Below are 229375 nucleotides of genomic sequence, written 5' to 3'. Positions count from 1 at the left end.
GACCCGGCCGTCCGGCCCGGCGCCGACCTCCGCGGCGGTGGCGATCCACGTGCGGGCGGCGCCGTCGCGGACCCGGGCGTCGGCCGGGGTACGCCCCGAGCTGTCCACCACCACCCGTAGCGGCTGCCGGATGGCGAGGGTGCCGTCGCGCAGGTTGCGGGCGGTCAGCCGGGGGTCGTCGGTGAGCACGGTGCCCACCCCGGCGAGCACCGCGTCGACGGTGCCGCGCAGCGCGTGCACGTCGATCCGGGCCGCCTCGGAGGTGATCCACATGCTGGTGCCGTCGGACGCGGCGGAACGCCCGTCGAGGGTGGCCGCGTACTTCCAGATCACGTACGGCCAGCCGCGGCGCATCGAGGTGAGCCAGGCGACGTTGCCGGCCTCGGCCTCCTGCGCGCGTACCCCGAGAGCCACCTGGACCCCGGCGGCGCGCAGCGTGGCGGCGCCGCCGGAGGCGACCGGGTTGGGGTCGGGCACCGCGATCACCACGCGGGAGACCCCGGCGGCGATGAGCGCGTGGCTGCACGGGCCGGTGCGGCCGGTGTGGTCGCAGGGTTCCAGGGTGACCACGGCGGTGCCGCCGCGGGCCCGCGTGCCGGCCTGGGCCAGCGCGACGATCTCCGCGTGCGGGCCGCCGGCGTACGCGTGGAAGCCCTCGCCGACGACCTCGCCGCCGGTGTCGAGCAGCACGCAGCCGACGACCGGGTTGGGGCTGGTGGCGCCGAGGCCGCGTGCGGCCAGTTCGATGGCACGACGCATCGCCTCGTCGACGGAGACGCTCGCCATGGCCGCCTGTCCTCCCGCTCGCCGGTCGCGCGCGGGCGGGGTTCGGGAGGAACGGCCACGAAAGCCGCGGACACGCGGGCGGCGGAGAACCCGGGGACGGCGACGCCGACCCCGGGGAGCCCACGCGGCGGCTGAGGGTGCTCAGCGGCCGGCAGGGGCCTCCCCCGTTCCGCGCGCTGTCTCCCATCCGGACTTTCTGGGGGCGGACGAGCCGCACCCCAACCGTCGGCCCCGGATTCTCACCAGGTCCACCGTCCGGCCGAAGCCGTCCGGGTCGCGGGCTTACCACGGTCGGACCGTGGATCACCGCCGGTTCGGAATCTCACCGAGCCCCGCCAGCGCGTGGTGGGTATAGAGAGAAGTCTTACACGTTCCGCCCGGGCGCGCGCCACAGAGGCGAGCTACCTCACAGGACCGGTCAGGTGACGCCGCGCCGGCGGTCCACCGCCACGTACGAGCCGGGCTGGCTCTTGGCCACCGTCTTCATCTCCGAGGCCACCGCGATCGCCTCCAGCGGGTCGGTGAACCGCTTGCCGGAATCGGACAGCGACACGCCGATGGAGAGCGTGACGAGCGCGGCGCGGCGGATGTTGCCGCGCCGGTCCTTCAGCTCGACGAAGCCACGTTCCCGGTCGGTGGGGTCGTAGAGCGCGTCGGCGGCCTTCTCGAAGTCGACGACGGCCCGGCTGGTCAACGGCCGGACCTGGCTCGGCGCGCAGACGATGACGAAGTCGTCGCCGCCGACGTGGCCGAGGAACGCCGGCGGCAGCCCGATCGACACCACCGCCCGGTGCAGGCTGCGAGCCAGCGCCGAGATGAACTCGTCGCCGCGCACGAAGCCGTACCGGTCGTTGACGCTCTTGAACCGGTCGATGTCGATGTAGCCGACGGCGTAGTCGACGCCGTTGCGTACCCGGTCGCTGATCTCCCGCCGGATCCGGCTGTTTCCGGGCAGCCCGGTCAGCGGCGAGACCTCCCGGAACTCCTTGTTGCGCCGCAGCGTGGAGTTGACCCGGGCCACCAGTTCCAGCGTGTCGAACGGCTTGACCAGATAGTCGTCCGCGCCGACGCTGAGCCCGTTGACCTTGTCCTGGGTCATCCCCTTCGCAGTGAGCATGATCACCGGCAGGGCCGAGGTCATCGGGTCGGCGCGCAGCCGCCGGGTCAGCTCCAGCCCGTCGATGCGGGGCATCATCAGGTCGACGACTGCCAGGTCGGGCCGCTGCCGCTCGATGACCTCCAGGGCCTCCTGGCCGTCGGCGGCGTGCAGCACCTCGAAGCCGTGCAGGCGCAGGTTGAACTCGACGAAGCGGGCGATGTCCTCGTCGTCGTCGACGACGAGGATCACGTCGGGTCGCTCGCCGGCCGGTTCCATCTCAGGCCCCGGTCATCGCGCGTTCCGCCAGGCCCCGCAGGCGGCGTACCGCCTCCGCGGGATCGTCGGCGCCGTAGACGGCGGTGCCCGCGACGAACGCGTCGGCGCCGGCCGCGGCGGCCTGCTCGATGGTTTCCGCGGCGATGCCGCCGTCCACCTCGATGCGCAGCTCCAGGTGCCCGCTGTCGACGTGCCGGCGGGCCGCGCGCACCTTGTCCAGCATCTGCGGCAGGAAGCGCTGGCCGCCGAAGCCGGCCTTGATCGTCATGATCAGCAGCGTGTCGAAGCTCGGCAGCAGTTCGAGGTACGGCTCGATCGGGGTGTCCCGGTCGATCGCCAGCCCCGCCTTCGCTCCGGCCGAGCGCAGGTCCTTCGCCAGCGCCACCGGATCGTCGCACGCCTCGGCGTGGAACGTGACGTTGTACGCCCCGGCGTCGGCGTACCCGGGCGCCCAGCGACGCGGGTCGGTGATCATGAGGTGCACGTCGAACGGGATCCCGGTGACGGCGCGCAGGCTCTGCACCACCGGCAGCCCGATGGTCAGGTTGGGCACGAAGTGGTTGTCCATGACGTCGACGTGCAGCCAGTCGGCGGCGGGCTCCACGGCACGGACCTCGTCGGCGAGGCGGGCGAAATCGGCGGCCAGGATGCTGGGCGCGACGATCGGCGGCGGTACGGTCACGGGGCCAGTGTACGAACGCGGTGTTCCGGAGGTCGCGGCACGTCTCCCGGAGTGACAGGCGGTGATGCGTCCTTCACCACCGGTGCACCATCCGGCCGTCCGGAGAGAGAATCGGCACGAATAGTCGCCGGTGACTGGCCGATCGATTGAAAGATGACGAAACTCCTACAGGGACGGTCACGTATGCTGCACGCCCGGGCGCGGGGGACGCCGGTCGGGCCTGTGGCGACCGGCTGTCATCTCTCCCGGAAGGGGCGGACGATGCCACGGTGGCTCCACGTGCTCGCGCTGGCCGGCGCCGCGACCGCGGTGCTCGCCGGATGCGCTCAGACGCACCGGGCCGACGGCGACCTGATCGACGACTGGGCGGCGCTGCCCGCGCCGCAGCTGTTCGTCCCGGCGACCGAGGCGTGCCTGCCCCGGCTGAGCACAGTGGTGGCGGCCGCCACGTACGAGACGGTGAACTGCGCGGGCAGCCACCTGGCCGAGACCGTGCACGTCGGCCGGTTCAGCGAGCCGGTGGCGCAGGGCGTACGCCCCGAACCGGGCTCGCCGGCGCTGCGGACCGCACGCGCCGAGTGCGACCAGCGGACCCGGGAGATGATCGGCGGGGACTGGCGGGCCGCCCGGCTGACGCTGAACATCGCACTGCCCACCGCCACCGCCTGGACGTCCGGCGCCCGCTGGTTCCGCTGCGACCTGGCCGAGACCGACAGCATCGACAACACCCGCCCGGTCAACCGGGTCGGCAGCCTGCGGGGCGCGCTCGTCGGCGACAACCCGCTGGTGCACAGGTGCTTCGACCCGAAGCTGATCGGCCAGAACCTCAACTACATGGCCCCGGTGCTGTGCACCGAACCGCACCGGGCGGAGTTCGTCGGCGTGTACGAGGAACGCGACATGAGCTGGGCGGAGTTCACCCGGGGCGCGCCCGCCACGCACCGCCGCTGCATGACGCTCATCGCCGCGTTCGCCGAGGTGCCGGACAACGCCGAGCTGCCGTACCGGGCCGGGTCCATCTTCTACCCGCCGTCGCAGCGGGAGTGGGAGGAGGGCGACCGGGGCGTGCGCTGTTTCCTGTGGAGTGACGACCGCAAGCTGAACCGCTCGGTGCGCGGCGCCGGACCCGAGGGACTCCCGGTCACCTGAGCGGCTGCCGTATGCTGCACCGCCGAGGCGTACCGGTCGGCCGGGCGGCGCCGGATGCGCGGGGGAGGTCGGTCGGGATGCGGCGATGGCGGGTGGCGGTCACTGTGGGCGCGGCGCTGGTGCTGGCGCTCGGCGGCTGTGCCGCGCCGGCCGGAGTGGACCGGGACCTGGTCGACGACTGGCCCGCGTTCGCCGCGCCGGTCGGGTTCGTGCCGCAGAGCGGTGCCTGTCATCCCACTGTCGCCGACGTCGGCTACCTCAGCGGCTACCAGCCGGTCGACTGCGCCACCCCGCACCGCACCGAGACGCTGCACGTGGGCACGATGACCGGCGCGGAGGCGGAGCGTTCCGCACCGCCTCGGTCCGGCTCGGCCGGCATGCGCGCCGCGCACGCCGACTGCGCCCGGCAGGTCACCCGGGCCGTCGGCGGGGACTGGCGCGGCGGGCGGCTACGCCTGGCGGTGGTCCTCCCCTCGGCGCTCGCGTGGTCCGGCGGGGCCCGCTGGTACCGCTGCGACGTCGCCGAGATCACCGATCTGGACGAGGGCGCCGTGGCCCAGCGCACCGGCAGCCTGCGGGGTGCGTTGAAGCCCGGCTCGAAGCTCGCGCTCGGCTGTTTCAACCCGAAGCTGAGCAAGGACGAGGTGCAGTCGATGCGGCCGGTGGCCTGCACCACCAGGCACCGCGCCGAGTTCGTCGGCGTCTACCAGGCGCCGGACATCAGCTACGCCGAGTTCGAGCGCACGCCGCTGCGCACGCACAAGGCCTGCCGCGGCCTGATCGCCAAGTACGCCGGGCTGCCGAACGACGGCAACATGCAGTACCGGGCCGGCACCATCATCTACCACCCGTTCGAGGAGCAGTGGCGCGACGGTGACCGGGGCGTGCAGTGCTTCCTGTGGGTCTCCGAACGTTCGCTGACCCGGTCGGTCAAGGGCGCGGGCGCGAAGGCACTGCCGATCACGTGAGACCCGGGCGGGGCGGGCCGGCGCCCACCCCGCCCGGGACCGCTCAGCCGACCTGCAGCGTCACGTCGTCCACGACGAAGCTGGTCTGCAACGAGGAGTCCTCGACCCCGGTCCACTTCAGCGTGACCGTCTGACCGGCGTACGCGGCCAGGTTGAAGGTGCGCTGGGTGTAGCCGGTGGCCTTGTTCAGGTTGGAGTACGTGGCCAGCGTGGTCGAACCGACCTGCACGGTGAGCCTGTCGTACGCGGTCGAGGTGGTCGTCTCGGCCGAGTCGATGTGCAGCCAGAACGAGAACGTGTAGCTGCTGCACCCGGACGGCAGCGTGACCGACTGGGACAGCGTGTCGGTACGCGAGGTGCCGTACCCGTTCAGCCACGCCTTGTACGACCCGGTGCGGGCCGCCTGGCTGGAGCTGCTGGTGATGACGCCGGAGCTGGCCGTCCACGGCGTGGTGCCGGACTCGAAGCTGCTGTTGCCGATGAGCTGGCCGCCGGTGCAGCCGCCGCTCCCGCCGGTCACGGTGATCGTGTAGCTGGCGGTGCGGGTGGCCGAGCCGGTGCCGGTCACGGTGAGGGTGAACGTGCCGGTGGTGGCCGTCGACGAGGCGGTGACGGTCATGGTGGCCGAGCCGCCCGAGGTGACAGACGACGGGCTGAAGCTCACCGAGACGCCGCTCGGAGCGCCGCCGGCGGACAGCGCCACCGTCTGCGCGCTGCCGGCGGTGGTGGCGGTGCTGACCGTGGCGGTGGTGGAGCCGCCCCGGGCGACGGTGCCGGAGGTGGGGCTCACCGAGACGGAGAAGTCGTTGGACGGCGTGCCGCCGCCGACCGCGAGCGCCCAGATGGCGTACGCCACGCCGTCCGCGCTGCGGTTGAGGATCGTCGTGTTGATGTTGCTGGTGTTGTCGCAGGAGCGGTGGTAGCACCCGTCGTACGCCGCACCGGCGGTGCCGCCCCACTTGCTGGCCTGCGCCGAGCTCTTGGTGTAGCTGGCGCCCGCCGCGTAGCCGGAGGTCTGGATGCCGGCGTTGGCGAACGAGTAGTCGTCCGAGCGGCCCTGACCCTCGGTGTTCTCCTCCGGCGAGATACCGAACGAGTCCCAGTACGCCTTCAGCGGCGCGGCGGTGGCCGAGGTGATCCGGTTGATGAAGTAGCCGCCGTTGGGCGAGCCCACCATGTCGAAGTTGTAGTAGCCCTTGATGTAGCCGCGCTGGGTGGAGCTGAGCTGGTTGACGTAGTGCTTGGAGCCCTGGAGGCCCTGCTCCTCGCCGTTCCACCAGGCGAACCGGACCCGCTTGGTCATGGTCGGGTTCTGCGCGGCCAGCACCAGCGCGTTCTCCAGCAGCACCGACGAGCCGGAGGCGTTGTCGTTGATGCCGGGGCCCGCGGCGACGCCGTCCAGGTGCGCGCCGAACATGACGACCTGGTCGGCGGGGCCCTGCGGCCACTCGGCGATCAGGTTGTTGCCGGGGTAGGTGCAGGTGGAGCAGTTCTGCTCGGTGACCGTGTAGCCGGCGGCCTGGAGCTTGCCCTTGACGTAGTTGACCGACGCCGTGTAGCCGGCCGAGCCGGAGCGCCGGTTGCCGCCGTTGCTGGTGGCGATGGAGTTGAACTGGGTGAGGTGGGCCTGGATGTTGCTCAGGGAGACGTCCGGCGCGGCGAGGGCGGCGACGGCCGGGGCGGGGGCGGCGGCCGGGGCGGGCGCGGCGGAGGCGGTGCCGGCCAGGCTCGCCGTCGTCAGGGTGGCGACGAGGGCGAGCGCGAGGCTCGTGGTCGGCGTTCTGCGTCTCATGGAGACTCCTCGTGGGGGTTCGGCGGGCGGGGGTGCCGGGACCGGTGGTCGAAACAGTTACATGCATCGATCGAACAGTCAACGGGCTGTCACATCCCGCCGGCCCCCTCTCCGCACCGGGATGCCGCACCCGCTCCGTCCCTCCCCCGTTTCTCCGCATGACGATCAAGGAGTTCGTGTCCGGGCACGGCGGCCCGGTGACACGAACTCCTTGGTCGACTGCGAGGAGAGGTGGGTCAGACCCGGCGGAGGACCGCCAGGAACATGGCGTCGGTGCCGTGGCGGTGCGGCCAGAGCTGCACGGTGGGGCCGTCACCCAGGCCCGGCATGCCGGCCGGCAGCAACGGCCGCGCGTCGACGAAGTCGACGCCGAAGCCGCACCGCCGGGCCGCCTCGGTCACCGTCACGTGCGTCTCCACCACATGCGGCGAGCACGTCACGTACGCGACCAGGCCGCCCGGCCGGGCCGCCCGCAGCCCGGCGGTGAGCAGTTCCCGCTGCAACCGGGTCAGCGGTGGCAGGTCCGACGGCTGGCGGCGCCACCGCGACTCCGGGCGACGGCGCAGCGCGCCCAGCCCGGTGCACGGCGCGTCCACGAGCACCCGGTCGAAGTGCTCCTCCGGCAGCTTCGGGTCGCCGCCCACCGTGCGCCCGTCGGTGTGCACCACGGTCACCGGCAGTCCGCGGGTGGCCTGGGCGACCAGCCGGGCCCGGTGCTCGGCCACCTCGACAGCGGTCAGGCGGGCACCACGGGTCGCGGCGAGGGCGCCGAGCAGGCCGGACTTGCCGCCCGGACCGGCGCACAGGTCCAGCCACCGGCCGTCCGGGCCGTCCAGCGGTGCCGCCACCAGCGCGTCCGCCACCAGCTGGGAACCCTCGTCCTGCACGTGCGCGCGGCCGTCCGTCACCGCCGGCAGGTCACCCGGCGCGCCGCCGGGCAGGTAGACCGCGTACGGCGAGAACGCGCCGGGCGCGCCGCCCACCTCGTCGGCGAGCGCCACCGGATCGGCCAGGCCCGGCCGGGCGCACAGGTGCACCGGCGGGCGCTCGTTGTCCTCGATGAGCAGCCGGGTCGTCTCGCCCGTGTCGCCGCCGAGCGCCTCGGCGAACGACCGCACGATCCACTGCGGATGGCTGTACGCGAGCGCGAGGTGCCCGATCGGGTCGGTCTCCTCGGCCGGGGCGAGCTTCGCCACCCAAGCGTCGGCGTCCCGGCTGGTGATCTCCCGCAGCACCGCGTTGGCGAACCCGGTGGCGCCCGGCCCCACGGACCGGACCAGGTCCACGGTGGACGACACAGCGGCGTGCGCGGGCACCCGGGTGTGCAGGATCTGGTACGCCCCGAGCCGCAGCGCGTCGCGCACCGGCGGGTCGATGCGCTGCACGTCCCGCCCGGCCGCGTCGGTGACGATCGCGTCGAGCGTGCCGGTGTGCCGCAGCGTGCCGTAGGTCAGCTCGGTGGCGAACGCGGCGTCCCGGCCGGTCAGCCCGGCCTCGCGCAGCATCGCCGGGAGCACCAGGTTGGCGTACGCGTCGTCGCGGTGCACCGCCGCGATCGCCTCGTACGCGATCTGCCGGGGCAGGTCGACTGCCGGACGGGCCGGACGCCCGCCCCGCCGGTCCCCACCGAAGCGGTCCCCGCCACGCCGGTCGCCGCCACGCCGGTCGCCGCCGGACCGGTCCGGGCGCTGCGGCCCCGTCACGCGAACACCTCGCCGGCGGTGACCCGGGCGCCGCGCGCCCAGTCGCCGGCGGGCATGGCCTTCTTGCCGGCGGCGCGCACCTCGCCGAGGCGCACGGGCGTGGTGGCGGTGCCGACGAGCACGCCGGACTTCTCCACGTGCAGCTCCCCCGGCTTCAGCTCCGGGCCGGCGGGCAGCGGGGTGACCGGGCCGAGCTTGACCCGGTCGTCGCGGAACGTGGTCCACGGGCCGGGCGCGGGCGTGCAGGCGCGGATGCGCCGGTCCACAGCGAACGCGGGGTCGCCCCACCGGACCCGGGCGTCCTCGACTGTGAGCTTCGGGGCGAGCGAGACGCCGTCGGCCGGCTGCGGCACGGCCCGGGCAGTGCCGGCGCCGATCGCGTCGAGGACCGCGACCAGCAGCCCGGCACCGGAGTACGCGAGCCGTTCCAGCAGGTCACCGGAGGTGTCGGCGGGACGGATCTCGTCGGTGACGGTGCCGTACACCGGGCCGGTGTCCAGCCCTTCCTCCAGCTCGAAGACGCTGGCCCCGGTCAGCTCGTCGCCGTGCAGCACGGCGTGCTGAACCGGCGCGGCGCCGCGCCAGGCGGGCAGCAGCGAGAAGTGCAGGTTGATCCAGCCGTGCCGGGGGATCTCCAGCGCCACCGGCGGCACCAGCGCGCCGTAGGCGACCACCGGTACGCAGTCCGGTGCCAGCTCGCGCAGCCGGTCGAGGAACTCCGGCTCACGCGGACGGGCCGGGGTGAGCACCTCGACGCCGTGCGCGTCGGCCCACGCGCCGACCGGCGAGCGGACCAGTCCGCGGCCCCGCCCGGCCGGGGCGTCGGGGCGGGTGACCACGGCGAGCAGCTCGTGCCCGGAGGCGGCGATCGCGTCCAGGGCCGGTACGGCGACAGCCGGCGTGCCGGCGAAGACCAGGCGCATCCGGGTCACCGCCCCAGACCGAACGGGTTGCCGGCGGCGTGCGGGCTGAGCTTGACGGTGGGCGGCGCGGCCTGGTCGTACCACTCGGCCTGGCGGATCGCCTTCATGGCCTCCTTGCGGCCGGCCGCGTCGAGCCGGTCGACGAAGAGGACCCCGTCGAGGTGGTCGGTCTCGTGCTGCACGCAGCGGGCCATCAGGCCGGTGCCGACGATCTGCAACGGGTCGCCGTAGCCGTTGAAGCCCTTGGCGATCACGTTCTGCCGGCGCTTGGTGTCGAAGTAGAGCCCGGGGATGGACAGGCAACCCTCCGGACCGTCCTGCTCCTCCTCGTCCGGGAACTCCAGCACCGGGTTGACCAGGTGGCCGAGGACGTCGTCGACGTCGAAGGTGAACACCCGCAGGCCCACCCCGAGCTGCGGAGCGGCCAGGCCGGCGCCGCTCTGCTCGCGCATCGTGTCGGTCAGGTCGGCGATCAGCTTGCGCAGCTCGGCGTCGAAGTCGACGACCGGGTCGGCCGGCGTGCGCAGCACCGGATCGCCGAACAGACGGATGGGCTGGACGGTCACTCGGCGTGGCTCCTTGTCTGGGTCGAACGATGCGCGACCAGTCTACGGAGTCGGTCCGGCCGCCCCGGGTGGCGTACCGGGAACGGTGACCGGGGCCGCCTCCCGCCCCACGCGCCCCGGCAGCGTGGTGTGACCACGCAGGGTGAGCCGGACCCGGCGGTCAGGCGCCGGCGCCCGGCTCCCCCGCGAGCACCGGGCCGCCGCCGAGCAGCGCGTGCTCCGGCAGCGGCAGCGTGATGCCGTGCGCGTCCTCCCAGTCGTGGATCAGCCCGGGGCGGGCCTGCGCGGTGAAGAAGTCGACGGCGCTGATCCCGCCGACCACCGGCTCGTCCACCTCGGCGACCAGCCGGGCCGGGACCATCGGCAGGCCGGCGCGCACCGCCGCGCTGAGCCGCCGGTGCCCGTCGACGACGAAGAAGTACTCGCCGGTGTAGCCGATGCTCAGCGGCTCCGGCTCGCCGTCGTTGTCGGCCGCCTCGGCGGCGGCGTCGGAGTCCCAGAGGCCGCGCAGCGTCGACACGTCCTCGGTGGGGTACACCCGGTTCGGGTCGAGCAGCAGCAGCGGCCGGCCGGCGCGCAGCACGTCCGCGCCGAGGCGGCCCTCGTAGACGTCGACGATGTGCTGGATGACCTGCTCCGGGTTGGCCCGGGTGGTGTCGCAGACCAGGTCGTAGTTGCGCAGGCGGGCCTTGTCGACGCCGTACCGGACGATGAACCGGCCACGCTCGCTCTCGCTGCGCTCGCGCAGCTTGGCCCGCGCCTCCTCCAGCGAGGTGTAGCTCTCGGCCGGGCCGGACGGGCGGGCCAGCACGCGCCGGGCCGCCTCGGTCGGCTCGGTGATCATGTGCACCTTGAGCGCGTCGGTGAAGAAGTGCCAGGCCAGGCGGGAGTCCATGACCAGGGACTCGCCCGAGGCGGCGATGTCGCGCTGGAGCTGGTCGACGTACCCGTCGACGGCCTGGTCCAGCTCGGCGTGCAGGTTGAGCTGGAGGGCGGTCATCTGCCGCTCCTGGGCCATCTGGCGGTAGAGGTCGCCGACGCTGACCCGGCGCAGCCCGAGCCGCTTGGCGATCTCGACCGAGACGGTGCTCTTGCCACTGCCGAGGTCACCGTTGAAGACGATCGACTGACGAACGGTCACGACTGGTCCACCCCTGCTCACCGGCTGACTGACGACATCGAATCCGTGTCGGCCCGACGTGCTCTGGCACCCGTCGCGCCGCGTCCCGCGCGGGAAAACCGCGCGGCTGGGCATGACGGGCGATGCTATCACCGCCCGCTACTCGATTGCCGGACCAGGTGTGCGGCAAACCCCAGGTCACGACCGTGCGCGAGGGTCCGCGTGCGCACTGTCACACGGACCCGCCCGATCAGAACAGGGTGAGCGGGTCGACCTGGAGCCGTACCGGGTCGGCCGCCTTGCGGGCGCTGCGCTGCCCGGCGGCGGCGTGCAGCGCCTCGGCCATCGCGGCGGCCCGGGACCGGGGCACGCGTACCAGCATCCGCTCCCGGCCCTCGTCGGCCGGCACCGGGCCGAGCACCTCGGCGTCGCCCGGCAGCCGGGCGCCGGCGAGCAGGTCGGCCACCGCCTCGGCCGCGCCGGTGACGCTCGCCATCCGCACCGCCGGCGGGAAGCCCAGCTCCCGCCGCTCGGCCAGTTCCCGGGCGGCGAACCAGGCGGAGTCCCACCGCAGCAACGCCTGCACCGGGGCCAGCGCGCCGTCCGCGACCACCACCACCCGGCCGCCGGCCGTACCCGGCCGGGCCAGGGCGGCGGCGGCCATCCACCGCCGCAGCGCCTCCTCACCGGCCCGCAGGTCGGCCCGGGTCAGCAGCGCCCACGAGTCGAGCAGCAGCACCGCGCCGTAGCCGCCCTCCGCGACCGGCTCCGCGCCCGGTGTGGCGATCACCAGCCCGGCGCCGCCCGGCACCGTCGCCAGCACCTCCTCCCGCCCCGAGGTCCGCACCGGCACACCGGGGAACGCCCGGCCCAGCTCCTCGGCGGTCCGCCGGGCACCGGTCACCGAGGCGCGCAGCCGCCGCCCGCCGCACTCCGGGCAGGCGTACGCGGCGGCCACCCGCCCGCACCAGCGGCAGGCGGGCGTGCCCTGCGCCGAGGGCAGCGCGAGCGGCCCGGCGCAGTGCGGGCAGCGGGCCGGGGCGCGGCAGTCGGCGCAGGCCACCGACGGCACGTAACCCCGGCGCGGCACCTGCACCAGCACCGGCAGGTCCGCGCGCAGCGCGTCCCGCGCGGTGGTCCAGGCCAGGCTCGGCAGCCGCGCCGAGGCCGCGCCGGGATCGCGGGCCAGTTGCGGGTCGTCGCCGGTGGGCGCCATGGCCGGGGTACGGACGCGCACCACCGCCCGGTCGGCCACCACCTCGCGCGCCCAGCCTGTCTCCACCAGCAACTGCGCCTCGGCGGTACGGGCGTACCCGCCGACCAGCGCGGCGACGTCGCCGAGCCGGGCCCGGGTGAGCAGCACGTCGCGGGCGTGCGGGTAGGGCGCGCGGGGCTCGGCGTGCAGGTCGTCGCCGTCGTCCCAGATCGCCACCAGGCCGAGCCGCCGCACCGGGGCGAACATCGCGGCCCGGGTGCCGATCACCACGTCCACGACGCCCGTCCGGGCGGTGAGGAAGGCCCGGTAGCGGCGGGCCGGGCCGTCGGCGGCGGTGAGCCGGACGTGGCGTCCCGCCCCGAGCACCGCGGTCAGGGCGGCGTCGAGCCGGTCCAGGTCGCGGGCGTCGGCCACCACGACCACGGCACCACGGCCACCGGCCACGGCGGCGGCGACCGCGTCGGCGTACCGGTCGGCCCAGTCCTCCCCCGGCAACGCCGACCAGACCGCGCGGGCGGGCCGGCCGTCGGTGAGCGCGCGCAGCAGCGCCGGCCCGGCCGGGTAGTCCCGCCAGCCGCGCGGATCCACCTCCGCCCGGCCGCCCGGCCGGGCGTCGGCGTCGGCGTCGGCGTCGGCGTCGGCGTCGGCGTCGGCGTCGGCGGACGGTGGCACGTCCGTGGCGGTGACGGCCTTCTCGGCGCGGGCGTGCCGGGGCGGCACCGCCAGCCGGAGCACGTCGGCGAGGCTCCCGGCGTACCTGTCGGCGACCGCGCGGGCCAGCCGAGCCACCTCCGGGGACAGCACCGGCACCGGGGAGACGACCTTCTCCAGGTACGCGAGCTTCGGGTGCTCGGACGACTCGGCGCGCTCCAGCAGCCAGCCGTCGACGAGCTGCCCGGCGAACCGCACCTTCACCCGCACGCCCGGACCGGCGTCGGCGTCGAGCGCCTCCGGCACCAGGTAGTCGAACGGACGGTCGAGGTGGGGCAGCGGCACGTCCACGCAGACGCGCGCGACCGGCGACCCTTGCGCGGGTCGCCGGTCGCGGCGCGTGGTGGCGGTCAGGCTCCCGCGGCCGACTTGAGGTCGGCGGCCCGGTCGGTGCCCTCCCAGGTCAGCTCCGGCAGCTCCCGGCCGAAGTGGCCGTACGCGGCGGTCTGCTGGTAGATCGGGCGCAGCAGGTGCAGGTCCCGGATGATGGCGGCCGGACGCAGGTCGAACACCTCGGCCACGGCCTTCTCGATCGAGGCGACCGGCACGGTCTCGGTGCCGAACGTCTCGATGAACAGGCTCACCGGGTGCGCCTTGCCGATCGCGTACGCGACCTGCGCCTCGCACCGCTCGGCCAGCCCGGCGGCGACCACGTTCTTGGCCACCCAGCGCATCGCGTACGCGGCCGACCGGTCGACCTTCGACGGGTCCTTGCCGGAGAACGCGCCGCCGCCGTGCCGGGCGTACCCGCCGTACGTGTCCACGATGATCTTCCGGCCGGTCAGTCCGGCGTCACCCATCGGGCCGCCGATCTCGAACCGTCCGGTCGGGTTCACCAGCAGCCGGTAGCCCTCGGTCTCCAGGCCGAGGCCCTCCAGCTCCGGGGCGATGACGTGGTCCCGGACGTCCGGGGTGAGCAGCGACTCCAGCGAGATGTCCGCCGCGTGCTGGCTGGACACGACGACTGTGTCGAGCCGGACCGGGCGCAGCCCGTCGTAGGAGATGGTGACCTGCGTCTTGCCGTCCGGCCGCAGGTACGGGATCGTGCCGTCCTTGCGGACCGCGGCGAGCCGGCGGGCCAGCCGGTGCGCCAGCGCGATCGGCAGCGGCATCAGCTCGGGCGTCTCGGAGCAGGCGAAGCCGAACATCATGCCCTGGTCGCCGGCGCCCTGCGCGTCCAGCGCGCTCTCCGACCCACCGGTACGCAACTCGAAGGCGTTGTCGACGCCCTGGGCGATGTCCGGCGACTGGGCGCCGATGGACACGCTGACGCCGCAGGACGCGCCGTCGAAGCCCTTCTTCGACGAGTCGTAGCCGATGCCGAGGATGGTCTCGCGGACGATGGTGGGGATGTCGGCGTACGCCTTCGTGGTCACCTCGCCGGCCACGTGCACCTGACCGGTGGTGATCAACGTCTCGACCGCGACCCGGCTGTGCGGGTCCTGGGCGAGCAGCGCGTCGAGAATGCCGTCACTGATCTGGTCGGCGATCTTGTCCGGGTGGCCCTCCGTGACCGATTCGGACGTGAAGAGACGTGTCACGGCACTCCTAAGCATGTGAAGACTTTTAAAGGTCGCTCGGCGGCAGTTTAGTCATCATCGTTCCGCCGCGAGCCGATGAATGCGGTCGACCAACCGTCAGGAACGCGACGGCAGCCGCGGACAGACGAGGTCCCAGACGGTGTCGGCCAGGGCCTCCTTGGGCTGCTCGGGCAGCCGGTGCACGGCGCCGTCGGCGCCGATCACGGTGGCCGCGTTGGTGTCTGCGCCGAAGACCTTGTCCACGCCGACCTCGTTGACCACGATCATGTCGGCCCCCTTGCGGGCCAGCTTGGCCCGGCCGTTGGCCTCCGCGTCGTCGGTCTCCGCGGCGAAGATCACCAGCACCTGCCCGGGCCGGCGACGCCGCCCCAGCTCGACAGCGATGTCCGGGTTGGTGACCAGCTCGATGGTCGGCGCGACACCGTCGTCGGACTTCTTGATCTTCCCGGTGGCGTAGCTGGCCGGCCGGAAGTCGGCGGGCGCGGCGGCCATCACCACGACGTCCGCGTCGGCGGCCGCCGCGAGCGTGGCGCCGCGCAGCTCCTCGGTGGTGCCCACCCGGACCAGATCCGCCCCGGCCGGGTCGGGCAGCGCCACGTTGGCCGCGACGAGCGTGACCCGGGCGCCCCGGGCCACGGCGGCGCGGGCGAACGCGTACCCCTGCTTGCCGGACGACCGGTTGCCCAGGAACCGGACCGGATCCAGCGGCTCGCGGGTGCCGCCGGCGGTGACCACCACGTGCCGCCCGGCCAGATCGGCCTCGGCCTCGGCGCCACGGGCCAGGGCCCGGCGGGCCACCGCGAAGATCTCCGCCGGGTCGGGCAGGCGGCCCTTGCCGGTGTCCCGCCCGGTGAGCCGGCCCACCGCCGGCTCGATCACCCGGACGCCCCGCGAGCGCAGCGTGGCCACGTTCGCGACGGTCGCCGGGTGCTCCCACATCTCGGTGTGCATGGCCGGGGCCAGCAGCACCGGGCAGCGGGCGGTCAGCAGCGTGTTGGTGAGCAGGTCGTCGGCGAGGCCGTGGGCGGCCTTGGCGATCAGGTCGGCGGTGGCCGGGGCGACCACCACCAGGTCGGCGTGCTGCCCGAGCCGCACGTGCGGCACCTCGTGCACGTCGGACCAGACGTCGTCGGCGACCGGCCGGCCGGACAGGGCCGCCCAGGTCGGCGCCCCGACGAAGCGGAGCGCCGAGGCCGTCGGCACGACCCGGACCCGGTGACCCGACTCGGTGAGGAGCCGGAGCAGCTCACACGCCTTGTAGGCGGCGATGCCGCCGCCGACCCCGAGGACGATCTCGGCGGGCATCGGCGCGGGCGGGGTTACGGCTGGTCGGTCGGCTCGGCGGTGAGCAGGCCCGCGTTGATCTCGCGCATGGCGATGGAGAGCGGCTTCTCCTGCGGGGTGGTCTCCACCAGCGGGCCGACGTACTCGAGGAGGCCCTCACCGAGCTGGCTGTAGTAGGCGTTGACCTGACGGGCGCGCTTGGCGGCGAAGATGACCAGCGCGTACTTCGAGGTGGTCTTCTCGAGCAGCTCGTCGATCGGCGGGTTGGTGATGCCCTCGGGGTTGGTGGCGATGGATCCCACGAATTAAACCTCTGCGTCTCGTGCGCCGCCCGCGGGCGGTCGGGCCGGAGCCAGGAAGGACGAACCGATCAATCCTACCAGCTCCGCCGCGGCGCGCTCGGTGTGGTCGTGTGCCACGGCATGGGCGAAGAGGGCCGCGACGTCCGGGTCGGCCCGGTACGCCGGGGGCGCGAGCAGCACCAGCCGGGCGCCGGGCGCCGCCGCCCGTACCGCCAGCGCGCCGGCCAGGTCCAGCGGCAGCAGCACCGGCCGTCCCTCCGCGAGCCGCGCCCGCACCTCGGCCCGGGGCACCCCCCGGCGGTACGGCCCGATCCGGCACCACTCCAGCAGCTCCCCGGCGGCGATCAGCCGGTCGAAGCCGGGCGCGTCGAGGAAGACGCGGTCGACGCCGTCACGCTCGTCCGGACGGGGTGGGCGGGTGGTGGCGACCACCGGCACGCAGACAGACGCAAGGCGCGCCCGGACCGCCTCGACGACACTGCTCCGGCCGGCCCCGGAGGGACCGGACAGGACAGTGAGCCGAGCCGCCGAGCGCGCCTCGTCATCCGTGCTCACCGCTTGTTTCTACACGGCGGGCCGTTCAGTTGGCGGCGAACTCTCCGAGCAGAGCCTTGCGCTGCTGCTCGCCGAGGCCGCGCAGGCGACGGCTGTCCGCGATCTTGAGCTTCTCCATGATCTGGGTGGCCCGGATCTTGCCGATGCCAGGCATCGCCTGGAGCACGGCCGAAACCTTCAGCTTGCCCACGACGTCGTCGGACTCGGCCCGCTCGAGGACGGTGGCGAGGGTGGTCTTGCCCTGCTTGAGCTGCTCCTTCAGCTCAGCGCGGGCCTTGCGGATCTCCGCGGCCTTCTCCAGCGCGGCAGCGCGCTGCTCGGGGGTCAGTGACGGGAGCGGCACCAGTTCTCCTCAGGTCCCTAGTACGGCGGGCTGAGCGCCCCACCGCATCTGTGAAACGTGGTGTCGCTGGCAACCAAAGGGGTCCGTGGTTCCCAGCGCGGGGAAAACTAGCGGTCAACGGGGATTTCGGCAACGTGGACGCGCACTGATCAACCCAAAGTGACCGAGCCGTCAGTCAGTCCGCCGCGCCCAGAGCGGCCCGGCAGTCGGCCAGCACCCGCTCGGTGGCGACCCGCAGGTCGGCCGGGTCGGGGCCCGCGCCGAGCACCTCCCGGGAGTACGACGGCAGCACCGACGGCAGCACCGCGCCGAACACGGTACGCAACCCGGCGGGCGTTCCGCCCTGCGCGCCCAGCCCCGGCGCGAGCAGCGGACCGTTGACCGAGTCCAGATCGTGACCTGTCTCACCGACCGTCGCGCCGACCACCAGACCGAAGCTGCCGAGCGGCTCCGCACCGCGGTTGAGCTGGGAAATCTCGTCGATCACGGTCTGCGCGACGGTGCGCCCGTCGGTGCCCACGGCGCGCTGCACGGAGGCGCCCTCCGGGTTGGAGGTGAGCGCCAGGACGAAGACCCCGCCACCGTGCTCGGCGGCGGTCGAGAACATCGGGGCGAGCGAACCTACTCCCAGGTAGGGGCTCGCGGTGACCGCATCGACATACAGAGGGCTGGATGGATCGAGGTACGCCGAGGCGTACGCGGCGACGGTCGAGCCGATGTCACCACGCTTGACGTCAAGCAGAACGAGCGCCCCCAAATCTCGCAACTGTCGGATAGTTGACTCAAGCACGCCTACGCCCCGGGCGCCGAAGCGCTCGAAGAACGCCGACTGCGGCTTGACCACGGCGACCCGGTCGCCGATCGCCTCCACCACAGTCGCGCAGAACCGCTCCAGGCCCGCCACGTCGTCGGACAGGCCCCAGGCGGTCAGCAACCCGGGGTGCGGGTCGATCCCCACGCAGAGCGGCCCTCGTTCCGCCACGGCCCGGTGCAGACGGGCGCCGAACGTCTCCATGCGTCTCTCCCTCTCCCGGCGGCTCCGGGCCGCCTGGCGTGTCCGGCGACGGGCCTCCCGTCGCGCCCTGTCGAACCCGGCCGGGCTCAGCCGGCCTTGACCGCCGCGGCCACTCCGGCCGCGATCCGCGCCACGTCGGCGGCGTCGCAGACGTACGGCGGCATCGTGTAGACGAGATCCCGGAACGGGCGCAGCCACACCCCCTCGGCCGCCGCGGCGGCGGTCGCCCGGGGCAGGTCCACCTCGTGGTCGAGCTGCACCACCCCGATCGCGCCGAGCACGCGTACGTCGGCCACGCCGGGCGCGTCCCGCAACGGCGCCAGGCCGGCCCGCAGGCCCTCGGCGATGCCCGCCACCCGTCCCGCCCAGTCCCCGGCCCGCAGGAGGTCCAGGGAGGCGTTGGCGACGGCGCAGGCGAGCGGGTTGCCCATGAACGTCGGCCCGTGCGCCAGCACCCCGTCGGCGGAGACGGCCCGCGCCACCTCGGGCGTGCACAGCGCCGCGGCGAGCGTCAGGTACCCGCCGGTGAGCGCCTTGCCGACGCAGAGCACGTCCGGGGTGACGCCGGCGTGCTCGGCGGCGAACATCCGGCCGGTCCGGCCGAAGCCGGTGGCGATCTCGTCGAAGACCAGCAGGATGCCGTGCCTGCGGGTCACCTCGCGCAGCACGCGCAGGTAGTGCGGGTGGTGGAACCGCATCCCGCCGGCCCCCTGGACGACCGGCTCGACGATCACCGCCGCCAGTTCGCCGGCGTGCCGCTCCACCGCCTCCACCAGCGCGGCCTCGTACGCCGGGTCCGGCGCCGCGTCGAAGCCGGGCGGCGGCACCGGCGCGAACACCTGCCGGGGCAGCACGTCGCCCCACAGGTGGTGCATGCCACCCTCCGGGTCGCAGACGCTCATCGGGTGGAACGTGTCGCCGTGGTAGCCGCCCCGCCAGGTGCCCAGCCGGCGGCGCTGCGGGCGTCCCAGCGCCCGCTGGTACTGCAGGCACATCTTCACCGCGACCTCGACGCTGACCGAGCCGGAGTCGGCCAGGAAGACGTGTTCCAGGCCGTCCGGGGTCAGCTCGACAAGCGTGCGCGCCAGGCGTACGGCGGGCTCGTGGGTGAGCCCGCCGAACATCACGTGGCTCATCCGCCCGAGCTGGTCGGTCACCGCGGCGTCGAGCACCGGGTGCCGGTAGCCGTGGATCGCCGCCCACCACGACGACATGCCGTCGACCAGCTCCCGCCCGTCCGCGAGCCGCAGCCGCACCCCCGCGGCGTTGTCGACCACGTAGGGCTCGCTGGCGCCGGGCATCGGGGCGTACGGGTGCCACACGTGCCGCCGGTCGACTTCCAGGATCTCCTCGGGCGTCACGTTTCCTCCTTCGCCCCTCTCCCCCGCGATCTTGCAGTTGCCGCCCCGGCAGCGCGCGGAGTGAGGCGGTGTGCCGGGGCCGGAACTGCGGGATCGCGCGGGTCAGGTTCGGGTTGTGATGGCTCGGGTGAGGGCCGGGCCCCGGTAGATGAAGCCGGTGTAGAGCTGGAGCAGGGAGGCGCCGGCGTCGAACATGCGTGTCGCGTCGTCCGGGTGCAGGATGCCGCCCACGCCGATCACCGGTAGCCGGCCGCCGGTCTCCCGGTGCACGAAGGCGACCATCTCCCGGGCCCGGGCGGTCAGCGGCCGGCCGGACAGCCCGCCGGCCTCGGCGGCGCGCTCCCGGTCGGCCGGGGCGAGCCCGTCGCGGGCGAGCGTGGTGTTGGTGGCGATGACCCCGGCCGCGCCCCGGTCGAGGCACACCTCCAGCAGCTCGGCCACGGCCGGCTCGGTCAGGTCCGGGGCGATCTTCACCAGCACCGGCTTCTCCCCCACCAACGCGGTGAGCAACGCGTCCAGATGGGACCGGTCCTGAAGCGACCGCAGCCCGGGAGTGTTCGGTGAGGACACGTTGACGGCGAAGTAGTCGCCGTGGTCCTTGAGCGCCCGGTAGGACGCGAGGTAGTCCTCGACCGCCTCGTCCAGCGGGGTCACCTTGGACTTGCCGAGCGAGATGCCCAGCGGCACGCCGAGCGGGCGCGGCAACGCGGCCAGCCGGTCCGCGAGCGCCGCCGCGCCGGCGTTGTTGAAGCCCATCCGGTTGATCACCGCTTCGCTGTCGCGCAGCCGGAACAGCCGGGGCCGGGGGTTGCCCGGCTGGGCGTGCGCGGTCACGGTGCCGACCTCGACGAAGCCGAAGCCCAGCGCCGGCCAGGCCGGCAACGCGAGTCCGTTCTTGTCCATCCCGGCCGCCAGCCCGACCGGATTGGGGAAGCGCACCCCGAACACGGTGCGCGGCGCCGACCGGAAGTACGCCGCGCGCAGCGCCGCGAGGACCGCCGGCTGCCGCGACACCGCGGCCAGCCGCGCCAGCGTCCACTCGTGCGCCCCCTCGGCGTCCCCGCCCGCGAGCGAGAACAACCGGGGCCGCACCACCTTCTCGAAGATCACGCCCCGGCCCCCCGCCCGGTCTCCCCGGTCCCCCCGGTCCCCCCGGTCTCCCCGTTGATCATGAGGTTGGCGGCGATGTGGATCTCCGAATCCGCCGCCGACCTCATGATCGGCGCGCGGAGGCGCGGGGTCACTCGCCCGCCCGCAGGGCGGCGTGCAGGTCCTGCAGCGGGCGGACCTTCAGGTCGCCCCGGATGCGGGCCTCGATGCCCATGACCGCGGCGGCCGCGCCGGGGACCGTGGTGACGCACGGGATGTCGGCGCTCACCGCCGCGCTGCGGATCTCGTACCCGTCGGAACGGGCGCTCGCGCCGGAGCCCTGCGGCGTGTTCACCACCAGCGCCACGTCCCCGCCGAGGATCAGGGAGACCGCGTCCGCGCCCGCACCCGACTCGTAGTGCTTGCGGATCTGCTCGCAGGCGATGCCGTGCCGGCGCAGCACCTCGGCCGTGCCGGTGGTGGCCACGATCTCGAAGCCCAGGTCGGCCAGGCGCTTGATCGGGAAGATCATGCCGCGCTTGTCCCGGTTGGCGACCGAGACGAAGATCTTTCCCGCGGTCGGCAGCGACCCGTACGCGGCGGCCTGCGACTTGGCGAACGCCTGGCCGAAGCCGGTGTCGATGCCCATCACCTCGCCGGTGGACTTCATCTCCGGGCCGAGCAGCACGTCGATGCCCTTGCCGGACGGGGTGCGGAACCGCTTGAACGGCAGCACCGCCTCCTTCACCGCGATCGGCGCGTCGGCCGGCATGGTGCCGCCGTCGCCGGTGGGCGGCAGCATCCCCTCGGCGCGCAGCTGCGCGACGGTGGCGCCGAGCGCGATCCGGGCCGCCGCCTTCGCCAGCGGCACCGCAGTGGCCTTCGAGACGAACGGTACGGTCCGGGAGGCGCGCGGGTTGGCCTCCAGCACGTAGAGCGTGTCGCCCTGCAACGCGTACTGGACGTTGAGCAGGCCGCGCACCCCGATGCCGCGGGCGATCTGCTCGGTGTAGTGCCGCACCTGGGCCAGGTGGGAACCGGCCAGGGTGATCGGCGGCAGCGCGCAGGACGAGTCGCCGGAGTGGATGCCGGCCTCCTCGATGTGCTCCATCACGCCGCCCAGGTAGACGTCGCCGTCGGCGTCCACGAGCGCGTCCACGTCGATCTCGATGGCGTCGTCCAGGAACCGGTCCACCAGCACCGGGCGGTCCGGCGAGATGGCGGTGGCCCGGCCGATGTAGTCGCGCAGCGTGGCGTCGTCGTAGACGATCTCCATGCCGCGCCCGCCGAGCACGTACGAGGGCCGGACCAGCACCGGGTACCCGATCTCGTCGGCGATCGCCTTCGCCTCGTCGTACGAGGTGGCCATGCCGTGCGCGGGCGCGCGCAGCCCGGCCCGGGCCAGCACCGCGCCGAACGCGCCGCGCTCCTCGGCCAGGTGGATCGACTCCGGGGAGGTGCCGACGATCGGCACGCCGGCGTTCTTGAGCCGCTGCGCCAGGCCGAGCGGGGTCTGCCCGCCGAGCTGGACGATCACCCCGATGACGCCGGGGCCGCCCGCCTCCTTGCCGGAGGAGTCCTCGGCGTGCCAGACCTCCAGCACGTCCTCGAACGTCAGCGGCTCGAAGTAGAGCCGGTCGGCGGTGTCGTAGTCGGTGGAGACGGTCTCCGGGTTGCAGTTGACCATGACGGTCTCGTAACCGACGCCTTCGGCGCCGGAACCGGACGCGGCGGCTGTGCCGATCGGCGCGCTTCGCAGCGCTTGTACGGCGTGCACGCACGAGTAGTCGAACTCGATGCCCTGCCCGATCCGGTTCGGTCCGGAGCCGAGGATGAGCACCTTCGGCCGCACCGAGGGCGCCACCTCGGTCTCCGAGTCGTAGGTCGAGTAGTGGTACGGCGTGGTCGCCTCGAACTCGGCCGCGCAGGTGTCCACCGTCTTGTAGACCGGCCGGACGCCGAGCCGGTGCCGCAGCGTGCGGACGCCGTCCTCGGCGGCCAGCTCCGGGCGCAGCGCGGCGAGCTGCCGGTCGGACAGGCCGGCCCGCTTGGCGCGGCGCAGCAGGGCGGCGTCGAGCACCGGCGCGTCCACGATCTCGGCGCGCAGCTCGACCAGCGAGGCGATCTGGTCCAGGAACCAGGGGTCCATGCCGCCGGACGCCTCGGACACCTCGGCGATCGACGCGCCGAGGCGCAGCGCCCGCTCGACCGTGTAGAGCCGGCCGTCGTGGGGCGTGCGCAGCGCCGCGAGGGTGTTCTCCCGGGTCACGCCCTGAGGGTCGGGGACGGTCCAGAAACCAGATGATTTGGTTTCCATCGAGCGCATCGCCTTGTTCAGCGCCTCGGTGAAGTTGCGGCCCAGGCTCATCGCCTCGCCCACCGACTTCATCGTGGTGGTCAGCTCCGGGTCGGCGCCGGGGAACTTCTCGAACGCGAACCGGGGGATCTTCACCACCACGTAGTCGAGCGTCGGCTCGAACGCCGCGGGCGTCTTCAGCGTGATGTCGTTGGGGATCTCGTCGAGCGTGTAGCCGATGGCGAGCTTCGCGGCGATCTTCGCGATCGGGAAGCCGGTGGCCTTCGACGCCAGGGCCGAGGAGCGCGACACGCGCGGGTTCATCTCGATCACGACGATCCGGCCGTCGGCCGGGTTCACCGCGAACTGGATGTTGCAGCCGCCGGTGTCCACACCGACCTCGCGCAGCACCGCGATGCCGAGGTCACGCAGCCGCTGGTACTCCTGGTCGGTGAGCGTCATCGACGGGGCGACGGTGACGCTGTCGCCGGTGTGCACGCCCATCGGGTCGACGTTCTCGATCGAGCAGACCACCACCACGTTGTCGTGGCGGTCGCGCATCAGTTCGAGCTCGTACTCCTTCCAGCCGAGCACGCTCTCCTCGATGAGCACCTCGTGCACCGGGCTGGCCGCCAGGCCGGAACCGGCGATGCGCTCCAGGTCCTCGTCGGTGTGCGCCATTCCGGAACCGAGACCGCCCATGGTGAACGACGGCCGGATGACCACCGGCAGGCCCAGCTCGGCGACCGTCTCGCGGACCTCGTCCATCGAGTGGCAGACCCGCGACCGCGGCACCAGCGCGGACGGATCCGCCAGGCCCAGCCGTACGCCGGCCTTCGCGACGATCTCCTTGAACAGCTGCCGGTCCTCGCCCCGGTTGATCGCATCGATGTTCGCGCCGATCAGCTCGACGCCGTACTTCTCCAGCACGCCCGCCTCGTGCAGGGCGACAGCGGTGTTCAGCGCGGTCTGCCCGCCGAGCGTCGGCAGCAGCGCGTCGGGGCGCTCCCTGGCGATGACCAGCTCGACGAACTCCGGGGTGATCGGCTCGACGTACGTGGCGTCGGCGAACTCCGGGTCCGTCATGATCGTCGCCGGGTTGGAGTTGACCAGGCTGACCCGGATCCCCTCGCTGCGCAGCACGCGGCAGGCCTGGGTGCCGGAGTAGTCGAACTCGCAGGCCTGTCCGATCACGATCGGCCCGGAGCCGATCACCAGGACGTGCTTGAGGTCGGTCCGCTTAGGCATTCTTTCCGCCTTCGATCAACTCGGCGAAACGGTCGAAGAGGTAGTCCGCGTCGTGCGGGCCGGCCGCCGCCTCCGGGTGGTACTGGACGGTGAAGGCGGGCACGTCCACGGCCCGCAGCCCCTCGACCACGTTGTCGTTGAGGCAGACGTGTGACACCTGGACACCACCGAACTCGGTCTGGATCACCTGATCCGGCACCACGGCGCCGTCCCCCGCGCCCGGCACCTGCACCGCGAAGCCGTGGTTGTGGCTGGTCACCTCGACCTTGCCGGTGGCCCGGTCGAGCACCGGCTGGTTGATGCCGCGGTGGCCGTACCCCAGCTTGTAGGTGCCGAAGCCGAGCGCCCGGCCGAGGATCTGGCTGCCGAAGCAGATGCCGAACAGCGGGATCCGCCGGGTCAGCACCTCCCGGGCCAGCGCCACCGGACCGTCGGCGGTCGCCGGGTCGCCCGGGCCGGGTGAGAAGAAGACCGCGTCCGCGCCGGTGGCGAGCAGGTCCTCGATCGTCGACCCGGCGGGCAGCACGTGGGTGGTGACGCCGCGGGCGGCGAGCCGGCGCGGCACGTTGCGCTTGATGCCCAGGTCCACAGCGGCCACCGTGAACCGGTGCTCGCCCTGCGCCTCGACGACGTACGGCTTGGCCGTGGTCACCTCGTCGGACAGGTTCGCGCCGACCATCTGCGGCGAGCGGCGGACCCGCTCCAGCAGGGCGGCCGGGTCGTCCTCGACGCTGGAGACGCCGACGCGCATCGCGCCGCGCTCGCGCAGGTGCCGGGTCAGCGCCCGGGTGTCCACCCCGCTGATGCCGACGACGCCCTCGGCGGCGAGCCGGTCCTCCAGGCCGCCGTCGGCCCGCCAGTTGGAGCTGATCCGGGCCGGGTCGCGCACCACGTACCCGGCCACCCAGATCCGGTCGGACTCGTCGTCGGAGCCGTTGACGCCGGTGTTGCCGATGTGCGGCGCGGTCTGCACCACCACCTGCCGGTGGTACGAGGGGTCGGTGAGCGTCTCCTGGTAGCCGGTCATGCCGGTGTTGAAGACCGCCTCGCCGAAGGTCTCCCCGACGCTGCCGTACGCCTCGCCGTGGAACGTGCGCCCGTCCTCCAGGACGAGGATCGCCGATCTACGCTTCACCATGCCGCGCCCCCTTCGATCCGGACTGCGGGACTCCGCTCCGCTACGTTCCTCGCTCGGATCACTTGACAGCCTTTCCGTCCAGGACCGTCGGCTCGCCGCGCAGGAAGGTCGCCACGATGCGACCCGGCAGCGTCATGCGGGCGTACGGGGTGTTGCGACTACGGCTGGCCAGCTCCGCCGGTTCGACGACGCGGCGGGCGGCCGGGTCGACCACTGTCAGGTTGGCCGGTACGCCGGGCGCCGGGTCGAGGCCGTGCCCGGCCAGCCCGGCGATCCGGGCCGGCGTGCGGGACATCCGCTCGGCGATCAGGTCCCAGCGGGGGCCGAACACGTCGAGCGCGATCGACAGCGCCGTCTCCAGGCCGAGCATGCCCGGCCGGGCGTACGCCCACTCGCACTCCTTGTCCTCCACGGCGTGCGGCGCGTGGTCGGTGGCGATGATGTCGATCACGCCCTCGGCCAGCGCCTCCCGCAGCGCGGCGATGTCGGCGGCGGTGCGCAGCGGCGGGTTGACCTTGAAGACCGGGTCGTAGCTTCCCGCCGGGCTCCAGTTGTTCGCGAGTGCGGGGCTCGCAAGCCCACTCCTCCCGCTCACGACCTCATCGGTCAGCAGCAGGTGGTGCGGCGTCACCTCGGCGGTGACCCGTACCCCGCGCGCCTTGGCCTGACGCAGCACCTCGACGCTGCCGGCGGTGGAGACGTGGCAGACGTGCAGCCGGCTGCCGACGTGCTCGGCGAGCAGCACGTCCCGGGCGATGATCGCCTCCTCGGCGACGGCCGGCCAGCCGGTCAGGCCGAGGCGGGTGGACACCTCGCCCTCGTGCATCTGCGCGCCCTCGGTCAGCCGGGGCTCCTCGGCGTGCTGGGCGATCACGCCGTCGAACGCCTTGACGTACTCCAGCGCCCGGCGCATCAGCCGCGGGTCCGACACGCAGTGCCCGTCGTCGGAGAAGATCCGCACCCCGGCGGCCGAGTCGGCCATCGCGCCCAGCTCGGCCAGGCGCTCGCCGGCCAGCCCGACGGTGACCGCGCCGATCGGCTGCACGTCGACCAGGCCGGCCTCCCGGCCGAGCCGCCAGACCTGCTCCACCACGCCCGCGGTGTCGGCCACCGGTGAGGTGTTCGCCATCGCGCACACCGCCGTGTAGCCGCCGAGCGCCGCCGCCCGGGAACCGGACTCGACCGTCTCGGCGTCCTCCCGGCCGGGCTCGCGCAGGTGGGTGTGCAGGTCGACCAGGCCGGGCAGCGCGACCAGGCCGGTCGCGTCGACGACTGTGGCGTCGTCCGCGGCGAGCCCGCGGCCCGTCCCGGCCACCACGCCGTCGCGGATGAGCAGGTCGGTCGGCTCGCCGCCGACGATGCTGACGCCTGTGATGAGGTACGCGGTCACCGGTTGTTCCCTCCGAGCAGCAGGTAGAGCACGGCCATCCGCACGGAGACCCCGTTGGCGACCTGTTCGACGATCGTGGAGCGGGCCGAGTCGGCCACCTCGGGCGTGATCTCCATGCCCCGGTTCATCGGGCCGGGGTGCATGACGATCGCGTGCTCGGGCAGCCGGCGCATGCGCGGCCCGTCGAGCCCGTAGCGTCGGGCGTACTCGCGGGCGGACGGGAAGTAGGAGTCACCCATCCGCTCGCGCTGCACCCGCAGCATCATCACCACGTCCACATCCGGGAGAACGGCGTCGAGGTCGTAACAGACGTCGGTGCCGGTGGCCAGGGCGGCGGCGATGTCGACCGGGATGAGGGTGGGCGGGCCGACCAGTGTCACCTTCGCGCCGAGCGTGGACAGCAGCAGCACGTTGGAGCGGGCCACCCGGGAGTGCAGCACGTCGCCGACGATCGCCACGTGCAGGCCGTCGAGCCGGCCCAGCCGGGACCGCATCGTGTACGCGTCGAGCAGCGCCTGGGTGGGGTGCTCGTGGGTGCCGTCACCGGCGTTCACCACCGACCCGTCCACCCATCCGGCGAGCCGGTGCGGCGCGCCGGAGGCGGGGTGCCGGACGACGACCGCGTCCGCGCCCATCGCCTGGAGCGTGAGCGCGGTGTCCTTCAGGCTCTCTCCCTTGGCCACGCTGGAGCCCTTGGCGGAGAAGTTGATCACGTCGGCGCTGAGCCGCTTGGCGGCCGCCTCGAACGAGATCCGGGTGCGGGTGGAGTCCTCGTAGAAGAGGTTGACCACTGTCCGCCCGCGCAGCGCGGGCAGCTTCTTCACCTCGCGCCCGGCCACTGTCGCCATCTCCGCGGCGGTGTCCAGGACCAGGGTGGCGGTGCCGGCGTCCAGGTCGGCGCCGGAGAGCAGGTGTCTGATCATGCGGGGCGCCGCCTTTCGTTCGCGACTGCGGGGCTCCGCTTCGCTGCGCTCCTCGCGCTCACAGCGAGCCTCCGAACAGCCGTACCTCGTCGGCGCCGTCGGTCTCGGCGAGGGTGACCCTGACGTTCTCGGCCAGCGCGGTGGGGATGTTCTTGCCGACGTAGTCGGCGCGGATCGGCAGCTGGCGGTGACCGCGGTCGACAAGGACCGCGAGCTGCACGGACGCCGGCCGGCCGACGTCGCTGAGCGCGTCCAGCGCGGCCCGCACGGTGCGGCCGGAGAACAGCACGTCGTCGACGAGGATCACCCGCTTGCCGTCGATCCCGCCGGTCGGCAGGTCGGTCGGGCCGACCGCGCGGGTGGCGTGCCGGCGCAGGTCGTCGCGGTAGAGCGTGATGTCGAGCACGCCGACCGGGACTGTGACGTCCTCGAAGGTGCTGATCCGGGCCGCGAGGCGGTGGGCGAGCGGCACGCCCCGCGTGGGGATGCCGAGCAGCACGGTGTCGGCGGCGCCCTGGGTCTTCTCCAGGATCTGGTGGGCGATGCGGTCGACCACCCGCGACACGTCCGCTGCGGCGAGGATCACCTTCACCGAGGGTTGTCGCGGCGGCGACGAGTGGGCAGCCGGTGGGTAGGCCACGGCGGACCTCCTTCCCCGCCTCACGGGACGGGTCGTTAAAGGACGTCTGGTCTGCTCCGGCCGGCCCGCGCGGGGCCCGGACCGGGGCTTCACGCCACGTTACCAGCGGTCACCGGGCTGCCCGCCGCCGGTCCTGACCTGCTGGTCAGCCCGGAGAAATGGGGACAAGCCACACGTGGGTGCCGGACCCGGTGGACGGCAACACTTGACCACATGTCGCAATCCCCGTACCGTCACGCTCCGTAGCGATAGCTCGGGGAACCCGAACAGCACTGGGAGTGTCCGAATGCCCTCTGAATACGCCAAGTCGCTGGGCGCCCGCCTGCGCTCCATCCGCCAGCAGCAGGGCCTGTCCCTGCAGGGGGTGGAGGAGAAGTCGAACGGGCGGTGGAAGGCCGTGGTGGTCGGCTCGTACGAGCGCGGCGACCGCGCCGTCACCGTGTCGCGCCTGGCGGAGCTGGCCGACTTCTACCGCGTTCCCGTCTCGGAGCTGCTGCCCGACGGCAGCGGGGTGCGTCACGAGCCCACCAGCAAGATCGTCCTGGACCTGGAGCGGCTCTACGACGAGGCCTCCGAGGACCTCGCGTACGTGGCCCGCTACGCCCGCGCCATCCAGCAGCAGCGCGGCGACTACAACGGCCGGGTGCTCTCGATCCGCGCCGACGACCTGCGCGCCCTCGCGATCGTCTACGACGCCTCGCCGTCGGGCCTGATCGAGCGGCTGACCGAGCACGGCGTGCTGGTCGCCGACCCGCGGGCGTTCTTCGCGTCCTGACGTCCCCCGCACGACGAAGGGCCCGTGCCGGTCGGCACCGGGCCCTTCGTCGTCGCGGCGCGTCAGCGCGTGGCGTACTCGGCGATCCGGCCGAGGATGCCGTTGAGGAAGCGGGGCGAGTCGTCGGTCGACATCTGCCGGGCCAGCTCCACGGCCTCGCTGATCGCCACCGCGTCGTCGATCTCGTCGACGTAGAGCAGCTCGTACACGGCGATCCGGGCCAGGTTGCGGTCGACCACCGGCATGCGCTCCAGCGTCCACCCCTCGGCGTAGCTGGCGATCGTCTCGTCGATCCGGTCGAGGTGCGCCGCCACGCCCTCGACCAGCCCGACCGCGTAGCCGAGGTGGTCGGGGCGCGGCTGCTCGATCCGTTCCAGGTAACCGGCGAGCACCTCGACCGGCGGGCGGTCCCGCAGGTCGGCCTCGAAGAGCACGTCCAGCGCCCGCTTGCGCGCCTTGCGGCGCGCCGGCATCTGCTGCTTGGGGCCCTCGGCCATCAGGCTCGGCCGAGGTAACGGCCGTCGCGGGTGTCGACCTTGATCTTCTCACCGGTGGTGATGAACAGCGGCACCTGCACGGTCGCGCCGGTCTCGACGGTGGCCGGCTTGTTGCCGCCGGTCGAGCGGTCGCCCTGCAGGCCCGGCTCGGTGTAGGTGACCTCGAGCACGACCGAGGTCGGCAGCTCGATGTACAGCGGCACGCTCTCGTGCGTGGCGACTGTCGCCTCGGCCTCGGGGAGGAGGTAGTTGGCGGCCTCGCCGACGGTGCCGCCGGGGACGGTGATCTGGTCGAACGTCTCCAGATCCATGAAGACGTAGTCCTCGCCGTCGGCGTAGAGGTATTGCATGGTGCGCTTGTCCACGGTCGCGGTCTCGACCTTGGTGCCCGCGTTGAAGGTCTTGTCGACCACCTTGCCGGACAGCACGTTCTTCAGCGTGGTGCGCACGAAGGCACCACCCTTACCGGGCTTGACGTGCTGGAACTCGACGACGGCCCACAGCTCGCCGTCCAGGTTGAGTACCAGGCCGTTCTTCAGGTCGTTGGTGGTGGCCATTTCCTGCCTTGATCATCAATTGGCGGACAGACCGGCCAAGTCTACTCGCTCTGTCGAATCGGACTCGCGCCACGGAACGGACCGGCTCAGGCGCCTGCGGCGAGCCGGGCGGCCAGGTGGTGCAGCGCCAGCCGGTAGCCGTCCACGCCCAGGCCGCAGATCACGCCGGTGGCCACCGCGGAGACCACCGAGTGGTGCCGGAACTCCTCCCGGGCGTGGATGTTGGAGATGTGCACCTCGACCAGCGGGCCGCGCAGCATGGCGCAGGCGTCCCGCACCGCGATCGAGTAGTGCGACCAGGCGGCCGGGTTCAGCACCACCGCCGCCGCCTCGTCGGCCGCCTCGTGCAGCCAGGCGAGCATCTCGTGCTCGGCGTCGGTCTGCCGGACCACCACGTCCAGACCCAGCTCCCGGCCGTGCCGCTCGCAGTCGGCCACGAGCTGGGCGTAGCCGGTCACCCCGTACACGTCGACCTGGCGGGTGCCGAGCCGGCCCAGGTTCGGGCCGTTCAGCACGTACACCCTCACGAGCTGATCTCCGCGTACGCGGCGGCGAGCAGGTCGTCCGGCGGCGCCTCCAGGATCGCCGGGCGGGCGAGCCCGTCGAGCACCACGAACCGCAGCCGGCTGCCCCGGGCCTTCTTGTCCACCCGCATCGCGGCCAGCAGCTCCGGCCAGGCGTCGGCCCGGTAGCCGGTGGGCAGGTCGAGCGCGGTCAGCACCCGGCGGTGCCGCTCGGCGTCGGCCGCGTCGAGCCGGCCGGCGAGCCGGGCCAGCGTGGCGGCGTACACCAGGCCGACCGCCACCGCGTGACCGTGCCGCCAGCGGTAGCCCTCCACCTTCTCGATCGCGTGCGCCAGCGTGTGCCCGTAGTTGAGCACCTCGCGTACCCCGGATTCGCGCAGGTCCCCGGCGACCACGGCGGCCTTCACGCGGACCGCGCGTTCGACCAGTTCCCGCAGCACCGGCCCGGCCGGGTCCAGCGCGGCGGCCGGGTCGTCCTCGACCAGGTCGAGGATGACCGGGTCGGCGATGAAACCGCACTTGACCACCTCGGCCATCCCGGCGGACAGGTCGGCCGGGGGCAGGCTGTCCAGCGTCGCCAGGTCGGCCAGCACGCCGGCCGGCGGGTGGAACGCGCCGACCAGGTTCTTGCCGGCGGCCGTGTTGATGCCGGTCTTGCCGCCCACTGCGGCGTCGACCATGCCGAGCAGCGACGTGGCGACCGGCACCCAGCGCACGCCGCGCAGCCAGGTGGCAGCGACGAACCCGGCCAGGTCGGTGACCGCGCCGCCGCCCACGCCGACCACCGCGTCGGTACGGGTGAACCCGGCGTCGCCGAGCCGGTCCCAGCAGGCCGCGGCCACGTCGACGTGCTTGCCCGCCTCCGCGTCCGGCACCTCGATCAGCAGCGGTGTCACGCCGCCCTCGCGGACACCGCCGGCGAGCCTGTCGGCGAGCGCCTTGAGCGGCGGCGCGTGCAGGAAGGCCACCCGCTCGGCGCCCGGCAGCAACCGGGGCGGCGGGTCCAGCAGGTCACGTCCCACGAGCACGTCGTACGGCCGCTCACCGCCGATCGGGATCCGGGTCACCTCGTCCATCGCGGGCAGCCTAGTCCAGCGCGCCGCCCCCGCGCGGCGACTGTCCACTCCCTGGGTGTTTGGCCGGCTGTGGCGCTCGCCGATGCTGTGGGGCTGGGCGCTGGTCGGCTGGGGCCTGTTCAACCTGGTCGAGGGCGTCGTCGACCACCACCTGCTCGGCATCCACCACGTCCGCAGCGGCCCGAACCAGCTCTGGTGGGACCTCGGGTTCCTCGCCCTCGGGGTGGTGCTGATCGCTGTGGGCTGGGCGATCCAGCGCCGTGCCCGGCCGGTTGACCTCTGCGCGCCGGGGCACCGGTGACGGTTGCGCACGCCGGGCACACCGACACCTTCCCGGTGACCGCGCTGGTCCCGGCGGCGCTGTTCTGGGCGTATTTGGCCGCCGCGCTGCGGCTGCGCGACCCGGGCGGGCCGGGCTGGCCGCACGCCCGCACGGCGAGCTTCGGTCTGGGCGCGCTGCTGCTGGTGACCGGCCTGCTGCTCACCGCGGGCGGGCTCTGGCTGCTCTACCTCACCCCGCTGTACCGGGCCACCCTGGACAGCCCGGTCCTGCACACGCTGGTGAACCTGCACTTCCTGCTCAGCGGCTGCCTGTTCGCCTGGTCGGTCGCCGGTCCGGACCCGGGACCGCACCGCCCCCGCGTACCGGTGCGCCTGGTGGTGATCGGGTTCGGGGTGGCCGCGCACGCCACCATCGCCCAGTTGCTCTACGCCGGGCTGTTCGTGGACGTGCCGGCCACCGCCGCCGAGCTGCGGGCCGGGGCCACGCTCATGTACTACCTGGGCGACCTGGCCGAGATCGCCCTGGCGCTGGCGCTGCTCGCCACCTGGCGGCCCGAACCGGTCCGGCGCCGCCGCGCCGCCCGGTCCGCGCCGGTGCCGGCCGCGCAGGTCAGGGCTTGAGCAGCGCGGCGATCTCCGCGGCCAGTTCCTGCGGGGTACGCCCGTCGGTGACCACGGTCGCGGTCGCCACCTCGGCGTAGAGCGGGCGGCGCTGATCCATCAGGTGCTTGAGCGTGGCGCGCGGGTTCAGCGCGAGCAGCGGCCGTCCGGCGCCGAGACCGACCCGCTTGACCGCGTCGGGCAGCTCCACCGACAGGTGCACCACCGTGTGGCCGATCAGCGCGGACCGGTTCTCCTCGGCCAGGACCGCGCCGCCGCCGAGCGCGAGCACGCCCGCGTGCGACGCGAGCGCCGCCGCCACGGCGGCCCGTTCGAGGGTACGGAAGTGCTCCTCCCCCTCGTCCACGAAGACCTCCGGGATCGGCTTGCCGGCGAGGTTCTCGATGTCGGCGTCGGTGTCCCGGAAGCCGACGCCGAGCGCCTCGGCCAGCGCCGTGCCGACTGTGGTCTTGCCGGAGCCGGGCGCCCCGACCAGCACGCAGACCGGCCGGGTGCTCACTTGACGACCAGCCCGTCGAGGTAACCGGTCAGGTTGCGGCGCATCTCGGCCACCGAGTCGCCGCCGAACTTCTCCACCGCCGCCTCGGCCAGCACCAGCGCGACCATCGCCTCGGCCACCACGGCCGCGGCCGGCACCGCGCACACGTCGGAGCGCTGGTTGATAGCCGTGGCCGGCTCACCCGTGGTCACGTCGATGGTGGCGAGCGCCCGGTTCAGCGACGAGATCGGCTTCATGGCCGCCTTCACCCGCAGCGGCTCCCCCGTGGTGATGCCGCCCTCCAGGCCACCGGCCCGGTCGGTGATCCGCCGCACCCCGGTGGCGGTGGGCACGATCTCGTCGTGCGCCTCGGAGCCGCGCGAGCGGGCCTGCTGCCAGCCGTCGCCGATCTCCACGCCCTTGATCGCCTGGATCGACATGAGCGCGGTGGCGAGGCGGGCGTCGAGCTTGCGGTCCCACTGCACGTGGCTGCCCAGGCCCGGCGGCACCCCGTATGCGAGCACCTCGACCACGCCGCCGAGCGTGTCGGCGGCCTTCTTCGCGGCGTCGACCTCGGCGACCATCCGGGCGCTCGCCTCGGCGTCGAGGCAGCGCAGCGGGTCGGCGTCGATGCGCGCGGCGTCCTCGGGGGCGGGGCGCAGACCCGGCTTGACCGCCACCGGACCCAGCTCGACCACGTGGGAGACGATCTCGACGCCGAGCGCCTGACGCACGAGCGCCTTGGCGACGGTGCCCACCGCGACCCGGGCGGCGGTCTCCCGGGCGCTGGCGCGCTCCAGGATCGGCCGGGCGTCGGTGTGCCCGTACTTCTGCATGCCGGCCAGGTCGGCGTGACCCGGGCGGGGACGGGTCAGCGGCGCGTTGCGGGCCTGGCTCGCCAGTTCCTCCGGGTCGACCGGGTCGGCGGCCATCACGGTGCGCCACTTGGGCCACTCGGAGTTGCCGACCCGGATCGCCACCGGGCTGCCGAGCGTCACCCCGTGCCGGAGCCCGCCGATGATCTCGACCTCGTCCTGCTCGAACGACATCCGGGCACCCCGGCCGTAGCCGAGCCGGCGCCGGGCCAGTTCGCCGGAGATATCCCCGGTGGTCACCTCGATGCCGGCGGGTACGCCCTCCAGCATCGCGACGAGGGCGGGTCCGTGCGATTCACCTGCAGTCAGCCAGCGCAACACGACTGTCAGTCTGTCACGCCCGGTGGTCACCGCCGTACGCCGCCCGCCGCATCCCGCCCTGCGGACATCGGTGTCACTCCAGCCCGTCCGGGCCCGCCGGTTCGGTGCGACACGCCCTGGGTGAGCGCCGCTGCGGCACCCACCCAGGGCTGTCTCGTCTGCCGGACAAGTCAGGTTGCTACCTGTCGACAACCTTCACGGCGCCCGCCGGATTGAGGCCGGCCCAGATCTCGGCCGTCCGGCGGTCGACGCCACGAATGTAGACGTCGCCCTTCACCTCTTCCGGATGATGCCGTGAACGCAGCAGATTCAGCACCATCCGTCCGGCAAGCACCGCGACCGCCAGACCGACCGCGACCAGCAGCAGCAGACTCGCGTTCCGCGCGTCGTCGCGCACGTCGTCGACGACGAACAGGACGACGAGCACGACCTCCGCGACGAGAACCGCCGGAAACACCGCACGCCTCCACATCGCCTCCATCCGGCAGGTCAGGGCGAGCCGCCTTCCGGTTGCCGCGTCGACCGGAAGGCTGACCGCCGCCCGGCCCGGTCCGAACCGCCGCACCGAGCAGGCGCGCACGGTGGCGAACGTTTCACTGCCGTCGGTGAGTGACAGTGGCGGAGGCGTCAACTGCCCGGCCGTAGGGCCGGCCAACCACACATCCACTACCGCGTCCATCTGCCTGCCTCTCCGGAATCCGCGCCTGGCCTAGGCACAGTACTTGGAGGTGAGCCAACCGTAACCGTGCTGGAATTTCCAGCTCCGGTTCACCCACCAGCGGAAGTAACCCCTCATGTAGGCCCCGCGACGCCGGGTGCACGCCTCGTAGTACTCCCACACGATCCAGGCGATGGCACCGGCCGCGACGGCGAACGCCGCACCCGCCGGGGGATAGAAGACGCCCGCGATAGCGCCGATGATGGCGTACGCGAAGCCCCACCTGGTCAGGAACTTCACGTCCCAGTTCGAGATGTAGCACTGGAACCGCCAGTCGACGCGGTACCCGCCCCACGTGCCCCACCAGTAGTACCACTTGCGCTTGCTGAGACTGGTGCGCCAGCACGAGAGGTTCCCGGAGAGGTCGTCCTTGTTCACCGCGTCACCGGTGGCGTACTCGTACGGGTTGGCGTTGCCGCCGTAGACGGAGTCGGTGGACAGGAAACGACTGGTGCCGGGGTTGTAGAGCCGGGAGCCCATCAGGATCGAGCCGTCGGGGGTGTCGGCGGCACGCTGGTGACTGCCGAGCCAGCCGTAACGCCGGGTGCCGGCGTCGCCGGGATTGCGGGCGTTGCCGTGCTCGTCGTACTCGCTGGTGTAGGCCAGTCCCGCGCCGGTCTCGGTCATTCCGGCGACGAGGTCACCGTGCAGGTTGGTGATCCGCCACGCCACACCGGTGGAGTTCGTGAACAGGCCGGCGATCCCGGCCAGTCCGCCGATGGCACGGGAGTGGTTACCGCCGCCCTCGTCGGTCCAGCTCGGGCTGTCCCCGTCGGTGCTGTAGTGGTTGATCCTGGTGAGGCTGTCACCCGTGTCCGTCCAGGAGCGGATCCGGGAGGACATGACGTCCAGCGTGTAGGTGGCGGTGCGCGTTCCCTTGGTGATGCTGCGCACCATGTCGTTGACGTGGTAGGCCATCGTGCTGCCGGCACCGCCGGCGACAGCGGAATCGGCGGCCGGCACGGTCAGCGTTCGACCCAGGGCGTCATAGGTGTAGCCGGCACCGCTGGTGCGGTCGGCGCTGTCGTAGCTCCACTCCCGGGCGGTGCCGACAGTGGTCGCCTGGCACGCGCCGCCCGCCCCTGGCCCGTACGTCACCTGGTTGGTGCGGTTGGTGGCGGCGTCGAACTCGTACTTCCGGGTGGTGCACTGTCCGGCCACGGTGTCCGCCACGCCGGTGAGCCGGGCGCCGCCGTCGTAGGTGTAGGTCTGCGCGGACAGGGTCGAGGTCCGGCTGCGCCATTGGTTGTGGACGCTGGAGATGGCGGTTTCGGTGTAGAGGGTGCAGTCGGCCTGGCCGCAGCCCGGCTTGGTGTAGGTGATGCCGCTGGCCGCGCCGGTCTCGTCGGTGGTGTGGCCGACCACGAGCCCGTTCGGCCAGGTCTGGCTGACCGGGTTCCCGTCGTGGTCGTAGGTGCTGGTGAAGGTGCCGGCCTGGCTGTCCGCCACCGACGTCGGCAGGCCACGTCGCTCGCTGCCGCCGTCGAAGGTGTAGGTGCGGGTGCCCTTGCCGTCGTTCACCGTGGCCGGTCGGCCGGCGATGTCGAAGGTGCTGGTGGTGATGGTGCCGTCGGTGTCGGTGTACGACGTCATCCGGCCCAGGCTGTCGTACGCCCGGATCACCTGCGCCGTCACCGCGCCGGACGCGTTCACCGTCTGGGTCCGCACGGCCTGCCCGCTGGCCTGGTCGTACACGGTGCGCCGCTTCTCCAGGGCAGTGCCCAGACCCGCGGCGGTCACCGCGTTCTCCCGCTGGCGGCCGGCGGCGTCGTAGGTGATCTCCGTCCGCCGCAGCTCACCCGATCCGGTCTTCGTCGACTGCACGCGCGACTGCCCGTACATGTCGTAGGTGGTGACCGTGACCGGCACCTCCGGGCCGCTCTCCGGCTGGCCGCCGGTCTGGGTACGGCAGACCTGGCCGTGCCACTCCGGCCGGTTGCCGCACTCGGTGTGGGTGCTGTTGGCCGCCGCCGTGTAGTAGACGACGAGCCGGGTCGCCGGGGTGGTGTCCGCGCTGCCGCCGGCCGGGGTCGTGGTGCTGATCACGCGGCCTTGAGCGTCGTAGCCGGTGCGCGTGACGAGATCCAGGTCGCCCGGGTCGACAGTCGACTTGACCGGTTGACGCAGGGTCCAGTCGTACTCAGTGGTCGTCGTGCGGTCGTCCGCGTCCACGGTCTGGCCGGCGTTCACGTAACTGACCGATACCCGCTCGGTGGTCAGCAGGCCGAACGGCCCACCGGTGCTCGGCGCCCCTTCGTCGTAGGTGCGCCGGGTGTGCTGCCGGCCGCGTACGACCGTGCCGGAGGCGAGCATCACGTCGTGTTCCGGGCCGAAGGTCTCCAGCAACCGCTGCCCGTCGGTGGAGTAGACGCTGACGCTGGCGAGTCTCGCCGCGATCTGCGCCTCGGCGCCGGCGGCGTCGCCGGGTGACGCGTCCAGCGCCCGCCGGCGGTTGCCCGGGGACAGTTCCTGCACGACGTTGCCGTACTGGTCGTACGACGTGCTCGTGATCTGCCCGTTCGGCTCGGCCACGTTCACCATGCGGGCGTTCGCGTCCAGGTATATGACAGTCGCCCGGTCGTAGGAGCCCGGCAGCGTGCCGGTCGCCGGGTCACCGGTCGGCACATGTACAGCCGGGAAGACAGCGGTGGCGTCGGTGGGCGGCTCGCTCTGCGCCCACCGGGCGGTCTGCGTGCCGGACAGGTCGTACGGCGCGCCCGAGCCGGACGTCGGCACCCGGTAGACGACAGTCTCCACGGAGGTTCCCGCTGTCAACGCCGACCGGGTGACCTTGTACAGGCGGCCCTTGCCCGGGTCGCTCGGCGTCGTGGTGTACGAGAACTGCCACGGCTGCTGAGCCGGCGGGGTCAGCGAGACGATGATGCCGTTCGAGTCGTAGAAGTACACGGTGCGCAGCGAGTGTGAACCGGTGCCGTCGGTGTAGTCCAGCCGCGGGTCCGAGAAGCTCCGCAGCCGGCCGCTGTTGTCGTAGGTGTACCGGGCCAGCACGACGGTCCGCATCGCCGGGGTGGCGAGGTCCGGATCCCAGGCGGTGTAGGAGATCTGCTTCACCCGGCCGAGGTAGTCACCCCACTGGCCGTCGCCGAGCCCGGTGGCAGTGGTCGTGGTGGCGTAGGTGAAGGTCAGGGCCTGGCAGCCGCGGACCAGCGTGGCGCAGTTGACGCCGGCCGGCACCGGGGCGAGCAGGCGCGTCGGCCGCATGACGTCGCTGGTCCCCAGCGTCACCTTCTCCCAGGAGTAGGTGGTGGCGTTGCCCGAGCCCGGCGGCGTGACCGCGGTGGGGGTGTAGACGTTCGCCGGGTCCGTCGCGGTCCGGGTGAACGTGACCACGTTCCCCTTGTCGTCGGAGAGGGTGAAGGTGCTCGTGGCCGAGGCGAACGTCAGCTTGAAGGACTCCGCGCCGACCTGCGGCTCGTAGTTGACGCCGGCACCGTCGACCTTCGTGAAGCCGATGGACGAGTCGTCCGGCAGGTGGACCTGCACGAGGCTGCCGTGGGTGGTCAGCCGGGTGTACGGCGCTTCCGCGTCGGACACCACCAGGCCGGACACCCAGCCCGGCCCGAAGAGCGGGTCGAGGCCGCCGGGCTGGCGGCTGTTGAGCGTACGGGAGACGGCCAGGCCGCCGGCCGCGACGTCGGAGGTGGTGATCTGGTAGTTGCCGGTGATCAGGTTGACCGAGCCGGGGCCCACCTCGGCTGCGGCGGCGGAGGCGAGGTCGCGGTCGAAGGTGAACTTGACCTGGTCCGCCGGTGCCCCGTAGTTGCTCTGGTTGAAGAACGGCCGGACCTGGACGGGCCCGTCACGCGGGATGCCGGCCGCGTCCACCGAGGCGAGCGTGGCGGCGACGTCCCAGTTCAGCTTGGGCGCGATGCCACTGGCGAGCGTGACCGGCCAGGTGACCGGACCGCCACCGACGGCGTAGGTGACGTGCCCCGCCGGGATGGTGACCCAGCCGTCCGAGCCGGCCCGCCGCCACTGATAGGTGACGTCGGCGAAGGACGGCGCGGCGGTCGAGCCGAGCGCGACCTTGGCACCGCTGACGTCGCCGGCCTTCGGCGAGTCCTGGGCGCCGGAGCCGACCTTGAACGGGTAACCACGCAGCGCGGTGACGTTGCCGGCCGAGTCCCGGGTCCGCACCCAGACGTTGTGCCAGCCCGGCGTGAGCGGCTTGATGCTCACGGTCGCCGCAGCGCCCGGGGCCGGGGCGTTCACCACCTTGTTGGGCGGCGACACGTCGAGGCTGTACTCGTAGGCCGCGGCGTCGGCGACACCGTTCGGGTCAAAGGTGAAGTTGCCGGCGACGTTCGCGTCGCCGCCCCACGCGTTCTCCGGGTAGGTGGTGGAGCTGACGATCGGCGGTGCGCCGATGGAGGTGTCCACAGTGAACTCACAGAACGACGACCAGTTGCCGTTGACGCTGCCGTCGTTGCCGCGGACCCGCCACTTGTACGACGAGCCGTTCGTCATCACACCGGCCGGCACGGTGGCGGTGAAGGTGCTCCCGGAGGCGCCGGTGGCGGTGACCGTGCTGCCCAGCTTGGTGGTGCCGGTCAGCGTCCACCACTCCATCTCGGCCTTCACGGTCGAGCCCTCGCCGTCGGAGACGACCGACTTGAGCTGGGGGGTGGCGGTGTTGACGGTCGGCCGAGAGGTGCCGGTGACGCAGGCGGTCGACGGGACCGTGGAGCGGGTTCCGACTGTCGGGTACGAGTTGTACGTGACGACCGCGTACGGAACCTGGCTGCTGTCGGCCGCGTTGCGGGAGCGGAACTGCTTGAAGCTGTTGGTCGTCGTCTCGTCGGTGCCGCGCACGCCCATGTAGGCGGTCGACTGCCCGGCCGTGGCGGCCCGCTGGAAGAAGCTGGTGCCGCTGATGCTCACCCAGCCGTCGTTACAGGCCGAGGAGAAGCCCTTGGTCTGGGTGGAGGTCGCCTCCTTCTGGACCCAGGCCGGCTGGGTGCCCCAGCGCGTGGCCGAGGAGGCCGCACCGGTGCTCCAGATCTCCCAGGAGGTGGCGGTGCAGGTGTGGGACCAGAAGTTCCAGAAGTAGACGGTCGCCGCAGTGATCTGCTTGCCGGCGAGCGCGGAGACCGGCCAGTGCACGAACGCCCGGGACTTGACGTTGGGCGATCCCGCGAGCAGGCCGATCTGAAGGTCGTTCGCCCCGCCGCGGTCGACGTTGTCGCCCTCCTTCACGTACGTGTCGAAGGAGGTGTAGAGCGGGTTGATCTGCGGGTCGATGGTGACCGGGTACTGGGTGGCCGGGTCCTTCAGCCAGGCCAGGTCCGGCTGCAACCGCATGGTGAGCCCGTTCGCGGCCGCGCCACGGTTCGCCGCCGCCTGCCGTTCCGCCTTGGTGCGGACCATGGTGCGCCGGGTCGGCTCCGCCGAGCCGGGGGCGCGACGGGCGTCCCACATCTGCGGGGCCGGGACGGTGGCCAGCGGCTTGCCCTTGGCGTTGCGCAGCGTCAGGCCACCGGCCGAGTCCTGCGTGAACGAGGCCAGCCCCTTGCCGGTCAGCGGCAGCGCGAGCGAGGGCAGCCGGTCCACCGCGTCCCGGCTCTTGACGGTGAGGTACTGGGAGAAGCCGGTCCGGGTCGCCTCGACCACGAGGTCGATCCCGGGCGCGATCTCCGGGTAGGTGGCGCGGTTCTGGTCGAGGACGGGCGTCGGCAGGGCGCCGGGCCAGCCGAGAGCGAACCGGCCGTCGCCGGTACCGACCGCGGCGAGTTCGCCCGCACCGGAGCGCTTGCCGGAGATTCGCAGGTCCAGCGGATGCGCCACCGCCTGTACGGAGCCGTCGGCGGCGGGTTGCAGCCTGAGGTCGATCGGCACCCACTTCTGGTTCTGCCGCATCCGAACCGGGCCGGCGTGGACGGTCGCCTGAATGCGCCCGTCGGGATGGGCGACGTACTCGGCGGACTCGGTGGTCATGCCGGTGATGCGGACGTCTCGGCCCGTCATCCGTGCGGTGACCAGCGCCGCCATCTCGTCTGGGCGCTCCAGGACCTCGGCCGGTTTGGGCTTGGGCGCCGCCTCCGCCTGCCGGAGCGGAACGTCGGAGAGCGTCATCGCCATGGTGGCAGCGAGGGCGGCCACCCCCGTCCTTCCCCACCGGGATCTGAGTGTTCTATCCAATATGGACAGGTGTAGGACTTTTCGCGCGCGCGCAGGAGCCACCAGGGCCCTCCCCCGTGAACTAGGGCTGATAGTGGGGGGAACGCTACGGTCGGTAAGAGATCAACGTCAATCATGATTTTCCGTCACCGTGGGATGACGTGGATCGATGCCTCCGACCAGCCGGAACTCTCGATAGCCGGACGCGGTGATCACGATCCGTGAACCTGCCGGAGCCGGAAGGCTCAGTGGCGACGGCCGGTCGCCAACGCCGCGCGCATCGCCTCCACCGGAGCCGCGACGCCGGTGAACCGCTCGAACTGGCCGACCGCCTGGGCCAGCAGCAGGTCCAGCCCGGAGACCACCCGGCACCCGGCGGCGAGCGCCGCCGCCGCGAGCGGCGTGGGCCAGGGGTCGTAGAGCACGTCGAAGAAGACCGACTCCGGCCGCCAGTCGAAGTTGTCGGCGAGCGGGTCGGCGACGCCCTTGGGCACTGTGGAGATCACCACGTCGGCGCGGGCGTGGGCGGGTGCGCCGTCCCACTCGGCGCCGACGAGCGGCACGCCTGCAGCCGCCGCGACCGGACGTAGCGCGTCGACCGCCTCCGGGCCGCGGGCCACCACGGTCACCTCGGCCGCCCCGATCCGGGCCGCCGCCGCGATCGCGGCCCGGGCGGTGCCACCCGCGCCGAGCACGGTGACGACCGCCCCGGCCACGCAGCCGGCGCCGGCGAGCACCTCGACCATGCCGGTGACGTCGGTGTTGTCCGCGTACCAGGTGCCGTCTGGCCGGCGTACCAGCGTGTTGGCGGCGCCGACCGCGGCGGCGACCGGCGAGACCTCGCCGGCCAGCGCGAGCGCCGCCTCCTTGCCCGGCATGGTCACCGACAGCCCGGCCCACTCGGGGCCGAGGCCCGCGACCAGGCCGGGCAGCTCGTCGGCGCCGGCTTCGATCCGGGTGTACGACCAGCCGGTCAGCCCGGCCGCCGCGTACCCGGCGGTGTGGATCACCGGGGAGAGCGAGTGGGCGATCGGCCTGCCGACCACCGCGGCGCGGCGGGGATCGGCCATCAGATGATCCCCGCCTCCTTGGCCTTCTGCTCGTTGCGCTTGTGCTCGGCGTAGGTCTCGGCGAACGCGGACCGGCCGTCCCTGCTGATCGCCACGAAGAAGAGCCACTTGCCCGGCGGCGGGCTCAGCGCGCCCTGCAGGGCGTCCTTACCCGGGTTGTTGATCGGGGTGGGGATGAGGCCGCGCAGCTTGCGGTTGTACGGGTTCTTCGGGTTGTCCAGTTCCGCGGCGGTCATCTCCTTCGACGTCTTGGTCTTCTGCCCGGTCAGCTCCAGGTAGTAGTTGACCGTGACGTCCATCTCCAGGCAGCCGCAGTCGAAGTTGCCCTTGTAGACCCGGTTGTAGGCGACCTGGGCGACCTTGCCCAGGTCGGCCTTGTTGCCGGCCTCGGCCTGCGCGAGCGAGGCGACGATCAGCGCCTCGTACGGGGTGATGCCGCCGCGGTCCTTCTGCACCTTCTCCGCGTACTGCATGCCGGAGGTGACGGTGAGGAAGTTGTCCACCATCAGCTTGAGCACCGTCTCGGCGGTGGCCTTCGGCGGGATCTCGTAGGTGTCCGGGAAGAGGAAGCCCTCGATCGACGGGTTGACCTTCTTGCCGTCGGAGCGCTTGAACCACCAGTCCGGTACGCCGAGCGCCTCCGGGTCCTTCGCCGCCGCCTCGAAGTCCTTGACCGGGATGTCGGTCTTCTCGGAGAGCCGCTTGTAGACCGTCTTCGCGGTGAGGCCCTCGGGGATGGTGATCCCGTTGACGATCTTGTTCTTGAGGTCCAGCATCGCCGCGACCGCCGCGTCACCGCTCATCTGCTTGCGCAGCTTGTACGTGCCGGGCTGGATGTTCTTGCTGCGCGAGTTCTCCTCGGCGGCCTCGATGAACGCCTTGGTGCTCTTCACCACGTCGGCCGCGACGAGCGCGTCGGCCATGTCCGCGATCAGCGCGCCCTGCTTGATCTCGACTGTCACCTCGCCGGTGCCGGAGCCGTCGTAGTCGGGTGTGACGAAGTAGTTCTGGACCCGGTCGAAGCCGTAGAACGCGCCGCCGCCGATGCCGCCCAGCAGGACCAGCGCGAGCGCGAGTGCGAGAAGGGTCTTGCCCCGGCTGCCGCCGGACTTGCCCTGGCGTCGGCGCACCGCGCCGCGCCGGTGCCGGCCCTTCTCCCCCCTGTCCGGCTCGTCGAACCCCAGATCAAGATCGTCGATCATTGCGTCCGCCTCCGCTGTGCGTCCAGCCAGCTCTGCAGAATCTCCACCGCGGCGGCCTGGTCGACCACCGCTCGTTGACGCTTTCCCCGGACGCCCCGTTCGGCCAGCCTACGACTCGCGACGACGGTAGACATCCTCTCGTCCGTCAGCGTCACCGGAATCGGCCTCATCACATCAGCCAATCGGCTGGCATATGCTGATACGTTCACCGCCGCAGGGCCGTGCTTTCCGGCGAGGTTGACAGGCAGCCCGACCACGATCCCCACCGCCTCGTGCTCGGCGGCGAGCCGGACCAGCTCGGCCATGTCGCCGGGCACCGCGTCCGGTTCCGCGGTCAGGTCACGGGCCAGCGTCACCAGGGGCGTGGCGAGGATGCCGTGCGGATCACAGCGGGCCACCCCCACCCGGACCTGGCCGACGTCGACACCCAGCCGGACGCCACGGGACAGCTCGGTCACGGGCGGACACCTCCCCGCCGGAACGGGCCAGGGCGGACCGGGTGGTCCGCCCTGGCGTACATCCGTGCGCTCGTGCCGTGCCGGCTGGGCATGCCCCCACGGCCCTCGCTCCGCTCGGTGCGTTCGCTCATGCCGTGCCGGCTGGGCATGCCCTCACGGCCCTCGCTCCGCTCGGTGCGTTCGCTCATGCCGCCTCGGCGACCGCCCGCTCGACGGTGACCAGCAGGTTCGGCGCCTCCGTCGCGGGCAGGCCGCCGCCCTGGGCCAGGTCGTCGCTGCCGCCGCCCCGGCCGGAGAACGCCGCCTTGACCAGGTTCTTCGCGCTCAGGTTCCGCCCCCGGGCGGCCTGGTTGACGGCCACCACGAGCGACGCCTTGCCGTTGGAACGGGCGGCCACCGCGACCACAGCCGGGCGGGCCGCGTCGATCCGGCCCCGGATCTCCTGGGCGAGGGTGCGCACGTCGTTCGCCGCCGCGCCCTCCGGTGCCTCGGTGCCGACGTACGCGACGCCGCGCACGTCCTTCGCCTGCGCCGCCAGGGCGCCGGCCCCGCCGAGCACGAGCTGGGCGCGCAGCTTCTCCAGCTCCTTCTCCGCGTCGCGCAGCTGGGTGACGGTCTGCTCCACCCGGTCGGCGACCTGCTCCCCCGGCACCCGGAACAGCTCGGCCAGCCGGGACACCAGCAGGTGCTCGCGGGCCAGGAAGCCGAACGCGTCCATGCCGACGAGCGCCTCGATCCGGCGGACGCCGGAACCCACGGAAGCCTCCGAGAGGATCTTCACCAGGCCGAGCTGGGCGGAGCGGGCCACGTGCGTGCCGCCGCACAGCTCGCGGGCGTAGTCGCCGACCTCGACGACCCGGACCCGCTCGCCGTACTTCTCGCCGAACAGGGCCATCGCCCCGATCCGGCGGGCCTCCTCCTGGCTGGTGACGAACGCGTGCACCTCCAGGTCGGCCAGCAACACCTCGTTGACCTGCTGCTCGACGTCGTGCAGCACACTCGGCGCCACACCGGTCGGCGTGTTGAAGTCGAACCGCAGCCGGCCCGGCGCGTTCAGCGAACCCGCCTGGGTCGCCGACTCGCCGAGGAAGTTGCGCATCGTCTGGTGCACCAGGTGCGTGGCGGTGTGCGAGCGGGAGATCGCCCGGCGGCGGGACACGTCGATCTCGGCGTACCCGGTCTCCCCGGAACGCACCTCGCCGCGCACCACCTTGGCCCGGTGCACGATCAGGCCGGGCACCGGCTGCTGCACGTCGAAGACCTCGACCTGGCCGCCGCCGACAGTGATGAGCCCCTGGTCGGGCTGCTGACCGCCACCCTCGGCGTAGAACGGGGTGGTGTCGAGCACCAGCTCGACCGTGTCGCCCTCGACCGCCGCGGAGATCGCGGCGCCGCCGGACAGCAGCGCGCGTACCCGCGACTCCCGGCTCAGCTCGGTGTAGCCGGTGAACTCCACCGGCCCGCCGCCGTCGAGCACCGACCGGTACGCCGACACGTCGGTGTGCCCGGTCTTGCGCGCCTGCGCGTCGGCCTTGGCCCGGCTGCGCTGGTCGGCCATCAGCCGGCGGAAGCCCTCCGCGTCGACCTGCAACCCCTGCTCGGCGGCGATCTCCAGGGTCAGGTCGATCGGGAAGCCGTACGTGTCGTGCAGCTGGAACGCCTTGTCGCCGGAGAGCGCCGCCTTGCCGGCCGACTTGGTCTCGGCGATGGCGGTGTCCAGGATCGTGGTGCCGGCGCGCAGCGTGGCCAGGAAGGCGTCCTCCTCGGCGTACGCGTACTGGGAGATCCGCCCGAAGTCCTCGGCCAGCTCCGGGTACGACGGCGCCATGCAGTCGCGGGCCACCGGCAGCAGCTCCGGCAGCGCCCGGTCCTGGTAGCCGAGCAGCCGCACCGCCCGGATCGCCCGGCGCATGATCCGCCGCAGCACGTAACCCCGGCCCTCGTTCGACGGGGTCACCCCGTCGCCGATGAGCATCAGCGAGGTGCGCACGTGGTCGGCGATCACCCGCAGCCGTACGTCGTCCGGGTGCGACTCGTTGGCCGCGTGACCGGAGTGCACGCCGTAGCGCTTGCCGGTCAGCTCGGCGGCCTTGTCGAGGATCGGCTTGACCTCGTCGATCTCGTAGAGGTTGTCCACGCCCTGCAGCAGCGAGGCCATCCGCTCCAGGCCCATGCCGGTGTCGATGTTCTTCGCCGGCAGGTCGCCGAGGATCGGGAAGTCCTCCTTGCCGACCCCCGGACCGCGCTCGAACTGCATGAAGACGAGGTTCCAGAACTCCAGGTAGCGGTCCTCGTCGACCTCCGGGCCACCCTCGCGGCCGTAGGCCGGGCCCCGGTCGTAGTACAGCTCGGAACACGGACCGCACGGGCCGGGGATGCCCATCGACCAGAAGTTGTCGGCCTTGCCGCGGCGCACGATCCGCTCGGCCGGCACGCCGGTGGCACGCCAGATGTCGTACGCCTCGTCGTCGTCCAGGTAGACGGTGGCCCAGATCCGCTCCGGGTCCAGCCCGAAGCCACCCGCCTCGACCGGCTTGGTGGCCAGGTCCCAGGCCAGCGGGATCGCCCCGGACTTGAAGTAGTCACCGAAGGAGAAGTTGCCGTTCATCTGGAAGAACGTGCCGTGCCGGCTGGTCTTGCCGACCTCGTCGATGTCCGGCGTCCGGATGCACTTCTGCACGCTCGTCGCCCGCGCGTACGGCGGGGTCTGCTGGCCCAGGAAGTAGGGCACGAACTGCACCATGCCCGCGTTGATGAACAGCAGGTTCGGGTCGCTGATGGCGGGCAGCGGAGCGGACGGAACCACGATGTGCCCGTTCGCCTCGAAGTGGGCGAGGAACCGCCGCTTGATCTCCGCCGTCTTCATCGCTGGTGGTCCTCCGGGAAAATCTCTCGGTCGCCGATCCGCGGGTCCTCCCGCAGCTCGGCGAACTGGTCGTCGTACGCCTCGCCGCGGGCGAAGGCCTCGTGGATCTCCTGCTCACGCTCGGCCATGCCGACCCGGACGTCGTCCACGAACGCCCGGACGGACTCGACCAGACCGCCGGCGGACTCGGACAGCCCGCTGGCGATGCCGGCCGGGGTGTACGCCTGCGCGGTCCGGGTGGCCTTGCGCACCACCAGGACGCCCACGGCCAGCCCGATGCCCAGCCAGAACAACCGCCTCATGTTCTCATCCTTCCCGCGTACGCCGGTCGGGGTCAGCGGTTGCCGCGCTTGGCGGCGCGACGCTGCTGCTTGATCGTGTCGCGCACCTCGCGCTCGGTCTCGGCGTGCCGGCGGGCGGAGGCGGCCCGGCGCACGCCGTACCCGAACGCGGCCACCTTGACCAGCGGGTTCGCGGCGGCGGCGGAGACCACGGTGGCCAGGTTCGCCACGTTCGCGGTGACGTTCTGCGCGTGGCTGGTCATGGTGTCCACCTTGGCGAGCTGGAGGTTCACCCCGTCCAGCGAGGTCTGCACCTGCTCCAGGGCCACGTTGACGTTCTTCACAGTGGTGTTCACGTCGCCGAGCAGCGGCGCGGTGCGGTCGTTGAGCTCGTTGATCATGCGGGTCGTCGCGTCCACGGTGTGCCGCAGCCGCAGGATCGGCACCGCCAGCACGAGCACCAGCATCAGGAACGCGCCGGCCAGGACCAGCCAAGCGACCTCGCTACCGTTCACGTGCACGTCCTCCTCAAGCAGTGTCCCGGAACCCGACGCCCCGGAACGCGCGACCGTACCTACCCACTTCGCGCCACGCCGACCCGGTCACCGGGCACGGACGGGCGTGCCAGCCCCAGACCCTACCGTCCGTGATGAAAGTCGGCTCACGACGGTGAGGGGGTCGCCTCGCCCAGCGGGTCGTCGGTCAGGGTGGGGTACGGATCCTCACCGGTGAGTGACGGATCGGTGGTCGGGGTCGGTCCGGTGCGCTCGTCGTCGATCGCGTTGCGCACCTTCACCGACACCAACGAGCCGGTGCACTCCGCCGCTGCGGGCGCGGCCGGCGCGGTCGGCGCGGGCGCCCCGTCCACCGGCGGGGGCGTGCAGGTGCGGTCGCGTACCCACAGGTCGAGCGTGAGTTCGTCCCGGCGCCAGCAGGTGTAGCTACCCGGGACCTTCTCGTCCGGGCAACGGTCGACCGTCCAGCGCCGCCACCCGTCCCCGGCCAGCGCCTCCTCGTAGACCGCGACGGTCTCCTTCCACCCCTGCTCCGACTCGACGGAGCGTTCACGCAGGCGGCAGTCCTGGAGGCACCAGCGGCTGCCGCTGACGTTGTCGACCGTGTTGCTCTGCGCCCAGGCGGGCACGGCGAGCGCGTCGAGGGTGTCGAAGACCGGGTCGCGGCTGAGCGTACGCATCCCGAAGTAGAGCGGCACCGCACCGAGCAGCACGAGGCTGACCAGGGCGAGGATGCCCAGCCGCAGCCGGCTGCGCTCGCGCATCTGCCGGCGCAGCTCCGACCGGGCGCCGCGCAGACCACCGGCCTCCGCGTCGCTGTCGTCCGGTCCGGGACCGCCGGGCCGTGGCGCGCCGCCCGCTGCGGGCCGTGGCCCCGTGGGCTCCCCCGGGGGTACGACCACAGCCGCCCGGGCCGCCGCCGGTGTCGCCGCGTTGCCCGGTCCGGGCCGGTCCGGCTCCGCCCCGGGTGGCGTCGCCCGTCCGGTGGTCCGCTCGTCCGGCGCGGCCGGGCGGGCCACGCCGGCCGCCGCGCGGGCGGTCACCGGCGCACCGGGCGGCACCGGGCCGTCGCCTGCCGGCCCTCGGGCGCCGGGGGCCACCGGCGGACGAGGCCCGGCACCGGGCCGGGTGTCGTCGGGGCGTGCCGACCCGCGCCCGTCGCCACCGGGTCCAGCCGGACCGGCTCCGGGGCGGCCGGCACCGGCCGGAATCCCACCCGTTCGATCGGCGTCACCACGGGAACCGGGGCCGGCCGGACCGGCTGGGCCACCACCGGGACGGCCACCGCCGGCCGGAATCCCACCCGCGCGATCGAGGTCGCCACGCGGGCCGGGAGTGGGCGCGACACCGGGGCGGGCCGCACCGCGGGCCGGGCCGGGCCTACCGGGCGACGGGTCGGACGGCTGAGGCCGGGCCGGGGGCACGACCGGGCCGGACTGGTCGGGGCGGACCGCCGGTTCGGCGCGCGCAGGCACATCGGGGTCGGGCTGTCCGGGCCGCCGGGACGGCGTACCCGGCTCGGGACGCACCGGCGGGACGGCGACGCCAGCCCGGCCGGCGGGCGCTTCGGAACGGCCGGACGGCTGGCCGGCCGAACGGCGGGTGACCGGCATGGCGGGGTCGGTGTGCGGCGTGCGACCCGCCTGCCGAAGCCAGTCGGCGGGCCGGTCGGGCCGTTGCGGCCGCGGTTCACCGGCGTCGTCACGGGCGGCCCGGCGACCGGGTGTCCCGGCGCCGACGCCGGTACCGCCCGGCTCGTCGGGCGCGGCCCGCCGACTGCCGGGTACGTCGGGTGCGGCACCGCGACCGGCGGGCGCGCCGCGGTGGCCGGCCGGCGGGGTCGAGCCGGTCGCCGGAGTGCCGGAGACGGGCGCGCCCGGCAGGTCCGGCGCGTTTCCGCTGCGCGGTACGGCCGGGGAGCGGTCCGGGGCGGCCCGCCGGCCGGTGCCCGGAGCGGGCACCGCTGCGGATCCGCCGCCGGGCGCGGGCCGGTGGTGGCCGCCGGTGGGCTCGTCGTGCCGGGTGCGTCGCCCGCCACCGGAGACCGGGGCGGAGTCCGGAACGGCTCGTCCGGCCGGCCCGCCGGGTACGACGCCCTCCGGCGCGGCGCGACGGCCCGCACCGGAGACCGGCCGGCTACCGGGCGGCACGTCGTCGGCACGGGTCCGGCGGCCCGCCCCCGAGACCGGCCGCGTGCCGGGCGGAACGTCATCGGGCCGCGCTCGGCGTCCCCCCGGAACGGGCTGGACGGCGTCGGTGTCCTCGCCGCGCGCCCGGCGGGCACCACCGGAGACCGGCTGGATGCCGGCGGTGTCGTCCGGCCGGGCCCGGCGGCCGCCGGACGGCGGCGGGATCGTCGGATCGGCCTGGTGCGGGACCTCGGGGCCCGCTCCGTGCCGGCCGCGGGGCGTCGGCGGTACGCGGCTGTCGCCGTCGACGGGCGGGCGGCCCGGGTCGGCGGGTGCCCGCCCGGGCGTCGGCGCGGCGGGCGGGACGCGGGTGCCGGCGACCGGGGGCTGCTGGCCGGTGGGTCCGTCCACGCGGCGGCGGTACGGCGCATCGGCCGGACGGGGTGCCTCGGGCACGCCGGGCCACGGGCCGTCGACGGGGCGGCGAGCGGCGCCGGCTTCGGGGCCGCCCGGCCAGGGGCCGTCACCGGGCCGGCGCGGGGCACCGGTCTCGGGACCGCCGGAGCGCACCGGCGGCGCGGCCGGACCGGGCGTGTCGGGGCGGCGCATGACCGGCGGACGCGGACCGGGCCGGCCGCCACCGGGCGGCGTCTCCGGGCCGGGACGGCCACCGCCGGAGGGCGCGTCCACGACCGGTCGGCGGGCCCCCGGCGGCGCGTCCCCGGCCGGACGCCCGGGGACCGGGGACATGTCCACGCCGGGCCGGCCGGACGGCGGGGCGGTGCCCATGCCGGACCGTCCCGGCGGCGGAGGCGTGTCCATGGCCGGCCGACCGGGGGCCGGGGGCAGGCCGGTACCGGGTCGTCCGGTCACCGGTCCCCCGGGACGGCCGGCGGCCGGGGGCGCAGCCGGGCCGGGGCGGCCGGTCACGGGCGGCGGCGTCGGGTCGGTCCGGCCGACCGGAGCGGGCCCGCCCGGACGGGGCCGGCCGGGAGTCTGCGGCGTGGCAGCCGGGGGCGGATCGGCCCGACCGGGAGTCTGCGGCGCGGCGGCCGGCGGCGGAACGACCCGGCCGGGAGCCTGCGGCGCGCCTGCCGGCGGAGTACCGGGCCGGCCGGCGGGCGAGGGTGGCGGAACCGGCTGACCGGTCGAGGGCGGCTGGGAGCCCGGCGCCGGGGGCCGCGGAGCCTGTCGGCCGGCGGGTGGCATGCCGGGGCCCGGCCCCGGTGCGGCGGCCGGGCGGGGTGGCCGGGACGGGTCGCCGTCCGGCCAGGACGGGTCGGCGTCGGGCCGCGGCGCGGGCACGCCCCCGTCCGGTCCGAGTTCGCCGCCCTGCTGCTTGGCGGTGCGCAGGTCGTCGATCCAGCCGAGTTCCTCGCCGACGACAGTCGGGTCCAGCTCGGGCTCGGCCCGGCCGCGTCCCCACCGGCGGCCCTTGCCGCGCGGGTCGCGCCGCTCGTCGGGGCCGTCCGCCGGTCGCTCCGGACCACGCGCCATCACTACTGACCCCCCTCGGCGGCGTCGCTGCCGCCCTCACTCGCCCCGCTGGCCTGCTCGCCGCCCCCCACCCGGGCCCCGTTCACGGCGGCCGGGGCGCCGGCCTCCGCCCGGGTCGCCGGAGCCGGCAGCCCGCGCACGATCCGGCGCAGCAGCGGCAGCCTGGTGGCCACCGCCCGCTCCGCGCCGTGACCGCTGGGCTGGTAGTAGTCGGTTCCGACGAGGTCGTCCGGAGCGTACTGCTGGGTGACCACCCCCCGGTGGTCGTCGTGCGGGTAGCGGTAGCCGGCGCCGTGGCCGAGGCCCCGTGCGCCGGAGTAGTGGGCGTCGCGCAGCCCGCGCGGCACCGCGCCGCCACGGCCCGCGCGTACGTCGGCGACGGCGGCACCGATCGCTGTCGTGGCCGAGTTCGACTTCGGCGCGGTGGCCAGGTGGATGACCGCCTGGGCCAGGTTGAGCTGTGCCTCCGGCAGGCCCACGTACTCGACGGCGTGGGCGGCGGCGGTGGCCACCGTCAGCGCTGTGGGATCGGCCATGCCGACGTCCTCACTCGCGAAGATCACCAGCCGGCGGGCGACGAACCGGGCGTCCTCCCCGGCCACCAGCATCCGGGCCAGCCAGTGCAGTGCCGCATCCACGTCCGAGCCGCGCATGCTCTTGATGAACGCGCTCGTCACGTCGTAGTGCGCGTCGCCGTCGCGGTCGTAGCGCACCGCCGCCACGTCGACCGCCTGCTCGGCCACGGCCAGGTCGATCCGGCCGGTGCCGAGCGCGGTCGCGGTGGCCGCCGCCGCCTCCAGCGCGGTGAGCGCCTTGCGCACGTCGCCCCCGGCGAGCCGGACCAGGTGGTCCTCCGCCTCCTCGGCCAGGACCAGCGCGCCGCCGAGCCCGCGTTCGTCGGCTACCGCGCGGCGCAGCAGGCCGCGTACGTCGTCGTCGTCGAGGGCCTGGAGGGTGAGCAGCACGCAGCGCGACAGCAGGGGCGAGATGACCGAGAAGTACGGGTTCTCGGTGGTCGCCGCCAGCAGCGTGACCGTGCGGTCCTCGACCGCGGCGAGAAGCGAGTCCTGCTGGGTCTTGCTGAACCGGTGCACCTCGTCGATGAACAGCACAGTCGGCGGGCCGCCGGACCGGCGTTGCCGCCGGGCGGTGTCGATCACGGCGCGGACGTCCTTGACGCCCGCGGTGAGCGCGGACATCGCCACGAACCGCCTGTCGGTGGCCCGGGCCACGAGGTGGGCGATGGTGGTCTTGCCGCTGCCCGGCGGCCCCCAGAGGATCACCGACATCGGCGCCGCGCCCTCGACCAGCTGGCGCAGCGGCGCTCCCGGCGCGAGCAGGTGTTCCTGCCCGACCAGCTCGTCGATGCCGGCCGGCCGCATCCGCACCGGCAGGGGCGAGTCCGCCCGGGTGTCGGTGAAGCCGTCGGCGCCGCCCGCGCCCGCGGGTGCGCCGGCCGGCTCGCCGAGGGTGAAGAGGGCGTCCGATTCCATCACGAGAACAGTACCGGGCCGGGCCGACGACGCCGGAATCGCGCCGCCGCCCCGACCCGGGTGGTCTTTTCCGGTCAGCCGCGACCCGGCCGCCGGCCCCGGTACCACCGGCCGCCACCGCCGCCGCGCGGGCCGGAGCCGACCCCGGCCAGGTAGAGCGAGAGCAGCAGGAAGCCGATGAGCATGAGCGTCGTGGTACTGAACAGATCGGGCGCGCCGAGGTCGGTGTTCATGAAGTCGAGCAGCAGCGCGAAGCCGAACACGATGGCCGCGAGAATGGCGAGCATGTCGTTCCTCCGGTGGGGTTCCCAGCAGGTCGGCGACGGATGTACCCAATCGGTCTGTTCGTCAATCTCCACCGTGTAACGGGTAGCGGCCCGACCTCCGGCACGGGCCGGGGGTGCTCGTAGGCTGGCGAGATGATCACGGTCGACGAGTCGCTGACCGAGCGGGAGACGCTGCTCGCCGCCACCGAACGCCGCACGTCGATCCGGCTCGCCTGACGCACCGTCCCCGGGCCGAGATCGTGGTACGGAACGGCCCCCGCAGGGGCGCTCGCGTACCAAGATCTCCCCGCGTCCCACCGAGCCGGCCGGCGCTGCCGTGCGGGCGGGCGGGGATCAGTCGCGGCCCGTCGACGCCGGCACGACCACCGGCGCCGGCTCGGACGCCGGGCCGGTCTGACCGGGGCCGCCGCCCGTCCCCTCCGGTTCCACCGTGACGTCGTGCCGGGTACGGCGGGCGGCGCGCCAGGCCGGCAGGTAGAGCGGCGCGGCCACGGCGAGCATCACCGCGCCGACGACCATGGCGGTGCTGATGCTCGTGGCGTCGGCCAGCGCGGTCAGCGTCACCGCGCCGAGCGCGCCGGCCGGCTGGGCGGCCATCGAGTTCAGCGAGAGCACACTCGTCCGGTACGGGCCGTCGACCTGCCGGTGCAGCAGTCCCATGTGCAGCGGGTTCGACGCGCCGTGCACGGCGTAGCAGGCCAGGTACGCGATGAGGATGCCGACCGGGCCGGCCAGCAGGCCCATGCCGACCACAGTCACGCCCTGGAGGATGCGCATCAGCGCGGCGGCCGGGGCGGCGCCGAGGCGGCGCAGCAGGAACGGGGTGAGCGCGGCGCCCGCGGCGTTCGCCAGCCAGGCCGCCGAACCGGCAGGACCGAGCAGCGCCGCCGCGCGGTCGGCGTCACCGACCACCTCGGCGAGGCGTACCGGGAGCAGCGACTCGAAGGTGACCATGCCGAAGCCCCAGAACAGTTCGACGGCGACCAGGGCCGCCAGCGCCCGGTTGCGGCGCAGCAGCCCGACGGCCTGCCCGACCATCCGGGGCGCGTCGACAACCGAGGCGCGCAGCGCGGCCGGGCCGGACGCGGGCCGTCGCTCGGCCATCAGCGACAGCAGCGCCACGATGGACACCGCCTGGAGCACGGCGGCGACGATCACCGGCAGGGCCAGCGCGCTGACCGGACCGACCGGGCCGAGCGCGACCAGGCCGCCGCTGAGCAGCGCGCCCGCGCCGATGGCGACGCCGATCACGGTGCCGGCCCAGCCGAGGCCGCGCTCGTACTCGGCCTTCGGGTCGACGGCGAGCGTGGCGTCGACGTACCAGGATTCCATCGGGCCGCTGTCGAGTGCCCGGTAGACACCCTGCAACGCCCAGACCAGGAAGAACATCCAGAACGAGTCGGCCACCGCCATCAGCGCCAGCGAGCCGAGGCCGATCGCCCAGGCGACGACCAGCACCGGCTTGCGGCCGAGCGCGTCGGCGAAGCCGCCGGTGGGCAGCTCCAGCGCCAGCACGACGAGGCCCTGCGCGGTGGCGACCAGGCCGATCTGCGACAGCGTGAGGCCGCGTTCCTGCATCAGCAGGATCATCACCGGCATGAGCAGGCCGCTGGGCAGCCAGCGCAGGCCGTACAGCGTGAGGTAGCGGAACCGGATCTGGCGTACGGACAGCGCGGTCACGGCTTCTCCTCGGTGGACGGCGGGGTGCGCCGCGGGAACGCCGCGTCCATCGGGAGGGCGGCGAGGTAGAGCTGGACCGTCTCGGCGTCGGGATCGTCGGGGTCGGTCTCGTCGCGGTGCCGCTCGAAGAGCGCGAAGACCTCCTCCTTGATCGCTTCGAGCCGGGAGACCGGGATCCGCATGAAGAAGTCGCCCAGGCCGAACGCGTCGCGCCAGGCCGGCGACCACTGGTGCCGCTGGGCGAACCAGCGTTCGGCGTGCCCGGCGAAGAAGCGGACGTAGTCCGCCTCCAGCCACTCGATCGCGGCCCGCGAGTCCGGGTCGTCGTCGAAGTCGCTTGATTCCCAGTTGGTGACGTCGTGCGCGGCCCGCCAGTAGCGCTGCCGCCCGGTGCCGAGGTCGGGGTCCTCGACCACGAGGCCGACCTCGGCGAGCTGACGCAGGTGGTAGCTGGTCGCGCCGCTGTTGGTGCCGAGCATCTCGGCCAGGGCGGTCGCGGTGGACGGCCCCACCACGCGCAGCGCCCCGATCAGCCGCATGCGCAGCGGCTGGGCCAGCGCGCGGACCTGGCGGTGGTCGATGCGTACGGCGCGTTCCTCGGGCCGCTTCTTCTCCTCCATAAGATGCACAATATCTGTGCACACTCTCCATGCACAAGGTGCTTGCAAAGAATCTGTGCAACTAACCGTACAACTCGGTGATCCCACGCAGCCGGGTCCGCAGCTCGTCGTACCGGTAGCAGGTGGCGACGACCGCGTCGGGGCGTACCCGGATCAGCAGCTCGCGCACGGCGGCGCTGTCGGTCAAAGATCGAAAAGGCCCGCGTCATCATGAGGCGGGCCCTTCGGCGAGGCGAGGATCAGGTCGGGTCGGCCACCGGCGCGGCCGGGCCGGCGGTGCCGGCGTGCGGGCCGGCCGCCGCCTTCGGCTTGGCGTCGATGCCGGCCTCGGCACGCTGCTGCCCGGTGATCGGGGTGGGCGCGCCGGTCAGCGGGTCGAAGCCGCCGCGGGTCTTCGGGAACGCGATCACCTCGCGGATCGAGTCCGCGCCGGCCAGCAGCATGCAGACCCGGTCCCAGCCGAACGCGATGCCGCCGTGCGGCGGGGCGCCGTACCTGAACGCCTCCAGCAGGAAGCCGAACTTGTCCTGCGCCTCGTCGGCGGTGATGCCGAGCAGGTCGAACACCCGTTGCTGCACGTCGCCGCGGTGGATACGGATCGAGCCGCCGCCGATCTCGTTGCCGTTGCAGACGATGTCGTACGCGTAGGCCAGCGCCCGGTCCGGTGCCTCCTCGAACCGGTCCACCCACTCGGCGTTCGGCGAGGTGAACGGGTGGTGCACGGCGGTCCAGCCGCCGTCGTCCGTGCGTTCGAACATCGGCGCGTCCACGACCCAGCAGAACGCCCAGGCGCTCTCGTCGACCAGGTTCGCCCGCTTGGCGATCTCGATCCGGGCCGCGCCGAGCAGCTCCTGCGCCTCGCGGGTGTTCGTGCTCGCGGCGAAGAAGACCGCGTCGCCGGGCTTCGCGCCGACCGCGTCGGCCAGGCCGGACAGGTGCGCCTCGGACAGGTTCTTCGCCACCGGGCCGCGCGGCTCGCCGGTCTCTGCGTCCAGCACCACGTACGCCAGGCCGCGCGCGCCGCGCGCCTTGGCCCAGTCCTGCCAGCCGTCCAGCTCCTTGCGGGTCTGCGACGCGCCGCCGGGCATGACCACCGCGCCGACGTAGCCGCCCGCGTCGATCGCGCCGGCGAACACCCGGAACCCGGTGCCGCGCAGGTAGTCGGTCAGCTCGGTCAGCTCCACGCCGTAGCGCAGGTCCGGCTTGTCCGAGCCGTAGCGGGACATCGCGTCGTGCCAGGTGATCCGCGGGATCGGCCGGGTGATCTCGTAGCCGGCGAGGTCCTTCCACAGCGCCGAGACGATCGCCTCGCCGAGGTCGATCACGTCGTCCTCGGTGACGAACGACATCTCGATGTCGAGCTGGGTGAACTCCGGCTGCCGGTCGGCGCGGAAGTCCTCGTCGCGGTAGCAGCGGGCGATCTGGTAGTACCGCTCCATGCCGCCGACCATCAGCAGCTGCTTGAACAGCTGCGGCGACTGCGGCAGTGCGTACCAGCTACCAGGCTGCAGGCGCACCGGCACCAGGAAGTCGCGGGCGCCCTCCGGGGTGGAGCGGGTCAGCGTCGGCGTCTCGATCTCCAGGAAGTCCCGCTCGTGCAGTACGCCGCGGGCGATCTGGTTGGCCCGCGAGCGCAGCCGCATGGCCTTGGCCGGGCCGCCCCGGCGCAGGTCCAGGTAGCGGTACTTGAGCCGGATGTCGTCGCCGGCCTCGATCTGGTCGTCCACCGGCAGCGGCAGCGGCGCGGCCTCGGAGAGCACCTCCAGCGCGGTCGCTGTCACCTCGACCTCACCGGTGGGCAGGTCCGGGTTCTCGTTGCCCTCCGGGCGGCGGGTCACCTCGCCGGTGACCTTGACGCAGAACTCGTTACGCAGCGCGTGCGCGTCCTCCTCGCGGAAGACCACCTGCACGACGCCGGAGGCGTCGCGCAGGTCGACGAAGATGACACCGCCGTGGTCGCGCCGGCGGGCCACCCACCCGGCGAGCGTCACCGTCGAGCCGGCGTCCGCGGCGCGCAGGCTTCCGGCATTGTGGGTACGGATCACGGCTGGCGTCTCCTCAATCTGGTCCACTCACTGCTCCCCCGCATTCTGTCAGGGCGGGCGGGCCCGCTCCCGGGCACCCGTCGAGCCGGTCCGCCCCGGCGGTGGCGAAAGCGCCGTGCGGGCCGGGTCCGGCGGTCTACCGTGGCCGGGTGCGTGCCGTACCGGGCTGGGCCGTCGTCACCGCGGCCGCCGCGCCCGCGCTGCTGGTGGCGGGCTGGACGGTGGCGGGCGCCCGTCAGGGGCCGGGGTACGACCCGGTGCGTGACACGATCAGCGAGCTGGCCGGCGAGGGCGCCACCGATCCGTGGCTGATGGGCGGCGCGCTGGTGCTGCTCGGCTGCTGCTACTGCGCCACCGCCGCCGCGCTGCACGCCGCCGGGCTGCCCAGCCGCTTCCTGCTGGCGGTCGGCGGGGTGTCCACCGTCGCGCTCATCGCGTTCCCCCGGCCGCAGGTGGGTGGCTCCCCGGCGCACGGGGTGGTGGCCACCGTGGCGGTGCTCGCGCTGGCGCTCTGGCCGGCCGGGTCGGCGCTGCGCCTGCCCCGGAGGGTGCCGCGCGAGGTGGCCGCCTCCCCGGCGGGCCGGCCGCCGTGGGCGTTCCGCCGGCCGGTGGCGCTGGCCGTGACGGCCGTCCTGCTGGCGTTGTTCGGCTGGTCGGTGGCCGAGGTGACGGGCGGCTCCCGGACCGGGCTGGCCGAGCGGGTGGCGGCGCTCGCGGTGACGCTCTGGCCGCTGGCGGCGGTGCTGTCGGCGCGGCGGGCCCACCGGCACTGGACGGCCCGGCCCTCGGACCCGCCCCGCCCGGACGGCCCGCCGGTCGGTCCGGGCCGCCTCGGGGCAGGCGCCTGAGGTGGGTACGCGGAACGGGCCGCCGGTCACCCGGCGGCCCGTTCGTGGGAGTGCGTGGATCAGAAGACGCTCACGCCGTAGCGGCTGAGGGCCTCGGTGACCGGCTGGAAGTAGGTCGTGCCGCCGGAGGAGCAGTTGCCGCTGCCGCCGGAGGTGAGGCCGAGCGCGGTGCTGCCCGAGAAGAGCGAGCCGCCGCTGTCGCCGGGCTCGGCGCACACGTTGGTCCGAATCAGGCCGGAGACGCTGCCCTCGGCGTAGTTCACGGTCGCGTTGAGCGCGTTGACGCTGCCGCTGCGCAGGCCGGTGGTGCTGCCGGAACGCTGCACGCTCTGGCCCACGTAGGCGTTGCCGGCGCCGGTGATGTCGCGGTAGCTGCCGTTGTAGAGGTAGACGTTGCCGGCCGCGTTGGCCGAGTTGTTGTGCCGGACGATGCCGTAGTCGTTGCCCGGGAAGCTGGTGCCGGCCCGGGTGCCGAGCAGGCTGGTCTGCGCGGAGTTGCTGTACCAGCTCGACGAGATGTTGGTGCAGTGGCCCGCCGTGAGGAAGTAGTAGGTCGAGCCGCTACGGACGTTGAACCCGAGCGAGCAGCGGCCCCCGCCGCCGGCGTAGATGGCCTGGCCGCCGGAGATCCGGGTGCTGAGCGTGCCGGCCTCGGCCTCGATCCGGATCGCGCCGTTGTGACGGGCGGCGGCGGCCTTGACCCGCTCCAGCTTGGCGCCGGTGACGGTGCTGTCGACGGAGACGACGACCTGGTTCGTGGCCGGGTCGGTCCACCAGGCGGTACCGGGAATCTTGGCGGAGCGCTCCAGCTCGCTGGTGGCGGCGTTGAGCTTGTCCGCACCGCGCGCCACGATCTTCGGGACGGCACCGGCGGCGCGCACCTGGCGGGCGGTCGCGGTGTCGGTCACCGTGACGACCATCTTGCCGCTGGCGTCGGCGTACGTGCCGGCCGCGCGGGCACCGAGCTTCTCGACGAGGGTGGCGGCGGCGTCCGGCGAGAGGGCCGCGGGGGCGGCCTGCGCGGGTGCGCCGAGCAGCGAACCGGTGACCAGGGTGCCGGCGACGGCGACGGCGGCGGCGCGGCGGAGCGTGGACCTCGTGGGTCGCATGTAACAACCTCCGAATGGGGGTGAACGGGCGCTGTCATGGGGGCGCGCCCGAGGACAACCCGGGCGACCTGGGGAAACCGCCCGGGTGCCCAAAGTATTCACACATTTAAGATCGTAAGCAAGACATGGCTTTGCCCGGATTCGCACCAGCACCCGGTGTAACGCCGGAGCAACAACATCGACATCATCTGTCAGAGCCGGTTCACGGCGTACGGCGGCGGGCGCCCGGGCCCGGGCGGGGCAGCACGTCCCGCGCCTCGCTGATCTCGTGCCCCTCGCCGCAGCGCAAGGTGACCCGGACCTCGGCGCCGCAGTCGCGGTGCGCCACGCTCAGTGGCGAGCCCTCCGGGCCGGCCAGATGGCGGTCACCCCATCCGAGCACCGCGACGAGCACGGGCCACAGTTCCAGCCCCATCTCGGTGAGCCGGTACTCGTGGCGCGGCCGGCTGCCCGGCTCGCGGTACGGCTCCCGGCGCAGCACGCCGCGCTCGACGAGCATGGCGAGCCGGTTCGTCAGCACCTGGCGCGGGATGCCGGTCCGCACCCGCATGTCGTCGAACCGGCGTACGCCGTTGAAGACCTCGCGGAGCACGACGAGGCCGCCGTACCGCCCTGGCCGAGGCCCGCCTGACAGACCCGGCCGACCGCCTGGTAGCCCACGCCACCTCGACCTGCCTCATCTTCCCCCTCCCCTGACCCGCCCCGCTTGTTCTCGGCGATCTTGCAGTTGCCGCCCCCGCCGCGCCGTGTTCGCGGCATTTGCGGGGGCCGTAAGTGCAAGATCGCGCGAGTGGGGGGCGGGGTCAGGCGGTGCGGGCGGCCACCCGGGTGGCTCGGGCGGCTCGGCGGTCCTCGAAGCGGGACGCCTGGGTCTCCAGGGTGTCCAGGTGGGCGGCGATCTGGTCGCGGGCGGCCTCGCCGTCGGCGTTCAGGCCGGTCACCTCGAACAGGTTCCACTGGCGCAGCACCGGCATCACCACCTCGTCACGGTGCTGGCGCAGGTCGTAGATCCCGGCCAGCGCGATCGCCACCGACTTGCGGGCGAAGCCGTCGATGCCCACACCCGGCATCTGGAAGTCGGCGAGCACGTCGGCGACCGCCCGCATGGCCTGGCTCGGCGCCAGCTCGAACGCCGCGCCGAGCAGGTTGCGGTAGAAGACCATGTGCAGGTTCTCGTCCGCGGCCACCCGGGCCAGCAGCGCCTCGCACGTCGGGTCGCCGGTGGCCCGGCCCGTGTTGCGGTGCGAGATGCGCGTCGCCAGCTCCTGGAACGACACGTACGCCAGCGAGTGCAGCATCTCCTGGTCGTGGACGTTCTGGTAGCCCGCCGACATGTGCACCATGCGGGCCCGCTCCAGCGCCACCGGGTCCACCGCCCGGGTCACCGTGAGGTAGTCGCGGATCGCCGTGCCGTGCCGCCCCTCCTCGGCGGTCCACCGGTGCACCCAGGTGCCCCACGCGCCGTCGCGCCCGAACAGGGTGGCGATCTCGTGGTGGTACGAGGGCAGGTTGTCCTCGGTGAGCAGGTTGACGATCAGCGCGGTACGCGCCACCTCGGGCAGCGTCGAGTCCTCCGGCGACCAGGCCTCTCCGCCGAGCGGGCCGTCGAAGGTGCGGCCCTCGCTCCACGGCACGTACTCGTGCGGGAACCACTCCTTGGCCAGCGACAGGTGGCGGTCGAGGTTCTTCTCGACCACCGGCTCGAGTTCGGTGAGCAGAGCGGTCTGGCTGAGCACGGTCACGACGTTCTCCCTACGGTGGCGTAACTTACGCCACCGTAGGTCGAAACGTCTTCAGACGCCAGTGCCGGCCGGGCCGACCAGCGGTTTCAGGTCCGCCCGGGGCGGCGTCCACTCCCCCGCCGAGGCGGGCACCTGCTCGCCGGAACGGATGTCCTTGACCTCGTCGCCGTCCGCGCCGGGGAACCAGACGTACGGGATGCCACGCCGCTCGGCATACCGGATCTGCTTGCCGAACTTGGCCGCCGACGGGGACACCTCGGTGGGCACACCGCGCGAGCGCAGCGCCGCCGCGACCGCGTCGCTGGCCGCCCGGTCCTCCTCGGCGGTGACCGCCACCAGCACGCAGGTCGGCACCGAGCGGGACACCGACAGCGCCTCGGCGCCGAACAGCAGGCCGAGCAGCCGGGTCACCCCGATCGAGATGCCCACCCCGGGGAACCGGACGTTGCCCGAGCTGGCCAGGTTGTCGTACCGGCCGCCGGAGCAGATCGAGCCGAACCGCTCGTAGCCGATCATCTGCGTCTCGTAGACCGTACCCGTGTAGTAGTCTAGGCCCCGCGCGATGCGCAGGTCGGCCACGCAGAGGCCGGGCGCGTGCGCGGCGGCGGTCTCCACCACGGCCGTCAGCTCCGCGACGCCCTCGTCCAGCAGCGGGTCGCTCACTCCGAGGCCGCGCACCGCGTCGGCGAAGGAGGCGTCCGGCGCGGAGATCTCGGCCAGCGACAGCACGGCCTTGGCCTGCGCCTCGCTCGCCCCGGCGGTGCTCGCCAGCAGCTCCGTCACCCCGGCCGGGCCGATCTTGTCGAGCTTGTCGACGGCGCGCAGCGCCGCCTCCGCGTCGGTCAGCCCGATGCCCCGGTAGAACCCCTCGCAGATCTTGCGGTTGTTGACCTGGATGCGCACCGGCGGGATCGGCAGCGACCGCAGCGCGTCGCCGACGACCAGCGGCATCTCCGCCTCGTAGTGGGCCGGCAGGGTGTCCCGGTCGACGATGTCGATGTCGGCCTGGAGGAACTCCCGGTACCGGCCCTCCTGCGGACGCTCACCGCGCCACACCTTCTGGATCTGGTAGCGGCGGAACGGGAACTGCAGCCTGCCGGCGTTCTCCAGCACGTAGCGGGCGAACGGCACGGTCAGGTCGAAGTGCAGGCCGAGCGCGTCGTCACCGGCCGGGCCGTCGGCGTCGGCCTGCAACCGGCGCAGCAGGTAGACCTCCTTGGCGGTCTCCCCCTTCCGCAGCAACTGGTCCAGCGGCTCGACCGAGCGGGTCTCCAGCGGCGCGAAGCCGTACAGCTCGAAAGTGGCACGGATCCGGTCGAGCACGAACTGCTCGATCATCCGCTGAGCCGGCGTCCACTCGGGGAAGCCGGAGATGGGCGTGGGCTTGCTCATGGCGTACTCCTCGATCCCGCGCACGGCGCGGGCGAACGTCGTGGGCCGCGGCGGTCAGAGGCCGCGGGTGGGCGCGGCCGGGCGCGCGCCGCCGGTGCCCGCCACCTCGACGAGGTACGGGTTGGTCGCGCGCTCGCGGCCGATCGTCGTAGCGGGGCCGTGGCCGGGCAGGACGACTGTGTCGTCGGCCAGCGGGAGCACCTTGTCCCGCAGGCTGGACAGCATCCGGGGCATGCTGCCGCCCGGCAGGTCGGTACGGCCGATCGAGCCGGCGAACAGCACGTCACCGGAGAGGCAGATCTGCTCCGCCTCCCAGCGCGAGCCGGTGCCGGGCAACCGGAACAGCACCGACCCGCCGGTATGGCCGGGGGTGTGGTCGACGGTGATCTCCAACCCGGCCAGCGACAGCGTCGCGCCGTCGGTCAGCTCGGCCACGTCGTCCGGCTCGGCGTACGGCAGCCGGCCGCCGAACAGCTGGGTCAGGTCCATCGACAGCGCCTTGCTCGGGTCGGCCAGCAGTTCCCGGTCGTCCGGATGGACGTAGGCGGGGATGCCCCGCGCGCCGCAGACCGGGGCGACGGAGAACGTGTGGTCCAGGTGGCCGTGGGTGAGCAGCACGGCGGCCGGGTGCAGGCGGTGCTCGGCGAGCAGGGCGTCGAGCCGGTCGAGCACCCCGATGCCGGGATCGACCACCACACACTGCTCCCCCGGCCCGGTCGCCACCACGTAGCAGTTGGTGCCGAAGGCGTCCGCGGGAAAGCCGGCCACGAGCACGTTGCTCCCCTTTCCGTCCGGTCGTCGTCTGCCTAACAGGGTAGTGGTAACAACTATCGGGTTCCGTCCGCCACCGGCCCGTCCGCCCCGGCCGGTCCGAGACGGCGGGACCTCGTACACCACATTCACAGTCGCTACCCGTACACTCTGGCGGGCGTGTGGCGTGGCGCACCCCGATCGGAACGGCGGACGGCGCCCGGCGCCGGCGGCGATCAGGCAGAGGAAGGGGAGCGCGCGTGGCTTCCAGCAGGGACCGGCAGCGCAAACTGGCGCGCGCCAAGCTCGACCGGCAGCTCGCCCGGCGGGCGGCGGTCGCGAAGCGCCGCCGGCAGATCCGGGCCGGCGTGGGCGCCGCGGTGGTGCTCGTGCTGATCGTGGCCGGCTCCGCCTGGGCGCTCGGCGCGTTCGACCCCGAGCCGGAGAAGAAGGCCGCCGAGGACGTCTGCCTCTGGAGCGCGGAGGACGGCGCCGTCAACACCAACCTCAAGGACGTCGGCGAGCCGCCCACCACGGGCCTGCCCACCTCCGGCACCCGCCCGATGACGATCACCACCAACCAGGGTGGGCCGATCACCGTCGAGCTGGACCAGACCGACGCGCCGTGCGGCGCGGCGAGCCTGAGCTACCTGGCCGGCCGGTCGTTCTTCGACAACACCACCTGCCACGAGATCACCGCCGAGGGCGCGCTGCGCTGCGGTGACCCGACCGGCACCGGGCTCGGCGGTCCGACCTACTCGTTCTACGACGAGAACATCCCGACCGCGCCCGAGCCGAGCCCCTCGGCCTCGCCGGCGCCCGGGCAGCCGGCGACGTACCCGAAGGGCACTGTCGCCATGATCGGCAACCCGCCCGGCACCAACGGCAGCCAGTTCCTGATCTTCTTCAAGGACGCCAGCCCGGCCAAGCCGGCCTACTCGGTGGTCGGCAGGGTCACCGGCGGGCTCGACGTGGTGGAGAAGATCGGCGCCATGCCGACGGTGGACAATGGCAACGGCGCCAAGGTCAAGCCGAAGACGCAGGTGCTGGTCCAGAGCGTCACTGTCGGCGAGCCCGGCGCGGCGCCGGCCGGCAGTCCCGCGCCGTCGCCCAGCGCCAGCGCGGGCTGAGAACACAGGCGAGCAGGCGGCGGGCCGTCGGCTGACCCGGCGGCGCGCGCGCCGACCCCATACGCAGCAGGTGAGGAGTGACCGTGACGTCCACCAGAGACCGCCAGCGCGCGGCGGCGCGGGCCAAGCTAGAGCGGGAGATGGCGGAGCGGGCCGGCCGGGCCCGCAAGCGCCGGCAGACCCAGGCGATCGTCGGTGCCGCGGCGGTGCTGGTGCTCGTCGTGGCCGGCACGGTCTGGCTCGTCGCCGCGCTCGGCGACGACGAGAAGCAGGGCGGCACCGCCGCCGGAGCCGGGGCCGTGCAGTGCGCGTACACGGAGGTGCCCAAGGAGGGCCGGCCGGCGCAGATCAAGGACGTCGGGCTGCCGACCACCCAGCAGGCCGGCAAGGGCACCCAGACGATGACCATCGACACCAACCTGGGCCCGATCACCGCCAAGATCGACCGCGCCAAGGTGCCCTGCACCGCCGGCAGCTTCACGCACCTAACCAGTAAGGGCTTCTTCGACAACACCAAGTGCCACCGGCTGGTCACCGAGGGCATCAAGGTGCTCCAGTGCGGCGACCCGAGCGCCACCGGCAAGGGCTGGCGGGACACCGACGGCACCGGCGGCCCGTCCTACAACCTGGCCGAGGAGAACCTCCCGACCGACAAGCGCCCGCCGTACCCGGAGGGAGTCATCGCGATGGCCAACTCCGGCCAGCCGGGCAGCACCGGCAGCCAGTTCTTCATCGTGTACGGCGACTCTCCGCTCGACCCGAACTACACGGTGCTGGGCACCATCACCGGCGGCATGGACGTGGTGAAGCAGGTCGCCGCGGCCGGTGACGACGGCGCGTTCGCCAAGCAGGCCGGCGGTGGTCACCCGAAGAAGGAGATCACCATGACCAAGGTGACGATGAGCCCGATCCAGGGCGGCTGACCGCACCCGCACGACGACGAAGCGCCCGCCGGCTGATCGCAGCCGGCGGGCGCTTTCGCGTGCGTGGTGGCTCAGGCCCCCGAGGTGACCCGGTACGCGTCGAACACGCCGTCGACCTTGCGGACGGCGGCCAGCAGGTGCCCGAGGTGCTTCGGGTCGGCCATCTCGAAGCTGAACCGGCTGACCGCCACCCGGTCGCGGGTGGTGGTGACCGTCGCGGAGAGGATGTTCACCCGCTCCTCGGACAGCACCCTCGTCACGTCGGCGAGCAGCTTGTGCCGGTCCAGCGCCTCGACCTGGATGGCGACCAGGAACGTGGAGGCGGACGTGAGCTTCCAGCTCACCTCGACCACCCGCTCGGGCTGGGCGCGCAGGTCCTCGGCGTTGGCGCAGTCGTCCCGGTGCACGCTCACCCCGCCGGAGCGGGTGACGAACCCGAACACCGAGTCCGGCGGTACGGGCGTGCAGCAGCGGGCCAGCTTGATCCAGACGTCGCTGACGCCGCGGACCACCACACCCGGGTCGGCGCTGCTCTGCCGGCTGCGCGGCGGCCGGGTGGCGACGGCGGTCTCGGCGATGTCCTCCGCCGCGCCCTCCTCGCCGCCGTAGGACGCCATCAGCTTCTGCACCACCGACTGCGCGGAGACCTGGCTGTCGCCGACCGCCGCGTACAGCGAGGCCACGTCGGCGAGGTGCAGATCCCGGGCGATCGCCATCAGCGCGTCCGAGGTGAGCATCCGCTGCAACGGCATGCCCTGCTTGCGCATCGCCTTGACGATCGCGTCCTTACCGGCCTCGATCGCCTCCTCGCGCCGCTCCTTGTTGAAGTACTGGCGGATCTTGGTGCGCGCCCGCGGGCTCTTGACGAAGCCCAGCCAGTCCTGCGTCGGGCCGGCCGTGTCGGACTTCGACGTGAAGATCTCGATCACGTCGCCGTTGGACAGCGTCGACTCCAGCGGCACCAGCTTGCCGTTGACCCGCGCGCCGATGCACTTGTGCCCGACCTCGGTGTGCACCGCGTACGCGAAGTCCACGGGCGTCGACCCGGTCGGCAGCGGGATGACGTCGCCCTTCGGGGTGAAGACGTACACCTCCTGGCTGGACAGGTCGAACCGCAGCGCGTCCAGGAACTCGCTCGGATCCGCCGCCTCACGCTGCCAGTCCAGCAGCTGCCGCAGCCACGTCATCTCGTCGATGTGCGCCGGCGGTCCCACCACCGGGGTGCCCTTGTGCTCCTTGTACTTCCAGTGCGCGGCGATGCCGAACTCGGCCGTGCGGTGCATCGCGTACGTGCGGATCTGCATCTCCACCGGCTTACCGGTGGGCCCGATGACAGTCGTGTGCAGCGACTGGTACATGTTGAACTTGGGCATGGCGATGTAGTCCTTGAACCGGCCCGGCACCGGCTGCCAGTTGGCGTGGATGACCCCCAGCGCCGCGTAGCAGTCACGCACCGTGTCGACCAGGATCCGTACACCCACCAGGTCGTAGATGTCGTTGAAGTCGCGCCCCCGCACGATCATCTTCTGGTAGATCGAGTAGAGGTGCTTCGGCCGCCCGGTCGTCTCCGCCTTGATCTTGGCGGCCTTCAGGTCGGTGGACACCTTCTGGGTCACCTGGCGCAGCAGCGCCTCCCGCTGCGGCTGGTGCTCCCCGATCAGCCGGTTGATCTCCTCGAACCGCTTCGGGAACAGCGTGCCGAAGGCGAGATCCTCCAGCTCCCACTTGATCGTGTTCATACCGAGGCGGTGCGCCAGCGGGGCCAGGATCTCCAGCGTCTCCTTGGCCTTCTGCTCCTGCTTGGGGCGGGGCAGGAAGGTGAGCGTCCGCATGTTGTGCAGCCGGTCGGCCAGCTTGATCACCAGGACCCGCGGGTCCTTCGCCATCGCGACGACCATCTTGCGGATGGTCTCCGCCTTGGCCGCGTCGCCGAGCTTGACCTTGTCGAGCTTGGTGACGCCGTCGACGAGCAGCGCGACCTCACCGCCGAAGTCGGCGCGCATCTGGTCGAGCGTGTATTCGGTGTCCTCGATGGTGTCGTGCAGCAGCGCCGCGACCAGCGTCGTGGTGTCCATGCCCAGGTTCGCCAGGATGGTCGCCACCGCGAGCGGGTGCGTGATGTAGGGGTCGCCGGACTTGCGGTACTGCCCCGAGTGCCACCGCGCGGCCGTGTCGAAGGCGCTCTGGAGCAGCCGCGCGTCGGCCTTGGGATGGTTCTCCCGGTGCGTCGCGATCAAAGGCTCCAGCACCTCGCTGACCTGCGAGGTCTGCCAGGGCGCGTTGAACCGGGCCAGCCGGGCGCGTACCCGCCGGCCGGTGGGCGCGTTGGAGAGGGCGAAACCGCTGCCGGGCGTGGACTCGGTGGAACCCTCGGTCGGGAACGGCACCACGACCGCCCCGCCGTCGGCCGTCGCGTCGGACGCGCCGCCGGTGGCGCCGGTCGCCCGGGCCGGCCGGTTGCCGCTGCGCTCGGTCACCGAGCCGTCCGCGTCGCCTGTCGGGTGCACCGTGCCCTCCACCGGAGGGACGACATCGTGGGACACCGGCCTCCTCACCGCTCGCCGGGATGCGCCGGCCGTCCGGCCGACGTCTGGTTCAACCGGCCCGGGGGCCGGTGTTGTTCCACGCGGTCGCCGGGGCCGGGCCCCGGCGCCTTCGCCGCCCCGGACAGCTCGGCCGGGTCGGGCAAAGGGCAATCCTACCCGTACGCAGGGTACGCCACCGCTCCCCCGGACGGTCGGCGCCGACCGGCCCGACGGGCCGGCCTGGTCAAACGGTCAACAGGGCATGGACCGGGCGCTGCGCCAGCCGCTTACGGCCTTCGAGGAAACCCAGCTCCAGCAGCACGGTGAACCCGGCCACCGTGCCGCCGGCCCGCTCCACCAGGTCGAGCGTGGCCTCGGCGGTCCCGCCGGTGGCGAGCACGTCGTCGAGCACCAACACCCGGTGGCCCGCGGTGAAGGCGTCCTGGTGCACCTCCAGCGTCGCCTCGCCGTACTCCAGCGCGTAGGAGGCCGAGTGGGTGGCGCGGGGCAGCTTGCCGGCCTTACGCACCGGCACCACGCCGACGCCGGTGGCGTACGCGACCGCCGCCGCCAGCACGAACCCCCGCGCCTCGATGCCGGCGACGGTGTCGAACGACTCCGGCCCGTGGTACGCGATGATGCCGTCGATGACCGCACGGAACGCCTCACCGTCGGCGAACAGCGGCATCAGGTCCTTGAACACGACACCCGGCTTGGGGAAGTCCGGCACGTCCAGCAAGCGGTTGGCGACGAGCTGGGCGACCTCCGGGCCGCTGTCTCCCCGTACCTCTGTGGTGTGGGTCTCCGTCACTGTGCGTCCCATGTCCTCTCGAAACGACGACGGCGTCCGTCATGCCGTGACATCAGCATGACGGACGCCGTCGGACCGATTCCGTCCGGCCCTGCGGTCAGCGGCGCTTGCCGCCGGGCCGGTTGCCGCCGCCCCCGGCGGGGCGACCACCGCGGGCTCCGCTGGGGCGCTTGCCGGCCGGCCGGGCGCCCACCTTGGGTGCGGCGCCGGCCAGCGCGGCCGCCTCCGGGTCGATCGGCGCGTCGGCGGCCGGCGTGGTGGCACGCGGACCCTTCGGCGTGATCTCGCCCCGGGCCAGCGCGGCCCGGCGGGACAGCACCCGCTTGTTGTGCGCGCTGATCCGCGGGTCCATGTTCTTCAGCAGCACCAGCAGCGGGGTGGCCAGCACGATCGAGGTGAGGAACGCGACAGCCATACCGACGAACAGCACCAGGCCGAGGTCCTTCAGCGTGCCCGCGCCGAGCAGGCCGGCGCCGATGAAGAGCAGACCGCCGACCGGCAGCAGCGCCACCACCGAGGTGTTCAGCGACCGCATGAGGCTCTGGTTGAGCGCCAGGTTGGACGCCTCGCCGTAGGTGACGTTGTTGTTCGCGGTGATGCCGCGTGTGTTCTCCTGCACCTTGTCGAAGACCACCACCACGTCGTAGAGCGCGAAGCCCAGGATCGTGAGGAAGCCGATGATCGTCGACGGGGTGACCTCGAAGCCGACGAGCGAGTAGATGCCCGCGGTCAGGGCCAGGTTGGTCAGCAGCGAGATGATCGCGGCGACCGCCATCCGCCACTCGAAGCGCAGCACCAGGTAGATCGACACCACCGCGATGAAGATCACCAGACCGAGGAAGGCGCGCGAGGTGACCTGGCTGCCCCAGGCCTCGGAGACCTGGCTGCCACTGATCTGGTCGGCCTGGATGCCGAACTCCTGCGCCATCGCGGTCTTGGCCGCGTTCGCCTGCTCCGCGGAGAGCTGCCCGGTTCGCATCTCGTAGAACTCGCCGCTGGTGCCGCCGACCTTCTGCGCGCTCACCACCTCGACGCCGGGCGCCTCGTCGGCCAGCACCTCGTCGACGACCTGCTCGGCGCGGTCCAGGGTGCCGACGCTGGCCGGCACCTGGAACGAGTTGCCGCCCGCGAACTCGATGCCCAGCTTGAAGCCGCTGATCGCGAAGCTCAGCACGGCGATCAGCACGAGCACGCCGGCCACGCCGAACCACAGCTTGCGCCGCCCGACGATGTTGAGATCCGCCTCGCCCCGGTAGAGCCGGGCGGCCAGACCGCTCTTAGCCATCTCAGGCCTCCTTCACACGCGGGTTGCGGGCGGTGCCCGGCTCGGCCGACCGGGCCGGCAGCGCCCGGCCCAGACCGCTGACCCGCGGCGACAGGAACGCCCGGGTCCGGGCGAACATCGTCATGATCGGGTGGCGGAAGAGGAACACGACGACCAGGTCGAGCACGGTCGCCAGACCGAGCGCGAAGGCGAAGCCCTTCACCGCACCGACCGACACGATGTAGAGCACCACTGCGGACATCAGCGTGATGGCGTTCGCCGAGATGATCGTCCGGCGGGCGCGGATCCAGGCACGCGGCACCGCGCTGCGTGGACTGCGGCCCTCCCGGATCTCGTCCTTCAGTCGTTCGAAGTAGATGACGAACGAGTCCGCCGCGACGCCCAGCGAGACGATCATGCCGGCGATGCCGGCGAGCGTGAGCGTGAAGCCGATCGACCGGCCGAGCACCACGAGCGCGCCGAAGACCAGCAGCGCGGAGAGCACCAGGCTCAGGAAGATGACCGAGCCGAGCAGCCGGTAGTAGAAGAACGAGTAGATGATGACCAGCAGCATGCCGATGCCCGCGGCCAGCAGACCCGCCTTGAGGTGGCTGTCGCCGAGCGTCGCGGTGACGTTCTGCTGCTCCTGCGGCTCGAACGTCACCGGCAGCGCGCCGTAGCGGAGCTGGCTGGCGAGCGCGTTGGCGGTCTTGTTGTCGAAGTTGCCGGTGATCTGCGAGTCACCGGTCAACACGCCCTGGATCTCCGGGGACGAGACGATCTTGTTGTCCAGCACCACGGCGACCCGGCACTTGCCGTCCTGGCCGAGCGCGGTCTGGTCGCAGGCCTGGCCCTCGTTGGTGAACGCCTCGCGGGTCAGCGCGGTCCACTTCTCCTGGCCGCCGCCGGTGAAGTTGAGGCTGACCACCCAGGAGCTGGTCTGGTCGAGCTGGGCGGAGGCGTTCTTGACGTCGGTACCCAGCACCTTGGCCACGTCGAGCAGGTACTTCGCGCCGGACTCGCAGGCGACGGCCTTCTGCTTCTCGTCCTTGATCGAGGCGGCCGGGCGCTTGTCGAGCTGCGCACAGGTGATGGTCGGGACGTTGAACTGCATCTCCACCGGCAGGACGGCGATCTCCTGCGGGGTGAGCGTGCCGAACGGCTTGAGCTTGTCGGCCAGCGACGGGTCGGTGGTCAGGTCGGCCGGGGCCTGCAGGCCCGAGGCGGCGGCCCAGGCGGCCGCGCCGACCTTCTGCTCGACGGCCTTGCGCTGCTGCTCGATGCTCTGCGGCACCGGCTCGGCGCTGGCGCTCGGGCTCGGCGCGACGGTGCTCGGCGAGGCCGACGGGGACGCGGAGGCGCTGGCGCTCGGCGTGGGGGCCATGCCGCCCTGCCCGCCGGCGCTCGGCGACCCGCTCACCTTGGGGCTCGTGCTCGCCTTGGGCGACGCGCTGCCCGACGGCGTCGGGCTGGCGGCACCGGACGGGGTGGCGCTCGGGACCGGCGCGGGCGCGGCGGCGGCGCCGCTGCCGTCGGTGGCCTTGAGCACCTTGCGGAAGCGCAGCTCGGCGGCCTCACCGACGTCGGTCAGGTCGCGGTTCTGGCCGGGCAGGGAGATGACGATGTTGCGGTTGCCCTCGGTGACCACCTCGGCCTCGGCCACGCCGTAGCCGTTGACCCGGCTCTCGATGATCTGGCGGGCCTCCTCGAGGTTGCCGGCGGTCGGGGGCTTGCCGTCCACCGTGTTGGTGGCCTCGAGCGTCAGCCGGGTGCCGCCGACGAGGTCCAGGCCGAGCCGGGGCTCCAACCGGTCCTTCCAGCCACCGCTGGCGCCGCCCGAGAAGAACACCAATAGATAGAGGACGACGAAGATGAACCCGAGCACGGCGAGCTGCCGTCCGGGCCGCATCTGTCCCTGAGGTGGTGCCACGGCTGTCCTGTCTCCCTGTACGGTCGCGCCGCTTCCACGGCGGCGACAACTGTCGGGCCGGGGGTGTCCGCCCGACTGCTCCGGCGGGTCGGCACCGGAGGACGGCACGCCGGCTGGTGCACGGCGCGGGGGCGCCGCACGGCCCGGCCGGATGCCGGCGCCGCGCGCCGACCCCAACTATCCACTTGTACGGATGAATCCGCTGCCCCGTCCGGGACGGATGGTCACTCCTTGACCGGCTCGGCTTCCTCGGTGATCGTCTCGGCCGCCGGCGCCTCGGCGCGCTTGATCACCCGCGCGACGGCGGGGCGGGCGTACCGGGTCTGCACGCCCGGGGCGACCTCGAGCAGGACCGTCTCGTCCTCGACCGCGGTGACAGTGCCGTGCAGGCCGCCGATGGTGACCACCTCGTCGCCCGGCGAGAGGGCGGCCTGCATCTGCTCGGCCTCGCGGCGGCGCTTCTGCTGCGGACGGATCATCATGAAGTACATGACGACGAAAAGCAGAGCGATCATGAGGATCGGCGTCAGACTGCCGGCTCCCCCGCCACTCGCTGCTGCGTAAAGCACGGTGTAGACCTTCCGGTTGGCGTCCGCCCCGGCGCCGTAGGGCGCCGCAGCGGAAGCGGATTCTCACGTCCTGTACAAACCGCGGCGAAGTCTAGTCCCTGCTCCTGAGAAGACCGAATGCGGCACAGATCACGAACGGATCACGGCTGGTCGGTCTGCACCGAGAACAGATCGGGCCCCGGAGGGACATCCGCACCAAATGTACCATTCGGGGGCGTGCGGCCCAGATGGCGCCAGGCGGCCTCGGTCGCCACCCGCCCGCGCGGGGTCCGGGCCAGCAGCCCGGCCCGGACCAGGAACGGCTCGCAGACCTCCTCGACCGTGTCCGGCTGCTCGCCCACCGCCACGGCGAGCGTGGACAGGCCCACCGGGCCGCCCCGGAAGGAGTCGACGAGCGCGGTCAGCACCGCCCGGTCGAGCCGGTCCAGGCCCAGCGCGTCCACGTCGTAGACGGTCAGCGCGGCCCGCGCCGTCTCCAGCGTCACCACGCCGTCGGCACGCACCTCGGCGTAGTCGCGGACCCGGCGCAGCAGCCGGTTGGCGATACGCGGGGTGCCCCGGGACCGGCCGGCGACCTCCGCCGCGCCGTCCGCGGTGATCGGCACGCCGAGGATCCGGGCCGACCGGTGCAACAGCGTCTCCAGGTCGGCCGGCGCGTAGAAGTCGAGGTGCGCGACGAACCCGAACCGGTCGCGCATCGGACCGGTCAGCAGGCCGGACCGGGTGGTGGCGCCGACGAGCGTGAACGGCTCCACGTCGAGCGGGATGGCGGTGGCACCCGGGCCCTTGCCGACCACCACGTCGACACGGAAGTCCTCCATGGCGCTGTAGAGCAGCTCCTCGGCCGGCTTGGCGATCCGGTGGATCTCGTCGATGAACAGCACGTCGCCCTCGGCGAGGCTGGTCAGGATCGCGGCCAGGTCGCCGGAGCGCTCGATGGCCGGACCGCTGGTCACCCGGAGGCCCGTGCCCAGCTCGGCGGCGACGATGTTGGCCAACGTCGTGTTGTGCACCACGAAGTCGTTCACCGTGAAGGTGTGGTCGCCGTCGACGGTCAGGCACCGGCACTCCTGCAGGCCCACCGCCTCGACGGAGGCCACCCGGTCGGCGGCGAGCCGTTCGTCGAATCGATCTCGGCGCGGCATCCACTCGGCGAGCCGCCGACCCCGCTCACCGATCACCGTCACACGCTGCGCGAACCGCGCCACGTCGTCCTGGCTGGTGACGCTCAACCGCCAGGACTCGTGCGGCCGACCCTGGTAACGCCCGCGCTTGAGCTTGAGCCGTGACTGAACACCGAGCCGCAACAGCAGGTGTTGTACGTCCTCCAGCAGCCCTCGTGAAACGCTGTAGAACTCGACGACCACGTCGTACCGGTCACGTCCCCGGCGGCTCACCGTGCCGTCGCAGGCGAAGTAGGCGCCGAGAAACGCCGACACCTGCCAGGCGTCACCCTCGAACACGAAGTCGGGCACGCGCTTCTGCCACGCGTTCTTTCCGAGCAGTCCGTGTTCGGCCAGCCAGGGCTGAAGACCCGAGATGCGGACCAACGAACTGCGGGCACTGTTGGGCCGGGTCACGTGACTGTGCCCGAGCCGGTCACAAACAGACCGGAAGTCGGCCAGCACGTCCTCGTCGCCCCCCGTGAAGGTGACCTGATTCGTCGTGCATCCGTCGCCGACGAGATAGCCGGCGAGCTTGTACTCGGCGACGTCCTGAACGGCGTCCGCGACCAGTTCCGGGCACAGGACGTTGGCGACGAAGTCGCGGTCGGTGAGATCTCCCGCCTTCGTCCAGCCCTCGGTGGTCCAGAACGGGTGGTCGGGTGCCGCGACGACGTCCCGCCCGCTCGTGGTCCGGATCCGGACCGACTCCAGTTCACCCTGCTCGTGCACAGCCAGCACGGTGGCGCCCGCCCCGGTCCGGGTGATGACCCGGTCACCCACCTCGATGTCACCGAGCCGACGCCGTGATCCGTTCTCCAACAGGACCAGAGCCTCCACGGACACCGGCTTGCCGAGGCCAGGCGGCCCCGAGAGGAGGATGTGGTCGGGCGGGGAGCCGCGCCGCATCGCGCCCTGCAACAGCAGGTCGAGCTGGTCGCGGACGCGGTGCTGGGCGATGAACTCGTCCAGCCGCTTCGGGCGGACGCTGGCCTCCGCGTCCCGCTCGGCGTCGTTCACGTACGCCGAGACCAGGTTCTCCCCGGTCACCGGGTCCGGCCCAGGAGGCGGATCGCCTGCTTGAGCAGCACCGGCACCGGCGGGGTGTCACCGTCGACGGTCTCCGCCACCGCGGCCACCGCCTGCTCGGCCTGCGCCGCCGTCCAGCCGAGCCCGACGAGGGCCTGGCGGACCTGCTCCGGCCAGGCGCCCCCGGTCACCCCGGCCGCGCCGTCGGCGCCCACCGGCACCGGGCCGACCCGGTCGCGCAGTTCCAGCACCAGCCGCTCGGCGCCCTTCTTGCCGATGCCCGGCACCCGGGTCAGCGCCGCCGTGTCGGCGTTGGCGATGGCCTTGCGGACCGCGTCCGGCGTGTGCACGGCGAGCACCGCCTGGGCCAGCCGGGGACCGACCCCGCTGGCGGTCTGGAGCAGCTCGAACAACTGCTTGGCGTCGTCGTCGGCGAAGCCGTAGAGGGTGAGCGAGTCCTCCCGGACCACAAGGCTGGTGGCGAGCCGGGCGGGCTGGCCCACGCGCAGGTCGGCGAGCGTGCCGGGGGCGCACTGCACGGCCAGGCCGATGCCGCCCACCTCCACCACCGCGTGATCCGGGCCGGTGGCGGTCACCGTGCCGCGTACGCTCGCGATCATCGCGTCCCTCCTCGTCGGGCCCGTTGCGCGGCCGCGGCCAGCTTGGACCGGGTGCCGCCGCGCCACACGTGACAGATGGCCAGCGCCAGCGCGTCGGCGGCGTCGGCCGGCTTCGGCGGCTCGGGCAGCCGCAGCAGACGGGTGACCATGGTGGTCATCTGCTTCTTGTCCGCCTGACCCGAGCCGGTCACCGCCGCCTTCACCTCGCTCGGCGTGTACGTCGTCACCGGCAGCCCGGCCCGGGCCCCGGCGAGCACCGCGACGCCGCTGGCCTGCGCGGTGCCCATCACGGTGCGGACGTTGTGCTGGCTGAACACGCGCTCCACCGCAACCGCGTCCGGCCGGTGCTCGGCGACCAGGTCGGTGAGCGAGCGGTCCAGGTGCAGCAGGCGCAGCGCGAGGTCGTCCTCCGGGTCGGTGTAGACCACGTAGTAGGCCACGAGCGTGCAGGTTCGGCCCGGCACGCCCTCGACCACGCCGACCCCGCACCGGGTCAGCCCCGGGTCGACGCCCAGCACGCGCACGCCGCCTCCTCCCCGAGCCGCCAGCAGTACGTGTGTTCGACACACCCTACTGGTGCCCGCCGACACCGGGACGGGCGGACACGCCGGGCGCGGGCGGTGACGCGGCGCACCACACACGCGGGCGGTGGAGTATGTGTCGCCGCCCCATGTGCCAGGGGGCACCCGGCTCGTACGTTCATGCGCCATGACGGCAGAACCCGTGGCGGTCCCCCACGTCGTACACGTCGACCTGACCGGTCGCACCGCGCTGGTCACAGGTGGTGGCGGCGGCATCGGACGGGCCTGCGCCCTGCGCCTGGCGGCGGCCGGCGCGACGGTAGTGGTGCTGGACCGCGACGTGACGGCGGCCGAGACGGTGGCCGCCGAGACCGGCGGCCGGGCGGTGGGGGTCGATCTGGCCGACCCGGCGGCTGTGGACGCGCTCGACGTCGACGCCGACATCGTGGTCAACAACGCCGGGCTGCAACACGTCGCGCCGGTGCAGGACTTCCCGGTCGAGCGCTTCGAGTACATCCAGCGGGTGATGGTGGAGGCGCCGTTCCTGCTGATCCGCCGCGCGCTGCCCCGGATGTACGCGAACGGCTGGGGCCGGGTCGTGAACATCTCCTCGGTGCACGGGCTGCGCGCCTCGCCGTTCAAGGCCGCGTACGTCTCGGCCAAGCACGCGCTGGAGGGCCTGTCCAAGGTGGTGGCGCTGGAGGGCGCCGCGCACGGTGTCACCGCCAACTGCATCAACCCGGCGTACGTGCGCACCGCGCTGGTGGAGAGCCAGATCACCGACCAGGCGGCCACCCACGGCATCGGCGAGGACGAGGTGGTCGAGAAGATCATGCTGGCCCGGGCGGCGATCAAGCGGCTGATCGAGCCGGCGGAGGTGGCCGAACTGGTGGCGTACCTGTGCTCCCCACCCGCCGCGTTCCTCACCGGCACCTCGATCGCCCTCGACGGGGGCTGGACGGCGAACTAGTGGGCGCGCGCACAATGTCGGTCATGTCGTCGCCGGTCGAGTTCCTGGAGTTGCTGGCGCGCGAGGCCGCCGCGGTCGAGTTCGAGGGCCCGCTGGTGGCCGCGCGCGCCGCCGGCCTGCCCGCCGAACGGCTGGCCGAGCTGGAGCAGGCGAAGGTGGTGGCGCTGCGGGTACGGGCCCTGCTGGCCCGCCGGCGCCGCCGGGAGACCGAGCTGTCCGGCCTGTACGACACCGCGAGCGACCTGGCCGGCCTGCGCGACCTCGACGACGTGCTGCGCGCGATCGTGCACCGGGCGCGGATCCTGCTCGGCACGGACGTGGCGTACATGACGCTCAACGACGACGAGCGCGGCGACACGTACATGCGGGTCACCGACGGCTCGATCTCGGCCCGGTTCCAGCGGCTGCGGCTGGAGCTGGGCGACGGGCTCGGCGGGCTGGTCGCGCAGACCGGCACCCCGTACGTCACCTCGAACTACCAGGAGGACGAGCGGTTCCGGCACACCGGGGAGATCGACGGCGGCGTGGGCGAGGAGGGCCTGGTGGCCATCCTCGGCGTGCCGCTGCGGCTGGGGTCCAGCGTGATCGGCGTGCTGTACGCGGCGAACCGCTCGGCCCGGCCGTTCGCCCGCGAGGAGGTGTCGTTGCTGGTGTCGCTCGCGGCGCACGCGGCGGTGGCGATCGACACCGCGCGGCTGCTCGCCGAGACCCGGGCGGCGCTGGCGGAGCTGTCCGCGGCGAACAGCACCATCCGGGCGCACAGCAGCTCGGTGGAGCGCGCCGCCGCGGCGCACGACCGGATGACGGCGCTGGTGGTGCGCGGCGGCGGGATGGAGGACGTGGCGGCGGCGGTCACCGAGGTGCTCGGCGGGGCGCTGCTGGCGCTGGACGCCGAGGGCCGTCGGCTGGCCCGGGTCGGTGAGATCGAGGAGCCGGAGCGGGCCGACATCGTGGAGGCGGTGGCCGCGTCCCGTACCGAGGGGCGCAGCGTACGCCGGGGCCCGCTCTGGTACGCCGCGGTGGTGGCCGGCGCGGAGAACCTGGGCGCGCTGGTGCTGCGCCCGGACGACGAGCTGGTCGACGCCGACCAGCGCATCCTGGAGCGGGCCGCGCTGGTGACCGCGTTGCTGCTGCTGTTCCGCCGGACCGTGGCCGAGGCGGAGGGACGGGTACGCGGTGAGCTGCTGGACGACCTGATCGCCCGGCCGCTGCACGACGCCGACGCGCTGCGCGCGCGGGCCCGCCGGATCGGAGTGGACCTGGACGCCCCGCACGTGCTGGTGGCGATCGGCGACGACGCGTTCGCCGAGACCGGCTCGGCCCGGCAGCGGGTGCTGTCCTGGGCCACCACGTACGCCTCGACCCGGGGTGGCCTGGCCGCGGCGCGCGACGGACGGGTGGTGCTGATGCTGCCCGGCCACGACGCCGGCGGTGCGGCCCGCGCGGTGGCCCGGGACCTGTCCCGGGTGACCGGCCGCCCGGTGACCGCCGGGGCGAGCGGGCCGTCGACCGGTCCGGCGTCGCTGGCCGTCACGTTCGCCGAGGCGGAGCGCTGCCTGTCCGCGCTCGGCGCGCTGGGCCGGGCCGGGCAGGGGGCGAGCACCACCGAGCTGGGTTTCGTCGGGCTGCTGCTGGGCGCGGTCGGTGACGCCGGGGACCGGGACGTGGCCCGGTTCCTCGCCACGACAGTGGGGCCGGTGCTGGACTACGACGCCCGGCGGGGCACGGCGCTGGTGAAGACGCTGGAGGCGTACTTCGGGGTGGGCGGCAGCCTGGCCCGGGCCGCCGAGCAGCTGCACGTGCACGTCAACACGGTCACCCAGCGGCTGGAACGGGTCGGGCACCTGCTCGGGGCGGACTGGCAGCGGCCGGAGCGGGCGCTGGAGGTGCAGCTCGCGCTGCGCCTGCACCGGCTGCGCACGCCCGCCCGCTGAGCGGCGGGCGACGGCCCGACCGGGCGGGCCGACCGGCCCCGGTCAGCGGACGCGCAGGCCGTCCAGGACCGTGTCCACGATCCGCTCGGGCAGCATCCGCTCGTCGCGCTCGGGGTGCCAGCGCAGCATCCGCTGGGTGAGCATCGGCGCGGTGAGCAGCGACATGGTCACCTCGACGTCGAGGTCGGCGCGCAGCTCGCCCCGCTCGATCCCGCGGCGCAGCACCTCGCGCATCGCCGCGCGCCGGGGCTCGATGATCGCCTCGTACGCCTGCCGGTGGGCCGAGCTGCGGTTCACCTCCGGCACCAGGCAGGGCATGATCTTGCGAACGCGGGGGTCGGCGTGCTGGCCCACCGCGCCGACGAGCACCACCAGGTCGTCGCGGACGGAGCGCCCGTCGGTGCGCGGCGCGGGCCCCTTGAGCGTGCGCAACGCGTCCAGCAGCAACGCGTCCTTGCCCGGCCAGCGGCGGTAGATGGTGGCCTTGCCGACCCCGGCGCGGTTCGCGATCGCCTCGATCGACAGCGACTCGATGGTGCTGCCCTCGGCCAGCAGGTCGAGGGTGGCGTCGACGATCGCCTCGTCCGCGCGGGTGCTCCGCGGTCGCCCGGGCGACCGCGGAACATCCGCCGTGGAAGTCATGTCAGACATTGTCCACGAACCTACGCGGTACCGGCCAACTCCCTGTCGGTGACCGGCGCCGCGTCGGGGGCGACGACCGGCCGGCCCGGCATCCAGCGCAGCACGATCACGATGCCGAGTGCGGCCACCACCGCGGAGGCGCCCGCCGCCCAGTGCATGGCCGAGACGAACGAGTCGTTGGCCGCGTCGATCAGTCGCGGCCCGTCGGGGCCGAGCCGGCCGGCGACCGCGTACGCCCCGGACACCGACTCGCGGGCCGCGTCGCGCACCGGAGCGGGCAGGGCGGCCACCGCCGGGCCGACCTGGTCGCGGTAGACGGCGGAGAGCACCGAGCCGAGCACCGCCACGCCGAGCGCACCGGCCACCTGGCGCACGGTGTTGCTGACCGCGGAACCGACACCGGCCTTCTCCCGGGGCAGCGAGGACATGATCGACTCGGTGGCCGGCGGCATGATGTTCGCCATCCCGGCCCCCTGGACGAAGCCGAGCGCCGAGAAGATCCAGATCGGGGTGTCCGCGTCGATGAGGACGAACGCGGCGAGCGCCACAGTGGTGAGCAGCAGCCCGACGGCCGCGACCGCCCGGCCGCCGTAGCGGCGGACCATCGCCGCGCTGCGCGGCGCGAAGATGAGCTGGGCCGCGGCGAACGGCAGGAACAGCAGGCCGCTCTCCAGCGGGCTGTAGCCACGCACGAGCTGGAGGTAGAACGCGCCGAAGAACATCACGCCCATGGCGGCGAAGAAGACCAGCCCGACCAGGGCCACCGGCGCGGCGAACCGGGGCACCCGGAACAGCCGTACGTCCAGCGACGGGTGGTCGCTGCGCAGCTCGTGGGCGACGAACCAGCCGAGCACCGCGAGGCCGCCGAGCACCGCCACCCAGACCTGCGGGCGGGCGAAGCCGTGCTCGCCGCCGTCGATGATGCCGTAGGTGAGGGCGACCAGGCCGACCACCGAGAGCAGCACGCCGAGCAGGTCGACCCGGCCGGGCTTCGGGTCGCGGGACTCGGGGACCAGCGCCGCGACGAGCGCCACGCCGAGCACCACCACCGGCACGTTGATCAGGAAGACCGAGCCCCACCAGAAGTGCTCCAGCAGCGCGCCGCCGAGCACCGGGCCGATCGCCACCGCGAGGCCGACCGCGCCGGCCCAGACGCCGATCGCCTTGGCGCGCTCGCGCGGGTCGAAGACGTTGGAGATGATCGAGAGCGTCACCGGCATGATGGCCGCGCCGCCGACACCCATCAGCGCGCGGGCCGCGATGAGCTGGGCCGGGTCCTGCGCGTACGCGGACAGCAGCGAGGACAGGCCGAACAGCGCCAGCCCGAGGATCAGGAAGCGGCGGCGGCCGAGCCGGTCACCGAGCACGCCGAAGGTGAACAGCAGTCCGGCGAAGACGAGCGTGTAGGAGTTGATCGCCCACTCCAGCTCGCCCTGGGTGGCGCCGAGGCCGTGCACCGGGTCGGCCAGGGTGCGCAGCGCGACGTTGAGGATGGTGTTGTCGAGGACGACCACGAGGAGGCTGATCACCAGCACCCCGAGGATCGCCCACCTCCTCGGGTGTCCGGTGTTCTCGTGTGGTTCCACGTCCGTGCTCCCCCCGGTTCCCCGCGTCGGAATACGATACGGGTCAGACTCGTAACGGAGCCGAGCGTAGGTGAGCGGGTTTCGATACGGAACGGGTTCGTATCGAATGTGTCTCAGGTCACGCTGGCGGCCCGGCCGCCAGCGCCAGCCGCAGCAACGCGTCCCGCCCCGGCAGCAGCCGCCGTACGCCGGACAGCCGCCCCGCCCACCGCGCGCCGGCCGCGATCCGCTGCGTGGGCCGCCGGCGTCGCCTGTCGTACGCGCGCAGCGCGGCCGGCACGTCGCCGGCGTCGCGCAGGCAGTCGGCGAGCGCCACCGCGTCGATCAGCGCCTGGCAGGCGCCCTGCCCGAGGTCCGGCGTCATCGCGTGCGCGGCGTCGCCGAGGCCGCCCGGGCACGGCTGGCCGGCTGGGGGGAGCCGCTGCTCGCCACGCTCGGCTCGGCCGATCCGCCGGCTCACTTCCGCATGCTGCTGGCACTCGTCGACGGGCTGCTCGGCAACCAGCTCGCCTCCCCTGATGCCGGCTTCGACCCGGAGCCGGCAGTCGCCACGCTGCTGCGCGGATTCCGCACCGGCTGATCCTGCTCGCGCCCGGTGTCAGTCCCCCGTGTCAGGAGCCGGTGTCAGGTGGCGCCTCCGGCGGCCAGGCAGGCAAGCGTCGCCTCGCCGAGCGTGGTGAGGCGCTGCGGGACGGCCGAGGAGGGCGGGAACGGCTCGATCCACCCCGGACCGGCGGCGAGCACGCGTACCCCGGGCAGGTCCCGCCGCAGACGGACCAGGCGGTACGCGCGGCCGGTCAGCGGCGTCTGCGACCAGACCACCACCACCCGCGGACGGACCCGGGCCACGGCACTGGCCAGCGCGGACCAGGGCAGCGCCGGGCCGAGGTGCAGCGCGCCCCGGCCGCGTTCGCGCAACGCCGCGGCGAGCGCGTGCAGCCCGAGGCAGTGCGTCTCGTTCTCGGCGCCCGCGAGCAGCACGCCCTGGGCGGGAAGCGGCCCGGACGGCTCACGGCCGAACACGTCCAGGCCGACGCGTACCCCCTCGGAGAGGGCGTGCTCGACGGCGATCTCGGCGGCGCTGTCGCCGCGCAGCGTGCCGAGCAGCGGCAGGCAGACCTGTTCCCAGGCGGACACCACCCCGGCCTCGGCAGCCAGGTCGAGCACCAGCCCGGCGACCCGGTTGTCGTCCAGGTCCTCGGCGGCGGCGGTCAGCCGTTTGCGGGCCGTCTCGGCGGCCCCGGCCGGCATGTTCTCGGTCAGCAACTGACGTACCCCCGGGTAGCTCTCCTACCCGGGGGTTCGTCCGCACGGCCCGATCCGGATGCGCCGGCGGCGAATCCGGCCGGAGCCCGGTCAGTCCGGGAACGTGACGACCCAGCGGGCGCCCTCGCCGCGGGCCAGCCGCTCCAGCGCCGCGGGCGCCTCGGTCAGCGGCACCGTGCCGCTCACCAGCGGTCCCAGCTCCAGGTCACCGGCGGCGAGCTCGGCAGCCAGTTCCGGCACCTCCCGGTCCGGATCGGTCGAGCCGTACACCGAGGAGCGCAGCGTGCGCGCGGAGTGGAAGATGTCCAGCGCGGAGAGGCTGAGCATGTCGTCCCTGCCGCCCATGCCGACAACGGTGACCGCTCCCCCGCGCCGCGTCGCCCGCCAGGCGGCGCGGATGGTGACGGACCGGCCGACGCACTCGAACGCGTGGTCCACGCCGCGCCCGTCGGTGCGGGCCCGGATCTCCTTGCCCAGCCGGTCGTCGGAGCGCAGGAAGCCGGTGGCCCCGGCGGCGAGTGCCAGATCCCGCTTGGCCTCCACCACGTCGACGGCGAGGATCGGCGCCGCGCCGGCCCGCCGCGCGGCGGTCAGCACGGCCAGGCCCACTCCGCCGAGCCCGATCACCGCCACCGACTCGCCGGGTGCGACCCGCGCGGTGTTGCGGACCGCGCCGACGCCGGTGAGCACCGCGCAGCCCAGCAGCGCGGCCTGCTCCGGCGGCAGTCCGGCGGGCACCGGTACGGCGGCGTGCTGCGGCACCACCACCTCCTCGGCGAGCGCGCCGAGCCCGAGCGTGGCCTGAAGGGGCTCACCGGCTGCCGTCTCACCCCGTGGTGTGGACGGGTTCGGGTTGGCGGCGCAGAGCCACGGTTCGCCCTGCCGGCAGTGCCAGCAGTCGCGGCAGGCCGGCGCCCAGTTGAGCACCACAGGCGTGCCGGCCGCGAGCGTCGTACCGGGCCCGGCCTCGGCCACCACGCCCGTCGCCTCGTGCCCCAGCACCAGCGGGTACGCGGGCGCCAGCGTGCCGTCCACCATGGCCAGATCGGAGTGGCAGATGCCGGCGGCGCGGATGCGTACCCGCAGCTCACCCGGGCCGGGCGCGGGCAGGCGTACCTCCTCGACCGCCGGGGTGGCGCCCCGGCCGCGTACCACGAGCGCCCTCACCGCTGGATCGCCTTCAGCTCGGTGAACTCCTCCACGCCGTACGCGCCCAGCTCACGGCCGAGACCGGACTGCTTGTAGCCGCCGAACGGGGCGAGCGGGTTGAACGCGCCGCCGTTGACGTCCACCTGGCCGGTACGCATCCGCCGGGCCACTGCCAGCGCCGCGTCCTCGTCGGCGGACCAGACCGCACCGGCCAGCCCGTACCGGGAGTTGTTGGCGACGGCGACCGCCTCGTCGGTGTCGGCGAACGGGATCACCGCGAGCACCGGCCCGAACACCTCCTCCTGGGCGAGTGCGCTGTCCGGGTGCACGTCGGCGAAGACGGTGGGCGCGACGAAGTGGCCCCGCTGCGGCAGTGGCGCGTCCGGGCCACCGGCGACGAGCCGGGCGCCGTCGGCGAGCGCCCGGTCCACGTGGTCGCGTACCCGCCGGGCCTGCGCGGCGGAGGCGAGCGGGCCGAGCCGGGTGGCCGGGTCGAACGGGTCGCCGAGCCGGTAGCCGGCCACCGCCGCCGCGACCAGGTCCAGGGCCTCGGCGTAGCGGTCGCGGTGTACGAGCATCCGGGTCCAGGCGGTGCAGGTCTGCCCGGAGTTGAGCAGCGCGTTGCCGACGCCGACCTTGACCGCGGTGGGCAGGTCGGCGTCGGCCAGGATGACGTTCGCCGACTTGCCGCCGAGTTCGAGCGACACCCGGGCGATCCGCTCGGCGGCCAGGTGGGCGATGCGCCGGCCGGTGGCGGTGGAGCCGGTGAACGAGACCAGGTCGACGCCGGGGTGCGCGGCGAGCGCCTCGCCGGCCACCGGGCCGGTGCCGGGCACCAGGTTCACCACACCGGGTGGCAGGCCGGCGTCGGTGATCGCGTCGAACAGCAGGTACGCGGTCAGCGGCGTCAGCTCGCTGGGCTTGAGCACCACCGTGCACCCGGCGGCGAGCGCGGGCGCGACCTTGGCGACCACCTGGTGCAGCGGGTAGTTCCACGGGGTGATCGCGCCGACCACGCCGACCGGCTCCCGGACGACGAGCGAGTTGCCGACCGTGTGCTCGGCCGCAGGGCGGGCGGCCAGGTCGACCATGCTCCGCAGCACCGTCAGCGGCAGGCCGGCCTGGACCCGGGTGGCGAGCTTGAGCGGGGTGCCCAGCTCGGTCGCCACGGTGCGGGCGATCTCGTCGGCGCGGGCGGCGAGCGCGCTGTGCAGCCGGTCCAGGTGCGCCGCCCGCTGCTCGGGGGTGGTGGCGGCCCAGCCGGGGAACGCGGCGCTTGCGGCGGCGACCGCGCGGTCCACGTCGGCCGGTGCGCCGGCGGGCACCTCACCGACGATGCTCCCGGTGGCCGGGTTCTCCACCGGGATGGTGTCGTCCGACGACGGGTCGGCCCAGTCACCGGCGACGTGCAGGTGGCGGCGCGTCAGCAGGGCGGGAGGGGCGGCGAGATCCATGGCGTCCTTCGGGGGCGGCGGAAACTAGCGGTGGGAGTTTCGACGCTACTCCGGACCGCCGGCCCGCTCCAGCGGGGCGACGGTGGCCGCGTACTCGGCGGTGAGCCCGTGCAGCAGCGCGTCCAGGCCGAGCGCGAACGCGCCCTCGTCCACGCTGCGCTGGTGACCGGCGAGCCGGTGCGCCTGGTTGAGGTGCGGGTGCGCCGCGTAGAGCGACGGGTCCTCGACGAAGCCACGGGCGAACGAGCCGAGCGCGGACCCGGCCACGAAGTAGCGCATCGCGGCACCGATGTGGGTGGCCCGCGCGGGCGGCCAGCCGGCCCGGACCAGCGCGCCGTAGACCGCGTCGGCCATGGCCAGCGCGGCCGGACGGCGGCCCGGCCCCTGCGCCAGGTACGGCACGATGTTCGGGTGGGCGGCCAGCGCGGCCCGGTACGAGCACGCCCAGCGGCCGAGCGCGTCCCGCCACTCGTACTCGTCGAAGACGCCGATGTCGACTGTTGCCGCGACGCCGTCGGCCACCGCGTCGAGGATCTCCTCCTTGGTGGCGAAGTGGTTGTAGAGCGACGGGCCGCGGACGCCGAGCGCGGCGGCGAGCCGCCGGGTCGAGAGCGCGTCCAGCCCGTCGGCGTCGATCAGCGCCAGCGCGGTCTCGACGATCCGGTCGCGGGTGAGCAGGGCCTGTCGGGGTCGGGGCACCTGGTCATCATCCTCCCTTCGACATCGGGTCTGGACGCGGTAAAACTTACAGCGCTAGTTTAGAGCCAGTCGACCTGAGGGGGCACCGTGGACTTCGCACTGTCCGACGAGGAACGCGCGATCCGGGACACCGTTCGCACGTTCGTCACCCGCGAGGTGATGCCGCTGGAGGCGGAGGTGCTGCGCCGCGAGCGCGCCCACCAGCCCGGCCTGGACCGCTCCGAGCTGCGCGAACTCCAGCTCGAGGCGAAGAAGTTCGGCTTCTGGGGCCTGGCCACGCCGGAGGAGTACGGCGGGATGGACCTGCCGGCGGTCGTGCAGTCGCTGATCTGGACCGAGCTGGGCCGCAGCTTCGTGCCGTTCCGCTTCGGTGGCGAGGCCGACAACATCCTGTTCCACGCCACCGAGGAGCAGAAGCGCGAGTTCCTGATCCCCACCATCGAGGGCGAACGGATCTCCTGTTTCGCCATCACCGAGCCCGGCGCGGGCTCCGACGCGGCGAACATCAAGCTGCGCGCCCGCCGCGACGGCGACGACTGGGTCCTCGACGGCGAGAAGACGTTCATCACCAACGGCAACGACGCCGACTTCGCCATCGTGGTCGCGGTGACCGACCCGGAGAAGGGCGCCCGCCGCGGCGGCGCGACAGCGTTCCTGGTGGACCGCGCGATGGGCTGGCGGTCCGAGTTCATCCAGACCATGGGCGAGGGCGGCCCCGCCTCGCTGATCTTCGACGGCGTACGGGTGCCGCACCGCAACATCCTCGGCGAGATCGGGCAGGGCTTCACGCTCGGCATGGAGTGGATCGGCAAGGGCCGCTACACCATCCCGTCACACGCCATCGGCATCGCCGAGCGCGCCCTCCAGATGGCCGTCGACCACGCCAACACGCGGGAGACGTTCGGCGCGCCGATCGCCACCAACCAGGCCATCCAGTGGATGATCGCCGACTCGGAGACCGAGCTGGAGGCGGCCCGCTGGCTGATCCTGCGCTCGGCCTGGACCGTCGACCAGGGCCTCGACCCCCGGCACGCCTCCTCCATGGGCAAGCTCTACGGCGCCGGCATGGTCAACCGGGTGGTGGACCGGGTGCTCCAGATCCACGGCGGCATGGGCTACACCCGTGAGCTGCCGATCGAACGCTGGTACCGGCAGGTCCGGCTGTACCGGATCTTCGAGGGCACCGACGAGATGCAGCGGCTGATCATCTCCCGCGACCTGCTGCGCGGCTACACGAAGATCGGCGGCCACCTGGCCTGAGCGGTCAGCCGGTCAGCGCCTCGACCGCCCGGTCCACGTCCGCCTCGGTCGTGTAGAGGTGGAACGAGGCGCGCACCCGGCCGGCCCGCACCGCCGCGCGCACCCCGGCCCGGGCCAGCCGCTCCTGCGCGTCCGGCACGTCCACGGTGACGATCGCGCTGTCACCGGGCGGGCGGCCCAGCCCGGCCAGGAACCGGTTGGCCAGTCCCACGTCGTACGCGCGCACCGCCTCCGGGTCCAGGTCGGCGAGCAGTTCCAGCGCCGGAGCCGCCCCGGCGTAGCTCATCCAGGCCGGGGAGATGTCGAAACGCCGGGCGTCGTCGGCCAGGCGTAGCGGCAGTCCGTAGTAGGAGGCGTGGGGATCGCGTCCGGCGTACCACCCGGCCGCGTCCGGGCGCATCCGCTCGCGCAACGCCGGGGCCAGGTAGGCGAAGGCCGCGCCGCGCGGCGCCATCAACCACTTGTACGCCGCCACCACCACCGCGTCCGCCCGGTCCGCCGCGAACGGCAGCCACCCGCACGCCTGCGTCGCGTCGGCCACCACGAACGCGCCGTGCGCCCGGGCCGCCGCGACGATCTCGTCGTACGGGAGCACTGTGCCGTCGGCGGACTGCACCACGCTGAACGCCACCAGATCGGTGTCGGCGTCGATCGCGTCGACCAGGCCGGCCAGCGGCACGGTGCGTACCCGCACGCCGCGGTCCCGCTGCACCAGCCACGGGAACAGGATCGAGGTGAACTCGGTCTCGGGCACCACCACAGTCGCGCCCGCCGGCAGCCCGGCCGCGATCGGTGCGACGAGTTGGGACGCGCTGGCGCCGATGCTCACGTCGGCGACGTCCACACCGGTCAGCCGGGCGAACGCGGCCCGGGACCGGTCCACCGACTCCTCCCACACCTCGAACGACACCCGCCCGGTCCGCCAGTCGGCGAGCAACCGCTGCACGGCGTCCCACACCGGCTCCGGCGGCAGTCCGTAGGTGGCCGTGTTCAACCAGCCCGGCTCCGGCTGCCACAACTTCCGCGCCTGCTCCAGCTCCACAACCCGACGCTAGCCACCCTCGCCCCCACCCCGACACCGCCAATCCCACCCGCGTGGCCCCACCCCCGGCTCCCGGACCCCGCGATCTTGCACTTTCGGCCCCGGCAATTGGTGCAAAGCCGCGAATCGCAGGGCCGAAACTGCAAGATCGCGCGACCGGAGCAGGCGGAGTCGGGCGGGAAGTGCAAGATCGCGGGATGAGGCGGCGAGCCGGCGCGCGTCACACGAGCACACTCGCCCGGTCGATCATGAGGCTAGCGGCGTCTGCGGTCCGATTTGTCGCCGCCAACTTCATGATCGTCGCGGTGGGGCGGTGCGGCGAGCGGGGTGGGTGGGGGGAGGCTGGTCAGCGCTTCGGCCATCTCCGATTGCACCCTCGGCAAGGGCCAGGTGGCCAGGTCGCGCAGGGTGTGGCGCCGGCGCAGGTGTCGTACCGCGGTCAGGCCGACCAGGTAGCCGCAGCGTTTGGGCAGGCCGCCGGCCAGCGGTGAGTCCCGCATCAGGAAGTACGGGGCGTGGTGGTCGGCGTCGGTGGCGTCGAGGTCCGCGCGTACCCGCCGCAGGATCTCCGGCCACCGGCGGCGGCACTCGTCGAGCCACTGCCGGTGACCGGGGCGGCCGAACCACAGGTACTCCTCGTCCGGGCGACCGGGGTCCAGCTCCGCCGTGACCTGGGTGGCGAGCCCTTCGGTGAACAACGCGTTCGCCACGCCGTACTCGGGCCAGTCGCGGATAGCGGCGCCGCGGTCGTGCACCACGTGCGCGGCCTCGTGCCGCACCAGCAGGTCGAGGTCCTCCGGCGGCCCGAGCTGTTCCACGGCGAGGAAGAGCGCGTACCTGCCGTTCAGCTCGCCGGCCCAGCCGTTGGCCTGGTTCAGCCCGACCAGCACCACGCACTCGACCGGCCCGCCGTCGCCGGACCAGCCCAGCGCGCCGGCCACCGCCGCGACGCCGCCGGGCAGCAGCGCGCGTACCGTCTCGGCTCGTGCCGCCAGGTCGGCGGCCCGGTCGCGGAGCCCGTCCAGGACGGATGCCACGCCGGCGGCGTCGGACCAGCCGCCGTCGCGGCGCAGCGCCCGGACCACGTCCGGATGCGCGGCCAGGTAGTGGGCGCTCCACGACTCCGGCGACGCGGACCGACGCCCCTCGGCGCGGGCGAGGAAGTCGGGCACCAGGTCGCGGACGCGCAGCAGGTCGGTGGGTGGCATCCGCACGATGCTGCCCGGCCGTGGCACGCCGGGCAACACCACGACGGTACGGGGGCAGATCACGCGGCCGGGCCGAGGGGTCATCCCTGTGCGCGGTGGACACCGCCTCCGGAGCGGGTCCGGGGCGCAGCGGCGGGCGGCGCGACTGTGCCGGACGTGCCACACCTGAAGGAAGTCTTCATCAAAAGGTCCGTCGATGCAAGGTATCGACATAGACGAACGTCACGCTATAGGGTGCGGCGAACCGGCGACGTGAGCACAGTCGCCCCCTGTAGTGGACGAGGAGTGCCTGTGACGATTCGGAGACCCTCGCGTCGGGTGAGCCACCTGCTCGGCGGCGCCTTGATAATCATGATCGGCCTGACCGGCCAGCCGGCCCAGGCCGCGCCTCAGCACGGCGCGCAGCCGCTCGCCGCGGCCTTCGACCGGGCCGCCGCCGGCTCCGACGTGCCGCGCGACCTGCTCGCCGCACTCGGGTACGCCGAGACCCGCCTGGACGGCCACGGCGGCGAGCCCAGCGTCTCCGGCGGATACGGCGTGATGCACCTGACCAGCAACCCGAAGGTGCGGACCCTCGACGAGGCCGCGCGCCGGACCCGGCTGGACCGCGCCGAACTGCGTACCCGGGACGCGGCGAACGTGGCCGGCGCGGCGGCGGTGCTGCGCTCCTACGCCGACGAGGCCGGGCTCACCGCGGCGCAGCGCGACGACGTCAACCAGTGGTACGGCCCGATCGCCCGCTACGGGGGCTCGACGGACGAGGCCACCGCCCGGCTGTACGCCGACTCGGTGTACGACCTGCTCGCCAGGGGCTTCATCGCGACCACGGCCGGCGGCGAGGTCAGCGTGGACGGCCGTCCGGTCGCACCCCAGCGGGGCCGGTACGCCGACGTGGCGCCGCTGGGCACCGGCGACTTCGGCACCCTGAGCACCGACTACGGCCCGGCGGCCTGGGTGCCGGCCAACTCGTCGAACTACACGGTCTCCAGCCGCGAGTCGGCGTACCCGATCAACTACATCGTCGTCCACACCATGCAGGGCAGCTACGCCGGCTCGATCAGCTGGTTCCAGAACGCCGCCGCCGGCACCAGCGCGCACTACCTGCTCCGCTCCTCCGACGGCGCGGTGACCCAGATGGTGCGGGACAAGGACATCGCCTGGCACGCCGGCAACTGGACCTACAACACCCAGTCGATCGGCATCGAGCACGAGGGGTACGTCGACAACGCCTCCTGGTACACCGACGCGATGTACCGGTCGTCGGCGGCGCTGACCCGGTTCCTGTGCGACAAGTACGGCATCCCGAAGACCCGCAACAACATCATCGGGCACAACCAGGTGCCGGGCGCCACGCACACCGACCCGGGTCCGAACTGGAACTGGACCTACTACATGCAGCTCGTCACCGGCGGCACCACGCCCCCGCCGACCGCCTGGTCGACCATCGTGGACAACACCACCGCCGGCCGGTTCACCGCGAGCGCCAACTGGGGCACCTCGACGTACTCGGCGCAGCGCTACGGCGCCGACTATCGGTACGCCAACCCCGTCGCGGCCAGCGACGCCGCGTGGTACAAGGTGAACATCCCGGCGACCGCCACCTACCGGGTGGAGGTCTGGTATCCGGCCGTCGCCGGCTACAACACCAGCACGCCGTACATCGTCGCGACCACCAGCGGCAACCAGACGGTCTCGGTGAACCAGACGACGAACGGTGGCGGGTGGCGTTCGCTGGGCACCTTCACCCTGGCCGCCGGGGACGCCAACAAGGTGGGTGTCAGCCGGTGGTCCGGCAGCACCGGGTACGTGATCGCCGACGCCATCCGCGTCACCCGCGTCTAGCGGTACGTCCCGGCGTCGCGCCGGGGCGCTCGGCCCGGTCAGCTCACGTTGGCCGGGCCGAGGACGCTCTTCAGGTCACCCATCAGCGCTGTGGTCGGCGCGACCCGGAACGGGCCGAGGCGCAGCGTGGTGACCTTGCCGCCGTTGAGCAGCTTGACGTGCACCTCGGTGTCGCCGGGGTGCAGCACGAGCGTCTCCTTGAGCCGTTCCACGAGTGGCGGCGTGCAGCGGTGCACCGGGATGGTCAGGGTGACCGGCTTGTTCGCCGGGTTGCTGGTGACGTCCGGCATGGACATGTCCATCGCCATGATGCGCGGGGTGTCGTCGCGCCGGTCGACCCGGCCCTTGACCACCACGATGGCGTCCTCGGCGATGTACTGCCCGATCACCTCGTACGTGTTCGGGAAGAACAGCGTCTCCACGCCGCCGGCCAGGTCTTCGAGCGTGGCCGACGCCCAGGCCCGGCCCTGCTTGGTGACGCGGCGCTGCACGCCGGAGAGGATGCCGGCCAGGGTGACCACCGCGCCGTCGGGCACTGTGCCCTCCTCGGACAGCGCGGCGATCGTGGTGTCCGCCGCCGCGCCGAGCACGTGTTCCAGGCCGAACAGCGGGTGGTCGGAGACGTACAGGCCGAGCATCTCGCGCTCGAACGCGAGCTTGTCGCGCTTGTCCCACTCCCCCTCGCCGATGACCGGCATGACCGTTGTGGTGCCACCGGTCTCCGCCTCGCCGAAGCCGGCGCCGAACAGGTCGTACTGGCCGACCGCCTCCTTGCGCTTGACGTCGGCGTACGCGTCGATGGCGTCGGCGTGCACGGCCAGCAGGCCCTTGCGCGGATGCTGGAGCGAGTCGAACGCCCCTGCCTTGATCAGCGATTCGACGGTCTTCTTGTTGCAGACCACGGCGTCGACCTTGGACAGGAAGTCGTAGAAGTCGGCGTAGTCGCTTTTCTCCTCACGGCACCGCATGATCGAGGCGACCACGTTCGCGCCGACGTTGCGTACCGCGCCGAGACCGAAGCGGATCTCCTTGCCGACCGGGGTGAACGGCCCGGCCGAGGTGTTGACGTCCGGCGGGAGCACCTGGATGCGCATCCGGCGGCACTCGGACAGGTACATGGCCATCTTGTCCTTGTCGTCACCGACTGACGTGAGCAGGGCGGCCATGTACTCGGCCGGGTAGTGCGCCTTGAGGTACGCGGTCCAGTAGGAGACCAGGCCGTACGCGGCGGAGTGGGCCTTGTTGAATGCGTAGCCGGCGAACGGGACCAGCACGTCCCACACGGCCTGGATGGCCTCGTCGGAGTAGCCGCGCTCGCGGCAGCCGTCCCGGAACGGGATGAACTCCTTGTCGAGGATCTCCTTCTTCTTCTTGCCCATCGCCCGGCGCAGCAGGTCGGCCTGGCCGAGCGTGTAGCCGGCGAGGATCTGCGCGGCGCGCTGCACCTGCTCCTGGTAGACGATCAGGCCGTAGGTGGGCGCGAGGATCTCGCGCAGCGGCTCCTCCAGCTCCGGGTGGATCGGGGTGATCTCCTGGAGCCCGTTCTTGCGCAGCGCGTAGTTGGTGTGCGAGTCCACGCCCATCGGACCGGGCCGGTAGAGCGCCAGGACGGCGGAGATGTCCTCGAAGTTGTCCGGCTTCATCAGCCGCAGCAGCGAGCGCATCGGCCCGCCGTCGAGCTGGAACACGCCGAGCGTGTCGCCGCGGGCCAGCAGCTCGTACGCCGCCTTGTCGTCGAGCGGCAGGCCGAGCAGGTCCAGCTCCCGGCCGTGGTTGAGCTGGATGTTCTTCACCGCGTCGTCGATGATCGTCAGGTTGCGCAGGCCGAGGAAGTCCATCTTCAGCAGCCCGAGCGACTCGCAGGTCGGGTAGTCGAACTGCGTGATGATGACGCCGTCGGAGTCGCGCCGCATCAGCGGGATGTGCTCGATGATCGGCTCGGCGGACATGATGACGCCGGCGGCGTGCACACCGGTCTGCCGGATCAGGCCCTCGATGCCCTTGGCGGTCTCGATGACCTTCTTGACGTCCGGGTCGGACTCGTAGAGGCCGCGGATCTCGCCCGCCTCGGCGTAGCGGGGGTGCTTCGGGTCGAAGATGCCGGACAGCGGGATGTCCTTGCCCATCACCGCCGGGGGCATGGCCTTGGTGATCCGGTCGCCGACCGCGTACGGGTAGCCGAGCACACGGGCCGAGTCCTTGATCGCGGCCTTCGCCTTGATCGTGCCGAACGTGGCGATCTGCGCGACCTTGTCCTCACCCCACTTGTCGGTCACGTACTTGATGACCTCGCCGCGCCGGCGCTCGTCGAAGTCGATGTCGACATCGGGCATGGAGACGCGCTCGGGGTTGAGGAACCGCTCGAAGATCAGGCCGTGCGGGATCGGGTCGAGGTCGGTGATGCCCAGCGCGTACGCCACGAGCGAGCCGGCCGCCGAGCCACGCCCCGGGCCGACCGCGATGCCCTGGCTCTTGGCCCACTGGATGAAGTCGGCGACCACGAGGAAGTACGACGGGAAGCCCATCTGGATGATGACGCCCAGCTCGTACTCGGCCTGGACGACGTGGCCCTCGGGGATGCCGTTCGGGAAGCGGCGCGCCAGCCCGGCGAACGTCTCCTTGCGGAACCAGGACTCCTCGGTCTCGCCCTCGGGGATCGGGAACCGCGGCATCAGGTTGTGGAACGTGAACATGCCGGCCGGGTCGACCTTCTCGGCCACCAGCAGCGTGTTGCGGCAGCCCTGCTGCCACAACTCGGAGGAGTCGACGGCGCGCATCTGGTCGGCGGACTTGACGAAGTACCCGCCGCCCTCGAACCGGAACCGGTTCGGGTCGGCCACGTTGCTGCCGGTCTGTACGCAGAGCAGCACGTCGTGCGCCTCGGCCTGCGCCTCGTGGGTGTAGTGCGAGTCGTTCGTGACCACCGGCGGGATGTCGAGCTTGCGGGCGATCTCGGTGAGCCCGTCGCGGACCCGGCGCTCGATGTCGAGGCCGTGGTCCATGATCTCCAGGAAGTAGTTGTCCTTGCCGAAGATGTCCTGGTACGCGGCCGCGACCTTGAGCGCCTCGTCGAACTGGCCCAGCCGCAGCCGGGTCTGCACCGCGCCGGACGGGCAGCCGGTGGTGGCCATGATGCCCTCGGCGTGCTCGGCGATCAGCTCCATGTCCATCCGGGGCCACTTGACGTAGTGGCCCTCCATGGAGGCGCGGGAGTTGAGCTTGAACAGGTTGTGCAGGCCGTCGCGGTTGGCCGCCCACATGGTCATGTGGGTGATCGCGCCGTTGCCGGACACGTCGTCGCTCTTCTGCTCGGGGCGCCCCCACTTGACCCGGGCCTTGTGGAAGCGCGACTCCGGCGCGACGTACGCCTCGACGCCGAGGATGGGCTTGACCCCGGCGTCCATGGCCTGCTTGTAGAAGTCGTTCGCGCCGTGCATGTTGCCGTGGTCGGTGATCGCCACCGCCGGCATGCCGAGCCGCGCCGCCTCGGCGAAGAGGTCCTTGAGCCGGGCCGCCCCGTCGAGCATCGAGTACTCGGTGTGTACGTGCAGATGCGCGAACGAATCGCCCATGCGTGGCGCCCCCCGGGTTGTGGATCAAGCTGCGTCGGAGTCGACCGACCCACCCTACCGAGGTGATCGTGCGGGCTCCACCGTCCGCGCCGAGGGTGGCCCGGGTCTCTCCGACCGACCGGTGTACGGCACGCGATGTTTCCCCCTGTTGCAATAGTGTGTGGCACACAGTATCGTGTTGCACATGGTCAGCGAAGAGGTCCTCCGGACCCACCTCCAGGAGCTACGACGCGGCACCGTCGTGGTGGCCAGCCTGGTCGCCCTGCGCCGCCCCGACTACGGATACGCCCTGCTGCAACGGCTGGCCGCGCACGGCTTCGCGGTCGACGCCAACACGCTCTACCCGCTGCTGCGCCGGCTGGAGGACCAGGGCCTGCTGACCAGCGAGTGGAACACCGAGGAGAGCCGGCCGCGCAAGTTCTACCGGACCAGCGACGATGGCGAAGCCGTCCTGAACCGCCTGCTCGACGACATGACCGCGGTGCGGTCGTCCGTCACCGAACTGATTGAAGGAGCGGAACGATGAGTTCCCTGACCGACCGTTACGTCGCCGCCACCATGCGCGCCGTGCCCGCGCAGCGCCGCCTGGAACTCGCCGAGGAGCTGCGCGGCTCCATCGCCGACATGATCGACGACCGGACCTCGGGCGGGCAGGACCACGCCTCCGCCGAGCGCGAGGTGCTCACCGAGCTGGGCCACCCCGAGAAGCTCGCGGCCCGCTACAGCGACCGCACCCTGCAACTGATCGGCCCGCGGTACTACCTGACGTGGTGGCGGCTGCTGCGGCTGCTGCTCACGTACATCCCGGCGATCGTCGGCGTGTTCACCGGCCTCAGCAAGGCGCTCATCGACGGCGAGCCGGGCGCGGCGATCGGCGCGGGGATCGTGGCCGCGATGCAGACCGCCGTGCAGATCGCGTTCTGGGTCACGCTGGTGTTCGCCGTGCTGGAGCGCTCGCAGACGCCGCTCGGCCTGCCCGAGTGGACAGTCGACCAGCTCCCCGAGGAGACCCGGGAGCGGCAGGTCAGCCACTCCGACAGCATCGCCTCGGTGGTGTTCCTGCTCGCCACCGTCGGCCTCCTGATCGGCCAGCACTTCCAGCGCTGGACCACTGACGACGGCACCCGGCTGCCGGCGCTCGACCCGGCGCTCTGGAGCTTCTGGCTGCCGGCCCTGATCGTGGTGCTGCTGGCCACCATCGGCCTGGAGATCGCCAAGTACCGGTCCGGGCGGTGGACCTGGCCACTGGTGGCGGTCAACTCGGTGCTCAACGTGGCCTTCGCCGCCCCGGTGCTCTGGCTGCTGGCCACCGACCGGCTGTTCAACCCGGAGCTGGTCGAGCGGTTCGCCTGGCTGCGCGACGGCGGAATCGACCAGGTCGCCCGGGTGACCGCCGCGGTGGTCGTGCTCGTCGCGGTCTGGGACGTGATCGACAGCGCGGTCAAGGCCCGCCGCGCCGCCTGAGCCCCGCCAGGCCCGGCACGCCCCGTCGAGGGCGTGCCGGGCCTTTCGGGTACGCGGACAGTCAGGCCGCCGCCCGCCACTCCCGGGCCAGCAGCGCGTAGACCACCTCGTCGGTCCACTCCCCCTTGACGAACTCGTTCTCCCGCAGGTGCGCCTCCCGGCGCATGCCCAGCCGCTCCAGCACCCGGGCCGACGCGGCGTTGCGCGCGTCCAGCCGGCCCACGATCCGGTGCAGCCCCAGCCCGTCGAAACCGATCCGCAGCAGCTCCCGGCCCGCCTCGGTGACGTACCCTCGGCCGGTGTGCGCCGGGTGCGCCACGTACCCGATCTCGCCCTGCCGGTGCTCCCCGCTGGTCCAGCTCAGCAGCACGTCGCCGAGGAACTCCCCGGTGTCCGCCAGCGTCACCGCCAGGTTGAGCACGTCGCCGGGAGCGCGCAGCGCGGTCCGCCGGACCAGCCGGTCGATCGCGGCCCGGGCGGCGGCGTCGTCGTACGGCTGGTGGTAGAGGTAGCGGGTCACCTCCGGGCGGCCCCGGTAGTCCCGGACCACGGCGAGGTCGTCGGTGGTGAAGGCGCGCAGCAGCAGGCGCTCGGTGCGTATCGGCAGATCGGGCACGAACACCCCGGCAGGCTATGCCGCCACTGTCGTCCGGCCCACCCGTTTACGCCCCGGGCACCGCACCGGCGGCAGCGGTGGCATGGTCGTACGGTGAGCACCGCACCCACCACCGCCTGGCGCCGGTCGGCTCCCACGGCCGCGCAGTTGCGCGCCGACCTCTGGGTCGGACTCGCGGTCACCGTGCTGGCCCTGTTCGAGCTGACGCTGGCGCGCAGCACCGGCGCCTTCCTGCTCGGGCCGCCGCCGAGCGTCGCCGAGCAGGTCTGGTGGACCGTGGCGGTGACCGCACCGCTGGCCGTACGCCGGCGGTGGCCCGCCACCGTCGCCGTGATCGTCTCGATCGCCTTCGTCGCGGGGCAGGCACGGGCGGTCCCGCTCGCCCAGCTCCCGTCGGGCGCGCTGTTCGCCGCCCTCTTCACGCTCGGCGCGTGGGGCGCCGACCGGCGGCCGGCCGGTCGGCTGCGGGCCGGCATCATCGTGGCGATGTTCGGCTGGCTCGCGCTGTCCCTCGCGCTGCGGGCCGACCAGATCACCGCCGCCTCCTTCGCCGACGCCGCCGGCCCGGTGCCGCCGGTGCTCGCCGCCGTGGTGAACGGCGTGCTCTACAACGTGCTGTTCTTCGGGTTCGCCTACTACTCCGGGCAGACCGCCTGGGTGGCCGCGCGCCGCCGGCACGAACTGCACGAGCAGGCCGAGCGGCTACGCCGGTCACAGGTCGAGGCGCGCGAGCGCGCGGTGATGGGCGAGCGGGTCCGCATCGCCCGCGAACTGCACGACGTGGTCGCCCACCACGTGTCGGTGATGGGTGTGCAGGCCGCCGCGTGCCGGCGCGTGTTCGACCGGGACCGGGACAAGGCGCGGACCGCCCTGGCCGCGATCGAGGAGACGGCCCGCACCTCGGTCGACGAGCTGCGCCGGATGCTCGGCGTGCTGCGCGACCCGGACGCCGCGGCCGGCGCGACCACGCCGGAGGACACCGCCGGCATCGACCAGGTCGCCGCGCTCGTCGACCGGGCCCGGGACACCGGGCTGCGGGCCGACCTCGGTGTGTACGGGGAACCGGTGCCGTTGCCCCGCTCGGTGTCGCAGGCGGCGTACCGGATCGTGCAGGAGGCGGTGACGAACGTGGTCAAGCACGCCCGCGCCACCACGCTGGACGTGCGCATCCGCTATCTGGCGAGGGAACTGGAGATCGACGTGAGCGACGACGGACACGGCGGCGTACCCGCGGCCGGGGCCGGGCTCGGCCTGATCGGCATGCGGGAGCGGGTCGCCGCGCACGGCGGTGAGGTGGAGGCCGGGCCGCGCCCCGGCGGCGGGTTCCGGGTCCGGGCGCGCATGCCGCTGCCGGTCGAGGCCACCGGGCGGGCGGCGTGAGCGCCCCGGTGCGGGTGCTGCTCGTCGACGACCAGCACCTGGTCCGGACCGGTTTCCGGGTCATCCTGGAGGTCGAGGACGACATCGAGGTGGTCGGCGAGGCCGCCGACGGGCAGCGGGCCGTGTCGATGACGTCCGCGCTGCGGCCCGACGTGGTGCTGATGGACGTGGAGATGCCGGTGCTCGACGGGCTGGAGGCCACCCGCCGGATCACCGCCGACGCGACGCCGGGCGGCCCGGCGGTGCTCATCCTCACCACGTTCGACAGGGACGACTACCTGTTCGCCGCGCTGCGCGCCGGGGCGAGCGGCTTCCTGCTCAAGAACGGCACCCCGGAGGACCTGATCGAGGCGGTGCGGGTGGTGGCGCGCGGCGAGGGGCTGATCGCACCGGCGCTCACCCGGCGGGTGATCTCCACCTTCGCCCGGCCCGGCGCGGTGCCGCCGGACCCGCGGCACGACGCGGCCACCGCGGACCTGACCCCGCGCGAGCGGGAGGTGCTGGAACTGGTGGCGCGCGGCGCCAGCAACGCCGAGATCGCGGACGTCCTGCACGTCGGCGAGGCGACCGTGAAGACGCACGTCAGCCGCGTACTGGCCAAACTCGGGCTGCGCGACAGGGTGCAGGCGGTGGTGTTCGCGTACGAGCACGGGGTGGTGCGGCCCGGCGGCTGACGCCCGTCCGCCGCGCGACGGACCCCGTGATCGCCCCGTGGTGGGACGACGGGAACGAGGGCCCGCCGTAGCGTCGGGATCATGACCAGCGTGCTCCGCCTCGACGGCGTCGACCGCAGCTTCGGCGGCCGTCAGGTGCTCAAGGACGTCTCCTTCGACGTGACCGCCGGGCGCATGACCGGATTCGTCGGCGGCAACGGCGCCGGCAAGACCACCACCATGCGGATCATCCTCGGCGTGCTCGCCCCCGACGCCGGGCAGGTGACGTGGCGGGGGCGGCCGCTCACCCGCGAGGCCCGGGCCCGGTTCGGCTACATGCCCGAGGAACGCGGCCTCTACCCGAAGATGACCCCCCGCGAGCAGGTGGTCCACCTCGGCCGCCTGTACGGGCTGGACGCCGCCGGGGCGCGCCGGCGTACCGACGCGCTGCTGGAGCGGGTCGGTCTCGGCGAGCGGGCCGACGACCTGCTGGAGACGCTGTCGCTGGGCAACCAGCAGCGCGCGCAGATCGCCGCCGCGCTGGTGCACGATCCGGAGGTGCTGATCCTGGACGAGCCGTTCTCCGGGCTCGACCCGCTCGCCGTCGACATGGTGGTCGCAGTGCTGCGGGAACGCGCCGCCGCCGGAGCGCCGGTGCTGTTCTCCAGCCACCAGCTCGACGTGGTGGAACGGCTCTGCGACGACCTGGTGCTCATCGCGGGCGGGACGATCCGGGCCGCCGGCGCCCGCGAGGAGCTGCGCGCCGCGTACACGCTGCCCCGGTTCTCGCTCGTGGTGGACGGCGACGCCGGCTGGCTGCGCGACCAGCCCGGCGTGCGGCTGGTCGACCTCGACGGCGCCCACGCCGTGTTCGAGGTGGACCCGCCCGCCGACGACCAGGCGGTGCTGCGAGCGGCGCTGGCCCGCGGCCCGGTGCGCGCGTTCGGCCCGGTCACCCCGTCCCTCGCCGAGATCTTCCGAGAGGTCAACCAGTGAACACGTTCCAGGCCACCCGGCTGGTCGCGGCCCGCGAGATCAAGGTCAAGGTCCGCGACAAGACGTTCCTCTACAGTACGCTGATCTTCCTGCTGCTCGCCGTCGTCGCCACAGTGGTGCCGGCCATGATGAGCAGCGGTCCGTCCACTGTGGCGGTGACCGCCGCCGGCGCCGGACCGCTGCGCGCGGCCGGGCTGGACGTCCTCGTGGTCGCCGACGACGGCACCGCCGAGCAGGCGGTACGCGACGGTGACGCGGACGCCGCGGTGGTGGCAGGTCCGCTCGTGGTCGCCGACGAGCGGGCCCCGGACGACGTGGTCTCCGCGCTCAGCGCGGCCCCGCAGGTGAAGCTGCTGGACCCGGACGCGGTGGATCCGCTCGTCGCGTACCTGGTGCCGTTCGCCTTCGCGTTCGTCTTCTTCTTCATGTCCCAGACGTTCGGGTTGCAGATCGCGCAGAGCGTCACCGAGGAGAAGCAGACCCGGATCGTGGAGATCCTGGTCGCAGCCGTGCCGGCCCGGGCGCTGCTGGCCGGCAAGATCCTCGCCGCGGGCGCGCTGGCGCTGGGACAGATCACCCTGATCGCGGCGGTCGCGCTGATCGGCATGCGCCTGACCGGCGGCGGCGACCTGCTGGGCCTGATCGCGCCCGCGATCGGCTGGTTCGTGCCGTTCTTCCTGTGCGGCTTCCTGCTGCTGGCGGCCATGTGGGCGGCCGCCGGTGCGCTGGTGAACCGGCAGGAGGACGTCGCCGGGGCGTCCACGCCTGTGCAACTCGCGGTGATGGCGCCGTTCTTCGCCGTGGTGTTCCTCAACGACAACGCCGCCGCGATGCGGATCCTGTCGTACCTGCCGATCTCCGCGCCGACCGCGATGCCGGTACGGCTGTTCACCGGCGACGCGGCGCCCTGGGAGCCGATCGTGTCGCTGGCGCTGCTGCTGCTCGCGGCGGCCGGGTTCCTGCTCGCCGGGGCGCGGATCTACGAGGGCTCGCTGCTACGCACCAACGGGCGGACCTCGGTGCGGGCGGCGTGGCGGCAGCGGGAGCCGATCGGCTGAGCGCGTGAGACGCCGAGCGCCGGCCACCCCGGGATCCGGGGGCCGGCGCTCGGCCCGTCGGGCGGGGTCAGCCGACCGCGGCCATGACCTCGTCGGAGACGTCGAAGTTGGCGTAGACGTTCTGCACGTCGTCGCAGTCCTCCAGCACGTCGATCAGCTTGAAGATCTTGCGCGCGCCCTCCTCGTCCAGCGGCACGTTCACGCTGGGGATGAGGGAGGACTCGGCCGACTCGTACTCGATGCCGGCGTCCTGCAGCGCGGTGCGGACCGCGATCAGGTCACCCGGCTCGGAGACCACCTCGTACGCCTCGCCGAGGTCGTTGACCTCCTCCGCGCCCGCGTCGAGCACGGCGAGCACCACGTCGTCCTCGGTCGTACCGGTCTTGGGGACGATCACCACGCCCTTGCGGGAGAACATGTACGACACCGAGCCCGCGTCGGCCAGCGAGCCGCCGTTGCGGGTCAGCGCGGTACGCACCTCGGTGGCGGCACGGTTGCGGTTGTCGGTGAGGCACTCGATCAGCATCGCCACGCCGTTCGGGCCGTAGCCCTCGTACATGATCGTCTGCCAGTCGGCGCCGCCGGCCTCCAGGCCGGAGCCGCGCTTGACCGCGCGGTCGATGTTGTCGTTCGGGACCGAGTTCTTCTTCGCCTTCTGGATGGCGTCGTAGAGCGTCGGGTTGCCGGCCGGGTCGCCGCCGCCGGTACGGGCCGCCACCTCGACGTTCTTGATCAGCTTGGCGAACATCTTGCCGCGCTTGGCGTCGATCACGGCCTTCTTGTGCTTGGTGGTCGCCCACTTTGAGTGGCCGGACATCTGTTACCTCCGTCTGTTGACCCACGCCTGCGTCGACTGCTCACGCCGGCACCCCACCCCCGGGGACGGGTGCCGCGAGCCGTGGGCGCTGCCCGACGGCTCCCCGTGGAGGGGCTGCGGCGGGTGATGGCCCTGCCGAACCGCCAGTAATCCTACCGAGGGGGCACCCGGGCCTGTCACACCCGGCGGCCCGGCCGCCCGTCACCGGACCGCTGCCCGCCCGGCCGGCTGACGGGGATCCGACAATTTCTCGCGGTGCCCTGGCGCGGGAATTGCGAGCCCCGCCCAATACCTTTCGGCTCGCGCGTTCCGGTCCCACCTGCGCTTTCCGGGACGGCGGACGGCGCGCGATCAACCGAACAGTCACCCGGTCCCGCCGACGAGGCATCCGCTCCTGCCGTGTCCGCCCCTGCGGCACCGAATGACATCCCGCTAGCCTCCAGTTCCCCGTAGGTCGTGAACGGAGGACGCGTGCTCGAGACATTCGACGAATTCTCCGCCGGAATCGACATGCTGGGGCCGCACGGGGTGGACGCCCTGAACGGTTTCTCGCTCATCGTCGAACTGCCCGCCGCACGCGACCTGCAGGGGCTGGACACGTTGCGGCACGATCTCGGGGCGCGTCTGTACCGGGCGGTGGCGGAGGTGCTGGAGGCCAGCGAGCTGCACGAGGTGGACACCCTGCGGCTGGACTGGAGCGACGGGGACGTCGGTGTGGTCTACAAGGACCCCTCATTCGGTTTCCGCATCGACATCCGGCGAGACCTGCGTATCACGCTCAGCCGTTCGGGGTCGTCGCTGCGGCTGTTCCACAACTGGTACCGCCTGCTGATGCCGTACATCAGGGGGCTCATCTCGCGAATCGCGATCGACCTGTCCGAGGTGCTGCGCTCGGACTTCGATCTGCAACCCCTGCGCGCCGCCTATCGCTTCTCGCTGATCGTCTACGACTTCATTCCGGCGCACCGGCAGAAGCCGGTCAGCAGTCACGAGCTGATCGGACCGTTGCTGTCCCGCCGGCCGGGCGAGGACGGCCGGTTCCGCCCGGTGCCCACCGGACGGGACGCGGCCAGTTCGCTGCGTACCGGCCGGCTCGACCTCAAGATCTCCAATTTCCGGGAGGCCGCCCCCGGGGTCCATCTCCGGGAGGTCTACGACATCCAGGCGCCGGCCAATCAGGGGTACCGGGGGATCTGGCTGGACTTCCACTCGATCGCCGAGACGATCGGCTCGGACGACGCCGAGCTGGGCGCCCGCGTCGCGCCCCGGCCGGATTTCCTGCTGGAGAACTACGAGGTCCCGTATCGCGACTTCTTCCGCGACCGGGTGGTGAGCGGGTTCATGGCCGACTTCTTCCGGGAGTGGAACTTCTCCTGCGCCGTCGGAACGATGCCGTGAGTCAGGAGACGCTCAACGCGCTCCAGGTCGCCGGGCTGGCGGTCACCCTGACCCTCAGCGTCATCGCCCTCGTGCTGTCCTGGCAGAACAACCGCGCCACGGCCCGGGAGGCGCGGATCGCCGGCGAGCAACTGGAGGCGTCGGTCGTGCCGGTCGCCATGATCCAGGACTCCCGGCTCACCTGGCGTGGACAGGAACTGGTGGTGCTCTCGGTCCGGCTGCGCAACGTGGGCGCCGGTCCCATGCTCGGACTGCGTATCGAGGGGATCACGCTGGACCGGGCCGCGCTCGCCTTCGTGCCGCTGGGCGAGCCGAAGGCGGACGCGGTGCAGCCGATGACCGAAGTCGAGCAGCGGCTGCGCTTCACCGAACCGCCGCGCATCCCCGACGTGGGCTCGCTGGTGCTGCGCATCCGCTACTACGACGTGCTCGGCCACGACCACGACAAGCCGCTCAACCTGCGCGTCTCCGCCGGATCGGGCAGCGGCACGATGACCGGTTTCCTGCCGGCCCGGATCACCCGCCGCAGGGCCTGAGGGGAGTTGCCGTGTCCAAGCTGATCATCGGGCGGTTCCTCGCCCGCCACCTCGACCCGGAGCCGAAGTCCCGGAGCCAGTTCGCGCTGCGCCGCCCCAGCGTCACCGACGCCCGGATCCGGCTCGGGCTGCGCGAGGAGCACATCATCTCGGACGACGCGCTGGGCCCGGTGGTCGCCTCGGACGACGACAGCCATCTCATGACCATCGCGCCCACCGGCGCCGGCAAGGGCCGCGACGTGATCATCCCGAACCTGCTCAGCTACGAGGGTTCGGTGGTGGTGCTCGACCCGAAGGGCGAGAACTACGACGTCACGCACGCCCACCGGCGCGACGCGCTGGGCCATGAGATCGTGCTGCTCGATCCGTTCGGCGCCAGCAGCGGCAGCCGGTCCGAGCGCGGCGCCCTCAACCCCTTCGACGTGTTCGCCGAACTCCGCCGGGGCAACGAGGACGCCGAGGAGCCGGAGGACTTCGGGCGGCTCCTGTCCGACCTGCTGATGGGGGGCGAGAAGTCGACAGTCGAACCGTTCTGGGACGAGATGGCCCAGTTGCTGATCGCCGGGCTGACCACTCACCTGATCACCGCGGAGGCCGAGGCCGGACCGGAGGGCGCGTCGTCGCTCACCCTGCAGAAGCTGCGCAGCCGGCTGTTCCAGAGCGACCTGGTGATGTACATGGCCCAGGCGCTGGACGACGACCGGGACGGCCGGATGCCGGCCGGCACCAGCCAGGAGTTCCAGATGCTGCTCGGCGTCGACCAGCAGAAGACGTTCCCCAGCATCGTGGTCACTGCGGCCCAGCAGCTCGCGCCGTTCAGCTCCCAGCGGACCGTCGACGCCACCGACCGGACCAGCTTCCCGCTCGCTCACCTGGTCGACCCGGAACGCCGGATCTCGATCTACGTGGTCGTTCCGCCGCACAAGCTCCGCACCCACCAGCGGCTGCTGCGGGCCTGGGTCGGCTGCCTGCTCTACTACGTGATGAACAGCCGGACCATCAACCAGTCGCGCCTGTTGTTCCTCATCGACGAGGCGGCGCAGCTGGGCCGGTTCTCCCTGCTCCAGGACGCGATCACGCTGCTGCGCGGCTACGGGCTGCGCACCTGGACCTTCTGGCAGGACCTGGCCCAGCTCACGAGCATCTACGAGGGCGTCGGCGAGACGATGATCAACAACTCCGGCGTGCTCCAGGTGTTCAGCCCGGCCAACTTCGGCGCCGCCCACGAGCTGTCCCGACGTCTCGGCGTCAACGTGGGTGAGCTGTTGCAGTTGTCCCCCGGCGAGCAGGTGGTCGCCTTCAAGAGCGAGCAGCCGACACGGATGCAGCGGTTCAACCATCTCACCGACCCGGTGCTGAGGGGGTGGGCCGCGCCCAACCCCCGGCACCGCTGACCGGTGGCCGGTACGGGCCGCCGTCCGCTCAGGAGACGGCCCGGACCAGCTCCACGAAGGACCGGTGCAGCCGCAGGTCGCCGGTCAGCTCGGGGTGGAACGAGGTGGCCAGCAGGTTGCCCTGCCGTACCGCGACGATCCGGCCCGCGGCCGGACCCTCGGTCACCCGGCCGAGCACCTCGACGTCCGGGCCGACCCGCTCCACCCAGGGCGCCCTGATGAACACCGCGTGGAACGGGCCGCCGTCGACGCCGGTGAGCGCCACCGGCGCCTCGAACGAGTCGACCTGGCGGCCGAACGCGTTGCGCCGCACCGTCATGTCGACGCCGGCGAAGCCGCACTGGTCGGGGCGGCCGTCCAGCACCTCGGCGGCCAGCATGATCATGCCGGCGCAGGAGCCGTAGACCGGCATCCCGGCGGTGATCCGCTTGTCGATCGGCTCGCGCATCTCGAAGATGTCCACCAGCTTGCTGATCGTTGTCGACTCGCCGCCGGGCACCACCAGCCCGTCGACCGCGTCCAGCTCACCCGGGCGCCGCACCGGCCGGGCGTCCGCGCCCGCCCCGGCCAGCGCGGCGACGTGCTCGCGTACGTCGCCCTGAAGGGCGAGCACGCCGATCACCGGTACGGCCACGATGTTCCTTCCGGGGTGTTAAAAGGGGGCCCCGCCTCTACCAGAGGCGTTAACAGGGGGCCCCTCCTTACATCTACCAGCCGCGCTCGGCCAGGCGGTGCGGCTGGGGGATCTCGTCGACGTTGATGCCGACCATCGCCTCGCCCAGCCCGCGGGAGACCTTGGCGAGCACGTCCGGGTCGTCGTGGAACGTGGTCGCCTTGACGATCGCTGCGGCCCGCTGGGCCGGGTTGCCGGACTTGAAGATGCCCGAGCCGACGAAGACGCCCTCGGCGCCGAGCTGCATCATCATGGCCGCGTCCGCAGGGGTCGCGATGCCGCCCGCGGTGAACAGCACGACCGGCAGCTTGCCCTGCTCGGCCACCTCCTTGACCAGCTCGTACGGGGCCTGGAGCTCCTTGGCCGCGACGTACAGCTCGTCCTCGGGCAGCGACTGGAGCCGGCGGATCTCCTGCCGGATCCGGCGCATGTGGGTGGTGGCGTTGGAGACGTCACCGGTGCCCGCCTCGCCCTTCGAGCGGATCATCGCGGCGCCCTCGGTGATCCGGCGCAGCGCCTCGCCCAGGTTCGTCGCCCCGCACACGAACGGGACGGTGAACGCCCACTTGTCGATGTGGTTGGCGTAGTCGGCCGGGGTCAGCACCTCGGACTCGTCGACGTAGTCGACACCGAGGGCCTGGAGGACCTGCGCCTCGACGAAGTGGCCGATGCGGGCCTTGGCCATCACCGGGATCGAGACGGCCTGGATGATGCCGTCGATCATGTCCGGGTCGCTCATCCGGGACACGCCGCCCTGCGCGCGGATGTCGGCCGGCACGCGTTCCAGGGCCATCACGGCGACCGCGCCGGCGTCCTCGGCGATCTTCGCCTGCTCGGGGGTGACCACATCCATGATCACACCGCCCTTGAGCATCTCGGCCATGCCGCGCTTGACGCGGGCGGTGCCGACGGCGGTGGCGGTGGTCGGGGCTGCGGATTCAGACACGGGACATCGCTCCTCGGCGTGCTCGGGAGGTGACTGCGCAGGAATGCTACGACCGTCGCGCCGCCGTTCCGAGCGCCAATCGAACCCCCGGTGGCCTGCCGTGTGGCCCCCGTCACGGCCGGTGCGTCAGCCGGTGGTCACGTCCGCGTGCGGGGCCAGCGTGGGGTCGTCGATGTCGAAGTAGCGCGGCCACTCCCGCCCCCGTCCCATCCGGAACAGCCGCACCACCGGACGCCCCCGCGCCGAGCGGGCGTCCCGGACCAGGTCGGTGTGCACCTGCCGGGCCAGCGCCAGCCGCCTGCTGGCCGCGATCACCGCCGCGCAGGCCGGGTCGTCCGGGTCCAGCCGCACCGCGCGCAACTGCCGGGTCAGGTCGTTCTCGGCCGCCTCGCGCTCCTCCGGAGCGGCGTCCAGCGCGATCCGCGCGGCGGCGTACAGCTCCACGCCGTACCGCTGCTCGGCCAGGACCGCGGCGGCGGCCGCGCGGCGCAGCAGGTGCGCGTCCAGCGCGCGGGCCGCCGAGTCCGCGCGGACCTGGAGCCGCTGCACCCGGCCGGAGGTCCAGATCAGGTACGCCGAGAGCAGCCCGAGCACCGCGACCGCGCCCACCACCCACCACATGCCCGGCATCGTAGTGCTGCTCCTCATCCCGGCCGGCCGGCGAGGTGCACCGGTCGACGCGCTCGTCACAGCGGCCGCAGCGGCCACAGCGGTCAGCCCAGACCCGCCCACTCCTGGTCCATGACCCGGCCGTCGGTGGCCTCGATCGCGGCTGCGTATACCTCCAGAACGCGGCGGGCAACCACGGGCCAGTCGAAATTCGCCACCACCTGGTCGCCGCAGGCGGTCAGCCCGGCCCGGCGGCCGTCGTCGTCGAGCAGCTCGGAGAGCGCGGCGCCCAGCGCGGCCGCGTCGCCGGTCGGGAACAGCCGGCCGGCCCGCCCCCCGTCGAGCACCCGGCGGAACGCGTCCAGGTCGCTGGCGACCACAGTGGCGCCGGCGGCGAGCGCCTCGGTGAGGATCATCCCGAAGGACTCCCCTCCGGTGTTCGGTGCGACGTAGAGGTGCACGCTGCGCAGCATGCGTGCCTTGTCCGCCTCGGAGACCAGGCCGAGGAACGTGACCCGGTCGCGCAGCGCGGCCGGAAACCGCCCGTACAACTCGTCGGCGTCACCCGGACCGGCGACCAGCAGGCGCAGGCCGGGGCGGTACGGAGCCAGCGCGACGAACGCGTCCCGCAGGATCGGGAAGCCCTTGCGCGGCTCGGTGAAGCGGCCCAGGAAACCCAGCGTGCCGCCGGTGCCCGGGGCGCACTCCCCCGGCCAGCCCGGCAGCGGCGGCACCCCGGCGAACTTCGCCACCGCCACCCCGTTCGGGATCTCCACCGCGCCGCCGTCCATGTGCTCGACCTGCACCTTGCGGGCCAGCGCGCTGACCGCGATCCGGGCGGTGATCCGCTCCAGCACGATCTGGAGCACGCCCTGCGCGGCCGACATCACCCGGGAGCGGGTCATCGCGGTGTGGAAGGTGGCCACCACCGGGCCGCGGGCGCAGAGCACCGCCAGCATCGACAGGCTCGGCGTGAGCGGCTCGTGCACGTGCAGCACGTCGAAGTCGCCCCGGGTGATCCAGCGGCGCACCCGGGCGGTGGAGACCGGGCCGAAGGCGATCCGGGCCACCGACCCGTTGTACGGCAGCGGCACCGCCCGCCCGGCCGACACCACGTACGGCGGCAGCGCCGAGTCCTCGTCGGCGGGCGCCAGCACGCTCACCTCGTGGCCGAGCCCGAGCAGCGCCTCGGCCAGGTCCATGACGTGGTTCTGCACCCCGCCCGGCACGTCGAACGAGTACGGGCACACGATGCCGATACGCACTGCGTCCCCCTAGACCGTCCCGGTGGTGGCCGGTGGCTGCGCCGACGTGGGCGTACCGTCCCGGCCCTGGTCCAGCCACATCCGCTGCAACATGTGCCAGTCTTGCGGATGCCGGGCGATGCCCGCCGCCAGACCGTCGGCAATCCGCTGCGTCACGGTGCGGACCCGCTCGTCGAGTGGCGCGCTGTCCGGGTCCGGCAGCGGCAGCGGGCCCTCGATCGAGGCGCACGCCGCGTCCGGTTCGTACCACATCGAGGCCACGTAGAGCGGGGCACCGGTGCGGATGGCCAGCAGCGCGGGACCGGCCGGCATCCGGGTGCGGCCGCCGAAGAAGTCCACCTCCACGCCCCGGGCGGACAGGTCCCGGTCGGCGAGCAGCGGCACCACGTAACCGGTGCGCAGCCGGTCCACCAGCACGTCGAACGCGGGCCGCGGGCCGCCGGTGTTGGGCAGGATCTCCATGCCCAGCCCTTCCCGGAACCCGACGAACCGCTCGTAGACGCCGTCCGGGAGCCGCTCGGCCACCGTGGTCATCGGCCAGCCGGTGGCCGCCACCCAGGCGCCCGCGGCATCCCAGTTGCCGGCGTGCGGCAGCGCCACCACGGCGCCCCGGCCGGCGGCCACGTCGGCGGCGAGCAGCTCCTGCCCGTCGAGGCGGAACCCGGCGAGGATCTCGGTGCGGCTCAGGCCGGGCAGCCGGAACGCCTCCATCCAGTACCGGGCGTACGAGCGCAGCCCGTCGCGCACCAGCGCGTCCAGTTCCGCGTCGGGCATCTCCGGGCCGACCACCCGGCGCAGGTTCGCGCGCAGTCGACGCGTACCCCCGCCGTCCCTGCGGTGGGCGCGGTCGGCGCCCACCCGGAAGGCCGCCGCCGCGACGGGCCGGGGCAGCGCCCGGACCAGGCGCCAGCCCGCGACGAAGCCCGCCTCGGTGAGGTTCACTCCGCGCCGACCCGCTGGGCCTGCCGGTACACGTGGGCCATCCGCTGCCCCACCGTGAAGATCGAGACGGCGGCGAGCAGCCAGAGCGCGATCTCCAGCGCCGGACGGACGCCGACGCCGGTGAGCAGACCGCCGACGCCGACGATGAGCAGCCGCTCGGTGCGCTCGGCGATGCCCACGTTGCAGGTCATCCCGAGGCCCTCGGCGCGGGCCTTGACGTAGGAGACAAGCCCGCCCGCGGCCAGGCAGATCAGCGCCGCCGCCACGCCCGAGTAGTCGTGCTCGGTGGCCAGCCAGTACGCCACCGCGCCGAACACCGCGCTGTCGGCGACCCGGTCCATGCTCGAGTCGAGGAACGCCCCGAACCGGGTGGACCCGCCGCTCATCCGCGCCATCGTGCCGTCGAGCAGGTCGGTGAGGGCGAAGACCGTGACGATCAGCGCACCGGCGACCAGATGGCCGCGCGCGCCGAAGCCGAGCGCGCCCACGAGCACGCCGACGGTGCCGGTCACGGTGACCGCGTTGGGGGACACGCCCGCACGCAGCAGCGCGCGGGCGACCGGCTCCACGACGCGGGTCATGCCCGCGCGGGCCGTCACTTGGAAGATCTTCGCCATGGCGGTCCCACGATAACGGCCCGCAACCGCCGGGGACACAGCCGGGCGTACGACCCGCCCGACGGCCCTTGTGCGGGCACCCCTGCGGGTGTGAGATCGAGCCAGGAGGTGAGCCAGTTCACCGGATCACCGGTCCGCGTTCCCGTCCAGCAGGAGATCACCGGAAGATATCGCCGCGGCGCCCGTCCCGGGTCCGCTCCCCCGTCGCCCGCGGCGGTCGCCACCACCACCGGTTGAGGGAGGTGCGCCGCGATGGCGCAGAAGAACGAGAAGGGTGTCACCGGCGGCGCGCCGGTGGTGACCGAGCCCGGCAGGGTTCGCAACGTGGTGCTCGTCGGGCACTCCGGCGCCGGCAAGACGACACTCGTCGAGGCGCTGCTGGCCGCCAGCGGCACGATCGGCCGGGCCGGCGCCGTCACCGAGGGCACCACCGTCTGCGACCACGACCCCGCCGCCGTACGCCAGCAGCGCTCGGTGAGTCTGTCGTGCGCCCCGCTGACGCACCGCGACGTCAAGGTCAACCTGCTGGACACCCCGGGGTACGGCGACTTCGTCGGCGAGCTGCGCGCCGGGCTGCGCGCCGCCGACGCGGCCCTGTTCGTGGTCTCCGCCGTCGACGGCATGGACGCCGCCACCGCCGCCCTCTGGGAGGAGTGCGCCGCCGTCGACATGCCCCGGGCGGTGGCCGTCTCCCGGCTGGACCACCCGCGCGCCGACTTCGACGAGGCCGTGGCGCTGTGCCAGCGGGTCTTCGGCGACAACGTGCTCCCGCTCTACCTGCCCATGCTCGGCGACGACGGCGAGTCGGTGGCCGGGCTGATGGGGCTGATCACCCGCCGGGTGTTCGACTACTCAGGCGGGCTGCCCGCTGCGGTACGCGAGCCGGACCCGCAGCACCTGCCGGCCATCCAGGAGTCCCGCGACGAGCTGATCGAGGGGATCATCGCGGAGAGCGAGGACGAGACCCTGATGGACCGCTACCTCGGCGGTGAGGAGATCGACTCCGAGGTGCTGATCACCGACCTGGAGACGGCTGTCGCTCGCGGCCACTTCTACCCGGTGGTGCCGGTGTGCGCGGAGACCGGCGTCGGCCTGGACGCGCTGCTCGACGGCCTGGTCGCCGCGTTCCCGTCCCCGCTGGAGCACGACCTGCCCGCCGTCACCGGCGTGGACGGCTCGCCCCGCCCGCCGCTGACCTGCGACCCGGACGGCCCGCTCGTCGCCGAGGTGGTCAAGACGACCGTCGACCGGCACGTCGGACGGGTCTCGCTGGTACGCGTCTTCTCCGGCACGCTGCGCCCCGACCAGGTGATCCACGTGTCAGGCCACGGCATGGCCGAGCGCGGCCACCCGGACCACGACGCCGACGAGCGGGTCGGCCACGTCTACAGCCCGCTGGGTGCGACGCTGCGCGAGGTGTCCGCCTGCGTCGCCGGTGACCTGTGCGCGATCACCAAGTCGGGCAGCGCGGAGACCGGCGACACCGTCTCGGCCAAGGACGACCCGCTGCTGATCGCGCCCTGGGAGATGCCGGAGCCGCTGCTGCCGGTGGCGATCGTGGCGCGCAGCCGGGCCGACGAGGACGCGCTGGCCCGCAACCTGTCCCGGCTGGTCGCCGGCGACCCGACGCTGCGGCTGGAACGCAACGCGGAGACCCACCAGCTGGTGCTCTGGTGCATGGGCGAGGCGCACGCCGACGTGGTGCTCGACCGGCTGCGCGGCGGCGGCGTCGAGCTGGACACCGAGCCGGTCCGGGTGCCGCTGCGCGAGACGTTCACCGCCGCCGCGCGCGGGCACGGCCGGCACGTCAAGCAGTCCGGCGGTCACGGCCAGTACGCGGTCTGCGACATCGAGGTGGAGCCGCTGCCCCGGGGCGCCGGCTTCGAGTTCGTCGACCGGGTGGTCGGCGGCGCGGTCCCGCACAACTACATCCCCTCGGTGGAGAAGGGGGTACGGGCGCAGATGGAACGCGGCCTGGTAGCCGGCTACCCGGTGGTGGACCTGCGGGTGACGCTGGTCGACGGCAAGGCGCACAGCGTCGACTCCTCGGACGCGGCGTTCCAGACCGCAGGCGCGCTGGCGCTGCGCGACGCCGTCGAGAAGGGCCAGCCGGCGCTGCTGGAGCCGGTCGACGAGATCACCGTACGGGTGCCCGACTCGTCGGTCGGCGCGGTGATGGGCGACCTGTCCGGGCGACGCGGCCGGGTGCTCGGCACCGAGCCGGACCCTGATGCCGAGGGGCGGACGCTGGTCCGCGCCGAGGTGCCCGCGACGGAATTGCTGCGGTACGCGGTAGAGCTGCGCTCGATGACGGCCGGCACCGGCACGTTCCGCCGCGAGTTCGCCCGCCACGACCCGATGCCCGTCCACCTCGCCGACCAGGCCCGCAAGGAGTCCACCCCCCACTGACCCCCGCCCCCGCGATCTTGCACTTGTAGCCTCCCTAAAGGGGACATTGCCGACAAGATGCGGGCCGCAAGTGCAAGATCGCCGTCGACGAGGTCGGGGCTGGGCTGGGCTGGCGCGGGGACTGTGTAGATCTTGGTAGGAAGTGGCCCCTAGAGGGGCCACTTCCTACCAAGATCTGTGGCGTCTCAGGAGTCGGGAGGCGAATCTCGGCGGGCGGGCGAGAGGGGACGGCTCGGCGGGAGGGGACGGCTCGGCGGGGCGGGTGGGTGGCGCGGGGGGCTCGGTCAGGGGCGGACGGCGGGGACCGGGGGCATCGGCCAGTGGGGGCGGTCGGCGTCCCGGAGCGCGGCCGAGCGTACCGCCGCCAGCCGCCGCTCCACCTCGGCGAAGTGGTCCGGGGCGAGCGGGCCCCGGGCCAGCGCGGCCGCGTTCTCCTCGACCTGTGCGACGGTACGGGCACCGGGGATCGGCACGGCCCGGTCGCTGCGTGCCCAGATCCACCCGATCGCCCCCTGGGCCAGGGTGCGGCCGTCGGCGGTCAGCGCGTCGCGGACGGCGGCGACCCGGCGCAGCCACTCCGGCGCGGGCCGGCCGCTGCGGAACCACTCCAGCCAGGTCGGCCCGAGTCCGCGTACGTCGTCGCGGGGCAGCGTGGACTCCGGCGTGTACTTGCCGGTGAGCAGACCCATCCCGAGCGGCCCCCGGGCCAGGCCCGCCAGGTCGTGCTTGTCGCAGGCGTCCAGCATGGCCGGGGCGTCCCGGAGCACCGACAGCGCGTGCTGCACGGCGGCGGCGCCGCGGGCGACCTGCGCGAAGGCGGCGGCCCGGTCGGCCCGGTCGGTGCTCCACCCGTACGCCCGGATCAGGCCGGCGTCGACCAGGTCGTCGAGCGTGCCGATGAGCGCCTCGGCCCGGGGCAGCGGCAGGTCGCCCAGATGCAGTTGGTAGAGGTCGATGCGGTCGGTGCCCAGCCGCCGCAGCGAATCGGTGACCGCCCGGCGCAGGTAGTGCGGCGAGGCGTTCTCACCGGTGGCCTGCCGGGTCCGCTCGTCGAACGTGTAACCGAACTTCGTGGCGATCACCGCCTCGTCACGCCGGCCGGCGAGCGCCCGGCCGAGCACCCGCTCGCCGTGCCCGGCACCGTACGTGTCGGCGGTGTCGAACAGTGTGACGCCGAGGTCGAGCGCGCGGCGGACGGCGCGTACCGACTCGTCGTCGTCGACCCGGCCCCAGCCCAGCGGCCGGGCACCCTCGGCCCACGGGCCGCCGATCGCCCAGCACCCCATGCCGAGGGCGCTCACCTCGATGCCGCTGCGCCCCAACTGTCGCGTGTCGACTGCCACCGCCGCATCCTGTCACCTTCCCGGCGCCTGCGGGCCGATTCGTCAGCCAGGAGTCCCGTCATGATCACACCACGTGACGGCGACCGGGGTCATTCGTGGATGGAGCGGAGAGGTTCCCGGGGCCCGAAGGACGACCGGCCCGGACGATTCGCCCGCGATGAAGGCCGTCGACCCGCTCCGCGCCGGCTGCGAGACCGTCGGGGCGCCGGGCGGGCAGCGCGCCGGGTCGCGATCCGTCAGCGGGCGTAGGCCAGCAGTACCGGCTCGTCCTGGCCGGGCCACGTGCCGGTGAGCCCGCCGGAGTCAGGCACCTCGGCCGGCACAGGCCGCCGGACCACCGCCAGCTCGACGTCCCCGACCCGGACCGCCGTCACGCCGCCGTCACCCGAGCCGGCCGCAGCCGAACCAGCCGACACCGGGCCGGCCGACACTGGGCCGGCCGAAGCCGGACCGGTCGGCACCGGACGGCCGGTACGGCTGCCCGCCAGCGTCATGCTCGCCGGGCGCACCTCGCGCTTCCCGTCGACCTCGAAGTACTCCTCGGCCTGCCCGGCGTCGGCGAGCACGGCGGCGGCCAGCAGCGGCGGGTACACCGGGTCGCCGCAGGCGTCGTACGCCCAGCGGCGGCCGAGCACCGAGTGCTCGACGACGCCCACCAGGTGCTCGTCCGCCCCGGCCAGCGGGGCGCCCCGGTAGGTCAGCGGCACCTGGAGCACCGGGCCGTCACCGGCGCGCACGAGCAGCGTCTCGATGCCGACCTCGCCGGCCGGGTCGTCGAACCGGTACGCCGCGACGCGGCTGACCGGCGCGCCGGCCTCGCCGGCGAACCACTGCCGGCCGGGCAGCCAGCCGGCGAGCAGCTCCAGTTTCGAGGGACGCAGTTCCGCGCGGTGCAGGAGAGCCATGCGCAAGATCGTACTGTCGGGGCGGGCTCCCCGTCAGGCCGCCGCCCACGCCTTGGCGAGCAGCTCCCGGGTGTCGGCGAGCAGTTGCGGCAGCACCTTGGTCCGGCCGATCACCGGCATGAAGTTGGCGTCGCCACCCCAGCGCGGCACCACGTGCTGGTGCAGGTGCGCGGCGATGCCCGCGCCCGCCACGCCGCCCTGGTTCATGCCCAGGTTGAAACCGTGCGCGCTGGAGACGTGCCGGACCACCCGCATGGCGGCCTTGGTGAAGGCGGCCAGCTCGACCGTCTCCGGCTCGTCCAGCTCGGTGTAGTCGGCCACGTGCCGGTAGGGGCAGATCAGCAGGTGGCCGGGGTTGTACGGGTAGAGGTTGAGCACCGCGAACACGTGCTCGCCCCGGGCCACCACCAGGGACTCCTCCGGCGGCAGGCCGGGCGCGAGGCAGAACGGGCAGCCGGCCGGCTTCTCGTAACCGCCCTCGGGACGGTCCTCGCCGGAGATGTAGGTCATCCGGTGCGGCGTCCAGAGCCGGTCCAGCCCGTCCGCCAGACCGTCGTCGCCGCCGTACCCGGTGTCCCGCTCCGCCCCTGTCACACAGGCGATCCTACGATCCGGGCCGGGCCGCCGCCGAACCGCGCCGCCGCCCGGGCGGCGCGGTCGGCGGAGCGTCTACTCGGCGGCGGTGGCGGTGGGGCCGGCGTTGGTGCGTGACTCCACCACCTCGCGGACGTGCGCCACCGCCTCGTCGACCGGTACGCCGTTGCGCTGCGAGCCGTCCCGGTAGCGGAACGAGACGGTGCCGGCGGCCACGTCGTCGTCACCGGCGATCACCATGAACGGGATCTTCTGCTGCTGCGCGTTGCGGATCTTCTTCTGCATCCGGTCGTCGCCCAGGTCGACCTCGGCCCGGATGCCGTGCCGGCGCAGCCTCGCGGCGAAGTCGACCAGGTAGTCGCCGTGCTCGTCGCGGATCGGGATGCCGACCACCTGCACCGGCGCCAGCCAGGCCGGGAACGCGCCCGCGTAGTGCTCGGTGAGCACGCCGATGAACCGCTCGATCGACCCGAACTTGGCGCAGTGGATCATCACCGGCTGCTGCCGGGTGCCGTCGGCCGCCTGGTACTCCAGCCCGAAGCCCTTGGGCTGGTTGAAGTCGTACTGGATGGTCGACATCTGCCAGGTCCGGCCGATGGCGTCCTTGGCCTGCACGGAGATCTTCGGGCCGTAGAACGCCGCGCCGCCCGGGTCCGGCACCAGCTCCAGGCCGGTCTCCAGCGCGCACTGCTCCAGCACGGCGGTCGCGGTCGCCCAGTCCTCGTCGGAGCCGACGAACTTGTCCGGCTTCGAATCGTCGCGGGTCGACAGCTCCAGGTAGAAGTCGTCGATGCCGAAGTCACGCAGCAGGCTGAGCACGAAGCCGAGCAGGTGCTTGATCTCCGACGGCGCCTGCTCCCGGGTGCAGTAGGAGTGCGAGTCGTCCTGGGTGAAGCCGCGCACCCGGGTCAGGCCGTGGATGACGCCCGACTTCTCGTACCGGTAGACCGTCCCGAACTCGAACAGCCGCAGCGGCAGCTGCCGGTAGGACCGCCCGCGCGACCGGTAGATCAGGTTGTGCATCGGGCAGTTCATGGCCTTGAGGTAGTAGTCGCTGCCCTCCATCTCCATCGGCGGGAACATCGTGTCCTTGTAGTAGGGCAGGTGTCCCGAGGTGTGGAAGAGCCCTTCCTTGGAGATGTGCGGGGTGCCGACGTAGTCGAAGCCCTCCTCGACGTGCCGCGCCCGGACGTAGTCCTCCATCACCCGCTTGAGCACGCCGCCCTTGGGGTGGAAGACCGGCAGGCCGGATCCGATCTCGTCGGGGAAGCTGAACAGGTCGAGGTCCGCGCCGAGCTTGCGGTGGTCGCGGCGGGCGGCCTCCTCGAGAAGCTTCAGGTACGCCTTGAGTTCGTCCCGGGTCGGCCACGCGGTGCCGTACACGCGCTGGAGCTGCGGGTTCTTCTCCGACCCGCGCCAGTACGCGGCGGCCGAGCGCATCAGCTTGAACGCACCGATCAGCCGGGTGTTCGGCAGGTGCGGGCCCCGGCACAGGTCCGACCAGCAGACCTTGTCCTCGTTCGCGGCGAGGTTGTCGTAGATGGTCAGCTCGCCGCCGCCCACCTCCATCACCTCGGAGGAGTCCAGCCCCTCCCCCTTGACCTCGATCAGCTCCAGCTTGTACGGCTCGGCGGCCAGCTCGGACCGCGCCTCGTCCAGGTCGGCGAACCGGCGGCGGCGGAACCGCTGGCCGGACTTGACGATCTCCTGCATGCGCTTCTCGAGCTTGGTCAGGTCGTCCGGCTGGAACGGCTTGTCGACGCCGAAGTCGTAGTAGAAGCCGTTCTCGATCGGCGGGCCGATGCCGAGCTTGGCGTCCGGGAAGACGTCCTGCACGGCCTGGGCCAGCACGTGGGCGGTGGAGTGGCGCAGCACGTTCAGCCCGTCCGGGCTGTCCAGCGTGACCGGCTCGACCGCGACGTCCTCGGCCGGGCGCCAGTCCAGGTCTCGGAGCTGGCCCTGCGGGTCGCGGACCACCACGATCGCCTTCGGCCCGCTCGTCGGCAGGCCGGCCGCGGCCACCGCGTCGGCCGCCGTGGTCCCGGCGGCGACGACGACGGGGTCGGCCACGACGGGGGTACGGGGTGCGGACACGGTGACTCCTGTCGTCGACGGTACGGAAGGGCCGGTGACCGGCCCCTGCGATGCTATCGGTCGACCGGACCCGGACCGCCGCCGACGCCGGTGCCCGCCGTCGGCGAGTTCCGTGCCGGGTTGAACCTTTTCGCCCCGCCGCCCGAACTACCAGGTGGGGCCGGAGCCGGTACCGGCCCCAGTCGAGAAGGATGGGGACGACCATGAGGATGACCCGTCAGGGCCGGTGGGCGGCTGCGCTGCTGGCGGCCGTACTCGCCGGGGCGGTGGGCTGGCCGGGCGCGGCGAACGCGGCCGGGGTGACCGTCACGACCTCGCCCGCCCAGGTACGCCAGGGCGACGCGATCGAACTGTCGGTGCTGGTCCCGGCGGACAAGCCCGGCACCCGGACCACCCGGATCGAGCTGACCATGCCCGCGGACGCCCCGATCGGCGAGGTGTACCCGCTGTCGGTGCCGGACTGGGCGCCGACCATCACGACCCGCACCCTCGACCAGCCCGTACCCGGCATGCACGCGGCCGAACTGAACCAGGTGACCCACTCGGTGAGCTGGCTGCGGATGCCCGGCACCGGCACCGGGGCGGCCCGGCTGCCGCTGGGCATGGGACCGATGCCCGCCACCGACCGGCTCACGTTCACGGTGACGCAGACGTACGACGACGGCACCGTGGTCCGGTGGGCGGACCCGGCGGGTGGCGCGCACCCCGCGCCGGCGCTCGACCTGCTGCCGCCGCTGCCGGGCACCGTGACGCACGACGGCGTCCCCGGAGCGGGCGGCGCCGGGCACGGCGGTCACGGCGCCGCGGGCGCCCCTGGCGCTGCCGGTGGGGCGCAGGGCGGCGCAGCGGGCGGCACGGCACCGGCGGCCGGTGCTGCGGACGACGGGCCGAGCGCCGACCTGCTGCTCGGCGGCGGCCTGCTCGCCGGGCTGGCCGGCGGCGCGGCGATCGGGTGGCTGCTCAGTCGCCGCCGGCGCGACACCATGACCCTCCCGGACGACAGCGACGGCCCCTCCGACACCACCGACGCCACCGCGACCCCCGACAACGCGACCTCCGAAGCCGGCGAGCCCGTCCCCGCCGGCGCTGCCTCCACGCGCCCCTGACCGCCACCCGCCCACTCGCCCACTCGCCCACTCGCCCACTCGCCCACTCGCCCACTCGCCCAACAAGCGGGAACACTCATCCACGATGCGAGACCACAGTAGATCTTGGTACGAAACGGCCCCCAGGAGGGCCGTTTCGTACCAAGATCTCGGGCTCCACCGGCGGCGGACCGCAGCCGCGGGCGCGGGTGGGGTGGGGTGGGGTGGGGTGGGGTCAGGCGGTGGCGGTTAGCCAGCCGGGGAGCGGCTCGCGGGCGGTCAGCCAGCCCTCCGGCACGCCGCCCGGCGCGCCCACCCCGGTGTACGCGGCCACGATCCCGCCCACGATCGCGGCTGTGGTGTCCACGTCGCCGCCCGCCTCCACACAGACGCGGATCGCGGCCGGGTAGTCGTGCAGCAGCGTGGCGGCGGCCCAGAGCGTGAACGGCACGGTGTCCTGCGCGGTGACCCGGGAGCCGTTGCCGAGCGCGTCGGCCGCCTCGGCGGCGGAGTGACCGAGCAGCGCGGCGGCCCGGCGTACCCCGCGGTGCACCTCACCGGCCAGGTCGAGCGTCCCGGCGACGGCGGTGAGCAGCCGGGCCGGGTCGGGCCGGCCGCCGTCGAGGCGGGCGCGGGCGGCGAGCGAGGCGGCCACCGCGACCGCTACCGCGCCGGCGACGCCCTCCGGGTGGGCGTGTGTCACCTCGGCGGAGACACGGGCCTGCTCGGCGGCGCGGCGGGTGGAGTCGGCGTGCCAGGCGCCGAGCGGCGCGACACGCATCGCGGCGCCGTTGCCGCAGGAGCCCTGCCCGTCGAACGCGGACGCGGCGGCCACCGGCCAGGGCGTACCGGTGCGGATCAGCCGCAGCACCGTCACCGCGCCCGGCCCGTACCCGCGGTACGGCTCGCAGCGCTGCGCGAACGCCAGCGCCAGCCGGTCCCGGTCGATGCGGCCGTCGGCGGCCAGCTCGGCCACCACCGAGCAGGCCATCTCGGTGTCGTCGGTCCACTCCCACGGCGGCGCGGGCAGCCGCCCGGCGGCGAGGTCGTCCGGGTGCCGGCCGGGAACGAAGAACTGGGAGCCGAGGGCGTCGCCCACCGACAGGCCGGCCAGCGCGTCGCGGGCGAGCGTGAGGCGGGTGTCGGGAAAGAGCGTGAACGTCATCGCCGTCCCAGCTTGCCCGCTTCCCCGGACCGCCGCAACGCGACCGGCTTGCCACGCCGAGTACGGTGCTGACGTGGCAACCGTCCTGCTGGTCGAAGACGACCACGTCGTGCGCGGCGCCATGCTGCGGTCGCTGACCGACCGGGGGCACGCGGTGCACGCCGTCGGCACCGCGCTGGACGCGCTGCGCCGGGTCGCCGCGGAGACACCGGACCTGGTGGTGCTCGACCTCGGTCTGCCCGACCTGGACGGCTCGGACGCGTTGCGCATGCTGCGCGGCATCACCGACGTGCCGATCATCATCGCCACCGCCCGCGACGACGAGCAGTCGGTGGTACGGCTGCTGCGCGCCGGGGCGGACGACTACATGGTCAAGCCGTTCACCGGGGCGCACCTGGACGCCCGGATCACCACTGTGCTGCGGCGGGCCGGCCGGGCCAGCCGTACCGTCGCCCCGGCCGTGCACACGGTCGGCGGCCTGCGTGTCGACGTGGGCGAGCGCAGCGCGGTGCTGGACGGGGAGGCGCTGGCGCTGACCCGTAAGGAATTCGACCTGCTGGCGTATCTCGCCGCGCGTCCCGGCCGGGTAGTGTCCCGGCGGGAACTCTTGGAGGAGGTATGGCGGCAGCCATCGGTCGGCGAGGACCAGACCATCGACGTTCACCTGTACTGGCTCCGCCGCAAAATGGGCGAGTCCGCGGCGAAGCCGCGCTACCTGCGCACCGTGCGGGGGGTCGGCTTCCGGCTGGTGGCCCCGGACTGAGGTTCAGCCTCGCCGGGCTCACCGCGGGGCTGTGCGGCCTGATCGCGCTCGCCTTCCTCATCCCGCTCGGGCTCACCCTCGCCGACCGCACCCGGGAGGCGGAGCTGGCCGACGCCGCCCACCGGGCCGCGCTGGTGACCGGCGCGCTGGCGGTCAGCACGGACACCGCGACGATCGAGCGGGCGGTGGCCGCCGCGGCCGGCGACGATCCGGCCATGCGGCCGGTCGTGCACGGCATCGGCGCTGACGAGTCGGCCGGCCGCGCCGACCCGCGGGTGCTCGCCGACGCCGCGGCGCAGCGGCGGTCGGTGGTCACCGAGGTGGACGGCGGGGTGCTGCGGCTGGACCCGGTGGTGCTGGGTGACCGGGTCGCCGTGGTGGAGGTCTTCGTCCCCGACGAGGTGCTCGACTCCGGCGGCGGCCGTTGGCTGCTGCTGCTCGCGATCGGTCTGGCGCTCGTCGGCGCGGCGGTGGCAGTGGTCGACCGGGTGGCGGCCCGGGCCGTGGACGCCACCGGCGACCTGGTCAAGGCGGCGCTCGCGGTGGGCGACGGCGAGCTGGGGGTACGGGTCGAGCCGACCGGCCCGCGTGAGCTGGCCGAGGCCGGGCACGCGTTCAACCGCATGACGGAACGGCTGGTGGCGCTGCGCGCCGACGAGCACGAACTGGTCGCCGACCTGTCGCACCGCCTGCGCACGCCGCTGACCGCGCTGCGGCTGGACGCCGAGGCGCTGGAGTCCGACGACACGAGCATCGGCACGTTCAGCGAGGCGGAGCTGGACCGGCGGCGCGGCATCCGGCGGATCCGGCAGGCGATCGTCACGCTGGAGGGCGAGGTCGACCAGCTGATCAAGACGACCCGCAAGGCGGTCGCCCAGGAGACGGCACCGGCGTCGTGCGACGTGAGCGAGGTGGTCCGGGACCGGATGGTCTTCTGGTCGGCGCTGGCGGGTGACCAGAACCGGCCGCACCGGGTGGTCGGTGCGCAGTTGCGGATCCCGGCGCCGGTGCCCCGCGCCGAGCTGGCCGCCGCGCTGGACGCGGTGATCGGCAACGTGTTCCGGTACACGCCGCAGGGCACCGCGTTCGAGGTGGCGGTGAGCCGCCGGGACGGCTGGGTGGCGATCCGCATCGACGACGCCGGGGCGGGCGTCGCCGACCCGGACCGGGCGTTGCGCCGGGGTGAGAGCGACAAGGGCTCGACCGGGCTCGGGCTGGACATCGCCAAGCGGGTCGCGTTGCAGGCGAACGGTTCGGTGAGCATCGACCGGGCCCGGCTCGGCGGGGCGAGCGTGGTGATGCTGCTGGCCGACCCGGACGCGGCGCCCCGGCAGGTGAACCGGTTCGGGCTGGTCGGGCGGATGGCCCGGGAGGCACGCGAGCCGCGTCCCGGGCGGCGCTGGCCGCGCCCGCGCTGACCGCTGACTGTGTACGGGCGCAAGTTCTCCTTAAAGGTGGTTTAACGACGGCCGGAAAACCGGCGTGAACTGCCAGGATCGCTGACAGAACCCATCAGTTCCGTCGGCCGGGACGCCCCGTAAGACCTTCCGGCGGACGGATTATGCGCGCGGCGGGAGTCCGGTCCCCCCACACCTCGCTCCCGTCGCGCGCGCTCTCCCGTCACTCCCGGTCCCGCTGCCGCGCTCGCCGCGCCGGCGCCGTCCGGGCTGATGCTGACCGTGCGGCACCGGGCGTCCCGGCGGCCGGCGCCGGTACGGCCGCTCAGCGTGCCGCGCTCGCCAGGTACGCGTCGATCTCGGCGGTGATCCGGGCCTGCTCGGTCGGTGCCAGGAACGCCGCCGCGACCGCGTCGCGGGCCAGGGCGGCGACCCCGTCGGGGCCGAGCCGCAGCAGCCGGGCGGCCACCGCGTACTCGTCGTTGAGCGTGGTGCCGAACATCGGCGGGTCGTCGGAGTTGATGCTGACCGGCACACCGGCCTCGACCAGCCGGGGCAGCGGGTGCGCGTCCAGGCTGGGTACGGCCCGGGTGCGCACGTTCGACGTCGGGGAGATCTCCAGCGGGATCCGCCGCTCGGCGAGGTGGGTCAGCAGCGCCGGGTCCTGGGCGGCGGAGATGCCGTGGCCGATCCGCTCGGCGCCCAGTTCGCGCAGCGCGTCCCAGATCGTCTCCGGGCCGGTGGTCTCGCCGGCGTGCGGCACCGAACGCAGCCCGGCGGCCCGCGCCTGGTCGAACCACGGCTTGAACTGCGGCCGGGGCACCCCGATCTCGGGGCCGCCGAGGCCGAAGCTGACCAGCCCGTCGGGTCGTTCGTCGAGCGCGATCCGCAACGTCTGCTCGGCGGCGGGCAGGCCGGCCTCGCCGGGGATGTCGAAGCACCAGCGCAGCGCGATACCGAAGTCGGCCTCGGCGCGCTTGCGGGCGTCCTCGATCGCCTCGCAGAACGCCGGCGCCGGGATGCCGCGGTTGACGTGCGAGTACGGCGTCACGGTCAGCTCGGCGTAGCGGACCTGCTGGCGGGCCAGTTCCCGGGCGACCTCGTGGGTGAGCAGCCAGACGTCGTCGGCGTCGCGGATCAGGTCCACCACGCTGAGGTAGACCTCGATGAAGTGGGCGAAGTCGCGGAACGCGAAGTAGTCGGCGAGCGCCTCCGGGTCGGCCGGGACGGGGCTGCGCCCCTCGTGCCGGGCGGCCAGTTCGGCGACGATCCGGGGCGAGGCCGAGCCGACGTGGTGCACGTGCAGCTCCACCTTGGGCAGTCCGGCGATGAAGGTGGGCAGGTCGGTCACGAGTTCTCCTCTGCGCGGGTGCCGGTACGGGCCACCATGAAGATCCGGCGGAACGGGAAGTACACCTGACCCTGCCGCACCGGGTACGCCTGCGCGAGCCGTACCCCCAGCTCGGCGCGGAAGGCGGCCCAGCCGGCGGCGTCCAGCGCGGTGCGGACCGGGCGCAACGCGGTGCCCTCCATCCAGGCCAGCACCGGGTGGCCGGCGCCGGTGGCAGGCAGCAGATGCACGTACGTAGTCTCCCAGGCGTCGACCGCGCAGCCCGCGTCGGCCAGCAGCGTGGCGTAGCCGACCGGCTCGTCGACGGGCGCCTCGCGCAGCTTGCCGGCGAGCGCGTCGCGCCATCGGGCCCGGGCGGCGACGGAGCGCAGCAGCCGGTGCGACGGCACGCCGAAGTTGCCCGGCACCTGGAACGCCATCCAGGCGCCGCCCGGCAGCGCGCCCGCCCAGCGGCGGAGCAGGTCGCGGTGTTCCGGCACCCACTGGAGCACGGCGTTGCCGACCAGCACGTCCACGTCGGGCGCCGGCCGCCAGTCGCGGACGTCCCCGACGGCGTACGTGACCGGACCGCCCTCGGCGGTCGCCCGGGCGATCATCTCCGGGGAGGAGTCCAGGCCGGTGACCCGGCTGCCGGGCCAGCGTGCGGCGAGCGTGGCGGTGAGGGTGCCGGGGCCGCAGCCGAGGTCGACCACGGCGCGCGGGTGCTCGGCGCCGACGCGGGCCAGCAGGTCGTGGAACGGCCGGGAGCGCTCGTCGCCGTAGCGCAGGTAGGTGCGCGGATCCCACATGACAACCCCCAAACCGTACGTACGTCTTGTTGGACCGTACGGCCCGGCGCGCGCCACGGCAAGCCGCTCACTAGGCTCGACCGGGTGGAACAGCGCAGCTTCGACCGGCTCGGCCGGCACGTCGGCATCATCGGACTCGGCGCGTGGCAGCTCGGCGCGGACTGGGGCGAGGTCAGCGAGGACGCGGCGCTCGGCGTACTGGCCGCCGCCGTCGACGCGGGCGTCACCTTCCTGGACACCGCCGACGTGTACGGCGACGGCCGCAGCGAGGCCCTGATCGGCCGGTTCCTGCGCTCCCGCCCCGGGCACGGGCTCACCGTCGCCACCAAGATGGGCCGCCGGGTGGAGCAGACGCCCGAGGCGTACACCCTGGACAACTTCCGGGCCTGGACCGACAGGTCCCGGGCCAACCTCGGCGTCGGCACGCTCGACCTGGTGCAGTTGCACTGCCCGCCCACCGCCGTCTTCGCCGACGACCGGGTCTTCGACGCGCTCGACACGCTCGTCGACGAGGGACGCGTGGCCGGGTACGGCGTCAGCGTGGAGACCTGCGACCAGGCGCTCACCGCCATCGCCCGGCCCGGTGTGGCCAGCGTGCAGATCATCCTCAACGCGGTCCGGCACAAGCCGCTGGAGCGGGTGCTGCCCGCCGCCGCTGCCGCCGGGGTCGGGATCATCGCCCGGGTGCCGCTGACCAGCGGCCTGCTCTCCGGGCGGTACGACGAGAACACCACGTTCCCGGCGAACGACCACCGCACGTTCAACCGGCACGGCGAGTCGTTCGACGTCGGCGAGACGTTCTCCGGCGTGGACTACGACCTCGGCCTGGAGGCGGTACGCCGGCTCGCACCACTGGTCGGCGACGACCGCACGATGGCGCAGTTCGCGCTGCGGTGGGTCCTCGACCAGCCCGGCGTCACAGTGGTGATCCCCGGCGCCCGCTCCGCCCAGCAGGCACGACGCAACGCCAAGGCGGCCGGGCAGTCGGCACTGACCGAGGTGGAGCTGGCCGCGGTGCGGGCCACCTACGACGAGCTGATCCGCCCGCAGGTGCACGACCGGTGGTGAACCGGCCGGTCGGCGCGGCGTCGCCGGGCGCCGGCGGCGGGCATGCTGGAGCGGGACTGTCGTCGGAGGGGGAACGATGAGGGGTTGGTTCCGGCTCACCCTGGGGCTGCTCGCCGTGGTGATCGGTGCGCTGTGGACGGTGCTCGGCCTCGGGTACGTCGAGGGCAGCGCGATGAGCGACCAGCGGATCTGGGCGATGGTCGGCCCGGTGCTGGTCCTGTTCGGACTGGCCGGGCTCTGGTGGGGCATGCGGGCACGGCGCCGCTGAGGAGCCGGGCACGGTGAAGCCCCGCCTCCCGTAGGGGGTGCGGGGCTTCCGGCACCGGCCGGCGCGGCCGGTGCGGTCAGCTCAGATGGGGCGGACCTGCTCGGCCTGCGGACCCTTCTGACCCTGGGCGATCTCGAACTCCACCCGCTGGTTCTCCTCCAGCGTGCGGTAGCCGCTGGTCTGGATGGCCGAGAAGTGGACGAACACGTCAGCACCCCCGCCGTCGACGGTGATGAAGCCGAAGCCCTTGTCAGCGTTGAACCACTTCACGGTTCCCTGCGCCATGTGTATCTCCTTCTAAAACTGGCGGCCGAGCACGCCGTGCGGCCGATTGGCCGTTTTCGAGCAGCGGCGCCTGAGGCGGCCCCCAATGCAGGAGACTTCTCTCAACCCACGCGTCTCTCAACAGCGTGAGACAGCAAACCACGTACGCAAAAACTTCGCACAGCCTACCGGACGAAATTCTCCGACATGTGACCTGAAGGTCGCGCGAACGGCGCTGCGCGGCCCCGCCGGAGCCATGCGAAAGACCCCTTTCCCGCGCTCGGGAAAGGGGCCTTTCCGGCCATTTTCATCAGTCCGGCCAGCGACCGGTCAGCCGGCGTACGCCCACCGCTCCGCCCCGGTCGACGGCAGCCCGCACCACCGCGAAGATGGCCCCCTGGAGGGCCGCGGCGGCCAGCACCTCGCCCCAGCGGCGGTCCTCGTCGGTGGCGCTCGGCGCATCGCCGTCGCCCGCCGTCACCTTCCAGACCTGGCGGAAGATCACCCCGGCGACGGTACCGGCGGCCAGGCCGAGCAGCACCCCCACCGGCTTGTACGCCGCCTTGCCGATCCTGCCGCTCACCTGCGCCTCCCTCGGACGATCACCAGCACCACCGCGGTCACCAGCGCGCCGGCCGCGACGGCCGCCCACGGCAACGGGTTGCGCCCGACCGCCTCACCCTTCTCGTACGCCTGCGCCCGGACCAGCCGGGCCCGCTCCGCCGCCCGCCCGCGCACCCGGGCCGCGGTCAGCGACGCCTGCTCGCGCATCCGCGCCTTCGCCTGCTCGGCGGAGTGCCGCACCAGCGCCTTCGGATCGGCCCTGGCCGCGAGCAGCTCCATCGTCTCACCGAGCTCCACCCGGGTCCGGCGGATCTCCTCCCGGAGCGCCGCCACGTCCCCGGTCCCGTTACCGGTCATGCCCGTCTCCCGTCCTTCACCGCGGCGGTGACCGTGTCGACGTCCGCCCGAACGCTGCGGACCGCCGCCTCAGGCACCGGCGGGACGGCACGGCTGACCTGCTTCTTGCCCACCAGCGCCAGGATCCCGGCGAGCAGGAACAGCGCCACCGCCACGATCAGGGCGGCCAGCCACGCCGGCATGACAAGCGCCAGCAGCAGGATCACTGTGGCGACAAGGGCTCCGGCGCCGTAGAGCGCCATCACCCCGCCGCCGCCGAACAGACCGATCCCGATCCCGGCGTGCTTGCCCTTCTGGGTCAGCTCCGCACGGGCCAGGGCCAGCTCGTCCCGCACCAGGCGGGTGACCTGCTCGGTGGCGCGCTGTACCAACTCGGCGGTGGACGGCTCGTTCCCGGTCCGCGACGTGCTGCGACTCGCGACGTCAGCCATGCTGTCCTCCTTTCGTCATCACCGCGCTGTATGCCCGGAGTCGCCGCCCGTCAATCCTGCGCGGAGCAGCCGGTCCGCACGGCCGCGCCCCGCCGGGACCCGGTGCCGGGCACCGGATCCGGGGCGTGCGCACCACGTCCCCCGCAACGGCCCGGCCAAACCCGCCCGGCCGGAAAGCCGCCCGGACGCGGGAACCCCCGGCGCCGTGGGCGGCCGGGGGCTCCGATCGGGGTACGGGATCAGCGACGCGCCTCGGCGTGCTCCTCCCGGCCCACGAACACCTCGCTGCGGGCCTCGCCGTCGTCGCTGCCGCCGAAGACACGCGCGTCGTCGGGCGCCTCGGTGCCGGCCGGACGGCGTACCGGGCGGCGCGGCTGCACCGCCTGCCAGGGCAGCGGACCGGTGGCGTCGCCGACCTCGGCGCGCAGCCGGGGCAGGGCGGTCGGGCGCTGGTCGCGTACCCAGGTCACCAGGTGCTCACGGACCAGGCACCGCAGGTCCCACAGGCTGCCCGCGTCGGCGGCGCTGACCAGCGCGCGGACCTTGACCATGCCGCCGGTCGCGTCGGTCACCTGGAGCACGCAGACCCGGCCGTCCCACAGCTCGGTGCCCTCGCACAGGCGGCGCAACTCCTCCCGCATCGCCTGCACCGGAATCGCCCAGTCCAGCTCGAACTCGGCGGTGCCGAGCACCGCCGCCTCGGTCCGGGTCCAGTTCTGGAACGGCCGGCTGGTGAAGTACGAGGTGGGCAGGATGAGCCGGCGGTCGTCCCAGACCTGCACCACCACGTAGCTGAGCGTCAGCTCCTCGATCCGGCCCCACTCCCCCTCGACCACCACCACGTCGTCGAGGCGTACCGCGTCGCTGAACGCGAGCTGGAGACCGGCGAAGACGTTGGCGAGCAGGCTCTGCGCGGCCAGCGCGGCGACCGCGGCGATCACACCGGCGGAGGTCAGCACACCGGCGCCGACCCCGCGCACGGCCGGGAACGTCATCAGCATCACGCCGACCGTGAGGATCACGATCACCGCGATGGTGAGCCGGCGCAGCAGCACCACCTGCGTACGGACCCGGCGGGCGTGCCTGTTGTTCGGCACGTCGACCCGGAACCGGGCCAGCGCGGTGTCCTCCGCCACCACCAGCAGCGAGGCCACCAGCCACGCGGTGGCGGCGATCGTCGCCAGCACCAGCGTGTGCAGGACGAACTGCCGCCACGGGCTGCCGACCGCGTACGCGGTGGTGAACCGGATCGCGAACTGCACCGCCGCCACGGTGACCGCGACCTGGAACGCGCGGTGCGCGTGCTCGGTCAGCTCGGTCATCAGCAACGAGCGGCGGCCGAGGCGGCGGGTGACCCGGTGCACCACCTGGGCCAGCACCAACGCGATCGCCGCCGCGGCGAGCGCGGCGGCGACTGTCACGACGTAACTCTGCACGAACTCTCTCTCCCTCCGACCGGGCGGGAATCGGGCAAAGGCCCAATGGTGCCCGGCGGCCCGGGTATCGACCAGGATCAGACCTTGCGGTACCGGGACTGGAAGAAGCAGTAGACACCGAACGCGGCGATGCCGAGCGCCATGAGCGCCAGCAGCCACGGCCCGTACGACTGGTCGCGCAGCGTCCGCAGCGCGGCGTCGAGGCCACGCGCCTTCTCCGGGTCGTAGTTCACGGCGGCGACCACGATCAGCAGGCCGGCGATGGCGAACACGGCGCCCCGGGAGGCGTACCCGGCCATGCCGAGCCGACGGGTGAGCTGGCGGGTCTTCGGGCTCATCTCGCCGGTCTTGAGGTTGCGTTCGAACTTCTTCTTCAGGCCGTAGACGACCATGCCGACGCCGAGCGCGGCGAGCGCGAGCCCGGCCAGGCCGACCAGCCACCGGCCGCCGTCGGAGGCCATCAGCTTCTCGGAGAGCTGCTGCTGCTGGTCGGAGGCGTTGGAGCTGGCGTCCTGGAAGACCTTGATCGCGGTCCAGCCCAGCCAGACGAACACGACGACCCGGACCACCGAGGCGATCCGTTCGAACAGTCGTTCCTTGCCCGTCCTGGACACGTGGCCGGAGATCGCCTCGAATGCCTGCCAGATCGCCATGGCGAACAGGCCGACAGCCATCGCGATCAGGAGGAACTTCCCGAGCGGCTGTTCACCGAGAGTGCGCAGCGCGCCGTTCTGGTTGCCCTCCTCGCCCGAGTTCCCGAAGGCGATCTGCAGCGCCAGCCAGGCGAGGAGCAGGTGCACGATTCCGTATCCGATGAAGCCGGCACGGGTCAACAGTTCGAGCCAGCGGCTGTTTCGAGCCTGGGCGGCGGTGGCTCCGGCGTTCCGGGTGAGAGACATGAGCCCTCAATCTCCCGGCGGGCGATTCTCCAAACGTCGCCGCCCGCCGGGACGGCCGAAACGGATCAGGCGCTGAGGTCCCGGGCGACCCGCACCACCACCTGCTGATCGTTGACGCTGTCCAGGCTGACCTGGAAGCCGGCGACCTCGGTGGCCTGCTGGCCCATTGTGAGCGAGAGCTGTTCCCCGGCGACCTCGACGGTGACCTGGTCGCCTTCGGCACCGATCAGCTTCGCCTCGACGCCGAGGATCCGGGCGCTGGCCTCCACTCCGCGGTCGAAGGTGATCGTGCAGGCGTCGAGGCCGCAGTCGGTCTCGGCACCTTCGGAGCTGCATCCGGCGAGCAGTGCGGCGCCGAGGGCGAGACCGGCGAGCAGACCGGCGGCGCGGCGGGCGGGGGCGGAGGTGGCGCGTCGGATCGTCACCCGCCCAAGGATAGGCGGCATGCGCCACCGCGCCCTCGCGGGCGGGCGCGGGCGGCCACGCCGGGCGGGGTGTCCGGGGTGCGCGCTAGGGTGCCGGAATGGCTTTCGACGTCGCCCGGGTCCGGGCCGGCTACCCTGCCCTGAGCGAGGGATTCGCCCACTTCGACGGCGCCGGGGGCACCCAGACCGCCGCCGCTGTCGTCGAGGCGGTGGCCGGGGCGATGCGCGCCGCGACGGGCAACCGCAGCACCGCCTTCTCTCCCGGCCGCCGGGCGCTGGATCTGGTCGCCGGGGCGCGGGCCGCGGTCGCCGACCTGCTCGGCGCGCAGCCGTCGGGCGTGGTGCTCGGGCCGAGCGCGACAGCGCTGACGTACACGCTGGCCCGGACGATCGGCGCCGGCTGGCGTCCGGGCGACGAGGTGGTGGTCTCCCGGCTGGACCACGACGCGAACGTCCGCCCGTGGGTGCAGGCCGCGCAGGCGTCCGGCGCCACGGTGCGCTGGGCCGAGTTCGACCCGGCGACCGGCGAGTTGCCCGCCGGCCAGTACGCCGACCTGGTCACCGAGCGCACCCGGCTGGTGGCGGTGACCGCCGGCAGCAACGCGATCGGCACCGTGCCGGACGTGGCGGCGATCGCCAAGACCGCGCACGCCGCCGGCGCGCTGGTCTGCGTGGACGGCGTGCACTCGGTGCCGCACGGCCCGACCGACCTGGCCTCGCTCGGCGCGGACTTCCTGGTGACGAGCGCATACAAGTGGTCCGGTCCGCACCTGGCGGCGATGGTCGCCGACCCGGCGCGCTGGGAGGCGCTGCGCCCGGCGAAGCTGCTCCCCTCCGCCGACGGGGTGCCGGACCGGTTCGAGTACGGCACGCCGAGCTTCCCGCTGCTGGCCGGGGTGACCGCCGCGGTGGACCACCTGGCCGGTCTGGATCCGGCGGCGACCGGCGACCGGGGCCAGCGGGCACGCGCCGGGCTGGCCGCCGCGCAGGCGCACGAGGAGGCGGTCTTCGACCGGCTGCTCGCCGGGCTGGCCGACCGCCCGTTCGTGACCGTGTACGGCGCACCGGCCCGGCGCTGTCCGACCGTGTCGTTCCGGGTGGCCGGCCAGGCCCCGGCGCAGACGGCTGCGGCGCTGGGCGAGGCGGGCCTGTGCCTGTCGCACGGTGACTACTACGCCTACGAGTACTTCGAGGGCATGGGCCTGCGGGGCAGCGGCGGCGCCGTGCGGGCCGGCGTCTACCACTACAACACCGTCGACGAGGTGGACCGGCTGCTGGCCGAACTGGACCGGCTGGCCGTGCCCGAGGGGAGAATGATCCGGTGAGCTTTCTGGTCGAGGAGAACACCGCAAAGCGCCGCTTCGAGATCCTGGTGGACGACGCGCTGGCCGGGTTCACCGCGTACACGCCCCGGGGCGAGACGCTGGTCTTCACGCACACCGAGGTCGACGACCGGTTCCAGGGTCAGGGCGTCGGCGCCGCGCTGGTCCGGGGCGCGCTGGACCAGGTCCGCGCCCGGGGCGGCCGGATCGTGCCGCAGTGCCCGTTCGTGGCCTCGTTCATCGAGCGCCACCCGGAGTACGCCGACCTGGTGATCGACAAGCCGTGAGGCCCGGCCCGGCCGGGGGACCTTCCCACCCGGCCGGGCCGGGAGTCAGCGCGCCCCGGTCAGCACCTCGGCGGCGGCCCGTGCCGCCGCGGCGGTGGCGCCGTGGGTGGCCAGGTGCACCGCACCGGTGACCAGCTCGGGCACGCCCAGCTCGACCACCACCGCGTCCGGGCGGGCGGCGAGCGCGCGGCGTACCGCGTCCCGCATCCAGTCGTGCCGGTGCAGGTCGCGCACCACGAGCACCAGCGGCCGGCCGGCGGGCGTCGCGCCCGGGTCGGCCGGTACGGCGTCGACGGCGTAGCGGGCGGTGGTGGTGCCGGGCGCCAGGTGGGCCAGCGGTGCGGCGATGCCCCACGGCGTCTCCTCGCCGATGGCGATGTTGCGCGGGGGCGCGAACTCCACGACGTGGGCCGGACCGGTCAGCGGCAGCAGCCCGGCGTCGCCGGTGACCCGGACCGCGCGGCGGGCGGCGGCGAGCCCGATCGGTGAGCCGTCGGCGGGCGGCGTGCCGGTGGCCCGGCGGGCGCGGGCGGCGACGCTCCACGCGGCGAGCTGGCCGACGCGCTTGGCCGCCTCGGCGAGCCGCTCCTCGGGCAGCTCCCCGCTGACCACCGCCGCGACGATCGCGTCGCGCAGCTCGCGGGCGTCGGCCTCGGTGGCCCGTTCCCCGCCGACGCAGATCGCGTCGGCGCCGGCCACGAGCGCGCGCACGGCGGCGCCGGTGAAGCCGTACCGGTCGGCCACCGCGCGCATCTCCACCGCGTCGGTGACCACCACGCCGCCGAAGCCCATCTCCTCGCGCAGCAGGCCGCCGAGCACGCGCGGGCTGAGCGTGGCGGGTAGTTCCGGGTCCAGCGCCGGCACCAGCAGGTGACCGGTCATCACCGCCTGCGCCCCGGCGGCCACGGCGGCGCGGAACGGGGCCAGTTCGACCGCGTCGAGGCGGGCCCGGTCGCCGCCGATGCGGGGCAGGTCGTGGTGCGAGTCGACCCGGGTGTCGCCGTGCCCGGGGAAGTGCTTGGCGCAGGCGGCGACGCCGCCGGACTGCAGGCCGCGTACCCAGGCGGCGGTGTGCCGGGCGACCAGGTCCGGGTCGGCGCCGAAGGAGCGCACCCCGATGACCGGGTTGGCCGGGTTGGAGTTGACGTCGGCGTCCGGGGCGTAGTCCAGCGTGACCCCGACGGCGGCCAGTTCGGCGCCCAGGTCGCGGGCGACCTCCTCGGTCAGGGCCGGGTCGTCGACAGCGCCGAGCGCGTAGTTGCCGGGGCGGGAGCTGCCCCTCGCGGACTCGATCCGGGTGACGTCGCCGGCCTCCTCGTCGATCGCCACGATGACGTCGGGCCGCTCGGCGCGCAGGTTCGCGGTGAGCGTGGCGACCTGCTCGTGGTCGACGACGTTGCGGGCGAACAGGACGACCGAGCCGAGGCCCTCGCCGAGCCAGCGGCGCACCCACGGCGGCGGTGTGGTGCCGACGAACCCCGGTTGCAGGACGGCGGCGGCGAGCGCCGCCAGGTCTCCGGTCGATCCCTCGGTCCGCTCGCTCATGTGCTGTCGTACCCCCGTCTCCCCCACGGACCCGCCGGGGCCGGCGGGTGCTGACATGGTCACACCGCTCCGCTAAATAGTCAACAATCCTTACTGTTAGCCGCTGGCGCCCTGCGGCAGCCCGTGGGAGAGTTCCCGCATGTCCGCTCTGCCGCTCGCCGACGCCACCAGCGCCGCCGACATCCCCGGCGTACGCCTGCTCGGCCTGGTGGTCGGCGGCCTGTTCCTGCTGATCGCGATCCGGGCCATGTTCCGCCGCTGATCCGCGCCGACGGGTCGGAGCCCGCAGCCGGGGGTGGGGCTTGCCGTGTCCGGACGCGACGGAGGAGGCGGTCGAGGTGATCCGCGAGCTGTGGCGCGGCGAGTTCGTCAACCACCACGGCAGGCACTACACGGTCGAGCACGCCCGGATCCGCACCCGGCCGGACACGCCCCCGCCGATCTACGTCTCCGGTTTCGGCCCGAAGTCGATCGAGCCGGTCGGCCGGGTCGGCGACGGCTACGTCAGCACCATGCCGGACGCCGACACGGTGCACCGGTTCCGCGAGTCCGGCGGCGGCGGCAAGCCGGTCCGGCCGGAGCAGGTCCGGGAGGCGTTCGTCTGCGGCCGGGACGCCGACGCCCACCTGGAGATGATCGACAGGTACGCCGAGGCCGGCTTCGACGAGGTCTACGTCGCCGGCACCGGTCCGCACTGGCAGGGCCTGTTCGACCTGTACCAGCGCGAGGTCCTGCCGCGGCTGCGGTGAGCGGCGGTGGCGGTTTCGCGCGGGACCGCCGGGGGTAGCTGAGGCGCTTGATGAAACTGACCACGCACTCCTCCAGCCTGCGCCGGGCGGCGCGGAACCTGTTCGGCTGGACCGCGCTGCGGCCCAACCAGCTCGCCGCCATGCGCGCCGTGATGAAGCGCCGCGACGCCCTGGTGGTGCTGCCCACCGGCGCCGGCAAGTCGGCGATCTACCAGATCCCGGCCAGCCTGATCCCCGGCCCGACTGTGGTGATCTCCCCGCTGCTGGCGTTGCAGCAGGACCAGATCGCCGCGCTCAACGAACGGCAGCGCCCGGAGCTGCGCGCGGTGCGGATCAGTTCGGACGAGAGCGCCGCCCAGCAGGCCGAGGCGATCGAGGACATCCGGGCCGGGCGCGCGGAGTTCCTGTTCATCACGCCGGAGGCGCTGAGCAACCCGGACCGGCTCGCCGAGGTCCGCGAGCTGAAGCCGGCGCTGGTCGCGATCGACGAGGCGCACTGCATCTCCGCGTGGGGCCACGACTTCCGGCCGGACTACCTGGCGCTCGGTCACCTGATCGACGGCCTCGGCCGGCCGCCTGTGGTGGCGCTGACCGCGACCGCCTCCCCGCCGGTACGCGACGACATCGTCGCCCGGCTGCGGCTGCGCGAGCCGGAGGTGGTGGTCTCCGGGCTGGACCGGCCCAACCTCTTCCTGGAGGTGGCCTACTGCCCGACCGACGACTACCGGTGGCGGCGGCTGATCGCGCTGCTGCGCGACGACGAGCGGCCCGGCATCATCTACGTGCCGACCCGGCGGGCGGCCGAGGAGCTGGCCGAGCGGCTCACCGGCGCCGGTTTCCCGGCCGAGTTCTACCACGGCGGCATGCCCACCGCGGCCCGGCACGAGCTGCACGAGGCGTTCCTCGCCGACCGGGTGCCGATCATGGTGGCCACGTCGGCGTTCGGCATGGGCATCGACAAGCCGAACATCGCCTGGGTGGTGCACATGGCGCTGCCCGACTCGCCGGACAGCTACTTCCAGGAGATCGGCCGGGCCGGGCGCGACGGCTCGCCGGCCCGGGTGCTGCTGCTGTGGCGCTCCGAGGACGTCGGCCTCCAGCGCTACTTCAGCGGCGGTCTGCCGGACTCCAAGGAACTGACCGAACTCGCCGCGGTGCTGCGCGGCAAGGCCCGCAACCGCAAGGAGCTGCGCGAGCTGACCGGTCTCGGTCCGCGCAAGCTGGGGCAGTACCTGTCCCTGCTGGAGCAGGTCGGCGCCGCCGAGCCACGCGCCGGGCAGCGCATCGGCGCGCCCCGGTACGCGCCGACGGCTGCCGAGTCCGGCCGCGCCGCGCTGGCCGAGGCGGAACGGCAGCAGACGGTGACCCGGTCGCGTACCGACATGATGCGCGCCTTCGCCGAGACCACCGGCTGCCGGGGCCAGGCCCTGCTGGCGTACTTCGGTGAGCAGATGCACGAGGTCTGCGGGCACTGCGACAACTGCCACGCGGGCACCAGTGTGGCGGGTGACGGCGCGGTCGGGCCGTTCCCGGTGCACAGCCAGGTGCGCCACCCGGAATGGGGCGCCGGTCTGGTGCTCAGCTACGAGGAGGACCGGATGACAGTGCTCTTCGACGAGGTGGGCTACAAGACGCTGTCCGTGCGCGTGGTGTCCGAACAGGGCCTGCTGGAGCTGGACTAGCCTGACCCGGGCGCCGCGGGGGCGCCCGTCGACAACGACGACCACGGCGAAAGGGGCCTGATCGTGATCGAGCAGCCGGCGTACACCCGGTTCGGCGTCTCCGACGAGGAGTGGGGACTTCTTGTGGGGCTGCCGCAGTCGGTGCTCACCGCGGCGGCCGCCGCCGAGTCCGACGGCACCCGCCGCACCATGGCCGAGAACGCCGCCGGGCTGGAGACCATCGCCACCGGCCGGGAGTCGGCCAGCCCGCTGGTCGCCGCGGTGGCCGGTGAGGTCGTCGACCGGGTGGGCGACCCGGAGACCGGCGCCGAGCTGCCGGTGATCACGCCGCCGGACCCGACGACGATGATCGAGGACGTGCTGGCCCGGGCCGGGCAGGCGTCCGCACTGCTCGCCGCGCGGGTGGACGAGGGGCAGGCCGGGGCGTACCGGCACTGGCTGGTGGAGATCGCCGAGCAGGTGGTGGGCGCGGCCTCCACCGGCGGCATCCTCGGTCTGGGCGGCGACGCGGTGACCGATTCCGAGCGCCGCTTCCGGGACCGGCTGGCCCAGGTGCTGAACGACTGACCGGACTCCTAACAGAACGTTTGCAGGTCCGTCAATGACGGACGTCACGCCCCACGGGTGTCGCTTTCCGGCCCCGTGGGGCGTCCTGCTTGTGGAGAGGTGACCAACCACGGGGGACGTCCATGGACACCACGCTGCCACGGCAGGTCTTCGACACGGAGGCGCTGCCGCCGGGGGAACGCTTCGGGTGCTGGCTGGAAATGCTCGCCCGCACGCCCGGGCTCATGCGGGTCCGCACCGACCACGCGGACAACTTCGTGGCCCGGGCGGAGTTCCTCGACCTGGGCCCGATGCAGGTCATCCGCCACCGCTACCCCTCGCTGGACGGGATCCGGACCCGCAAGCTGATCCAGCGGTCCGACGCGGACTGCTACGTGCTCGCGCTGACGCTCACCGGGACCGGGGTCGCCGACCAGGACGGGCAGCGCGGCATCTGCCCGCCCGGTGACTTCACCTTCTACGACTGCGCCCGTCCGCAGGAACTCAGCCACCACACCGACACCGGCGACGGGCCGCCCGCCAGTTCCCTCGTGGCCTTCATCCCGTACGACGCGCTGCCGCTGCCGCACCGGCGGCTCACTCCCCTGTTCGCCGGCCGGATGTCCGGCTCCGCGGGCGTCGGCGGCCTGCTGGCCGACTTCCTCGTCCGGCTCACCAGCCGCCCCGAGCAGTACCACGCGGCCGACGCCGAGCGGCTCGGCGGCATCGGACTCGACCTCGTCGCCACGCTGCTCGGCCGGAACCTGGTCTCCGAGGACGCGGTGCCCACCGAGATCCGGCGCCGCGCCCTGGTGGTCCAGGTACGCGCCTACGTCCAGCAGCACCTCGGCGACGCCACGCTCGACCCCGGGACGATCGCCGACGCCCACCACGTCTCGGTCCGCTCCCTGCACCGGCTCTTCGAGGACGAGGAGACCACGGTGGCCGCGTACATCCGGGACGAGCGGCTGGCCCGGTGCCGCCGCGACCTCGCCGACCCGGCGCTGGGCGACCGCTCGATCCAGGTCATCGCCGCCCGCTGGGGCTTCCGGGACAAGGCCCACTTCAGCCGCGCGTTCCGGGCCGCGTACACCGAGACGCCGCAGGCGTACCGGGCCCGTCACCTGGACCGGGCACGGATCGTCAACACCACGGCATCCGCAGTCAACTCGACGCGGACATACTGAACACCGGGGCCGGCACCGCTCGCGGTGGCGGCCCACGGTATCGGGGGGCCGTGGCGTGGCGTCCGTGGCGGTCCGGCCGCGGGCGGCCCGCCCGGCGGTGGTCTCCCGCGTCCGAGCCGGTCGGCTGTCAGCCGGCCTCCTCCTCCAGCAACGCCAGCACCGACTTCTCCACCGCCTCGCGCGGCATCTCCGGCTGCACCGGCGCCAGCACCCCGTCGTGGTAGAGGTCGACCACGCGCGGGTCCACGTACGAGGTCCGGGCCACCGTCGGGGTGTTGCCGAGCAGTTCGGCCACCGAACGCATCACCCCCGCCACGGCGCGCTTGCGGGCGGTGGCGGAGCGCTGCGGACCCGCAGTGGCCAGTTCGGCTGCGGCGAGCACAGTCGCGTGCCAGGTGCGGAAGTCCTTCGCCGTCATCTCGCCGCCGCTGGCGTCGCGCAGGTAGTCGTTCACCTCGTCGCTGCGCACGTCGCGCCAGGCGCGACCGTCCCAGTAGCCGAACAGCCGCTCCTGGGCCTGCCGGCGGCGGCGCAGGTTGAGCAGCACCCGGCACAGCTCGGCGTCCTCGATCCGGCGGACCTGGTCGATGCCGCCCTTGGCCGGGAACTCGAACACCACGCAACCGCCCCGTGAGCGGGCGTGCTCGGGGCGCAGCGTGGACACGCCGAACGTGGGGTCGTCGCCGGTGGCGTACTGGTCGCTGCCGACCCGGAACGCGCCCATGTCGAGCAGCCGGGCGACGGTGGCCAGCACCCGTTCGCGGCGCAGGCCGCGCAGCGCCAGGTCGTGCGTGACCCGGTCGCGCAGCGTGGGCAGCCGGTGCGCCACCTCCAGCACGTGGTCGAACTTGGCCTCGTCGCGCTTGCGCCGCCAGCCCGGGTGGTAGAGGTACTGTTTGCGACCCGCCGCGTCGATGCCGGTGGCCTGGATGTGGCCGTTCGGGTACGGCGAGATCCACACGTCCCGCCAGGCGGGCGGGATCACCAGCTCACGCAGCCGGGTCAGCTCCCCGGCGTCGCGCACCGGCTCGCCGGCCGGGTCGAGGAACAGCCAGCCCTTGCCGCGCCGCCGACGCGCGTATCCCGGCCGGCCCGGGTCGCTACGCCGCAACCGCACCGGAGACCCGTTCCACGTCTGCCACCGCAGCCACCACCTCGTCGATCCCGATGGCATCCAATGTCGGGTGGGTTCGTACCCCGCCCGACCCGGTCAAATCCGGGTTGACGGTCGTGGGCTCGATCGCACCCAGCGCCCGGTGCCGGGGCCGGTCCGGCGGTGGGCCCCAGTGCGCCGCCGGCACCGGCCCGAACAGCACCACCGACGCGGTGCCGTAGCCGGTGGCGAGGTGGGCCACGCCGGTGTCCCCGCTGACCACCAGCCGCGCGCCCGCGACGAGCGCGGCCATCTCGGCCAGTCCGGTCCGGCCGGCCAGCACCGCCTCCGGCGGCAGCCCGGCGTCGCGGGCGACCCGCTCGGCCAGCGCCCGCTCGTCCGGCGAGCCGGTCACCGCCACCCGGTGCCCGCGCGCGGCCAGTTCCCGGGCCAGCCCGGCGAACCGGTCCGCCGGCCAGCGCTTCGCCGGGATCTTGCCGCCCGGGTGCAGCAGCGTCACCCCGGCCGGTACGCCGGTCAGCGCCGGACGCCGCAGCGCCAGGTCCCCCGGGTCGGCCGGCAGCCCGTACGCGTGCAGCAGCCGGCACCAGCGGCGCACCTCGTGCTCGTCGTCGTCCCAGGCCGGGCCGTCCGGGTGCCCGGCACCCGGGTTGCTGTGGGCGAGCAGCCGGCCGGGGCGTACGGCGGCCAGCGCCCGGTGCGACTGCGGCCCGCGGCCGTGCAGGTTGACCGCCACCTCGGGGGGCGGGCCGGTCCACGCGATCCGGTCCGGCCCGGCGGTGGGCAGCACCCGGTCGACCGCCCCGGTCAGCTCCGCCAGCGGCGCCAGCCAGCCCGGCGCGGCGAGCACCAGTTCCCGGCCCGGCAGGCCGGCGCGCAGGCCACGCAGCGCCGGCACGGCGGTGACCAGGTCGCCGACCCCGAGCGCCCGCAGCACCAGGATCACGGGTACGAGGACTCCTGCGCGGCGCAGACCACCATCTCGCGTACCGCGCAGCCGGCCGGCTGGGACAGCGCGAACATGACGGCGGCAGCGGTGTCGGCCGGCTCGTTGAGCACCGCGTCCGAGCCGGGGCGGTACTGCGCGTCCCGCTCGTCGAAGAACGCGGTCCGCATCCCGCCCGGGATCAGCAGCGTCACGCCGACAGCGCCGGCGAGTTCCGCGGCGAGCGCCCTGGTGAAGCCCACCACCCCGAACTTCGCCGCGCAGTACGCGGTCGCGTCGCTGACCGCCTTCACCCCGAGCGTGGAGGCCACGGTGACGATGCTGCCCCGGGACGCCTCCAGCCAGGGCAGCGCGGCCCGGATCACCGCGGCGGTGGCGAGCAGGTCCACTGTGACGATCCGCTCCCAGGTCTCGGCCGGGATGTCGGCCAGCTTCCCGGGCACGTCCATGCCGGCGGCGGTGACCACGGCGTCCAGCCCGCCGGAGCGTTCCGCGAGGTCGCGGGTGGCGGCCTCGGCGGCGCGCGTGTCGGCCAGGTCGCACTCGGCCCAGGGCACCCCGTCGGCGGGGCGCTGACGGTCCAGCACCAGCGGGCGCCCACCGGCGCGGGCCACCGCGGCGACCACCGCCGCGCCGAGCCCGCTGGAGCCGCCGGTGACCAGGACGGTCGGCCCGGCTCCGGGCGCGCCGGCGCTCACGCCGCCACCGCCGGGGGCGCGACCGCGCCGGGTCGGATGGGTCGCTCGTTCATCGTGCTCCCTTCGCCGTGGACCGGACCTGCGCGACGGCCTCGGCCGGGTCGACCGGCCCGGCCGGCCAGCCGCCGCTGCCCCGCCCGGCCCGCGCCGCCGCGATCATGTCGGTGGTCGAACGCCCGTCGAGGTACGGCACCACCACCGTGTGACCGCCCCAGCGGGCCAGGATCTCCGTCTCGGGCAAGGTCTCCGGGCCGCCGCCGCTGGCGTAGTCGCCGCCCTTGACCCAGATGTCCGGGCGCAGCCAGGACAGCGCCGCCTCCGGTGTCGGCTCGTCGAAGATCAGCACCGCGTCGACGCAGCCGAGCGCGGCGAGCAGCCGCCCCCGGTCGCCCTGCGGCACGACCGGGCGCTCCGGACCCTTGAGCCCCGCCACGCTGGCGTCGGAGTTGAGGCAGACCACCAGGCAGTCGCCGAGCTGCCGGGCCGCCTGCAGCGTCGCCACGTGCCCGGCGTGCAGCAGGTCGAAGCAGCCGCCGGTGGCGACCACCGTGCCGCCGGCCGCACGTACCCGCGCCACCACCTCACCGGCCGCCCCGGCGCCGATCCGGTCCCCGCCGCCGGTGACCACCGCCGGGGCGACCGCCCGCACCGGCGCGGGCAGCGCGGCGGCGACGCCGCCGCCGGCCACGTACGCCGACGCCTCGGTGACCGCCTCCTGGACCGCCTCGGACACGAGCGCGCCCCGGGCCAGGGCCAGCGTCGCGGTGGACGCGAACCGGTCGCCGGCCCCGCAGGTGTCCCCCTCGGCGGGCGGCGCCGGCACCACCAGGGGCGTGGATCCGGCGTGGCTGAGCAGCGCGCCGTCCCCGCCGAGCGTCACCGCCACCGCGCGCGCCTGCCAGCGGCGGCGCAACGCGTGCGCGCTGCGGGACGCGACGGCCAGGCGGGAGCCGCCCGGCGGCGTCTTGGCCAGCTCGCGGGCCTCCGGCTCGTTCGGGGTGGCCAGGTGCACCCCGGGTACGGCGGCCGGCCCGCGCGGATGCGGATCCCAGACCACAGGCGCCCGGGTCGCGGCCAGCGCCGCGCGCAGCGCCGGATGCCCGGCCACGCCCCGGCCGTAGTCGCTCACCAGCACGGCGGACGCGTCGGCGATCAGCCGCAGCACGGCGTCGCTGGGCTGACCCGGCGCACCGGCGCTCCCGCCCCGGTCGTGGCGCAGCAGCACCCGTCCGCGCGCCCGCAGCCGGATCTTCTCCGGGGTGGCGCCGGCCAGCGGAAGCGCGTACAACCGGACCCCGGCGGCGGCGAGCAACGTGCCCAGCCGGGCCCCGCCGGCGTCGTCGGCGACGGCGGTGACCAGCGCGACCTCGGCGCCCTGCGCGGCGGCGAAGACGGCGGCCAGCCCGGCGCCACCGGGCCGGTCGACGGACACGGTCTCGTCCAGCACCGGCACCGGGGAGTCCGGGCAGAGCCGGTTCACCAGACCTTCGACGTCGCGGTCCAGCAGCGTGTCACCGAGCACCACCACCGGTCCCCTCATGCCGGGCCTCCCCGGCCGGCCGGCGCCGTCGGGTCCGGCTCGGTGAGGACGACCTCGACACCGGCGCGTACCGGCCCGGCCGCCGGCTGGGCGGCGAGCGCAGCGGGCAGCGCCAGCTCGACGTACTCGCAGAGCACGTGCGAGGCCACCAGGTGCAGTTCCTGCACCACCTGCCCGTCCGGCGAGTCGATCGCCAGATGCTCGTGGCAGAGGTCGGCGAGGGGGTTGGGTGCGGGTCCGGTGAAGGCCCAGCAGCGCAGACCGGCCTGGTGCGCGGCGTGGGCGGCGGTGAGGAGGTTGGTACTGGTGCCGCTCGTGGTCATGAGCAGGAGGTGGTCGTGCGGTCGGCCGTGGGCGCGGACCTGCCGGGCGAAGGTCTCGTCGTATCCGTAGTCGTTGGCGATGGCGGTGAGCGCGCTGGTTTCGGCGTGCAGGGCGATGGCCGAGAGGGGTTGTCGGTCGTGGCGGAGCTTGCCGACGAGTTCGGCGGTGAGGTGCTGGGCTTCGGCGGCGCTGCCGCCGTTTCCCGCCACCAGCAACCGGCCACCGGCGGCGAGCCGCTGCGCCAGCTCCTCGCCCCAGCGGGCCAGCATCTGCTCGGCCTCCCGCAGCGGCAGCAACGCGGCGGCCAGCAGGCTCAGGTGGTCCTCCAGCACCGTCGCGCCGGCGGCCGGCGTCCCGGCCGTCATCAGGCGACCACCCGGGTCGGGCGGCGCACGGTGGCCACCTCGCCGTACAGCTCGGTGAGGCGATCCGCCGTGGTGGCCCAGGAGTAGCGGGTGCGGGCCCGCTCCAGCGCGGCGGTGGCGTAGGCGAAGCGGCGGATCCGGTCGCCGAGCAGGCCCCGGAGCGCCGCGCCGAGGGCCGCCGGCTCCCGGGGTGGCACCAGGTCGCCGGTGCGTCCGGCCACCACCGTGTCGATCAGCCCGCCGACAGCCGTCGCGACCACCGGTACGCCGCAGGCCATCGCCTCCAGCGGGGTGAGCCCGAACGGCTCGTACCAGGGGGCGGCCACGAGCACGTCGGCCGACCGGTACCAGCGGCCCATCTCCTCCCGGGGGACCGCGCCGACCAGCCGTACCCGGTCGGCGACACCGAGCGAGTGGGCCAGCGCGCGCAGGCGCAACGCGTACGGGTCGGTCTCCAGCAGCCCGGCCGGCGGCCCGCCGACGACCACGCACTCGGCGTCCGGCACCTCGGCGACGGCCCGGATGACGTCCTGGAAGCCCTTGCGCTCGACCAGCCGGCCGACGGTGAGGATGCGGGCCCGGCCGCCGTCGCGGTCGGCGACCGGGCCGAGCGGGGCGAACGTCGTGAGGTTCACCCCCGACGGCACGACAGTCATCCGGGACCGGGGCACGCCCATCCGGACCAGTTCGGCGACCTCGTCCTGGCACTGGGCGACCACCCGGTCCACCGAGCGGCCCAGCTTCCGCTCGTGCTCGACCCGGCCCGGCGGGCTGGTGTCCTGCACGCCCTGGTGGCGCCGCTTGACGGTGCCGAGCGCGTGGTACGTCTGCACCATCGGCACGCCCGCGCGGCGGGCCGCGGCGAGACCCGCCAGCCCGCTCATCCAGAAGTGCGCGTGCACCACCTCGGGCTGCCAGTCGCCGGTGCGCCACCGGTCGGCCAGCCACTGCCCGAACGCCGGCATGTACGGCAGCAGGTCGTCCTTGGCCACCGGTTCGGCCGGCCCGGCCGGTACGTGCACCACCTCGTACCCGTCCGGGGTGCGGACGCTCACCGGCAGGTCCACCGCGTCGAGGCGGGTGTAGACGCGCACGTCGTGACCGGCGGCCGCGAGCGCGGCGGAAAGCTCCGCGACATGCGTGTTCTGGCCGCCGGCGTCCTCCCCGCCGAGGACGGCGAGCGGGCTGGCATGCTCCGAGATCATCGCGATGCGCATACTTCCTCCTCCAGCAGCCGGTCCCAGTCGGCGAGGAATCGATCCAGGCCGTAGCGGTCCCGGGCGGCGGCCCGGGCCACGGCGCCCGCCCGGTGGGCGGACTCCGGGTCGTCCAGCAGGCCACGGGCGGCGTCGACGAGCGTGTCGACGCGGGTGGACAGCGCGCCCGCGGCAGGCGGCACCGCCTCCACCGCCTCGGTCGTGGCCAGTGCCACCACGGGCATGCCCATGGTCATGGCCTCGATGAGGCTGAGGCCGAGTGAGGTCCAGCGGCACAGGTGCAGGTACGCGCGCCGTTTGGCGAGTTCGGCGTGCATGGCGTGCTGGGGTACGTCGTCGTGGCTGGTCAGCCGGTCCTCGGGCAGGCCGAGGTGGGCGGCGAGACCGTCCACCTTCATCCCGTAGACGTCGAGCGGCGCCAGCGCGGCGAACCGGGCGAGCAGGTCGGTGCCGGTGACCCGCCAGCGGCGTACCGGCTCGTTGATGACCACGGCGAGGCGGTCGAGTTCCCCGGTCCACTCGACGTCCGGCGGTACGACGCCGTGGTCGACCACTGTGGTGCGGGTGCCGCCGTTGTCCCAGAACAGCTCGTTGAACGCGGTGACGTGCGTGAGCAGCAGGTCGTCGCGGTCGGCCATCGGGTGCCGGGTGTTCGGCACGTCGCCTTTCGGGGTGTTGTGCTCGACGTAGATCGCCGGCACGTCGCGGCCCGGCCGGCGGCCGAGCCACTCCGCCGCCAGGTCGAGTTCCTCCGGGCGTTGCAGGATCACCAGGTCCACGTCGGTGTCGCGCAGGTCCTCGGGAGTGACCTCGACGGCGCTGTCCGGCCACGGGTAGGTGCGCGCCCGGCCCAACCCGTACGGACCCCGGTCCGGCGTGACCGGCACCAGGTACCGGTGCTTGCCGTGCACGAAGGAGGTCGTCCACGACCCGTGGACGTGCCACAGCAGGATGTTCATCCGGCCACCCCGCCCGCCACCGGCGCCGGCACGCCGAGCAGCCGCAACGCCTCCAGCACCCGTCCCGGCTCGACAGCCGACAGGCACGGGTGCCCGGGGACCGGGCAGGCGGTGGCGCGGGTGTCCCGGCACGCCGCGGCCGCATCGCCCAGCCGCACTGTCGGCACCCGGTAGGGCCCCCACTGTCCGAACGGCACAGTCGGGGCGAACAGGCTCACCACCGGCACGCCGAGCGCGGCGGCCAGGTGCGCCGGGCCGGTGTTGCCCACCACCAGCGCGCCGGCGCCGGCGATCAGCGCCGCCAGTTCGTCCAGCCCGGTCCGCCCGCCCAGGTCGACGCCGCCCGCCGCGGCGACCCGCGCGGTCAGTTCCCGCTCGTCCGGCCCGCCGGTGACCACGACCCGGTGACCGGCCGCGCCGAGCACGCGGACGACGCGGGTGGCCAGTTCCTCCGGGCAGGCGCGGGTCTCCACCGAGGAGCCCGGGTGCAGGACCACGTAGCCGGGTGCTCCGGCGTCGGCCGCGGACGGCGGAAGCCGGTCGGTGCGGATGCGCAGCGCCGGTTCGTCGTGGCCGGGCAGCGCGAAGCCGGCTGCGGCGGCGAGGGACAGGGCACGTTCGGGTTCGGGTACGCCTGCCGGGACGCGGTGGCGTACGTCGAGCAGGCTGCCGGGGTAGTCGTCGCTGATGGCGCTGATCCGGGGCACCCCGGCCAGGCGCAGAAGCAGGGCCAGGGGCAGGGCGGACTGGTGGAAGGAGGTGAACACGACCGCCTCGTCGGCGCGTACCTCCGACAGCCGGTCGGTCAGCGCGCGCACGGCGCCGGGATCGACGGGTGGGGCGGGCGCGTCGATCCACGGCAGCGACGCCTCGATGATCTCGTCCACGCCGGGGAGCAGTTCGGCGGCGGCGCGGCCGCGCGGTCCGCACAGCAGCACCACCCGCTGTGCCCCGGCCGCTACCGCCCGGATGCCCGGACCGGTCACCAGCACGTCGCCCGCCGCGTCGCTGCGCACCGCCAGCACGGTTCCCCGGCGCGACCGGCGCGCGGGGTGCGGCGCGGCCGTCAGGCGCATCCGGGCCAGCACGATGCCCACCGCGTCGGGCAGGTCGGCAGCGACGGTGGGTGCGGCGGCCACCTCGGCGGCCCGGGTGGCGGGCGTGGGCACCATGATCGCGGCGGCGCCGGCCGCGGCGGCGGCTGCCGTGTCCGCGCCGATGTCGCCGATCAGCACGCACCGGGTGGGCGTGGTCCCGAGCGCGGCCGCGGCTTCGTGGACGAGGCCGGGCGCGGGTTTGCGGCAGGCGCACCCGTCGGCCTCGGCGTGCGGGCAGATAGCCCAGTGGTCGAAGGGCCCGAGCAGTTCCTCCACCCGGGCGTTGACCAGGCGCAGGTCGTGCGCCGTGAAGCAGCCCCGGGCCAGGCCGGACTGGTTGGTGACCACCGCCAGCCGCAACCCGGCGGCCCGCAACCGGTCCAGCGCCTCCCGCGCGCCGGGCACCGGCCGTACCTTCTCCGGGTCGCCGTTGTACGGCACGTCCTCCACCAGCGTGCCGTCGCGGTCCAGCAGGACCGCGTCGTACAGGCCGGACGGGAACCGGTCAGCACCCGGGTCAACCCGGGCTGACCTGCACTGATCCCGCTCGTGGTCCCGTCGCACGGGCGGCGGGTTCCCGGGGCCCCGAGGAGTAAACGTCGACGTCGGCGCCAGGCCGCCCCGCCGGTGCCGCACGGCCGGGTGCACGCCTGCCACGACCGGCCCGGTCCGGCGATACCCGCCGCCCCGGAGAAGCTAACCCGGATCGCCGTTAGCGACGGCCCGTGCCGGGGTACCGGTCGACGATGGCGGTTGTGGAGAAGGTGATCGACGCGCCCCCGGCACAGGTCTTCGAGGTGCTCGCGGACGGGTGGACGTACAGCGACTGGGTGGTGGGCACCGCGCACGTGCGGAACGTGGACGACACGTGGCCGCGCGTCGGCAGCCGGCTGCACCACCGGGCCGGGCCCTGGCCGTTCTCGCTCCAGGACACGTCGACGGTGCTGGAGTGCCAGGCGCCGCACCGGCTGGTGCTGCGCGCCGGGCTGTGGCCGGCCGGGGAGGCGCTCGTGGCGTTCGCCCTGGAGCCGCTGGAGGGCGGCAGGACCCGCGTGACGATCGGCGAGGAGTTCGCGGCCGGGCCGTTGCGGTGGGTCCGGACCAAGCTCAACGACCTGGTGCTGCACCTGCGCAACCGGGAGACGCTGGCCCGGCTGTCCGACATCGCGACGAGGCAGAAGCCGGAGCGGTGATCGATCGGTGGCGGGGCGTCTGTGCGGCTGCCGCGAGCGGGACTGGCTACCCTCTCAGGTGAACCTGTCGGCTGACCGAGGATGTCCGTGATGATCGAACCCGTGCAGTTACCCTCCCCGTGGGGGGATGCGCGCCTGACCGTCGTCGTTCCGACCTACAACGAGGCGGGCAACCTTCCGGTGCTGGTCGAGCGCCTCCTCGCGCTGCCACTGCCGGGGCTGAAGGTGCTGGTCGCCGACGACAACTCCCCGGACGGTACCGGCGAGGTCGCCGACAAGCTGGCCATCGAGCACCCGGACCGGGTGACGGTGCTGCACCGCCCGGGCAAGGAGGGTCTCGGCCGGGCGTACGTGGACGGCATCGGCCGGGCGCTCGACGACGGCGCGGACTTCGTCGCGCAGATGGACGCCGACCTGTCGCACCCGCCGGAGGCGCTGCCCGGCATGCTCGGCGCGCTGCTGTCCACCCAGGCTTCGGTGGTCATCGGCTCGCGCTACGTGCCCGGCGGTGAGCTGGACGAGAACTGGCCGCTGTACCGGCGCGCGCTCAGCGGCTGGGCGAACCTGTACGTGCACACGCTGCTGCGGGTACGCATCCGCGACCTGACCGCCGGTTTCAAGATCTGGCGGTCCGACGCGCTGCGCGCGATCGGGCTGGAGCGGGTGCAGTCCAACGGCTACAGCTTCCAGGTGGAGATGCACTACCTCGCCACCAGGCTCGGCCACACGATCCTCGAGGTGCCGATCCGCTTCGAGGAGCGCCGCGACGGCGACTCGAAGATGACCACCGCCACGAAGATCGAGAGCGCGCTGATGCCGTTCAAGCTCCGCAGCCGGCACCGCAACCTCGACTCCTGACCGCTCCCGCACGTCCACCGCGCCCTCACGCTGCGCCATTGTCACCGCGCGTGAGGGCGCGGTCGCTCCGCGACGTCCGTCGTCGGCCCCTTTGCTCTGCGGCGGTCGGGTCAGCGGTAGACGGTGCGGTGGGCGGCGGCGATCGTGCGGGCGTACAGCGCGCCGGTGACGGCCCGGTCGCGGGCCAGCGCGGCCCGTGCCGCGTTCGCCCCCGGCGCTCCGTGGACGCCGCCGCCCGGGTGGGCGGAGGCGCTGGCCAGGTAGAGCCGGTCCACCGGGGTGTCGGCCCGGCCCAGGCCGGGGATCGGCCGCAGGAACAACTGCTGGTACGCCGCGGCAGTGCCGCCGCCCAGCGCTCCCCCGACCAGGCTCGGCTCGGCGGCCTCCAGGTCGGCCGGGCCGGCCACGTGCCGCCCGACGACCGACGCCCGGAAACCCGGCGCCGCCGCCTCCAGCACCTCCTCCATCCGCTCCACGTGCCCCGCCACCTCCCCGGCCCGCCAGTTCCGGCGGAACGGCAGGTGGGTGTAGGACCAGAGCGACTCGGTGCCGGGCGGTGAGTGACTCGGGTCGGCCACCGACATCTGCCCCACCAGCAGGAACGGATCCCGTGGCAGCTCGCCGCGGGCCAGCTCGGCCGCGTACGTGGTGAGGCCGTCGAGGTCGGCGCCCAGGTGCACGGTGCCGGCACCGGCCAGGTCGCGGTTCTTCCACGGCACCGGCGCGGACAGCGCCCAGTCGACCTTCAGCGTGGAGCCGTCCCACTTGAAGTGCGCCAGGTCCTCGACCATCCGGGGCGGCAGCGCAGCCGCGCCGACCAGGTCGAGGAAGAGCGCCGGGGCGGGTACGTCGGCGAGCACCGCTCGCCGCGCCCGCCAGTCGGTTCCGCCCGCCGTGCGTACGCCCATCGCGCGGCCCCGGGCGGTGAGCACCCGCTCGACGAGGGCGCCGTACTCGATCCGGCCGCCCCGCTCGACGAGCCGGGCCACGAGCGCGTCGGTGATCCGCTGGGCGCCGCCGACCGGCACCGGCCAGCCGACCTGCTGGCCGAGCATGGCGAGCAGCCAGCCGTACACGCCGGAACCGGCCTCGTCCGGGGACAGGTCGGTGTGCAGCGCGCAGCCGGCCAGCAACGCGGGCCCGCCCTCGCCCTCGAACAGTTCCGCGCCCAGCTTGCGGACCGGCAGCACGAGGCGGCGGGCGAGCCGGAGCGCGCCACCGACCCGGAGCTGCCGCAGCAGGCCCAGCCCGCCGCGCACCGGCGGGAACGGGGTGGTGATGGACTGGAGCATCGGCTCGGCGATCCGGCACCAGTCGGCGTACACGTGCCGCCAGCGCTCCCCGTCGCCGGGCGCGAACGCCTCCAGCGACGCGGCGGTGACGTCCAGGTCGCGGTTGACCACGGCGGCCCGCCCGTCCGGGAGCAGATGCGCCAGCACGTCCGGCGCGTGCGTCCACGACAGGCCGTGCCGTTCCAGGCCCAGCCCGTCCAGCACCGGGGAGGCGTAACCGAGCGGGTAGAAGGAGCTGTAGAGGTCGCTGAGGTAGCCGGGCGCCGTCACGTACGCGGAGCGGACGGCCCCGCCGGGCGCCTCGGTGGCCTCCAGGACCGCGACCTCCCAGCCGGCATCCACCAGCAGGTTCGCGGCCACCAGCCCGTTGTGCCCGGCTCCGATGACGACGGCGTCGGCGGTGGAGATCATCCGATCCGTCTACCCGGCCGGTCACCGGGTGAAACGCGTTTGCCCCGCCCAGGCCGGGGCAAGCATGGCCGCATGTACACGGTTGCGCAGCTCATTGGTGGAGTGTGGGGCGCCGGTGGCGAGGGTGGCGAACTGGTCGTCCACGATCCGGCGGACGGGTCGCCGGTGACGCGGACGCCGGTGGCCACCGGCGACGAGGTGGCGAAGGCGGTGGAGGCGGCCCGGGGCGCGGCGGCGGAGTGGGCCGCGACCGCGCCCGCGGAACGGGCCGACGCGCTGCACCGGGCGGCGGACGCCGTCGAGGCGGCGGCCGGGGAACTGGCCGAGGCGACCACGGCGGAGATGGGCAAGCCGCTCGACGACGCGCGCGGCGGGGTGGCGGCGGGCGTCGGCACGCTGCGACAGTACGCCGAACTGGCCCCGCTACGGGGCGGCCGGACACTGCACGGCACGCACGGCGCGCTGGACTTCATGGCCCCCGAGCCGCGCGGCGTGGTCGCCGCGATCACCCCGTGGAACGACCCGGTCGCGGTGTCCTGCGGCCTGCTCGGCGCGGCGCTGGTCGCCGGCAACGTGGTGGTCTACAAGCCGAGCGAGCGGACCCCTGCCACCGGCTGGCTGCTCGCCCGCGCGCTGGACTCGGCGTTGCCGGCCGGGGTGCTGTCGCTGCTCACCGGCGGCGGCGAGGTGGGCGCCACGCTGGCCGGGCAGGAGCTGGACGTGATCGCGCACGTCGGCTCCACCGCCACCGGCCGGGCGATCGCCGCCGCGGGCGCACGTACCGGGGCGAAGGTGCTGCTGGAGAACGGCGGCAGCGACCCGCTCGTGGTGGACGCGGACGTCGACCCGATCTGGGCGGCCGAACAGGCGGCGCTCGGCTGCTTCGCCAACGCCGGTCAGATCTGCGTGGCGGTGGAGCGGATCTACGTGCACCGCGACGTCGCCGAGGGCTTCCTGGACGCGCTCGTGGCGCGCGCCGGGGCGCTCACGGCGGGCCCCGGCCGTGACCCGGGCACACAGCTCGCGCCACTCGTGGACCGGCGGCACCGGGACCACGTGCACGGGCAGGTCGCAGCCGCGCTCGCCGACGGTGCCCGCATCCGCGCCGGCGGCGTGCTGCCGGACGGGCCGGGCGCGTTCTACCCGGCCACAGTGGTCGAGGGCTGCCGCCACGACATGGCGCTGGTCCGGGAGGAGACGTTCGGGCCGGTGGCCCCGGTGGTGGTGGTCGACTCGTTCAGCGAAGGGCTGCGCTGCGCGGCCGACTCCCCGTACGGGCTGGCCGCCACAGTGCTGACCGGCTCGATGAGCCACGCCCAGCGCGCCTGGCGGGAACTGCCGGTCGGCACCGTGAAGGTCAATTCCGTGTTCGGCGGGGCGCCCGGCGGCGCCGCCCAGCCGCGCCGGGGCAGTGGCCAGGGCTTCGGGTACGGCCCGGAGCTGCTGGACGAGTTCAGCACCGTGAAGGCGGTTCACCTGGAGGCGCCGGGCGGCGGCCACTGGTGAGACGGCACGACACGAGCCCGGGACCGAGGCGGTCCCGGGCTCGACGCGTACCCCCAGGGGTCAGCGACCCCCGCGGGCCTTGCGGGTCGCGTTGTTGTTCGCCTTCTCGATCGCCTTGACCAGTTCCGGCTTGGTCATCCGGGACCGGCCGCGCACGTCCAGTTTCCTCGCCACCTCCATGAGGTGGTCCTTGGTGGCGTTGGCGTCCACCCCGCCGGCCGTCGGCGCGCGCCGGGCCGGGCCGCCGCCTTCGGCCTGCTTGTCGCTGGGCCCCTTACGGCCCTTGGGCTCCCAGTGGTCGCCCACCTTCTCGAACTCGTGCTTGACCGCGGCGAAGGCGGTGCGGTGCGCCCGCTGCCCCTCGCCGTACGTCTCGACTGCCGAGTCGTGCGTCTTCTCCCAGGTCCGCTGCGCCTTCGCCGGGGAGCGCCGCAGCGTGCTGGGCAGTACCTCGCGCCCGGGCATCTCGTCCTCCTGGAGTCTCGGTCGGGTGTCTGGTGTGGTTCCCTTCCACCCGGCGGGCAAACCGGCACCCGGTTTGTCGATTTCCCCCCGGGGGTACCGCCCGGCCACGCCCGGTGGCGGGGCCTGGAGGAGGCGGACATGACCGTGACGACACCACAGACGGTCGGCGGCCGGACGCGGTCCCGTCTCCCCCGCCGGATCCGCCAGCTCAACTGGCGCACCTGGCGCGGCGTGCTGGTACGCAGCGGCAAGGGCTTCGTCACTGACAACTGCGCGGACTGGGCCGCGGCGCTCACCTACTACGGCGTGCTGGCCCTGTTCCCGTCCACGATCGTGGTGGTCGCGCTGGTCGGCCTGGTCTCCGACGGCCCGCGCACCGTCGACACCGTGATCGACCTGGCCCGGGAGATCGGCGCCGGCTCGGTGGTCGGCAACGACGCGTTCGTGGGCGTGGTGCGCAACGTGGTCGAGCAGCAGGGCTCGGCGAAGGTGCTGCTCAGCTTCGGTCTGCTCGGCGCGCTCTGGTCCGCGTCCGGGTTCATCGGCGCGTTCACCCGCGCCTCCAACGCGATCTACGGGGTACGGGAGGGCCGGCCGTTCTACCGGCTGCGCCCGCTGCAGATCGGCATGGCCGCGCTGACGATCGTGCTGCTGGCGGTGGTGGCCACCGGGCTGATCGTCAGCGGCCCGGTCACCGACGCGGTGGGTGACCTGTTGCACGCCGGTGCGGTGGCCCGCACCACGTGGTCGGTGGCGAAGTGGCCGCTGCTCGCCGTGGTCGCCATGACGTTGCTGTCGCTGCTGTTCTGGATCGCGCCGAACGTCCGCCAGCCGCGGTTCCGCTGGCTCACCCCGGGCGGCGCGCTGGCGCTCGTGGCCTGGGTGCTCGTCTCCTTCGGCTTCGGCCTGTACGTGGCGAACTTCGGCTCGTACGACGTCACGTACGGCAGTCTCGGGGCGGTCATCGCGTTCCTGGTGTGGCTCTACCTGTCCAACTGCGCGCTGATGCTCGGCGTGCAGGTGAACGCCGAGCTGCAACGCGGGCGGGCGATCCAGGCGGGGGTCGAGGAGCCGGACGACCCGGTGCTGCCGCCGCGCGCCCCGGCCGACGACGAGGCGGCGGATGCGGAGAAGACGGCCGACCGGTTGCCGCCCGGATGACCGGCTCCCCCGGCCCGCGCCGGTTTACCGGCGGTCCCCCGGGGCATCTCCCAAGGCATGGAACGTGGCAGCAGCAAGCACTCGCCCAGGGTCGACGACCAGATGAGCAGCGAGGTCAGCGGTCTCGTCCAGAGCGCCGGCACCGGCGGCTCACGGGCCGAGGAGTTCCGGATCCCGGAGCCGGCCGGCGAGGACCAGCCGGAGGCCACCACGGCGCCGGCCGGGGAGTTGCGCAGCGGCACGCCGCAGGGCATGAGCTCCGAGGACGTCGAGGCGCGCAGCCGTCTGGGGCGGTTCATCACGATGACCGCCCTGCCCGGTGACCGGGAGGCGCTGCTGGCCAACGCGCGGGAGAACGAGGCGCCGACGGACATCGTCGCCGCCCTGGAGACCCTGCCCGCGGGCGCCCACTACCAGACGATCTCCGAGGTGTGGGCCGCGCTCGGGCACAGGAACGAGACGACGCGCTGGTGAGCGGGCCGGCCCACGGCCCGCAGAGACACACCGGCGGAACAGGAGGAACCCCGACATGAGCGGCGTTACCGAGCACGTGGACGTGGACGTCCCGATCCGGACCGCGTACGACCAGTGGACCCAGTTCGAGGAGTTCCCGCACTTCATGGACGGCGTGCAGGAGGTCCGGCAGCTCTCCGACACGATGACCCACTGGACCGTCGAGATCGCGGGCGTGAAGCGCGAGTTCGACGCCGAGATCACCGAGCAGTTGCCGGACGAGCGGGTGGCCTGGCGCTCCACCGGGGGCACCCAGCAGGCGGGCGTGGTGACCTTCCACCGCCTCGACGAGGGGCACACCCGGGTCACGCTCCAGATGGAGTTCGAGCCGCACGGCGTGGTCGAGCAGGCCGGCGACAAGCTGGGCGTGGTCGACCGGCGCGCCAAGGGCGACCTGGAGCGGTTCAAGCAGTTCATCGAGCGGCGCGGTCAGGAGACCGGCGCCTGGCGCGGCTCGGTCGACCGTCCCACCCCCTGAGCCACCTCCCCCGTACCCGAGTTTCGATGGCCGCCGGCGGTGCCGGCGGCCATCGCCGTGTCCGGCCGTTTGCGATCATCCGGTCCGGGTACCGCAGAAGAATGACCGACAACGACCGCCACGTGTGGCGCGACGAGGACCGCACTCCCCTGCACGAGCTGGACCAGGCCATCGCCCGGTCGGCCACGGACGGCCAGGGCGACGACGTCACCGCCAACGACGCCGGCGAGGAGGCCGCGTTCGGCCACGGCCCGGAGGCGGTGGACCGGGGCGCCGGCCCGGAGGCCGAACGCCGGGAGATGACCGATGCGGACCGGGCCTACCGGCCGTCGACGATCGGACGGACCGGCCCCGACAGCATGTGATCCCGGCTGCTGCGGGCATCCGTGCCGATGCCCGCAGCAGCCGGATTCATGCTCGGTCGAAACGACAAAAAGTGCGGTACGGACGGCCGGGAAAACGGACAGCCCATCTAGAATCGGCCGAACGGCTGACGGCACTCCCCCTGATGCGCGCAAGACTTTCGGGATGCAACAGGGCTCCGGTTTCCTCTCCAACCGTCAGCGCAAGCTCGCGTGGCTGGGCTTCCTGCTCGCCGCGATCCAGGCTCCGGTCTCCGCCCGGTTCACCGAGGACAGCTCCTGGCTGTTCAGCGTGGTGGTGGCACTGATGGTCGCGACCGTGATCATCGCCGACGACGGCGCCCGCCGCCGCCCGGCCGCCGCCCGCTCCTCCGACTGAGTCAGCGCGTACCGGGGCGCGCCTCGTGCCCCGGCACTCCCCGGCTGCGGCGGCGTTCCTTCATCTCCGCCTCGTAGAGGTGCCGCCGGCCGTCGACCAGCTCGTCGCGGGCCCGCCGGTCCAGCTCCCGGAAGAGCGCGTAGTACCCGTCGTCGAAGTCCTCGACGATCTGGAACGTCCACCGCCCGGCGATGACGTTGCGGCCGAGCAGTTCCCTGTCGATCCGCTCGGCGAGCGCCGGATGACCGGCGGAGCGGAACATCTCCACCGCGTCGTCGAGCATCAGGTCCGCGTGGCCGATGAGCTGGTGCAGCTCGTACAGGTGGCCGCGGGCCCGCTCGACGCACTCCAGAGCCTCGCTGAGCTTGCCCAGCGCCTCGACCGTGGCGTCACTCACTCCGTCCGGGCGCCGGTGTGCCCGGTCCGGTCCGTCGGCCCGCTGTCCCATCGTGTCCCTCCGTGACCCCGATCGCGTGGTCTGCGTACCGGACTTCTGCCCCCGCACGGGCGACTCAATCCCGGCGGAGGAGGCGGCCGCTCCCCCGGACGATCCGGGCATCCTCCGCTCGGCCGAGGCCGGCCCGCCGCGACCGGCGTTAGCCTCGGACACCATGCGCGTGCCGAACAACCGGGTCGCGACCCGCTCCGCGGCGATGGCCGCGCGGACGACCCTCACCACGCTGACCACCGCCGTCGGCACCGTCGGCCTCGCCGCGGCCCACGCGAACCCCGGGCTGCTCGCCGAGGTCGACCAGCACGCCGCGGGGGTACGCGACAGCCTCGACGGAGACCGCCGCCCGCTGACGGTGGCGGCGCTCGCCGGTTACGCCGAGGGTCTGCGCGACGCGGCAGCCGAGCGCGGCTGGACGCCGCCGGCCGAGCCGGTCGACTGGTCCGAGCCGGACTGGACGCTCACCCGCCTGCTCGCGGTCTGCCTGCTGGCCCGCGGGCTCGACCCGCGTCACCTGGCCTGACCCGGGCACGGCTACGGGGCGTCCGCGATCGCCCCGCGGACACCCCGTCACCCGTTGCCGTCAGCCGTTCGGCCGGCGGAACTGCTGTGTCTCGTCGCCCGCCTCGCCGGAGCGAGACGTGCCCGCGCCCGACATGGACGACTGCTGCGCCGCCCGCGTGGGCTGCCCGCCCCGGTCGGCCATCCGGCGTTCGTAGTCGCCCCGGCCGGCCTGCTGCGCCTGCCGCTGCTCCCGGAACGCCCGGGACTCCTCGGCGGCCCGGTGCAGCCAGCCGTCCCAGCGGTCCTGCATCGGCTTGACCAGACCACCACCGACACCGACGATCAGGATGCCGGCCACGGTGGCGAGGAACGCCACCAGCACCGGTGTGGTCACCGTGGTTGCGATGCCCACCTGGTTCAGCGCGGCGATCACGCCGAGCGCCAGGATGAAGATCGCCGTCACGTCGGCCAGCACCCGGCCGTACGAGAGCCCACCCAGCGCGCCGGAGACCAGGTCCCGGACGGCGTTGGCGATGGCGGCGGCGATCACCACGATCACGATCGCCACGAAGGCCCGCGGCAGCCAGGACACCACCCCGCGGATCAGGTCGCTGATCGCGTTCGGTCCCCACACCCCGAAGGCGAACTGCAGGGTGAACAACAGGACCGCGTAGTAGGCCAGTCTGGCCAGGATGTCGCTGGCGTCGTACTTGGTGCGTTCCAGGGCCCGTTTGACGCCGCCGCGTTCGACGGCGCGGTCGAACCCGACCCGTTCCAGTGCCGCGTCCACGATTTTGAGGACGGCTCGGGCGATGAGCCAACCCACGACGAGGATCGCGATGAACGCGATCGCCCGCGGTACGAAGAGCAGCACCGACCTCCAGAAGTCGGTCCAGGCCGCACTGATGTCGACCTGTCCGACCGCGAGGGTTTTCGGCATGATGTCCCTCCTGTCGCGTGAACTGCGCCGCCCGCATACCCGGTGACCTGGGCAGCACGCCGGGCCGGACCGGGGCAATTTCCCGACATGCCCTGCCGAACCGGCCTGACCTGCCCGAACATCCGCTCCGCCCGGCACCCGCACCCGCCACGGACGCATGATCGGAACCACCCGGCCACGCTCCGGTTAGGCTGCGGTCATGCCAGGCACCGTCGGTCGGGTTCCCACACCGTCCGCCCCCGCACCGGGAGCGCCCACCGATCCCGTCGTCGGCGGGCAGGCGGCCGGGACCGCCCACCCGTGGGCCGGTACGCCGCTGGGCGCCCCGCACACCTGGGATCCCGCGGTACGCGCCGTGACGGACGTGGTGCTCGCCTCCCCGGTGCCGATGGCCCTGCTCCTCGGCGACGACCTGGTGGTCTTCTACAACGACGGGTACGCCGAGCTGATCGGCGACCGGCACCCGGACGCGCTGGGCCGGCCGGCGGCCGAGGCGTTCGCCGAGGTGTGGCGCGACCCGGCCGCCGGCGAGGCGCTGGAGCGGGTCTACCGGCACGGCGAACCGTTCCTGCAGCGGGAGGCGGTGCTGCCGGCCGACCGGCAGGGCCCGGCCGAGCCGGCCGTGTTCACCAGGGGCCACTGCCCGGTACGCGACTCCACCGGCCGCGTCGTCGGCGTACTGACCGTGTCGGCGCAGACCACCCAGCTGACCCAGCAGTTGCAGAGCCTGAGCGACTTCGCGGCGGCGCTGGCCGGCACGCTCACGCTCGACGACGTGGCACGGGTGACGCTGCGCTACTGCCTGCACTCCTTCGACGCCGACCGGGTGTCGTTCGCGGTGGACGAGGGCAGCGCGTGGCGGCTGGTCCGCCGCATCCGCGGTGAGCTGCTCGACGAGGCCGACGAGCGGCTGCCCCCGCTGTGGCGGCGGATGTCCGCCGAGTCGGCGCTGCCGGCGGTGGTGACCGCGCGCAGCGGGGTCGCCTCGTTCACCGCCGACGGGCAGCCGCTGCGCGGTGTCGCGGCCGACCGGCACGACGAGAAGATCCGTGCGATGGCGGCGCTGCCGTTGCGGACCACAGTGGTGCGGGGTTCGCTGACCGTGGGTTACCGGGCGCCGCGGCCCTGGTCGCCTGCCGAACGGGCGCTGCTGGCCGCGTCCGCCGAGCTGGTCGGCCAGGCCGCCGAGCGGGCCCGCCGTTTCGAGACCCAGCACGGCACCGCCCAGATGCTGCAACGCAGCATGCTGCCGGAGCGGCTGCCGGACCTGCCCCGGCTGCGCATCGCCGCGCGCTACGACCCGGGCGTGGACGGCAACGCGGCCGGCGGCGACTTCTACGACGCGTTCCTGCTGCCCACCGGCGCGCTCGGTGTGGTGCTGGGCGACGTGGCCGGGCACGACGTGCAGGCCGCCGCCCGGATGGGCCAGGTACGCGCCGCGCTGCGCGCGCTCGCCCTGGTCGACCCCCGCCCGGACGCGGTGCTCGACGGCCTCGACCGTCTGGTCAGCAGCCTCGGCGTCGAGGGCGGCACCCAGGAGCTGTTCGTGACAGTGGTCTTCGGCGTGGTCGAGGCGGACCGGGAGCTGATCACGCTCGCCAGCGCCGGTCATCCCGCGCCGCTGATCCGGCGCGCCGGAGCCGGCGCGGCGGTGGCCGAGTTCGTCGACGTGCCGCCCGCCCCTCCGCTGGGCCTGGGTGGGCGGGCGCGTACCGCCACCGTGCCGTTCCGCCCCGGCGACACCCTGCTGCTCTACAGCGACGGCGTGGTGGAGCGGCGCTGGCAGGACCTGACCGCCGGGATGGCCGGGCTGGGCGCGGCGGTGACCGGGGCGGCCGGCGGCGATCCGCGCGCGCTGTGCGCGGTGGCGACCGCGTCGGTGCCGGGCGCCACCGAGGACGACGTGGCGGTGCTCGCTGTCGAGTACGCGGTGCGCCCCAGCCGATCGGCGAGCATGGAGGTGCCGGCCGAGCCGACCGCACCGAGCCGGGTCCGGCACTGGATGACCGCGCAGCTCGGCGAGTGGCGGGTGCCGGAGGCGGTGATCGGCGCGGCGGTGCTGTGCACCAGCGAGCTGACCACCAACGCGCTGCTGCACGCCGGCACCGCCGCCCGGGTCGAGGTCGACCTGTCCGCCGAGCGGCTGCTGGTGTCGGTGGCCGACTCGGGCACCCGGGGCCAGGTCACCCGGGCGCAGACCGACACGCTCAGCAGTCGCGGCCGCGGGCTCGGCCTGATCGAGGAGCTGAGCGACGCCTGGGGCACCGACCCGACCGTACGCGGCTCGACGGTCTGGTTCGAGATCCTCATCCCGGCGGGCGAGCCGCGCGTCGGCGACGCCCCGGCCGGGTAGGAGCCGGACATGGCCGACGACAAGCGACGCGGTGTCCTCTTCGACGTGGACGGCACCCTGGTCGACACGACGTACCTGCACACGGTGAGCTGGTGGGAGGCACTGCGCCAGGCCGACCACCGGGTGCCGATGACGCGGATCCACAGGTCCATCGGCATGGGCTCGGACAAGCTGCTCGATCACCTGCTCGGCGCCGAGCGGGACCGGGACGCCGACGGCCGGCTGCGCGACGCGCACGACGCGCTCTACGCGGAATATTGGGAGCGGCTGGCGCCGCTGCCCGGGGCCCGGGAACTGCTGCGCGCCTGCGCGGAACGCGGGCTGCGGGTGGTGCTGGCGACCTCGGCCGCCGAGCACGAGGTGACAGCGCTGCGGGCCGCGCTGGACGCCGACGACGTGATCGACTCGGTCACCTCGTCGGCCGACGCGCAGGAGAGCAAGCCGGCGCCGGACATCCTGGTCGCCGCGCTGGGCCAGTCGGGGCTGGCCGCCGAGCGGGTGGTGTTCGTCGGCGACTCGGTGTGGGACGTGGCCGCCGCCGGCAAGCTGGACATCCCCTGCATCGGCCTGACCTGCGGCGGCACCGGCCGGGCAGAGCTGGCCGGCGCGGGCGCGGTGGCGGTCTACGACGACCCGGCGGCGCTGCTGCACGCCCTGCCGGACAGCGCCATCGGCACGCTCGGCTGACCGGCGGTCAACCGGCGGGCACGCGTCAGGCTTAGCCGGACCTGCTTCGGGGCACTGCTGGACTCCACCGCCCGGCCACCGGGCGCCGGAAGGGTGGTGTCGTGGAACCGGTCGATGTCGCGTTCGCTCTGCTGGGCGTCGGTGCGCTGCTGGCCGGGGTGCTGCCCCGGCTCCTGGAGCGGCGGCCGCTGTCGATGCCGATCGCGTTCCTCGGGCTCGGCATGCTCGTGTTCGTGCTGCCCACCGGTCTGCCCACACCGGACCCGCTGCGCTGGCCGGAACTGACCACCCACCTCACCGAGGTCGGGGTGATCGTCGCGTTGATGGGCGCCGGCCTGAAGATCGACCGTCCGTTGAGCTGGGCCCGCTGGTCGTCGACCTGGCGGCTGCTGGCGATCGCCATGCCGCTGTCCATCGCCGCGGTGGCGTTGCTCGGCTGGTGGTGGGCCGGTCTGGTGCCCGCCGCGGCGCTGCTGCTCGGCGCGGCGCTCGCGCCCACCGACCCGGTGCTCGCCTCCGACGTGCAGGTGGGCGAACCGACCGATGTGGAGGACTCGGAGGACGAGGTGCGCTTCGCGCTCACCTCGGAGGCGGGCCTGAACGACGGGCTCGCCTTTCCGTTCGTGTACGCGGCCATCGCGATCGCCACCCCCGGGTTCGCGCCGTCCGACTGGCTCGCCGAGTGGTTCGCCGTGGACGTGTTCTACAAGCTCGCCGCGGGGGTGGGCGGCGGGCTGCTCGTCGGCTGGCTGCTCGGCAAGCTGTTCTTCCGTGCCCCGAGCAAGCTGCGGCTGGCCCGGCACTCCGAGGGCTTCCTCGCGCTGGCCGCGACGTTCCTCGCGTACGGGCTGGTCGAGGTGGTCGGCGGGTACGGCTTCCTGGCCGTGTTCGTGGCCGCCCGCGCGATCCGGGCCGCCGAGCGTACGCACGAGTTCCATTCCGTGCTGCACGACTTCGCCGAGCAGGTGGAGCGGCTGCTCACGGTGCTGTTGCTGCTGCTGTTCGGCGGGGCGGTGATCGGCGGGCTGCTCGCGCCGCTGACCTGGCCGGCGGCGCTGGCCGGGCTGGCGCTGGTGCTGGTGATCCGGCCGCTGGCCGGGTGGCTGTCGCTGCGCGGGGCGCCGGGCAAGCCGGCCGAGCACTGGGTGATCTCGCTGTTCGGCATCCGCGGCGTCGGCTCGTTCTACTACCTGGCGTACGCCACCAGCAAGACCGACTTCCCGCAGGCGGGTCTGGTCTGGGCCACTGTCGGTCTCGTGGTGGTGGTGTCGGTGGTGGCGCACGGCATCGCCGCGACACCGGTCATGCAGTTGCTGGACCGGGAGGGTGAACGCACCGGCGAGGACACGCGGGCCGGGTCGGCGGCGCAACCGGTGGGCGCAACCGGCTGACCAGGCCGGGGCTCTCAGCCCAGCCGGGCGGCGAGCGCGCGGCCGAGGTCCCGGCCGGAGCGCCAGGCGGTCTGCACGCGCGGGCGGCCGAACGCGTCACCGGCCAGGCCGATGCCGTCGTCGTCCAGGTGGAACGTGGCGTTCCCGGCGTGCGCGGCCGGCGTCGCGTACGTCCAGCGGTGCACGTGGGCCGACACCACCGGCTCGGGCAGTCCGAGCAGGTCGCGGACCGCCTGCTCGATGGCCGGGCGGGCGGCGGTGGGCTGGAGCAGGTGCCCGGCGGCGAACCCGGCTGTGGTGTGCGCGACGAGCACCGGCGCGCCGTCGCCGCGGCGGTCGCCGTCGTCGCAGACCAGGCTGAGCACGGGGTGGTCGTTGACGAACGCGCCACGGAGGTCCGTCCAGCGGCGGGCCGGGAAGTGCAGCACCCCGGTCAACGCCGGCGACCAGCGCTGCGCGGCCACCGCCCGGGTCGCCCCGGCCAGCGCCGGGTCCAGCAGCAGCGCCGCCTGCGGGCCGGGCATGGCGAGCACGACCGCCTCGGCCTCGGTGCCGTCCACGCGGGGGCCGGGCTCGACGCTCATCACCAGCCGGTCGTGCGTCACCGGCAACTCGGCGGCGAGGTGTTCGACGAGCGACCGCAGCCCGCGCGGGGCGGCCCAGCGCATCGGGCCGGTGACCTGCTCGCGCCCGCCCGGCCCGTACGCGACGAGCGTGTCGGTCCACTCCCGCGCCAGGCCGGCGGCCCGCCACCGGTCCACCACGGCGGCGAAGTCCGGGTCGTCCACCGTGAAGTACGCGGCGCCCAGGTCGGCCGGGCGGCCGTCGAACCGCTTGCTGGCCATCCGCCCGCCGGTGACCCGGCCCCGTTCGCGCACCCGCACCGGGACACCGGCCCGCGCCAGCTCGGCCGCGCACGCCACCCCGGCGATGCCCGCACCGACCACCACCACGCCCGCCCGGTGCGCCGTCACCAGCTGATCGTAGGCGGCTGGCGGCATGAACCCGCCGGGCCGGGGGTAGTGGTACACCTGTTCGAGGAGAGGTGATCAGCATGGCCGACCGCGCCAGCACCAACGGCAGGAACGTGAACCCGGACGCCGCCGTCAAGGATCCGGACGACTGGGTCACCGGCGACGAGCCGCCCACCGCCGCCCAGGAGTCGTACCTGCACACCCTGGCCCAGGAGGCGGGCGAGCCGGTGCCGGAGGGCCTGACCAAGGCCGAGGCGTCCCGGCGGATCGACGAGCTCCAGGCGGAGACCGGCCGGGGCCGCTGAGGTCAACGCGGGGGCAGGCGGTGCAGTTCGACCCGGTCGAGCCGCCCCGCCGCCACCCGGGCGGTCAGGTAGGTGGCGTACGGCTGCGCCCGCCGGTCGGTCGGTGAGCCGGGGTTGAGCAGGCGCAGGCCACCAGGGGCGACGGTGTCCCAGGGGATGTGCGAGTGCCCGAAGACGAGCAGGTCGCAGTCGCCGTACGCGGCGGCGCAGCGCTCCTCGCGGCGGGTCTTCGGCCCGGTCTCGTGCACGACGGCGACGCGCAGGCCGTCCAGCTCGGCCCGGGCCACCTCGGGCAGCCGGGCGCGCAGCTCCGGGCCGTCGTTGTTGCCGTACACCCCGATCAGCCGGCGCGACCGTGTCTCCAGCGCGTCCAGCAGCGCCACGTCCACCCAGTCCCCGGCGTGCACGACGACATCCGCGGCCGCCACGGCCCCCCAGAGCGGCCCCGGAAGATCCCGCGCCCGTCGAGGCACATGCGTATCCGCCATGATCACAACGTCCACCCCCGCATCCTCCCCCCTCTCCCCTCCCCCTCCCACCCCCAGTGTCCCGGGTCGATCATGAAGTTGGCGGCACTCAGGGAGATCGACTTTGCCGTCAACCTCATGATCGACGCGAAGCCGAAGCGGAAGCCGAAGCCGAAGCGGTGGCGGGGTGGCGGGAGGAGGGGGCGCGGGCGGCGGCGTCGGTGATGCGGCCGGCGGCGATGATCAGGCCGATGTGTGAGTACGCCTGCGGGAAGTTGCCGACCTGCTCGCCGGTGTCCTGATCGATCTGCTCGGCGTACAGGCCGAGGTCGTTCGTGCGGGCGGCGAGCCGTTCGAACAGCCGCCGGGCCCGGTCCAGCTCCCCCGCCTCGGCCAGGCAGGCGGCCAGCCAGAACGAGCAGATCACGAACCCGGCCGGGTCGCCGTCCCAGCGGCGCAGCAGCCCGTCGCGGGACAGCCGCCGCTCCAGCACGTCCATCGTGGCGCGCATCCGCGGATCGTTCGCCGGCAGGAAACCGACGAGCGGCATGACCAGCACCGAGGCGTCCAGGTCGTCGGACCCGAACGCCCCGGTGTACGCGCCGGCCCGCTCGTTCCAGCCGTGGGTGAGCACTGCCGACCGTATCTCGTCACGTGCGGCGGCCCAGCGCGCCACGTCGGCGGGCTCGCCGATGCGGGAGCCGAACCGGACCGCCCGGTCCAGCGCGGTCCAGCACTCCACCTTCGACGACACGTAGTGCCGCTCCGGGCCGCGCCCCTCCCACATCCCCGCGTCGGGCCGGTGCCAGCCGCGCTCGGCCTGGTCGGCGAGCGTACGCAGCAGGTCGCGGACCTCGGGTGACATCGGGTCGAGGTAGTACCGCATCAGCCAGGCGGCGTCGAGCACCTCGCCCAGCACGTCGTTCTGCCGCTGCCGCCAGGCGTCGTTGCCGACCAGCACCGGCCGGCTGTGCTCGTACCCGGTTAGGTGGTCGAGGTCGTGCTCGGTCAGGTCCCGCTCCCCCTCCACGCCGTACATGATCGGCACCGGCTCGTCACCGATCCGGCCCATCGCCCGCGCCACCCAGGTGAACTGCCGGTCCGCCTCGTCCGGGCAGGCCGCCCGCCACAGTGCCTGGAGCGTGAGGCTGAAGTCGCGCAGCCAGACGTAGCGGTAGTCGTAGTTGCGATCGCTGCCGACCTTCTCCGGCACCGAGGTGGTGGCCGCCGCGACGACCGCGCCGCTGGGCGCGTACGTCATGCCCTGCACCGCGAGCGCGCTGCGCCGCACCTCGTCGCGGTACTCGCCCTGGTAGTCGTGCAGCGCCGACCAGGACCGCCAGCCCGCGACCGTCCCGGCCACCACCTCGGCGGCGTCGGGCAGCGCGGGTGCGTCCCCGGCGTACGCCGGGGCGTACCCGAGGGTGAAGCGGTGGGTGCTGCCGGCGCGGACGGTGAGCCGTCCGGCGGCGGTCCCCTCGGTGACTGTCAGCGGAACGTCGGCGCGCAGCTCCAGGCGGCAGGCGCCGGCGGTGGTGGCCACCACCCCGTCGCGCTCGGTCAGGTAGGCGCCGACCCGGCCGTACTCGAACCGCGGCGCGTACTCCACACGCATCGGCACCTCGCCGCTCAGCCCCTCGACCAGCCGGGCGAGCACCCGCGGCGAGCGCATCCCGATCTCGTGACCACGCGCGCCGGGCTCCAGCGCCAGCGCGTCGGTGACGGCGACCGTGCCGGTCGCCGTGGTGAAGACGGTACGCAGCACCAGCGTGTCGTCCAGGTAGGACCGGCTGCTGGTGGACGCGCCCTCGGGGCGGATGCTCCAGTGCCCGGCGTCCTCGTCGAGCAGCCGCCCGAACACCGACGGCGCGTCGAACCGGGGCGGGCACCACCAGTTGACCGAGCCGTCGCTGTCGACCAGCGCCGCGCTGCGCCTGTCGGCGATGAACCCGTGCTCGCTGATCCGTCGGGTCGGCACGACTGTGGCTACCCGGCCCGGGTGCCGCCATGCCTGGCCACATCGGTCCCGGTCGGCGCGTTACCGCCGCCCGGCGGCGGGAACGCGGCGGGTTGACGAAGGAGGATGCTCATGACCAGACCCTCGACTCCGACCGCGGCCTGGCAACCCGGAATGCCGGGCAGCGACAACCTCCCGTCCGGCCCGGGCGGTCGCCCGACGCCGCCGAGCGGGGACGGGCACGGCCCGCAGGCCGGGGCGGCGACCGTCACGATCGGCTCGTACCCGGACTATCCGTCCGCCCAGCGCGTGGTGGACTATCTGGCCGACAACCGGTTCCCGGTGGAACGTACCTCGATCGTCGGTACGGACCTCACGCTCGTGGAGACCGTGATGGGACGGCTCACCACGGGCCGCGCGGCCCTGCTCGGGGCCGGTACCGGCGCCTGGTTCGGCTTGTTCATCGGGTTGCTGTTCGGCATCTTCACCGCCGGGAACTGGCTGGCGGTGATCCTGGTCGGGCTGGTGATCGGCGCGATCTGGGGTGCCGTGTTCGGCGCGGTCGCGCACGCCATGAGCGGTGGGCAGCGTGACTTCACGTCGGCCAGTTCGCTGCGGGCCGCCCAGTACGCGGTGACAGTGGACGCGGAGCTGGCCGGTCAGGCCCAGCAACTGCTCGGCCGGATGCACCTGACACCGACCGGCGCCACCGCCCGCTGACCGGCGGTACGCGACAACGAGGGAGGGCCCCGCCGGGGTCCTCCCTCGCCGCGTCAGTGGTACGCCCGCTCACCGGCCCGCAGCGGCACGTCCACCCGGTTCTCCGGCGGCGCCAGCGGACAGGCCCACCTGTCGTCGTAGGCACAACTGGGGTTGTAGAGGTAGTTGGCGTCCAGCCGGACCCGGCCACCGGGCAGCACCGTCAGGCCACGGCCGAACGTGCCCTTGACCGTGTCGGTGAGATACCGGCCCCCGCCGTACGAGCCGTCGCCGCAGGTGCCGTCGCGCAGCGGCAGGAACAGCCCGCCCCCGTACGCCTCGATCCACCAGAGCGTCAGCGGCCCCCACGACGTCCCGGCGACCGCGACCCGGCGGTACGCGACCACCCCGTCCGGGCCGCCGGTGTCGATGCGCAGCTCCCCGGAGGCGGGGCGCAGCGGCGCCTCCACCACTGCCGACGGGTCGGGCGGGTACCAGCGCAGCCCGGTGAGGCCGGGCCGGTCGGCGGGTGGCACCGGGCTGCTCGGATGGGTGCGGAACAGCTCGTCGCGTGCGGCCCGGAACCCGGTCAGGTCGAGGTCGGACAGGTAGAGCCGGGCCACCCGCTCCCGCCAGTCGAGCAGGTCGAGATCGTCCATCCCCCGACCCTAGCCGGGTCACCCGTTCAGGTTTCAAAGAATCAACCAAGCCGGGGCCACCCGAGCACGGCAAACATGCTTGTTTAAATTTTAAGTAGTGCTACTCTCGGAGCCATGACGGAGAGCCTGGACGCGGAGCGGATGGCCTGCTGGCGCGCGTACATCGAGTCGAGCCAGCGGCTGTTCACCCGCCTGGAGGACGACCTGCGCGCCGACAGCGACCTGAGCTTCGCCGACTACCACGTGCTGGTGCTGCTCTCCGAGGCGCCCGGCCAGCGGAGACGCATGGGTGAGCTGGCCGACCGGCTGGTGTTCTCACCGAGCCGGCTGACCTACCAGATCACCACGATGCAGAAGCGCGGCCTGGTGGCGAAGGAGGCGTGTCCGGCGGACCGGCGCGGCAGCGAGGCAGTGCTCACCGCGGCCGGCCTGCTCGCCCTGCGCGAGGCCGCGCCGCACCACCTGCGCTCCGTACGCGCCCACCTGATCGACGACCTCGACGACGCCGAGGTCGCCTGCCTCACCCGGGTCTTCGAGCGACTGGGCCGGCGCCTGCAGGCTGGCCGCACCGCGTCGTCCACCCCGGCCGACAAGTAAGGAGTCCCGCGATGCCCGCGATCACCGTCGACGACGTCCTCGTCCTGCCCCGCCTGCCCGAACTCGGCGAGGCCACCGAATACCGCCAGGTCCGCCGGGTCACCACCGCCCCCAGCGGGTACGAGGGCGAGGGCTTCCCGGTCCGCCGGGCCTTCGCCGGCGTGCCGATGACCGAGCTGGACCCGTTCATCCACCTCGACCAGATGGGCGAGGTCGACTACGCGCCGGGCGAGCCGAAGGGCACCTCCTGGCACCCGCACCGCGGCTTCGAGACGGTGACCTACATGATCGACGGGATCATGGACCACCAGGACTCGACGGGTGGCGGCGGCACCATCACCGACGGTGACACCCAGTGGATGACGGCGGGCAGTGGCCTGCTCCACATCGAGGCGCCGCCGGAGCACCTGGTGATGAGCGGCGGGCTGTTCCACGGCCTGCAGCTCTGGGTCAACCTGCCCCGGGTCGCCAAGATGAACGCGCCGCGCTACCAGGACATCCGCGGCCGGGAGTCGGCACTGCTGAGCACGCCCGACGGCGGCGGCCTGATCCGGGTCATCGCCGGCGAGGTCGCCGGGCACCGGGGTCCGGGCTCGACGCACACGCCGATCACCATCGCGCACGTCACGTTGCAGCCCGGCGCCGAGCTGAGCCTGCCGTGGCGGTCGGACTTCAACGCGCTGGTGTACGTGCTGGCCGGCCGTGGCACGGTCGGCACCGACCGGCGGCCGATCCACCTCGGCCAGCTCGCCGTGCACGGTCCCGGTGAGGCGTTGCGGATCACCGCCGACCGGACGCAGCACTCCAACGCCCCGGCGCTGGAGCTCTACCTGATGGGCGGTCAGCCGATCCGCGAGCCGGTGGCGCACTACGGCCCGTTCGTGATGAACACCCGCGCCGAGCTGATCCAGGCGGTCGAGGACTTCCAGGCCGGCCGGCTCGGAGTGATCCCGACCGGGCGGGTGCCGCACAGCGACGGCCAGGGCGACCAGCCCTGACCTCCTACGGGCGCCCCGGTCCGCCGGGGCGCCCGGCCACGGCCTCAGGAGACGGCGAAGATCCCGGCCACCCCCAGGATCACCATCAACAGGACCGCCACCAGCGCACCCCGCTCCCCCTCCACCGCCTGGTCGCGGTCGGCCACGGTGTTCGTCGTCTCGGCGGGCATGTCGGTGCCTCCTCGGTTTCGCGATCCAGGGGTCCGGCGCACCCCTGACACGCGGCACCGACGCCGACCTGCTGCTCGACGTGCGGGGCCCTGCCGGGGGTCCTACCGTGTGAGGACGTCGTCGACCTCGGGGGGTGGAACGTGGCTCTGCGGGACTGGTTCCTCACCGCACAGGAACGCGCCAACCCGGGGTCTGAGTTACCCGTCTGGGCCGATGGAAACCTCGCCGAGCCGTTGATTCACGGTGCCGCGTACTTCGACCGCCTGGTCAGCGAGGTGGAGGCGTTGTCCGCGGGCGACCACCTGTTCTTCACCGACTGGCGTGGTGACCCGGACGAGCGGATGCGCCCGGACGGCCCGACGGTGGCGCAGTTGTTCGCGCAGGCATCCCAGCGCGGGGTGATCGTCAAGGGCCTGATCTGGCGCTCCCACCTCGACTCGCTCTCCTACAGCGAGGAGGAGAACCGCGATCTCAGCGAGGCGGTCCGCGCGGCGGGCGGCGAGGTACTGCTCGACCAGCGGGTCCGGCGCGGCGGCTCGCACCACCAGAAGCTGGTGGTGCTGCGCCGGCCCGGCGACCCGAGCCGCGACATCGCGTTCGCCGGGGGCATCGACCTGTGCCACAGCCGCCGCGACGACGCCGGTCACGCCGGCGACCCGCAGCCGGTCGGCATGTCCCCCAGGTACGGCCCCACGCCGCCCTGGCACGACGTGCAGCTGGCGGTGCGCGGGCCGGTGGTCGGCGCACTCGACACCACGTTCCGGGAGCGGTGGACCGACCCGATGCCGCTGGACTCGGAGAACCCGATGGCGTACCTGCGGGACCGGCTGCGCGGCTCCGACCTGCGCCCGGACCCGCTGCCCGCGCAGCCCGCCGACCCGCCACCCTGCGGGCCGCACCACGTGCAGGTGCTGCGCACCTACCCGGCGGTGCGGCCCCGCTACTCCTTCGCCCCGGACGGCGAGCGCACGGTGGCCCGCGGCTACACCAAGGCGGTACGCCGGGCCCGGCGGCTGATCTACCTGGAGGACCAGTACCTCTGGTCGACCGAGGTGGCCGAGCTGTTCGCGCAGGCGCTGCACGAGCACCCGGACCTGCACCTGGTGGCGGTCGTGCCCCGGCACCCGGACGTGGACGGCCGGCTCGCGCTGCCGCCGAACATGGTCGGCCGGGAGCAGGCGCTGTCGCTGTGCCACCGGGCCGCGCCGGAGCGGGTGCACGTGTTCGACGTGGAGAACCACGACGGCACGCCGGTGTACGTGCACGCCAAGGTCTGCGTGGTGGACGACGTGTGGGCCAGCGTGGGCAGCGACAACTTCAACCGCCGGTCCTGGACGCACGACAGCGAGCTGTCCTGCGCGGTGCTCGACGACACCCGCGACGAGCGGACGCCGGCCGACCCGGCCGGACTGGGCGACGGCGCCCGCGTGTTCGCCCGCGACCTGCGGCTGCGGCTGTGGCGCGAGCACCTGGACCGCGACCCCGGCGGCGCGCAGGACGACGACCTGCTGGACCCGGCGGACGCGGTCGCGGCGATCACCGCGGCGGCGGAGGAACTGGATCGCTGGCACGCCGGGGGCCGGGCCGGTCCCCGGCCGCCGGGCCGGTTGCGGCCCCACCGTCCGGAGCGGTTGCCCTGGCGTACGCGGCTCTGGGCGCTGCCCGCGTACCGGCTGGTCTACGACCCGGACGGCAGGCCGCTGCGAGCGCGCCGGGCCGGCACCTGGTGAAGGTCCGCCATCTCGTCCGGCACGTTCGGGCGGGCCGGGTACGCGAACGACACGCGCGGCGAGTAGAAGCCCCAGCAGACGTGCAGCGGGTTGGCCGGACGCAGCGCGTGGACCGGGTGCTCCGGCGCCGGGAACTCCACCGACTCGACCTCGAACGGTGACACCGGTTCGGCCACGTACGGGTAGTCGGTGACGGTCAGCTCGCCGTCGCGGCGGGTGAGGTAGCGGTGGTGGCCGTTGTGCGCCTCGGTGCCGGTGTGCCCGACCCGGGCGGTGACCCGGATCAGCAGCGTGCCGTCGGCGGCCCGGGTCTCGGCGGTGAGCCGCTCACCCCGCACGTCCACGCGGGTCTGTCCTCCGGCTGACGGCGCGCCACGAGCGGCGGCGTACTGCCGGACCCGTTCGCTGGAGGAGAAGTAGTGCGTCCACCAGCCGCCCGGTGTCCCGCCGTCGGGCGGGTCCATGTCCGACAGCGAGACACCCAGGTAGGTGAGCGAGTACGCCCCGAAGCCGGAGGTCTGCGTCTCGTCGTCGACCACGTACTGGTTGACGAACACCTGCCGCTGCGGGTGCGGGCGCAGGCCGGCCGGGACCAGCGTCTCGATCGCGCCCGGATCCGCCGGGAGCCAGCTGAACAGCAGCGTCCGGGCGTTGATGACGAGTTGCGGCGCGGCGGGATCCAGCACGGTGCCTCCGTTGACGTGTCGCTACGGACGCTACGGGCGGTCCCACCGGCGGGACAACGACAGAAAGGCGACACTTCGCCCACCTGTCGGATTTCACGTTGACCGGTCGGGGTACGACCGGGGCCGACCGGTCAGCGCCACCCCACCACCCTGCCGAGCGCGATATCGACCGACTCACGTCTTTCGTGGCTGCTTACACCTTAAGTACATCGTACTTTCGGCTAGATTTCCGCAGCACGATCGGGCTATGGTGACTTCCGAACGTACGACCGAAACCTAAACCTGAGCGTCACGTCTTTTTTCTTCCGTGGACGAGGTGCAGGGAGGACAACCCATGACCGCTCCCACGATCAGCGCCCGGGCGACCACGCCGGCCGCCTCCGCGAAGCTCGACCCCCGCTCGCTCACCGACAGCGCCGCCGACCTGCTCGCCGCGATGGCCGCGCTGCCCGCCGACCACCCGTCGCGGCCGGCTCTGCGCGACCGCGCCATCGAGGCGTGGCTGCCGCTGGCCAACCACCTGGCCCACCGCTACAGCGGCCGGGGCGAGCCCAGCGACGACCTGGCGCAGACCGCCGCGATCGGCCTGATCAAGGCGATCGACAAGTTCGACCCGTCGCGCGGCGTCGACTTCGCCGGCTACGCCATCCCCACCATCATCGGCGAGCTGAAGCGCCACTTCCGCGACCGCACCTGGGACATCCGGGTGCCCCGCCGGCTCCAGGAGCTGCGCCTGGCGATCTCCGACGCCAACAGCACGCTGCTGCAGACGCTCGGCCGCTCGCCGACGGTCGCCGACATCGCCGCCCACCTCAAGCTCACCGAGGAAGAGGTGCTTGAGGGCCTGGAGGGCGCCCGCGCGTACAACGCGGTGTCGCTGTCCACCCCGACCGGCGACGGTGAGCGCGCCACCGAGCTGGGCGACCTGCTCGGCGGCGAGGACGGCGAGTTCGAGCTGGCCGAGATGCGTGTCGCCCTCGGCCCGGCACTCGCCACGCTCGACCAGCGTGAGCAGAAGATCCTCACGCTGCGCTTCTACGGCAACCTGACCCAGTCGCAGATCGCCGAGCAGATCGGCGTCTCGCAGATGCACGTGTCCCGGCTGCTGGCCCGGGCCCTCACCAAGCTGCGCGGCCAGCTCGACGGAACGTACTAGCGAGGGGGCGGCGGCCGGGTCGGCGGACCCGGCGCGGCGGCCCACCCGGCCCGGCCGGCGGTGCGCCGGCCGGGCCGTTCCGCGTCCCGGGGGCAACGCGGACCGTCCGGCGGCGCGGTGCGAGAGTGGGTCGGTGCTCGCCGACATCCCGCTCGACCTGCCGGTCCGCCCGGTCCTGCCGGCGCTCGTCGGCGCGCTGCGCGAGCGCGGCGCCGCCGTCCTGGTGGCCCCGCCCGGCACCGGCAAGACCACCACCGCGCCGCTCGCGATCGCCGACGCGGTCACCGGCCGGGTGGTGATCGCCCAGCCCCGGCGGGTGGCCGCCCGCGCCGCCGCGCACCGGATGGCCGCCCTGCTCGGCGAGCGGGTCGGCGACCGGATCGGGTACGCGGTGCGCGGCGAGCGCCGGGCCGGGCCGCGTACCCGGGTCGAGGTGGTGACCACCGGTCTGCTCGTCCGCCGCCTGCACCACGACCCGGAGCTGCCGGGCGTGGACGCGGTAGTGCTCGACGAGTGCCACGAACGGCACCTCGACGCCGACCTGGCACTGGCGTTCAGCGTCGAGGCCCGCGCGACACTGCGCCCGGGCCTCTGGCTGCTGGCGATGTCGGCCACCCCGCAGACGGACCGGTTCGCCGCGCTGCTCGGCGCCGGCGACCCCGCCCCCGTGGTACGCGCCGAGGCCGCGCTGCACCCGGTCGAGCGGGTGTGGGCGCCACCGTCGCGCCCGGTGACGCCGCCCGGCGCCGGGCGGGTCGATCCGGCGCTGCTCGACCACGTGGCCGCCACCGTCCGCCGGGCGCTGCGCGAACGCGACGGTGACGTGCTCGTCTTCCTGCCCGGCGCGGGTGAGATCGCCGCCGTCGCGCGCCGCCTGGCCGACCTCCGCGACACCGCCGTGCTGCCGTTGCACGGACGGCTGCCGGGGCCCGCCCAGGACGCGGCGCTCACCCCTGCCGCCGGGCGGCGCGTCGTGCTGGCGACGGCGGTGGCCGAGAGCAGCCTGACCGTCCCCGGCGTACGGGTGGTGGTGGACGCCGGACTGAGCCGGGTTCCCCGCACCGACCTGGCCCGAGGGCTGGGCGCGCTGGTGACAGTGCCGGTGTCGCGGGCGGGGGCCACACAGCGCGCCGGCCGCGCCGGACGGGAGGCACCCGGGACGGTCTACCGCTGCTGGTCGGAGGCGGCACACGAGCGGCTCGCCCCGCAGCCCGAACCGGAGATCGCCACCGCCGACCTGACCGGGTTCGCGCTGGAGCTGGCGGCCTGGGGCACGCCGGACGGCGCCGGGCTGGCGCTGCCCGACCCACCGCCACCGGCCGCGCTGACAGTGGCGCGGGAGACGCTGACCACGCTCGGCGCGGTGGACCACGACGGCCGGATCACCGTGCGGGGGCGGGCGGTCGCGGCGGCGGGCACGCATCCCCGGCTGGCGCGGGCGCTGCTGGACGGCGCGCCCCGGGTGGGCGCCGAACGGGCCGCCCAGGTGGTGGCGATCCTCGGCGAGGACACGCTGGGCGGGACGGGGGACGATCTGCCCGCCCGCTGGCGGCGGCTGCGCGACGGCGCCGACCCGGCCGCCACCGCGCGCTGGCGCACCGAGGTACGCCGCCTGCGCGCCGCCCTGCCCGCCGACCGGCACCCCGCCGAGTCGACGGTGCACCGCAGCGGAGACGGTGGACGGCCGGCGGGAGACGACCGGGAGCGCCTGCCGGACGATCTGGCCGCGGGGCTGCTCGCCGGACTGGCGTACCCGGAACGGCTGGCCCGGGCGCGGCGGCCGGGCGGGTCCGCGTACCTGATGGCCGGCGGCACCGCGGCGGAGCTGGCGCCCGGGTCGGGGCTGGCCGGTGCGGCGTGGCTGGCCGTAGCGGTGGCCGACCGCTCCCCCGGCGCGCCTGCCGCCCGGGTGCGGCTGGCCGCGCCGATCGACGAGGCGACCGCCCGGGAGGCCGGGGCGGCGCTGCTGGACACCGGACGGGAGGTGGCCTGGTCCGGCGGGGACGTGGTGGCCCGCGAGGTGGTCCGGCTCGGCGCCGTCGAGCTGGTCGACCGGCCGCTCGCCGCGCCGGACCCGGAGCTGGTCGCGGCGGCGCTGCTGGACGGGCTGCGGCAGGAGGGGCCGGGGCTGCTGCGCTGGACGCCGGAGGCGACCGGGCTGCGCCTCCGGCTGGCGTTCTGCCGCCAGGCGCTCGGCGACGGCTGGCCGGACGTCTCCGACGCGGCGTTGATCGCCGGCGCGCCCGTCTGGCTGGGCCCGGAGCTGGCCCGCGCCCGGCGCCGGGCCGACCTCGGCCGGGTGGACGTGACGGCGGCGCTGCGGCGGCTGCTGGACTGGCGGCAGGCGGCGCGGCTGGACGAGCTGGCCCCGGAGCGGATCGAGGTGCCCAGCGGGTCGCGGATCCGGGTCGACTACGCCGACCCGGCCGCACCGGTGCTGGCGGTCAAGCTCCAGGAGACGTTCGGCTGGCGGGACGTGCCGCGCATCGCCGACGGTCGGGTGCCGGTGCTGCTGCACCTGCTCTCCCCCGCCGGGCGGCCGGTGGCGGTCACCGCGGACCTGGCCTCGTTCTGGCGCACCGGCTATCAGCAGGTGCGGGCGGAGCTGCGCGGACGCTACCCGCGCCATCCCTGGCCGGAGGACCCGACCACAGCCGAGCCGACCCGCCGGGCCGCCCCGCGGCGGCGGTGAGGGCTACTCCTCGACGACGTCGGCGATCACGACGGTGATGTTGTCCGGCCCGCCGGCCCGCAGCGCCAGGTCGATCAGCCGGGCCGCGCAGGCGTCGCGTTCCGGCTGCTCGCTGAGCACCTCGGTGAGCGTGTCCGCGCGGACCACGTTGGAGAGGCCGTCGCTGCACAGCAGCCAGCGGTCACCGGGCCGGGGCACCATCGTGGCGTACGACGGCGAGACCTCGTCGCCCTGCAACGCCTGGGTCACCACCGCACGGCGGGGGTGGCTGCTGGCCTGCTCGGCGGTGATGACGCCCTGGTCGACGAGCATCTGCACGAACGTGTCGTCGCGGGTGACCTGCTTGAGCACGCCCTCGCGGTACAGGTAGGCCCGGGAGTCGCCGACGTGCGCCAGCGCGAGGCAGCTGCCGGTGCGGGCGAACAGCAGCGCGGTGAGCGTGGTGCCCATGCCCTGACGCTCCGGGTCCTCCTCGACGGCCTGGCGGATCCGCGCCGTGGCCACCTCGATCCCGCCCTGGAGCGCGGCGACGAGTGCGTCCTCCGGCGTCTCCACGTCCAGCGGGGCGATCGCGTCGATGGCGATGCGGCTGGCCAGGTCGCCGGCCGCCATGCCGCCCATGCCGTCGGCGACCGCGACCAGCCAGGCGCCCGCGTGCTGCGCGTCCTGGTTACCGCTGCGGATCAGCCCACGGTCGCTCGCTCCGACGGAACGAAGCTTCAGGGTCATGGGTCGCAGCCTGCCAGGTCGAGGGCTCGGATGTCTCTAGGAGATCACTGACATCGTACGTGGCGCGCCGGATCCCGCCGCGCGTGGGCGCGCGGTGCTCATCGGGCCGGATCGATTGACAGCGGTGGAACGCGATGGAAACATCGGGCTGATATTGGGAGCGCTCCCAGCTCCCGGTCTCCCCCACCGTCTCCGAGCACGGAAGGAACCTCCGTGACCCGATCCCGTCGTCGGCTCGCCGCACTCGCGGCCACCACGCTGGCGCTCACCGGCCTCACCGCCGGCCCGGCGAGCGCCGAGGTGCCGCCGGACGCCCCCGAACAACTCCGCAACGGCGACTTCAGCGCCGGTGTCTCACCCTGGTTCTCGTACGGCACCGGCGACCTCGCGGTCGTCGACGGCCGTCTCTGCACCACGGTGGCGGCGGGCACCGCCAACCCGTGGGACGCCGGCATCGGCCAGGACGCGGTGCCGCTGACCCAGGGCGCCGAGTACGAGCTGTCCTTCGACGTCTCCGCGACCCCCGGCGCGGCCGTCAAGGCGGTGCTCCAGCTCGGCAGCGCCCCGTACACCACGTACGCCAGCGTCGACGCGACAGCCACCGGCACCGCGAAACGCGTCACCACCACGTTCATCTCGCCGGCCGACAACCCCACCGCCCAGCTGATCTTCCAGGTCGGCGGCAGCGCCCAGGCGCAGACGTTCTGCCTGGACAACGTGTCGCTGCGCGGCGGGGAGCCGGCGCCGCCGTACGAGCCCGACACCGGGCCCCGGGTCCGGGTCAACCAGGTCGGCTACCTGCCCGGCGGGCCGAAGCACGCGACTGTGGTCACCGAGGCCACCGAGGCGCTGCCCTGGCAGCTCAAGTCCGCCGGCGGCGCTGTGGTCGCCAGCGGGCGGACCACACCGCGCGGCACCGACGCGGCCTCCGCGCAGAACGTGCAGACGGCCGACTTCTCCGCGTACCGCACGCCGGGCACCGGCTACACGCTGACCGTCGACGGCGAGACCAGTCACCCGTTCGACATCTCCGGCGCGCTCTACGACCGGCTGCGCGCCGACTCGCTCCAGTTCTTCTACGCCCAGCGCAGCGGCATCGCCGTCAACGGCGACCTGATCGGCGAGGAGTACGCCCGCCCGGCCGGCCACCTCGGCGTCGCGCCCAACCAGGGCGACACCGACGTGCCGTGCCAGGCCGGCGTCTGCGACTACTCGCTGGACGTGCGCGACGGCTGGTACGACGCCGGTGACCACGGCAAGTACGTCGTCAACGGCGGCATCGCCACCTACCAGCTCCTGAGCACCTTCGAGCGGACCAAGGCGGCCGAGACCGCCGGCGGCGGCGCCGCCCTGGGCGACTCCACGCTGCGGCTGCCCGAGCGCGGCAACGACGTGCCGGACGTGCTCGACGAGGCCCGCTGGGAGCTGGAGTTCCTGCTGCGCATGCAGGTGCCGGCGGGCAAGCCGCTGGCCGGGATGGTCCACCACAAGATCCACGACCGGAACTGGACCGGCCTGCCGCTGCAGCCCCAGGACGACCCGCAGCCGCGCGAGTTGCACGCGCCGTCCACCGCCGCAACGCTGAACCTGGCCGCCGTCGCGGCGCAGTGCCAGCGGCTGTACGCCCCGTACGACGCCGCGTTCGCCGCGCGCTGCGGCACCGCCGCGAAGACCGCGTACGCGGCGGCCAAGGCGAACCCGGCGGTCTACGCCCCGGCCAGCGACAGCACCGGCGGCGGCGCGTACGACGACACCGACGTCAGCGACGAGTTCTACTGGGCCGGGGCCGAGCTGTGGCTGTCCACAGGCGACAAGGCGTACCTGGCCGACGTCACCGGCTCGCCGCTGCACACCGCCGACGTGTTCGCCGCCGGTGGCGCGTTCGGGTGGCAGAGCGTCGCCGCGCTGGGCCGCCTCGACCTGGCGACAGTGCCGAACACGCTGCCCGCCGCGGAGAAGACCCGCATCCGCGAGTCCATCACCGCCGCCGCCGACAGCTACCTGACCACGATCGCCGGCCAGGCGTACGGGCTGCCGTTCCCGGGCAGCGCCGACGCGTACGTCTGGGGCAGCAACAGCAACCTGGTGAACAACGCGATCGTGCTCGCCACCGCGTTCGACCTGAGCCGGGACGCGAAGTACCGGGACGGCGCGGTGCAGGCCGCCGACTACCTGTTCGGCCGCAACGCGCTGAACATGTCCTACGTGACCGGCTGGGGCGAGCAGCACGCCCGCAACCAGCACAGCCGGATCTTCGGCCACCAGCTCAACCCGGACCTGCCGCGCCCGCCGGCCGGCTCGCTCGCCGGTGGTCCGAACGCCGCGCTCCAGGACCCGTTCGCGGCGAACCTGCTCGCCGGGTGCGCGCCGATGTTCTGCTACGTCGACGACATCAACTCGTACGCGACGAACGAGGTGGCGATCAACTGGAACTCGGCGCTGGCGTGGCTCGCGTCGTTCCTGGCCGACCAGGGTGACGCGGGCGCGGTGCCGGCGCCGTCCTGCGCGGTCACGTACACCACGCACGGGAGCTGGCCGTCCGGCTTCACCACCCAGGTGACGGTGCGCAACACCGGCACGACTGCGGTGAACGGGTGGAGCCTGCGCTGGGCCTTCCTCGGTGACCAGAAGGTGGGCCACGCGTGGTCGGCGCAACTCGGCCAGAGCGGCGCCACAGTCACCGCGAAGAACCTGTCCTGGAACGCGAAGCTGGCGCCGGGCGCGTCCACCACGTTCGGCTTCAACGGGACCGCCACCCGGTTCCCCAACCCGGATCCGGGGCTCGTCACGCTGAACGGAAAGGCCTGCACGGTCTCCTGACCGAGCTGACCGGGCGCCATCGCAGGACCGGGTACGGTCCTGCGATGGCGTACCTGTTCCTGCTCGGCGCGATCACCGCCGAGGTGATCGGCACCAGCCTCCTCAAGGCCACCGACGGCTTCACCCGGCTCTGGCCCACGGCCGGCCTCGCCGTGGCGTACCTGTCCGCGTTCGGGCTGCTCTCGCTGGCCGTGAAGGACATCCCGGTCGGCGTCGCGTACGCGGTCTGGTCCGGCCTCGGCACCGCCGCCATCATGGCGATCGGCGCGGCGTTCCTGGGTGAGCCGCTGAGCGTGACGAAGGTGGTCGGGGCGGGACTGGTCATCGCCGGAGTGGTCGTGCTCAACCTCGGCGGTGCCCACTGAGCGCGGCCCGGCTCAGGCCGCCCGCCCGGCCGCCCGCAGCAGCCGCAGCTGCCCGATCTCGGCCACGTTCTTCATCAGTTCGGCGTTCACCCACGCGGCGAGGTCCGCGACGGTGAGCCCGGCGTCGGCCGGCCAGGGGTACGCGGACGACCGGTCCAGGTCGCCCTCGGTCAGCCCGTCCAGCGCGTCCGTCCACTCCGTCCGCAACTCCCGCAGCCACGCGACAGTCTCCGCGTCCGGCCCGGGCCAGCGGATGTCGTCGCGTTCCCGAGCCGTCCGCTGCCGCACGTGGTCGGCCGCGACCGACCACCACCAGCCGATGTGCCAGGTCAGCCAGGCGATCGTAGGTGCCGGCACCGGGTCCGGCTCGGTCTCGGCCCAGTCGGGACGCCACCCGCCGGCCGGGCCGGGACGCATGGTCCAGCAGAGTGCGCCCGGCTCCCAGAGGAAGTCCGCCGGCTCCAGCCGGTCGAGGTGGTACTCGGCGAGCGCCCAGGTCAGGTCGAACTGCCGGCGCAGCAGGCCGGTCACGGAGGCGGGCATCGCGCGATCGTGGCACGGCCCGCGCCCCGGGGCGACCGGTTAACGCACCCGCTCGGAAGCGGCGTGTCACCCCGGAACTGAAGGGTTGCCCCTCCGGGCGACATGCCTCCCGGCCGAGCCCTCGGGTGTGACAGGCGTCGCCGGTTCCGGGACGCCGCGACAGTCGGCCCGGGCCTAGCGTCGACCGCATGGCCCCCGACGGACCCCGCTGATGGGACGCGTCTCGCCGCTCCCGCCGCCCGGCCCTCTGCGCACCCTCGCATACGCCACGCTGGTCAACACCGTCGGCGCGGGGCTGTGGCTGGCGGGCGGGGCGCTCTACCTGACCCGGGACGTGGGCCTCTCCGCCACCTCGGTGGGCGCCGGGCTCACAGTCGCCGGGCTGGTCGGGCTGAGCGCGAGCGTGCCGCTGGGCGCGCTGGCCGACAGGTGGGATCCGCGTACGCTCCGGGCCGTCCTCCAGGTGGGTCAGGCGGTCGCCGCGCTGGCGTACCTGCTGGTCGGTTCGTTCCCGGCGTTCCTGGCGGTGGCGGTGCCGGAGGCGCTGCTCGCGGCCGGCAACCTGGCGGTACGGGCGGCGCTCGTCGCGGCGGTGGGCGGCCCGGACGGCCGGGTGCACGCCTTCGCGACGCTGAGGGCGGTGGCGAACCTGGGCATCACCCTCGGTACCGCGCTGGCCGGGATCGCGCTCGCCGTGGACACGCACCGGGCCTACCAGGTGCTCGTCGTGGGCAACGCGGCCAGCTACCTGCTCTCGGCGGCGCTGCTGCTGCGCCTGCCCCCGCAACCCGTCGCCGCCGCGCGGGAGGCCGGCGCGGCGCACGGGTCAGCCGGCCCGCGAGGGCCGGCCGACGCGGGCCGGGCCGCTGCGTCGGGGGCAACGGACGGACCGCTGACGACCACCGGCACGCGACGGGGGCCACTGCGGGACGGGCGGTTCCTCGCGGTCAGCGGCGTCTCGGCGGTGCTCAGCACGCACGTGACGGTGCTCGTGCTCGTCGTGCCGCTGTGGACTGTGGACCGGGCCGGCGCGCCGCCACCTGTGGTGTCGGCGGTGCTGCTGGCCAACACGGTACTCACCGTGCTGCTCGCGGTCCGGCTGAGCCGGGGTGCCGACCGGGCCGCGCCGGCCGCCCGGAAGCTGCGCCGGGCCGGGCTGGTGCTCGCCGCGGCGACACCGTCGTACGCGGCGACGGCCGCCCTGCCGGTGCTTCCGGCGATCGTCCTGCTGCTCGTCGCCACCGCGGTGTGGACGGTGGGCGACCTGTGGCACAGCGCGGCCGGCGCAGGGCCTCGCCTACGACCTGGCCCCGTCCGGCGCGATCGGCGCCTACCAGGGCGCGGACGGCCTGCTCGCCGGGCTGGCCCAGGCGCTCGGCCGGGGCCTGCTCACGCTGCTGGTGCTCGGCGGCGGTCCGGTCGGCTGGCTGGTGCTCGGCGGGATCTTCGCCGCCGCCGGGCTGGCCGCCCCGGCGCTGGCCGGCCGTGCGATCGCGAACCGGCGGGTGCCGGAGACCCGGCCCGCCGGTGTGCCGGGGTGAGCCGCGTGTAGCAGCATGGCGGGATGACCGACCGGCAGAGCACCACGATCCGTCCGGGTGGGCCCGGCGACGCGCCCACGCTGCTGCGGCTGCTCGACAGCGCCACCGCCTGGCTGGCCGAACTGGGGCGTACCGACCAGTGGGGCATCGAGCCGGCGTCGATCGACCCGCGCCGCATCGCCCAGGCCGAGGCGTGGGCCACCGGGGACGGCCTGTACCTCGCCGAGATCGACGCGACTGTGGCGGGCGCGCTGGTGGTGGGCGCGGCGACCGGGTACGTGCCGCCCGCCACCGAGCCGGAGCTGTACGTCAACCTCCTGGTCACCGACCGGGCGTACGCGGGGCGCGGGGTCGGGGCGCGGTTGCTGGCGTACGCGGCGGAGCTGGCCCGTGAACGCGGCGTCGGCCTGCTGCGGGTGGACTGCTTCCGCAGCCCGGACCGGGCGCTCGTGCGGTTCTACGAGCGCTGCGGGTTCACCGCCACCGAACCGTTCACCGTGGAGCGGCCGGGCCGGGAGCCGTGGCCTGGGCAGGTGCTGGAGCGCCGGGTCGGCTGAGTCGGCCGATCTCCTCAGGAGGCAGGATCAGGCGGCGGAGCGCAGCTTCGGCAGCACCTCGGCGCCGAACGCGTCGACGAACGCGCGCTGCTCCTGCCCGACGTGGTGCAGGGCGATCTGGTCGAAGCCCAGCGCCACGTACTCCTCCAGCCAGCCGATGTGCCGGCCCAGGTCGGCGGAGACGTGCACGGTCTCGGCGACCTTGGACATCGGCACGTCCGCGCTCGCCACGTCGAAGTGCTCGGGGGTCTCCAGATCCCAGCAGACCGGCGGCGCGAACACGTTGCTGCGCCACTGCTCGTACGCGATCGCCTCGGCCCGCTCCTGCTCGGGCGCCCAGCTCACGTGCACCTGGAGGTGCAGCGGGCCGCGCCCACCCGCGTCCCGGTAGGCGTCGATCATCCGCCGCAGGTGCTCGACCGGCGCGTTGACTGTGATCAGCCCGTCGGCCCACTCGGCGCACCAGCGCGCGGTGGCGACACTGACGGCGGCGCCGACCAGCGCGGGCGGTTCCTCCGGCCGGGTCCACAGCTTCGCCCGGTCCACCGTGACGAGGCCGTCGTGGCTGACCTCCTCGCCGGCCAGCAGCGCCCGGATCACGTCGACGCACTCGCGCAGCCGGGCGCCGCGGATGTCCTTGCGCGGCCAGACCTCGCCGGTGATGTGCTCGTTCGCCGCCTCGCCGGTGCCCAGCGCGGCCCAGAACCGGCCCGGGTACATGGCGCCGAGCGTGCCGATGGCCTGCGCGATGATCGCCGGGTGGTAGCGCTGGCCGGGCGCGTTCACCACGCCGAAGGACAGGTTCGTGGCCTGGAGCGCGGCGCCGAGCCAGGACCAGGCGAACCCGGACTGGCCCTGCCGCTCGCTCCACGGCGAGAAGTGGTCGGAGCACATGGCCGCGTCGAAGCCGGCGCGCTCGGCGTGGATCACCGCCTCCAGCAGCCGGGCGGGGTGGACCTGCTCGTGGGATGCGTGGAAGCCGAACGCCGTCATGGTCGCCACTCCTACCCGTGACGGCGTCCGGCCAATCGCGTCTACTCGGAGTGCGCCCCGGCGCCCGCGCCGGCCTCGCCCGCACCGATCCACACGGTCTTGGTGTTGCAGAACTCGCGCATGCCGGCGGCGGACAGCTCGCGGCCGTACCCGGAGTTCTTCACACCGCCGAACGGCAGCTCCGGATAGGACGTGGTCATGCCGTTGATGAACACGTTGCCGGCGTCCAGGTCGACGGCGAAGCGCTCCTGCTCGGCCGGGTCGTTCGTCCAGGCGTTGGAGCCGAGGCCGAAGCTGGTGCCGTTGGCGACCTCGATCGCCTCCTCGTACGAGCCGACCCGGTAGAGCCCGGCGACCGGCCCGAACACCTCCTCGGACCACATCCGCATCTCCGGGCGCAGGTCGGCGACCACCGTCGGCGGGTAGTACCAGCCGTCCCCGGCCGGCTTCTCGCCGCCGCAGAGCACAGTCGCGCCCTGGTCCACCGCGTCGGCGACCTGGGCGTGCACCTCGTCGCGGCCGCGCTCGCTGGCCAGCGGGCCGACGTCGGTGCCGTCGTCCATCGGGTCGCCGACGCGCAGCGCCGCCATCCGGGCGGCGAACCTCTCGGCGAACGCGTCGAACACGTCGGTGTGCACGATGAACCGCTTCGCGGCGATGCAGGACTGCCCGTTGTTCTGGCAGCGGGCGGTGGTGGCGACCTCGGCGGCGGTGTCCAGGTCGGCCGAGGGCATCACCACGAACGGGTCGCTGCCGCCCAGCTCCAGCACCGTCTTCTTGATCTCCCGGCCGGCGATCTGGGCGATGGACCGGCCGGCCGGCTCGCTGCCGGTGAGCGTGGCGGCGCGGACCCGGGGGTCGCTGAGGATCCGGTCGACCGCGTCGGAGCCGACCAGCAGCGTGGTGAACGCGCCCTCGGGGAAACCGGCCCGGCGGAACAGGTCCTCCAGGTAGAGCGCGGTCTGCGGCACGTTGGAGGCGTGCTTGAGCAGGCCGGTGTTGCCCGCCATCAGGGCCGGGGCGGCGAACCGCATCACCTGCCACAGCGGGAAGTTCCACGGCATCACCGCCAGCACCGGGCCGATCGGCTGGTAACGCACGTACGCCCGCTTCGCCTTGACCGTGGCGGCGTCGGCCGGCTCGTCCGCGAGCATCCGCGGCGCGTTGCCGGCGTAGAAGCGGCAGGCGGCCGCGCACTTGGTGACCTCCGCCTTCGCGGCGGCGTACGTCTTGCCCATCTCGGTGGTCATCAGCCGGGCCGTCTCGTCGCGCTCGGCGTCGAGCAGGTCGGCGGCGGCGAGGAGCCACCGGGCCCGCTGCGCGATCGTGGTGTCGCGCAACTGCCGGAAGGCGAGGTCGGCCCGCTCGATCGCGGCGTCGATCTGCTCGTCCGACATCGCCTCGTACGTCTTGAGCACCTGTCCGGTGGCGGGATTGGTGGTGGCGATGGGCATGTCGTACTCCTGTCACTCGAACAGCGAGTGCCGCACGCCCGGCTCCTCCCGGCGGCGCGCGGCGCGGCGGCGCTGGATCACGACCAGGTCGACCACCGCCACCGCGGCGAGCAGCGCGCAGACGACACCCAGCCAGGCGATGCCCGCGGCGAACGCGAGCACCGCGAGGACGGTCATCACGACCAGACCGAACGTGGCGAGCGCGAGCCGCAGGTTCAGGGCGCTGTTCGCGTGGCCGACCGTGCCACGGGCGCGGCGGGGCTGTGATCGGGTCATTCCTGGGGCCTACCCCGGCACGGGCCGGAATAACCGGCCGGTGCGGGAACAGCGGTGATCCGGGACACCCGCCGGGCAGGCGCCGGATGCAGCCGGCGGGCGGATGCGTTACTTCGGTCTGCCGGTTCCGGCGGAGATCCCGCGGAACGGTGGAGAGGATGGCATGACCACGACTCAGGCCGTACCCGTGACCGTCGCCGTGTCCCGGCGCGCCGACCCGGCGCGTACCGACGAGGTGGTGGCGTGGATGCGGGCCGGGACGGCGCTCGCGGAGAGCTTCCCCGGCTTCCTCGGCGCCGGTTTCGTCCGCAGCGCCCCCGCTTCCGGCGAGTGGCACGTGATGTACCGCTTCGCCGACGCGGACACGCTGCGCGACTGGGAGGACTCGCCGCAGCGGCGCTGGTGGCTCAGCTCGGCGCAGGGCATCGTCGAGCACACCCGGGTCGAGCGGCGCACCGGCATCGAGGGCTGGTTCGACCCGCCGGTGGACCACGTGGTCGAGACGTTCGGCGAGCCGGAACCGGCCGCGCCGCCACGCTGGAAGCAGGCGGTCACGATCTGGCTGGCGTTCTTCCCGCTCAGCCTGGCCGCCACGCTGCTGACCACCCGGTTCCTCGCCGGCGTGCCGCTGGCCGGCCGGACGCTGCTGATGACGCTCGTGCTCACCCCGCTGATGACGTATCTGGTGCTGCCCCGGATCACCCGGGCGCTGCACCGGTGGCTGCACGGACGGCCGGCGCCGGCACGGCAGATGTGAACGACGGTGGCCGATGCCCGATAGCCGACAGAACCGCCACCGGGGCGCCGCCGGGGCATAGGGTCGACGCGCTCGTTGCCGCCGCCGGACGGGGGACCGATGCCTCGACGCTGGATCGCCGCGCTGGCCTGCCTGGCAGCGCTCGTCGCGCTGGCCTGTGACGGCTCCGGCGAGGCGTCGCCACGGCCGTCCGGCACACCCGCCCCCGGCGAACCCCGGGTGCTGGTCGCGCTCGGCGACTCGGTCAGCACCGGCTACGGCTCCTGCCTGGTGCTGGTGAGCTGCGAACGCAACTCCTGGTCGACCGGGGACGGCCTGCGGGTGGAGAGCCTCTACCGGCGGCTGCGCGCCGACGCGCCGGGGCTGCGGGCGTACAACCGGGCCGTGCCCGGGGCCCGCGCGACCGCGCTGACCGGACAGGCCCGGTCGGCGGTACGCGACAAGGCCGACCTGGTCACCGTGCTGATCGGCGCGAACGACGTCTGCCGGGGCGACGTCGACGACATGACTCCGGTGGCGACCTTCCGGGACCAGGTCGACGCGGCGCTGGGCGTGCTGCGCGAGGGACGGCCGAAGGCCCGGGTGCTGGTGGTCAGCATCCCGGACCTGTACCGGCTCTGGCAGATCGGGCACGCCGAGCCCCGCGCCGTGCGGGCCTGGTCGCGGGGCGTCTGCCCGTCCCTGCTCGCCGACGCCACGTCCACAGCGCCCGCCGCTGCCGCCCGCCGGGCCCGCGTCAGGGATCGGATCGAGGCGTACGACGGGCAACTGCGCGCCGCCTGCCGGGCGTACGGGTCACGCTGCCGGTGGGACGGCGGCGCGGTGCACCGCCACCGCTTCGACCTGGACCAGGTCAACGCGCTCGACTGGTTCCACCCGAACGCGACCGGGCAGGGCCGGCTGGCCGAGGTGGCCTGGAACGCCTCCGGCTGGTCAGGGCTGACGCGGGCCGGGTAGCTGCCGAGGACCGGCGACGCGGTAGAGGGCGCGCGTACGGTCGGCCAGTTCCTTGGTGGCCGACGAGTTGGCCCAGGTGCCGAGCACGATCGCGGCGCCCGGCACGACCTTGGCGAACATCCGCTTGGCGGCACGCACCCCGGCCATCCGGGCCAGCCGGACCCCGAGCTGGAGCATCACCCGGCCCAGCGCCCGGTCACCGGCGGAGCCGAACAGCGCACCGGCCCGTTCCCGGCCGGCGGCCACGCCCAGCGCGAGGCGGGCCGTCTCGGCGGCCTTGTGCACCCGCTGGAGCACCAGCAGGTCGGTGGCCCGGTCGGGGTGCGCCGGGTCGGCGCCGTAGGCGGCCGCGACGTGCAGCACCAGCCGGGCCTGGGTCCAGGCCAGCACGCCCACGTCGATCACCGCGCCGGGCAGCCCGGCCGCGCCGGACACCGCACCGGAGAGCCGGGCGTGGTTGACGAACTTGCGGACCGCCTGGTCGGCCAAGTGCTCCGGCGGCGCGTCCGGCCGTAGCGCCCGCTCGCGGGCGGCCCACTGTGCGGCCTCCGGGCCGAGCCGGCGTACCGCCTCCAGGGCCAGGTGCTCCGGCGCGTACTGCGGGTCGTCCCGCATCCGGTCCCACAGCTTGGCCGGTGGCGCCTCGGGCGCCTCCACCGGCGGGACGGGGGCGGCGGGGACGGCGTTGGGCTCCCCGTCGACGGGGGCGGGGTCGGTCACGAAGGGCTCCGGAGGCTCGTGCGGCGCGGGGGTGACGCGGGTCAGCGCCGGCGCGACTGCAGCCGGTTCGCGATCTGCCGCAGCCGGGCCTGGTTCTCCGGCTTCGACATCTCACGCCGGCCGCGGTCGACCAACTGCTGGCCCCGCGGCGACCGCAGGAAGGCGGTGATCCGTTGCATCAGCGACATGAGCGTCCTCCCGTCCCGCGGTCCCCTTCATGTGTACCTGGGACCGGCAAGTCCCTGATACCCGAATCGGCCCTTCGGCAACCACCCGTCCGGGTCAGCCCAGGATCTCGGCCACCACTTCGCCGGCCCGCCACTCGTGCTGGGCGTACGCGTCCGGGAACGCCGAGATCTGCACCGCCTGGGCGGCCACCGAGAGCGGCAGGTCCTGCCAGCCGGGGATCTCCGCCAGCGCGGACAGGAACGCCTTAGTGGCGTACTCGGGGTCCATGAGCTGCTCGACCGTGCCCCAGCCGCTGCTCGGGCGCTGCTGGAACAGCCCGACCGAGTCGTGGTCCCAGCCGATGGCCTGGTGCGGGTAGTTCTGCGACTCGGGCAGCACGCCGCTGGCGTAGTTGAGCAGGGTGCTCTCCTGCATGGCCGTCGCCACCGCGATGACGAGGGCGCGGCGCGGCATGCCCATCTCCTTGCCGGCCTGCACGATCTTCTTGGCGTTGTTCATCTGGGTGCGGTCCAGGCCGGCGACCGGGACGATCTGCCGCACCGTCTTCTTCGGCGTGGCCTTGGCCTTGGGGGTCGCCTTCGGGCTCACCGTCGCGGACGGGCCGGCGCTGGGGGTGGCGGGGGCGGCGCTCGGCCGGGCCATGGCCCGGGAGGCCGGGTCGACCGCGGCGCGCTCGGCGACCTCCGCCGGGGGCGCCGGGTCGGCGGCGCGGTCCGGGGCACCGAAGCCGGTCTGGCTGACGCCGACCAGGCCCAGGCAGCAGGCCGCGCCGGTGGCGACCGCCAGCTTCGTCCGGCCGGGCCGGGGGTTCGTGGGTGCCCAGAAGCGGGTACGCCGGACCAGTCCCCGGAGTGTTGTCAACCGATTGGCGGAGGTGGTATCGTCCGAACGGTCAGCCGGGCGGCCGGAGCCGTTCGGGTCGTCGAGGTTGCCGTCGTTACGCATCCGACGAGGCTAGGCAGGGCAAACCGGGATCACCCAGGCCCATAGGGTGGCCTTCGCCACACTTTGGCCGTTCCGAAGCGGACGGCCCACCCCAGTGCGAACCGGCGGACCACGGACCTCGGGAACCGGACCAATCACCCGGGCGGCGGCGCGCGCAGCGGCCCGGGCAGGAACGCCGCAGACCTCCCGGTCCCACCCGATGATCGACTAACTCGTCCGTTCGGACGATCCGGATATGGGTCGCCGGACCGGGGCGTAGCCGAATCGTGATCATCATCCGGGCATCGGACGTGGCCGTAACGGAATGGACCACCCGCCCCGGTACGTTGGCCGAACCGGGGACGCCGCACGCTCGGCGCTCCCCCGTACGCGTCGACAGGGAGGACCCCACCGGTGCTCGATCCACACGAGCTCTACGAACTCACCGACGAGCTGCCCGAGCTCGGCCAGCCGGTGCTGATCCAGGCGCTCACCGGCTTCGTCGACGCCGGCAACGCCACCCGGCTGGCCCGGGAACAGCTGCTCACCTCGCTCGACGCCCGGGTCGTCGCCCGCTTCGACGTGGACCAGGTCTTCGACTACCGCTCCCGCCGCCCGGTGATGACGTTCGTCGAGGACCACTGGGAGTCCTACGACGCCCCGGCGCTGGAGCTGCACCTGCTGCGCGACGACGACGAGACCCCGTTCCTGCTGCTCACCGGCCCCGAGCCGGACCTGCAGTGGGAGCGTTTCGTGGCCGCCGTCACCGGGCTCAGCGCCCGCCTCGACGTCCGGCTCACAGTCGGGCTCAACTCGATCCCGATGGCGGTGCCGCACACCCGGCCCAGCGGCGTCACCGCGCACGCCACCCGCAAGGAACTGATCGCCGGGCACGAGCCGTGGTTGCAGAAGGTGCAGGTGCCGGCCGGTGTCGGTCACCTGCTGGAGTACCGCCTCGGCGAGCGGGGGCGCGACGCCCTCGGCTTCGCCGCGCACGTGCCGCACTACGTGGCCCAGGCCGAGTACCCGGCCGCCGCCGAGGCGCTGCTGTCCGCCGTGTCCCGCAGCACCGGCCTGCTGCTGCCGGTCGAGGCGCTGCGGACTTCCGCCGAGGCGGTCCGGGTGGAGATCGACCGCCAGGTCACCCAGACCGAGGAGGCGGCGACGCTGGTCCAGGCGCTGGAGGAGCAGTACGACGCGTTCGCCCGCGGCCGGGGCGAGAAGAGCCTGCTCGCCGGCGAGACCGGGCCGCTGCCCACCGCCGACGAACTCGGCGCCGAGCTGGAACGCTTCCTCGCCGAGCAGACCCGTCCCGGCGACACCCCGGAGCGCTGACCGGGCGGGGCGGGCGGCGATGCGGCAGGCTGGTGGCATGCGCCTGGCGACCTGGAACGTCAACTCGGTGAAGGCCCGCCTGCCCCGGCTGCTCGACTGGCTGGCCACCACGAAACCCGACGTCGTGTGCCTGCAGGAGACCAAGTGCCCCGACGGGGCGTTCCCGGTCGCCGAGGTGGGCGAGCTGGGCTACGAGGTGGCCGGCCACAGCGACGGGCGGTGGAACGGCGTCGCCGTGCTGTCCCGGGTCGGGCTGGCCGACGTGACCGCCGGCTTCCCCGGCGAGCCCGGGTTCCCCGAGCCCGAGGCCCGCGCCATCTCGGCCACCTGCGACGGGCTGCGGGTCTGGTCGGTGTACGTGCCGAACGGCCGCGCGCCGGACGACCCGCACTACGCGTACAAGCTGGCCTGGCTCGCGGCGCTGCGCGACGCCCTCGAACCGGAGGTGGCCGGCGCGCTGCCGGTGGCCGTCTGCGGTGACTTCAACGTGGCGCCCACCGACGCCGACGTCTGGGATCCCGCGCTGTTCGTCACCTCCACCCACGTCACCCCGGCCGAGCGGGCCGCCCTGGCCGCGTTGCGTGACCTGGGACTGGAGGACGTGGTGCCGACGCCGATGAAGGGGCCGCACCCGTTCACGTACTGGGACTACCGGGCCGGGATGTTCCACCAGAACAAGGGCATGCGGATCGACCTGGTGTACGCGAGCGCGTCGTTCGCCCGCGCGGTCCGCTCCGCCTACGTGGACCGGGAGGCCCGCAAGGGCAAGGGCCCCTCCGACCACGCCCCGATCGTGGTCGACGCGGACCTGGCACCGGCCGTCGAGACGTTCTGAGGGCGGCGCTCGTTAGGGTGGGCACATGGCTGTCGTGAAGATCAACGCGATCGACGTCCCGTCCGGTGCCGGCGAGGAGCTGGAGAAGCGGTTCGCGGCCCGGGCCGGCGCGGTGGAGAACTCCCCCGGCTTCCTCGGCTTCGAGCTGCTGCGCCCGGTCGCCGGGGACACCCGCTACTTCGTGTACACGCGTTGGGAGAGCGAGGAGGCGTACCAGGCGTGGGCGCAGGGCCCGTCCCGGGCCGCGCACGCCGGGGGCGGCGAACCCCGCAAGCCCGTCGCCACCGGCGCCACCCTGCTGGAGTTCGAGGTGGTCCAGCAGGTCCCCGCCACCTCCTGACCCCCTCCCCGCCGGAGTGGGGCGGCGGGCAACGGTCAGCTCGCCAGGGACGCGAAGACGATCACGTTGTCCTGGTAGCCGGTACGGCCGCCGACCCAGTCGCCGCCGCAGGTGATCAGGCGCAGCTCGGCCGGGCCCGAGTCGCCGTAGACCCGGGCGGCGGGCAGGTTCGCCTTGTCGAAGTACTCGACGCTGTCCACCTTGAAGCTCACCACGCTGCGGTCGGCGCGCGTCACCTGGATCCGGGAGCCGGGCTTGAGCGAGCGCAGCCGGTAGAAGACGGCCGGTCCGCTCTTGGTGTCGACGTGGCCCACGATGATCGCCCGGCCCGGGTCGCCGGGCACCGCTCCCCTGTCGTACCAGCCGGTCTGGTCGTGCTCGGTCAGCGGCGGTACGTCCACCGAGCCGTCCTTCGCCTGCCCGACCGGGGTGACCGGTGCGTTGACCTTGATGGCGGGCACCGCCAGGCGTACCGGCCGGCTCGCCGGCTTCCGAACCGGGGCGGCTGCGCTCGCCGGGACCGCAGCACCCGACCCGCCCGACCGGCTCGACCCGGCCGACGCGTCGGCGAAGTCGAACGGCCCGGCCGTGCGGCCGAGCCCGGCCCCGGTGGCGAACACGCCGACCAGCACCAGCACCACCGCGAGCGGCTTCGACCAGGAGCCCCGGCCCCGGTCCCGCCCGCCCGGCGACGCCGGTGGCGGCTCGACCGGCGGCGGCCCGGCGGGCCGGGGGCGCAGGGCCGGCGGATCGGCCGACGGCGGATACCACTGTCGCGACGCGGCGGGCGGGCCGCCCCGGGACGGGCGGGCGGCGTCGGCCGGTGGTGCGGCGGGCGGGGGCAGTGCCAGGAACGGCCGGCCGGAGCGCCGTGCTCCGGCCGGCGGCGGGACGAAGTGCTCGGCCACGGCCGGCCTCAGCCTCTGGCGGCGCCGCGGGCGTGCCGGCGGGACGCGGCCACGCCGAGCCCGGCGCCGACCACTGTCACCGCCAGCCCGACGGGCACCAGCAGGCCACCGAGCCCGGGGCCGGCGGTGCCGCCGAAGCCGGTCGCCGGACCGCGGCTGGGCAGATGACTCGGCTGGGGCGGCTGCCGGGTGGGCTGCCCCTGTTTCACCACCTGGAGCATGGTGGAGGCGGTCTCCCCGCCGGGACACTCCAGCTTCACCCGGTAGTTGCCGGGCCGGGTCCGCTCGTGGACCATCGGCGAGGCGGTGAGCAGGCCGCGCTGCGGCTGCACCTGGATCTTGCCGAACGCGTCCGAGGTGACGATCGCCGGCACGGTGTTGTTTCGGCAGCTCGCCCGGATGCCGACGAGGTAGCCGGGCGAAACGGTGCCCGGGGTGACCTCCACGAAGATCACGTCGGCCGGGGGCTGTTCCGGCACCGGTTCGGCGGCGTGCGGCGCGGCCTGGGCGGGCAGCGCGCCGACCAGCGGGGCGCCGCACGCGGCGACCGCGACCAGCAGCGCCTCACGTACCCTGAACGACCCCATGACCCCTCCCGGCGTACGGGATGAATCCTCTCACCCCCGGCCGCACATCACATCCGATCCGGGCTAGGCTCGGGTCGCTGTGACCCTCCCCGACATCGCCGCCGGCCGCATCCGCACCTTCCATCCGCGTCGCGGACGGATGAGCGAGCGGCAGCGCGACGCGCTCACCCGGCTCTGGCCCGCGTACGGCCTCGAGATCGCCGCCCTCGACGGGCCGTGCGATCCGACGGCGCTGTTCGGACGACGGGCGCCGCTGGTGCTGGAGATCGGCTCCGGCATGGGCGACGCCACCGCGGCGATGGCGGCGGCCGACCGGGTCCGACACTATCTGGCGGTCGAGGTCCATACGCCGGGAATCGCCAACCTGCTCGACCTGGTGGAACGTCACGGTCTGGACAACGTGCGGGTGGCCGAGGGCGACGCGCTGGACCTGGTCCGGGCCATGCCGGAGGGCTGCCTGGACGCGGTGCACGTCTTCTTCCCCGACCCGTGGCCGAAGACGCGCCACCACAAGCGGCGGATCATCGCGCCGGCGCACGTGGCGCTGCTGCGGTCCCGGCTGGCGCCGGGCGGCACGTTGCACTGTGCGACGGACTGGGCCGAGTACGCCGAGTCGATGCGCGAGACGCTCACCGCCGACCCGGAGCTGGCCGACGTGTACGGCGGCTACGCGCCCCGTCCGGTGCACCGGCCGGTGACGAAGTTCGAGCGGCGCGCGCTGACCGCCGGCCGGGAGGTCTTCGACCTGATCCACCGGCGGCGCTGAACCCGGTTGGCGCGGCGTGGTGTGATCCAGGCACGATGGGAGCCGCCATGACTCTCACCGCCGCGCTGCCGAAGACCGCCGATCCCGACACCCTCTACGACGCGTTCGCCTCCTGGGCGTCCGAGCGCGGCCTGGACCTCTATCCCCATCAGGAGGAGGCGGTCATCGAGATCGTCTCCGGCGCGAACGTGATCATGAATACGCCGACCGGCTCGGGCAAGAGCCTGGTGGCGATCGCGGCGCACTTCGCGGCGCTGGCCGACGACCGGACGACCTTCTACACCGCGCCGATCAAGGCGCTGGTCTCGGAGAAGTTCTTCGCGCTCTGCGAGGTCTTCGGCGCGGAGAACGTCGGCATGCTCACCGGCGACGCGAGCGTCAACGCGGACGCGCCGATCGTCTGCTGCACCGCGGAGATCCTGGCCAACCTGGCGCTGCGCGAGGGCCGCCGCGCCGACGTCGGCCAGGTGATCATGGACGAGTTCCACTTCTACGCCGAGCCGGACCGGGGCTGGGCCTGGCAGGTGCCGCTGATCGAGCTGCCGCAGGCCCAGTTCGTGCTGATGTCGGCCACGCTCGGCGACACCACCCGCTTCGTCGACGACCTGACCCGGCGCACCGGTCGGCCGACCGCCGTCGTCCGCTCGGCCGAGCGGCCGGTCCCGCTCCTCTTCTCGTACGCGACCACGCCGCTGCACGAGACCCTGGAGGAGCTGCTGGAGACCAAGCAGGCCCCGGTGTACGTCGTGCACTTCACCCAGGCCGCCGCGCTGGAACGCGCCCAGGCGCTGATGAGCGTGAACGTCTGCACCCGCGCCGAGAAGGACATGATCGCCCAGGCGATCGGCAACTTCCGGTTCACCTCCGGCTTCGGCAAGACGCTGTCCCGGCTGGTCCGCCACGGCATCGGCGTGCACCACGCGGGCATGCTCCCGAAGTACCGCCGCCTGGTCGAGACGCTCGCCCAGGCCGGCCTGCTCAAGGTCATCTGCGGTACGGACACGCTCGGCGTCGGCATCAACGTCCCCATCCGTACCGTGCTGTTCACCGGCCTGAGCAAGTACGACGGCACCCGCACCCGGCTGCTCAAGGCCCGCGAGTTCCACCAGATCGCCGGCCGGGCCGGGCGGGCCGGGTTCGACACGCTGGGCCGGGTCGTGGTGCAGGCCCCCGAGCACGTGATCGAGAACGAGAAGGCGCTCGCGAAGGCCGGTGACGACCCGAAAAAGCGTCGCAAGGTGGTCAAGAAGAAGCCGCCGGAGGGCTCGATCGGCTGGGGCGAGCCGACGTTCCAGCGTCTGGTCGAGGCCGAGCCGGAGCCGCTCACCTCCAGCTTCCAGGTCAGCCACTCGATGCTGCTCAACGTGATCGGCCGCCCCGGCGACGCGTTCGCCTCGATGCGGCACCTGCTCACCGACAACCACGAGGACCCGGCCGCCCAGCGCCGGCACATCCGCCGGGCCATCGCCGTCTACCGCGCGCTGCGCGCCGGCGGCGTGGTCGAGGAACTGCCCGAGCCGGACGAGACCGGCCGCCGGGTGCGCCTCACCGTCGACCTCCAGCTCGACTTCGCGCTGAACCAGCCGCTGTCACCGCTGGCGCTGGCCACCGTCGAGCTGCTCGACCGGGAGTCGCCGTCGTACGCGCTCGACGTGCTGAGCGTGATCGAGTCGATCCTGGACGACCCCCGCCAGGTGCTGTCCGCGCAGCAGTTCAAGGCCCGCGGCGAGGCGGTCGCCGCGATGAAGGCGGAAGGCATCGAGTACGAGGCACGCCTCGAACTGCTCGACGAGGTGACCTGGCCCAAGCCGCTCGCGGAGCTGCTGGACTCCGCGTACGAGATGTACCGGCAGGGACACCCCTGGGTGGCCGACCACCGGCTCTCCCCCAAGTCCGTGGTCCGGGACATGTACGAGCGGGCCATGACGTTCCCCGAGTACGTCCAGTTCTACGGGCTGTCCCGGTCCGAGGGGCTGGTGCTGCGCTACCTCGCCGACGCGTACAAGACGCTGCGGCAGACCGTCCCCGAGGACGCGAAGACCGAGGAGCTGGTCGACCTCATCGAGTGGCTGGGCGAGCTGGTCCGTCAGGTCGACTCCAGCCTGATCGACGAGTGGGAACGGCTGCGCAACCCGTCGGACGTGGCCGAGGTGGCCGCCTCGCTGGACGACCGGCCGCCGGCGGTGACCCGCAACGCGCGGGCGTTCCGGGTGCTGGTGCGCAACGCGATGTTCCGCCGCGTCGAGCTGGCCGCGCTGCGCCGCTGGGACCTGCTCGGCGAGCTGGACGCGGGCGACGGCTGGAACGCCGACGCCTGGGCCGACGCGCTGGAGCCGTACTTCGAGACGTACGACTCCATCGGGGTGGGGCCGGACGCGCGCGGACCGGCGCTGCTGATGATCGAGCAGGGCCGCGAGCGGTGGACCGTACGGCAGATCCTGGACGACCCGGACGGCGACCACGACTGGGGCATCAGCGCCGAGATCGACCTCGCCGCCTCGGACGAGACAGGCGCGGCGGCGGTCCGGATCACCGACGTCGGCCAGCTCTAGGACTACGCGAAAAAGGGCCGCCCGGGATGTCCGGGCGGCCCTTTTCGTACCCTGGGCGATGTCAGACCCGTCGATTAGAATGTATGTACTAATCGAGCTGCTGACCTGGGAGGATGCTCGTGACTGCGCCCACCTCCGCGACCCCTGTCACCCCCTACGCCACCCTCCTCGGATTCACCCGGTACGTCGACCGCACCGGCCCCACGAAGGCCACCTTCGTCGGCGGTCTGCGCCGGCAGCGGGCCAGCCGGCACGGCTTCAACCCGCACGGCCAGTTCGTCAAGGCGCTCAAGGCCGACGTCGCCTTCCACACCGGCGGCACGCACCTCGCGCAGGTCGCCGACCTGGTCAAGCCGCGCTGGCGGCCGCTCTACGAGGCGCTCGTGCCGGGCGCGACCCGCTGGCTGCACTCGCTCGGCGAACCGGCCGGCGTCGACCTGGCCCAGACCCGCGACGCCCTGGCGATGCTCGGCGACCTGCCCGTGAAGATCAACCCGCAGTTCGGCGTCCGGTACGCCGACGGCCGGGCCGAGGCGATCCGGCTGCACTTCGACGACGCGCCGCCGAGCGAGGAGACGACGCTGGCCACACTGCACCTGATGGCCCGGCACATGGACGCGGTGCTGCCGCACGCCGAGCCGGTCCTGGTCGACGTCCGGCGCGGCGAGGCGCACCGGATGCCCGCCGACGTCAAGCCCGAGCAGATCGAGCAGTGGCTGGCCGGTGAGGCGGCCGCGTTCCGGGCCATCTGGTCCACCGCCGCCTGACCGATCGACCCGAACGGCCGCCCTCGCGAGGGCGGCCGTTCGTCGTGTCCGCTTTTCCCTTCCGACTCTAGATAAGTGGCATATGCGGGTAATCACCGGGAACAGCCGGGCATGGCCCTTGACTCCATGAACTCACCCGGCCGTCCGTCGTGCGTCGAGGCGCAACAGTGGTGACGCCTGTCGTACCCCCGCTGCGGACCGTCGGTTCCCCGCGCCCGGTACGCGGCCGTCTCATCCTGCTCGGGCCCGCGTTCGTGGCGGCTGTGGCCTACGTCGATCCGGGCAACTTCGCCACCAACTCCACAGCCGGCGCCCGGTACGGGTATCTCCTGGTCTGGGTGGTCGTGGCGGCGAACCTGGCCGCCATGCTGGTGCAGACGCTCACCGCCAAGCTCGGCCTGGCCACCGGGCGCAGCCTGCCCGAACTGTGCCGGGAACACCTGCCCCGGCCGCTCAACCGGGTCATGTGGGCGCAGGCCGAACTGGTCGCCATGGCCACCGACCTGGCCGAGGTGATCGGCGGGGCGGTCGCGCTGTACCTGCTGTTCGGCGTCCCGCTGCTGCCCGGCGGCCTGATCGTCGGCGCCGCCTCGTTCGCCGTCCTGGCGCTGCGCGCCAGGGGTTTCCGGACCTTCGAGATCGCCATCGCGGTGCTGCTCGGCGTGATCGTGCTGGCGTTCGCTGTCAACCTGGTCAGCGCGCAACCGGACGTGTCCGACGCCACGGCCGGGCTGCTGCCCCGGATGCAGGGCACCGACAGCATGCTGCTCGCCGCCGGCATCCTGGGCGCGACGGTGATGCCGCACGTCATCTACGTGCACTCGGCGCTGACCCCGAACCGCCTGCCCGCGGAGGGCGAGACGCAGCGGCGGGTGATCGCCAAGGGCCTGCGGGTCGACGTACTGATCGCGCTGGGCATCGCCGGCGCTGTCAACCTGGCCATGCTGCTGGTCGCCGCGAGCAGCTTCCACGGCACGTCGATCCCCGGCACCGACACTTTGGAAGGCGTCCACGCCGGGCTCGCCACCACGCTCGGCACGGCTGCGGCGGTCGGCTTCGCGGTCGCCCTGCTCCTGTCCGGCCTCGCCTCCACGAGCGTCGGCACGTACGCCGGCGAGATCATCATGCGGGGCTTCCTGCGCCGCCGGATCCCGCTGCTGGTACGCCGGATGATCACGCTGCTGCCCGCGCTCGCGGTGCTCGCGATCGGCGTCGACCCGACCCGGGCGCTGGTGCTGTCCCAGGTGGTGCTGAGCTTCGGCATCCCGTTCGCGCTGATCCCGGTGGTGATGTTCACGCGCCGCCGGGACCTGATGGGCAGCCTGGTCAACCGCCGGGCCACCACCGCCGCCGCGGTCGCCATCACGGCGTTCGTGGTGGCGCTCAACGGTTTCCTGCTCTGGCAGCTACTGGCCTGACTGCGTCACCCCACCCCACCGAACACGCGGTGATCTTGCACTTGCGGCCCGCCGATGGGAAATTTGTCCGCTTCGCCGGGGCAGCAACCGCAAGATCGCGGAGGTGGGGGGTGCGGGTTCGGGCACTGCGCGCCCGGCAGCACCTAGCCTGAGGACATGCGATTCGACAGGCACACGGTGGTCCTCCTGGTCCGCCCGGACGACGCGCCGGACCTGCCGCAGGACGCCCTCGACCGGATCCAGGACGCCCACCTGGCGCACCAGGCCGGGCTGGTGGAGCAGGGCGCGGTGCTCGCGGCCGGGCCGTTCCTGAACGGCGACGACGGGCGCGTCCGCGGTTTCGTGGTGCTGTCGGTCGATCCGCAGATGGCCCGTGAGCTGTACGCGAACGACCCGGCGGTCCGCGCGGGACGACTCGTCGCGCAGGTGAGCAGCTGGATGGTGCCGGAGGGCCAGGTCCGCTTCGAGCAGGTGCCGGTTCCCCGCTCGATGCTGGAGGCAGCGGCCGGCGACTGAGTGCCGCGGCTCGCCGCGCCCCGGGCCGTCAGTCCTCCGGGGCCTGCCGGCTGCCCGGCACCACAGGCGTCGGCCACACCCCGGCGCGGGCGGCGACCGGCACCTCGACCTGCTGGTCGGCCCAGACGTACGTCTCGGGCAGCAGGTCGGTGATCGGGATCGCGCGCAGCCCGTCGGGCGGGCCGACGATCACCTTGATCGACGGGAAGTAGTCGAGCAGCACCTGACGGCAGCGCCCGCACGGCGGGAGGACGCCCCGGCCCCGGTCCCCCACCGCGACGATCGCCTCCAGCTCGCCCGCGCCCTGGGTCGCGGCGGCACCGAGAGCCACCACCTCGGCGCACGGGCCGCCGGTGAAGTGGTAGACGTTCACGCCGCTGAACACCCGGCCGTCGGTGCTGCGTACGGCGGCGGCGACTGTGTGGTTGTCGCTGCGGCAGCGCAGCTTCGCGACGGCGGTGGCGGCCTGCACGAGCGCCCGGTCGGTGTCCCGCATGATCATCCCCGCCCCTCGTCGGCCTCGTCCGTCGGCCTCGTCGGCGACTTTATCCGGCGGGGACGGCCGGAACAGGGAGGGCACGCCCGGCGCCGGTAACCCGGGGGCGGTCCGCCGCGCGGCTGCCTATCCTTGGCGACGACATGCAGAATCCAGCCGTACCCGCCGCCCCTGAGACCGCCCGCGACCTGCACCGCCGCCTCGCCCCCCTGATGTTCCGCGACCAGCGCCGGATCCAGCGGCGGCTCGACGGCGTGCGCCGGCTGCGCGACCCGCAGCGGCGGGAGGCGGCGCTGGCCGAGATCGCCGCCGAGGTGACCCGGGCCGAGGCGCGGCTCCAGGCGCGCCGCGCGGCCGTCCCGGTGATCACCTACCCGCCGCAGTTGCCGGTGAGCGAGCGCAAGGACGACATCGCCGCCGCGATCCGCGACCACCAGGTGGTGATCGTGGCCGGTGAGACCGGCTCCGGGAAGACCACCCAGCTCCCCAAGATCTGCCTGGAGCTGGGGCGCGGCATCACCGGCCTGATCGGGCACACCCAGCCCCGCCGGCTGGCGGCCCGCACCGTCGCCGACCGGATCGCCGACGAACTCGGCACCGAGCTGGGCGACGTGGTCGGCTACAAGGTGCGCTTCACCGACCAGGTGGGCGACAACAGCCTGGTCAAGCTGATGACCGACGGCATCCTGCTGGCCGAGTTGCAGACCGACCGGATGCTGCGGCAGTACGACACGCTGATCATCGACGAGGCGCACGAGCGCAGCCTCAACATCGACTTCATCCTCGGCTATCTCAGGCAGCTCCTGCCCCGACGGCCCGACCTCAAGGTGGTCATCACCTCGGCGACCATCGAGACCGACCGGTTCGCGAGACACTTCGCCGACGCCGAGGGCAACCCGGCGCCGGTGGTCGAGGTGTCCGGGCGCACGTACCCGGTGGAGGTCCGCTACCGGCCGCTGGTCGAGGTCACCGAGGCCGAGGAGGAGGACGACGCCGACGAGGAGAACGTCCGGGACCAGATCCAGGCCATCGGCGACGCGGTCGAGGAGCTGGCCGCCGAGGGGCCGGGCGACATCCTGGTGTTCCTCAGCGGCGAGCGGGAGATCCGGGACACCGCCGACGCGCTGGGCAAGCTGGTGCAGTCCAAGCGGTCGCTGCTCGGCACCGAGATCCTGCCGCTGTACGCGCGGTTGTCCACCGCCGAGCAGCACCGGGTCTTCGCCGCGCACGCCAACCGCCGGGTGGTGCTGGCCACGAACGTCGCGGAGACCTCGCTGACGGTGCCCGGCATCAAGTACGTGGTGGACCCGGGCACCGCCCGGATCTCCCGCTACTCCAGCCGGCTGAAGGTGCAGCGGCTGCCGATCGAGCCGGTCTCGCAGGCCAGCGCCAACCAGCGCAAGGGCCGCTGCGGGCGTACCTCGGACGGCATCTGCATCCGCCTCTACGACGAGCCGGACTTCGCCTCCCGCCCCGAGTTCACCGACCCGGAGATCCTGCGGACCAACCTGGCCTCGGTCATCCTCCAGATGACATCGATCGGGCTCGGCGACGTGGCGGCGTTCCCGTTCATCGACCCGCCGGACCGGCGCAACGTCACCGACGGCGTGAACCTGCTGCACGAGCTGGGTGCGCTCGACCCGGCCGAGACCGACCCGGCGAAGCGGCTGACCGCGCTGGGCCGGCGGCTGGCCCAGCTCCCGGTCGACCCCCGGCTGGCCCGGATGGTCCTCGAAGGCGAGCGCAACGGCTGTGCCACCGAGGTCGTGGTGATCGCCGCCGCACTGTCCATCCAGGACCCGCGCGAACGCCCGGCCGACAAGCAGGCCCAGGCCGACCAGGCACACGCCCGGTTCGCCGACTCCGAGTCCGACTTCGTCGCGTACCTGAACCTGTGGCGCTACCTGCGGGAGAAGCAGCGGGAGCTGTCGTCCAGCGCGTTCCGCCGGATGTGCAAGGCCGAATACCTCAACTACCTCCGGGTACGCGAGTGGCAGGACATCGTCAGCCAGTTGCGCCAGGTGCTCCGTACCTCCGACAGGGGTGAGGGCCGGCGCGGCGCCGGCGCCGACCTGCCGGAGGAGATCGACACCCCGAAGGTGCACCAGTCGCTGCTGCCCGGCCTGCTGTCGCACCTCGGCCTCAAGGACGCGCAGAAGCACGAATACCTGGGCGCGCGAGGCGCGAAGTTCGCTGTCTTCCCCGGGTCGGCGCTGTTCCGGAAGCCGCCGCGCTGGGTAATGGCGGCCGAGCTGGTGGAGACCTCCCGGCTGTGGGGGCGGGTGGCCGGGCGGGTCGAGCCGGAGTGGGTCGAGCCGCTGGCGCAGCACCTGGTCAAGCGCAGCTACAGCGAGCCGCACTGGGAGAAGAAGCAGGCCGCGGTGATGGCCTACGAGAAGGTCACGCTGTACGGCATCCCGATCGTCACCTCCCGTAAGGTGAACTTCGGGCGGATCGACGCGGGTCTGAGCCGGGAGCTGTTCATCAGGCACGCCCTGGTCGAGGGCGACTGGCAGACCCACCACCAGTTCTGGCGGGACAACCAGAGGCTGCTGACCGAGATCGAGGAGCTGGAGAACCGGGCCCGGCGCCGCGACATCCTGGTCGACGACGAGACCATCTTCGCCTTCTACGACCAGCGGATCCCCGCCGACGTGGTCTCCGGCCGGCACTTCGACTCCTGGTGGAAGAAGACCCGCCGGGAGCGGCCCGACCTGCTCACGTTCACCCGCGAGCTGCTCGTCAACGACGGCCGGGGCGGAGTGGACGAGGAGGACTTCCCGGACGAGTGGCGGGCCGACGGGGTGACGCTGCCGCTGACGTACACGTTCGACCCGGCCGCGCCCACCGACGGCGTCACAGTGGACATCCCGCTGCCGCTGCTCAACCAGGTGCCGGCGGAGAGCTTCGACTGGCAGGTGCCGGGGCTGCGCGAGGAACTGGTCATCGCGCTGATCCGGTCGCTGCCCAAGCCGGTACGGCGCAACTTCGTCCCGGTGCCCGACTACGCACGCGCCGCGCTCGCCGCGATCACGCCGGGCGAGGAGCCCCTGCTGGCCGCGCTGACCCGGCAACTGCGCCGGATGACCGGGGTGACGGTTCCGGCGGACGCGTGGGACCTGGGCAGGCTGCCGCCGCACCTGCGGGTCACGTTCCGGGTGCTCGGCGACGACGACAAGCCGGTCGCCGAGGGCAAGGACCTGCCGGCGCTGCAACGCGAGCTGCGCCAGGAGGTACGCCAGGTCGTGGCCGCCGCCGCGCCCGACGTGGCCCGTACCGGGCTGACCGAGTGGTCGATCGGCGCGCTGCCGCGCACCATCGAGCAGGTACGCGCGGGCTTCGCGGTGACCGCGTACCCGGCGCTGGTGGACGAGGGCGCGACGGTCGGGGTGAAGGTGTTCGACTCCGCCGCCGAGCAGGAGGCCGCGCACTGGGCCGGCACCCGGCGGCTGCTGCGGCTGACGACGCCGTCACCGGCGAAGTTCCTCCAGGGGCGGCTGAGCAACGAGGCGAAGCTGGCGCTGTCCCGCAACCCGCACGGCAGCGTGCCGGAGCTGATCGAGGACGCGGCCGGGGCGGCGATCGACAAGCTGATCGGCGACGCGGGCGGCCCGGCCTGGGACGCCGAGGGCTTCGCCGCGCTGCGCGACAGGGTGCGCGCCGACCTGGTGGACACCGTGGTCGAGGTGATGGAGCGGGTACGCCGGGTGCTCGCTTCCGCGTACGCGGTGGAGCAGCGGCTCGGCGCCACCCGCAACCTGGCCGTGGTGGCCGCGCTGGCCGACATCCGCAGCCAGCTCACCGGCCTGGTGCACAAGGGCTTCGTCACCGAGACGGGGTACGCCCGCCTGCCCGACGTGCTGCGCTACCTGACCGCGATCGAGCGGCGGCTGGACCGGTTGCCCGGCAACCCGCAGCGGGACAAACAGCAGCAGGACAGGGTTGCCGTGGTGCAGAAGGAGTACCAGGACATGCTCGCCGCGCTGCCGCCGCCGCGGCGCGCTACCCCGGCGGCCCGCCAGATCCGCTGGATGATCGAGGAGCTGCGGGTGAACGTCTTCGCCCAGGCCCTCGGAACCCCGTACCCGGTCTCCGAGCAGCGAATCTACCGAGCCATGGACGACGCCGAGTCCCGCTGACCCGCTGCCACCCCGCCCCACCCCGCACCGTCGATCTTGCACTTGGTGCCCCACGCAGTGTCATTCGCACCTCTTGCCGGGGTCGAAAGTGCAAGATCGCGGGAGAAGGAGGGGACCGTCAGAGAGGCTCTACGCCTGGGGGGAGTTCGGCGGTGGCGGTGGCGTCGTGGACGTACTCCAGGAGGATGCGGCGCAGCTCGCGCCCGGCGTGGGTGGGCACCACGTCGCGGCGGCGGGCCACCGCGATGGTCCGGCGGACGCCGGGCGGGACGAGCCGGGTGACCCGGATGCCGGCGCGGCGGGCCACCACGATGCCCGGCACCAGCGCGACGCCGAGCCCGGCCTCGACGAAGCTGAGCACGGCGTCCATCTCCCCGCCGTCGACGGACAGGGTCGGCTCGAACCCGGCCGCCCGGCACGCCTGGAGCGTGGCGTCGCGCAGGTCGTAGCCCTCGCGGAACATGACGAGTGGCTGTTCGCGCAGGTCGGTGATGCGCAGCTCCCCGGCTTCCGAGGCGCCGGGCAGCGGGTCGACCGAGGCGACCACCAGGCTCTCGCGCAGGATCGGGTCGGCGCGCAGCCCCGGGTCGGTGCCGGCCGACGGCATGATGATCAGGGCGAGGTCGAGGTCGCCACGGAGCAGGTCGCGGACGAGGTCCTGCGAGCCGCCCTCCTCCACGCGCAGGTCAATCGTGGGGTGCGCGTCGCGGAACCGGCGCAGCACCGGCGGGGCGAGCGAGGTGGCGAGGCTGGGGGTGGCGCCGAGCCGGACCCGGCCCCGGCGCAGCCCCACCAGCTCCTGCACCTCGCGGGTGGCGGTGTCCACGTCGGCGAGGATCCGCTTGGCGAGTGGCAGCAGCACCTCACCGGCCGCTGTGACTGTGATGTTGCCCCTTACCCGTTCGAACAGCGGGGCCCCCAGGTCGGCCTCCAGGGCGTGAATTTGCTTACTCAACGAGGGCTGCGTTATGCCGACGAGATCGGCCGCCTGGGTGAAATGTCGCACTTCGGCGACCGCCACGAAGTACCGAAGCTGATGGAGCTGCATCTACATAGCTTACGGCTATCAACACTGCGATTTCGATGCATTGGACGCCTGATCGAAGTGCTCCTAGCGTCGACCACGTGGTAATCACGAAAACTCGGTCGCCCATCCGCTCGAACGTCGGCCTCAAGGCCGTCATGGCGGTGACGGGCATCATCCTCGTGCTGTTCCTGATCGCGCACATGCTCGGCAACCTGAAGATCTTCACGGGTGAGACGTCGTTCGACCACTACGCGCACTGGCTGCGGGACATCGGCACGCCGCTGCTGCCGGCGACGTGGTTCCTGTGGATCCAGCGCACCGTGCTCACCGTCGCCGTCCTCGGGCACATCGGCGCGGCCACCGTGCTCGCGATGCGGTCCCGGGCCGCCCGCCCGGTCCGGTACGCGCACCGCCGCAAGATCCACGTGAACTACGCGGCCCGCACGATGCGCTGGGGTGGTGTGGTCATCCTGCTCTTCGTGATCTACCACATCCTCGACCTGACCACGGGTCACCTGAACCCGCAGGGCGACCCGGCCAACCCGTACGGCAACGTGGTCGCCGACTTCGCGCCGGAGCGCTGGTACGTCACGCTCTTCTACACCCTCGCCCTGGTGGCCCTCGGCTTCCACCTCCGCCACGGTGCGTTCAGCGCGTTCCGCAGCCTCGGCCAGCAGACGCCGAAGGGCGAGCGCCGGGCCCGGATCGCCGCGCTCGTCTTCGCCGTCGCGCTCGTCGGCGGCTACCTGCTGGTTCCGTTCGCCGTGATCACCGGATTGGTGTCCTGACATGGATCTCTACACCGAGGGCGACCCGATCGCCGACACCCGGGCCCCGGACGGCCCGATCGAGACACGGTGGGACCGCCACCGCTTCGAGATGAAGCTGGTCAACCCGGCCAACCGCCGGAAGATGACGGTGATCGTGGTCGGCACCGGCCTGGCCGGCGGTTCCGCCGCCGCCACGCTGGCCGAGCAGGGCTACCAGGTGCGGTCCTACTGCTACCAGGACAGCCCGCGCCGGGCCCACTCGATCGCCGCGCAGGGCGGCATCAACGCCGCCAAGAACTACCGCAACGACGGCGACTCGGTGCACCGCCTCTTCTACGACACGGTCAAGGGCGGCGACTTCCGCTCCCGCGAGTCGAACGTGCACCGGCTGGCCGAGGTGTCGGTGAACATCATCGACCAGTGCGTGGCGCAGGGCGTGCCGTTCGCCCGCGAGTACGGCGGCCTGCTGGACACCCGCTCCTTCGGCGGCGCGCAGGTGCAGCGCACCTTCTACGCCCGGGGCCAGACGGGTCAGCAACTGCTGCTCGGCGCGTACCAGGCGCTGGAGCGGCAGATCGGCCTGGGCAACGTGGAGATGAACGCCCGCCACGAGATGCTCGAACTGGTGATCGTCGACGGCCGGGCGCGCGGCATCGTGGTGCGGGACATGGTCACCGGTGAGATCAGCACCGAGACGGCCGACGCGGTCGTGCTCGCCTCCGGCGGCTACGGCAACGTCTTCTACCTCTCCACGAACGCCAAGGGCTGCAACGTCACCGCCTCCTGGCGGGCGCACCGCAAGGGCGCGTACTTCGCCAATCCCTGCTACACGCAGATCCACCCGACCTGCATCCCGGTCTCCGGCGATCACCAGTCGAAGCTGACCCTGATGAGCGAGTCGCTGCGCAACGACGGCCGGGTGTGGGTGCCCAAGGCCAAGGGCGACCAGCGCGGCCCGCGGGACATCCCCGAGGACGAGCGGGACTACTACCTGGAGCGGATCTACCCGTCCTTCGGCAACCTGGTCCCCCGCGACATCGCCTCCCGCGCCGCGAAGAACGTCTGCGACGAGGGACGCGGCGTCGGCCCGACCGGCCTCGGCGTCTACCTGGACTTCGCCGACGCGATCAACCGGCTCGGCCGCAAGGCCATCGAGGCCAAGTACGGCAACCTCTTCGAGATGTACGAGCGGATCACCGGCGAGGACCCGTACGAGGTGCCGATGCGGATCTACCCCGCCGTGCACTACACGATGGGCGGCCTCTGGGTCGACTACGACCTCCAGTCGAGCATCCCCGGCCTGTTCGTGATCGGTGAGGCCAACTTCTCCGACCACGGCGCGAACCGGCTCGGCGCCTCGGCGCTGATGCAGGGCCTGGCCGACGGCTACTTCGTGCTGCCGAACACGCTCGCCAACTACCTGGCCTCCAGTGCGCTGGACAAGGTCGACGCCAGCCACCCCGAGGCGGTCGCGGCGCGCACCGAGGTCGAGGACCGGATCAAGCGGCTGCTCGCGATCAACGGCGACCGCACCGTGGACTCGTTCCACCGCGAGCTGGGCCAGATCATGTGGGAGCACTGCGGGATGGAGCGCTCCGAGGCCGGTCTGCGCAAGGCGATCGACGAGATCCGCGCGCTGCGCGAGCAGTTCTGGCAGCGGGTGCGCGTGCCGGGTGACGGCGAGGGCCTCAACCAGTCGCTGGAGAAGGCCGGCCGGGTGGCCGACTTCTTCGAGCTGGCCGAGCTGATGTGCGTCGACGCCCTGCACCGCGAGGAGTCCTGCGGCGGCCACTTCCGGGCCGAGCACCAGACGCCCGACGGCGAGGCGCAGCGCGACGACGACCGGTTCGCCTACGTGGCCGCCTGGGAGTTCACCGGCACCGGTGAGCCCGTGCTGCACAAGGAAGACCTGACCTTCGAATACGTCCACCCCACGCAGCGGAGCTACAAGTGAACCTGACCCTGCGCATCTGGCGCCAGCACGGCCCCGAGGACAAGGGTCGGATGGTGACCTACCCGGTGCAGGACGTGTCCCCGGACATGTCCTTCCTGGAGATGCTCGACGTCCTCAACGAGCGGCTGATCCTGGACGGCGAGGAGCCGGTCGCGTTCGACCACGACTGCCGCGAGGGCATCTGCGGCATGTGCAGCCTCATGATCAACGGTGAGGCGCACGGCCCGCAGCGCGGCACCACCGCCTGCCAGTTGCACATGCGACAGTTCTCCGACGGCGAGACGATCGACATCGAGCCGTGGCGGGCCCGGGCCTTCCCGGTCGTCAAGGACCTGGTGGTCAACCGCAACGCGTTCGACCAGATCATCGCCGCCGGCGGCTACGTCACCGCGCCGACCGGCAGCGCCCCGGAGGCGCACTCGGTGCCGGTGCCGAAGGCCGACGCGGACGCCGCGTTCTCCTCGGCCGCCTGCATCGGCTGCGGCGCCTGCGTGGCGGCCTGCCCGAACGGCTCCGGCATGCTGTTCACCGCCGCGAAGATCACCCAGCTCTCGCTGCTGCCGCAGGGCCAGCCGGAGCGCTACACCCGGGTGATCGGCATGGTGGACGCGCACGACGAGGCCGGCTTCGGCGGCTGCACCAACATCGGCGAGTGCGCGGCGGCCTGCCCGAAGGGCATCCCGCTGAACACCATCGGCCGGCTCAACCGGGACTACCTGAAGGCCACGGCCAAGCGCTCGGGCACGTCCGGCTCCTGACCCGCGGGCACGACCCACGCGACCGCCGCGCCCCGCACCCGGGGGCGCGGCGGTCGCCCTTCTCCGGGGTACGCGCACCGGAGCGACCCGGCGGGGACGGGACTTCCGTGCGCGGCCGCCGTTCGGGACCTCGCCGCTCGGGTGTCTCACCGGTGGACCGGCTGCGTCCAGGGCATCAAGGCCGGCAGCTTCGACGCCTGACCACGGTGGTACCGGGTGCGGTCGTCGGCCGCGCCCGGCCACCCTTCTGACCTCCCGATCCAGTCCTCCCGGGTCCGGCCGGACGGCGCCGGTTCAAGTCGCTCCCCGCGGGTAGCAGTCCCATGCGCGGCACCGACGAGGGGACAATCGGACATGAGGGCACTGACCTGGCACGGCAAGCGGGACGTTCGCGTCGAGGACGTCCCGGACCCCCGGATCGAGGAGCCGACCGACGCGATCGTCCGGATCACCTCGACCGCCATCTGCGGTTCCGACCTGCACCTGTACGAGGTGCTCGGGCCGTACCTGAAGCCCGGCGACATCCTCGGGCACGAGCCGATGGGCATCGTCGAGGAGGTCGGGCCGGGGGTGACCCGGCTCAGGAAGGGCGACCGGGTGGTCGTCCCGTTCAACATCTCCTGCGGCTCGTGCTGGATGTGCGAGCGGCAGCTCTACGCGCAGTGCGAGACCACGCAGGTGACCAGCCAGGGCAAGGGCGCGTCCCTGTTCGGATACACCTCGCTGTACGGCTCGATCCCCGGCGGCCAGGCCGAGTACCTGCGCGTCCCGCAGGCCCAGTTCGGCCCGATCACGATCCCGGACAGCGGCCCGGACGAGCGCTGGCTCTACCTGTCCGACATCCTGCCCACCGCCTGGCAGGCGGTGAGGTACGCGGACACCCCGCCCGGCGGCACCCTGGCCGTGTTCGGGCTCGGCCCGGTCGGACAGTTCTGCGCCCGGATCGGCCGCCACCTGGGCGCCTCCCGGGTGATCGGGCTGGACCTGGTGCCCGAGCGGCTGGAGATGGCCCGCCGCCACGGCATTGAGGTGCTCGACGTCAGCCAGCTCGACGACGTGCCGGGCACGCTCATCGACCTGGTCGACGGGCGCGGCCCGGACGCGGTGATCGACGCGGTCGGCATGGAGGCGCACGGCGCGCCGCTGGGCAAGGTGGCCCAGACCGCCGCCGGTCTGCTGCCGGACAGGCTGGCCCAGGCGATGACCGACAAGGCCGGCGTGGACCGGCTCGTGGTGCTGCACGCCGCGCTCAAGGCCGTGCGGCGCGGCGGCACCGTGTCGATCTCCGGCGTGTACGGCGGCGAGCAGGACCCGATGCCGCTGATGGAGATGTTCGACAGGGGCATCCAGCTGCGAATGGGCCAGTGCCACGTGCGGCGCTGGGTCGACGACATCATTCCGCTGCTGGAGCGCGACGACGATCCGCTGGGCGTCGAGGACCTGCGGACCCACCGGCTGCCGCTGACCGACGCGCCGCGCGCGTACGAGATGTTCCAGAAGAAGGAGGACGGCTGCGTCAAGGTCGTGCTCGCGCCGTGACCCGGACGGTGGTCGTCACCGGCGCGACCAGCGGGATCGGCCGGGCGACCGCCAGGGAACTGGCGGGCCGCGGGGACCGGCTGGTCCTCGCGGCCCGCTCCCCCGCCACTCTTGACGAGGTACGCGACGAGTGCCGGGCGGCGGGCGCGGCGGTGATCGCCGTACCGACGGACGTGACCGAGCCCGGCGCGGTGGCCGCGCTGGCCGACGCGGCGCGGGCCGAGTTCGGCGGCGTCGACGCCTGGGTGCACACCGCCGCGGTGATGTCCTACGGCCGCTTCGACGAGACCCCGGCCGAGGTGTTCGAGCAGGTGGTCCGCACCGACCTGCTCGCGGCGGCGGCGGTGGCCCGGGAGGCGCTGCGCCGGTTCCGGGCCGCCGGCGGCGGCACGCTGGTGCTCACCGGTTCGGTGCTCGGGCACATCACCGCGCCCTACATGAGCGGCTACGTGGCGGCCAAGTGGGGCCTGCAGGGGCTGGCCCGCACGCTCCAGCAGGAGGCGCGGGAGACGCCCGGCATCGCGATCTGTGTGGTCAACCCGGGCAGCGTCGACACACCCGTCTACCGGCAGGCGGCCAACTACCTGGGCCGGATCGGCCGCCCGCCGCCCCCGATCGCCTCGCCCGAACGGGCGGCGCGGGCCATCGCGCACTGCCTCGACCGGCCGCGCCGGGAGGTCTCGGTGGGGCGGCTCAACGTGGTCATGCGCGTCGGCTTCACGGTCCTGCCCGGCGTGTACGACGTGCTGGTCGGGCCGCTGATGCGACTCGCCGGCCTGACCCGGCAGCCGGTCGCCGCGCACCAGGGCACCGTGTTCACACCGAACCCGGCCGGCGAGGCGGTCCGGGGCGGATGGCTGCCGGACGCGTCACAGGTGGTCCGTGCCGTCGGCGGGCGGGCGGCCACCGTGGCGTCCGCGGTACGCCGCCGGCTGCCCTGACCGCTGCGGCGGACCGCCCCACGGGCGGCTGTCGTGCGGCGGTTGTCGTGCGGGCGGACCGTCCCGTGGGCGGGCCGGGACGAGGGTGGTTACCGTGTACGACGGGACACGGCGGAGGGGACGGGCATGCGGGAACCAACGGGGCGGGAACCGGACCGGACGCGTGGCGGGCGGGTGTGGAAGATCACCGGGCTGGCCGCCGTCGCCGGGCTGGCCTGGGTGGCGCGCGACGTACCGGCCCAACTGGGCGGCCGGCTCACCGGCGCCCGGGCGGAGCGCGCGGCCCGGTCACCGCGGTTCCGCGACGGCACGTTCCACAACCCGGCCGGCGCCGGCGCCACAATGGTCGCCGACCCGGGCCGCAACCTCGTCCGGGAGCTGATCTTCGGCAAGCAGAAGCGGCGGCCGGGCAGTCCGGTGCCGCTGCTGCGCCCCGGCGTCGCGCCGGCCGCCGACCAGGCCCGCGAGCTGAACGTCGTCTGGTACGGCCACGCCTCCACGCTCGTCGAGATCGAGGGGCACCGGGTGCTGCTGGACCCGGTGTGGAGCGACAGGTGCTCCCCGTCCGGGCTGGTCGGCCCGCGGCGCATCCACGAGCCGCCGGTCCGCCTGACCGACCTGCCCCCGCTGGACGCGGTGTTGATCTCGCACGACCACTACGACCACCTGGACATGGGGACCGTCCGCAGGCTGGCCGATCTCCAGTCCGCGCCGTTCGTGGTGCCGCTCGGCGTCGGCGCCCACCTGGCCCGCTGGGGCGTGCCCGAGCAGCGCATCGTCGAGCTGGACTGGTCGGAGAGCCACCGGGTCGGCGGGCTGACGCTGACCGCCACCGCCGCGCAGCACTTCTCCGGGCGCGGGCTGCGCCGCGACGGCACGCTCTGGAGTTCCTGGACGCTCACCGGGGCGCACCGGAAGGTCTTCTACACCGGCGACTCCGGCTACTTCGACGGGTACGCGGCGATCGGTGCCGAGCACGGCCCGTTCGACCTGACGCTCATGCAGATCGGGGCGTACGACAGGGCGTGGCCGCACATCCACATGTTCCCGGAGGAGGCCGTCGCCGCCCACCTCGACGTACGCGGCGGACTGCTGGTGCCGGTGCACTGGGGCACGTTCAACCTGGCCCTGCACGACTGGTCCGAGCCGGTGGACCGGCTGTGGACCGAGGCGAAGGCGCGGGACGTCCGGCTGGCCGTGCCGCGCCCCGGCGAGCGGGTCGTGGTGGACGAGCCGCCGGCGGTGGACGGCTGGTGGCAGTCGGTCGCCTGACGCGGCGCGATCCCTGGGTGGCGCGGCCACCTTCGTGCTCCGAGCCGGCTCAGAGCACGAAGGCGTCCGTCCAGAGCGCGCCCGAGCGGCCCGACAACGCGTCGAGCATCGCCACCGCCTGACCGTCGGTGAGCTGCGCGACGAAGTCGATGATCGCCCGGCCCCGGGCCCGGCCGATCCGGTCCGGAGTACGCGGGTGCAGCTCCGCCTCGGCCAGCTCCACCAGGTCGTGCAGCCGGCGCGGCAGCCGGGACTCCTCGTCCGGGTCCAGCAGCCACTCCCAGAGCGCCTCCACCAGCGTGCCCAGCAGGCGGGCCTGACCGCGCTGGTGCAGGGCCAGGTCCGGGCGGGCCAGCACGAACCGGTGGTGCACGAACTTGAGCACCTGCACCTCGTGCCACTGCGCCTTCGCCAGCAGCACGTACCCGGAGCGAACCCCCGGGTCCGGCGTCACGGTGATGGCGTCCACGAAGCGGGTGGACCAGCGGGCGGAGAACCGGGCCACGTACTGCTCCGCCTCGATCGAGCCGTCGAACGGCAGCGCCAGCAGCCCCTCCACCAGTTCCTCGCGGACGTGCTCGACGGCGGCGGCGAACGCCTCGTCGTCGGCGATCCAGCCGTCCTTGCGGTGCAGCTGCCGGCGCAGCCGCTCGATCGCCGCGCCGGGCCGCCGGCCCGCACCCTCCAGCGCCGACGCCGTGATCGACCGCAGGTGCCCGCACTCGCGCTGCCAGGCCATCAGCTCGGCCGCCACCGCGCCCTGCTGGAGCACCCCGACGCGGTAGAAGTCCTCCACGTCGTGGATCGCGTACGCGATGTCGTCGGCCGTGTCCATCACCGACGCCTCGGGCGTCTGCTGCCAGTCCGGAATCCGGCCGGCGAACGGCTCCCGCGCCTGGCGCAGGTCGTCCAGCTCGGTGCGGTACGCGCCGAACTTCACCGACCCGCTCTCCGGATCCTCCGGCGGCGCCGCCGCGCCCCGGGGCGCCGGGTCCAGGTGGCGCGGGTGCGGATCGGGATGGTCCAGCCGGGTCCACGGGTACTTCAGCATCGCCGCCCGGACCGCGGCGGTCAGGTCCAGCCCGGTGGTCGCCGCGCCGCGGATCTCGGTGCTGGTGACGATCCGGTACGACTGGGCGTTGCCCTCGAAGCCGTCGGCCAGCCCGAGTCGCTGCCGGGCCAGCCGGTCGAGCACCCGCTCCCCCAGGTGCCCGAACGGCGGGTGCCCGAGGTCGTGCGCGAGCGCGGCGGCCTCCACCACCTCCGGGTCGCAGCCGCCGAGCTTCTCCAGCAGGTCCCGGTGCGCCGGGTCGGCCGTCAGCCGCTCGGCGATCGCCCGGGCCACCTGGGCCACCTTCAGGCTGTGGGTGAGCCGGTTGTGCACGAGCAGCCCGGACCCGCCCGGGCTGATCACCTGGGTCACGCCGCCCAGCCGGGCGAAGAACGGCGAGCCGACGATCCGGTCCCGGTCGGCCCGGAACGGGCCGACGGCCAGGTCGCCGAGCGCCCGGGCGCTGCCCCCGAAGAGCCGCCGGGCCCGCGGATCCGCAGGTGCCTCCATGATCGCCACGCTAGCGCAGCCGGCGGCAGGCCGGGCAGGGTGTGCCTAGAGGCGCTCGACCACCGGCCCGGAGCACCGGTTGCGGGCGTCGAACACGTAGCGGGCCCGCCGGGACACCATCTCGTAGTCGAAGACGTCGTGGTCGGTCGCGACGACCACCGCGTCGGCCGCGTCGACCTCCTGCTCGGTCAGCGGCACGACGAGCACCCCACCCGGGATCTGGTGCGACTCGGCGTACGGCTCGGCGGCGCGGACGTCGGCACCGAGGTCGCACAACCGCCGGGCGACGTCCACCGCCGGCGAGTCCCGCATGTCCCCGGTGTTCTTCTTGTAGGCCAGGCCGAGCATCAGCAGACGCGCGCCCTTGACGGCACGGCCGGTGCGGTTCAGGCCGGTCATCACCCGTTGCGCCACGTGCCCGGGCATCTCGTGGTTGACGTCGTTGGCCAGCTCGATGAACCGGAACTGGCGGCCCAGACGCCGCTTGACCTGCCAGGACAGGTAGCAGGGGTCGATCGGCAGGCAGTGTCCGCCGACACCGGGGCCGGGGCGGAAGGGCATGAACCCGAACGGCTTCGTCTCCGCGGCGTCGATCGCCTGCCAGACGTCGATGCCCAGGTGGTGGGAGAGCACCGTGAGTTCGTTGATCAGGCCCAGGTTCACCTGGCGGAACGTGTTCTCGATCAGCTTGGTCAGCTCCGCGACACGGGTGGAGGGCACCGGCACGGTCCGGTCCACGATCCGGCGGTAGAACCCGTCCACCCGCTCCAGCGAGGGCTCGTCCACGCCGGAGACGACCTTCGGTGTGTTCTCCAGCCGCCAGGTCGGGTTGCCGGGATCGATGCGTTCCGGGCTGTACCCGAGGTGGAAGTCGCCGGGCGCGTGCAGCCCGCTGGCCGTTTCGAGCAGCGGACGCAGCAGCTCCTCGGTGGTGCCCGGATAGGTCGTCGACTCCAGCACCACTGTGCTGCCGGGCCGCACGTACGGGCCGATGCCCCGGCCGGCCTGCTCCACGTGGCTGAGATCCGGCGTGCCGTCACGCAGCGGGGTCGGCACCGTGATCACGCAGACGTCGAAGCCCTCGGCGTCGGCGTACTCGGTGCTCGGCAGGTAGCGGCCGCTGCCGAGCGCCCGGCCCAGCCGATCGGCGGGGATGTCCTCCACGAAGGACTCGCCGGAGGCGAGCCGCTTGACCCGGTCGGCGTCGACGTCCAGCCCGACCACGTCGAAGCCGGCCTCGACGGCCCGCATGGCCAGCGGGAGACCGACGTACCCCTGACCGATGACGACCACTTTCTCAGCGCTCACCCGGGCTCCAGACAACCGTAGGAAATCACCTGATTGGAGGCTAGAGGGGTTTCTGAGGCTGGAAGTCCGTTTTCGGGATATCGGCCCGGACCCGCCGTCCGGCCGGTGCGGCACGTGCCGCAGCAACGGGCAGAATGCACGACGGAACCCACCCGAGAAGGCGGATCAGATCGTGACCCAGTCTGTGCACCAGCGGATCGCCGAGGAACTCGGCGTCGCCGAACGGCAGGTACGGGCGGCAGTCGAGCTGCTCGACGGCGGCGCCACGGTGCCGTTCATCGCCCGCTACCGCAAGGAGGCCACCGGCCTGCTCGACGACGCGCAGCTGCGCACGCTGGAGGAGCGGCTGCGCTACCTGCGCGAGCTGGACGAGCGGCGCGCGGCCGTGCTGGAGTCGATCCGGAGCCAGGGCAAGCTCGACGATGCGCTGGAGGCGCAGATCCTCGCCGCCGACTCCAAGTCCCGCCTGGAGGACATCTACCTGCCCTACAAGCCGAAGCGGCGCACCCGCGCGCAGATCGCCCGCGAGGCCGGGCTGGAGCCGCTCGCGGACACGCTCCTGGCCGATCCGGCCCAGGACCCGAAGGCGGTCGCCGCCGGGTTCGCCGACCCGGACAGGGGCGTCGCGGACGCGGCGGCCGCCCTGGACGGGGCGCGGGCCATCCTGATCGAGCGCTTCGCCGAGGACGCCGACCTGATCGGCACGCTGCGCGAGCAGATGTGGTCGCGGGGCCGGCTGGTCTCCCGGGTACGCGACGGCCAGGAGACAGCGGGCGCGAAGTTCGCCGACTACTTCGACTTCGCCGAGCCGTACCCGAAGCTGCCCTCGCATCGCATCCTCGCCGTGTTCCGCGGCGAGAAGGAGGGCGTGCTGGAGCTGACCATGGATCCGGAGGCCGAGGGCGACGCCGACGCGACCACCGGGCCGAGCCGCTACGAGGCCGCCGTGGCGGGACGCTTCGGCATCAGCGACCAGGGGCGCCCGGCCGACCGGTGGCTGGCCGACACGGTGCGCTGGGCCTGGCGTACCCGGATCCTCATCCACCTGGGCGCGGACCTGCGGATGCGGCTGTGGCAGGCGGCCGAGGAGGAGGCCGTCCGGGTCTTCGCCACCAACCTGCGTGACCTGCTGCTGGCCGCGCCGGCCGGGGCACGGGTGACGATGGGCCTCGACCCGGGCCTGCGGACCGGCGTGAAGGTGGCGGTGGTCGACGCCACCGGCAAGGTGGTCGCCACCGACACCGTCTACCCGCACGAGCCGCGCCGGCAGTGGGACGCCTCGCTGCACACGCTCGCCACGCTCGCCGCCGCGCACGGCGTCGAGCTGGTCGCGATCGGCAACGGCACCGCCAGCCGGGAGACCGACAAGCTGGCCGGTGACCTGATCAAGCAGCACCCGGAGCTGAAGCTCACGAAGGTGGTGGTCTCCGAGGCCGGCGCGTCGGTCTACTCCGCCTCCGCGTACGCCTCCCAGGAACTGCCCGGTCTGGACGTCTCGCTGCGCGGCGCGGTGTCGATCGCCCGCCGCCTCCAGGACCCGCTGGCCGAGCTGGTGAAGATCGACCCGCGGTCGATCGGCGTCGGGCAGTACCAGCACGACCTGTCCGAGGTGAAGCTGTCCCGCTCGCTCGACGCGGTGGTCGAGGACTGCGTCAACGCGGTCGGTGTGGACGTCAACACCGCCTCCGCGCCGCTGCTCACCCGGGTCTCCGGCATCGGCGCCGGGCTGGCCGAGAACATCGTGCTGCACCGCGACGCCAACGGGCCGTTCCGCACCCGGGCGGAGCTGAAGAAGGTGCCGCGGCTCGGGCCGAAGGCGTTCGAGCAGTGCGCCGGCTTCCTGCGCATCCCCGGCGGCGACGACCCGCTCGACTCCTCCAGCGTGCACCCGGAGTCGTACCCGGTGGTGCGCCGCATCCTCACCACCACCGGGCAGGACCTGCGCGGGCTGATCGGCAGGTCGGCCATCCTGCGCGGCCTGCGCGCGACCGACTTCGTCGACGACACGTTCGGTCTGCCCACCGTCACCGACATCCTGGCCGAGCTGGAGAAGCCCGGCCGCGACCCGCGTCCGGAGTTCCGCACCGCGACGTTCGTCGAGGGCGTGGAGAAGATCAGCGACCTGACGCCCGGCATGGTGCTGGAGGGCGTGGTGACGAACGTGGCCGCGTTCGGCGCGTTCGTCGACGTGGGCGTGCACCAGGACGGACTGGTGCACGTCTCGGCCATGTCGCACACCTTCGTCAAGGATCCGCGCGACGTGGTGAAGTCCGGCGACGTGGTCAAGGTCCGGGTGCTCGACGTGGACGTGCCGCGCAAGCGGATCTCGCTGACGCTGCGGCTGGACGACGAGGCGCCGGCCGGCGGCCGTCCCGCGGCCGGGGGTCCGGGCGGCGAGCAGCGCGGCGGCCGGCGCGGTGGCGGACAGCGCGGTGACGGTGCTGGGCAGCGGGGTGACCGCGGCGACGCCGGCACCCGGCGTGGCGGCCAGGGCGAACGGGGCGGCTCGCGCGGCGGTCCGTCGCAGCGGCAGGGACGAGGTGGCGGACCGGCGGCGCCGGTGAACGACGCCATGGCGGAGGCGCTGCGCCGCGCCGGCCTGGCCTGACGGTCTGCGGCCGCCGGTCGGGCTGGCGTCACGAACGAGTCAGCTCGACCGGTGCCCTCCCGACGACGGATCGGTCCGCGGCAAGCATGTCGGCGATGTCGGACGAGCGGTCCGCTGGTGCGATCACCCGGATGTGCAGCACGAACCAGGCTCCTCGATGGGCGCGACGGACGTCAGCACCCCAGACGGCCCACGCGAGGGGTGACAGGTGGTCGCGCGACGGCCCGGCACGCCTCCCCCGCCGGCCCGGGAACGGTCGGGTCGGGCGGGCGTACCCTCGCGGTCGTGGGTGCGGACGACGACGAGCGGTGGCGGGAGCGGCGACGCCACGCGGTGCGGGCGCACGCCGAGGCCGACGCCCGGCAGCGCGCCGCGGAGCAGGCCGAGGCCGCGGAGCTGGTCGCCCGGTTCGCGGCCGAGGCCGCCCGGCGCGGCCTGCGCACCGAGCGGCTCGTCGCCACGCCCTACAGCGGACGCGGCCGCTACCGGACCCCGCTGGTCGGCTGGTACGTGGACCGGGCACGGAGCCGGGCGGTGGACACCGAGGGCCGCTACTACCTGCTGACCGTGCCGGCCGGGCTACGCGCCCGGCTGCTCGGCGCCCGGCCGGAGCCGTCCACACCGTCACTCGTCATCGGCCGCGGCGGACGCGACGGGGAGTCCCTTTCGCTGACGGCGCTGCTCGGCGCGCGCCTCGAAGCGGGCGACCACTGGCCCTGACCCGGCCCGGTCACCTGTCGACACCGTCCCGGCCGATCCTCGTTACCCAGAACGGACGACACGTGGCCGGCCGCCATCGGGGCGGCCGTGGCCAGGCGACGGGGAGCGCAGATGCGACTGGAGATCCTGGACGCCCGCAAGCCGGCGGACGACGAGCGCTGGCGCGCTCTGCACCGCGACTGGGACCGGCGTGAGGTCTTCGCCCACCCGGCCTACCTCCGGCTGTTCGCCGGGCCACAGGACGAGCCGCTGGCCGCGTACGCCCGGACCGAACACGGTTTCGTGCTGTATCCGTTCCTGCTCCGCCCGGTCGACGCGCCGCACCTCGCCGAGCCCGGGCGACGGTACCGGGACATCGTCAACGCGTACGGCTACGGAGGCGCCTTCGCCGAGGGCGCGACCGAACTCGACGCGAAGGAGTTCTGGGAGGCGTTCGACGCCTGGTGCGGGTCGCGTCAGGTGGTCGCCGAGGTCACCCGGCTCACGCTCTTCGGCGAGGAGCGGCTGCCCTCGCCGGGACCGGTCCGGCAGAAGCTGGTGAACGTGGTCCGCGACCTGCGCACCGGCGAAGAGGAGATGTGGCGCGAGTTCGACCACAAGGTCCGCAAGAACGTCAACAAGGCCCGCCGCAACGGCGTCACAGTCGTGGTCGATCTCGACGGGGGGCGGCTCGACGACTTCCTGGGCATCTACGAGCGCACGATGGACCGGCGAGCCGCGACGAGCGGCTACTACTTCCCCCGCGAGTTCTTCGAGCGGATCGTCGACGAGTTGCCCGGCCAGTTCGCCTTCTTCCACGCCGTGCACGAGGGGCGCGTCGTCTCGACCGAACTGGTGCTGGTCTCCGCGCTCAACCTCTACTCGTACCTCGGCGGCACCGACGAGGCGGCGTTCGACCTGCGGCCCAACGATCTCCTGAAGTTCGAGATCTGCCGATGGGGGCGCGCCCAGGGGCGGATCCGGTTCGTCCTGGGCGGCGGGTACGCCCCCGACGACGGCATCTTCCGGTACAAGCGCGCCTTCGCCCCGAACGGTCTGGTCCCGTTCCACCTGGGCACGCGGGTGCTCGACGAGCCGGCGTACCGGCGGCTGTCGACGGCGCACCGGCAGGAGGGATCCCGGCGGGATCCGGCCTGGTCCGCGTCCTCGGACTACTTCCCCGAATACCGGTGTCCGCTGCCCGAGCCCGCGGGATCGTGAGGCGCCGGCCGCAGTCGGCCGGCACACCGTAACGGCCGCCGCCGCCGACGCGTTGAACCAGTCGGTCCCGACTCGACGGACCAGGTCGCAGCGGCGCGACGATCAGGTCCGCGCGTCCGTCCCGCCCCTGCGCGTCGCCGGGTGACACCCACACTTCCATCGGAGACCAGCACCGTGGCACAGGACTACTCACTGATGGCTCGACCCGCCCATCAGCAGGACGGCACGAGTGTCCCCAGACGGATCTATCTCTCCCCGCCGGACGTCGGTCCGGCCGAGGAGGCGTCCATCCTGGCGGCGGTCCGTTCGGGCTGGGTCGCGCCGGACGGGCCCGACCTGGCCGCCTTCGAACGCGAGCTGGCGGACCGGGTGGGCGGCGGCCACGCCGTCGGCGTGAGCTCCGGGACCGCCGCCCTGCACCTGGCGCTGGCGGTGATCGGAGCCGGGCCCGGTTCCCTCGTGGTGGTGCCCACCATGACGTTCGTGGCGACCGCCAACGTGGTGAGGTACACCGGGGCCGAGCCGGTCTTCGTGGACTGTGACGCCGCCACCGGACACCTCGATCCCGACCTGCTGCCGCCGCTGCTGCGCCGGCTGCGGGAGCAGGGGCGCCGCGTGGCGGCCGTGATGACGGTCGACCTGAACGGCGGATGCGCTGACTACGACCGCATCCTGCCGGTCTGCGCGGACTTCGACGTCCCACTGGTCGAGGACTCCGCCCAGGCGCTCGGCGCGGCCTGGCGCGGCCGCAACGCGGGCACGTTCGGCCGGCTGGGCGTCTTCTCGTTCAACGGCAACAAGGTCATGACGACATCGAGCGGCGGAATGCTCGTGTCCGACGACGGCGAACTGATCGACCGGGCACGTCACCTGGCGACCCAGGCCAGGGAGCCGGTCGCGCACTACGAGCACCGGCAGGTCGGCTACAACTACCGCCTGAGCAATCTGCTCGCCGCGCTCGGGCGGGCGCAGCTACGACGGCTGAGCGGCATGATCGAGCGCCGCCGGGCGATACGGGAGCGGTACGCCAAGTTCTTCGCCGCGGTTCCCGGCACCCGGATTCTCGGCGACGGCGACCCCGGGTCGAACTGCTGGCTCACCACCCTCGTCGTCGACCCCACCCGGGCCGGATGGCGGGCCGACGAACTGGCCGCGCACCTCGCCCGGCACAACATCGAGACGCGTCCCATGTTCAAGCCCATGCATCAGCAACCCGCTCATCGCGGGCACGAGGCGGTCCTGAGCGGCGCGGCGGATCGTCTCTTCGCCACCGGCGTCTCCCTGCCCAGCGGGTCGACCCTGGTCGGGGCCGACGCGGACCGGCTGTTCGGCGCGCTCGGCGAATTCCTCGCCGCACGCTGACCGGCCGGAGAATCGCATCCGAAAGTGATTCGAATGCGACGAGGAACGAGTGACGGGTGAACGGGTTACGGCACCGTCCGAGTCAATGCGATAAACGCAATCGCCGCCTATGGGAGGCATCTCCTGCTAGACATTTGAATGCAGCCGGCACGCATGTGGAGCGGAATCCGCTCTCGCCCCCGGCCGCTCCCGGTCCGGAGTGTCCGTATACCGATTTGGAGTCTCCGTGGAGCTGAGCACCACCACCGCGATATGGCTGACCCTCGCGGCCAGTCTGGCGATGCTGCTGGCCCTGTTCCTCCGGTCCGGCCGGACCGATCTCCTGCCCTACGTCTTCGCCTACCTCGCCTTCTTCGGTCTGGGCCCGGCGATCAACTACGCCCTCGGCAACGAGATCTACATCGGCATCGTCACCGACAAGATCCCGGCCGCCTGCCTCGTGCTGGTGCTGGCGCTCGGCGGTGTGACGCTGGTCGGCCTGCTCATGCCGGTCCGGGACCGGCTGCCGGACCTGACCGCACTCGGCCGGATACCGCGCGAGAATCCGGTCCTTCCGGTGGTGCTCTACGGGCTGGCCGCCTACACCCTCGCCGTCCTGGTCACCCGCGGCCCGGCGATGCTGGCCGCCGACAAGCTCGGACGGGTCGAGCTGGCCGGTCCGCTGCACACCCGCTACCTGGTCGTCGAGATGTGCGCCTGCTCGATCTACTTCCTGGCCCGGGCGGTGCGCCCGGCCCGCATCGCCTACTGGGCGAACCTCAGCCTCTACGTGCTCTACTGCCTGGCCACGAACGAGCGGGACTTCCTCTTCGTCCTCTTCGCCGTCGTGCTGCACGTCCTGTTGCTCCAGCGGCGGCGGATCTCGCCGAAGTTCGGCATCGCCGGCGTCGCGTTCGTCCTGACCGCCACCTACCTCAGCTCCGTTCGCAGCGGAGACGCGCTGAACCTCAGCAAGGTCCTCAACGAGGGCTCGACCCTCTTCGTGGACACCTTCGTCCTGACAAACGCCGCCGACGGCCTGCATCTGTGGCCCGGCGAGAGCTACCTCAACGGCGTCCTCACCGCGATGCCGTCGGCGCTCGTCCCGGAACGGCCCATGCTCATGTCCTGGCTGGTCGACGCCTGGCTGCCGGGCTCGTCCTCCGGCTTCGGCTTCTCGCTGACCGCGGAGGCGTACGTCAACTTCGGCTACCTCGGCGTCCCTGTGGTCTTCGCCGCGCTCGCCCTCGGGCACCGGCTGCTCTTCTTCCGCGCCGCGCGGGGTCACGTCTACGCCTACGCGAGCATCCTCTACACGATCAGCTGGATGTACGGGTTCCGCGGGGAGAGTGCCAGCGTACTCGCCACCCTCCTGCACGGCGTCGCGTTCTACGCCGTCATCTGGCTCGGCTCGTTGAAGGGCCGCTCCGTCCCGCCGACCGCGCGCCCCGAGGTGCGCGTCCCGCACGGCAACCTTGCTCCCGTAAACCGATAGGACATCGCGCGTGAGGCTCACCATCACCGAGGAGTGCCGGTACCTCCGCACTCCGGACAACCGATTCTGGGTGGACTTCGGCACCGGCTACGCGCTCTGGGCGCGATACCTGGCGGCCTTCGACGAGGTACGGGTGGTGGCCCGGGCGCGGGACGTACCGGAGATCGAGATCCCGCCCAACGCGGTCCGGGTAGACGGCGACGGGGTGACCGTGGCGCCCCTCCCTCACTACCTCGGACCGCAGGAGTACCTGCGGCGCCTGCCCCGCATCGACCGGGCCGTCCGCCGGATCGCCGCGGACGCGGAGGCGGTGCTGCTGCGGGCGCCGTCGTCGATCGCCACACTGATGCACCGGCACATCACCCGTCGCGGTCTCGCCTACGCCATGGAGGTCATCGGCGACCCGTACGCGGTCTTCGCCCCCGGGGTGATCGAGCACCCGCTGCGGCCCTTCCTGCGTGTGTGGAGCACCCGCAACCTCCGGCGTCAGTGCCGTTCCGCCATCGCCGTGTCGTACGAGACGAAGCGCTCGCTCCAGGAGCGGTATCCCACCCGCCCGGGGGCGCTCTCCATCGGTCTCAGCTCGGTGAACCTGCCGCCGGCGGCGTTCGTGCGGGAGCCCCGCCCGCCCCGGCTGCCGGCCGGGCCGGTGACCCTCGTGTCGGTCGGTTCCCTGGAACAGCTCTACAAGGGCATCGACACGCTCATCGAGGCGATCTCGTTGCTGCGGTCCTCGGCCCCGCCGGTACGGCACGTGCACATCGGCCCCGGGCGCTGCCAACCGGTGCTGGAGGATCTGGCCACCCGCCTCGGGGTCCGCGACCGGATCACGTTCGCCGGCCTGATCACCGATGTCGAGGCGCTGCGCCGGCACCTCGACGCCGCCGACCTGTTCGTCATGCCGTCCCGGACCGAGGGCCTGCCCCGGGCCCTGATAGAGGCGATGGCCCGCGGGCTGCCGGCCATCGGCTCGCGTGTCGGTGGCATACCCGAGCTGCTGCCGCCGGAGATGCTGGTTGCGCCGGACGACCCCGACAGCCTGGCCAACGCCATCCGCCGTACCCTCGCGGACCCCGACGCCATGGCGGCCGCCTCGCGTCGCAACCTCGCGGTCGCCCGCGAGTTCGCCGCGGACCGGCTGACGCCGCGGCGCAGCGAGTTCTACCGGGCGGCCCGGGACCTGATGGCGAACCGCCGTCCGCTGCCGCAGTCCGCCGCCCCCGCCGTGGAGTCCGTCCAGCAGGAGAACCGACCGGTATGAGGACCGGCCGGCCCGACACGGGAGAGACGATGTCCAGCGCGAGCCACAGCGACCCGGTGACGACGAGCGCATCCGGCGCGCCGGCCCCCCGGCCTCCGGAGATCCGCGTGGTACGGGTCCTCGGCGCGTTCGACATCGGCGGCGCCGAGCAGCGCACCATCGAACTGCTGCCCCGGCTGGCGGCGTCCGGGGTACGGACGTCCTTCGTCACGCTCAGCGGCGTCAAGGGCGCGCGTGGTGACGAGGTGGAGCAGTTGGGCTCACGCATCCACCCGATCCGGCTGGACCGTCGGTTCCCGGTCCGCTTCTACCGTCTGCTTCGGCAGATCCGTCCGCACGCCGTGCACTCGGACGTCGCGACGTTCTCCGGTTTCGTGCTGTTCCTCGCCGCACTGGCGCGGGTGCCGATCCGGATCGCGCACTTCCGGTCCGACCGCGACGGACATCCGGACAGCCTGCGCCGCCGGTTGCAGCGGGGCGTGATGGTGCGCCTCATCCACTTCTGCGCGACGGACGTGCTCGGCGTCGCCCCCGGCGCTCTCACCTCGTGCTACCGGCCGTCGTGGGAGGCCGACCCGCGGTGCCGGGTGCTGCCCAACGGCCTCGACCTGGGCCGCCTGCACCGCCGGTCGACGCTGCGGCTCCGCGACGAGATCGGCGCCGCCCCGGACGACCTCGTCTGCGTGGTGATCGGCCGCCCGCACCCGCTCAAGCGGCGGTCGATGGTGCCGTCGATCGTCGCCGCGTTGCGCGAGCGCGGGATCGGCTGCCGGGCCGTGTTCGTGGGTCCGCACGACGACCGGGACGACGACGCCGTCCGGCAGGCCGCCGCCCGGCACGGCGTACTCGACCGGATGCACCTGGTGGGTCCGCGGGCTGACGTCGGGGAGTTCCTGGCCCAGGCCGACCTCCTGCTGCAACCCTCCGCGCTCGAAGGTCTGCCCGGCACGGTCCTGGAGGCCCGGGCCGTCGGCACCCCCGTGGTCGCGTCAGACCTGCCCGGCGCACGGTTCATCGACGACCAGCTCGCCGGGGTCGCCCTGGTTCCGGTCGACGCCGACGCCGAGAGCTGGGCGGACGCCGTTCACCGCCTGGGCCTCGTGCCGGGACGGCCGAGGGGCGGCCGGCGGGCGCTGGCGGCCTTCCGGGACAGCGTCTTCACGATGGAGCGGTCGGTCGAGCAGCATCTGGCCATCTACGGCCGGAACGCCGTGCCGCCGCGCGGCGGAGCGGACCGGCCGGCGGTGCCCACCGGATGAGCCGCCGCCATCTGGGCACGATCGTCCTGCTGACCGGCGCCAACGGCATTGCCGCACTGAGCAGCAGCGGGGTCGCCGTCCTCGCCACCCTGGCGCTGGGACCGGCCGACCGGGGCGTCATGGTGTTGGTCCTCACTGTCGCCGGCGTGGTGATGCTGGTCGGCCGCCTGGGCTGCGGCACCGCCATGCGCGCGCAGTTGCCGCAGGCAGCCTCCCGGCACCGCCGCGACGAACTGCTCTCCGCGTACTGCTGGATGACAGTGGTGGCCGCGGTCTGCACCGGAGTGGCCGCGGCCGCCGCGGTCCGTCTCTCCGCGCCGCTGCTCGGCCCCGCGCTGACCGATGTACGGCTGCTCGCCGCGGTCGCGCTCGGCGGCGCCGCCAACATCGCGCTCGACCAGCTCACCGATCTCCGGTTCGCGGACGGGGACTTCCGCCGGGGCGCGGTGTGGAACATCGCCGCCACCACCGCCGGCCTGATCGGGATCGCCGTCGCGGTCGCCGTCTCGGCGCAGGTGTGGCTCCTCCTGATGTGCCAGGCCACCGCGCTGCTCGCGGTGGCGGTGACACAGTGGACGCTGGTACGCGGCCAGGGACTGGCGCGGTTCGCGCGGGCACGACGGCGGGACGTCGCCGGGCTGATCCGGATGGGCGCCCCGTCTCTGGGGTTCTCCCTCGGAACGAGTTTCCTCCAGCGGGCCGACCGCTATCTGCTCGGCGTCCTCGTCGGTCCCGGCGCGGTGGGCATCTACGCGCTGGCCGCGACGCTGAGCAGCGTGATCGGCCTCCTTCCGGCCGCCATCGGACAGCTGTCGCAGCGGCAGGCCGCGCAGCGCGACGGCGATCCCTGGCCGCTCCGCGCGATCGGCTACACGCTGCTGGCGACGCTCGTCAGCGGCGCCGTCGTCGCGGCCGGCGGCTGGCTCTTGGTGGTGCCGGTCTTCGGCGCGGAGTTCGGGTCCGCCCGCCCGTTGATCGTGCCGCTCCTGCTCGCCGAGTTGTGCCTGGCGCCGTTCGGCATCGCGAGCCGATCCCTGCTCGGCACCGGGGGCACGAAACAGGCCGCCGGGGTCGGTCTGCTCGCCGCCGTGGCGTCGGTCGCCTGCTACGGCCTCGCCATCTCCCGCTGGGGAACGATGGGTGCGGCGACCGCCTCGATCGCGCTGTATGCGTTGCTCTCCGTCGTCGTGCTGGTCGTCCTGCGTGTGCGGCTCAACCGGCGGGCCCGCGTCGCGGCACCTCTCACCGCACCGGCGCCGACGGCGGAACTGGTGCCGGACGCGCGCTGACCGTCACGTCGCGGCGGGCCCCGGAGCCGGCCGTGACGTGGGAGCGGGCGGCCCACAGCGCGGCCAGGGACTCGCCCAGCGAATATCTCGGCGCCCAGCCGAGGGCGTCGGCGATCCGGCTGATGTCGGCACACATCCACGGCACCGCCGCGGACCGGTCCGCAGTCGGCGAGCGGAGCCCGTCGACGAAGCGTCCGGTGAACCCGGCGTGGCGGGCCAGCATCTCGACCGCCTCCCGCGTGGCGACCGCCTGTCCACTGCCCACGTTGTAGATCGACCCCGGCAGCCGCCCGGCGTCGAGCGCCGCCAGCACCGCCGCGGCCACGTCCCGGACGTCGACGAAGTCGCGGTAGGAGTCGTTGAGCCCCAGTTCGATCCGTCGGTCCCCCCGGTCCAACGCCACCTGGAGCAGTTCGGCGGCCCGTCCCAGCACGTTGCCACTGGTCGAGCCGGGCCCTACGGGATTGAAGACCCGCAGCACCACCGCGTCGACCCGGCCACTGGCGGCGGCCAGCCGCACGAGGTCGGTCGCGGCCAGCTGGCTGATCCCGTAGTCGCTCACCGGCCGGGCCGGGTCGGCCTCGGCCGCGACCGTGCCGTGCGGGACGACCCCGTACTCGGCCGCCGAGCCGATCCGGACCAGCCGCGCGCCCGGCGATACCTCGGCCACGCAGTCGATCAGCTTGGCGGTGATCACAGTGTGCGACTCGACGAACTGCGCGCTCGTCCCGGCGATCCGGCCCGCGCAGTTGACCACCCCGTCGGGTCGTACCCGGCGCAGGAACGCGGCCAGCCCCGACCGGTCCTCGGCGACGAGATCGCATTCCCGGCGGCTGGGCGCGACGACGGTGAAGTGCTCCGCGAGGACCGCCTCGACCGCCCGGCCGAGGAAGCCGGACGCGCCGAACAGCAGGATCCTTGCCATGGGGCTCCGATCGGGTCGGGATCAGCCGGACGTGCCGGACCCGACGGGCTCGTCGACCCGAAGCGACCGGAACCACTCGACCGTAGCCCGCAGCCCTTCGGCGAAGGGCGTCGGCGATGCGGTCGGGAACAGCTCGCGCAGTCGCGTGTGGTCGGCCTGGGACTCGCGGACGTCACCGGGCCGGGCCGGCACGTGCACGACTTCCAGCGGCCGCCCCAGCACGGTCTCCAGTTCGGCGATGAGGTCGAGCAGGGAGATGCGCGCGCCGAACGCGAGGTTCACCACGTCCGGGGCCGCCACCTGCCGCAGCACGGCGTCCACGATCACCGAGGTCACGCTGCCCACGTAGGTGAAGTCCCGGGACTGCCGCCCGTCGCCGTGCACCTGCAACGGCCGGTTCTCCAGGGCGGCGGTGACGAACCGCGGGACCACTGCGGCGTACACGTGGTTCGCCGCCTGCCTCGGTCCGAAGACGTTGAAGAAGCGGAACGGCAGGACCGCCATGCCGTAGCAGTTGGCGAACGCGATCCCGTACGCCTCGGTGGCCAGTTTCGACACCGCGTACGGGCTGACCGGCATGGGCCGCAGGCCCTCCTGGCGTGGCAGTACCGGGTTGGCGCCGTACACCGAGGACGAGGAGGCCAGCACGCACTGCGGGACGCCGTTTCGGTGGGCGGCGTCGAGGACGGTCAGGGTGCCGGTGGCGTTCGCGTGGTGGCTGCGCAGCGGGTCGTCGATGGAGCGGGGCACCGAGCCGAGGGCTCCGAGGTGGACCACGCTGGACGCGCCGGCCATCGCGCGGTCGAGCAGTGCGGGGTCCAGGACGGTGCCGATCAGCAGCTCCACGGGCAGCCCGCGCACGTTCTCCACCGACCCGGTGGAGAGGTCGTCGACGACGACGATCTCGGCGACCCGGCCCGTTTCCGACAGGGCCCGCACCAGGTTGGAACCGATGAAACCGGCGCCTCCCGTGACGACGACTCTCACGTGCGCTCCTACCGCTCGCCGGTGCTCTCTCCGCAGGGCCAACGAGAGAATCCGACGTTGGTTACTAAACACCACAAAGCTCGTTGCCCTGGGTGGAGCGGCGAACGACGTCGCGCCGACTGTTGGAGGCGAACCACGTGAGGCACGATCCCCGGTCCGGCGTCGCCGGCGACCCACCCGGGCGCCGGTCACTGCGCGTCGCCGTCATCGTCAAGACGAACTACGGCGGGCTCTGGACCATCCCACAGGCGTGCGCCCTGCGGGATCGCGGACACGAGGTGGTGGTGATCTGCCCGCCCGGCGGGCGGCTGAACGCGCGTCTGGCCGAGGCCGGGATCCGGACTGTGGCGTCGCCGTTCTCGTTCCGCTTCCGGCCCAGCCTGAGCACGCTGTCCGAGCTGTGGCGGCTGCGGCGCCTCGTCCGCCGTCTGCGCCCCCAGGTGCTCTACCACCACCTGTACGCGGCCACGCTGGGCGCGCGGCTCGCGACCGTCGGCCTGCCGCTGGCGCGGGTGCAGTTCGTCGCCGGCCCCGCGTTCCTGGAGTCACGGGCGGTCCGGATGGTCGAGCGACTGCTCTGGCGCCTGGACCGCACGATCATCTGCGGCACCCGCTACACCTCCCGCCTCTACGGCGAGCTGGGCGTACCGGCGGCGCGCCGGCCGGCCGTGACCAGCGGACTCAACCTGGCCTGGGCGACCGCGGACCTGCCGGACGACACGGCGGCGACGCGGGCGGAGGCACGGGCGAAGTGCCGGGCGGATCTCGGGCTGAGCCCGGACCAGTTCGTGGTGATCATGGTGGCGTACGTCTATCCCCCGCGGAAGCTCGCCGCCCACCGGGACCGCGCGTTCAAGGGCCACGACGTCCTGCTCGCCGCGTGGCAGGAGATCCGGTCCCGGCACCCCGAGGCGGTGCTGATGCTCGTCGGGGGTGGCTCGGACCAGACCGGCGAGGACCACCGGCAGGAGCTGATCCGCCGGTTCGGGGTCGCAGACGACCATTCCGTCCGTTGGATCGACACCGCCGACGACGTGCGGCCCTACTACCGGGCGGCGGACCTCAGCGTCAGCCCGTCGCTGAGCGAAGGGCACGGCGCGCCGCCCGAGGCGGCGCTGCTGGACGTACCCAGCATCGTCAGTGACGCCGGCGGGCTGCCGGAGACGGTGGACGAGAGCTGCGGGTGGGTGGTTCCCCGGGACGACCCGGGCGCCCTGGCGGAGGCCGTCGAGCACGCGTACGCCGAGTTCCGGTCCGGGCGGCTCGCCGAGCGCGGCGTACGCGCCCGCGAGCGGTCGCACCGGCACTTCGACAACCGGATCTCCGCGGTGCGGATGGCCGAGGTCATCGAGCACGCCGCGGGCGTCGGCGGACCACCCGGGGAGTACGCCCCGCAGGCCGCCGGGAAGGCGCACTCCCGGTGAGCCCCGGCCGGCGGTCGATCGAGCTGCGGCTCAAGCGGCTCGTCGACATCACGGTGGCGTTCGTCGTGCTCGTGGTGACCGCGCCGGTCGTGGCCGTCGCCGCGCTGCTCGTCCTGGCCCAGTTCGGCAGCCCGGTCTTCTTCCGGCAGGAACGCACCGGTCGGTACGAGCGCCGCATCCGGGTCCTCAAGCTCAGGACGATGTCCGACGACCGCGACGCGGAGGGCCGGCTGCTGCCCGACGGGGTCCGCTGCCGGGGCGTCGGCCGGACGCTGCGACGGTTGAGCATCGACGAGCTGCCGCAGATGGTCAACGTGCTGCGGGGCGACCTGAGCCTGGTCGGTCCCCGGCCGCTGCTGCTGCGCTACGACCCCTGGTACACCGACCGGGAGCGCAAGCGGTTCGAGGTCCGGCCGGGCATCACCGGGCTCGCGCAGGTCAACGGCCGCAACGACCTGGCCTGGACCGAGCGCCTGGAACTCGACGTCCGCTACGTTCTCGACTGGTCCCTCTGGCTCGACCTGCGCATCCTCGCGCGGACGGCGGGCAAGGTCCTGCGCGCCTCCGGCGTGGCGGTCGACCCGTCGGCGCAGATGCTCGACCTCGACCAGGAACGGCACCTCACCGGCGTCCGCTGAGCCCGTCGGTGCCCACCCGGCGCGGGCGGGCACCGACGCCCGTTCAGGCCGAGGCGGTGGGCACGCCGGACGGTCGCGGCGCCGAGACGCCGCTCTGGGCCGGTGCCGCCGGACGTCCGGCCGGCGCGAGCGCGCCGCGCTCGGGGAGTGTGTCCAGCGCCCGCCGGAAGCTCGCGACCAGCACTGGATAGTCGGCCGGTGCGACGTCCTGGTGTACCGGGAAGTTGATGATCTGCCGGGACAGCCGTGCCATCGACGGATGGTCCCGCAACTGCTCGATGAGCGTGTGGTAGAGGCTGACCATGCCGAAGCCCTCGCGGTTCATCTCGGCGTAGACATGGTCGCGGTTCTCCCGGCCGGTCCCGAGGATCCGCACCGGCAGCGTCTGCGGGGCGTCGTCCGGTGCCAGTTCGGGCCACATCAGCTCGAACGCGCCGCCGAGTTCGGGCAGGTCGCGCAGCAGCGCGGTGAGGGCGCGGAAGTTCTCCCGCCGCCGCGCGGCGATGCCCAGCGTGTCGTGGTCGAGCACGTACCGGGACAGGTCCGGCTCGGTCTCCCGCTGCCCGGTGAGCCGGCCCGGGTCGCGGTAGGTGATCATCCCGCCTCGCGCGCCGGGCATCGGCAGCATCTTGTGCAGGGAGTAGAGCGAGACCTGCCCGGTCCGGCCGGCCGGACCGCCGAGCGCGTGGGTGAACCACGCGTGGGCGAGGTCTTCGAGCAGCAGGGCGCCGTGCCTGTCGGTCAGCTCCCGGATCCGGCCGATCGCCCGTTCGGTGCGGCCGAAGTAGTGGATGACCACCACGACGTCGTAGGGACGCTCCGCGAGCCGTGCCTCCAGCGAGGACACGTCCACCGCAAGGTCCTCGGTCAGGCCGTAGAAGCCGGGTTCCAGCCCGAGTTCGGTCACCGGGTCGAAGACGCCGCTGCCCTCGTTGGCGGACCAGCCGATGAACGACGGCAGCAGGATGTCGCGCCGGTCGCCGCGCCAGACCTCGGGCTGGGCGAGCAGGTCGCGCATGCCCTCCCGGGCCGCCCGGTAGGACAGGCTCGGCGTGCGGAAGGCACCCGGGTCGGTGGCGGTCTTGGGGATCGTCTGCGTCACGGAAGCTCCAGTCTGGCGCGGATCTCGGAGGTGGACATCCTGAGCGAGCGGTTGACGGCCCGCAGCGGGCCGACCGCGCTGGGCGGCGCGTCCTCGCCGGGTGTCATGACCAGGACGCGGTCGATGCCGGGAAAGGCCCGGACCACGGCGGCGACCACCGCCGGCCGTCGCAGCGTCGCCGGGTCGAAGCACCGCAGCACCCGCGGGCTCGGCCGCCCCAGGACGTGGGTGGCGTCTCCGGCGACGACGGTGAGCTCACCGAAGCCGTACGTGTCGAGCCAGGCCCGGGCGGCGTGCAGCCCTTCGTAGCGGACGTCGGCTGCGGGCGCGACCCCGCCGAGCGTGAGGTCGGCGACCCACCACGTGGTCGTGGAGTCGCCCGCGAACCCGAGCCGGTCGTAGAGCGCGCGGGCCGGGGCGTTGTCGGCGAACACGTCCAGCCGCATCGACCGGAGGTCGCGGTGGGCGCGAGCGTACGCGCGCAGCAGCTCCCGGGCGACGCCACGGCCGCGGGCGGCCTCCACCACGCAGATGTAGGACAGGTGCGCCAGGCCCGGTTCGACCCGGGTCAGGTCGGCGAAGCCCAGCCGCCGGCCGTCCTGGTCCTCGGCCACCAGGAAGCACCGGCCGGGGAACGACTCCGGGTGTCCGAGCACGACCTCCCAGAACCGGCCGACGCCGGGCTGGGCCGAGGTCAGGTAGTCGTGCAGATGCCGCGCGAACGACGCCCGGCTGACCTCGGCCAGCCATTCCGCGTCCGCGACGGTGGCCGGGCGGACCCGGAGACCCGGCGCGTCCGGCACTCCGACGCTGGAGGCGGGGACTGTCGACTGGACACCATACGGGACCGGCATGTTCCCACCATAGTGGCCGCTACCACCCCAAAGGGGGATTTCGGATCCCGGCTGCCGGGTCCGGGCGTGGTCCGCCTCCGGTAACCGCTGCCGTGCGTCCCCGGTGTGATGAGCTGTAGCGGTGGCGGGCGACGTGCTGGGTCTGGTGCTGCACCCCACCCGGGACGTCTCCGAGGTGGTCGGGATCGTCGCGGACTGGGCCGCCCGGCACCGGATCACCCTCGCGGTACGCGCCGAGGACCGCGCCCGCGTACCGGCAGCGGTGGAGGCGATCGCGGCGGACGAACTGGCCGACCACTGCGCCGCGCTGATCAGCATCGGCGGCGACGGCACCATGCTCGGCGCGCTGCGCCTGGCCGTCCGCGACCCGAAGCCGGTGCTCGGCGTACACCTGGGCCGGGTCGGCTTCCTGGTCGAGGTGGAGCCGCCGGACCTGCCCCGGGCGCTGGAGCGGCTGGTGGAGCACGACTTCACCGTCGAGTCGCACGCCTGCCTGGCCTGCGACGTCTGCGGCGACGACGTGGTGGCGTTCAACGACATCGCCCTGGTCCGGCAGCCCGGCGCCGGGTTCGTCACGGCCACCCTGGCGGTGGACGGCCAGCGGTACGGCTACTACCGGTGCGACGCGCTGGTGGTGAGCACGCCGACCGGCTCGACCGCGTACAGCTACGCCGCCGGCGGGCCGCTGATCTCACCGGCCACCGAGGCGATGGTGGTGACGCCGTCGGCGCCGATGGCCGGGATCGCCCGCTCGGTGCTGCTCTCCGCGCACGAGACGGTGCACCTGGAGCTGCGGGCGGACTCGGCGCCGGTGGCGGTGGAGATGGACGGCCTGCTGATCCGGCAGGCGGCGACCGAGGGTTCGGTGCACATCCGGTACGTCAAGGACGCCGGCCGGGTGGTCCGCCTCGACCCGCGCCGCTACCAGGAGCGCAACCAGCTCAAGCTGAGCCTGCTGGACCTGCCGTTGCTGCCGGACCAGTTGCGCGAGCTGTTGCCGGACG

The 229375-nt window shown here is 73.4% G+C and carries 207 protein-coding genes and 6 pseudogenes (2 of these 213 running past the window's edge); 87 read left to right on the top strand and 126 right to left on the bottom strand.

Annotation, left to right across the window (positions count from 1 at the left end):
• The 3 genes from ribD to rpe form a co-directional block, all read right to left on the bottom strand.
• On the bottom strand, window positions 1-786 hold the 5' portion of the coding sequence (ribD, locus tag O7622_RS14985) for a bifunctional diaminohydroxyphosphoribosylaminopyrimidine deaminase/5-amino-6-(5-phosphoribosylamino)uracil reductase RibD (protein WP_282313912.1). 276 nt of this gene lie to the left of the window's left edge; 786 of the gene's 1062 nt are visible here — the first part of the coding sequence; its start codon is at window positions 784-786; its stop codon lies off the left edge, out of view.
• A 418-nt stretch (window positions 787-1204) separates the two neighbouring features.
• Window positions 1205-2161 carry a response regulator gene (locus tag O7622_RS14980; protein WP_282313911.1) on the bottom strand — a complete coding sequence of 319 codons (957 nt, stop codon included), beginning with the start codon at window positions 2159-2161 and terminating at the stop codon, window positions 1205-1207.
• 1 nt (window position 2162) lies between these two features.
• Entirely contained in the window at window positions 2163-2843 is a 681-nt protein-coding gene (gene rpe / locus O7622_RS14975; protein ID WP_282313910.1) for a ribulose-phosphate 3-epimerase, read from the bottom strand.
• A 261-nt stretch (window positions 2844-3104) separates the two neighbouring features.
• Here rpe and O7622_RS14970 point away from each other — a divergent pair, with 261 nt between their 5' ends.
• Window positions 3105-3992 carry a septum formation family protein gene (locus tag O7622_RS14970; protein ID WP_282313909.1) on the top strand — a complete coding sequence of 296 codons (888 nt, stop codon included), beginning with the start codon at window positions 3105-3107 and terminating at the stop codon, window positions 3990-3992.
• Window positions 3993-4069: 77 nt separating this feature from the next.
• Window positions 4070-4960 (top strand): septum formation family protein, encoded by an 891-nt coding sequence (locus tag O7622_RS14965; RefSeq protein ID WP_282313908.1) that lies wholly within the window; start codon window positions 4070-4072, stop codon window positions 4958-4960.
• 43 nt (window positions 4961-5003) lie between these two features.
• Here the strand turns inward: O7622_RS14965 and O7622_RS14960 are convergent, their stop codons facing one another.
• From O7622_RS14960 to pyrR, 19 genes are all read right to left on the bottom strand, one after another.
• Complete coding sequence (locus O7622_RS14960; RefSeq protein WP_282313907.1) at window positions 5004-6752, bottom strand: M28 family peptidase; 1749 nt, start codon at window positions 6750-6752, stop codon at window positions 5004-5006.
• A gap of 236 nt (window positions 6753-6988) precedes the next feature.
• Window positions 6989-8455 (bottom strand): transcription antitermination factor NusB, encoded by a 1467-nt coding sequence (locus tag O7622_RS14955; RefSeq protein ID WP_282313906.1) that lies wholly within the window; start codon window positions 8453-8455, stop codon window positions 6989-6991.
• Window positions 8452-9378 (bottom strand): methionyl-tRNA formyltransferase, encoded by a 927-nt coding sequence (gene fmt, locus O7622_RS14950; protein ID WP_282314147.1) that lies wholly within the window; start codon window positions 9376-9378, stop codon window positions 8452-8454. Before fmt ends, O7622_RS14955 begins: the two co-directional genes overlap by 4 nt.
• 5 nt (window positions 9379-9383) lie before the next feature.
• Window positions 9384-9944, bottom strand: coding sequence for a peptide deformylase (gene def / locus O7622_RS14945; RefSeq protein WP_030271057.1), 561 nt, complete (start codon window positions 9942-9944; stop codon window positions 9384-9386).
• A gap of 160 nt (window positions 9945-10104) precedes the next feature.
• A complete protein-coding gene (locus tag O7622_RS14940; protein WP_282313905.1) occupies window positions 10105-11085 on the bottom strand; it encodes an AAA family ATPase in 981 nt (326 codons plus the stop codon).
• A 229-nt stretch (window positions 11086-11314) separates the two neighbouring features.
• Complete coding sequence (locus tag O7622_RS14935) at window positions 11315-13282, bottom strand: primosomal protein N' (RefSeq protein WP_282313904.1); 1968 nt, start codon at window positions 13280-13282, stop codon at window positions 11315-11317.
• 59 nt (window positions 13283-13341) lie between these two features.
• Window positions 13342-14547: a methionine adenosyltransferase gene (metK, locus tag O7622_RS14930; protein ID WP_282313903.1), complete on the bottom strand. Its 1206-nt coding sequence runs from the start codon at window positions 14545-14547 to the stop codon at window positions 13342-13344.
• A gap of 81 nt (window positions 14548-14628) precedes the next feature.
• A complete protein-coding gene (gene coaBC, locus O7622_RS14925) occupies window positions 14629-15837 on the bottom strand; it encodes a bifunctional phosphopantothenoylcysteine decarboxylase/phosphopantothenate--cysteine ligase CoaBC (RefSeq protein WP_282313902.1) in 1209 nt (402 codons plus the stop codon).
• A 14-nt stretch (window positions 15838-15851) separates the two neighbouring features.
• Window positions 15852-16118, bottom strand: coding sequence for a DNA-directed RNA polymerase subunit omega (gene rpoZ / locus O7622_RS14920; protein WP_013285517.1), 267 nt, complete (start codon window positions 16116-16118; stop codon window positions 15852-15854).
• A gap of 3 nt (window positions 16119-16121) precedes the next feature.
• Complete coding sequence (locus O7622_RS14915) at window positions 16122-16673, bottom strand: guanylate kinase (protein ID WP_282313900.1); 552 nt, start codon at window positions 16671-16673, stop codon at window positions 16122-16124.
• Window positions 16674-16698: 25 nt separating this feature from the next.
• Window positions 16699-17016 (bottom strand): integration host factor, actinobacterial type, encoded by a 318-nt coding sequence (mihF, locus tag O7622_RS14910; RefSeq protein WP_013285515.1) that lies wholly within the window; start codon window positions 17014-17016, stop codon window positions 16699-16701.
• Between the two features lie 175 nt (window positions 17017-17191).
• Complete coding sequence (gene pyrF, locus O7622_RS14905; protein ID WP_282313899.1) at window positions 17192-18031, bottom strand: orotidine-5'-phosphate decarboxylase; 840 nt, start codon at window positions 18029-18031, stop codon at window positions 17192-17194.
• 86 nt (window positions 18032-18117) lie between these two features.
• Window positions 18118-19392, bottom strand: coding sequence for an adenosylmethionine--8-amino-7-oxononanoate transaminase (locus tag O7622_RS14900; RefSeq protein WP_282313898.1), 1275 nt, complete (start codon window positions 19390-19392; stop codon window positions 18118-18120).
• Between the two features lie 102 nt (window positions 19393-19494).
• On the bottom strand, window positions 19495-20502 hold the full coding sequence (locus O7622_RS14895; protein ID WP_282313897.1) for a quinone-dependent dihydroorotate dehydrogenase: 1008 nt from the start codon (window positions 20500-20502) through the stop codon (window positions 19495-19497).
• Window positions 20503-20632: 130 nt separating this feature from the next.
• A complete protein-coding gene (gene carB, locus O7622_RS14890; protein WP_282313896.1) occupies window positions 20633-24025 on the bottom strand; it encodes a carbamoyl-phosphate synthase large subunit in 3393 nt (1130 codons plus the stop codon).
• Entirely contained in the window at window positions 24018-25160 is a 1143-nt protein-coding gene (carA, locus tag O7622_RS14885; protein ID WP_282314146.1) for a glutamine-hydrolyzing carbamoyl-phosphate synthase small subunit, read from the bottom strand. Before carA ends, carB begins: the two co-directional genes overlap by 8 nt.
• 61 nt (window positions 25161-25221) lie before the next feature.
• Window positions 25222-26553, bottom strand: a complete 1332-nt coding sequence (locus O7622_RS14880; RefSeq protein ID WP_282313895.1) for a dihydroorotase — start codon at window positions 26551-26553, stop codon at window positions 25222-25224.
• A complete protein-coding gene (locus O7622_RS14875) occupies window positions 26550-27476 on the bottom strand; it encodes an aspartate carbamoyltransferase catalytic subunit (RefSeq protein WP_282313894.1) in 927 nt (308 codons plus the stop codon). The genes O7622_RS14880 and O7622_RS14875 overlap by 4 nt, the downstream gene beginning before the upstream one ends.
• Before the next feature lie 58 nt (window positions 27477-27534).
• Window positions 27535-28116 carry a bifunctional pyr operon transcriptional regulator/uracil phosphoribosyltransferase PyrR gene (pyrR, locus tag O7622_RS14870; RefSeq protein WP_282313893.1) on the bottom strand — a complete coding sequence of 194 codons (582 nt, stop codon included), beginning with the start codon at window positions 28114-28116 and terminating at the stop codon, window positions 27535-27537.
• A 286-nt stretch (window positions 28117-28402) separates the two neighbouring features.
• Here pyrR and O7622_RS14865 point away from each other — a divergent pair, with 286 nt between their 5' ends.
• Window positions 28403-28891, top strand: coding sequence for a helix-turn-helix domain-containing protein (locus O7622_RS14865; protein WP_013285505.1), 489 nt, complete (start codon window positions 28403-28405; stop codon window positions 28889-28891).
• Between the two features lie 62 nt (window positions 28892-28953).
• Here O7622_RS14865 and nusB read toward each other — a convergent pair whose 3' ends face one another.
• The 4 genes from nusB to aroB all read right to left on the bottom strand — a co-directional run bounded on the left by nusB (window position 28954) and on the right by aroB (window position 31545).
• Window positions 28954-29364 (bottom strand): transcription antitermination factor NusB, encoded by a 411-nt coding sequence (gene nusB, locus O7622_RS14860; protein WP_174361785.1) that lies wholly within the window; start codon window positions 29362-29364, stop codon window positions 28954-28956.
• Window positions 29365-29387: 23 nt separating this feature from the next.
• A complete protein-coding gene (gene efp, locus O7622_RS14855) occupies window positions 29388-29945 on the bottom strand; it encodes an elongation factor P (RefSeq protein WP_013285503.1) in 558 nt (185 codons plus the stop codon).
• 86 nt (window positions 29946-30031) lie between these two features.
• A complete protein-coding gene (aroQ, locus tag O7622_RS14850) occupies window positions 30032-30472 on the bottom strand; it encodes a type II 3-dehydroquinate dehydratase (protein ID WP_282313892.1) in 441 nt (146 codons plus the stop codon).
• Window positions 30469-31545, bottom strand: a complete 1077-nt coding sequence (aroB, locus tag O7622_RS14845) for a 3-dehydroquinate synthase (protein WP_282313891.1) — start codon at window positions 31543-31545, stop codon at window positions 30469-30471. Before aroB ends, aroQ begins: the two co-directional genes overlap by 4 nt.
• A gap of 55 nt (window positions 31546-31600) precedes the next feature.
• Here aroB and O7622_RS14840 point away from each other — a divergent pair, with 55 nt between their 5' ends.
• A complete protein-coding gene (locus O7622_RS14840; RefSeq protein ID WP_282313890.1) occupies window positions 31601-31846 on the top strand; it encodes a DUF2243 domain-containing protein in 246 nt (81 codons plus the stop codon).
• Window positions 31843-32448 (top strand): cytochrome c oxidase assembly protein, encoded by a 606-nt coding sequence (locus O7622_RS14835; RefSeq protein ID WP_282313889.1) that lies wholly within the window; start codon window positions 31843-31845, stop codon window positions 32446-32448. The genes O7622_RS14840 and O7622_RS14835 overlap by 4 nt, the downstream gene beginning before the upstream one ends.
• On the opposite strand, the gene O7622_RS14830 is transcribed toward O7622_RS14835, so the two are convergent.
• From O7622_RS14830 to aspS, 16 genes are all read right to left on the bottom strand, one after another.
• Window positions 32438-32947, bottom strand: coding sequence for a shikimate kinase (locus tag O7622_RS14830; protein ID WP_282313888.1), 510 nt, complete (start codon window positions 32945-32947; stop codon window positions 32438-32440). The genes O7622_RS14835 and O7622_RS14830 overlap by 11 nt on opposite strands.
• Window positions 32944-34122, bottom strand: a complete 1179-nt coding sequence (gene aroC, locus O7622_RS14825; RefSeq protein ID WP_282313887.1) for a chorismate synthase — start codon at window positions 34120-34122, stop codon at window positions 32944-32946. Before aroC ends, O7622_RS14830 begins: the two co-directional genes overlap by 4 nt.
• A gap of 178 nt (window positions 34123-34300) precedes the next feature.
• Complete coding sequence (locus O7622_RS14820; protein ID WP_282313886.1) at window positions 34301-34801, bottom strand: hypothetical protein; 501 nt, start codon at window positions 34799-34801, stop codon at window positions 34301-34303.
• A 30-nt stretch (window positions 34802-34831) separates the two neighbouring features.
• Window positions 34832-40960, bottom strand: coding sequence for an RHS repeat-associated core domain-containing protein (locus tag O7622_RS14815; protein ID WP_282313885.1), 6129 nt, complete (start codon window positions 40958-40960; stop codon window positions 34832-34834).
• A 263-nt stretch (window positions 40961-41223) separates the two neighbouring features.
• Entirely contained in the window at window positions 41224-42048 is an 825-nt protein-coding gene (locus O7622_RS14810) for a shikimate dehydrogenase (protein ID WP_282313884.1), read from the bottom strand.
• A complete protein-coding gene (gene mltG, locus O7622_RS14805) occupies window positions 42048-43250 on the bottom strand; it encodes an endolytic transglycosylase MltG (protein ID WP_282313883.1) in 1203 nt (400 codons plus the stop codon). Before mltG ends, O7622_RS14810 begins: the two co-directional genes overlap by 1 nt.
• The gene (ruvX, locus tag O7622_RS14800) at window positions 43247-43708 is read right to left on the bottom strand and encodes a Holliday junction resolvase RuvX (RefSeq protein ID WP_282313882.1); all 462 of its coding nucleotides are present in this window, start codon (window positions 43706-43708) and stop codon (window positions 43247-43249) included. The genes mltG and ruvX overlap by 4 nt, the downstream gene beginning before the upstream one ends.
• Window positions 43709-43892: 184 nt before the next feature.
• A complete protein-coding gene (gene alaS, locus O7622_RS14795) occupies window positions 43893-46574 on the bottom strand; it encodes an alanine--tRNA ligase (RefSeq protein ID WP_282313881.1) in 2682 nt (893 codons plus the stop codon).
• Window positions 46571-46876: a hypothetical protein gene (locus O7622_RS14790; protein ID WP_030502513.1), complete on the bottom strand. Its 306-nt coding sequence runs from the start codon at window positions 46874-46876 to the stop codon at window positions 46571-46573. Before O7622_RS14790 ends, alaS begins: the two co-directional genes overlap by 4 nt.
• 32 nt (window positions 46877-46908) lie before the next feature.
• Window positions 46909-47370, bottom strand: coding sequence for a DUF948 domain-containing protein (locus O7622_RS14785; RefSeq protein WP_043324962.1), 462 nt, complete (start codon window positions 47368-47370; stop codon window positions 46909-46911).
• A 146-nt stretch (window positions 47371-47516) separates the two neighbouring features.
• On the bottom strand, window positions 47517-48134 hold the full coding sequence (locus O7622_RS29240) for a hypothetical protein (protein ID WP_348774078.1): 618 nt from the start codon (window positions 48132-48134) through the stop codon (window positions 47517-47519).
• Window positions 48135-50998: 2864 nt separating this feature from the next.
• Window positions 50999-52489, bottom strand: a complete 1491-nt coding sequence (locus O7622_RS14775) for a replication-associated recombination protein A (protein WP_282313879.1) — start codon at window positions 52487-52489, stop codon at window positions 50999-51001.
• A gap of 74 nt (window positions 52490-52563) precedes the next feature.
• On the bottom strand, window positions 52564-52776 hold the full coding sequence (locus tag O7622_RS14770; RefSeq protein ID WP_013285485.1) for a hypothetical protein: 213 nt from the start codon (window positions 52774-52776) through the stop codon (window positions 52564-52566).
• A gap of 333 nt (window positions 52777-53109) precedes the next feature.
• Window positions 53110-54456 (bottom strand): MFS transporter, encoded by a 1347-nt coding sequence (locus tag O7622_RS14765; RefSeq protein WP_282313878.1) that lies wholly within the window; start codon window positions 54454-54456, stop codon window positions 53110-53112.
• On the bottom strand, window positions 54453-55076 hold the full coding sequence (locus tag O7622_RS14760; RefSeq protein ID WP_282313877.1) for a helix-turn-helix domain-containing protein: 624 nt from the start codon (window positions 55074-55076) through the stop codon (window positions 54453-54455). The genes O7622_RS14765 and O7622_RS14760 overlap by 4 nt, the downstream gene beginning before the upstream one ends.
• Before the next feature lie 239 nt (window positions 55077-55315).
• A complete protein-coding gene (aspS, locus tag O7622_RS14755) occupies window positions 55316-57121 on the bottom strand; it encodes an aspartate--tRNA ligase (RefSeq protein ID WP_282314145.1) in 1806 nt (601 codons plus the stop codon).
• Window positions 57122-57270: 149 nt separating this feature from the next.
• On the opposite strand from aspS, the gene O7622_RS14750 reads away from it, so the two are divergent.
• Complete coding sequence (locus tag O7622_RS14750; protein WP_282313876.1) at window positions 57271-57969, top strand: DUF998 domain-containing protein; 699 nt, start codon at window positions 57271-57273, stop codon at window positions 57967-57969.
• 59 nt (window positions 57970-58028) lie between these two features.
• Here the strand turns inward: O7622_RS14750 and O7622_RS14745 are convergent, their stop codons facing one another.
• Together O7622_RS14745 and O7622_RS14740 are read right to left on the bottom strand one after the other, a co-directional pair.
• Window positions 58029-59078, bottom strand: coding sequence for an alpha-lytic protease prodomain-containing protein (locus O7622_RS14745; protein ID WP_282313875.1), 1050 nt, complete (start codon window positions 59076-59078; stop codon window positions 58029-58031).
• A 202-nt stretch (window positions 59079-59280) separates the two neighbouring features.
• Window positions 59281-59676: pseudogene (locus tag O7622_RS14740) on the bottom strand (helix-turn-helix domain-containing protein); the annotation flags it as partial.
• Between O7622_RS14740 and O7622_RS14735 the strand changes: the two are divergent.
• Window positions 59670-59774, top strand: a pseudogene (locus tag O7622_RS14735) (aromatic compound degradation protein PaaI); the annotation flags it as partial. The pseudogenes O7622_RS14740 and O7622_RS14735 overlap by 7 nt on opposite strands.
• Window positions 59775-59881: 107 nt before the next feature.
• Here O7622_RS14735 and O7622_RS14730 read toward each other — a convergent pair.
• Genes O7622_RS14730 through O7622_RS14720 form a run of 3 tightly spaced genes read right to left on the bottom strand, consistent with a single transcriptional unit; the run spans window position 59882 to window position 62986 of the window.
• Window positions 59882-60820 carry an acyl-ACP desaturase gene (locus tag O7622_RS14730; protein ID WP_282313874.1) on the bottom strand — a complete coding sequence of 313 codons (939 nt, stop codon included), beginning with the start codon at window positions 60818-60820 and terminating at the stop codon, window positions 59882-59884.
• Between the two features lie 51 nt (window positions 60821-60871).
• A complete protein-coding gene (gene hisS / locus O7622_RS14725) occupies window positions 60872-62212 on the bottom strand; it encodes a histidine--tRNA ligase (protein ID WP_282313873.1) in 1341 nt (446 codons plus the stop codon).
• 54 nt (window positions 62213-62266) lie between these two features.
• A complete protein-coding gene (locus O7622_RS14720; protein ID WP_282313872.1) occupies window positions 62267-62986 on the bottom strand; it encodes an MBL fold metallo-hydrolase in 720 nt (239 codons plus the stop codon).
• 236 nt (window positions 62987-63222) lie between these two features.
• Between O7622_RS14720 and O7622_RS14715 the strand changes: the two genes are divergently transcribed.
• Both O7622_RS14715 and O7622_RS14710 read left to right on the top strand, forming a co-directional pair.
• Complete coding sequence (locus O7622_RS14715) at window positions 63223-64092, top strand: peptidylprolyl isomerase (protein ID WP_282313871.1); 870 nt, start codon at window positions 63223-63225, stop codon at window positions 64090-64092.
• 83 nt (window positions 64093-64175) lie between these two features.
• On the top strand, window positions 64176-65015 hold the full coding sequence (locus O7622_RS14710; RefSeq protein WP_282313870.1) for a peptidylprolyl isomerase: 840 nt from the start codon (window positions 64176-64178) through the stop codon (window positions 65013-65015).
• Between the two features lie 71 nt (window positions 65016-65086).
• Here O7622_RS14710 and O7622_RS14705 read toward each other — a convergent pair whose 3' ends face one another.
• From O7622_RS14705 to ruvC, 10 genes and pseudogenes are all read right to left on the bottom strand, one after another.
• A complete protein-coding gene (locus O7622_RS14705; protein WP_282314144.1) occupies window positions 65087-67534 on the bottom strand; it encodes a bifunctional (p)ppGpp synthetase/guanosine-3',5'-bis(diphosphate) 3'-pyrophosphohydrolase in 2448 nt (815 codons plus the stop codon).
• Window positions 67535-67784: 250 nt separating this feature from the next.
• The gene (locus tag O7622_RS14700) at window positions 67785-68351 is read right to left on the bottom strand and encodes an adenine phosphoribosyltransferase (RefSeq protein WP_282313869.1); all 567 of its coding nucleotides are present in this window, start codon (window positions 68349-68351) and stop codon (window positions 67785-67787) included.
• A gap of 97 nt (window positions 68352-68448) precedes the next feature.
• Window positions 68449-69636, bottom strand: coding sequence for a protein translocase subunit SecF (secF, locus tag O7622_RS14695; RefSeq protein ID WP_282313868.1), 1188 nt, complete (start codon window positions 69634-69636; stop codon window positions 68449-68451).
• A 1-nt stretch (window position 69637) separates the two neighbouring features.
• Window positions 69638-71545, bottom strand: a complete 1908-nt coding sequence (gene secD, locus O7622_RS14690) for a protein translocase subunit SecD (RefSeq protein WP_282313867.1) — start codon at window positions 71543-71545, stop codon at window positions 69638-69640.
• A 224-nt stretch (window positions 71546-71769) separates the two neighbouring features.
• Window positions 71770-72114, bottom strand: a complete 345-nt coding sequence (yajC, locus tag O7622_RS14685; protein WP_135239395.1) for a preprotein translocase subunit YajC — start codon at window positions 72112-72114, stop codon at window positions 71770-71772.
• A 140-nt stretch (window positions 72115-72254) separates the two neighbouring features.
• A pseudogene (gene ruvB, locus O7622_RS14680) lies at window positions 72255-73241 on the bottom strand (Holliday junction branch migration DNA helicase RuvB); the annotation flags it as partial.
• Window positions 73242-73310: 69 nt separating this feature from the next.
• Window positions 73311-74009: pseudogene (locus O7622_RS29235) on the bottom strand (LAGLIDADG family homing endonuclease); the annotation flags it as partial.
• A 117-nt stretch (window positions 74010-74126) separates the two neighbouring features.
• Window positions 74127-74327: pseudogene (locus O7622_RS14670) on the bottom strand (Holliday junction branch migration DNA helicase RuvB); the annotation flags it as partial.
• Window positions 74324-74926, bottom strand: coding sequence for a Holliday junction branch migration protein RuvA (gene ruvA / locus O7622_RS14665; RefSeq protein WP_282313866.1), 603 nt, complete (start codon window positions 74924-74926; stop codon window positions 74324-74326). The pseudogene O7622_RS14670 and the gene ruvA, both read right to left, overlap by 4 nt.
• Window positions 74923-75450 (bottom strand): crossover junction endodeoxyribonuclease RuvC, encoded by a 528-nt coding sequence (gene ruvC / locus O7622_RS14660; protein WP_282313865.1) that lies wholly within the window; start codon window positions 75448-75450, stop codon window positions 74923-74925. The genes ruvA and ruvC overlap by 4 nt, the downstream gene beginning before the upstream one ends.
• 184 nt (window positions 75451-75634) lie before the next feature.
• On the opposite strand from ruvC, the gene O7622_RS14655 reads away from it, so the two are divergent.
• Window positions 75635-76417, top strand: a complete 783-nt coding sequence (locus O7622_RS14655) for a 3-hydroxybutyrate dehydrogenase (protein ID WP_282313864.1) — start codon at window positions 75635-75637, stop codon at window positions 76415-76417.
• Window positions 76418-76431: 14 nt separating this feature from the next.
• Window positions 76432-78351 (top strand): helix-turn-helix domain-containing protein, encoded by a 1920-nt coding sequence (locus O7622_RS14650; RefSeq protein WP_282314142.1) that lies wholly within the window; start codon window positions 76432-76434, stop codon window positions 78349-78351.
• Window positions 78352-78393: 42 nt separating this feature from the next.
• Here O7622_RS14650 and O7622_RS14645 read toward each other — a convergent pair whose 3' ends face one another.
• The 3 genes and pseudogenes from O7622_RS14645 to O7622_RS14635 all read right to left on the bottom strand — a co-directional run.
• Complete coding sequence (locus tag O7622_RS14645; protein WP_282313863.1) at window positions 78394-79002, bottom strand: TetR/AcrR family transcriptional regulator; 609 nt, start codon at window positions 79000-79002, stop codon at window positions 78394-78396.
• 11 nt (window positions 79003-79013) lie between these two features.
• Complete coding sequence (locus O7622_RS14640) at window positions 79014-80579, bottom strand: MFS transporter (protein ID WP_282313862.1); 1566 nt, start codon at window positions 80577-80579, stop codon at window positions 79014-79016.
• A 118-nt stretch (window positions 80580-80697) separates the two neighbouring features.
• Window positions 80698-80973: pseudogene (locus O7622_RS14635) on the bottom strand (FAD-dependent monooxygenase); the annotation flags it as partial.
• On the opposite strand from O7622_RS14635, the gene O7622_RS14630 reads away from it, so the two are divergent.
• The gene (locus O7622_RS14630) at window positions 80911-81159 is read left to right on the top strand and encodes a hypothetical protein (RefSeq protein WP_348774077.1); all 249 of its coding nucleotides are present in this window, start codon (window positions 80911-80913) and stop codon (window positions 81157-81159) included. The pseudogene O7622_RS14635 and the gene O7622_RS14630 overlap by 63 nt on opposite strands.
• 44 nt (window positions 81160-81203) lie before the next feature.
• Here the strand turns inward: O7622_RS14630 and O7622_RS14625 are convergent, their stop codons facing one another.
• From O7622_RS14625 to O7622_RS14610, 4 genes are all read right to left on the bottom strand, one after another.
• Window positions 81204-81845, bottom strand: a complete 642-nt coding sequence (locus O7622_RS14625; protein WP_282313861.1) for a transcriptional regulator — start codon at window positions 81843-81845, stop codon at window positions 81204-81206.
• A 90-nt stretch (window positions 81846-81935) separates the two neighbouring features.
• On the bottom strand, window positions 81936-83012 hold the full coding sequence (locus O7622_RS14620; protein WP_282313860.1) for a zinc-binding dehydrogenase: 1077 nt from the start codon (window positions 83010-83012) through the stop codon (window positions 81936-81938).
• Window positions 83009-84448: an aldehyde dehydrogenase family protein gene (locus tag O7622_RS14615; protein WP_282313859.1), complete on the bottom strand. Its 1440-nt coding sequence runs from the start codon at window positions 84446-84448 to the stop codon at window positions 83009-83011. The genes O7622_RS14620 and O7622_RS14615 overlap by 4 nt, the downstream gene beginning before the upstream one ends.
• 45 nt (window positions 84449-84493) lie before the next feature.
• Window positions 84494-85147, bottom strand: coding sequence for a TetR/AcrR family transcriptional regulator C-terminal domain-containing protein (locus O7622_RS14610; RefSeq protein ID WP_282313858.1), 654 nt, complete (start codon window positions 85145-85147; stop codon window positions 84494-84496).
• 87 nt (window positions 85148-85234) lie between these two features.
• Between O7622_RS14610 and O7622_RS14605 the strand changes: the two genes are divergently transcribed.
• Window positions 85235-86407: an acyl-CoA dehydrogenase family protein gene (locus O7622_RS14605; RefSeq protein ID WP_282313857.1), complete on the top strand. Its 1173-nt coding sequence runs from the start codon at window positions 85235-85237 to the stop codon at window positions 86405-86407.
• A 4-nt stretch (window positions 86408-86411) separates the two neighbouring features.
• Here O7622_RS14605 and O7622_RS14600 read toward each other — a convergent pair whose 3' ends face one another.
• Window positions 86412-87449 (bottom strand): aminotransferase class V-fold PLP-dependent enzyme, encoded by a 1038-nt coding sequence (locus tag O7622_RS14600; RefSeq protein WP_282313856.1) that lies wholly within the window; start codon window positions 87447-87449, stop codon window positions 86412-86414.
• Window positions 87450-87703: 254 nt separating this feature from the next.
• Complete coding sequence (locus O7622_RS14595; RefSeq protein ID WP_282313855.1) at window positions 87704-88657, bottom strand: hypothetical protein; 954 nt, start codon at window positions 88655-88657, stop codon at window positions 87704-87706.
• A gap of 318 nt (window positions 88658-88975) precedes the next feature.
• Here O7622_RS14595 and O7622_RS14590 point away from each other — a divergent pair, with 318 nt between their 5' ends.
• The gene (locus O7622_RS14590) at window positions 88976-90499 is read left to right on the top strand and encodes an N-acetylmuramoyl-L-alanine amidase (protein WP_282313854.1); all 1524 of its coding nucleotides are present in this window, start codon (window positions 88976-88978) and stop codon (window positions 90497-90499) included.
• A 38-nt stretch (window positions 90500-90537) separates the two neighbouring features.
• Here the strand turns inward: O7622_RS14590 and dnaE are convergent, their stop codons facing one another.
• Window positions 90538-94071, bottom strand: a complete 3534-nt coding sequence (gene dnaE, locus O7622_RS14585) for a DNA polymerase III subunit alpha (RefSeq protein ID WP_282313853.1) — start codon at window positions 94069-94071, stop codon at window positions 90538-90540.
• 184 nt (window positions 94072-94255) lie between these two features.
• Here dnaE and O7622_RS14580 point away from each other — a divergent pair, with 184 nt between their 5' ends.
• On the top strand, window positions 94256-94597 hold the full coding sequence (locus O7622_RS14580) for a PadR family transcriptional regulator (protein ID WP_128136539.1): 342 nt from the start codon (window positions 94256-94258) through the stop codon (window positions 94595-94597).
• Complete coding sequence (locus O7622_RS14575; RefSeq protein ID WP_282313852.1) at window positions 94594-95535, top strand: permease prefix domain 1-containing protein; 942 nt, start codon at window positions 94594-94596, stop codon at window positions 95533-95535. The genes O7622_RS14580 and O7622_RS14575 overlap by 4 nt, the downstream gene beginning before the upstream one ends.
• A gap of 61 nt (window positions 95536-95596) precedes the next feature.
• Here the strand turns inward: O7622_RS14575 and O7622_RS14570 are convergent, their stop codons facing one another.
• On the bottom strand, window positions 95597-96157 hold the full coding sequence (locus O7622_RS14570; protein ID WP_282313851.1) for a GNAT family protein: 561 nt from the start codon (window positions 96155-96157) through the stop codon (window positions 95597-95599).
• Window positions 96158-96244: 87 nt separating this feature from the next.
• On the opposite strand from O7622_RS14570, the gene O7622_RS14565 reads away from it, so the two are divergent.
• The 4 genes from O7622_RS14565 to O7622_RS14550 all read left to right on the top strand — a co-directional run bounded on the left by O7622_RS14565 (window position 96245) and on the right by O7622_RS14550 (window position 100238).
• Window positions 96245-97531, top strand: a complete 1287-nt coding sequence (locus O7622_RS14565) for a sensor histidine kinase (RefSeq protein ID WP_282313850.1) — start codon at window positions 96245-96247, stop codon at window positions 97529-97531.
• A complete protein-coding gene (locus O7622_RS14560) occupies window positions 97528-98205 on the top strand; it encodes a response regulator transcription factor (RefSeq protein WP_282313849.1) in 678 nt (225 codons plus the stop codon). Before O7622_RS14565 ends, O7622_RS14560 begins: the two co-directional genes overlap by 4 nt.
• A gap of 81 nt (window positions 98206-98286) precedes the next feature.
• Complete coding sequence (locus O7622_RS14555) at window positions 98287-99180, top strand: ATP-binding cassette domain-containing protein (protein ID WP_282313848.1); 894 nt, start codon at window positions 98287-98289, stop codon at window positions 99178-99180.
• On the top strand, window positions 99177-100238 hold the full coding sequence (locus O7622_RS14550) for an ABC transporter permease (protein ID WP_282313847.1): 1062 nt from the start codon (window positions 99177-99179) through the stop codon (window positions 100236-100238). Before O7622_RS14555 ends, O7622_RS14550 begins: the two co-directional genes overlap by 4 nt.
• Window positions 100239-100305: 67 nt before the next feature.
• On the opposite strand, the gene O7622_RS14545 is transcribed toward O7622_RS14550, so the two are convergent.
• On the bottom strand, window positions 100306-101055 hold the full coding sequence (locus O7622_RS14545; RefSeq protein ID WP_282313846.1) for a YebC/PmpR family DNA-binding transcriptional regulator: 750 nt from the start codon (window positions 101053-101055) through the stop codon (window positions 100306-100308).
• Window positions 101056-101526: 471 nt separating this feature from the next.
• Between O7622_RS14545 and O7622_RS14540 the strand changes: the two genes are divergently transcribed.
• The 3 genes from O7622_RS14540 to O7622_RS14530 are packed head-to-tail and all read left to right on the top strand — an operon-like array spanning window position 101527 to window position 104383.
• The gene (locus O7622_RS14540; protein WP_282313845.1) at window positions 101527-102453 is read left to right on the top strand and encodes a hypothetical protein; all 927 of its coding nucleotides are present in this window, start codon (window positions 101527-101529) and stop codon (window positions 102451-102453) included.
• A complete protein-coding gene (locus O7622_RS14535; protein ID WP_282313844.1) occupies window positions 102450-102989 on the top strand; it encodes a hypothetical protein in 540 nt (179 codons plus the stop codon). Before O7622_RS14540 ends, O7622_RS14535 begins: the two co-directional genes overlap by 4 nt.
• A gap of 11 nt (window positions 102990-103000) precedes the next feature.
• Window positions 103001-104383 (top strand): type IV secretory system conjugative DNA transfer family protein, encoded by a 1383-nt coding sequence (locus O7622_RS14530; RefSeq protein WP_282313843.1) that lies wholly within the window; start codon window positions 103001-103003, stop codon window positions 104381-104383.
• A gap of 28 nt (window positions 104384-104411) precedes the next feature.
• Here O7622_RS14530 and pdxT read toward each other — a convergent pair whose 3' ends face one another.
• The 6 genes from pdxT to pgsA all read right to left on the bottom strand — a co-directional run bounded on the left by pdxT (window position 104412) and on the right by pgsA (window position 109435).
• Complete coding sequence (gene pdxT, locus O7622_RS14525; protein ID WP_282313842.1) at window positions 104412-105017, bottom strand: pyridoxal 5'-phosphate synthase glutaminase subunit PdxT; 606 nt, start codon at window positions 105015-105017, stop codon at window positions 104412-104414.
• Between the two features lie 73 nt (window positions 105018-105090).
• Window positions 105091-106002, bottom strand: a complete 912-nt coding sequence (pdxS, locus tag O7622_RS14520) for a pyridoxal 5'-phosphate synthase lyase subunit PdxS (RefSeq protein ID WP_282313840.1) — start codon at window positions 106000-106002, stop codon at window positions 105091-105093.
• Window positions 106003-106128: 126 nt separating this feature from the next.
• Window positions 106129-106632 (bottom strand): hypothetical protein, encoded by a 504-nt coding sequence (locus O7622_RS14515; protein ID WP_282313839.1) that lies wholly within the window; start codon window positions 106630-106632, stop codon window positions 106129-106131.
• Between the two features lie 83 nt (window positions 106633-106715).
• A complete protein-coding gene (locus O7622_RS14510) occupies window positions 106716-107876 on the bottom strand; it encodes a glycosyltransferase family 4 protein (RefSeq protein WP_282313838.1) in 1161 nt (386 codons plus the stop codon).
• 9 nt (window positions 107877-107885) lie between these two features.
• Complete coding sequence (locus tag O7622_RS14505) at window positions 107886-108818, bottom strand: phosphatidylinositol mannoside acyltransferase (RefSeq protein ID WP_282313837.1); 933 nt, start codon at window positions 108816-108818, stop codon at window positions 107886-107888.
• Window positions 108815-109435, bottom strand: a complete 621-nt coding sequence (gene pgsA, locus O7622_RS14500) for a phosphatidylinositol phosphate synthase (RefSeq protein WP_013285430.1) — start codon at window positions 109433-109435, stop codon at window positions 108815-108817. The genes O7622_RS14505 and pgsA overlap by 4 nt, the downstream gene beginning before the upstream one ends.
• Window positions 109436-109687: 252 nt before the next feature.
• Here pgsA and O7622_RS14495 point away from each other — a divergent pair, with 252 nt between their 5' ends.
• Window positions 109688-111844, top strand: coding sequence for an elongation factor G-like protein EF-G2 (locus O7622_RS14495; protein ID WP_282313836.1), 2157 nt, complete (start codon window positions 109688-109690; stop codon window positions 111842-111844).
• Between the two features lie 284 nt (window positions 111845-112128).
• On the opposite strand, the gene O7622_RS14490 is transcribed toward O7622_RS14495, so the two are convergent.
• From O7622_RS14490 to thrS, 4 genes are all read right to left on the bottom strand, one after another.
• Entirely contained in the window at window positions 112129-113187 is a 1059-nt protein-coding gene (locus O7622_RS14490) for an aldo/keto reductase (RefSeq protein WP_282313835.1), read from the bottom strand.
• Window positions 113188-113423: 236 nt separating this feature from the next.
• A complete protein-coding gene (locus O7622_RS14485) occupies window positions 113424-114092 on the bottom strand; it encodes a hypothetical protein (protein WP_282313834.1) in 669 nt (222 codons plus the stop codon).
• A gap of 33 nt (window positions 114093-114125) precedes the next feature.
• Window positions 114126-114641, bottom strand: a complete 516-nt coding sequence (locus tag O7622_RS14480; protein WP_167796994.1) for an HIT domain-containing protein — start codon at window positions 114639-114641, stop codon at window positions 114126-114128.
• Window positions 114642-114761: 120 nt separating this feature from the next.
• Window positions 114762-116780 (bottom strand): threonine--tRNA ligase, encoded by a 2019-nt coding sequence (thrS, locus tag O7622_RS14475; protein ID WP_282313833.1) that lies wholly within the window; start codon window positions 116778-116780, stop codon window positions 114762-114764.
• A gap of 203 nt (window positions 116781-116983) precedes the next feature.
• Here thrS and O7622_RS14470 point away from each other — a divergent pair, with 203 nt between their 5' ends.
• Window positions 116984-117886 (top strand): DUF1775 domain-containing protein, encoded by a 903-nt coding sequence (locus O7622_RS14470; protein WP_282313832.1) that lies wholly within the window; start codon window positions 116984-116986, stop codon window positions 117884-117886.
• Between the two features lie 214 nt (window positions 117887-118100).
• Here O7622_RS14470 and O7622_RS14465 read toward each other — a convergent pair whose 3' ends face one another.
• The gene (locus O7622_RS14465) at window positions 118101-119030 is read right to left on the bottom strand and encodes an ADP-ribosylglycohydrolase family protein (protein ID WP_282313831.1); all 930 of its coding nucleotides are present in this window, start codon (window positions 119028-119030) and stop codon (window positions 118101-118103) included.
• A 73-nt stretch (window positions 119031-119103) separates the two neighbouring features.
• Here O7622_RS14465 and O7622_RS14460 point away from each other — a divergent pair, with 73 nt between their 5' ends.
• Complete coding sequence (locus O7622_RS14460; RefSeq protein ID WP_013285422.1) at window positions 119104-119793, top strand: response regulator transcription factor; 690 nt, start codon at window positions 119104-119106, stop codon at window positions 119791-119793.
• A gap of 29 nt (window positions 119794-119822) precedes the next feature.
• Window positions 119823-121211 (top strand): HAMP domain-containing sensor histidine kinase, encoded by a 1389-nt coding sequence (locus tag O7622_RS14455; RefSeq protein ID WP_282314141.1) that lies wholly within the window; start codon window positions 119823-119825, stop codon window positions 121209-121211.
• A gap of 304 nt (window positions 121212-121515) precedes the next feature.
• On the opposite strand, the gene O7622_RS14450 is transcribed toward O7622_RS14455, so the two are convergent.
• Complete coding sequence (locus O7622_RS14450) at window positions 121516-122541, bottom strand: adenosine deaminase (RefSeq protein WP_282313830.1); 1026 nt, start codon at window positions 122539-122541, stop codon at window positions 121516-121518.
• Complete coding sequence (locus O7622_RS14445; protein WP_282313829.1) at window positions 122538-123329, bottom strand: trans-aconitate 2-methyltransferase; 792 nt, start codon at window positions 123327-123329, stop codon at window positions 122538-122540. The genes O7622_RS14450 and O7622_RS14445 overlap by 4 nt, the downstream gene beginning before the upstream one ends.
• 84 nt (window positions 123330-123413) lie before the next feature.
• Between O7622_RS14445 and O7622_RS14440 the strand changes: the two genes are divergently transcribed.
• Window positions 123414-124397, top strand: coding sequence for an aldo/keto reductase (locus O7622_RS14440; protein ID WP_282313828.1), 984 nt, complete (start codon window positions 123414-123416; stop codon window positions 124395-124397).
• Window positions 124398-124473: 76 nt separating this feature from the next.
• Window positions 124474-124665 carry a hypothetical protein gene (locus O7622_RS14435; protein ID WP_282313827.1) on the top strand — a complete coding sequence of 64 codons (192 nt, stop codon included), beginning with the start codon at window positions 124474-124476 and terminating at the stop codon, window positions 124663-124665.
• An 81-nt stretch (window positions 124666-124746) separates the two neighbouring features.
• Here O7622_RS14435 and O7622_RS14430 read toward each other — a convergent pair whose 3' ends face one another.
• From O7622_RS14430 to O7622_RS14400, 7 genes are all read right to left on the bottom strand, one after another.
• The gene (locus O7622_RS14430) at window positions 124747-124950 is read right to left on the bottom strand and encodes a cold-shock protein (RefSeq protein ID WP_007075740.1); all 204 of its coding nucleotides are present in this window, start codon (window positions 124948-124950) and stop codon (window positions 124747-124749) included.
• A gap of 289 nt (window positions 124951-125239) precedes the next feature.
• Window positions 125240-125512, bottom strand: coding sequence for a DUF4235 domain-containing protein (locus tag O7622_RS14425; protein ID WP_282313826.1), 273 nt, complete (start codon window positions 125510-125512; stop codon window positions 125240-125242).
• The gene (locus O7622_RS14420) at window positions 125509-125850 is read right to left on the bottom strand and encodes a DUF3618 domain-containing protein (protein ID WP_282313825.1); all 342 of its coding nucleotides are present in this window, start codon (window positions 125848-125850) and stop codon (window positions 125509-125511) included. Before O7622_RS14420 ends, O7622_RS14425 begins: the two co-directional genes overlap by 4 nt.
• Window positions 125847-126281 carry a phage holin family protein gene (locus O7622_RS14415; RefSeq protein WP_043325014.1) on the bottom strand — a complete coding sequence of 145 codons (435 nt, stop codon included), beginning with the start codon at window positions 126279-126281 and terminating at the stop codon, window positions 125847-125849. The genes O7622_RS14420 and O7622_RS14415 overlap by 4 nt, the downstream gene beginning before the upstream one ends.
• A 239-nt stretch (window positions 126282-126520) precedes the next feature.
• Window positions 126521-127717: a mechanosensitive ion channel family protein gene (locus O7622_RS14410; protein WP_282313824.1), complete on the bottom strand. Its 1197-nt coding sequence runs from the start codon at window positions 127715-127717 to the stop codon at window positions 126521-126523.
• Between the two features lie 77 nt (window positions 127718-127794).
• Window positions 127795-128616, bottom strand: coding sequence for a DUF1206 domain-containing protein (locus O7622_RS14405; RefSeq protein ID WP_282313823.1), 822 nt, complete (start codon window positions 128614-128616; stop codon window positions 127795-127797).
• A gap of 65 nt (window positions 128617-128681) precedes the next feature.
• The gene (locus O7622_RS14400; RefSeq protein ID WP_282313822.1) at window positions 128682-129041 is read right to left on the bottom strand and encodes a hypothetical protein; all 360 of its coding nucleotides are present in this window, start codon (window positions 129039-129041) and stop codon (window positions 128682-128684) included.
• Between the two features lie 98 nt (window positions 129042-129139).
• On the opposite strand from O7622_RS14400, the gene O7622_RS14395 reads away from it, so the two are divergent.
• Together O7622_RS14395 and O7622_RS14390 are read left to right on the top strand one after the other, a co-directional pair.
• Window positions 129140-130366: a cysteine desulfurase-like protein gene (locus O7622_RS14395; RefSeq protein ID WP_282313821.1), complete on the top strand. Its 1227-nt coding sequence runs from the start codon at window positions 129140-129142 to the stop codon at window positions 130364-130366.
• Window positions 130363-130650 carry a GNAT family N-acetyltransferase gene (locus O7622_RS14390; protein ID WP_282313820.1) on the top strand — a complete coding sequence of 96 codons (288 nt, stop codon included), beginning with the start codon at window positions 130363-130365 and terminating at the stop codon, window positions 130648-130650. The genes O7622_RS14395 and O7622_RS14390 overlap by 4 nt, the downstream gene beginning before the upstream one ends.
• 45 nt (window positions 130651-130695) lie before the next feature.
• Here the strand turns inward: O7622_RS14390 and O7622_RS14385 are convergent, their stop codons facing one another.
• Window positions 130696-132195, bottom strand: a complete 1500-nt coding sequence (locus O7622_RS14385; protein ID WP_282313819.1) for a glycoside hydrolase family 3 protein — start codon at window positions 132193-132195, stop codon at window positions 130696-130698.
• A 139-nt stretch (window positions 132196-132334) separates the two neighbouring features.
• On the opposite strand from O7622_RS14385, the gene O7622_RS14380 reads away from it, so the two are divergent.
• The 5 genes from O7622_RS14380 (at window position 132335) to O7622_RS14360 (ending at window position 136359) form a co-directional block, all read left to right on the top strand.
• Window positions 132335-132457, top strand: coding sequence for a hypothetical protein (locus O7622_RS14380; protein ID WP_013285408.1), 123 nt, complete (start codon window positions 132335-132337; stop codon window positions 132455-132457).
• A 40-nt stretch (window positions 132458-132497) separates the two neighbouring features.
• Complete coding sequence (locus O7622_RS14375; protein WP_282313818.1) at window positions 132498-132944, top strand: LLM class flavin-dependent oxidoreductase; 447 nt, start codon at window positions 132498-132500, stop codon at window positions 132942-132944.
• Window positions 132945-132994: 50 nt separating this feature from the next.
• Window positions 132995-134626, top strand: a complete 1632-nt coding sequence (locus O7622_RS14370; RefSeq protein ID WP_282313817.1) for a RecQ family ATP-dependent DNA helicase — start codon at window positions 132995-132997, stop codon at window positions 134624-134626.
• Between the two features lie 63 nt (window positions 134627-134689).
• Entirely contained in the window at window positions 134690-135193 is a 504-nt protein-coding gene (locus O7622_RS14365) for a hypothetical protein (protein ID WP_282313816.1), read from the top strand.
• 122 nt (window positions 135194-135315) lie between these two features.
• Entirely contained in the window at window positions 135316-136359 is a 1044-nt protein-coding gene (locus tag O7622_RS14360; RefSeq protein WP_282313815.1) for a helix-turn-helix domain-containing protein, read from the top strand.
• 127 nt (window positions 136360-136486) lie between these two features.
• On the opposite strand, the gene O7622_RS14355 is transcribed toward O7622_RS14360, so the two are convergent.
• From O7622_RS14355 to O7622_RS14320, 8 genes are read right to left on the bottom strand one after another with little or no spacing between them, the layout of a single operon-like run.
• Window positions 136487-137476 (bottom strand): DNA topoisomerase IB, encoded by a 990-nt coding sequence (locus O7622_RS14355; protein WP_282313814.1) that lies wholly within the window; start codon window positions 137474-137476, stop codon window positions 136487-136489.
• On the bottom strand, window positions 137460-138419 hold the full coding sequence (locus O7622_RS14350) for a glycosyltransferase family 9 protein (protein WP_282313813.1): 960 nt from the start codon (window positions 138417-138419) through the stop codon (window positions 137460-137462). The genes O7622_RS14355 and O7622_RS14350 overlap by 17 nt, the downstream gene beginning before the upstream one ends.
• Entirely contained in the window at window positions 138416-139117 is a 702-nt protein-coding gene (locus O7622_RS14345; protein WP_282313812.1) for an SDR family oxidoreductase, read from the bottom strand. The genes O7622_RS14350 and O7622_RS14345 overlap by 4 nt, the downstream gene beginning before the upstream one ends.
• A gap of 49 nt (window positions 139118-139166) precedes the next feature.
• Window positions 139167-140657 (bottom strand): PfkB family carbohydrate kinase, encoded by a 1491-nt coding sequence (locus O7622_RS14340; protein ID WP_282313811.1) that lies wholly within the window; start codon window positions 140655-140657, stop codon window positions 139167-139169.
• On the bottom strand, window positions 140654-141346 hold the full coding sequence (locus tag O7622_RS14335; protein ID WP_282313810.1) for an SIS domain-containing protein: 693 nt from the start codon (window positions 141344-141346) through the stop codon (window positions 140654-140656). The genes O7622_RS14340 and O7622_RS14335 overlap by 4 nt, the downstream gene beginning before the upstream one ends.
• Window positions 141346-142563, bottom strand: a complete 1218-nt coding sequence (locus O7622_RS14330; RefSeq protein ID WP_282313809.1) for a glycosyltransferase — start codon at window positions 142561-142563, stop codon at window positions 141346-141348. Before O7622_RS14330 ends, O7622_RS14335 begins: the two co-directional genes overlap by 1 nt.
• Window positions 142548-143522, bottom strand: coding sequence for a glycosyltransferase (locus O7622_RS14325; RefSeq protein WP_282313808.1), 975 nt, complete (start codon window positions 143520-143522; stop codon window positions 142548-142550). Before O7622_RS14325 ends, O7622_RS14330 begins: the two co-directional genes overlap by 16 nt.
• Window positions 143519-145108 carry an HAD-IIIA family hydrolase gene (locus tag O7622_RS14320; protein WP_282314140.1) on the bottom strand — a complete coding sequence of 530 codons (1590 nt, stop codon included), beginning with the start codon at window positions 145106-145108 and terminating at the stop codon, window positions 143519-143521. The genes O7622_RS14325 and O7622_RS14320 overlap by 4 nt, the downstream gene beginning before the upstream one ends.
• Before the next feature lie 257 nt (window positions 145109-145365).
• Between O7622_RS14320 and O7622_RS14315 the strand changes: the two genes are divergently transcribed.
• Window positions 145366-145812 (top strand): SRPBCC family protein, encoded by a 447-nt coding sequence (locus tag O7622_RS14315; protein ID WP_282313807.1) that lies wholly within the window; start codon window positions 145366-145368, stop codon window positions 145810-145812.
• 90 nt (window positions 145813-145902) lie between these two features.
• On the top strand, window positions 145903-146670 hold the full coding sequence (locus tag O7622_RS14310; protein WP_282313806.1) for a polyprenol monophosphomannose synthase: 768 nt from the start codon (window positions 145903-145905) through the stop codon (window positions 146668-146670).
• A gap of 110 nt (window positions 146671-146780) precedes the next feature.
• On the opposite strand, the gene O7622_RS14305 is transcribed toward O7622_RS14310, so the two are convergent.
• The gene (locus O7622_RS14305) at window positions 146781-148373 is read right to left on the bottom strand and encodes an NAD(P)/FAD-dependent oxidoreductase (RefSeq protein ID WP_282313805.1); all 1593 of its coding nucleotides are present in this window, start codon (window positions 148371-148373) and stop codon (window positions 146781-146783) included.
• Between the two features lie 72 nt (window positions 148374-148445).
• On the opposite strand from O7622_RS14305, the gene O7622_RS14300 reads away from it, so the two are divergent.
• The gene (locus tag O7622_RS14300) at window positions 148446-149879 is read left to right on the top strand and encodes an aldehyde dehydrogenase family protein (RefSeq protein ID WP_282313804.1); all 1434 of its coding nucleotides are present in this window, start codon (window positions 148446-148448) and stop codon (window positions 149877-149879) included.
• Between the two features lie 60 nt (window positions 149880-149939).
• Here the strand turns inward: O7622_RS14300 and O7622_RS14295 are convergent, their stop codons facing one another.
• The gene (locus O7622_RS14295) at window positions 149940-150344 is read right to left on the bottom strand and encodes a ChaB family protein (RefSeq protein ID WP_282313803.1); all 405 of its coding nucleotides are present in this window, start codon (window positions 150342-150344) and stop codon (window positions 149940-149942) included.
• Window positions 150345-150482: 138 nt separating this feature from the next.
• Between O7622_RS14295 and O7622_RS14290 the strand changes: the two genes are divergently transcribed.
• The 5 genes from O7622_RS14290 to O7622_RS14270 all read left to right on the top strand — a co-directional run bounded on the left by O7622_RS14290 (window position 150483) and on the right by O7622_RS14270 (window position 153237).
• Window positions 150483-151505 carry a YihY/virulence factor BrkB family protein gene (locus tag O7622_RS14290; protein ID WP_282313802.1) on the top strand — a complete coding sequence of 341 codons (1023 nt, stop codon included), beginning with the start codon at window positions 150483-150485 and terminating at the stop codon, window positions 151503-151505.
• 57 nt (window positions 151506-151562) lie between these two features.
• A complete protein-coding gene (locus tag O7622_RS14285; RefSeq protein ID WP_194800999.1) occupies window positions 151563-151979 on the top strand; it encodes a DUF2795 domain-containing protein in 417 nt (138 codons plus the stop codon).
• 55 nt (window positions 151980-152034) lie between these two features.
• A complete protein-coding gene (locus O7622_RS14280) occupies window positions 152035-152496 on the top strand; it encodes an SRPBCC family protein (protein ID WP_282313801.1) in 462 nt (153 codons plus the stop codon).
• 101 nt (window positions 152497-152597) lie between these two features.
• Window positions 152598-152861: a hypothetical protein gene (locus O7622_RS14275; protein WP_030270328.1), complete on the top strand. Its 264-nt coding sequence runs from the start codon at window positions 152598-152600 to the stop codon at window positions 152859-152861.
• 163 nt (window positions 152862-153024) lie between these two features.
• A complete protein-coding gene (locus O7622_RS14270; protein ID WP_282313800.1) occupies window positions 153025-153237 on the top strand; it encodes a hypothetical protein in 213 nt (70 codons plus the stop codon).
• Between the two features lies 1 nt (window position 153238).
• On the opposite strand, the gene O7622_RS14265 is transcribed toward O7622_RS14270, so the two are convergent.
• The gene (locus O7622_RS14265) at window positions 153239-153685 is read right to left on the bottom strand and encodes a hypothetical protein (protein ID WP_282313799.1); all 447 of its coding nucleotides are present in this window, start codon (window positions 153683-153685) and stop codon (window positions 153239-153241) included.
• Between the two features lie 163 nt (window positions 153686-153848).
• Between O7622_RS14265 and O7622_RS14260 the strand changes: the two genes are divergently transcribed.
• A complete protein-coding gene (locus O7622_RS14260) occupies window positions 153849-154211 on the top strand; it encodes a DUF6401 family natural product biosynthesis protein (protein ID WP_282313798.1) in 363 nt (120 codons plus the stop codon).
• A gap of 60 nt (window positions 154212-154271) precedes the next feature.
• Here the strand turns inward: O7622_RS14260 and O7622_RS14255 are convergent, their stop codons facing one another.
• Window positions 154272-155132 (bottom strand): hypothetical protein, encoded by an 861-nt coding sequence (locus tag O7622_RS14255; protein ID WP_282313797.1) that lies wholly within the window; start codon window positions 155130-155132, stop codon window positions 154272-154274.
• Between the two features lie 199 nt (window positions 155133-155331).
• Between O7622_RS14255 and O7622_RS14250 the strand changes: the two genes are divergently transcribed.
• The 3 genes from O7622_RS14250 to O7622_RS14240 all read left to right on the top strand — a co-directional run bounded on the left by O7622_RS14250 (window position 155332) and on the right by O7622_RS14240 (window position 159563).
• Window positions 155332-157485, top strand: coding sequence for a SpoIIE family protein phosphatase (locus tag O7622_RS14250; RefSeq protein WP_282313796.1), 2154 nt, complete (start codon window positions 155332-155334; stop codon window positions 157483-157485).
• Window positions 157486-157494: 9 nt separating this feature from the next.
• Window positions 157495-158172 (top strand): HAD family hydrolase, encoded by a 678-nt coding sequence (locus O7622_RS14245; RefSeq protein WP_282313795.1) that lies wholly within the window; start codon window positions 157495-157497, stop codon window positions 158170-158172.
• A gap of 101 nt (window positions 158173-158273) precedes the next feature.
• Complete coding sequence (locus tag O7622_RS14240; protein ID WP_282313794.1) at window positions 158274-159563, top strand: cation:proton antiporter; 1290 nt, start codon at window positions 158274-158276, stop codon at window positions 159561-159563.
• Window positions 159564-159577: 14 nt separating this feature from the next.
• Here O7622_RS14240 and O7622_RS14235 read toward each other — a convergent pair whose 3' ends face one another.
• Window positions 159578-160516 (bottom strand): FAD-dependent oxidoreductase, encoded by a 939-nt coding sequence (locus O7622_RS14235; protein ID WP_282314139.1) that lies wholly within the window; start codon window positions 160514-160516, stop codon window positions 159578-159580.
• Between the two features lie 101 nt (window positions 160517-160617).
• On the opposite strand from O7622_RS14235, the gene O7622_RS14230 reads away from it, so the two are divergent.
• Complete coding sequence (locus O7622_RS14230) at window positions 160618-160842, top strand: DUF3072 domain-containing protein (RefSeq protein WP_043330357.1); 225 nt, start codon at window positions 160618-160620, stop codon at window positions 160840-160842.
• 2 nt (window positions 160843-160844) lie between these two features.
• On the opposite strand, the gene O7622_RS14225 is transcribed toward O7622_RS14230, so the two are convergent.
• Both O7622_RS14225 and O7622_RS14220 read right to left on the bottom strand, forming a co-directional pair.
• On the bottom strand, window positions 160845-161345 hold the full coding sequence (locus O7622_RS14225; RefSeq protein ID WP_282313793.1) for a YfcE family phosphodiesterase: 501 nt from the start codon (window positions 161343-161345) through the stop codon (window positions 160845-160847).
• A gap of 100 nt (window positions 161346-161445) precedes the next feature.
• Window positions 161446-163287 carry a glycoside hydrolase family 15 protein gene (locus tag O7622_RS14220; RefSeq protein ID WP_282313792.1) on the bottom strand — a complete coding sequence of 614 codons (1842 nt, stop codon included), beginning with the start codon at window positions 163285-163287 and terminating at the stop codon, window positions 161446-161448.
• A gap of 111 nt (window positions 163288-163398) precedes the next feature.
• Here O7622_RS14220 and O7622_RS14215 point away from each other — a divergent pair, with 111 nt between their 5' ends.
• Window positions 163399-163986 carry a general stress protein gene (locus O7622_RS14215; RefSeq protein WP_282313791.1) on the top strand — a complete coding sequence of 196 codons (588 nt, stop codon included), beginning with the start codon at window positions 163399-163401 and terminating at the stop codon, window positions 163984-163986.
• A 53-nt stretch (window positions 163987-164039) separates the two neighbouring features.
• Here the strand turns inward: O7622_RS14215 and O7622_RS14210 are convergent, their stop codons facing one another.
• A complete protein-coding gene (locus tag O7622_RS14210; RefSeq protein WP_282313790.1) occupies window positions 164040-164624 on the bottom strand; it encodes a DUF1684 domain-containing protein in 585 nt (194 codons plus the stop codon).
• 114 nt (window positions 164625-164738) lie between these two features.
• Between O7622_RS14210 and O7622_RS14205 the strand changes: the two genes are divergently transcribed.
• Both O7622_RS14205 and O7622_RS14200 read left to right on the top strand, forming a co-directional pair.
• Entirely contained in the window at window positions 164739-165221 is a 483-nt protein-coding gene (locus O7622_RS14205) for a MarR family transcriptional regulator (protein ID WP_282313789.1), read from the top strand.
• 11 nt (window positions 165222-165232) lie between these two features.
• Complete coding sequence (locus O7622_RS14200) at window positions 165233-166219, top strand: pirin family protein (protein ID WP_282313788.1); 987 nt, start codon at window positions 165233-165235, stop codon at window positions 166217-166219.
• A gap of 44 nt (window positions 166220-166263) precedes the next feature.
• Here O7622_RS14200 and O7622_RS14195 read toward each other — a convergent pair whose 3' ends face one another.
• Entirely contained in the window at window positions 166264-166389 is a 126-nt protein-coding gene (locus tag O7622_RS14195) for a hypothetical protein (protein WP_282313787.1), read from the bottom strand.
• Window positions 166390-166530: 141 nt separating this feature from the next.
• On the opposite strand from O7622_RS14195, the gene O7622_RS14190 reads away from it, so the two are divergent.
• On the top strand, window positions 166531-168120 hold the full coding sequence (locus O7622_RS14190; protein WP_282313786.1) for a phospholipase D-like domain-containing protein: 1590 nt from the start codon (window positions 166531-166533) through the stop codon (window positions 168118-168120).
• Here the strand turns inward: O7622_RS14190 and O7622_RS14185 are convergent.
• Window positions 168069-168806, bottom strand: a complete 738-nt coding sequence (locus O7622_RS14185; RefSeq protein ID WP_282313785.1) for a hypothetical protein — start codon at window positions 168804-168806, stop codon at window positions 168069-168071. The genes O7622_RS14190 and O7622_RS14185 overlap by 52 nt on opposite strands.
• 334 nt (window positions 168807-169140) lie before the next feature.
• Here O7622_RS14185 and O7622_RS14180 point away from each other — a divergent pair, with 334 nt between their 5' ends.
• Together O7622_RS14180 and hrpB are read left to right on the top strand one after the other, a co-directional pair.
• A complete protein-coding gene (locus O7622_RS14180; protein ID WP_282313784.1) occupies window positions 169141-169962 on the top strand; it encodes a SigB/SigF/SigG family RNA polymerase sigma factor in 822 nt (273 codons plus the stop codon).
• A 133-nt stretch (window positions 169963-170095) separates the two neighbouring features.
• Window positions 170096-172654, top strand: a complete 2559-nt coding sequence (gene hrpB / locus O7622_RS14175) for an ATP-dependent helicase HrpB (RefSeq protein ID WP_282313783.1) — start codon at window positions 170096-170098, stop codon at window positions 172652-172654.
• Window positions 172655-172657: 3 nt separating this feature from the next.
• Here hrpB and O7622_RS14170 read toward each other — a convergent pair whose 3' ends face one another.
• Complete coding sequence (locus tag O7622_RS14170; RefSeq protein WP_282313782.1) at window positions 172658-173383, bottom strand: protein phosphatase 2C domain-containing protein; 726 nt, start codon at window positions 173381-173383, stop codon at window positions 172658-172660.
• Window positions 173384-173596: 213 nt separating this feature from the next.
• On the opposite strand from O7622_RS14170, the gene O7622_RS14165 reads away from it, so the two are divergent.
• A complete protein-coding gene (locus tag O7622_RS14165) occupies window positions 173597-176203 on the top strand; it encodes a glycoside hydrolase family 9 protein (RefSeq protein ID WP_282313781.1) in 2607 nt (868 codons plus the stop codon).
• A gap of 44 nt (window positions 176204-176247) precedes the next feature.
• A complete protein-coding gene (locus O7622_RS14160) occupies window positions 176248-176568 on the top strand; it encodes a multidrug efflux SMR transporter (protein WP_282313780.1) in 321 nt (106 codons plus the stop codon).
• Between the two features lie 12 nt (window positions 176569-176580).
• Here the strand turns inward: O7622_RS14160 and O7622_RS14155 are convergent, their stop codons facing one another.
• Window positions 176581-177111, bottom strand: coding sequence for a DinB family protein (locus O7622_RS14155; protein ID WP_282313779.1), 531 nt, complete (start codon window positions 177109-177111; stop codon window positions 176581-176583).
• 211 nt (window positions 177112-177322) lie between these two features.
• Here O7622_RS14155 and O7622_RS14150 point away from each other — a divergent pair, with 211 nt between their 5' ends.
• Entirely contained in the window at window positions 177323-178663 is a 1341-nt protein-coding gene (locus O7622_RS14150; protein ID WP_282313778.1) for an MFS transporter, read from the top strand.
• A gap of 12 nt (window positions 178664-178675) precedes the next feature.
• Window positions 178676-179209 carry a GNAT family N-acetyltransferase gene (locus O7622_RS14145; protein WP_282313777.1) on the top strand — a complete coding sequence of 178 codons (534 nt, stop codon included), beginning with the start codon at window positions 178676-178678 and terminating at the stop codon, window positions 179207-179209.
• A 27-nt stretch (window positions 179210-179236) separates the two neighbouring features.
• On the opposite strand, the gene O7622_RS14140 is transcribed toward O7622_RS14145, so the two are convergent.
• From O7622_RS14140 to O7622_RS14130, 3 genes are read right to left on the bottom strand one after another with little or no spacing between them, the layout of a single operon-like run.
• Window positions 179237-180211: a TIGR03885 family FMN-dependent LLM class oxidoreductase gene (locus tag O7622_RS14140; RefSeq protein WP_282313776.1), complete on the bottom strand. Its 975-nt coding sequence runs from the start codon at window positions 180209-180211 to the stop codon at window positions 179237-179239.
• A gap of 32 nt (window positions 180212-180243) precedes the next feature.
• Window positions 180244-181656 carry an NADP-dependent succinic semialdehyde dehydrogenase gene (locus tag O7622_RS14135; RefSeq protein ID WP_282313775.1) on the bottom strand — a complete coding sequence of 471 codons (1413 nt, stop codon included), beginning with the start codon at window positions 181654-181656 and terminating at the stop codon, window positions 180244-180246.
• A gap of 12 nt (window positions 181657-181668) precedes the next feature.
• Window positions 181669-181932: a DUF6343 family protein gene (locus O7622_RS14130; protein ID WP_282313774.1), complete on the bottom strand. Its 264-nt coding sequence runs from the start codon at window positions 181930-181932 to the stop codon at window positions 181669-181671.
• Window positions 181933-182095: 163 nt separating this feature from the next.
• Between O7622_RS14130 and O7622_RS14125 the strand changes: the two genes are divergently transcribed.
• Entirely contained in the window at window positions 182096-182689 is a 594-nt protein-coding gene (locus O7622_RS14125; RefSeq protein WP_282313773.1) for an antibiotic biosynthesis monooxygenase, read from the top strand.
• A gap of 99 nt (window positions 182690-182788) precedes the next feature.
• Window positions 182789-183646, top strand: a complete 858-nt coding sequence (locus O7622_RS14120; RefSeq protein WP_282313772.1) for a GDSL-type esterase/lipase family protein — start codon at window positions 182789-182791, stop codon at window positions 183644-183646.
• Here the strand turns inward: O7622_RS14120 and O7622_RS14115 are convergent.
• From O7622_RS14115 to O7622_RS14105, 3 genes are all read right to left on the bottom strand, one after another.
• Window positions 183623-184366: an EcsC family protein gene (locus tag O7622_RS14115; protein WP_282313771.1), complete on the bottom strand. Its 744-nt coding sequence runs from the start codon at window positions 184364-184366 to the stop codon at window positions 183623-183625. The genes O7622_RS14120 and O7622_RS14115 overlap by 24 nt on opposite strands.
• Window positions 184367-184407: 41 nt before the next feature.
• Window positions 184408-184554 carry a hypothetical protein gene (locus tag O7622_RS14110; protein ID WP_013285352.1) on the bottom strand — a complete coding sequence of 49 codons (147 nt, stop codon included), beginning with the start codon at window positions 184552-184554 and terminating at the stop codon, window positions 184408-184410.
• Window positions 184555-184648: 94 nt separating this feature from the next.
• Window positions 184649-185500: a peptidase M23 gene (locus O7622_RS14105; RefSeq protein ID WP_282313770.1), complete on the bottom strand. Its 852-nt coding sequence runs from the start codon at window positions 185498-185500 to the stop codon at window positions 184649-184651.
• A 393-nt stretch (window positions 185501-185893) separates the two neighbouring features.
• Here O7622_RS14105 and O7622_RS14100 point away from each other — a divergent pair, with 393 nt between their 5' ends.
• Genes O7622_RS14100 through O7622_RS14090 form a run of 3 tightly spaced genes read left to right on the top strand, consistent with a single transcriptional unit; the run spans window position 185894 to window position 187989 of the window.
• Window positions 185894-186814, top strand: coding sequence for a PAC2 family protein (locus O7622_RS14100; protein ID WP_282313769.1), 921 nt, complete (start codon window positions 185894-185896; stop codon window positions 186812-186814).
• Between the two features lie 37 nt (window positions 186815-186851).
• Complete coding sequence (locus O7622_RS14095; RefSeq protein WP_282313768.1) at window positions 186852-187649, top strand: exodeoxyribonuclease III; 798 nt, start codon at window positions 186852-186854, stop codon at window positions 187647-187649.
• Window positions 187650-187674: 25 nt separating this feature from the next.
• Window positions 187675-187989, top strand: a complete 315-nt coding sequence (locus O7622_RS14090) for an antibiotic biosynthesis monooxygenase (RefSeq protein ID WP_282313767.1) — start codon at window positions 187675-187677, stop codon at window positions 187987-187989.
• 35 nt (window positions 187990-188024) lie between these two features.
• Here O7622_RS14090 and O7622_RS14085 read toward each other — a convergent pair whose 3' ends face one another.
• The gene (locus tag O7622_RS14085) at window positions 188025-188729 is read right to left on the bottom strand and encodes a class F sortase (protein WP_282314138.1); all 705 of its coding nucleotides are present in this window, start codon (window positions 188727-188729) and stop codon (window positions 188025-188027) included.
• A 176-nt stretch (window positions 188730-188905) separates the two neighbouring features.
• Window positions 188906-189484: a hypothetical protein gene (locus tag O7622_RS14080; protein WP_282313766.1), complete on the bottom strand. Its 579-nt coding sequence runs from the start codon at window positions 189482-189484 to the stop codon at window positions 188906-188908.
• 139 nt (window positions 189485-189623) lie between these two features.
• Here O7622_RS14080 and trmB point away from each other — a divergent pair, with 139 nt between their 5' ends.
• From trmB to O7622_RS14055, 5 genes are all read left to right on the top strand, one after another.
• The gene (gene trmB / locus O7622_RS14075) at window positions 189624-190250 is read left to right on the top strand and encodes a tRNA (guanosine(46)-N7)-methyltransferase TrmB (RefSeq protein WP_282314137.1); all 627 of its coding nucleotides are present in this window, start codon (window positions 189624-189626) and stop codon (window positions 190248-190250) included.
• 47 nt (window positions 190251-190297) lie between these two features.
• On the top strand, window positions 190298-192802 hold the full coding sequence (locus O7622_RS14070) for a DEAD/DEAH box helicase (protein WP_282313765.1): 2505 nt from the start codon (window positions 190298-190300) through the stop codon (window positions 192800-192802).
• 119 nt (window positions 192803-192921) lie between these two features.
• Entirely contained in the window at window positions 192922-193569 is a 648-nt protein-coding gene (locus tag O7622_RS14065; protein ID WP_282313764.1) for a hypothetical protein, read from the top strand.
• 167 nt (window positions 193570-193736) lie between these two features.
• Window positions 193737-194987 (top strand): Nramp family divalent metal transporter, encoded by a 1251-nt coding sequence (locus O7622_RS14060; protein WP_282313763.1) that lies wholly within the window; start codon window positions 193737-193739, stop codon window positions 194985-194987.
• A 156-nt stretch (window positions 194988-195143) separates the two neighbouring features.
• The gene (locus tag O7622_RS14055; RefSeq protein ID WP_282313762.1) at window positions 195144-195503 is read left to right on the top strand and encodes a YciI family protein; all 360 of its coding nucleotides are present in this window, start codon (window positions 195144-195146) and stop codon (window positions 195501-195503) included.
• Window positions 195504-195531: 28 nt separating this feature from the next.
• On the opposite strand, the gene O7622_RS14050 is transcribed toward O7622_RS14055, so the two are convergent.
• Window positions 195532-196005, bottom strand: a complete 474-nt coding sequence (locus O7622_RS14050; protein WP_013285334.1) for a cytidine deaminase — start codon at window positions 196003-196005, stop codon at window positions 195532-195534.
• A 137-nt stretch (window positions 196006-196142) separates the two neighbouring features.
• Between O7622_RS14050 and hrpA the strand changes: the two genes are divergently transcribed.
• Complete coding sequence (hrpA, locus tag O7622_RS14045; RefSeq protein WP_282313761.1) at window positions 196143-200138, top strand: ATP-dependent RNA helicase HrpA; 3996 nt, start codon at window positions 196143-196145, stop codon at window positions 200136-200138.
• A 118-nt stretch (window positions 200139-200256) separates the two neighbouring features.
• On the opposite strand, the gene O7622_RS14040 is transcribed toward hrpA, so the two are convergent.
• Window positions 200257-201186, bottom strand: coding sequence for a LysR family transcriptional regulator (locus O7622_RS14040; RefSeq protein ID WP_282313760.1), 930 nt, complete (start codon window positions 201184-201186; stop codon window positions 200257-200259).
• 35 nt (window positions 201187-201221) lie between these two features.
• Between O7622_RS14040 and O7622_RS14035 the strand changes: the two genes are divergently transcribed.
• The 6 genes from O7622_RS14035 to O7622_RS14010 all read left to right on the top strand — a co-directional run bounded on the left by O7622_RS14035 (window position 201222) and on the right by O7622_RS14010 (window position 208399).
• Window positions 201222-201953 (top strand): succinate dehydrogenase cytochrome b subunit, encoded by a 732-nt coding sequence (locus O7622_RS14035; protein WP_282313759.1) that lies wholly within the window; start codon window positions 201222-201224, stop codon window positions 201951-201953.
• A 1-nt stretch (window position 201954) separates the two neighbouring features.
• On the top strand, window positions 201955-203889 hold the full coding sequence (locus tag O7622_RS14030) for a fumarate reductase/succinate dehydrogenase flavoprotein subunit (protein ID WP_282313758.1): 1935 nt from the start codon (window positions 201955-201957) through the stop codon (window positions 203887-203889).
• Window positions 203886-204647: a succinate dehydrogenase/fumarate reductase iron-sulfur subunit gene (locus O7622_RS14025; RefSeq protein ID WP_282313757.1), complete on the top strand. Its 762-nt coding sequence runs from the start codon at window positions 203886-203888 to the stop codon at window positions 204645-204647. Before O7622_RS14030 ends, O7622_RS14025 begins: the two co-directional genes overlap by 4 nt.
• A 354-nt stretch (window positions 204648-205001) precedes the next feature.
• A complete protein-coding gene (locus O7622_RS14020; protein WP_282313756.1) occupies window positions 205002-206186 on the top strand; it encodes a zinc-dependent alcohol dehydrogenase in 1185 nt (394 codons plus the stop codon).
• A complete protein-coding gene (locus tag O7622_RS14015; protein WP_282313755.1) occupies window positions 206183-207127 on the top strand; it encodes an SDR family NAD(P)-dependent oxidoreductase in 945 nt (314 codons plus the stop codon). Before O7622_RS14020 ends, O7622_RS14015 begins: the two co-directional genes overlap by 4 nt.
• A gap of 126 nt (window positions 207128-207253) precedes the next feature.
• Window positions 207254-208399: an MBL fold metallo-hydrolase gene (locus O7622_RS14010; protein WP_282313754.1), complete on the top strand. Its 1146-nt coding sequence runs from the start codon at window positions 207254-207256 to the stop codon at window positions 208397-208399.
• A 49-nt stretch (window positions 208400-208448) separates the two neighbouring features.
• Here the strand turns inward: O7622_RS14010 and dgt are convergent, their stop codons facing one another.
• On the bottom strand, window positions 208449-209960 hold the full coding sequence (gene dgt, locus O7622_RS14005; RefSeq protein ID WP_282313753.1) for a dGTP triphosphohydrolase: 1512 nt from the start codon (window positions 209958-209960) through the stop codon (window positions 208449-208451).
• Between the two features lie 45 nt (window positions 209961-210005).
• Window positions 210006-211382 carry a nucleotide sugar dehydrogenase gene (locus O7622_RS14000; protein ID WP_348774076.1) on the bottom strand — a complete coding sequence of 459 codons (1377 nt, stop codon included), beginning with the start codon at window positions 211380-211382 and terminating at the stop codon, window positions 210006-210008.
• A gap of 58 nt (window positions 211383-211440) precedes the next feature.
• On the opposite strand from O7622_RS14000, the gene O7622_RS13995 reads away from it, so the two are divergent.
• From O7622_RS13995 to O7622_RS13960, 8 genes are all read left to right on the top strand, one after another.
• Window positions 211441-213876: a Tex family protein gene (locus O7622_RS13995; RefSeq protein WP_282313751.1), complete on the top strand. Its 2436-nt coding sequence runs from the start codon at window positions 211441-211443 to the stop codon at window positions 213874-213876.
• A 285-nt stretch (window positions 213877-214161) separates the two neighbouring features.
• The gene (locus O7622_RS13990) at window positions 214162-214596 is read left to right on the top strand and encodes a hypothetical protein (RefSeq protein ID WP_282313750.1); all 435 of its coding nucleotides are present in this window, start codon (window positions 214162-214164) and stop codon (window positions 214594-214596) included.
• Window positions 214597-214707: 111 nt separating this feature from the next.
• Window positions 214708-215796, top strand: a complete 1089-nt coding sequence (locus O7622_RS13985) for a GNAT family N-acetyltransferase (RefSeq protein WP_282313749.1) — start codon at window positions 214708-214710, stop codon at window positions 215794-215796.
• 195 nt (window positions 215797-215991) lie between these two features.
• Complete coding sequence (locus O7622_RS13980) at window positions 215992-217158, top strand: aminotransferase class I/II-fold pyridoxal phosphate-dependent enzyme (RefSeq protein ID WP_282313748.1); 1167 nt, start codon at window positions 215992-215994, stop codon at window positions 217156-217158.
• 226 nt (window positions 217159-217384) lie between these two features.
• Window positions 217385-218632: an O-antigen polymerase gene (locus tag O7622_RS13975; protein WP_282313747.1), complete on the top strand. Its 1248-nt coding sequence runs from the start codon at window positions 217385-217387 to the stop codon at window positions 218630-218632.
• A 10-nt stretch (window positions 218633-218642) separates the two neighbouring features.
• Complete coding sequence (locus O7622_RS13970) at window positions 218643-219893, top strand: glycosyltransferase family 4 protein (RefSeq protein ID WP_282313746.1); 1251 nt, start codon at window positions 218643-218645, stop codon at window positions 219891-219893.
• A 29-nt stretch (window positions 219894-219922) separates the two neighbouring features.
• Window positions 219923-221152: a glycosyltransferase gene (locus O7622_RS13965; RefSeq protein WP_282313745.1), complete on the top strand. Its 1230-nt coding sequence runs from the start codon at window positions 219923-219925 to the stop codon at window positions 221150-221152.
• Entirely contained in the window at window positions 221149-222441 is a 1293-nt protein-coding gene (locus O7622_RS13960; protein WP_282313744.1) for a lipopolysaccharide biosynthesis protein, read from the top strand. Before O7622_RS13965 ends, O7622_RS13960 begins: the two co-directional genes overlap by 4 nt.
• Here O7622_RS13960 and O7622_RS13955 read toward each other — a convergent pair.
• A complete protein-coding gene (locus O7622_RS13955) occupies window positions 222395-223366 on the bottom strand; it encodes an NAD-dependent epimerase/dehydratase family protein (RefSeq protein ID WP_282313743.1) in 972 nt (323 codons plus the stop codon). The two genes, O7622_RS13960 and O7622_RS13955, sit on opposite strands and share 47 nt — an antisense overlap.
• Window positions 223367-223387: 21 nt before the next feature.
• Window positions 223388-224353 (bottom strand): NAD-dependent epimerase/dehydratase family protein, encoded by a 966-nt coding sequence (locus O7622_RS13950; RefSeq protein WP_282313742.1) that lies wholly within the window; start codon window positions 224351-224353, stop codon window positions 223388-223390.
• A 137-nt stretch (window positions 224354-224490) separates the two neighbouring features.
• Here O7622_RS13950 and O7622_RS13945 point away from each other — a divergent pair, with 137 nt between their 5' ends.
• Window positions 224491-225777: a glycosyltransferase gene (locus tag O7622_RS13945; protein ID WP_282313741.1), complete on the top strand. Its 1287-nt coding sequence runs from the start codon at window positions 224491-224493 to the stop codon at window positions 225775-225777.
• Entirely contained in the window at window positions 225774-226415 is a 642-nt protein-coding gene (locus O7622_RS13940) for a sugar transferase (RefSeq protein WP_282313740.1), read from the top strand. The genes O7622_RS13945 and O7622_RS13940 overlap by 4 nt, the downstream gene beginning before the upstream one ends.
• Window positions 226416-226458: 43 nt before the next feature.
• Here O7622_RS13940 and O7622_RS13935 read toward each other — a convergent pair whose 3' ends face one another.
• Entirely contained in the window at window positions 226459-227517 is a 1059-nt protein-coding gene (locus O7622_RS13935; protein ID WP_282313739.1) for a DegT/DnrJ/EryC1/StrS family aminotransferase, read from the bottom strand.
• Complete coding sequence (locus O7622_RS13930) at window positions 227514-228371, bottom strand: GNAT family N-acetyltransferase (RefSeq protein WP_282313738.1); 858 nt, start codon at window positions 228369-228371, stop codon at window positions 227514-227516. Before O7622_RS13930 ends, O7622_RS13935 begins: the two co-directional genes overlap by 4 nt.
• 121 nt (window positions 228372-228492) lie before the next feature.
• Between O7622_RS13930 and O7622_RS13925 the strand changes: the two genes are divergently transcribed.
• Window positions 228493-229375, top strand: the 5' portion of a protein-coding gene (locus tag O7622_RS13925; RefSeq protein ID WP_282313737.1) for an NAD(+)/NADH kinase. Its footprint extends 47 nt past the window's final position; 883 of the gene's 930 nt are visible here — the first part of the coding sequence; the start codon lies at window positions 228493-228495; its stop codon lies off the right edge, out of view.

The sequence above is a fragment of the Micromonospora sp. WMMD1076 genome (genome assembly GCF_029581475.1).
GTDB classification, from domain to species: domain Bacteria; phylum Actinomycetota; class Actinomycetes; order Mycobacteriales; family Micromonosporaceae; genus Micromonospora; species Micromonospora aurantiaca.
The sequence above is the reverse complement of the archived record's forward strand: the minus strand, read 5'-3'. Positions and strand labels throughout refer to the sequence as shown.

What these genes read in the sequence shown, in the direction of transcription:
- O7622_RS14980 (WP_282313911.1), bottom strand. Translation starts at nt 2,161, where the DNA reads ATGGAACCGGCCGGCGAGCGACCCGACGTGATCCTCGTCGTCGACGAC.
- O7622_RS14970 (WP_282313909.1), top strand. Translation starts at nt 3,105, where the DNA reads ATGCCACGGTGGCTCCACGTGCTCGCGCTGGCCGGCGCCGCGACCGCG.
- O7622_RS14965 (WP_282313908.1), top strand. Translation starts at nt 4,070, where the DNA reads ATGCGGCGATGGCGGGTGGCGGTCACTGTGGGCGCGGCGCTGGTGCTG.
- O7622_RS14960 (WP_282313907.1), bottom strand. Translation starts at nt 6,752, where the DNA reads ATGAGACGCAGAACGCCGACCACGAGCCTCGCGCTCGCCCTCGTCGCC.
- fmt (WP_282314147.1), bottom strand. Translation starts at nt 9,378, where the DNA reads ATGCGCCTGGTCTTCGCCGGCACGCCGGCTGTCGCCGTACCGGCCCTG.
- metK (WP_282313903.1), bottom strand. Translation starts at nt 14,547, where the DNA reads ATGCTTAGGAGTGCCGTGACACGTCTCTTCACGTCCGAATCGGTCACG.
- coaBC (WP_282313902.1), bottom strand. Translation starts at nt 15,837, where the DNA reads ATGCCCGCCGAGATCGTCCTCGGGGTCGGCGGCGGCATCGCCGCCTAC.
- pyrF (WP_282313899.1), bottom strand. Translation starts at nt 18,031, where the DNA reads ATGGAGACGTTCGGCGCCCGTCTGCACCGGGCCGTGGCGGAACGAGGG.
- carB (WP_282313896.1), bottom strand. Translation starts at nt 24,025, where the DNA reads ATGCCTAAGCGGACCGACCTCAAGCACGTCCTGGTGATCGGCTCCGGG.
- O7622_RS14875 (WP_282313894.1), bottom strand. Translation starts at nt 27,476, where the DNA reads ATGATCAGACACCTGCTCTCCGGCGCCGACCTGGACGCCGGCACCGCC.
- O7622_RS14865 (WP_013285505.1), top strand. Translation starts at nt 28,403, where the DNA reads ATGCCCTCTGAATACGCCAAGTCGCTGGGCGCCCGCCTGCGCTCCATC.
- nusB (WP_174361785.1), bottom strand. Translation starts at nt 29,364, where the DNA reads ATGCCGGCGCGCCGCAAGGCGCGCAAGCGGGCGCTGGACGTGCTCTTC.
- efp (WP_013285503.1), bottom strand. Translation starts at nt 29,945, where the DNA reads ATGGCCACCACCAACGACCTGAAGAACGGCCTGGTACTCAACCTGGAC.
- aroB (WP_282313891.1), bottom strand. Translation starts at nt 31,545, where the DNA reads ATGGACGAGGTGACCCGGATCCCGATCGGCGGTGAGCGGCCGTACGAC.
- O7622_RS14820 (WP_282313886.1), bottom strand. Translation starts at nt 34,801, where the DNA reads ATGGACGCGGTAGTGGATGTGTGGTTGGCCGGCCCTACGGCCGGGCAG.
- O7622_RS14810 (WP_282313884.1), bottom strand. Translation starts at nt 42,048, where the DNA reads ATGGCCGATCCCCGCCGCGCCGCGGTGGTCGGCAGGCCGATCGCCCAC.
- mltG (WP_282313883.1), bottom strand. Translation starts at nt 43,250, where the DNA reads ATGATCGACGATCTTGATCTGGGGTTCGACGAGCCGGACAGGGGGGAG.
- alaS (WP_282313881.1), bottom strand. Translation starts at nt 46,574, where the DNA reads ATGAAGACGGCGGAGATCAAGCGGCGGTTCCTCGCCCACTTCGAGGCG.
- O7622_RS14790 (WP_030502513.1), bottom strand. Translation starts at nt 46,876, where the DNA reads ATGAGGCGGTTGTTCTGGCTGGGCATCGGGCTGGCCGTGGGCGTCCTG.
- O7622_RS29240 (WP_348774078.1), bottom strand. Translation starts at nt 48,134, where the DNA reads ATGCGCGAGCGCAGCCGGCTGCGGCTGGGCATCCTCGCCCTGGTCAGC.
- O7622_RS14775 (WP_282313879.1), bottom strand. Translation starts at nt 52,489, where the DNA reads ATGGAATCGGACGCCCTCTTCACCCTCGGCGAGCCGGCCGGCGCACCC.
- O7622_RS14770 (WP_013285485.1), bottom strand. Translation starts at nt 52,776, where the DNA reads ATGCTCGCCATTCTCGCGGCCATCGTGTTCGGCTTCGCGCTGCTGCTC.
- O7622_RS14760 (WP_282313877.1), bottom strand. Translation starts at nt 55,076, where the DNA reads ATGGAGGAGAAGAAGCGGCCCGAGGAACGCGCCGTACGCATCGACCAC.
- O7622_RS14745 (WP_282313875.1), bottom strand. Translation starts at nt 59,078, where the DNA reads ATGCGACCCACGAGGTCCACGCTCCGCCGCGCCGCCGCCGTCGCCGTC.
- hisS (WP_282313873.1), bottom strand. Translation starts at nt 62,212, where the DNA reads ATGAGCAAGCCCACGCCCATCTCCGGCTTCCCCGAGTGGACGCCGGCT.
- secF (WP_282313868.1), bottom strand. Translation starts at nt 69,636, where the DNA reads ATGGCTAAGAGCGGTCTGGCCGCCCGGCTCTACCGGGGCGAGGCGGAT.
- ruvA (WP_282313866.1), bottom strand. Translation starts at nt 74,926, where the DNA reads ATGATCGCGAGCGTACGCGGCACGGTGACCGCCACCGGCCCGGATCAC.
- O7622_RS14655 (WP_282313864.1), top strand. Translation starts at nt 75,635, where the DNA reads ATGACGGCAGAACCCGTGGCGGTCCCCCACGTCGTACACGTCGACCTG.
- O7622_RS14650 (WP_282314142.1), top strand. Translation starts at nt 76,432, where the DNA reads ATGTCGGTCATGTCGTCGCCGGTCGAGTTCCTGGAGTTGCTGGCGCGC.
- O7622_RS14645 (WP_282313863.1), bottom strand. Translation starts at nt 79,002, where the DNA reads ATGTCTGACATGACTTCCACGGCGGATGTTCCGCGGTCGCCCGGGCGA.
- O7622_RS14615 (WP_282313859.1), bottom strand. Translation starts at nt 84,448, where the DNA reads ATGGATCTCGCCGCCCCTCCCGCCCTGCTGACGCGCCGCCACCTGCAC.
- O7622_RS14595 (WP_282313855.1), bottom strand. Translation starts at nt 88,657, where the DNA reads ATGCCACCCACCGACCTGCTGCGCGTCCGCGACCTGGTGCCCGACTTC.
- dnaE (WP_282313853.1), bottom strand. Translation starts at nt 94,071, where the DNA reads ATGGGCGATTCGTTCGCGCATCTGCACGTACACACCGAGTACTCGATG.
- O7622_RS14580 (WP_128136539.1), top strand. Translation starts at nt 94,256, where the DNA reads ATGGTCAGCGAAGAGGTCCTCCGGACCCACCTCCAGGAGCTACGACGC.
- O7622_RS14575 (WP_282313852.1), top strand. Translation starts at nt 94,594, where the DNA reads ATGAGTTCCCTGACCGACCGTTACGTCGCCGCCACCATGCGCGCCGTG.
- O7622_RS14555 (WP_282313848.1), top strand. Translation starts at nt 98,287, where the DNA reads ATGACCAGCGTGCTCCGCCTCGACGGCGTCGACCGCAGCTTCGGCGGC.
- O7622_RS14545 (WP_282313846.1), bottom strand. Translation starts at nt 101,055, where the DNA reads ATGTCCGGCCACTCAAAGTGGGCGACCACCAAGCACAAGAAGGCCGTG.
- O7622_RS14515 (WP_282313839.1), bottom strand. Translation starts at nt 106,632, where the DNA reads ATGCCGGGCATGTGGTGGGTGGTGGGCGCGGTCGCGGTGCTCGGGCTG.
- pgsA (WP_013285430.1), bottom strand. Translation starts at nt 109,435, where the DNA reads ATGGCGAAGATCTTCCAAGTGACGGCCCGCGCGGGCATGACCCGCGTC.
- O7622_RS14495 (WP_282313836.1), top strand. Translation starts at nt 109,688, where the DNA reads ATGGCGCAGAAGAACGAGAAGGGTGTCACCGGCGGCGCGCCGGTGGTG.
- O7622_RS14485 (WP_282313834.1), bottom strand. Translation starts at nt 114,092, where the DNA reads ATGGCTCTCCTGCACCGCGCGGAACTGCGTCCCTCGAAACTGGAGCTG.
- O7622_RS14470 (WP_282313832.1), top strand. Translation starts at nt 116,984, where the DNA reads ATGAGGATGACCCGTCAGGGCCGGTGGGCGGCTGCGCTGCTGGCGGCC.
- O7622_RS14465 (WP_282313831.1), bottom strand. Translation starts at nt 119,030, where the DNA reads ATGACGTTCACGCTCTTTCCCGACACCCGCCTCACGCTCGCCCGCGAC.
- O7622_RS14445 (WP_282313829.1), bottom strand. Translation starts at nt 123,329, where the DNA reads ATGTGGGATCCGCGCACCTACCTGCGCTACGGCGACGAGCGCTCCCGG.
- O7622_RS14435 (WP_282313827.1), top strand. Translation starts at nt 124,474, where the DNA reads ATGAGGGGTTGGTTCCGGCTCACCCTGGGGCTGCTCGCCGTGGTGATC.
- O7622_RS14430 (WP_007075740.1), bottom strand. Translation starts at nt 124,950, where the DNA reads ATGGCGCAGGGAACCGTGAAGTGGTTCAACGCTGACAAGGGCTTCGGC.
- O7622_RS14420 (WP_282313825.1), bottom strand. Translation starts at nt 125,850, where the DNA reads ATGACCGGTAACGGGACCGGGGACGTGGCGGCGCTCCGGGAGGAGATC.
- O7622_RS14415 (WP_043325014.1), bottom strand. Translation starts at nt 126,281, where the DNA reads ATGGCTGACGTCGCGAGTCGCAGCACGTCGCGGACCGGGAACGAGCCG.
- O7622_RS14405 (WP_282313823.1), bottom strand. Translation starts at nt 128,616, where the DNA reads ATGTCTCTCACCCGGAACGCCGGAGCCACCGCCGCCCAGGCTCGAAAC.
- O7622_RS14395 (WP_282313821.1), top strand. Translation starts at nt 129,140, where the DNA reads ATGGCTTTCGACGTCGCCCGGGTCCGGGCCGGCTACCCTGCCCTGAGC.
- O7622_RS14385 (WP_282313819.1), bottom strand. Translation starts at nt 132,195, where the DNA reads ATGAGCGAGCGGACCGAGGGATCGACCGGAGACCTGGCGGCGCTCGCC.
- O7622_RS14380 (WP_013285408.1), top strand. Translation starts at nt 132,335, where the DNA reads ATGTCCGCTCTGCCGCTCGCCGACGCCACCAGCGCCGCCGACATCCCC.
- O7622_RS14370 (WP_282313817.1), top strand. Translation starts at nt 132,995, where the DNA reads ATGAAACTGACCACGCACTCCTCCAGCCTGCGCCGGGCGGCGCGGAAC.
- O7622_RS14360 (WP_282313815.1), top strand. Translation starts at nt 135,316, where the DNA reads ATGGACACCACGCTGCCACGGCAGGTCTTCGACACGGAGGCGCTGCCG.
- O7622_RS14340 (WP_282313811.1), bottom strand. Translation starts at nt 140,657, where the DNA reads ATGAGGGGACCGGTGGTGGTGCTCGGTGACACGCTGCTGGACCGCGAC.
- O7622_RS14335 (WP_282313810.1), bottom strand. Translation starts at nt 141,346, where the DNA reads ATGACGGCCGGGACGCCGGCCGCCGGCGCGACGGTGCTGGAGGACCAC.
- O7622_RS14330 (WP_282313809.1), bottom strand. Translation starts at nt 142,563, where the DNA reads ATGCGCATCGCGATGATCTCGGAGCATGCCAGCCCGCTCGCCGTCCTC.
- O7622_RS14325 (WP_282313808.1), bottom strand. Translation starts at nt 143,522, where the DNA reads ATGAACATCCTGCTGTGGCACGTCCACGGGTCGTGGACGACCTCCTTC.
- O7622_RS14315 (WP_282313807.1), top strand. Translation starts at nt 145,366, where the DNA reads ATGGCGGTTGTGGAGAAGGTGATCGACGCGCCCCCGGCACAGGTCTTC.
- O7622_RS14310 (WP_282313806.1), top strand. Translation starts at nt 145,903, where the DNA reads ATGATCGAACCCGTGCAGTTACCCTCCCCGTGGGGGGATGCGCGCCTG.
- O7622_RS14305 (WP_282313805.1), bottom strand. Translation starts at nt 148,373, where the DNA reads ATGATCTCCACCGCCGACGCCGTCGTCATCGGAGCCGGGCACAACGGG.
- O7622_RS14300 (WP_282313804.1), top strand. Translation starts at nt 148,446, where the DNA reads ATGTACACGGTTGCGCAGCTCATTGGTGGAGTGTGGGGCGCCGGTGGC.
- O7622_RS14295 (WP_282313803.1), bottom strand. Translation starts at nt 150,344, where the DNA reads ATGCCCGGGCGCGAGGTACTGCCCAGCACGCTGCGGCGCTCCCCGGCG.
- O7622_RS14290 (WP_282313802.1), top strand. Translation starts at nt 150,483, where the DNA reads ATGACCGTGACGACACCACAGACGGTCGGCGGCCGGACGCGGTCCCGT.
- O7622_RS14285 (WP_194800999.1), top strand. Translation starts at nt 151,563, where the DNA reads ATGGAACGTGGCAGCAGCAAGCACTCGCCCAGGGTCGACGACCAGATG.
- O7622_RS14280 (WP_282313801.1), top strand. Translation starts at nt 152,035, where the DNA reads ATGAGCGGCGTTACCGAGCACGTGGACGTGGACGTCCCGATCCGGACC.
- O7622_RS14275 (WP_030270328.1), top strand. Translation starts at nt 152,598, where the DNA reads ATGACCGACAACGACCGCCACGTGTGGCGCGACGAGGACCGCACTCCC.
- O7622_RS14270 (WP_282313800.1), top strand. Translation starts at nt 153,025, where the DNA reads ATGCAACAGGGCTCCGGTTTCCTCTCCAACCGTCAGCGCAAGCTCGCG.
- O7622_RS14265 (WP_282313799.1), bottom strand. Translation starts at nt 153,685, where the DNA reads ATGGGACAGCGGGCCGACGGACCGGACCGGGCACACCGGCGCCCGGAC.
- O7622_RS14260 (WP_282313798.1), top strand. Translation starts at nt 153,849, where the DNA reads ATGCGCGTGCCGAACAACCGGGTCGCGACCCGCTCCGCGGCGATGGCC.
- O7622_RS14255 (WP_282313797.1), bottom strand. Translation starts at nt 155,132, where the DNA reads ATGCCGAAAACCCTCGCGGTCGGACAGGTCGACATCAGTGCGGCCTGG.
- O7622_RS14250 (WP_282313796.1), top strand. Translation starts at nt 155,332, where the DNA reads ATGCCAGGCACCGTCGGTCGGGTTCCCACACCGTCCGCCCCCGCACCG.
- O7622_RS14245 (WP_282313795.1), top strand. Translation starts at nt 157,495, where the DNA reads ATGGCCGACGACAAGCGACGCGGTGTCCTCTTCGACGTGGACGGCACC.
- O7622_RS14230 (WP_043330357.1), top strand. Translation starts at nt 160,618, where the DNA reads ATGGCCGACCGCGCCAGCACCAACGGCAGGAACGTGAACCCGGACGCC.
- O7622_RS14215 (WP_282313791.1), top strand. Translation starts at nt 163,399, where the DNA reads ATGACCAGACCCTCGACTCCGACCGCGGCCTGGCAACCCGGAATGCCG.
- O7622_RS14210 (WP_282313790.1), bottom strand. Translation starts at nt 164,624, where the DNA reads ATGGACGATCTCGACCTGCTCGACTGGCGGGAGCGGGTGGCCCGGCTC.
- O7622_RS14205 (WP_282313789.1), top strand. Translation starts at nt 164,739, where the DNA reads ATGACGGAGAGCCTGGACGCGGAGCGGATGGCCTGCTGGCGCGCGTAC.
- O7622_RS14200 (WP_282313788.1), top strand. Translation starts at nt 165,233, where the DNA reads ATGCCCGCGATCACCGTCGACGACGTCCTCGTCCTGCCCCGCCTGCCC.
- O7622_RS14195 (WP_282313787.1), bottom strand. Translation starts at nt 166,389, where the DNA reads ATGCCCGCCGAGACGACGAACACCGTGGCCGACCGCGACCAGGCGGTG.
- O7622_RS14180 (WP_282313784.1), top strand. Translation starts at nt 169,141, where the DNA reads ATGACCGCTCCCACGATCAGCGCCCGGGCGACCACGCCGGCCGCCTCC.
- O7622_RS14170 (WP_282313782.1), bottom strand. Translation starts at nt 173,383, where the DNA reads ATGACCCTGAAGCTTCGTTCCGTCGGAGCGAGCGACCGTGGGCTGATC.
- O7622_RS14160 (WP_282313780.1), top strand. Translation starts at nt 176,248, where the DNA reads ATGGCGTACCTGTTCCTGCTCGGCGCGATCACCGCCGAGGTGATCGGC.
- O7622_RS14155 (WP_282313779.1), bottom strand. Translation starts at nt 177,111, where the DNA reads ATGCCCGCCTCCGTGACCGGCCTGCTGCGCCGGCAGTTCGACCTGACC.
- O7622_RS14150 (WP_282313778.1), top strand. Translation starts at nt 177,323, where the DNA reads ATGGGACGCGTCTCGCCGCTCCCGCCGCCCGGCCCTCTGCGCACCCTC.
- O7622_RS14145 (WP_282313777.1), top strand. Translation starts at nt 178,676, where the DNA reads ATGACCGACCGGCAGAGCACCACGATCCGTCCGGGTGGGCCCGGCGAC.
- O7622_RS14135 (WP_282313775.1), bottom strand. Translation starts at nt 181,656, where the DNA reads ATGCCCATCGCCACCACCAATCCCGCCACCGGACAGGTGCTCAAGACG.
- O7622_RS14130 (WP_282313774.1), bottom strand. Translation starts at nt 181,932, where the DNA reads ATGACCCGATCACAGCCCCGCCGCGCCCGTGGCACGGTCGGCCACGCG.
- O7622_RS14125 (WP_282313773.1), top strand. Translation starts at nt 182,096, where the DNA reads ATGACCACGACTCAGGCCGTACCCGTGACCGTCGCCGTGTCCCGGCGC.
- O7622_RS14120 (WP_282313772.1), top strand. Translation starts at nt 182,789, where the DNA reads ATGCCTCGACGCTGGATCGCCGCGCTGGCCTGCCTGGCAGCGCTCGTC.
- O7622_RS14110 (WP_013285352.1), bottom strand. Translation starts at nt 184,554, where the DNA reads ATGTCGCTGATGCAACGGATCACCGCCTTCCTGCGGTCGCCGCGGGGC.
- O7622_RS14105 (WP_282313770.1), bottom strand. Translation starts at nt 185,500, where the DNA reads ATGCGTAACGACGGCAACCTCGACGACCCGAACGGCTCCGGCCGCCCG.
- O7622_RS14095 (WP_282313768.1), top strand. Translation starts at nt 186,852, where the DNA reads ATGCGCCTGGCGACCTGGAACGTCAACTCGGTGAAGGCCCGCCTGCCC.
- O7622_RS14090 (WP_282313767.1), top strand. Translation starts at nt 187,675, where the DNA reads ATGGCTGTCGTGAAGATCAACGCGATCGACGTCCCGTCCGGTGCCGGC.
- O7622_RS14080 (WP_282313766.1), bottom strand. Translation starts at nt 189,484, where the DNA reads ATGGGGTCGTTCAGGGTACGTGAGGCGCTGCTGGTCGCGGTCGCCGCG.
- trmB (WP_282314137.1), top strand. Translation starts at nt 189,624, where the DNA reads ATGAGCGAGCGGCAGCGCGACGCGCTCACCCGGCTCTGGCCCGCGTAC.
- O7622_RS14070 (WP_282313765.1), top strand. Translation starts at nt 190,298, where the DNA reads ATGACTCTCACCGCCGCGCTGCCGAAGACCGCCGATCCCGACACCCTC.
- O7622_RS14055 (WP_282313762.1), top strand. Translation starts at nt 195,144, where the DNA reads ATGCGATTCGACAGGCACACGGTGGTCCTCCTGGTCCGCCCGGACGAC.
- O7622_RS14050 (WP_013285334.1), bottom strand. Translation starts at nt 196,005, where the DNA reads ATGATCATGCGGGACACCGACCGGGCGCTCGTGCAGGCCGCCACCGCC.
- hrpA (WP_282313761.1), top strand. Translation starts at nt 196,143, where the DNA reads ATGCAGAATCCAGCCGTACCCGCCGCCCCTGAGACCGCCCGCGACCTG.
- O7622_RS14040 (WP_282313760.1), bottom strand. Translation starts at nt 201,186, where the DNA reads ATGCAGCTCCATCAGCTTCGGTACTTCGTGGCGGTCGCCGAAGTGCGA.
- O7622_RS14035 (WP_282313759.1), top strand. Translation starts at nt 201,222, where the DNA reads ATGCATTGGACGCCTGATCGAAGTGCTCCTAGCGTCGACCACGTGGTA.
- O7622_RS14030 (WP_282313758.1), top strand. Translation starts at nt 201,955, where the DNA reads ATGGATCTCTACACCGAGGGCGACCCGATCGCCGACACCCGGGCCCCG.
- O7622_RS14020 (WP_282313756.1), top strand. Translation starts at nt 205,002, where the DNA reads ATGAGGGCACTGACCTGGCACGGCAAGCGGGACGTTCGCGTCGAGGAC.
- O7622_RS14010 (WP_282313754.1), top strand. Translation starts at nt 207,254, where the DNA reads ATGCGGGAACCAACGGGGCGGGAACCGGACCGGACGCGTGGCGGGCGG.
- dgt (WP_282313753.1), bottom strand. Translation starts at nt 209,960, where the DNA reads ATGGAGGCACCTGCGGATCCGCGGGCCCGGCGGCTCTTCGGGGGCAGC.
- O7622_RS13985 (WP_282313749.1), top strand. Translation starts at nt 214,708, where the DNA reads ATGCGACTGGAGATCCTGGACGCCCGCAAGCCGGCGGACGACGAGCGC.
- O7622_RS13980 (WP_282313748.1), top strand. Translation starts at nt 215,992, where the DNA reads ATGGCTCGACCCGCCCATCAGCAGGACGGCACGAGTGTCCCCAGACGG.
- O7622_RS13965 (WP_282313745.1), top strand. Translation starts at nt 219,923, where the DNA reads ATGTCCAGCGCGAGCCACAGCGACCCGGTGACGACGAGCGCATCCGGC.
- O7622_RS13960 (WP_282313744.1), top strand. Translation starts at nt 221,149, where the DNA reads ATGAGCCGCCGCCATCTGGGCACGATCGTCCTGCTGACCGGCGCCAAC.
- O7622_RS13955 (WP_282313743.1), bottom strand. Translation starts at nt 223,366, where the DNA reads ATGGCAAGGATCCTGCTGTTCGGCGCGTCCGGCTTCCTCGGCCGGGCG.
- O7622_RS13930 (WP_282313738.1), bottom strand. Translation starts at nt 228,371, where the DNA reads ATGCCGGTCCCGTATGGTGTCCAGTCGACAGTCCCCGCCTCCAGCGTC.